187 protein-coding genes and 5 tRNA genes (1 of these 192 running past the window's edge) are annotated in these 192,771 nt (G+C 74.2%); 64 read left to right on the top strand and 128 right to left on the bottom strand.

Going from position 1 to position 192,771, the window contains the following annotated elements; genetic code table 11:
• Positions 1-366 precede the first annotated feature (366 nt).
• Genes tyrS through argC form a run of 9 tightly spaced genes read right to left on the bottom strand, consistent with a single transcriptional unit; the run spans position 367 to position 9,688 of the window.
• The gene (gene tyrS, locus O2V61_RS09170; protein ID WP_269182979.1) at positions 367-1,668 is read right to left on the bottom strand and encodes a tyrosine--tRNA ligase; all 1,302 of its coding nucleotides are present in this window, start codon (positions 1,666-1,668) and stop codon (positions 367-369) included.
• Entirely contained in the window at positions 1,665-2,333 is a 669-nt protein-coding gene (locus O2V61_RS09165) for a DNA-3-methyladenine glycosylase (RefSeq protein WP_269182978.1), read from the bottom strand. The genes tyrS and O2V61_RS09165 overlap by 4 nt, the downstream gene beginning before the upstream one ends.
• Before the next feature lie 5 nt (positions 2,334-2,338).
• Positions 2,339-3,781: an argininosuccinate lyase gene (gene argH, locus O2V61_RS09160; protein WP_269182977.1), complete on the bottom strand. Its 1,443-nt coding sequence runs from the start codon at positions 3,779-3,781 to the stop codon at positions 2,339-2,341.
• The gene (locus O2V61_RS09155; protein WP_269182976.1) at positions 3,778-4,323 is read right to left on the bottom strand and encodes an arginine repressor; all 546 of its coding nucleotides are present in this window, start codon (positions 4,321-4,323) and stop codon (positions 3,778-3,780) included. The genes argH and O2V61_RS09155 overlap by 4 nt, the downstream gene beginning before the upstream one ends.
• A complete protein-coding gene (gene argF / locus O2V61_RS09150) occupies positions 4,320-5,270 on the bottom strand; it encodes an ornithine carbamoyltransferase (RefSeq protein ID WP_269182975.1) in 951 nt (316 codons plus the stop codon). Before argF ends, O2V61_RS09155 begins: the two co-directional genes overlap by 4 nt.
• Positions 5,267-6,457: an acetylornithine transaminase gene (locus O2V61_RS09145; protein WP_269182974.1), complete on the bottom strand. Its 1,191-nt coding sequence runs from the start codon at positions 6,455-6,457 to the stop codon at positions 5,267-5,269. Before O2V61_RS09145 ends, argF begins: the two co-directional genes overlap by 4 nt.
• Entirely contained in the window at positions 6,454-7,503 is a 1,050-nt protein-coding gene (gene argB, locus O2V61_RS09140) for an acetylglutamate kinase (RefSeq protein WP_269182973.1), read from the bottom strand. Before argB ends, O2V61_RS09145 begins: the two co-directional genes overlap by 4 nt.
• The gene (gene argJ / locus O2V61_RS09135) at positions 7,500-8,651 is read right to left on the bottom strand and encodes a bifunctional glutamate N-acetyltransferase/amino-acid acetyltransferase ArgJ (protein ID WP_269182972.1); all 1,152 of its coding nucleotides are present in this window, start codon (positions 8,649-8,651) and stop codon (positions 7,500-7,502) included. Before argJ ends, argB begins: the two co-directional genes overlap by 4 nt.
• Positions 8,648-9,688: an N-acetyl-gamma-glutamyl-phosphate reductase gene (argC, locus tag O2V61_RS09130; protein ID WP_269182971.1), complete on the bottom strand. Its 1,041-nt coding sequence runs from the start codon at positions 9,686-9,688 to the stop codon at positions 8,648-8,650. The genes argJ and argC overlap by 4 nt, the downstream gene beginning before the upstream one ends.
• A gap of 127 nt (positions 9,689-9,815) precedes the next feature.
• Here argC and O2V61_RS09125 point away from each other — a divergent pair, with 127 nt between their 5' ends.
• The 4 genes from O2V61_RS09125 (at position 9,816) to O2V61_RS09110 (ending at position 12,150) form a co-directional block, all read left to right on the top strand.
• Positions 9,816-10,697: a diacylglycerol/lipid kinase family protein gene (locus O2V61_RS09125; RefSeq protein WP_269182970.1), complete on the top strand. Its 882-nt coding sequence runs from the start codon at positions 9,816-9,818 to the stop codon at positions 10,695-10,697.
• Positions 10,698-10,802: 105 nt separating this feature from the next.
• Positions 10,803-11,261, top strand: coding sequence for an NAD(+)--rifampin ADP-ribosyltransferase (gene arr / locus O2V61_RS09120; protein WP_269182969.1), 459 nt, complete (start codon positions 10,803-10,805; stop codon positions 11,259-11,261).
• 55 nt (positions 11,262-11,316) lie between these two features.
• Entirely contained in the window at positions 11,317-11,721 is a 405-nt protein-coding gene (locus O2V61_RS09115) for a glyoxalase superfamily protein (protein ID WP_269182968.1), read from the top strand.
• Between the two features lie 111 nt (positions 11,722-11,832).
• On the top strand, positions 11,833-12,150 hold the full coding sequence (locus tag O2V61_RS09110; protein ID WP_269182967.1) for an STAS domain-containing protein: 318 nt from the start codon (positions 11,833-11,835) through the stop codon (positions 12,148-12,150).
• A 27-nt stretch (positions 12,151-12,177) separates the two neighbouring features.
• Here the strand turns inward: O2V61_RS09110 and O2V61_RS09105 are convergent, their stop codons facing one another.
• From O2V61_RS09105 to pheS, 3 genes are read right to left on the bottom strand one after another with little or no spacing between them, the layout of a single operon-like run.
• Positions 12,178-12,999, bottom strand: a complete 822-nt coding sequence (locus O2V61_RS09105) for an SDR family NAD(P)-dependent oxidoreductase (protein ID WP_269182966.1) — start codon at positions 12,997-12,999, stop codon at positions 12,178-12,180.
• Positions 12,992-15,478 carry a phenylalanine--tRNA ligase subunit beta gene (gene pheT / locus O2V61_RS09100; RefSeq protein ID WP_269182965.1) on the bottom strand — a complete coding sequence of 829 codons (2,487 nt, stop codon included), beginning with the start codon at positions 15,476-15,478 and terminating at the stop codon, positions 12,992-12,994. Before pheT ends, O2V61_RS09105 begins: the two co-directional genes overlap by 8 nt.
• Entirely contained in the window at positions 15,475-16,542 is a 1,068-nt protein-coding gene (pheS, locus tag O2V61_RS09095) for a phenylalanine--tRNA ligase subunit alpha (protein ID WP_269182964.1), read from the bottom strand. Before pheS ends, pheT begins: the two co-directional genes overlap by 4 nt.
• 155 nt (positions 16,543-16,697) lie before the next feature.
• Between pheS and O2V61_RS09090 the strand changes: the two genes are divergently transcribed.
• The gene (locus tag O2V61_RS09090; protein WP_269182963.1) at positions 16,698-18,950 is read left to right on the top strand and encodes a diguanylate cyclase domain-containing protein; all 2,253 of its coding nucleotides are present in this window, start codon (positions 16,698-16,700) and stop codon (positions 18,948-18,950) included.
• Position 18,951: 1 nt separating this feature from the next.
• On the opposite strand, the gene O2V61_RS09085 is transcribed toward O2V61_RS09090, so the two are convergent.
• From O2V61_RS09085 to O2V61_RS09065, 5 genes are all read right to left on the bottom strand, one after another.
• Positions 18,952-19,755, bottom strand: coding sequence for a TrmH family RNA methyltransferase (locus tag O2V61_RS09085; protein ID WP_269182962.1), 804 nt, complete (start codon positions 19,753-19,755; stop codon positions 18,952-18,954).
• A 94-nt stretch (positions 19,756-19,849) separates the two neighbouring features.
• Positions 19,850-20,239 carry a 50S ribosomal protein L20 gene (gene rplT, locus O2V61_RS09080; protein WP_166756901.1) on the bottom strand — a complete coding sequence of 130 codons (390 nt, stop codon included), beginning with the start codon at positions 20,237-20,239 and terminating at the stop codon, positions 19,850-19,852.
• Positions 20,240-20,276: 37 nt separating this feature from the next.
• Positions 20,277-20,471 (bottom strand): 50S ribosomal protein L35, encoded by a 195-nt coding sequence (rpmI, locus tag O2V61_RS09075; protein WP_269156764.1) that lies wholly within the window; start codon positions 20,469-20,471, stop codon positions 20,277-20,279.
• A gap of 90 nt (positions 20,472-20,561) precedes the next feature.
• The gene (gene infC, locus O2V61_RS09070) at positions 20,562-21,209 is read right to left on the bottom strand and encodes a translation initiation factor IF-3 (protein ID WP_269156765.1); all 648 of its coding nucleotides are present in this window, start codon (positions 21,207-21,209) and stop codon (positions 20,562-20,564) included.
• 265 nt (positions 21,210-21,474) lie between these two features.
• The gene (locus O2V61_RS09065; RefSeq protein ID WP_269182961.1) at positions 21,475-21,984 is read right to left on the bottom strand and encodes a PH domain-containing protein; all 510 of its coding nucleotides are present in this window, start codon (positions 21,982-21,984) and stop codon (positions 21,475-21,477) included.
• A 138-nt stretch (positions 21,985-22,122) separates the two neighbouring features.
• Here O2V61_RS09065 and O2V61_RS09060 point away from each other — a divergent pair, with 138 nt between their 5' ends.
• The 3 genes from O2V61_RS09060 (at position 22,123) to O2V61_RS09050 (ending at position 24,861) form a co-directional block, all read left to right on the top strand.
• Complete coding sequence (locus O2V61_RS09060; protein WP_269182960.1) at positions 22,123-23,274, top strand: uroporphyrinogen-III synthase; 1,152 nt, start codon at positions 22,123-22,125, stop codon at positions 23,272-23,274.
• Positions 23,275-23,456: 182 nt separating this feature from the next.
• Positions 23,457-23,906, top strand: a complete 450-nt coding sequence (gene cynS / locus O2V61_RS09055) for a cyanase (protein WP_269182959.1) — start codon at positions 23,457-23,459, stop codon at positions 23,904-23,906.
• A gap of 79 nt (positions 23,907-23,985) precedes the next feature.
• On the top strand, positions 23,986-24,861 hold the full coding sequence (locus O2V61_RS09050; RefSeq protein WP_269182958.1) for a formate/nitrite transporter family protein: 876 nt from the start codon (positions 23,986-23,988) through the stop codon (positions 24,859-24,861).
• Positions 24,862-24,946: 85 nt separating this feature from the next.
• On the opposite strand, the gene O2V61_RS09045 is transcribed toward O2V61_RS09050, so the two are convergent.
• Positions 24,947-25,090: a hypothetical protein gene (locus tag O2V61_RS09045; RefSeq protein WP_269182957.1), complete on the bottom strand. Its 144-nt coding sequence runs from the start codon at positions 25,088-25,090 to the stop codon at positions 24,947-24,949.
• A 308-nt stretch (positions 25,091-25,398) separates the two neighbouring features.
• Between O2V61_RS09045 and O2V61_RS09040 the strand changes: the two genes are divergently transcribed.
• On the top strand, positions 25,399-26,817 hold the full coding sequence (locus O2V61_RS09040) for an MFS transporter (protein ID WP_269182956.1): 1,419 nt from the start codon (positions 25,399-25,401) through the stop codon (positions 26,815-26,817).
• A 121-nt stretch (positions 26,818-26,938) separates the two neighbouring features.
• Positions 26,939-27,733 (top strand): hypothetical protein, encoded by a 795-nt coding sequence (locus O2V61_RS09035; RefSeq protein WP_269182955.1) that lies wholly within the window; start codon positions 26,939-26,941, stop codon positions 27,731-27,733.
• A gap of 120 nt (positions 27,734-27,853) precedes the next feature.
• On the opposite strand, the gene O2V61_RS09030 is transcribed toward O2V61_RS09035, so the two are convergent.
• The gene (locus O2V61_RS09030; protein WP_269182954.1) at positions 27,854-28,642 is read right to left on the bottom strand and encodes an AraC family transcriptional regulator; all 789 of its coding nucleotides are present in this window, start codon (positions 28,640-28,642) and stop codon (positions 27,854-27,856) included.
• Between the two features lie 49 nt (positions 28,643-28,691).
• On the opposite strand from O2V61_RS09030, the gene O2V61_RS09025 reads away from it, so the two are divergent.
• Positions 28,692-29,123: a DUF2000 domain-containing protein gene (locus O2V61_RS09025; protein WP_269182953.1), complete on the top strand. Its 432-nt coding sequence runs from the start codon at positions 28,692-28,694 to the stop codon at positions 29,121-29,123.
• Positions 29,124-29,157: 34 nt separating this feature from the next.
• On the opposite strand, the gene O2V61_RS09020 is transcribed toward O2V61_RS09025, so the two are convergent.
• Genes O2V61_RS09020 through O2V61_RS09010 form a run of 3 tightly spaced genes read right to left on the bottom strand, consistent with a single transcriptional unit; the run spans position 29,158 to position 34,702 of the window.
• Positions 29,158-29,580: a Rieske (2Fe-2S) protein gene (locus O2V61_RS09020; protein ID WP_269182952.1), complete on the bottom strand. Its 423-nt coding sequence runs from the start codon at positions 29,578-29,580 to the stop codon at positions 29,158-29,160.
• A complete protein-coding gene (gene nirB, locus O2V61_RS09015; protein ID WP_269182951.1) occupies positions 29,577-32,117 on the bottom strand; it encodes a nitrite reductase large subunit NirB in 2,541 nt (846 codons plus the stop codon). Before nirB ends, O2V61_RS09020 begins: the two co-directional genes overlap by 4 nt.
• The gene (locus tag O2V61_RS09010) at positions 32,117-34,702 is read right to left on the bottom strand and encodes a molybdopterin oxidoreductase family protein (RefSeq protein ID WP_269182950.1); all 2,586 of its coding nucleotides are present in this window, start codon (positions 34,700-34,702) and stop codon (positions 32,117-32,119) included. Before O2V61_RS09010 ends, nirB begins: the two co-directional genes overlap by 1 nt.
• Positions 34,703-34,987: 285 nt before the next feature.
• Here O2V61_RS09010 and O2V61_RS09005 point away from each other — a divergent pair, with 285 nt between their 5' ends.
• From O2V61_RS09005 to O2V61_RS08995, 3 genes are all read left to right on the top strand, one after another.
• Complete coding sequence (locus O2V61_RS09005; protein WP_269182949.1) at positions 34,988-35,422, top strand: hypothetical protein; 435 nt, start codon at positions 34,988-34,990, stop codon at positions 35,420-35,422.
• 66 nt (positions 35,423-35,488) lie between these two features.
• Positions 35,489-35,638: a hypothetical protein gene (locus O2V61_RS09000; protein WP_269165494.1), complete on the top strand. Its 150-nt coding sequence runs from the start codon at positions 35,489-35,491 to the stop codon at positions 35,636-35,638.
• A 42-nt stretch (positions 35,639-35,680) separates the two neighbouring features.
• Positions 35,681-36,142, top strand: coding sequence for a hypothetical protein (locus tag O2V61_RS08995; RefSeq protein ID WP_269182948.1), 462 nt, complete (start codon positions 35,681-35,683; stop codon positions 36,140-36,142).
• Here O2V61_RS08995 and O2V61_RS08990 read toward each other — a convergent pair.
• Positions 36,136-36,513, bottom strand: coding sequence for a VOC family protein (locus O2V61_RS08990; RefSeq protein WP_269182947.1), 378 nt, complete (start codon positions 36,511-36,513; stop codon positions 36,136-36,138). The two genes, O2V61_RS08995 and O2V61_RS08990, sit on opposite strands and share 7 nt — an antisense overlap.
• A gap of 38 nt (positions 36,514-36,551) precedes the next feature.
• Entirely contained in the window at positions 36,552-36,989 is a 438-nt protein-coding gene (arfB, locus tag O2V61_RS08985; protein ID WP_269182946.1) for an alternative ribosome rescue aminoacyl-tRNA hydrolase ArfB, read from the bottom strand.
• A gap of 68 nt (positions 36,990-37,057) precedes the next feature.
• Between arfB and O2V61_RS08980 the strand changes: the two genes are divergently transcribed.
• On the top strand, positions 37,058-37,552 hold the full coding sequence (locus O2V61_RS08980; RefSeq protein ID WP_269182945.1) for a SixA phosphatase family protein: 495 nt from the start codon (positions 37,058-37,060) through the stop codon (positions 37,550-37,552).
• A 143-nt stretch (positions 37,553-37,695) separates the two neighbouring features.
• The gene (locus O2V61_RS08975; RefSeq protein ID WP_269182944.1) at positions 37,696-38,466 is read left to right on the top strand and encodes a hypothetical protein; all 771 of its coding nucleotides are present in this window, start codon (positions 37,696-37,698) and stop codon (positions 38,464-38,466) included.
• 28 nt (positions 38,467-38,494) lie between these two features.
• On the opposite strand, the gene O2V61_RS08970 is transcribed toward O2V61_RS08975, so the two are convergent.
• Positions 38,495-39,352, bottom strand: a complete 858-nt coding sequence (locus O2V61_RS08970) for an SDR family NAD(P)-dependent oxidoreductase (RefSeq protein WP_269182943.1) — start codon at positions 39,350-39,352, stop codon at positions 38,495-38,497.
• Between the two features lie 199 nt (positions 39,353-39,551).
• Here O2V61_RS08970 and O2V61_RS08965 point away from each other — a divergent pair, with 199 nt between their 5' ends.
• Both O2V61_RS08965 and mmuM read left to right on the top strand, forming a co-directional pair.
• Positions 39,552-40,466 carry a helix-turn-helix domain-containing protein gene (locus O2V61_RS08965; RefSeq protein ID WP_269182942.1) on the top strand — a complete coding sequence of 305 codons (915 nt, stop codon included), beginning with the start codon at positions 39,552-39,554 and terminating at the stop codon, positions 40,464-40,466.
• A complete protein-coding gene (gene mmuM / locus O2V61_RS08960; protein ID WP_269182941.1) occupies positions 40,463-41,374 on the top strand; it encodes a homocysteine S-methyltransferase in 912 nt (303 codons plus the stop codon). Before O2V61_RS08965 ends, mmuM begins: the two co-directional genes overlap by 4 nt.
• An 89-nt stretch (positions 41,375-41,463) precedes the next feature.
• Here mmuM and O2V61_RS08955 read toward each other — a convergent pair whose 3' ends face one another.
• Positions 41,464-42,321, bottom strand: coding sequence for an SDR family oxidoreductase (locus O2V61_RS08955; RefSeq protein WP_269182940.1), 858 nt, complete (start codon positions 42,319-42,321; stop codon positions 41,464-41,466).
• Between the two features lie 450 nt (positions 42,322-42,771).
• Here O2V61_RS08955 and O2V61_RS08950 point away from each other — a divergent pair, with 450 nt between their 5' ends.
• Positions 42,772-45,393, top strand: coding sequence for a DEAD/DEAH box helicase (locus O2V61_RS08950; protein WP_269182939.1), 2,622 nt, complete (start codon positions 42,772-42,774; stop codon positions 45,391-45,393).
• 18 nt (positions 45,394-45,411) lie between these two features.
• On the opposite strand, the gene O2V61_RS08945 is transcribed toward O2V61_RS08950, so the two are convergent.
• Positions 45,412-45,975, bottom strand: a complete 564-nt coding sequence (locus O2V61_RS08945) for a hypothetical protein (RefSeq protein ID WP_269182938.1) — start codon at positions 45,973-45,975, stop codon at positions 45,412-45,414.
• A 164-nt stretch (positions 45,976-46,139) separates the two neighbouring features.
• On the opposite strand from O2V61_RS08945, the gene O2V61_RS08940 reads away from it, so the two are divergent.
• From O2V61_RS08940 to O2V61_RS08915, 6 genes are all read left to right on the top strand, one after another.
• On the top strand, positions 46,140-47,660 hold the full coding sequence (locus O2V61_RS08940; RefSeq protein WP_269182937.1) for a GGDEF domain-containing protein: 1,521 nt from the start codon (positions 46,140-46,142) through the stop codon (positions 47,658-47,660).
• A gap of 55 nt (positions 47,661-47,715) precedes the next feature.
• Complete coding sequence (locus O2V61_RS08935) at positions 47,716-48,504, top strand: sulfite exporter TauE/SafE family protein (protein WP_269182936.1); 789 nt, start codon at positions 47,716-47,718, stop codon at positions 48,502-48,504.
• Complete coding sequence (locus tag O2V61_RS08930) at positions 48,501-49,265, top strand: sulfite exporter TauE/SafE family protein (protein ID WP_269182935.1); 765 nt, start codon at positions 48,501-48,503, stop codon at positions 49,263-49,265. The genes O2V61_RS08935 and O2V61_RS08930 overlap by 4 nt, the downstream gene beginning before the upstream one ends.
• Positions 49,266-49,343: 78 nt before the next feature.
• A complete protein-coding gene (locus O2V61_RS08925) occupies positions 49,344-50,090 on the top strand; it encodes a hypothetical protein (protein ID WP_269182934.1) in 747 nt (248 codons plus the stop codon).
• A 113-nt stretch (positions 50,091-50,203) separates the two neighbouring features.
• On the top strand, positions 50,204-50,569 hold the full coding sequence (locus O2V61_RS08920; RefSeq protein ID WP_269182933.1) for an ArsR/SmtB family transcription factor: 366 nt from the start codon (positions 50,204-50,206) through the stop codon (positions 50,567-50,569).
• Positions 50,566-51,048 carry an SRPBCC family protein gene (locus tag O2V61_RS08915; RefSeq protein ID WP_269182932.1) on the top strand — a complete coding sequence of 161 codons (483 nt, stop codon included), beginning with the start codon at positions 50,566-50,568 and terminating at the stop codon, positions 51,046-51,048. The genes O2V61_RS08920 and O2V61_RS08915 overlap by 4 nt, the downstream gene beginning before the upstream one ends.
• An 84-nt stretch (positions 51,049-51,132) precedes the next feature.
• Here O2V61_RS08915 and O2V61_RS08910 read toward each other — a convergent pair whose 3' ends face one another.
• The 6 genes from O2V61_RS08910 to O2V61_RS08885 all read right to left on the bottom strand — a co-directional run bounded on the left by O2V61_RS08910 (position 51,133) and on the right by O2V61_RS08885 (position 59,912).
• On the bottom strand, positions 51,133-51,801 hold the full coding sequence (locus O2V61_RS08910; RefSeq protein ID WP_269182931.1) for a hypothetical protein: 669 nt from the start codon (positions 51,799-51,801) through the stop codon (positions 51,133-51,135).
• A 155-nt stretch (positions 51,802-51,956) separates the two neighbouring features.
• Positions 51,957-53,636, bottom strand: coding sequence for an alpha-amylase family protein (locus O2V61_RS08905; protein WP_269182930.1), 1,680 nt, complete (start codon positions 53,634-53,636; stop codon positions 51,957-51,959).
• A 12-nt stretch (positions 53,637-53,648) separates the two neighbouring features.
• Complete coding sequence (locus tag O2V61_RS08900) at positions 53,649-54,698, bottom strand: TIGR03885 family FMN-dependent LLM class oxidoreductase (RefSeq protein WP_269182929.1); 1,050 nt, start codon at positions 54,696-54,698, stop codon at positions 53,649-53,651.
• Positions 54,699-54,754: 56 nt separating this feature from the next.
• Entirely contained in the window at positions 54,755-55,960 is a 1,206-nt protein-coding gene (locus tag O2V61_RS08895; RefSeq protein WP_269182928.1) for a cation:proton antiporter domain-containing protein, read from the bottom strand.
• Between the two features lie 133 nt (positions 55,961-56,093).
• Positions 56,094-57,776 (bottom strand): SLC13 family permease, encoded by a 1,683-nt coding sequence (locus O2V61_RS08890; RefSeq protein ID WP_269182927.1) that lies wholly within the window; start codon positions 57,774-57,776, stop codon positions 56,094-56,096.
• 45 nt (positions 57,777-57,821) lie between these two features.
• Positions 57,822-59,912, bottom strand: coding sequence for an elongation factor G-like protein EF-G2 (locus O2V61_RS08885; protein ID WP_269182926.1), 2,091 nt, complete (start codon positions 59,910-59,912; stop codon positions 57,822-57,824).
• A 107-nt stretch (positions 59,913-60,019) separates the two neighbouring features.
• Here O2V61_RS08885 and hrpB point away from each other — a divergent pair, with 107 nt between their 5' ends.
• The 7 genes from hrpB (at position 60,020) to O2V61_RS08850 (ending at position 68,048) form a co-directional block, all read left to right on the top strand.
• Positions 60,020-62,503 (top strand): ATP-dependent helicase HrpB, encoded by a 2,484-nt coding sequence (gene hrpB, locus O2V61_RS08880; protein ID WP_269182925.1) that lies wholly within the window; start codon positions 60,020-60,022, stop codon positions 62,501-62,503.
• 39 nt (positions 62,504-62,542) lie between these two features.
• Positions 62,543-63,112 carry a sugar O-acetyltransferase gene (locus O2V61_RS08875; protein ID WP_269182924.1) on the top strand — a complete coding sequence of 190 codons (570 nt, stop codon included), beginning with the start codon at positions 62,543-62,545 and terminating at the stop codon, positions 63,110-63,112.
• Positions 63,109-63,705: a TetR/AcrR family transcriptional regulator gene (locus O2V61_RS08870; RefSeq protein ID WP_269182923.1), complete on the top strand. Its 597-nt coding sequence runs from the start codon at positions 63,109-63,111 to the stop codon at positions 63,703-63,705. Before O2V61_RS08875 ends, O2V61_RS08870 begins: the two co-directional genes overlap by 4 nt.
• A complete protein-coding gene (locus tag O2V61_RS08865) occupies positions 63,702-64,931 on the top strand; it encodes an MFS transporter (RefSeq protein ID WP_269182922.1) in 1,230 nt (409 codons plus the stop codon). The genes O2V61_RS08870 and O2V61_RS08865 overlap by 4 nt, the downstream gene beginning before the upstream one ends.
• A 57-nt stretch (positions 64,932-64,988) precedes the next feature.
• Positions 64,989-66,965: a 4-alpha-glucanotransferase gene (malQ, locus tag O2V61_RS08860; protein WP_269182921.1), complete on the top strand. Its 1,977-nt coding sequence runs from the start codon at positions 64,989-64,991 to the stop codon at positions 66,963-66,965.
• 252 nt (positions 66,966-67,217) lie between these two features.
• Complete coding sequence (locus O2V61_RS08855) at positions 67,218-67,553, top strand: hypothetical protein (RefSeq protein WP_269182920.1); 336 nt, start codon at positions 67,218-67,220, stop codon at positions 67,551-67,553.
• 18 nt (positions 67,554-67,571) lie between these two features.
• The gene (locus O2V61_RS08850; RefSeq protein WP_269182919.1) at positions 67,572-68,048 is read left to right on the top strand and encodes a hypothetical protein; all 477 of its coding nucleotides are present in this window, start codon (positions 67,572-67,574) and stop codon (positions 68,046-68,048) included.
• A gap of 117 nt (positions 68,049-68,165) precedes the next feature.
• Here the strand turns inward: O2V61_RS08850 and O2V61_RS08845 are convergent, their stop codons facing one another.
• Positions 68,166-69,104 (bottom strand): GlxA family transcriptional regulator, encoded by a 939-nt coding sequence (locus tag O2V61_RS08845; RefSeq protein ID WP_269182918.1) that lies wholly within the window; start codon positions 69,102-69,104, stop codon positions 68,166-68,168.
• 118 nt (positions 69,105-69,222) lie between these two features.
• On the opposite strand from O2V61_RS08845, the gene O2V61_RS08840 reads away from it, so the two are divergent.
• The 3 genes from O2V61_RS08840 to O2V61_RS08830 all read left to right on the top strand — a co-directional run bounded on the left by O2V61_RS08840 (position 69,223) and on the right by O2V61_RS08830 (position 70,500).
• On the top strand, positions 69,223-69,876 hold the full coding sequence (locus tag O2V61_RS08840) for a DJ-1/PfpI family protein (RefSeq protein ID WP_269182917.1): 654 nt from the start codon (positions 69,223-69,225) through the stop codon (positions 69,874-69,876).
• A 4-nt stretch (positions 69,877-69,880) separates the two neighbouring features.
• Positions 69,881-70,198 (top strand): hypothetical protein, encoded by a 318-nt coding sequence (locus O2V61_RS08835; protein WP_269182916.1) that lies wholly within the window; start codon positions 69,881-69,883, stop codon positions 70,196-70,198.
• A gap of 98 nt (positions 70,199-70,296) precedes the next feature.
• Complete coding sequence (locus O2V61_RS08830; RefSeq protein ID WP_269182915.1) at positions 70,297-70,500, top strand: hypothetical protein; 204 nt, start codon at positions 70,297-70,299, stop codon at positions 70,498-70,500.
• Positions 70,501-70,642: 142 nt separating this feature from the next.
• Here O2V61_RS08830 and O2V61_RS08825 read toward each other — a convergent pair whose 3' ends face one another.
• Positions 70,643-71,854, bottom strand: coding sequence for an MFS transporter (locus tag O2V61_RS08825; RefSeq protein WP_269182914.1), 1,212 nt, complete (start codon positions 71,852-71,854; stop codon positions 70,643-70,645).
• A 45-nt stretch (positions 71,855-71,899) separates the two neighbouring features.
• Entirely contained in the window at positions 71,900-73,417 is a 1,518-nt protein-coding gene (locus tag O2V61_RS08820) for a Mur ligase family protein (protein WP_269182913.1), read from the bottom strand.
• 103 nt (positions 73,418-73,520) lie between these two features.
• Here O2V61_RS08820 and O2V61_RS08815 point away from each other — a divergent pair, with 103 nt between their 5' ends.
• Complete coding sequence (locus O2V61_RS08815; RefSeq protein ID WP_269182912.1) at positions 73,521-73,946, top strand: hypothetical protein; 426 nt, start codon at positions 73,521-73,523, stop codon at positions 73,944-73,946.
• A 9-nt stretch (positions 73,947-73,955) separates the two neighbouring features.
• Here O2V61_RS08815 and O2V61_RS08810 read toward each other — a convergent pair whose 3' ends face one another.
• The gene (locus O2V61_RS08810) at positions 73,956-74,288 is read right to left on the bottom strand and encodes a YnfA family protein (RefSeq protein ID WP_269182911.1); all 333 of its coding nucleotides are present in this window, start codon (positions 74,286-74,288) and stop codon (positions 73,956-73,958) included.
• Between the two features lie 49 nt (positions 74,289-74,337).
• Here O2V61_RS08810 and O2V61_RS08805 point away from each other — a divergent pair, with 49 nt between their 5' ends.
• Complete coding sequence (locus O2V61_RS08805; protein WP_269182910.1) at positions 74,338-75,132, top strand: DUF998 domain-containing protein; 795 nt, start codon at positions 74,338-74,340, stop codon at positions 75,130-75,132.
• An 18-nt stretch (positions 75,133-75,150) separates the two neighbouring features.
• Here the strand turns inward: O2V61_RS08805 and O2V61_RS08800 are convergent, their stop codons facing one another.
• Positions 75,151-75,510, bottom strand: coding sequence for an ArsR/SmtB family transcription factor (locus tag O2V61_RS08800; RefSeq protein WP_269182909.1), 360 nt, complete (start codon positions 75,508-75,510; stop codon positions 75,151-75,153).
• Positions 75,511-75,610: 100 nt separating this feature from the next.
• Here O2V61_RS08800 and O2V61_RS08795 point away from each other — a divergent pair, with 100 nt between their 5' ends.
• Entirely contained in the window at positions 75,611-77,023 is a 1,413-nt protein-coding gene (locus O2V61_RS08795; RefSeq protein WP_269182908.1) for an FAD-dependent oxidoreductase, read from the top strand.
• A 21-nt stretch (positions 77,024-77,044) separates the two neighbouring features.
• Here the strand turns inward: O2V61_RS08795 and O2V61_RS08790 are convergent, their stop codons facing one another.
• A complete protein-coding gene (locus O2V61_RS08790; RefSeq protein WP_269182907.1) occupies positions 77,045-78,295 on the bottom strand; it encodes an APC family permease in 1,251 nt (416 codons plus the stop codon).
• Positions 78,296-78,366: 71 nt separating this feature from the next.
• On the opposite strand from O2V61_RS08790, the gene O2V61_RS08785 reads away from it, so the two are divergent.
• Positions 78,367-78,822, top strand: coding sequence for a hypothetical protein (locus tag O2V61_RS08785; RefSeq protein WP_269182906.1), 456 nt, complete (start codon positions 78,367-78,369; stop codon positions 78,820-78,822).
• 38 nt (positions 78,823-78,860) lie between these two features.
• Here the strand turns inward: O2V61_RS08785 and O2V61_RS08780 are convergent, their stop codons facing one another.
• From O2V61_RS08780 to arsB, 5 genes are read right to left on the bottom strand one after another with little or no spacing between them, the layout of a single operon-like run.
• The gene (locus O2V61_RS08780; protein WP_269182905.1) at positions 78,861-79,286 is read right to left on the bottom strand and encodes an arsenate-mycothiol transferase ArsC; all 426 of its coding nucleotides are present in this window, start codon (positions 79,284-79,286) and stop codon (positions 78,861-78,863) included.
• Positions 79,283-79,726 (bottom strand): arsenate reductase ArsC, encoded by a 444-nt coding sequence (locus O2V61_RS08775; RefSeq protein WP_442929170.1) that lies wholly within the window; start codon positions 79,724-79,726, stop codon positions 79,283-79,285. Before O2V61_RS08775 ends, O2V61_RS08780 begins: the two co-directional genes overlap by 4 nt.
• The gene (locus O2V61_RS08770; RefSeq protein ID WP_269182904.1) at positions 79,723-81,132 is read right to left on the bottom strand and encodes an FAD-dependent oxidoreductase; all 1,410 of its coding nucleotides are present in this window, start codon (positions 81,130-81,132) and stop codon (positions 79,723-79,725) included. Before O2V61_RS08770 ends, O2V61_RS08775 begins: the two co-directional genes overlap by 4 nt.
• Positions 81,129-81,770, bottom strand: a complete 642-nt coding sequence (locus O2V61_RS08765; protein WP_269182903.1) for an arsenate-mycothiol transferase ArsC — start codon at positions 81,768-81,770, stop codon at positions 81,129-81,131. The genes O2V61_RS08770 and O2V61_RS08765 overlap by 4 nt, the downstream gene beginning before the upstream one ends.
• Entirely contained in the window at positions 81,767-82,897 is a 1,131-nt protein-coding gene (gene arsB, locus O2V61_RS08760) for an ACR3 family arsenite efflux transporter (protein ID WP_269182902.1), read from the bottom strand. Before arsB ends, O2V61_RS08765 begins: the two co-directional genes overlap by 4 nt.
• A gap of 117 nt (positions 82,898-83,014) precedes the next feature.
• Between arsB and O2V61_RS08755 the strand changes: the two genes are divergently transcribed.
• Positions 83,015-83,401, top strand: a complete 387-nt coding sequence (locus O2V61_RS08755; RefSeq protein WP_269182901.1) for an ArsR/SmtB family transcription factor — start codon at positions 83,015-83,017, stop codon at positions 83,399-83,401.
• Here O2V61_RS08755 and O2V61_RS08750 read toward each other — a convergent pair.
• The gene (locus O2V61_RS08750; RefSeq protein WP_269182900.1) at positions 83,398-84,315 is read right to left on the bottom strand and encodes a DMT family transporter; all 918 of its coding nucleotides are present in this window, start codon (positions 84,313-84,315) and stop codon (positions 83,398-83,400) included. The genes O2V61_RS08755 and O2V61_RS08750 overlap by 4 nt on opposite strands.
• A 101-nt stretch (positions 84,316-84,416) precedes the next feature.
• Entirely contained in the window at positions 84,417-85,136 is a 720-nt protein-coding gene (locus tag O2V61_RS08745; RefSeq protein ID WP_269182899.1) for a hypothetical protein, read from the bottom strand.
• 6 nt (positions 85,137-85,142) lie between these two features.
• Between O2V61_RS08745 and O2V61_RS08740 the strand changes: the two genes are divergently transcribed.
• Entirely contained in the window at positions 85,143-85,541 is a 399-nt protein-coding gene (locus O2V61_RS08740; protein ID WP_269182898.1) for an SRPBCC family protein, read from the top strand.
• An 18-nt stretch (positions 85,542-85,559) separates the two neighbouring features.
• On the opposite strand, the gene O2V61_RS08735 is transcribed toward O2V61_RS08740, so the two are convergent.
• The 4 genes from O2V61_RS08735 to O2V61_RS08720 all read right to left on the bottom strand — a co-directional run bounded on the left by O2V61_RS08735 (position 85,560) and on the right by O2V61_RS08720 (position 90,437).
• Positions 85,560-86,318 carry an SDR family NAD(P)-dependent oxidoreductase gene (locus O2V61_RS08735; RefSeq protein ID WP_269182897.1) on the bottom strand — a complete coding sequence of 253 codons (759 nt, stop codon included), beginning with the start codon at positions 86,316-86,318 and terminating at the stop codon, positions 85,560-85,562.
• Between the two features lie 84 nt (positions 86,319-86,402).
• Positions 86,403-87,002, bottom strand: coding sequence for an NUDIX domain-containing protein (locus tag O2V61_RS08730; protein WP_269182896.1), 600 nt, complete (start codon positions 87,000-87,002; stop codon positions 86,403-86,405).
• A 12-nt stretch (positions 87,003-87,014) separates the two neighbouring features.
• Positions 87,015-88,457: a uracil-xanthine permease family protein gene (locus O2V61_RS08725; RefSeq protein ID WP_269182895.1), complete on the bottom strand. Its 1,443-nt coding sequence runs from the start codon at positions 88,455-88,457 to the stop codon at positions 87,015-87,017.
• A gap of 153 nt (positions 88,458-88,610) precedes the next feature.
• Positions 88,611-90,437 carry a PucR family transcriptional regulator gene (locus O2V61_RS08720; protein WP_269182894.1) on the bottom strand — a complete coding sequence of 609 codons (1,827 nt, stop codon included), beginning with the start codon at positions 90,435-90,437 and terminating at the stop codon, positions 88,611-88,613.
• A gap of 400 nt (positions 90,438-90,837) precedes the next feature.
• Between O2V61_RS08720 and O2V61_RS08715 the strand changes: the two genes are divergently transcribed.
• Positions 90,838-91,833, top strand: a complete 996-nt coding sequence (locus tag O2V61_RS08715) for a DUF2877 domain-containing protein (protein ID WP_269182893.1) — start codon at positions 90,838-90,840, stop codon at positions 91,831-91,833.
• An 18-nt stretch (positions 91,834-91,851) separates the two neighbouring features.
• On the opposite strand, the gene O2V61_RS08710 is transcribed toward O2V61_RS08715, so the two are convergent.
• The 8 genes from O2V61_RS08710 to rpe all read right to left on the bottom strand — a co-directional run bounded on the left by O2V61_RS08710 (position 91,852) and on the right by rpe (position 97,780).
• Positions 91,852-92,316 carry an SSI family serine proteinase inhibitor gene (locus O2V61_RS08710; RefSeq protein ID WP_269182892.1) on the bottom strand — a complete coding sequence of 155 codons (465 nt, stop codon included), beginning with the start codon at positions 92,314-92,316 and terminating at the stop codon, positions 91,852-91,854.
• Positions 92,317-92,335: 19 nt separating this feature from the next.
• Positions 92,336-93,202 (bottom strand): ATP phosphoribosyltransferase, encoded by an 867-nt coding sequence (hisG, locus tag O2V61_RS08705; RefSeq protein WP_269182891.1) that lies wholly within the window; start codon positions 93,200-93,202, stop codon positions 92,336-92,338.
• A gap of 94 nt (positions 93,203-93,296) precedes the next feature.
• Positions 93,297-93,560: a phosphoribosyl-ATP diphosphatase gene (locus O2V61_RS08700; protein WP_269182890.1), complete on the bottom strand. Its 264-nt coding sequence runs from the start codon at positions 93,558-93,560 to the stop codon at positions 93,297-93,299.
• Positions 93,557-94,066 (bottom strand): 6,7-dimethyl-8-ribityllumazine synthase, encoded by a 510-nt coding sequence (gene ribH / locus O2V61_RS08695; protein ID WP_269182889.1) that lies wholly within the window; start codon positions 94,064-94,066, stop codon positions 93,557-93,559. Before ribH ends, O2V61_RS08700 begins: the two co-directional genes overlap by 4 nt.
• 85 nt (positions 94,067-94,151) lie before the next feature.
• The gene (locus tag O2V61_RS08690; RefSeq protein WP_269182888.1) at positions 94,152-95,447 is read right to left on the bottom strand and encodes a bifunctional 3,4-dihydroxy-2-butanone-4-phosphate synthase/GTP cyclohydrolase II; all 1,296 of its coding nucleotides are present in this window, start codon (positions 95,445-95,447) and stop codon (positions 94,152-94,154) included.
• Positions 95,444-96,061: a riboflavin synthase gene (locus O2V61_RS08685; protein WP_269182887.1), complete on the bottom strand. Its 618-nt coding sequence runs from the start codon at positions 96,059-96,061 to the stop codon at positions 95,444-95,446. The genes O2V61_RS08690 and O2V61_RS08685 overlap by 4 nt, the downstream gene beginning before the upstream one ends.
• Position 96,062: 1 nt before the next feature.
• Positions 96,063-97,094: a bifunctional diaminohydroxyphosphoribosylaminopyrimidine deaminase/5-amino-6-(5-phosphoribosylamino)uracil reductase RibD gene (gene ribD / locus O2V61_RS08680; protein ID WP_269182886.1), complete on the bottom strand. Its 1,032-nt coding sequence runs from the start codon at positions 97,092-97,094 to the stop codon at positions 96,063-96,065.
• A gap of 20 nt (positions 97,095-97,114) precedes the next feature.
• A complete protein-coding gene (gene rpe, locus O2V61_RS08675; RefSeq protein WP_269182885.1) occupies positions 97,115-97,780 on the bottom strand; it encodes a ribulose-phosphate 3-epimerase in 666 nt (221 codons plus the stop codon).
• Positions 97,781-97,928: 148 nt separating this feature from the next.
• Here rpe and O2V61_RS08670 point away from each other — a divergent pair, with 148 nt between their 5' ends.
• On the top strand, positions 97,929-99,407 hold the full coding sequence (locus tag O2V61_RS08670; protein WP_269182884.1) for an aldehyde dehydrogenase family protein: 1,479 nt from the start codon (positions 97,929-97,931) through the stop codon (positions 99,405-99,407).
• A 41-nt stretch (positions 99,408-99,448) separates the two neighbouring features.
• On the opposite strand, the gene O2V61_RS08665 is transcribed toward O2V61_RS08670, so the two are convergent.
• From O2V61_RS08665 to def, 3 genes are read right to left on the bottom strand one after another with little or no spacing between them, the layout of a single operon-like run.
• The gene (locus tag O2V61_RS08665; RefSeq protein WP_269182883.1) at positions 99,449-100,864 is read right to left on the bottom strand and encodes an RsmB/NOP family class I SAM-dependent RNA methyltransferase; all 1,416 of its coding nucleotides are present in this window, start codon (positions 100,862-100,864) and stop codon (positions 99,449-99,451) included.
• Complete coding sequence (gene fmt / locus O2V61_RS08660) at positions 100,861-101,874, bottom strand: methionyl-tRNA formyltransferase (protein ID WP_269182882.1); 1,014 nt, start codon at positions 101,872-101,874, stop codon at positions 100,861-100,863. The genes O2V61_RS08665 and fmt overlap by 4 nt, the downstream gene beginning before the upstream one ends.
• Positions 101,799-102,356, bottom strand: coding sequence for a peptide deformylase (gene def, locus O2V61_RS08655; protein WP_269182881.1), 558 nt, complete (start codon positions 102,354-102,356; stop codon positions 101,799-101,801). Before def ends, fmt begins: the two co-directional genes overlap by 76 nt.
• A gap of 62 nt (positions 102,357-102,418) precedes the next feature.
• Between def and O2V61_RS08650 the strand changes: the two genes are divergently transcribed.
• On the top strand, positions 102,419-102,913 hold the full coding sequence (locus O2V61_RS08650; protein ID WP_269182880.1) for a hypothetical protein: 495 nt from the start codon (positions 102,419-102,421) through the stop codon (positions 102,911-102,913).
• A 130-nt stretch (positions 102,914-103,043) separates the two neighbouring features.
• Here the strand turns inward: O2V61_RS08650 and O2V61_RS08645 are convergent, their stop codons facing one another.
• The 14 genes from O2V61_RS08645 to pyrR all read right to left on the bottom strand — a co-directional run bounded on the left by O2V61_RS08645 (position 103,044) and on the right by pyrR (position 119,115).
• Entirely contained in the window at positions 103,044-104,996 is a 1,953-nt protein-coding gene (locus O2V61_RS08645) for a primosomal protein N' (protein ID WP_269182879.1), read from the bottom strand.
• A 106-nt stretch (positions 104,997-105,102) separates the two neighbouring features.
• Entirely contained in the window at positions 105,103-106,323 is a 1,221-nt protein-coding gene (gene metK, locus O2V61_RS08640) for a methionine adenosyltransferase (protein ID WP_269182878.1), read from the bottom strand.
• A gap of 126 nt (positions 106,324-106,449) precedes the next feature.
• Entirely contained in the window at positions 106,450-107,688 is a 1,239-nt protein-coding gene (gene coaBC / locus O2V61_RS08635; protein WP_269182877.1) for a bifunctional phosphopantothenoylcysteine decarboxylase/phosphopantothenate--cysteine ligase CoaBC, read from the bottom strand.
• A 72-nt stretch (positions 107,689-107,760) separates the two neighbouring features.
• Positions 107,761-108,024 (bottom strand): DNA-directed RNA polymerase subunit omega, encoded by a 264-nt coding sequence (rpoZ, locus tag O2V61_RS08630; protein ID WP_036335031.1) that lies wholly within the window; start codon positions 108,022-108,024, stop codon positions 107,761-107,763.
• Positions 108,025-108,107: 83 nt separating this feature from the next.
• Entirely contained in the window at positions 108,108-108,683 is a 576-nt protein-coding gene (gene gmk / locus O2V61_RS08625; RefSeq protein WP_269156851.1) for a guanylate kinase, read from the bottom strand.
• A gap of 50 nt (positions 108,684-108,733) precedes the next feature.
• Positions 108,734-109,063 carry an integration host factor, actinobacterial type gene (gene mihF, locus O2V61_RS08620; protein WP_269182876.1) on the bottom strand — a complete coding sequence of 110 codons (330 nt, stop codon included), beginning with the start codon at positions 109,061-109,063 and terminating at the stop codon, positions 108,734-108,736.
• Positions 109,064-109,270: 207 nt separating this feature from the next.
• Positions 109,271-109,591 (bottom strand): hypothetical protein, encoded by a 321-nt coding sequence (locus O2V61_RS08615; protein WP_269182875.1) that lies wholly within the window; start codon positions 109,589-109,591, stop codon positions 109,271-109,273.
• On the bottom strand, positions 109,588-110,466 hold the full coding sequence (pyrF, locus tag O2V61_RS08610; RefSeq protein WP_269182874.1) for an orotidine-5'-phosphate decarboxylase: 879 nt from the start codon (positions 110,464-110,466) through the stop codon (positions 109,588-109,590). Before pyrF ends, O2V61_RS08615 begins: the two co-directional genes overlap by 4 nt.
• Positions 110,463-111,821, bottom strand: coding sequence for a dihydroorotate oxidase (locus O2V61_RS08605; RefSeq protein WP_269182873.1), 1,359 nt, complete (start codon positions 111,819-111,821; stop codon positions 110,463-110,465). The genes pyrF and O2V61_RS08605 overlap by 4 nt, the downstream gene beginning before the upstream one ends.
• On the bottom strand, positions 111,818-115,132 hold the full coding sequence (gene carB / locus O2V61_RS08600) for a carbamoyl-phosphate synthase large subunit (protein ID WP_269182872.1): 3,315 nt from the start codon (positions 115,130-115,132) through the stop codon (positions 111,818-111,820). The genes O2V61_RS08605 and carB overlap by 4 nt, the downstream gene beginning before the upstream one ends.
• Positions 115,132-116,295 carry a glutamine-hydrolyzing carbamoyl-phosphate synthase small subunit gene (gene carA / locus O2V61_RS08595; RefSeq protein WP_269182871.1) on the bottom strand — a complete coding sequence of 388 codons (1,164 nt, stop codon included), beginning with the start codon at positions 116,293-116,295 and terminating at the stop codon, positions 115,132-115,134. Before carA ends, carB begins: the two co-directional genes overlap by 1 nt.
• Positions 116,292-117,578, bottom strand: coding sequence for a dihydroorotase (locus O2V61_RS08590; protein WP_269182870.1), 1,287 nt, complete (start codon positions 117,576-117,578; stop codon positions 116,292-116,294). Before O2V61_RS08590 ends, carA begins: the two co-directional genes overlap by 4 nt.
• A complete protein-coding gene (locus O2V61_RS08585; RefSeq protein WP_269182869.1) occupies positions 117,575-118,495 on the bottom strand; it encodes an aspartate carbamoyltransferase catalytic subunit in 921 nt (306 codons plus the stop codon). Before O2V61_RS08585 ends, O2V61_RS08590 begins: the two co-directional genes overlap by 4 nt.
• Entirely contained in the window at positions 118,492-119,115 is a 624-nt protein-coding gene (gene pyrR, locus O2V61_RS08580) for a bifunctional pyr operon transcriptional regulator/uracil phosphoribosyltransferase PyrR (protein WP_269182868.1), read from the bottom strand. Before pyrR ends, O2V61_RS08585 begins: the two co-directional genes overlap by 4 nt.
• Positions 119,116-119,382: 267 nt before the next feature.
• Between pyrR and bldD the strand changes: the two genes are divergently transcribed.
• Positions 119,383-119,925: a transcriptional regulator BldD gene (gene bldD, locus O2V61_RS08575; protein WP_269171790.1), complete on the top strand. Its 543-nt coding sequence runs from the start codon at positions 119,383-119,385 to the stop codon at positions 119,923-119,925.
• Positions 119,926-120,039: 114 nt separating this feature from the next.
• Here the strand turns inward: bldD and nusB are convergent, their stop codons facing one another.
• From nusB to O2V61_RS08500, 15 genes are all read right to left on the bottom strand, one after another.
• Positions 120,040-120,444: a transcription antitermination factor NusB gene (nusB, locus tag O2V61_RS08570; RefSeq protein WP_269182867.1), complete on the bottom strand. Its 405-nt coding sequence runs from the start codon at positions 120,442-120,444 to the stop codon at positions 120,040-120,042.
• Positions 120,445-120,448: 4 nt separating this feature from the next.
• Positions 120,449-121,009, bottom strand: coding sequence for an elongation factor P (efp, locus tag O2V61_RS08565; RefSeq protein WP_269156862.1), 561 nt, complete (start codon positions 121,007-121,009; stop codon positions 120,449-120,451).
• A complete protein-coding gene (locus O2V61_RS08560) occupies positions 121,010-122,122 on the bottom strand; it encodes an aminopeptidase P family protein (RefSeq protein WP_269182866.1) in 1,113 nt (370 codons plus the stop codon).
• Positions 122,119-122,553, bottom strand: a complete 435-nt coding sequence (aroQ, locus tag O2V61_RS08555) for a type II 3-dehydroquinate dehydratase (RefSeq protein WP_269182865.1) — start codon at positions 122,551-122,553, stop codon at positions 122,119-122,121. The genes O2V61_RS08560 and aroQ overlap by 4 nt, the downstream gene beginning before the upstream one ends.
• Positions 122,550-123,614, bottom strand: coding sequence for a 3-dehydroquinate synthase (aroB, locus tag O2V61_RS08550; RefSeq protein WP_269182864.1), 1,065 nt, complete (start codon positions 123,612-123,614; stop codon positions 122,550-122,552). Before aroB ends, aroQ begins: the two co-directional genes overlap by 4 nt.
• Positions 123,611-124,141 carry a shikimate kinase gene (locus O2V61_RS08545; RefSeq protein WP_269182863.1) on the bottom strand — a complete coding sequence of 177 codons (531 nt, stop codon included), beginning with the start codon at positions 124,139-124,141 and terminating at the stop codon, positions 123,611-123,613. Before O2V61_RS08545 ends, aroB begins: the two co-directional genes overlap by 4 nt.
• Positions 124,138-125,316 (bottom strand): chorismate synthase, encoded by a 1,179-nt coding sequence (aroC, locus tag O2V61_RS08540; protein ID WP_269182862.1) that lies wholly within the window; start codon positions 125,314-125,316, stop codon positions 124,138-124,140. Before aroC ends, O2V61_RS08545 begins: the two co-directional genes overlap by 4 nt.
• A gap of 35 nt (positions 125,317-125,351) precedes the next feature.
• Entirely contained in the window at positions 125,352-126,008 is a 657-nt protein-coding gene (locus O2V61_RS08535; protein ID WP_269182861.1) for a prepilin peptidase, read from the bottom strand.
• Positions 126,009-126,018: 10 nt separating this feature from the next.
• Positions 126,019-126,810, bottom strand: a complete 792-nt coding sequence (locus tag O2V61_RS08530) for a shikimate dehydrogenase (protein ID WP_269182860.1) — start codon at positions 126,808-126,810, stop codon at positions 126,019-126,021.
• A 28-nt stretch (positions 126,811-126,838) separates the two neighbouring features.
• On the bottom strand, positions 126,839-128,896 hold the full coding sequence (mltG, locus tag O2V61_RS08525; protein WP_269182859.1) for an endolytic transglycosylase MltG: 2,058 nt from the start codon (positions 128,894-128,896) through the stop codon (positions 126,839-126,841).
• Positions 128,893-129,459, bottom strand: a complete 567-nt coding sequence (gene ruvX, locus O2V61_RS08520) for a Holliday junction resolvase RuvX (RefSeq protein WP_269182858.1) — start codon at positions 129,457-129,459, stop codon at positions 128,893-128,895. Before ruvX ends, mltG begins: the two co-directional genes overlap by 4 nt.
• Positions 129,456-132,125 carry an alanine--tRNA ligase gene (alaS, locus tag O2V61_RS08515; protein ID WP_269182857.1) on the bottom strand — a complete coding sequence of 890 codons (2,670 nt, stop codon included), beginning with the start codon at positions 132,123-132,125 and terminating at the stop codon, positions 129,456-129,458. Before alaS ends, ruvX begins: the two co-directional genes overlap by 4 nt.
• A 59-nt stretch (positions 132,126-132,184) precedes the next feature.
• Positions 132,185-132,481, bottom strand: a complete 297-nt coding sequence (locus tag O2V61_RS08510; protein WP_269182856.1) for a hypothetical protein — start codon at positions 132,479-132,481, stop codon at positions 132,185-132,187.
• Complete coding sequence (locus tag O2V61_RS08505; protein ID WP_036334197.1) at positions 132,481-132,906, bottom strand: DUF948 domain-containing protein; 426 nt, start codon at positions 132,904-132,906, stop codon at positions 132,481-132,483. The genes O2V61_RS08510 and O2V61_RS08505 overlap by 1 nt, the downstream gene beginning before the upstream one ends.
• Before the next feature lie 104 nt (positions 132,907-133,010).
• Positions 133,011-134,345, bottom strand: a complete 1,335-nt coding sequence (locus tag O2V61_RS08500; RefSeq protein WP_269182855.1) for a replication-associated recombination protein A — start codon at positions 134,343-134,345, stop codon at positions 133,011-133,013.
• 34 nt (positions 134,346-134,379) lie between these two features.
• Here O2V61_RS08500 and O2V61_RS08495 point away from each other — a divergent pair, with 34 nt between their 5' ends.
• Together O2V61_RS08495 and O2V61_RS08490 are read left to right on the top strand one after the other, a co-directional pair.
• The gene (locus O2V61_RS08495) at positions 134,380-135,237 is read left to right on the top strand and encodes an aldo/keto reductase (protein ID WP_269182854.1); all 858 of its coding nucleotides are present in this window, start codon (positions 134,380-134,382) and stop codon (positions 135,235-135,237) included.
• Between the two features lie 207 nt (positions 135,238-135,444).
• Positions 135,445-136,323: a DUF559 domain-containing protein gene (locus O2V61_RS08490; protein WP_269182853.1), complete on the top strand. Its 879-nt coding sequence runs from the start codon at positions 135,445-135,447 to the stop codon at positions 136,321-136,323.
• A gap of 84 nt (positions 136,324-136,407) precedes the next feature.
• On the opposite strand, the gene aspS is transcribed toward O2V61_RS08490, so the two are convergent.
• The 4 genes from aspS to O2V61_RS08470 form a co-directional block, all read right to left on the bottom strand.
• On the bottom strand, positions 136,408-138,189 hold the full coding sequence (gene aspS, locus O2V61_RS08485; protein WP_269182852.1) for an aspartate--tRNA ligase: 1,782 nt from the start codon (positions 138,187-138,189) through the stop codon (positions 136,408-136,410).
• A 48-nt stretch (positions 138,190-138,237) separates the two neighbouring features.
• Positions 138,238-139,263: an aldo/keto reductase gene (locus O2V61_RS08480; protein ID WP_269182851.1), complete on the bottom strand. Its 1,026-nt coding sequence runs from the start codon at positions 139,261-139,263 to the stop codon at positions 138,238-138,240.
• Complete coding sequence (gene hisS, locus O2V61_RS08475; RefSeq protein ID WP_269182850.1) at positions 139,260-140,525, bottom strand: histidine--tRNA ligase; 1,266 nt, start codon at positions 140,523-140,525, stop codon at positions 139,260-139,262. Before hisS ends, O2V61_RS08480 begins: the two co-directional genes overlap by 4 nt.
• A gap of 70 nt (positions 140,526-140,595) precedes the next feature.
• Positions 140,596-141,279: an MBL fold metallo-hydrolase gene (locus tag O2V61_RS08470; RefSeq protein ID WP_269182849.1), complete on the bottom strand. Its 684-nt coding sequence runs from the start codon at positions 141,277-141,279 to the stop codon at positions 140,596-140,598.
• A 161-nt stretch (positions 141,280-141,440) separates the two neighbouring features.
• Here O2V61_RS08470 and O2V61_RS08465 point away from each other — a divergent pair, with 161 nt between their 5' ends.
• Both O2V61_RS08465 and O2V61_RS08460 read left to right on the top strand, forming a co-directional pair.
• Entirely contained in the window at positions 141,441-142,244 is an 804-nt protein-coding gene (locus O2V61_RS08465; protein WP_269182848.1) for a peptidylprolyl isomerase, read from the top strand.
• A 41-nt stretch (positions 142,245-142,285) separates the two neighbouring features.
• Complete coding sequence (locus tag O2V61_RS08460; RefSeq protein WP_269182847.1) at positions 142,286-142,930, top strand: class I SAM-dependent methyltransferase; 645 nt, start codon at positions 142,286-142,288, stop codon at positions 142,928-142,930.
• 60 nt (positions 142,931-142,990) lie between these two features.
• On the opposite strand, the gene O2V61_RS08455 is transcribed toward O2V61_RS08460, so the two are convergent.
• From O2V61_RS08455 to O2V61_RS08340, 24 genes are all read right to left on the bottom strand, one after another.
• Positions 142,991-145,396, bottom strand: coding sequence for a RelA/SpoT family protein (locus O2V61_RS08455; protein WP_269182846.1), 2,406 nt, complete (start codon positions 145,394-145,396; stop codon positions 142,991-142,993).
• Between the two features lie 100 nt (positions 145,397-145,496).
• A complete protein-coding gene (locus O2V61_RS08450; RefSeq protein WP_331254210.1) occupies positions 145,497-146,084 on the bottom strand; it encodes an adenine phosphoribosyltransferase in 588 nt (195 codons plus the stop codon).
• A complete protein-coding gene (gene secF / locus O2V61_RS08445) occupies positions 146,081-147,619 on the bottom strand; it encodes a protein translocase subunit SecF (RefSeq protein ID WP_269182845.1) in 1,539 nt (512 codons plus the stop codon). Before secF ends, O2V61_RS08450 begins: the two co-directional genes overlap by 4 nt.
• Positions 147,616-149,247 carry a protein translocase subunit SecD gene (gene secD / locus O2V61_RS08440; RefSeq protein ID WP_269182844.1) on the bottom strand — a complete coding sequence of 544 codons (1,632 nt, stop codon included), beginning with the start codon at positions 149,245-149,247 and terminating at the stop codon, positions 147,616-147,618. The genes secF and secD overlap by 4 nt, the downstream gene beginning before the upstream one ends.
• Before the next feature lie 13 nt (positions 149,248-149,260).
• Complete coding sequence (gene yajC / locus O2V61_RS08435) at positions 149,261-149,596, bottom strand: preprotein translocase subunit YajC (protein ID WP_269182843.1); 336 nt, start codon at positions 149,594-149,596, stop codon at positions 149,261-149,263.
• A 158-nt stretch (positions 149,597-149,754) separates the two neighbouring features.
• On the bottom strand, positions 149,755-150,882 hold the full coding sequence (ruvB, locus tag O2V61_RS08430) for a Holliday junction branch migration DNA helicase RuvB (protein ID WP_331254209.1): 1,128 nt from the start codon (positions 150,880-150,882) through the stop codon (positions 149,755-149,757).
• Positions 150,879-151,514 carry a Holliday junction branch migration protein RuvA gene (gene ruvA / locus O2V61_RS08425; RefSeq protein WP_269182842.1) on the bottom strand — a complete coding sequence of 212 codons (636 nt, stop codon included), beginning with the start codon at positions 151,512-151,514 and terminating at the stop codon, positions 150,879-150,881. The genes ruvB and ruvA overlap by 4 nt, the downstream gene beginning before the upstream one ends.
• The gene (gene ruvC / locus O2V61_RS08420; RefSeq protein ID WP_269182841.1) at positions 151,511-152,092 is read right to left on the bottom strand and encodes a crossover junction endodeoxyribonuclease RuvC; all 582 of its coding nucleotides are present in this window, start codon (positions 152,090-152,092) and stop codon (positions 151,511-151,513) included. Before ruvC ends, ruvA begins: the two co-directional genes overlap by 4 nt.
• A 144-nt stretch (positions 152,093-152,236) precedes the next feature.
• Positions 152,237-152,989 carry a YebC/PmpR family DNA-binding transcriptional regulator gene (locus O2V61_RS08415; protein ID WP_269156890.1) on the bottom strand — a complete coding sequence of 251 codons (753 nt, stop codon included), beginning with the start codon at positions 152,987-152,989 and terminating at the stop codon, positions 152,237-152,239.
• Complete coding sequence (gene pdxT, locus O2V61_RS08410; protein WP_269182840.1) at positions 152,986-153,684, bottom strand: pyridoxal 5'-phosphate synthase glutaminase subunit PdxT; 699 nt, start codon at positions 153,682-153,684, stop codon at positions 152,986-152,988. Before pdxT ends, O2V61_RS08415 begins: the two co-directional genes overlap by 4 nt.
• A complete protein-coding gene (gene pdxS / locus O2V61_RS08405) occupies positions 153,681-154,586 on the bottom strand; it encodes a pyridoxal 5'-phosphate synthase lyase subunit PdxS (protein WP_442929169.1) in 906 nt (301 codons plus the stop codon). The genes pdxT and pdxS overlap by 4 nt, the downstream gene beginning before the upstream one ends.
• 64 nt (positions 154,587-154,650) lie before the next feature.
• Positions 154,651-155,187: a hypothetical protein gene (locus O2V61_RS08400; RefSeq protein ID WP_269182839.1), complete on the bottom strand. Its 537-nt coding sequence runs from the start codon at positions 155,185-155,187 to the stop codon at positions 154,651-154,653.
• A gap of 11 nt (positions 155,188-155,198) precedes the next feature.
• Positions 155,199-156,425 carry a glycosyltransferase family 4 protein gene (locus O2V61_RS08395; RefSeq protein WP_269182838.1) on the bottom strand — a complete coding sequence of 409 codons (1,227 nt, stop codon included), beginning with the start codon at positions 156,423-156,425 and terminating at the stop codon, positions 155,199-155,201.
• Positions 156,425-157,387, bottom strand: a complete 963-nt coding sequence (locus O2V61_RS08390) for a phosphatidylinositol mannoside acyltransferase (protein WP_269182837.1) — start codon at positions 157,385-157,387, stop codon at positions 156,425-156,427. Before O2V61_RS08390 ends, O2V61_RS08395 begins: the two co-directional genes overlap by 1 nt.
• Positions 157,384-158,037: a phosphatidylinositol phosphate synthase gene (pgsA, locus tag O2V61_RS08385; protein ID WP_269182836.1), complete on the bottom strand. Its 654-nt coding sequence runs from the start codon at positions 158,035-158,037 to the stop codon at positions 157,384-157,386. Before pgsA ends, O2V61_RS08390 begins: the two co-directional genes overlap by 4 nt.
• Positions 158,038-158,652: an HIT family protein gene (locus O2V61_RS08380; protein ID WP_269182835.1), complete on the bottom strand. Its 615-nt coding sequence runs from the start codon at positions 158,650-158,652 to the stop codon at positions 158,038-158,040.
• A complete protein-coding gene (thrS, locus tag O2V61_RS08375) occupies positions 158,649-160,694 on the bottom strand; it encodes a threonine--tRNA ligase (protein ID WP_269182834.1) in 2,046 nt (681 codons plus the stop codon). The genes O2V61_RS08380 and thrS overlap by 4 nt, the downstream gene beginning before the upstream one ends.
• A gap of 81 nt (positions 160,695-160,775) precedes the next feature.
• Positions 160,776-161,900: a CapA family protein gene (locus O2V61_RS08370; RefSeq protein ID WP_269182833.1), complete on the bottom strand. Its 1,125-nt coding sequence runs from the start codon at positions 161,898-161,900 to the stop codon at positions 160,776-160,778.
• 46 nt (positions 161,901-161,946) lie between these two features.
• A complete protein-coding gene (locus O2V61_RS08365; RefSeq protein ID WP_269182832.1) occupies positions 161,947-162,504 on the bottom strand; it encodes an MOSC N-terminal beta barrel domain-containing protein in 558 nt (185 codons plus the stop codon).
• Positions 162,505-162,514: 10 nt separating this feature from the next.
• Positions 162,515-162,808, bottom strand: coding sequence for a hypothetical protein (locus O2V61_RS08360; protein WP_269182831.1), 294 nt, complete (start codon positions 162,806-162,808; stop codon positions 162,515-162,517).
• Positions 162,809-163,017: 209 nt separating this feature from the next.
• Positions 163,018-163,089, bottom strand: a tRNA-Val gene (locus tag O2V61_RS08355).
• Positions 163,090-163,116: 27 nt separating this feature from the next.
• The gene (locus tag O2V61_RS08350; RefSeq protein WP_269182830.1) at positions 163,117-163,608 is read right to left on the bottom strand and encodes a TIGR02611 family protein; all 492 of its coding nucleotides are present in this window, start codon (positions 163,606-163,608) and stop codon (positions 163,117-163,119) included.
• Positions 163,609-163,622: 14 nt separating this feature from the next.
• Complete coding sequence (locus O2V61_RS08345; RefSeq protein WP_269182829.1) at positions 163,623-164,525, bottom strand: anti-sigma factor; 903 nt, start codon at positions 164,523-164,525, stop codon at positions 163,623-163,625.
• Entirely contained in the window at positions 164,522-165,148 is a 627-nt protein-coding gene (locus O2V61_RS08340; RefSeq protein ID WP_269182828.1) for a sigma-70 family RNA polymerase sigma factor, read from the bottom strand. The genes O2V61_RS08345 and O2V61_RS08340 overlap by 4 nt, the downstream gene beginning before the upstream one ends.
• A gap of 172 nt (positions 165,149-165,320) precedes the next feature.
• Here O2V61_RS08340 and O2V61_RS08335 point away from each other — a divergent pair, with 172 nt between their 5' ends.
• The 4 genes from O2V61_RS08335 to O2V61_RS08320 all read left to right on the top strand — a co-directional run bounded on the left by O2V61_RS08335 (position 165,321) and on the right by O2V61_RS08320 (position 166,268).
• On the top strand, positions 165,321-165,836 hold the full coding sequence (locus O2V61_RS08335) for an SsgA family sporulation/cell division regulator (protein ID WP_269182827.1): 516 nt from the start codon (positions 165,321-165,323) through the stop codon (positions 165,834-165,836).
• Positions 165,837-165,955: 119 nt separating this feature from the next.
• A tRNA-Gly gene (locus tag O2V61_RS08330) sits at positions 165,956-166,027 on the top strand.
• A 42-nt stretch (positions 166,028-166,069) separates the two neighbouring features.
• Positions 166,070-166,140, top strand: a tRNA-Cys gene (locus O2V61_RS08325).
• A 53-nt stretch (positions 166,141-166,193) separates the two neighbouring features.
• A tRNA-Val gene (locus O2V61_RS08320) sits at positions 166,194-166,268 on the top strand.
• Between the two features lie 93 nt (positions 166,269-166,361).
• Here the strand turns inward: O2V61_RS08320 and O2V61_RS08315 are convergent.
• Together O2V61_RS08315 and coaE are read right to left on the bottom strand one after the other, a co-directional pair.
• Positions 166,362-166,853: a VOC family protein gene (locus O2V61_RS08315; RefSeq protein ID WP_269182826.1), complete on the bottom strand. Its 492-nt coding sequence runs from the start codon at positions 166,851-166,853 to the stop codon at positions 166,362-166,364.
• A gap of 81 nt (positions 166,854-166,934) precedes the next feature.
• Complete coding sequence (gene coaE, locus O2V61_RS08310) at positions 166,935-167,531, bottom strand: dephospho-CoA kinase (RefSeq protein WP_269182825.1); 597 nt, start codon at positions 167,529-167,531, stop codon at positions 166,935-166,937.
• Between the two features lie 152 nt (positions 167,532-167,683).
• On the opposite strand from coaE, the gene O2V61_RS08305 reads away from it, so the two are divergent.
• On the top strand, positions 167,684-167,941 hold the full coding sequence (locus tag O2V61_RS08305; protein ID WP_269182824.1) for a hypothetical protein: 258 nt from the start codon (positions 167,684-167,686) through the stop codon (positions 167,939-167,941).
• 309 nt (positions 167,942-168,250) lie between these two features.
• Here O2V61_RS08305 and rpsA read toward each other — a convergent pair whose 3' ends face one another.
• On the bottom strand, positions 168,251-169,717 hold the full coding sequence (rpsA, locus tag O2V61_RS08300; protein WP_269182823.1) for a 30S ribosomal protein S1: 1,467 nt from the start codon (positions 169,715-169,717) through the stop codon (positions 168,251-168,253).
• Positions 169,718-169,947: 230 nt separating this feature from the next.
• Here rpsA and O2V61_RS08295 point away from each other — a divergent pair, with 230 nt between their 5' ends.
• Positions 169,948-170,808: a class I SAM-dependent methyltransferase gene (locus O2V61_RS08295; protein ID WP_269182822.1), complete on the top strand. Its 861-nt coding sequence runs from the start codon at positions 169,948-169,950 to the stop codon at positions 170,806-170,808.
• Positions 170,809-170,905: 97 nt separating this feature from the next.
• On the top strand, positions 170,906-171,472 hold the full coding sequence (locus tag O2V61_RS08290; protein ID WP_269182821.1) for a 2'-5' RNA ligase family protein: 567 nt from the start codon (positions 170,906-170,908) through the stop codon (positions 171,470-171,472).
• A gap of 59 nt (positions 171,473-171,531) precedes the next feature.
• Here the strand turns inward: O2V61_RS08290 and polA are convergent, their stop codons facing one another.
• The gene (polA, locus tag O2V61_RS08285; RefSeq protein ID WP_269182820.1) at positions 171,532-174,282 is read right to left on the bottom strand and encodes a DNA polymerase I; all 2,751 of its coding nucleotides are present in this window, start codon (positions 174,280-174,282) and stop codon (positions 171,532-171,534) included.
• Positions 174,283-174,365: 83 nt separating this feature from the next.
• Here polA and O2V61_RS08280 point away from each other — a divergent pair, with 83 nt between their 5' ends.
• From O2V61_RS08280 to O2V61_RS08255, 6 genes are all read left to right on the top strand, one after another.
• Positions 174,366-174,773 carry a PaaI family thioesterase gene (locus tag O2V61_RS08280; RefSeq protein WP_269182819.1) on the top strand — a complete coding sequence of 136 codons (408 nt, stop codon included), beginning with the start codon at positions 174,366-174,368 and terminating at the stop codon, positions 174,771-174,773.
• 307 nt (positions 174,774-175,080) lie between these two features.
• Entirely contained in the window at positions 175,081-176,334 is a 1,254-nt protein-coding gene (locus O2V61_RS08275) for a branched-chain amino acid ABC transporter permease (RefSeq protein WP_269182818.1), read from the top strand.
• A gap of 3 nt (positions 176,335-176,337) precedes the next feature.
• Complete coding sequence (locus O2V61_RS08270) at positions 176,338-177,336, top strand: branched-chain amino acid ABC transporter permease (protein ID WP_269182817.1); 999 nt, start codon at positions 176,338-176,340, stop codon at positions 177,334-177,336.
• Entirely contained in the window at positions 177,326-178,369 is a 1,044-nt protein-coding gene (locus tag O2V61_RS08265; RefSeq protein WP_269182816.1) for an ABC transporter ATP-binding protein, read from the top strand. The genes O2V61_RS08270 and O2V61_RS08265 overlap by 11 nt, the downstream gene beginning before the upstream one ends.
• Positions 178,366-179,253, top strand: a complete 888-nt coding sequence (locus O2V61_RS08260; RefSeq protein WP_269182815.1) for an ABC transporter ATP-binding protein — start codon at positions 178,366-178,368, stop codon at positions 179,251-179,253. Before O2V61_RS08265 ends, O2V61_RS08260 begins: the two co-directional genes overlap by 4 nt.
• Before the next feature lie 64 nt (positions 179,254-179,317).
• On the top strand, positions 179,318-179,734 hold the full coding sequence (locus tag O2V61_RS08255) for a DUF1772 domain-containing protein (protein WP_269182814.1): 417 nt from the start codon (positions 179,318-179,320) through the stop codon (positions 179,732-179,734).
• Positions 179,735-179,854: 120 nt separating this feature from the next.
• Here O2V61_RS08255 and O2V61_RS08250 read toward each other — a convergent pair whose 3' ends face one another.
• Together O2V61_RS08250 and O2V61_RS08245 are read right to left on the bottom strand one after the other, a co-directional pair.
• The gene (locus O2V61_RS08250) at positions 179,855-181,183 is read right to left on the bottom strand and encodes an ABC transporter substrate-binding protein (RefSeq protein ID WP_269182813.1); all 1,329 of its coding nucleotides are present in this window, start codon (positions 181,181-181,183) and stop codon (positions 179,855-179,857) included.
• Between the two features lie 222 nt (positions 181,184-181,405).
• Positions 181,406-182,026, bottom strand: coding sequence for an ANTAR domain-containing response regulator (locus O2V61_RS08245; protein ID WP_269182812.1), 621 nt, complete (start codon positions 182,024-182,026; stop codon positions 181,406-181,408).
• A 68-nt stretch (positions 182,027-182,094) separates the two neighbouring features.
• Between O2V61_RS08245 and O2V61_RS08240 the strand changes: the two genes are divergently transcribed.
• Together O2V61_RS08240 and O2V61_RS08235 are read left to right on the top strand one after the other, a co-directional pair.
• Positions 182,095-182,168 (top strand) — tRNA-Leu (locus tag O2V61_RS08240).
• Positions 182,169-182,277: 109 nt separating this feature from the next.
• Positions 182,278-184,107: a pyridoxal-dependent decarboxylase gene (locus O2V61_RS08235; RefSeq protein WP_269182811.1), complete on the top strand. Its 1,830-nt coding sequence runs from the start codon at positions 182,278-182,280 to the stop codon at positions 184,105-184,107.
• Positions 184,108-184,190: 83 nt separating this feature from the next.
• Here the strand turns inward: O2V61_RS08235 and O2V61_RS08230 are convergent, their stop codons facing one another.
• From O2V61_RS08230 to gltB, 4 genes are all read right to left on the bottom strand, one after another.
• The gene (locus O2V61_RS08230) at positions 184,191-185,078 is read right to left on the bottom strand and encodes an acyl-CoA thioesterase (protein WP_269182810.1); all 888 of its coding nucleotides are present in this window, start codon (positions 185,076-185,078) and stop codon (positions 184,191-184,193) included.
• On the bottom strand, positions 185,075-186,490 hold the full coding sequence (gene pyk, locus O2V61_RS08225) for a pyruvate kinase (RefSeq protein WP_269156923.1): 1,416 nt from the start codon (positions 186,488-186,490) through the stop codon (positions 185,075-185,077). Before pyk ends, O2V61_RS08230 begins: the two co-directional genes overlap by 4 nt.
• A 153-nt stretch (positions 186,491-186,643) precedes the next feature.
• Positions 186,644-188,128 (bottom strand): glutamate synthase subunit beta, encoded by a 1,485-nt coding sequence (locus O2V61_RS08220; protein ID WP_269182809.1) that lies wholly within the window; start codon positions 188,126-188,128, stop codon positions 186,644-186,646.
• On the bottom strand, positions 188,121-192,771 hold the 3' portion of the coding sequence (gene gltB, locus O2V61_RS08215) for a glutamate synthase large subunit (RefSeq protein ID WP_269182808.1). 26 nt of this gene lie beyond the right edge of the window; 4,651 of the gene's 4,677 nt are visible here — the last part of the coding sequence; the start codon falls outside the window, past its right edge; its stop codon occupies positions 188,121-188,123. The genes O2V61_RS08220 and gltB overlap by 8 nt, the downstream gene beginning before the upstream one ends.

Here is a 192,771-nt window from a genome sequence, read left to right as displayed (position 1 = left end):
CGTAGATGATTTGATCGCAGCTGAGACCGAGAGTTGGCACTCTCGTTCAATCAACCAAAGGAACCCAATCAGCATCCGAAGACACCGAAGGGGGATTTGTTACTTGGCACTGACTTTCGGCACGCTGTTGAGTTCTCAAGGAGCGGACGCGCGGCGAACCAGACCCTCTCAGGTCGTCGTCTCCGGCTTGTGTTGTCCTGCTCGGCGCCCGGTCCCGGCCTCGCGGTCGTTCCCGGCGCAAAGAGAAAGTTACGTGGCTCCGCTGGACGTGTCAAACCCGGACCGAGTGACGCCCGCCACCTGGCTGGAACGTCGCCGTCACCCGGCGTTCACACGGGGCGGGCGGCGGAGCCGGGACCGCCCGGCTCAGGTGGTCCGACCGGCGCCCGGGCAGTGCACGCCGGCCACCGAGCGCTTGCCCTTGCGGAGCGCGAGCCACCCGCCCGGGAGCCAGTCCCCCGGCGCCGGCACCGCGTCCGGGTCACCGACTCGGACGTTGTTGACGTAGGCCCCGCCCTCCTTGACCGTGCGCCGCGCGTCGGTCAGCGACGACGCCAGGCCCGCCCGCTGGAGCAGGACGGCCACCGACAGCGCCGGGTCGTCGACCTCCACGGCGCCGGCCTCGGTCAGCGCGGCGGCCAGGGTCTGCGGGTCCAACTCGGTGAGGTCGGCCCGGCCGAACAGCGCCCGGCCGGCGGCCTCGGCCTGCGCCAGCTCCGGAGCGCCGTGCACCAGCCGGGTCAGCTCTTCGGCCAGCGCGCGCTGGGGCGCCCGGGACGCCGGACGTTCCTCGGACTCCGCGATCAACGCCGCCACCTCCTCGGCCGGGCGCTCGGAGAACAGCGGCAGCCAGGCCCGCGCGTCGACGTCGTCGATGGTGAGCCAGTACTGGAAGAACGCGTACGGGCTGGTGTGCTCCGGGTCCAGCCAGATCGTGGCGCCCTCGGTCTTGCCGATCTTCTTGCCGTCCGCCGTGGTGATCAGCGGGGTGGCCAGGGCGTGGGCCGAGCCCCCCTCGGTCCGTCGTACCAGGTCGGCGCCGGCGGTGATGTTCCCCCACTGGTCGGACCCGCCGCTCTGCAGCGTGCAGCCGTGCCGGCGGAACAGCTCCCGGAAGTCGTTGGCCTGCAGGATCTGGTAGCTGAACTCGGTGTAGCTGATCCCGGCGTCGGAGTTCAGCCGGGCAGAGACCGCCTCTTTCGCCAGCATCCGGTTGACCCGGAAGTGCTTGCCGAGGTCACGGAGGAAGTCGATCGCCGACAGCGGCGACGTCCAGTCGAGGTTGTCCACGTAGATCGGCTGCCGCAGCCCGTGCTCGGCCGCCGGCAGGTCGAGGAACGGCGCCACCCGGCGGCGGATCCCGCTCACCCAGGTCGCCACCTGAGTGGGGTCGTTCAGCTGTCGCTCGGACGACGGGCGGGGGTCACCGATCAGCCCGGTCGCCCCGCCGACCAGCACGATCGGCTGGTGCCCGGCTCGCTGCAGGGCGCGCAGCACCATGAACTGGATCAGGTGGCCGACGTGCAGGCTCGCCGCCGTGGGGTCGAAACCGCAGTAGTAGGTGACCGGGCCCTCCGCGAGGTGGGCGCGCAGGGCGTCCTCGTCGGTGCTCTGGGCGATCAGCCCGCGGCGGTGCAGCTCGTCGATCACGGAATGCGCAGAGGTCACGGTCGTCCATCCTGCCTGGGGCCCCGGCGCCGCGGCTTCCCGCCTGCCCGGAAGACGCTCACCGAGGCGGCGTCGGTCGCCCAGAACCGCCAGGGCAGCTCGGTCGCCACGCTGATCCCCACCCGGGGTCCGGCCGAGATGCCGGCCGGTGCGGGGCCGGCGTGCAGGCGCACCGGCGAGGCCGGGTCCAGCAGGTCCGTCCCCCGGTCGTCGGGGCCGATCGCCAACGCCTGGGTGAGCCGGGCCGGACCGCGCGCCAGGTCCCGCGGCACCCGCGCGGCCGGGCGTCGGGACGCCGCCAGCGACTCCCCCACCAGCACCTCACCGGCGCGCATCAGGACCGCCGAGCCGCGCCCGGCCGGGCCGACGACGACGTTGGCGCACCAGTGCACCCCGTAGCTGAAGTACACGTACAGCCGGCCGGGCGGACCGAACATGATCTCGGCCCGCGGGGTCGGGCCCCGGTGAGCATGGGACGCCGGGTCCTCCCCCTGCCCCGAGTACGCCTCGACCTCGGTGAGCCGGAGCGCGACCTGGCCGTCGGGGCGGTCGGTCACCACGAAGCAGCCCAGCAGCGACCCGGCCACCTCGTCGACCGGCCCGAGCAGGGCGTCCTCGGTGAGGAGAGGCCCGGGCCGGTCGGACGACGGGACGTCGGCGGCCACGTCGGCTAGAGGGCCCCGGCCACCGGCGACCACGACGCCCACTCGGTGTGCTGCCGCGCCAGCTCGGTGAGCGTGCCGAGCTGCTCGGCCACCCGCTCCGGCGCCGTCCCGCCGCGGGCCCGCCGGGCCGCCAGCGCACCGGGCACGGTGAGCACCGACCGCACCTCCGGGGTGAGGCGTTCGTCGATGGCGGCGAGCTGGTCGTCGTCCAGCTCGTCGAGCTCGAGGCCTGCCTCCTCGCAGAAGGCGACCATCGCGCCGCTGATCTCGTGCGCGGACCGGAACGGGACGCCGTTGGACACCAGCCACTCGGCGACGTCGGTGGCCAGGGCGAAGCCCTGCGGGGCGGCGGCCTCGATCACCTCCGCGCGCAGCGTCAGGGTGGCGACCATCCCGGTGACCGCGGGCAGCAGCAGGAGCAGCTGCTCGACGGAGTCGAAGACCGGCTCCTTGTCCTCCTGCAGGTCGCGGTCGTAGGCCAGCGGGAGGCCCTTGAGCATGGTGAGCAGGCCGGTCAGGTTGCCGACGAAGCGGCCGGCCTTGCCCCGGGCCAGTTCGGCGATGTCCGGGTTCTTCTTCTGCGGCATGATCGAGGACCCGGTCGCCCAGGCGTCGTCGAGGCGCGCCCAGCCGAACTCGGTCGACGTCCAGAGCACGACCTCCTCCCCCAGCCGGGACAGGTGCACCCCCAGCAGGGCCGCGACGAAGCAGAACTCCGCGGCGAAGTCGCGGTCGCTGACCGCGTCGATGCTGTTGTCGGCGGCCCGGTCGAAGCCCAGCTCCGCGGCGACGGCGTCGGGGTCCAGCGCCAGGGAGGAGCCGGCCAGCGCGCCGGAGCCGAGCGGGCTGACCGCCGCCCGCCGGTCCCAGTCCAGCAGCCGGTCGACGTCGCGGGACAGCGAGTGCGCGTGGGCGAGGAGCTGGTGGGCGATGAGCACCGGCTGGGCGTGCTGCAGGTGGGTCATCCCCGGTGCGGCGACGTCGCGGTAGCGCAGGGCCAGCCCGACCAGCGCGTTCTCCAGCGCGGCGAGCTCGCCGACCAGCCGGCGCACGTTGTGCCGCAGGTACAGCCGCAGGTCGGTGGCGACCTGGTCGTTGCGGCTGCGACCGGCGCGCAGCTTGCCGCCGAGCGGCCCCAGCTTGTCCAGCAGGCCGCGCTCGAGCGCCTCGTGCACGTCCTCGTCGGCCTCGATGGGCGCGAACGTGCCGTCGGCGACCTCGGCGGACAGCTCGGTGAGCGCACCGATCATCCTGGCCAGCTCGTCGACCGTCAGCAGCCCGGCCCGCTCCAGCACGCGGGCGTGCGCCCGTGAGCTGGCCAGGTCGTAGGGCGCCAGCCGCCAGTCGACGTCGGTGGACTTCGACAGCGCCGCCATCGCCGGTGACGGGCCGCCGCCGAACCGGCCGCCCCACAGTCGGGTCTGGCTGCCGGCGTTGCCCTCGGTCACTCTTGGCTCTCTTCCACGTCGGCGTGCAGGTCGGTGTCGTCCCCGTGCGCCGGCCGGGCGCGCTCGGCGAGCGCGCGCAGCCGGGCGGCGAGCGCGGGGCCACCGTGGGGGTCCCGGGAGACGACCATCAGAGTGTCGTCCCCGGCGATCGTGCCCAGCACGTCGGGGAGCCCCACCTTGTCCAGCCCGGAGGCGAGGAACTGGGCGGCGCCCGGCGGTGTGCGGACGACGGCGAGGTTCGCGCTGCCCTCGGCGCTGGTGAGCAGGTCGGCCAGCAGCCTGGTCAGCCGGGCCGGTGCCGACTGCGCCGGACGCAGCGGGGCGTTCTCCGGCGGCAGCACGTAGGAGGCCGGCGCCCCGTCGGACCCGCGGAGCTTGACCGCGCCGAGCTCCTCGAGGTCGCGGGAGAGCGTCGCCTGGGTGACGTCGACCCCGGACTGGGCCAGGAGGCGAGCCAGCTGGGTCTGCGAGGTGACCGGGCCGGCGGTGATCAGCTCGGCGATCCGGGCGTGCCGGGCCGAGCGGGTCAGCGCCGTGGTCACTGCGACCGTTCCAGCAACCACAGCAGCAGCGCCTTCTGCGCGTGCAGCCGGTTCTCCGCCTCGTCCCACACGGCGCTCTGCGGCCCGTCGATGACCGCGGCGGCGATCTCCTTGCCGCGGTAGGCCGGCAGGCAGTGCAGGACGACGGCGTCGTCGCCGGCCCGGGCCAGCGCCTGCTCGTCGACGGCGTAGGGCACGAACGGGCCGGTCCGGGCGGCGTGCTCGGACTCCTGGCCCATCGACACCCAGGCGTCCGTGGCCAGCACGTCGGCGCCGTCGGCGGCGGCGGCCGGGTCGGCCGTCCACTGCACCGACCCGCCGGTCTCCGCCGCGATCTCCCCGGCGCGGGTCAGCACCGCCGGATCGGGCTGGAAGGCCTCCGGCGAGCCGATCCGCACGTGCATGCCGGCCAGGGCGCCGCCCAGCAGGTAGGAGTGCGCCATGTTGTTGGCGCCGTCGCCCAGGTAGCTGAGGGTCAGCCCGGCCAGCTGCGTGCGCCGTTCCAGCACCGTCTGCAGGTCGGCGAGGACCTGGCAGGGGTGGAACGTGTCGGTCAGCGCGTTGACCACCGGGACCCGGCTGACCGCTGCCATGGCGTCCATCCGCTGCTGGCCCGAGGTCCGCCAGACGATCGCGGCGACCTGCCGGTCGAGCACGCGGGTGGTGTCCTCCACCGACTCCCCGCGGCCGAGCTGGCTGGCCGCGCCGTCGATGACCAGCGGCTGCCCGCCGAGCTCGGTGACCCCGACGGCGAAGGAGAGCCGGGTGCGGGTGGAGGGCTTGTCGAACAGCACCGCGACGGTGCGCTGGGTGCCGTTGGCCGCGCGCAGCGGGGTGGGCGCGGCGGCGGTGTGCCGGCCGGCCTTGAGCTGGGCGGCCAGCGCGAGGACCTCCGCCTGCTCGGCTGGGGTGAGGTCGTCGTCCCGGGTGAGGTGCCGGACCGTCACCGGTCCGCGTCCCGGAGGGCGGCGTCCAGTGCGGCGGGGAGGGCGGCGACGAACGCGTCGAGCTGGGCGTCGGTGACGACCAGCGGCGGGGCCAGCCGGACGACGTCGGCGGCCACCCCGTTCACGAGGAACCCAGCCGCCCGCAGGTGGGTCTCGACCGCGGCGGCGACCGGCGCGGTGAGGACGACGCCGAGCAGGGCGCCCCGGCCACGGACGCCGCTGATGCCCTCGTGGCCCAGCGCGTCGACGCCCGCGGCGACCCGGTGCTCGATCTCCTTGGCCCGCTCCAGCAGCCCCTCGTCGCGGATCGTGTCCAGCACCGCCAGTGCGGCGGCCGCGACGATCGGGTTGCCGCCGAACGTGGAGCCGTGCGAACCGGCGGTCATCAGGTCCGCGGCCGCGCCGAAGGCCAGGGTGGCGCCCAGCGGCAGGCCGCCGCCGAGGGCCTTGGCCAGGGTGACGACGTCGGGCTGCAGGCCGTCGGCCTGGTGGGCGAACCACTGCCCGGTGCGCCCGCTGCCGGTCTGCACCTCGTCCACGGCGAACAGCGCGCCCGCGGAACGGGCGGTCTCCGCGGCGGCGGCGAGGTACCCGGGCGGGGCCGGCAGCACGCCGCCCTCCCCCAGCATCGGCTCCAGCAGGATCATCGCGGTCTGCTCGCCCACGGCGGCCGCCAGGGCGTCGGCGTCGCCGTAGGGGACGTGCTGCACGCCGCCGGGCAACGGGGCGAACGCTGCGGCCTTGCCCGGCTGCCCGGTGAGCGCGAGCGAGCCCATGGTGCGGCCGTGGAAGGAGCCGATCGCGGTGACCACCTCGGGCCGCCCGGTGAGCCGGCTGAGCTTGAACGCCGCCTCGTTGGCCTCGGCGCCGGAGTTGCAGAAGAAGACCCGGCCGGGCCGGCCGGCGAGCTCCAGCAAGCGCTCGGCCAGCAGCACACCGGGCTCGTGCATGGCCAGGTTGGACACGTGGCCGAGCAGCTGCGCCTGGGCGGTGATCGCGTGCACCACCGCCGGGTGGGCGTGGCCGAGGATCGTGGTGGCGATCCCGCCGAGCAGGTCGGTGTACTCCTTGCCGTCGACGTCCCAGACGGTCGCGCCCGCGCCGCGGGCCAGGGCCACCGGCGGCGTCTTGTAGTTGCCCATCATCACGGCCGACCAGCGGGTGGCCAGCTCCTCGGTGTGCGTCATGGTGCGGTCACTCCCTCCGGTGTCGGTGTCGGTGATGTGGTGTCGGTGCCGGCCGGGACGACCATCGTCCCGGTGCCCTCGGTGGTGAAGGTCTCCAGCAGCAGGGCGTGCGGCAGCCGCCCGTCGATGACGGTGGCCCGGCGCACCCCGCCCTCGACCGCCCGCAGGCAGGCGGCCATCTTCGGGATCATCCCGGCGTCCAGGGTCGGGAGGATCTCGGCCAGCTCGGTCGCGTCGATCTTCTGGACCAGGGAGTCGCGGTCGGGCCAGTTGGCGTAGAGACCCTCGACGTCGGTCAGCACGACCAGCTTGACCGCGCCCAGGGCGACGGCCAGCGCCGCGGCCGCGGTGTCGGCGTTGACGTTGTGCACCTGGCCGGAGGCGTCCGGGGCGACGGTGGCGACGACCGGGATGTGCCCGGCCTCCAGCAGCGCGGTCACCGGTGCGGGGTCGACCGCGACGACGTCGCCGACCAGGCCGACGTCCACCGGCTCGCCGTTGACCATGGCGTGCGTCCGCTCGGCGGTGAACAGCCCGCCGTCCTCACCGGACAAGCCCACGGCCAGCGGCCCGTAGGAGTTGATCAGGCCGACGACCTCGGGCCCCACCTGCCCGGTCAGCACCATCCGGACGACGTCGATCGTCTCCTCGGTGGTGACCCGCAGCCCGCCGCGGAACTCGCTGGCGATGCCCAGCCGGCTGAGCATGCCGTTGATCTGCGGGCCGCCGCCGTGCACGACGACCGGCAGGATGCCGCAGGTCCGCAGGAACACCATGTCCTCGGCGAAGGCGTGCCGGCACTGCTCGTCGACCATGGCGTGCCCGCCGTACTTGACCACCACGACCTGGCCGTGGAACTCCCGCAGCCAGGGCAGCGCCCCGGTGAGGACGGCGACCTTGCGCGCGTCGCCCTCGGGGTCGTGGGTCCGCATGACCCGGTGAGTGCCCACCGAGCGCCGGGCCGGCGGGGTGGCGAGGTCGGGGGCGACGTCGGGCGGCGTGGGGTCCTGCGCCGGGCTGTCGCTGCTGGTCGGGTCACTGGTCATGTCGAGTAGGCCGAGTTCTCGTGGACGTAGGCGAGGGACAGGTCGTTGGTCCAGATCGTGGCCTGCTCGGTGCCGGCCCGCAGGTCGACGTCGATCGTGATGGCCCGTCCGGACAGGTCGACGCCCTCGCGCGGGTCGCCGATCGCCCCGGCACGGCAGACCGTGACGCCGTTGATCGTCACGTCCACCTGGTCGGGCTCGAACTGAGCGTCGGTGGTGCCGATCGCGGCCAGCACCCGGCCCCAGTTGGGGTCGTTGCCGAACAGCGCGGTCTTGAGCAGGTTGTTGCGGGCGCAGGCCCGGCCGGCGGTCACCGCGTCGGCGACGCTGGCCGCGTTCCGCACGGTGATCGCGATGTCCTTGGTCGAGCCCTCGGCGTCGGCGAGCAGCTGCATCGCCAGGTCGGTGGCGGCGGCGGTCAGGGCGGCGGTGAACTCCTCCGCGCTCGGGGTCACCCCGCTCGCACCGTTGGCCAGCACGATCACCGTGTCGTTGGTGGACAGGCAGCCGTCGGAGTCGACCCGCTCGACGCTCACGCTGGTCGCGGCCTGCAGCGCCGGCTGGAGGACCTCGGCGGGCACCACGGCGTCGGTGGTGAGGACGACGAGCATCGTGGCCAGCGAGGGGGCGAGCATGCCCGCGCCCTTGGCCATCCCGCCGATGGTCCAGCCGTCCCCGGTCTGCACCGTCGTCTTCGGCACCGAGTCGGTGGTCATGATCGCCCGGGCGGCGTCCGGCCCGCCGTCGGCGGACAGCCCTGCGACCGCGGCACCGACCCCGGCGAGCAGGGCGTCCATCGGCAGCCGGACACCGATCAGGCCGGTGGAGGCCACCGCGACGTCGACGGCCCCGATGCCCAGCTGGGCCGCGACGTGCTCGGCCGTGGCGTGGGTGTCACCGAAGCCCTCGGGGCCGGTGCAGGCGTTGGCGCCGCCGGAGTTGAGCACGACCGCGCGCAGCCGGTGGTCGGCGAGCGCCTGCCGGCTCCACAGCACCGGGGCGGCCGGGAAGCGGTTGGTGGTGAAGACGGCGGCCGCGGCGTCGTCCGGCCCGTCGTTGACGACCAGCGCGACGTCCGGCGCACCGCTGGACTTCAGCCCGGCGGCGACGCCGGCCGCCCGGAACCCCTGCGGGGCGGTGACGGTCACGGTGCGACTCCGACGGTGGGGAGACCCGTGGTCTCCGGGAGGCCCAGGGCCAGGTTGGCGCACTGGAGGGCGGCGCCGGCGGTGCCCTTGGTGAGGTTGTCGACGGCGGCCACCACGACCAGCCGGCCGGCGTCCGGGTCGATCGCCACCTGCAGCTGCACCGTGTTCGCGCCGAGCACCGCGGCGGTGGTGGGCCACTGGCCCTCCGGCAGCAGGTGCACGAACGGCTCGTCGCCGTAGGCCTCCTGGTAGGCGGCCCGCGCCCGGGCGGCGTCCACGCCGTCGGCCAGCGGGGCCGAGCAGGTGGCCAGGATGCCCCGGCTCATCGGCACCAGCGTGGGGGTGAAGCTGATCCGCACCGGCCCACCGGCGGCCTGCGCCAGGTTCTGCACCATCTCCGGGGTGTGCCGGTGGACGCCACCGACGCCGTACGCGCTGGCCGAGCCCATCACCTCGCTGCCGAGCAGGTGCGGCTTGGCGCTCTTGCCGGCCCCGGAGGTGCCGCTCGCCGCCACCACCACCACGTCCGGCGTGACCAGCCCGGCGGCCAGCGCCGGGGCCATCGCCAGGGTGACCGAGGTCGGGTAGCAGCCCGGGACGGCGATCCGCCGGGCACCGGTCAGCTGCTCGCGCTGACCGGGGAGCTCGGGCAGGCCGTAGGGCCAGTGCCCGGCGTGCTCGCCGCCGTACCAGCGGGCCCAGGCCGCCGGGTCGTTGAGCCGGTGGTCGGCGCCGCAGTCGATGACCAGCGTGTCGGCGGGCAGCTGGGCCGCGATCGCCGCGGACTCCCCGTGCGGCAGGGCCAGCACGACGACGTCGTAGCCGGCCAGCGAGGCCGCGTCACTGCCCTGGACCTCCAGGTCGGCGTAGGGCAGCAGGTGCGGCTGCAGCTCGCCGAGGCGTCGGCCGGCGCTCGAGTTGGCATGCACCCCGGTGAGCTGGAGGTTCGGGTGCCCGGCCAGCAGCCGGCACACCTCACCCCCCGCGTACCCGGTGGCGCCGGTGACCCCGACCGTCCACGTCCGTTGGCTGTTCACGGTGCATGACCATACCCGACCGTGCATGACCGTGCAGTTCGTGGTGCGCCGCTGCGCGCGGAGCCGTGTTCTCGGGCAGGGTCCCAGCGGGCAGCCGTGCCCGACCACGCCGAGGAGGCCGTCACCTGTGAGCCCGTTCGACCGGATCGTCGTCATCTTCAACCCGAACAGCACCGGCGAGGCATCGGGGTCGGCCGAACAGCTGCAGGCCGAGCTGGCCCGGCGCCTCCCCGCCGTCCCCGTGTCGCTCTGCCCGACCCAGCGCGCCGGCCACGCCCGCGAGCTGGCTCGCGAGGTCGCGGCCACGGGGCGGCCGCTGCTGGTCTCGGTGAGTGGGGACGGCGGCTACAACGAGGTCGTCGACGGGGTCATGCAGGCGGGCAACCCCGATGCGGTCTGCGCGGTGCGGGCGGCCGGGAACGCCAACGACCACCGCCGGACGACGCGCGAGCACCACCTGGCCGACGCGATCCTGGCCGGCGACGTCCGGCGGATCGACCTGCTGCGGCTCACCCTCGGCAGCGGCGCCGACGCCCAGGTGCGGTACGCCCACTCCTACATCGGCGTCGGGGTCACCCCGGTGATCGCCGTCGACCTCGAGAAGGGCGGCAAGGGGTCGTGGCGGGAGGCGCTGTCGGTGATCCGCGGCTTCACCCGATTCCGGCCCTTCCCCATCCGGATGGAGGACGGGGAGGAGCGCACCGTGGACAGCCTGCTGTTCGCCAACATCGCCCAGATGGCCAAGGTGGCCCGACTCAGCGAGGGCGCCCGCCCCGACGACGGGCGCTTCGAGGTGATCGCCCAGCGGCGGACCGGCAAGCTGCAGGTGCTGGCCACCGCGCTGCGGGCCGCGACCCGGGGGCTGGGCCGGCAGCCGAGCGTGACCCACTACGCCTTCACCACCCTGGCCCCCATGCCCCTGCAGCTGGACGGTGAGCTGGTGGAGCTGGAGGCCGACACCGAGATCGCGGTCGACATCGCGCCACGGGCGCTGGCCACCGTGTTCTGACGCGCCGGCTGCCCACGGCGCGGAGGTGACGGCGCCCGCGGGCCGGCCGATCTCCGACAGGCTGGTGCGCGGCAGCCGACCGGGACGAACCCGAGGAGATCCGGCATGGACGAGAACAGCCTCCCCGTCCCCGCGACCTACGACAGCTGCGGGCACGTCGCGGGCCCCTTCTTCCACGGGACCCGGGCCACCCTGGCGCCCGGTGTCGAGCTGGTCCCCGGCCACGGTTCGAACTTCCAGGCGGGCCGGGTGTCCCACCACGTCTACTTCACCGCTCTCGTGGAGACCGCCGCCTGGGGCGCCGAGCTGGCGGTCGCGCTCGCCGGCAACGGGGAGCCGGGACGCATCTACGTCGTCGAGCCCCTGGGCCCGTTCGAGGACGACCCGAACGTGACCGACAAGCGGTTCCCGGGCAACCCCACCCGGTCCTACCGGACCCGCCACCCGCTGCGCGTCGTCAGCGAGCTGGACAGCTGGCAGGGGCACGACCCGGAGACGCTGCAGGGGATGCTGGACCACCTGGCGCGGTTGCGGGCGGAGGGCCGGGACCTCATCGAGGACTGATCGTCGTGGCGTCCGTCCACCGATGAGTCCGGCCGTCGGCACCGGTCTGACCGGCATGACGCAGACCCAGCACCAGACCACCACGTTGACCCAGCTCGCCGTCACGATGTTCTCCGTCCGCGACCAGGACGCCGCCCGCGCCTTCTACACCGAGGTGCTCGGCTTCGAGGTGCGCGGCGACGACCGCTTCGGCGAGGACGGCGCGGACCGCTGGCTGGAGGTCGCCCCGCCCGGGTCGTCGGCGCGGCTCGCGCTGAACCCGCCGATGGGCGGCTCCCCCGGCGGCGGCGCGATCGGGGTCGAGTCGACCGACGTGCTCGCCGAGCACCGGCGGCTCGCCGCCCGCGGCGACGTCGACCTCGACCCGGCACCGACCCGGGTGCCCGGTGCGCCGCTGCTCTTCGCGGTCCGCGACCCCGACGGCAACACGATCTGGGTCGTCGAGGAAGCGGCCGGCTGACGGTCGCCGCACAGCCGGTCCTCGGACTGCTGAGGGGTTTCTGTCAGCAGGGCAGTGCACAGTCCCCCCTGTCCCGGCGATCGACGCCGGGACAGGGGGAGGAACACCGCCATGCGCGACGTCCAGCAGCTGTCCGGCGGGATCGACCTGGTCGAGGAGGACGGCGTGACCGTGCTCCGGTTGTGCGGGGAGGTCGACAGCCTGGTGGTCGAGGCCTGGGACGCCGGCGGGCCGCGCACCCCCGGGGCGGGCGCCGTCGACCTCTCGGCGGCCACGTTCCTGGACGGCCGGGCGCTGCGGCTGATGGTGCGGGAGACCGAGCAGGCCCGCCGGGCCGGGGGGCTGCCCGAGCTCCGCCGCCCCTCCGCCATGGTCCGGCGGATGCTCGAGATGACCGGCACCGGCGTGCTGTTCACCGCCGTCTGCTGACCGCCCCGGTCACCGCGGTCCGCGGGGTCAGCCGATCGGGTCCTCGGCGCCGTAGGGGCGCAACCGGAGCTGGCGGGCTGCGTCCGCCGGCGTCGTCGCGCGCAGCACGTCGAGGTCGTCGGCACCGGCCCGGAAGAACCGCCCCGACCACTGGTCCAGCTCCCCGGCGGCGATCGCCAGGGCCAGTGCCACGACGTCCTCCGGGCGGGTCCACTCGGTGCGCCCGGCGTGCATCGGCATCGCCCGGGTCATCTCGGTGTCGATCACCCCGGGCGCGAGGTCGAAGGCGCGCACCCCGTGCTCGGCACCGGCCAGGTCGATCGCCTCGGTGATCCGCATCTGGGCCGTCTTGCCGGCCGAGTAGGCGCTGTAGACGTCGCTCCCCCGGGTGCCCAGGCCGCTGGCGAGCCCGATCACCCGGCCACCGCCGGCGGCCAGCATCCCGGGGACGACGGCGCGGGAGACCAGGAACGGGCCGCGCACCTGGCTCTCCACCACCTGCCACCACTGGTCGGGGTCGGCCTCCCACAGCGGCACCTCGGCGGCGTCGATGAGGCCGGCGTTGTTGACCAGCAGGGTGACCGGTCCCAGCTCCGCGACCACCTGGGTGACCGCGGCCTGGACGGCGTCGGGGTCGGTGACGTCGGCGGCCACGGCCAGCGTGCGGGCACCGGTGGCGTCGGCGACCTCGGCCATCGCCCCGTGCAGCCGGTCGGCCGAACGGGCCAGCCCGGCCACGGTCGCGCCGCGCTCGGCCAGCCCCTGCGACAGGTACCGGCCGATGCCGGCGGAGGCGCCGGTGACCAGCGCGACGGTGCCGGTGAGGTCGGGCCGACTCGCGTCAGCCACGGAGGACCGCCCCCGTGCGCTCCACGGCGACCGCGATCGCGGCGTCGCGGGCCGCGTTCGCCTCCTCGCCGGTCAGCGTCCGGTCCGGTGCCCGCAGCGTCAGCGCGTACGCCAGCGACCGCGAACCGGCCGGCACCGGGGCACCGGTGTAGACGTCGAAGAGCCGCAGCACCTCCAGCAGCTCACCCGCGCCCTCCCGCAGCGCCGCCTCGACGTCGGCAGCCGGGACGGCGTCGGCGACGACCAGCGCCAGGTCGACCAGCACCGGGGGGAAGGTCGAGACGTGCGGTCCGACGGCCACCGGCGCCGCGGGCAGGGCGTCGACGTCGAGCTCCATGGCACAGGTGCGCGCCGGGAGGTCCAGCGCCGCACACACCCGCGGGTGGAGCTCGCCGGCGTGGCCGACCACCCGGTCACCGACCAGCAGCTCGGCGCAGCGGCCCGGGTGCCAGGGCGCCAGCTCCCCGGCCCGCACGGTCAGCTCGACGCCGGCCGCGGCGGCCACGGCGCGCGCGGCCTGCACGGCGTCGGCCCAGCTGCCCGGCCGGCCCGGTCCCCACCAGCCGCGCGGTTCGACGTTCCCGGCCAGCACCACGCCCACGTGCCAGGGCTGCTCGGGCACCGCGCCGAGCAGGGCGGCCAGCACGTCGTCGTCCGGGCGCCGGTCGACCCCGGGCACCGGGGCCTGCGTGCTCGGGCCGCCGGGGAAGACCGCACCGTGCTCGAAGACGGCGACGTCCCGCTGTCCGCGGGCCAGGTTGCGCGCCAGCGTGCCGAGCAGGCCGGGGAGCAGCGTCGTCCGCATCGCCGGAGCCTCCTCCGACAGCGGGTTGCGCAGCGTGATCAGCTGCCGGCGGGCGTCGTCCGCGGGCACCCCGAGGGCATCGAGCTGCGCTTCCCCCACGAACGGGTAGGACGGCGCCTCGACGTACCCGGCGTCGGCCAGGGCGCGACCGATGCTGCGCCGGCGGCGCTGGCGCTCGGTGAGCCCGCGGCCGGGCGGTGCGGTCGGCAGCACGGAGGGGATCTCGTCGAAGCCCAGGTAGCGCACGACCTCCTCGACCAGGTCGGCCGGGTCGGTGAGGTCACCGCGCCAGGAGGGCGGGGTGACCTGCAGCTGCTGGCCGTCCCCCTCGACCGTCGCGCCGATGGCCTGCAGCACCTCCACCACCTGCGACGGCGGGTACGCCACGCCGGCGATCCGGCCGGGCCGGCCGGCGTCCAGCGCGATCGCCGGGCGCGGGCGGCGCGCGTCCAGGTCGACGGGCGCACCGACGACGTGGGCGCCGCCGTGCTCGGCCAGCAGCGCCGCGGCCCGGGCCAGGGCCACGACGGTGACGTCGGGGTCGGTGCCCCGCTCGAAGCGCTTGGCCGCCTCGCTGGGCAGCTTGTGCCGGCGCACCCCGCGACCGATGCCGGCCGGCTCCCAGTGCGCGGCCTCCAGCAGCACCGCGGTGGTGTTCGCGCCGATCTCGGTCGAGGCGCCGCCCATCACCCCGGCCAGCCCGATCGGCCCCGACTCGTCGGCGATCAGCAGGTCGTCGCTCGTGAGCGCCCGGTCGACGCCGTCCAGGGTGGTCAGCCGCTCACCGGTCGCCGCGAGCCGCACCGTGATCGGCCCGGTGACGGTGTCGCGGTCGAAGGCGTGCATCGGCTGGCCGAGCTCGAGCATCACGATGTTGGTGACGTCGACGGCCAGCGAGATGCTGCGGATGCCGCACTGGGCCAGTCGCCGGCGCAGCTCCCAAGGGCTCGGGGCAGCCGGGTCGAGCCCCTCCATCGCCAGCATCGAGAACCGGTCGCAGCGGGCCGGGTCGGCGACCTCGACGGCCCAGCCCGGCTCACCGGACCACGCCGGGGGTGTCAGGGCGGCCGGGTCGCGCCAGTCGACGCCCAGGGCACCGGCCAGGTCACGGGCGATGCCCCGCAGGCTCATCGCGTAGCCGCGGTCGGGGGTGACCTCCAGGTCGAAGACGACGTCGTCCAGCCCCAGCACGCCGGCGGCCGGCGTCCCGGGGGTGAAGCCGTCCTGCCCGAGCACCAGGATGCCGGCGTGGTCCTCCCCGATGCCCAGCTCCCGAACCGAGCAGATCATCCCGTCGGAGACGTGGTCGTAGGTGCTCCGGGCGGCGATGGCGAAGCCGCCGGGGAGCACGGCGCCGGGCAGCGCCACGACGACCAGGTCGCCGACGGCGAAGTTGCGGGCGCCGCAGACGATGCCTCGTACATCCCGCCCACCAGCCCCCGGGGACGCCTCCTCCCCCACCTCCACCTGGCAGTACCGGATCGGCTTCTTGAAGCCGGTGAGCTCCTCGATCTCCAGCACCCGGCCGACCACCAACGGGCCGGTGGTGACCGGCGCGCGGAGCACCTCCTCGACCTCGAAGCCGAGCCGGACGAACGCCTCGTCCAGCTCCTCGACCGTCGTCCCCGCAGGGATGTCGACGTGCTCGCTCAGCCAGCTGATCGGGACCTTCACTGCTCAACTCCGAACGCACTCGTGAAGCGGACGTCGCCCTCGACGATGTCGCGCATGTCGCCGACCCCGGAGCGGAACTGCAGCGCCCGCTCGATGCCCATCCCGAAGGCGAAGCCGGTGTGCTCCTCGGGGTCGATGCCGCAGGCGACCAGCACCCGGGGGTTGACCATCCCGCAGCCACCCCACTCCACCCAGCGCGGCCCGTCCCGGTGCTCGGGGAACCAGACGTCGAACTCCGCCGACGGCTCGGTGAAGGGGAAGAAGTGCGGCCGCCACCGGGTCAGCGCGTCGGCACCGAACAGCTGGCGGGCCAGGTGGTCCAGCGTGCCGCGCAGGTGGGCCATGGTCAGGCCGCGGTCGACGGCGAGGCCCTCGACCTGGTGGAAGACCGGGGTGTGCGTGGCGTCCAGCTCGTCGGTGCGGTAGACCCGGCCGGGCGCGACCACGTAGATCGGCGGACGGCGCTCGAGCATCGTGCGGGCCTGCACCGGGCTGGTGTGCGTGCGCAGCACCAACCCGGAGTCCTCCGGTGCGACGAAGAAGGTGTCGGCCAGCGACCGCGCCGGGTGGTCCGGGCCGGTGTTCAGCGCGTCGAAGTTCAGCCACTCGGCCTCGAGCTCGGGGCCCTCGGCGATCTCGTACCCCATCCCGACGAAGACGTCGGAGATGCGGTCGGTCAGCGTGGTGAGCGGGTGCCGGGCGCCGGGCAGGGCGCGGTCCCAGGGCAGCGTGACGTCGACGCGCTCCTGGCGCAGCACCCGCTCGTCACGTTCGGCCTCCAGCACCGCCAGCCGGGCGGCGTGCGCCTCGGTGACCGCGACGCGGGCGGCGTTGACCCGCTTGCCGGCGTCCGAGCGGGCGTGCGGGGGCAGGGCGCCGAGCTCGCGACGGGCCAGCAGGATCGGCGCGCGATCGCCCAGGTGGGCCGGTCGCACGGCCGCCAGGGCGTCGAGGTCACCGGCGGCGGCGAAGGCCTCGGTCGCCGCGTGCACCGCGGCGTCGAGGGCCTCCGCGGACAGCGCGGCGACCTGCTTGGGGTCATAGGGGTCGTTGGCGCCAGACACGGGAGGCCATTCTGCCCGGACGGAGCTGGTCGGCGCGCCCGGGTCGGGCGCCACGGGCACGGCGAGGACGTGGACGACGCCCACGACTCACCCCCTGGGGTGGTGTGCGGTCCGCCGCAGGCCAGTTCCGTCCCGCCGGCGCCGATCTCCCGCTCGTGACCTCGACCCACGCCCCTGTCGCGACGATCGACGCGGTGCTCGCCGCCGGCAGCGTGCACAGCGTGTACCAGCCCATCGTCGAGCTGGACTCCGGCCGCGTCGTCGCCTATGAGGCGCTCGCCCGCGGGCCGCAGGGTCCGCTGCACACCCCGGACGCCCTCTTCGCCGCCGCCCGGTCGGCCGGCCGGCTCGCCGAGCTGGACGCGCTGTGCCGGTCGGCCGCGCTGCGCGGCGCCGTCGCCGCCGAGCTCGGGCCGCCGCTGACCGTGTTCGTCAACGTCGAGCCGCAGGTGCTGGAGTCGGCGCCGCTGGAGGAGCTGCTGGCCATCGCCACCACGGCTCCGGCCGGGCTGCGGGTCGTCGTGGAGATCACCGAGCGGGCGCTGGCGACCCGCCCGGCGGACCTGCTGCGCGCCGTGGAGCGGGTCCGTGAGGTGGGCTGGGGCATCGCCCTGGACGACGTCGGGGCGGAGTCCATGTCGCTGGCGTTCATGCCCCTGCTGCGCCCGGACGTGGTGAAGCTCGACCTGCGCCTGGTCCAGCAGCGGCCCGGGCCGGCGGTCGCCGAGATCATGAACGCGGTCAACGGCTACGCCGAGCGCACCGGTGCGCTCATCCTCGCCGAGGGGATCGAGGACGAGGCCCACCTGGCCATGGCGCACGCCCTGGGCGCCAGCCTCGGCCAGGGCTGGTACTTCGGCCGGCCGGCGGCCACCGCGGACCCCGGCCGGGCCGTCGGGCAGCTCGGCCTGCCCTCGTGCGGGTCCTCCGCCGTCGACCCGGAGGAGAGCCCGTTCAGCTGCCTGCCCCCCGGGACCCAGCTGCGGACGGCGCCCAAGGCGCTGCTCATCGAGCTCAGCAAGCACCTGGAGCGCCAGGCGATGCGGCTCGGCGAGACCTGCGTGGTCGCCGCCACCTTCCAGGAGGCACGGCACTTCACCCCGGCCACGTCGCTGCGCTACCGGGACCTGGTCGCCCGTACCGGCTTCGTCGCCGCGCTGGGCGAGGACCTGCCCATCGAGCCGGTGCCCGGCGTGCGCGGGGCACACCTGGCCGCCGACGACCCGGTGCGCGGTGAGTGGGACGTCGTCGTGCTCAGCCCGCACTTCAGCGCCGCGCTGCTCGCCCGGGACCTCGGGGACGGCGGGCCGGACCGGCAGCGCCGGTACGAGTACGCCCTCACCTACGACCGCCTCACCGTCGAACGGGCCGCCGTGGCCCTGGTCGCCCGGGTCGCCGCCCAGCAGGCACCGGACGTGCCGGCCGCTGAGGGAGCCGAGACCCCGGCCGGCCCCGGCACCGTGGCGGTGCGGCCGGACGGCGGCACCGTGGAGGAGGTGCTGCTGCACCGCGCGCTGGCCGCGACCACGAGCGGGGTCGCCATCGCGGACATGACGGCACCGGACCAGCCGCTGATCTACGTCAACGCCGCCTTCGAGCAGCTCGCCGGCCTGTCGGCCGCCCAGGTGCTGGGGCGCAACTGCCGCTTCCTGCAGGGGTCGGACACCGACCCGGGCACGGTGGACCGGATGCGGCTGGCGATCCGGGAGGGCGCGGAGTTCCGGACCACCCTGCTCAACCACCGTGGGCCGCAGCGGGAACCGTGGTGGAACGAGATCCACCTGGCCCCGGTCCGCGACTCCGCCGGTGCGGTCGTCCAGTACATCGGTGTGCAGACCGACGTCACCGCACGGGTGACCGTGGAGCGTGAGCTCCTCCAGGAGCGTGACCGCACCCGCCGGAACCTGGCCCAGATCGAGGAGCTGGCCTACACCGACCCGCTCACCGCGCTGCCCAACCGGCGCCGCTTCGAGGAGCGGATGGAGTCGGCCCTGTGGCAGGCCCGGCTGGACGGCACCGCCGTCGCGCTGCTGTTCCTGGACCTCGACGGCTTCAAGGCGGTCAACGACGCCCTGGGCCACGGCGCCGGGGACGAGCTGCTGCAGGTGGTCGCCGACCGGCTGCGCCACCGGCTGCGCCGCGGTGACCTGCTCGCCCGGCTCGGCGGCGACGAGTTCCTCGTCGGCCTCAGCGGGCTGGACCCGGCGACGGCGGCCCAGGAGGCGGCCCGGGTGGCCGCGCAGCTGCAGGCCGCGGTGACCGCACCGGTGCAGCTGGGGAGCTCCACGGTGCAGGTGCAGGCCAGCGTCGGGATCAGCGTCCACCCGGACGACGGCGCCGAGTTCGGCCCGCTGCTGCACCGGGCCGACGCCCGGATGTACGCCGCCAAGCACCCGGCCGGCGTCTGACCTACTCGGCGAGCTGGGTGGCGTAGAGGCAGATCGAGGCGGCCACCGACAGGTTGAGGCTCTCCGCCCGGCCCCGCATCGGGATGCGCACCCGCGCGTCGGCGAGCGCGGCCAGCGCGGGGTCCAGTCCGCGGGCCTCGTTGCCGAACAGCCACAGCACCGGCCCGTGGAGCAGCCCCTCGTCCCCGGCGGCGTCCAGGGCCACCTCTCCCCCGCCGTCGGCGGCCAGCACGGTCGTGCCGGCGGCCTGCACCTGCGGCACCAGGTCGGCCAGCGGCGTGCTGCGCACGACGTCGACGTGGAACAGGCTGCCGGCGCTGCTGCGCACCACCTTGCCGCCGTAGGGGTCGGCGGAGCCGGTGCCGAACACCACCGTGCGGGCACCGCAGGCATCGGCGGTGCGCAGCACCGTCCCGGCGTTCCCGGGGTCGTTGAGCTCGGCCAGCGCGACCGCCAGCCGCGGCGGGTCGGTCACCAGCGTCGCGGCCGGCACGTCGCGCAGCGCGCAGACCGCGACCAGCCCCTGCGGCGTCACGGTCTCCGACAGCGAGGCGACCGCCCGGTCGGTGGCCACGTGCACCGGCACCCGGGCGGCAGCCAGCAGGTCGCGGTGGGTGTCCGCCGCAGCCTCGGTGACGAACAGCTCGCGGACGGCGCCCGGGTCGGCCTCGGCCTGCGCCAGCGCCTCGCTGACCGCCTGCCGCCCCTCGGCGAGGAAGGCCCCGGCGTCGTCCCGGCCGCTGCGCCGGGTGAGCTTGCGGGCGCCGACGACCCGCGCCGAGCGCTCGGTCAGCACGTCGGGCACGGGGAGCTCCTCTCGCAGGGTGGGCGCAGACGACGACGCCGTCCCCAGCGGGTCACGAGGACCCACCGGCGACGGCGTCGAAGGTGGTTCTGGTTCAGGCGGCCTGGGCGCCGGTCGCCTCGGGGTTCGCGGCGAGCGCGGCCCGGGCGGACTCCACCAGCGTGGCGAAGGTGGCGGGCTCGTTCACGGCGAGCTCGGCCAGGACACGACGGTCCAGCTCGATGCCGGCGAGCTTGAGGCCCTGCATGAACCGGTTGTAGGTCATGTCGTTCTGCCGGGCCGCGGCGTTGATCCGGGTGATCCACAGCTTGCGGAAGTCACCCTTGCGGACCTTGCGGTCGCGGTAGTTGTAGGTGGCCGAGTGGAGGATCTGCTCCTTGGCCTTGCGGTACAGCCGCGAGCGCTGGCCGCGGTAACCGCTGGCCGCCTCGAGGGTCGTACGACGCTTCTTCTGGGCGTTGACCGCCCGCTTCACGCGTGCCACGTGAGAGCTCCTGTCTGCTGGTTACGGGAAGGGACGGTCAGAGACCGAGGAGCTTCTTCATCCGGCTGGTGTCCGCCGGAGAGAGCTCTGCGGTGCCGCTGATACGGCGCTTCCGGCTCGAGGACTTGTGCTCGAACTTGTGCTGGTTGTTCGTGTGCTCAGCCACCAGCTTCCCGGTGCCCGTGACGCGGATGCGCTTGGCCGCGCCCTTGTGGGTCTTGTTCTTCGGCATGTCCTCGTCCTTGTTCGTGTCTGTCCGCGCCAGGAGCAGCGGGCTGCTCCTGGCGCGGGCCGTCTCGGTCGTGCGGGGCCCTCGCCCGGCTCAGGCCGGGGGGGCCTGCTCCCCGGATGCCGCCTGCTTCTCGGCCTTCGCGGAGCGCCGCGCGTCGTCGGTCGCCGCCTGGTTCCGGTGCGGCGCGATCACCATGACCATGTTCCGGCCGTCCTGCTTGGGGTTGGACTCCACCACCCCGAGGTCGGCCACGTCGCCGGCCAGCCGCTGCAGCAGCTTGTAGCCCATCTCCGGGCGGGACTGCTCGCGACCGCGGAACATCACGGTGATCTTGACCTTGTCGCCGCCCTTGAGGAAGCGCTCGACGTGGCCCTTCTTGGTCTCGTAGTCGTGCGGGTCGATCTTGAGGCGCAGCCGCATCTCCTTGATGACGGTGAGCGCCTGGTTCCGCCGGGCCTCTCGGGCCTTCTGCGCGGCTTCGTACTTGAACTTCCCGTAGTCCATGAGCTTGACGACGGGAGGCCGGGCCATGGGCGCGACCTCGACCAGGTCGAGCTCGGAGTCCTGGGCCAGGCGCAGCGCTTCGCCGATCGGCACGATGCCGACCTGCTCGCCCTCCGGTCCGACCAGGCGGACCTCGGGAACGCGGATGCGGTCGTTGATGCGGGGCTCGGTGATGGCCTCTCCTCTGCTGCTGCGGGGAGGAGTCGCACCCGTCCCGGGCCGCCGACGCAGCAAGGCCCCGTGAGCTGGTGCTCACGGGGCCCACTCGCCGGGTTGCCGCGGCGGGCACCCCGGGGCGGGGGTGCCGTCGCGGCCACGCGAGCCGGCCGGGGCCGACCTGCGCGATCCGGGGACCTGGACGCCGGTACGGCGCCAGGTGGGAGCGGGCTCCTCTTTGGTCAGTGACCGCCGGTCTCTGCAGACGACGGCCGCTGTGGTTCACGCGCCTCGATGTAGCGGGGGGAGGCGTGCTCACAGTACAGCGCGCGGACCCCCGGCGTCATTCCCGGGGGTACAGCAGGTCCTCGCGCGGCGCGGGGTTGCGCTCCCGGTGGTCGGCCAGCAGCGCCCGCAGCCCCCGCACGGCGACCAGCGCCCGCTGGCCGTCGGCGGCCTGGATCCCGCCCATCGCGACCTCGTCGTCGTTGGTCAGCAGCAGACTGGCCCACGGCGAGTGCTGGTCGAAGCGCACCGCGCGCACCGCCGACCAGGGCACCTCGTGGTTGATGACGACGTTGCGGATCCGCACCCCGGAGGCGTCGGCGTCCACCCGGGACCGTCCCAGCATCAGCACCCCCGCCCCCATGGCGAGACCGAGGCCCACCATCGCGACCTGGTCGGAGGTCTGGAAGGCCACCACCCCGGTGGTCGACTCCTTGAGCAGCAGCGCGACCACGCTCATCACGATCACCAGACCGGCCGCCATCACCGCGGTGATCACCCGCAGGCGGCGCGGGACGGCGGAGAGCGGGTGGGGCGCGGGGTCGGTGGGCGTCGGCTCGGCGGGCACGCCACCATCCTGCCCGCTCCCCGGGACGCCGCGCAGACGTGCAGGTCGGGACGGCGCCAGCTGAGCACCGCACCCCGGACGTCCGCTCCTGAGGCGGGACGTCACACGGATGGAACACCGAGGACGCACCATGGAGCAGTGACCGACAGCCAGCTCGACCACCCCGTGGCCAGCCCTGCCGGAGAGCCGCCGGTGCCCGACCTGCTGCCGCTGGCCGGTTACACGGTGGCGGTGACCGCGGCCCGCCGCAGCGAGGAGCTGGGTGCACTGCTGGACCGTCGGGGTGCGCGGGTCCTCTACGCCCCGGCGATCCGGATCGTGCCGCTGTCCGACGACGCCGACCTGGTCGCCGCCACCCGGGAGGTGCTCGCCGCACCGGTCGACCTGGTGGTGGCCACCACCGGGGTCGGGTTCCGCGGCTGGCTGGAGGCCGCCGAGGCGTGGGACCTGCCGCTGCGCGAGCACCTGGCCACCGCCCGGGTGCTGGCCCGGGGACCGAAGGCCCGCGGCGCGATCCGCGGGGCCGGCCTGGTCGACGCCTGGTCCCCGGAGTCGGAGAGCTCGGCGGAGGTGCTCTCGCACCTGTTGTCCGGGGCCGAGGGCCCGCTGCCCGGCCGCCGGATCGCCGTCCAGCTGCACGGTGACCCGCTGCCCGAGCTCGTCTCCGGGCTGGTGCGGGCCGGTGCCGAGGTGGTCAAGGTCCCGGTCTACCGCTGGGTGCTGCCCGAGGACACCGCCCCGCTGCGCCGCCTCGTCGCGGTGATCGCCGCGCGCGCCGTGGACGCGGTCACCTTCACCAGCGCCCCCGCTGCCGCCAGCCTGCTGCAGGTCGCCGAGGAGGAGGGCGTGTACCCCGGCGTCCTCGGTGCCCTGGCCGACGCCGTGCTCCCGGTCGCCGTGGGGCCGGTCACCGCCGGCCCGCTCCAGGCGGCCGGCATCCGGGCGGTCCAGCCCGAGCGGGCCCGGCTCGGTGCACTGGCCCGCGAGGTCGTCAGCGCGCTGCCGGCGCGGCACCCGGTGCTGCACTCCGGTGCGCACACGCTGCAGGTACGCGGGCACGCCGCCGTCCTCGACGGCCGGCTCGTGGAGCTCGCGCCCGGGCCGATGGCGGTGCTGCGCGCGCTGGCCCGCCGGCCCGGCGTCGTCGTCTCCCGCGCCGACCTGCTCGGCGAGCTCTCCGGCGGCGGTGACGCGCACGCGGTGGAGATGGCGGTGACCCGGCTGCGCGCCGCCCTGGGCGCCCCGGTCGTGCAGACCGTGGTCAAGCGCGGCTACCGCCTGGCGGTCTGAGCCACCCACCGTCCGGCGACGGCTGCGTGTCCTCGGCCGCACAGCGCGGGCACCGGGCCGGTGCGGCCGTTGTCCCATGGGGGTCACGCCACCGCGCCGCCGTCGAAACTCCTCGTGCCTAGCGTTCGCGGTGCCCGGGCTGGACCGCCGGGCGACCTGGCCGACCGCACCCGAGGAGCTCGATGACGCCCGTCCTCCCGAAGTCCGACGCCGCCGACCTGGTGGTCGCCGCCCGGATCAGGCACGGCCTGACCTGGGCCCAGCTCGCCGAGGAGATCGGCGCGCCGGTCGTCTGGACCACCGCCGCGCTGCTCGGACAGCACCCGATGACCGCAGAGCAGGCTGCGCAGGTCTGCCGGCTGCTGGAGCTCGACGAGACCGTCGAGGAGAGCCTGCGCCTGCAGCCCTCCCGTGGGTCCGACCCGGCCCGGATGACCGACCCCACGGTCTACCGCTTCCTGGAGGCGCTGTCGGTCTACGGACCGGCGCTGAAGGAGCTGATCCACGAGGAGTTCGGCGACGGGATCATGAGCGCGATCAACTTCCGCGTGGACGTCGCCCGCCGCCCCGACCCGGACGGCGACCGGGTCGTCGTCACCTTCGACGGGAAGTTCCTGGACTACCGCTGGTGACCCCGCGCCGGTTCCCCCCACGCGCCGCCGCGGTCGCTGCGCGCGCTCCCCTCCCACTCGCACAGCCGAGGAGCCACCCATGTCCTACGTGAGCCCGAAGGACTTCACCACCAAGATGATCGACGCGGGCGAGGCGAAGGTCTTCATGGCCACCCGCGACACGTTGATCCGGGCGTTCATGGCCGGGGCCATCCTGGCGCTGGCCGCGGCCTTCGCCGTCACGGTCACCGTGCAGACCGGCCAGCCCATCGTCGGGGCGCTGCTCTTCCCGGTCGGCTTCTGCCTGCTCTACCTGCTCGGCTTCGACCTGCTGACCGGGGTCTTCACGCTGGTGCCGCTGGCGCTGTTCGACAAGCGTCCGGGCGTGACCGTGCGCGGCATGCTGCGCAACTGGGGGCTGGTCTTCACCGGCAACTTCCTGGGCGCGTTCACCGTCGCGGTGATGATGGCGGTGATCTTCACCTACGGCTTCGCGATGCCCCCGAACGAGGTCGGTCAGGCCATCGGCACCATCGGTGAGGGCCGGACCGTCGGGTACGCCGAGTACGGCGCCGCCGGGATGCTGACGCTGTTCCTGCGCGGCGTGCTGTGCAACTGGATGGTCTCCACCGGCGTGGTTGCGGCGATGATGTCGACCTCGGTCTCCGGCAAGGTCATCGCGATGTGGATGCCGATCCTGCTGTTCTTCTACATGGGCTTCGAGCACTCGATCGTGAACATGTTCCTGTTCCCCTCCGGCCTGCTGCTCGGCGGCGACTTCTCCGTCGGTGACTACCTGATCTGGAACGAGATCCCGACCGTCATCGGCAACCTGGTCGGTGGGCTCGCCTTCGTCGGGCTCACGCTCTACGCCACCCATGCCAGGACCGGGGCCTCCCGCAAGCCGGCGCTCTCCGCCGACCTCCCCCGGGACGCAGCCGTGCCGGCCGACACCACGCCGGTCGGGGCCCGCTGACCCCGGCGCCGGCGGCGCACCTGCGGACGACGAACCGGTCCTCTCCCTCGGGAGGGGGCCGGTTCGTCGTGCTGGTGGTCCAGGCTCAGCGCCAGCGGTACAGGTCGCGCAGCAGGGCGATCTCTGCACCGTGGTGGGCGAGCTCGTCGGTGGCGTGCACCAGCAGGTCGGCCCAGTCGGCCGTCCAGGTGCCGTCGCCGCCGCGGCGCACCGACCAGGCGCCGTCCACCGGCTCGTCGAGGTACTCGTGTCCCCCAGGCCGGCCAGCCGCTGGTCCAGCCGTGCGCGTGCGTCGTCCCAGCCCCCGAGCAGCACCGGGAGCACGAGTCCGGTCATGCCCTGCGACCGTGGGACGACCCGCCCCCGTTCGGGGGCCCGCCCGGCCTCACATCCCGATCCGGTGGCCCGTGCGAGGCATGTACCGCGCCGGTCACGCCGTCGCGGTCGGGGGGAAACCCCCTGTTCCTAGCGTCGTCCACGGCGCCGCCCCGACCGGGGCGGGCGCCCGCCGGCCGGCCTCGAACCAGGGATGAGCTCATGACAGACACCCAGCTGCACCGCCCGGGCGCACCCGCCGCAGCACCCCCAGCTCCCCGGGACAGCCGGTGGATCGACGACTACACCCCCGAGGACCCGGCCTTCTGGGCCTCGCCGCAGGGGAAGCCGGTCGCCCGCCGCAACCTGGTGTGGTCGGTGCTCGCGGAGAACATCGGGTTCAGCGTCTGGCAGATGTTCAGCGTCGCCACCGCCGTCCTCGCCTCGATCGGCTACGGCTTCACCAGCGACCAGCTCTTCTGGCTGGTCGCCACGGCCGGCCTCGTGGGCGCGATCATGCGGGTGCCCTACACGTTCATGCCGGCGCTGCTCGGCGGGCGCAACTGGACGGTCGTCAGCGCGGCGCTGCTGCTGGTACCGGTCACGATGCTCGTCGTCGCCGCGACCACCGGCCAGCCCTACTGGTTCTGGGTGCTGACCGCGATCACCTGCGGCTTCGGCGGCGGCAACTTCGCCTCCTCGATGGCCAACATCTCCTTCTTCTACCCGGACAAGGAGAAGGGCTTCGCGCTCGGGCTGAACGCCGCCGGCGGCAACATCGGCGTCGCGATCATCCAGCTCGTCGGACCGCTCGCCGTCACCGCCGGCACCATCGCGGTGATCGGCGGGAGCACCGGGACGACGGCCGGCGGCGACGCCCGGTACGTGCAGAACGTGGCGCTGATCTGGGTGCCGTTCATCGTCCTGGCGGTCGTCGGCGCCTGGTTCGGGATGAACAACCTGTCCGGGGCGAAGGCCAACATCGCCGACCAGGCGGCGATCGCCCGGCGCAAGCAGACCTGGATCATGTCCTTCCTCTACATCGGCGCGTTCGGCTCCTTCATCGGGTTCTCCGGGGCGTTCCCGCTGGTGCTGGCCAACGAGTTCGCCGCCGACACCTACCGCTACGCCTTCCTCGGGCCGCTGGTCGGCTCGCTGTCCCGACCCTTCGGTGGGTGGCTCGCCGACCGGGTGGGCGGCGCGAAGGTCACGGTCGTCACCTTCATCGGCCAGGCCGTGGCGATCGGCGCCGCCATCGCCGCCCTGGGGGCCGGCAGCTTCGGTGGGTTCCTGGCCAGCTTCCTGGTGCTGTTCGCCGTCGTGGGCATGACCAACGGCTCGACGTACCGGATGATCCCGATCATCTACCGGGCCGAGGCTGCCGCAGCGCGGTCCGGCGACACCCCGGCCCAGGTGCTCTACCGGGCGCGCCGGGACACCGCCGCGGCCGTCGGCATCATCTCCGCGGTCGGTGCGCTGGGGGCGGTGTTCATCCCGCGGATCGTGTCGGAGTCCTACCTCGCCACCGGCAGCGTGGTGACCGCGCTGGGCGCGTTCTGCGGGTTCTACGTGGCCTGCGTGGCGGTGACCTGGTTCGTCTACCTGCGCCGCGGCACCCTGATGCAGCAGGCCGGCGTCTGACCAGCTGCACCCGGCCGCTCCGCCCCTGCTCCGGGGGTGGGGCGGCCTCCTGCTGCCCCGCCGTGGTGAGACGCGGTCGCCGCCAGGTGCAGCAGGGCCCGCGGCGGTCCATGATCACCGCGTGAGGGAACCCATCGGCGATGAGCGCGTGCCCGGCCGGGACCTGGTCGAGACCGGGGAACTGGTCGCCGGGTCGATGACCCGGGCCGTCGCCGGGCTGCTCTTCGAGCCCGACTCAAGCCCGCTGCGGCTGGACGAGCGGTTGGCCTCCTGCCTCCGGGACGCCGCCACCTCCGCCGCCGAGCTGCCGCTGACCTGGGAGCGCGCCCGGGCCGGCGCCGTCCTGGCCTTCGCCGCCGAGCTGTCGGTCACCCGCGCCCACCAGGGCCGCCCGGTGCGCAGCGACGGCTTCTTCAGCGTGAGCACCGCGGCCCGGTCGGCCGCCGAGCGGCTGGTCGAGGACGTCGTCCAGGCCGCCCGGCGGACCACCGAGGAGCGCCGGGTGCGGCACCTGGGCTACCTGGTCGCCGAGGTGGTCGTCTCCCCCGACATCGACGTGGCGCTGGCCGCCCGGGCGCTGCAGCTGGCCGAGTCGTGCAGCTGGCGGCAGCTGGTCTTCCTGGCCGCCGTCGGCCGGCGCGACCGGGCCCCGCTGCCACTGGGCGCACTGGAGGACGACCCGCGCGGCTGGCGGGCCTGGGGCGCCCGGGAGGACGTCACCGACCTGCAGCGCAGCGGGTTGCTCGACCCGGCACCGGTCGTCTCCCGTCCCGGCGCCGTCCGGCCCAGGCTGCGCCCGACCGACCTGCGGCTGACCCGCCGCGGGGTGCTGGTGCACCGGCTGCTGGCGCTGGACTTCGTCCGCGAGGACGACGTCGCCGCCGCCCTCGCCGACCTCGAGCTGCCACCCACCTGACCCCGCCTGCTCAGCAGTGATCAGGTGCCCTGATCACTGGCTCTCCCCCGGCACCAGCGTTGGTGCGGGAGGCCAGTCGTTGCTGCGGGGGGACGACGGACCGGTCGGGTCGCGACCGGGTCAGTGCGCGGACCGCGCGTAGGCCGCTGGGGTCGTCGCGATCATCCGGCGGAAGTGCCGGGTGAGGTGCGATTGGTCGGCGAACCCGGCCGCGCCGGCCACCTCGGCGGCGGGCATCCCGTCCAGCAGCAACCGCCGGGCCAGGTCGATCCGCCGGCCGGTCAGGTAGCGGTGCGGCGGCAGTCCGTGCCGCCTCGTGAACGCCCGGACGACGTGCGTGGCGGAGACGCCGAACAGCGCCGCGGCCTCCTGAAGCGCCAGGCCCTCGGTCACCCGGGCGTCCAGCAGCGCGCGCACCCGGTCGGCGAGGACGTCGTCCCGCACGTCCGGTGGAGCGACCACGGTGCGGTCGAGGTGCTGCCCCAGCCGCTCCTGCACGAACGCCCACCGGCTCTGCGCCTCCAGCGGGTCACCCCCGGGCCGCAGCGCGGCGTGCAGCGCGGAGAGCCGGGAGCGCAGCGCGTCGTCGTCGAACGCCGGCTGGTCGACCGCCACCCCGACCCGGTCGGCGCCGAGGGTGTCGGCGGCGAGGTACAACACCCGCTTGTGGAACCCGTCGGGCGACCAGGACCGGCCGTCGTGCGGCACGCCGGGCGGCAGCAGGGTGACCTCGGCCCGGGAGGCCCCGTGCGGGTGCCGGTCCAGGTCGTAGCGGACCACCCCGTCATCGACCAGCAGGAGCGTCCAGGCCTCGTGGGTGTGCGCGGGGTAGACGTGGTCGGTGAAGTGGGCGTGCAGGACCTCGGTCAGCCCGGGCACGTCCGGCCGCCAGGCGACCACTTCGCTCACGTCAGGAACGTACAAGACCTCGGGGACGGCGAGGCCGACGCTGAGCGGCATGGACACCCCCGACGAGGCACCCCGCTGGGCCACGAAGATCGCGGTCCTGCTGCGCGAGGACCTCCCGACCTGGCAGGCTCTGAACGTCACCGCCTTCCTGGTCAGCGGGATCACCGCGACCGGTCCGGAGCTGGTCGGTGAGCCCTACCAGGACGCCGACGGCACCGGCTACCTGCCGATGCTGCGCCAGCCGGTGCTCGTCCTCACCGGGCCGGCCGCGCTGCTGCGCACCGCCCGCGACCGGGCGCTGGAGCGGTCGCTCACCCCCGCCGTCTTCACCGCCGATCTGTTCTCGACGCCCGGTGACGTGCAGAACCGGGCCGCCGTCCGGGCGGTCGCCGGTGCCGACCTCGACCTGGTGGGCCTCGCGGTGCACGGCCCGAAGAACGCCGTCGACAAGGTCGTGAAGGGCGCCCGCATGCACCCGTGACGGACTCCCTCGCCCCGACCGCGAGGGGGCCGGACTACACGGTGACGACGAGCGCGCCGTCGCGCTCGGCGACAGGGAAGAGCCGCACCGGCGGTGCAGCCCCGGTGCAGGCGCCGTCGGACCAGCGGAACGCGTACAGGTGCAGCGGGCAGACCAGCACGGAGGCGTCGGTCTGCCCGTCGGCCAGCGGCCCGCCGGAGTGCGGGCAGGCCGCCTGGGTGGCGTGCAGCGACCCGTCGCGCAGCCGGAACACGGCGACCTGCACGTCGCCGGCGACGAACGCCCGCCCCTCCCCCGGCGGCACGTCGTCCACTCGGCCGACCTCGTGCGGCACACCCGCTCCGCCGGTCACCCCTCCCCCGGTGACAGCACCGTCGGCGACCTCGGTGGCCGGCGTGCCGGCCTTCGGCGGTCCGCTGGTGGGCGCCTCGGGGGCGTCGGAGTGGGTGACGCTCATCGGACCGGCACCATCGGCAGGTCCACCAGCGGCAGGGCGGTGCGGAACTGGCCCGGGGTGGCCGGCTGCGCCCCGTCCTGGCCCCATGGGTCGGTGTAGGCGTCGATCGAGCGTTGCAGGCCGGCGTCGAGGCCGGCGAGCACCTCTGCGCTGCCCTCCAGCAGCACCGCCCTGATCTGCTCCAACCCGACCCGGGGCACGAAGTCGTAGGTGCGCTCGAGCCAGTTGGCGTTCTCCCGGTAGTACTGGATGAACCGGCCGCTGAGCTCCATCACCGCGGCCGGGGAGTCGACGGTGGCCAGCAGGTCGCCCTTGCGCACGCTGGCCCCGGCCGCACCGCCGACGTACACCTCCCACCGTCCGTTGCCGACCGCGACGACGCCGACGTCCTTGACGTAGGCCTCGGCGCAGTTGCGCGGACAGCCGACCACGGCCATCTTGATCTTGGCCGGGCTCTCGATGCCCTGGAAGCGGGTCTCCAGGTCGATGCCCAGCTGCGTGGAGTCGCCGAGCCCGAACCGGCAGAAGTCGGTGCCCACGCAGGTCTTCACGGTGCGGAAGCTCTTGCCGTACGCGTAGCCCGAGGGCATGCCCAGGTCGGCCCACATGCCGGGGAGGTCCTCCTTGCGGACGCCGAGCAGGTCGATCCGCTGACCGCCGGTGACCTTGACCATCGGGACCTCGTACTTCTCGGCCACGTCGGCGATCTTCCGGAGCTGGGCCGGGGTGGTCACCCCGCCCTTCATCTGCGGGACGACGGAGAACGTGCCGTCGCGCTGGATGTTGCCGTGCACGCGGTCGTTGATGAACTTCGCGTCGTTCTCCTGCTCGTACTCCGCCCCCCAGACCAGCCGCAGGAGCGAGGTCAGGCCCATCTTCGACTTGGCGTCCTCCTCACCACCCGGCGCCAGGGCGGTGAAGACGGCGGAGACGCTGCGCAGCTGCTGGTCGCGGATGGCGGCGATCAGCTCGGGCTTGGCCAGCGGGATGCCGGGGACGTACCAGTTGGCCGAGGCGTCCTCGGTGACGTCGCCGTCGGCGGCCCACTCGACGACCTGCTTCACCAGCAGCTTGCACGAGCCGCAGCCCTTGCCGGCGCGGGTGGCGTCCATGCAGCCGCCCACGCTGGTGGTCCCTGCCTTCACCGTGTCGACCAGCGCCTGCTTGGTCACCCCGTTGCAGTTGCAGACCTGCGAGTCGCCGGGCAGCTCGGCGACGCCCACCTCGGCCGCGCCGTCGGAGAGGTCGACGAGCAGCTTGATCCGCTCGGCCGGCAGCGGGGTGCCGCGGTCGAAGGCCTGGGTGAGGAAGGCGACCTTGCGGGTGTCGCCGAGCAGCGTGGCACCGATGAGCTTGTCGTCCCGGACGACGACCGACAGGTGCACCCCGCGGCGGGGCTCGGAGATGACCAGGAACTCGTCGGTGTCCCGCTCGGGCCGGTTGACGCCCATCGTGGCGACGTCCACCCCGGCGACCTTGAGCTTCGTCGCCGTCCGGGAGCCGTGGTACTCGGCGTCCGGGTCGGTGCCGGTGAGCAGGTCGGCGAGCACCCGAGCCTGCTCCCACACCGGGGCGACCAGTCCGTAGAGCTCGCCGCGGTGCTGGGCGCACTCCCCGACGGCGTAGACGTCGGGGTCGTCGGTGCGCAGCTGGTCGTCGACGACGATGCCGCGCTCGACCTCCAGGCCGCTGAGCAGCGCGACCTCGGTGACCGGGCGGATGCCGGCGGCGATGACCAGCATGTCCGCGTCGACCGCCCGGCCGTCGGCCAGGACGACGCCGCGCACCCGGTCCGGGCCGATCGCCTCGGTGGTGCGGGTGGCCAGGTGGACGACGATGCCGAGGGCCTCGACGCTGTTCTTGAGGATCGCACCGCCGTCGGGGTCCAACTGCTGGTTCATCAGGTGGGTGCCGGCGTGCACGACCTCGACCTGCAGCCCGTGCCCCTGCAGGGCGCGGGCGGCCTCCAGACCGAGCAGCCCGCCGCCGACGACGATGGCCCGCTCGTGCTCGGCGGCGGCGGCCAGCATCGCCCGGGTGTCGTCGATGGTGCGGAAGCCGAAGACGCCGGGGAGCAGCTGCTCGTCGGCGGTGTACAGGCCGGTCATCGGCGGGATGAACGAGCGGCTGCCGGTGGCCAGCACCAGCTGGTCGTAGGCGGTCGTCGTCCCGTCGGCGGCGTAGACGATCTTGGCGTGGGTGTCGATCCGGTCGATCCGCACCCCGGCGCGCAGCGTCACGCCCTGGTCGGCGTACCAGTCGTGGCTGTTGAGGACGATGTCGTCCTCGTGCTCCTCCCCGGCCAGGACGTGGGAGAGCATGATCCGGTTGTAGTTGCCGTGCGGCTCCTCCCCGAACACGGTGATCGCGAACTGCTCGCCGCCGCCGCGTTCGAGCACCTCCTCGACCACCCGCGCGCCGGCCATGCCGTTGCCCACCACGACCAGCCGCTGCCGGGTGTCGACGCCGTCGGCGTCGTCCATGGCGAAGTGCAGGGTGCTCACGCCTGCCGGGCGCCCGCCCAGGACCGCCGTCATCAGACCTCCACCAGACCGAGGTCGAGGACCAGCTCACCGGCGACACCGACCGGGGCGGCGGCGTGCAGCTCGACGACGGTGCCGCCGTCGAGGTCCTCCACCACCCGCAGCGGCACGTGGCAGTCGCCCTTGGCACCGATCGGGAACCAGCGCATCGGCTGCCCGTCGCGCACCAGCAGCACGTAGACGAGCTCCTCGGTGGAGTTGCCGCCGCGGAAGTAGAGCGCCTGGGCGCTCTTGCCCTCCGGCACCTGGTAGCGCAGGGCGGGGTCCAGCGGGCCGGGTTTGCCCAGCCCCTCGCCGGTGATCGGGTAGACGCCGTGCAGGAAGCGCGGGGTGCTCTTCACGCTGGTGGTCCTCCTCCGGGATGGGGCGTGCGGGGTGTGGGCCGTCGGTGCGGCGTGCGGGCCGGGCTGCGGTTGGGTGGCCGGTGCCGGTGGCGGGAGGCGCTCCGCGGGTTCGCCGACGCGGGAGACGGCGACCGCACAGGCCTTGAAGGCCGGCATCCGGCTGGTGGGGTCCAGCGCCGGATCGGTGAGCGCGTTGGCGCTGGAGCCGCCGCCCCAGTGGAAGGGGGCGAAGACGACGTCCGGACGGATCGCGTCGGTGATCAGCGCGTGGAAGCGGGCCCGGCCGCGCCGGGTGGCGAGCTCGACGACGTCGTCCTGGGCGATGCCGAGGCTGCGGGCCAGGTCGGGGTGGATCTCCGCCCGCGGCGTGGGCGCGACCAGCTGCAGGCTGCGGGAGCGGCGGGTCTGGGTGCCGGACTGGTACTGGGCGAGCACCCGGCCGGTGGTGAGCACGTAGGGGTACTCGGCGTCGGGGCGCTCGTGGGCGTCGACCTGCTCCACCCGCCAGAACCGGGCCCGCCCGTCGGGGGTGGCGAACCGGTCGGCGAACAGCCGCGGGGTGCCGGGGTGGTCGGCGTGCGGGACGGGCCAGAAGAGGCCCTGCTCGTCGTCGATCCGGCGGTAGGTGATCCCGGAGTAGTCGGCCGGGCCGCCGGCGCTGGCCCGGCCGAGCTCGGTGAAGACGGTCTCGGCGTCCCCGCTGAACCCGGCGACGCCCAGCCGGCCGGCCAGCTCGGCGAGCAGCTGCAGGTCGTCCCGGACGCCGGTGGGCGGGTCCATCGCCTTGCGGCGGCGGATCACCCGGCCCTCCAGGTTCGTCATCGTCCCCTCCTCCTCCGCCCACATGGCGCTGGGCAGCACCACGTCGGCGAGCTCGGCGGTCTCGGAGAGGAAGAAGTCGCTGACGACGAGGAAGTCCAGGTCGCGCAGCCGGCTGATCACCCGGCGGGCGTCCGGGGCGGAGACGGCGACGTTGGAGGCCATCACCAGCAGGGTGCGGACCCCGCCCTCGGTGCCGAGGGCGTCGAGCAGCTCGAAGGCGCTGCGGCCGGGGCCGGGCAGGTCGTCGGGGTCGACGCCCCAGACGGCGGCGACGTGCTGGCGGGCCGCGGGGTCGGTGATCTTCCGGTAGCCGGGCAGCTGGTCGGCCTTCTGGCCGTGCTCCCGCCCGCCCTGCCCGTTGCCCTGCCCGGTGACGGTGCCCCAGCCGCTGCCCTCGCGGCCGGGCAGGCCGAGGGCCAGCGCCAGGTTGATCCAGGCCTGGGTGGTGTCGACGCCGCTGCGGTGCTGCTCGGCGCCCCGGGCGGTGAGGATGATCGACCGCCGTCCCCGGGCGAGGGCGAACACGGTGCGGCGCTGCTGCTCGACCGGCACCCCGGTGAGCCGCTCCACCCGGTCGGGCCAGTACCCGGCGGCCCCGGCCCGGACGTCGTCGAAGCCGGTGGTGCGCGCGGCGACGTAGGCCTCGTCGACCAGGCCCTCGGCCAGCGCGATGTGCAGCAGCCCGTTGGCCAGGGCGAGGTCGGTGGCCGGCAGCGGCTGCAGGTGGAGGGTGGCGTTGCGGGCGGTGTTGGTGCGCCGCGGGTCGACGACGATGTGCTCGGCGCCGCGCTCCCGGCCGGCGTCGAACCACTGCATCGCCGGGGGCATCGTGTCGGCCGGGTTGCTGCCGACCAGCACGACGACGTCGGCCTCGGCGATGTCGGCCAGCGGGAACGGCAGGCCTCGGTCCAGCCCGAACGCCCGGATCGCCGCCCCGGCCGCCGAGGACATGCAGAACCGGCCGTTGTAGTCGATCGCGCTGGTGCGCAGCGCCACCCGGGCGAACTTGCCGAACTGGTAGGCCTGCTCGTTGGTCAGCCCGCCGCCACCGAAGCAGCCGACCGCGTCCAGCCCGTGGTCGCGCTGCGTCGCCTGGATCGCCGTGACGACCCGGTCGAGGGCGACCTCCCAGCTGGTCTCGACCAGCGGGCTGGTCCGGTCGGTGGCGTCGGCGCGGACCAGCGGCCGGGTGAGCCGTTCGGGGTGGTCGAGCAGCTCGGGGGCCGACCAGCCCTTGGAGCACAGCCCGCCGCGGTTGGTCGGGAAGTCGGCGGGCACCAGGGTGGCCGGGCGGTCGCCGGCGGTCATCGTGACGCCGCACTGCAGCGAGCAGTACGGGCAGTGGGTCTCCGTGGTGCGCGTGCCCCCGCCTGGACCCCGGCCGGGGGTGGGCAACGAGACGGCGGCGGACACATCTGCGAGCGTGCGGGGGCCCGGTTTCCCGGTGAGGGCGCTCAGGTCAAGCTCGCGTTCCGTCGCCCTCACACCGGCGCACCCGGGACGGTGCACCGTTCCTCCGCGGCACACGCGCAGCCGTCGTCCGGCGAGTGACAGCTGAGCGGGCTTCCGCGCTCCGGGAAGCCCGCTGTGCCGTCACTCGGCGCGTCCCCCTGCTGTGACGGCTGGGGTCGCCTCCGTGACGGGGGACGTCCTACCGTCGAGCGACGCGGTCCCGATCGACAGGCGGGTGGAGAGACGATGCGACGGTGCCTGGTCCTGGCCAACCAGACCCTCGGTGGGCCCCGCCTGCTCGAGGCCATCCAGCAACGGATGGCCGTGCGGGAGCACGTCTTCTACGTCGTCGTCCCCGCCACGCCGGTCGCCCACCAGCAACGCGCGAGCACCGAGGACGACGCGCCGGCCGACCCCGCGCGCGCCCTGGCCACCCAGCGCCTGACCGACGCACTGGTGCAGATCCGCGGACTCGGGGCAGCCGCGGACGGCGAGGTGGGCGACGCCGATCCGCTGCAGGCCGTGCGCCTGGCGCTGCGCCGGTTCAGCGCCGACGAGATCGTGGTGTCGACCCTGAGCCGCAACGTCTCCCGCTGGCTTCGGGCCGACCTGCCGAGCCGGGTGTCGCGGTCCTTCGACCTGCCGGTCGAGCACGTGGTGGGCGAGCCGGGGCCGGACTGACGCCGCGCCGGGAGCCGGGCGCCGGGCGTCTGGTGCACGGCGTGCCCGCGGGGCAGGCTGGCTGCCGTGGACGAGCAGACGGAGCAGCGACTGGTGCAGGTGGCGACGGACGAGATGCGGGTGCCGTTCTGGGTGGTGCTCGCCGGCGTCGGCGTGGGGTCGTTCTGGACGCTGATGGGCGTGCTCGTCGGCACCCGGGTCGCCCGACGGCGCTGAGCTCTCCCCGTCCGTCCCGGCGATCCGTGCCAGTCTGAGCCGGTGTTCGAGGACGGCGGCGAGGCCCTGACCCTGCTGATCCCGGCGGTCGGTGCCGGGGTGGGTGGGCTGTTCGGCCGGCGGCTGCGCCACCAGCGGCTGCGGCGCCGGATGCGCGAGGGCCACACGGAGCTGTCCGCGCGCGCCACGGACGGCTGGGGCCCGTCGCTGTCCCGGAACTGGCGGAGCTACCTCGCGACGCCGCGGCGGGGCGAGCTGGTGCTGCGTCGCAGGTTCCGAGGTGACCGCTCGGCCCGTGCGGTCCCGGTGCTCGGCGTCGATCCCGGGTCCCGCCGTCCGAAGGCCCGCGAGGTGTGGCGCATGCAGGCGGTGAGGTCCCGGGTGCTGACCGTCCGGACCCCCGAGGGCCGCCTCGAGCTCGCCGTTCCCGACTACCAGGACGCCTGGCTGCGGGACCGGCTGGCCGGCCCCGCCGATCAGGCCGCCGCCCCGGGCGCTCAGTAGCTGGAGATCTCCACCAGGTTGGCGTCCGGGTCCCGCACGTACACGCTGCGCATCCCACCCAGCGCCCCCTGCTTGGTCACCGGGCCCACCTCGACGGGCACGCCGTGGGCGGCGAGCTCCTCGCACACCTGGTCCAGCGGGTCCTCGGTGACCAGGCAGAAGTCGGCCGTGCCGGTGCCGGCCTGCGCGGCCCGGGGCTCGAACTCGGCGCCGCGGACGTGCAGGTTGATCTTCTGCCGGCCGAACCGCAGCGCCGTCCGCCCCTCCCCGAACGTCTCCGCCGTCATGCCGAGCACCTGCGTGTAGAAGGCGAGGGTCCGGTCGAGGTCGGCCACGGTCAGCACCAGGTGGTCGATCCGGTCGATGCGCATGCGCCGGTCCTACACCTTCGACAGCGGGGCGGTGCTGCTCAGTCCCACCGGCCGCGCAGCCGCTTCGTCTCCCCGCGCTGCTTCTTCGCGGTGATCCGCCGCTCCTTGGAGCCGCGGGTCGGCTTGGTCTTCCGCCGGGCCGCGGGCGGGGGTGCGATCGCCCCGCGGAGCAGCGCGGCCAGCCTCGCCCGGGCGGCCTCGCGGTTGCGCAACTGCTGCCGGTGCTCGCTGGCGGCGATGGTCAGCACGCCGTCGACCATCCGGTCACCGAGCCGCTCGACCAGCCGCCGGCGCTGGGTCTCGGTGAGCCCGGGCAGCTGCAGCGGCGAGACGGCCAGCTCCACCCGGGAGTCGGCGGTGTTCACCCCCTGCCCACCGGGCCCCGACGACCGGGAGAACCGCCACGACAGCGCCCCGGCCGGGACGACCAGACGGTCGCTCACCGGCAGGTCGCCGAACGCGTCGTCTCCAGGCACGTCGCACAGTCTCCCGGACGGCGGCCGGCGCCACGACCGAGTTCCCGCTGCGGTGCCAGACTCGGGCGGTGCCGACCCGCCGCCTCGTGCTCGTCCGCCACGCCGAGGCGGGCTCCGCCGCCGTCGACGCCGACCGCCCCCTGACCGCCACCGGAGCCCAGCGGGCCACCGCGATCGGCGCCTGGCTCGCCGACCACGGCCTCGCACCGGCGCAGGCGCTGGTCTCCCCCGCCCGCCGGACGGTGCAGACCTGGGAGCGGGCCGGCGGGGTGACGCCCGTCCTGGACCCGCGGGTCCAGGACAACACCGTCGAGGCGCTGCTGGCGGTGGTGCGGGAGACCCCCGACGAGGTGGACCAGCTGGCCGTCGTCGGCCACAACCCCTCGATCAGCGTGCTCGTTGCACTCCTCGACGACGGCCAGGGGGACGACGCCGCCCGGCGCGGCTCGGCGAGTGGGTTCCCGGCCGGTGGGGTGGCCGTCCTCGACCTGAGCACGCCGTTCTCCGACGTGAGCCCCGGCGCCGCGCGGCTGTCCGCCTTCGCGGTCCCGGGCAGCGACTGAGCGTCACGCGGAGCCACCGGTCGGGTGAACGCGCCGGTCCGGGAGGCGCCACCGCCGGCACCGGGCGGCCCAGTTGTCGCCCGGTCGGCTGAAGCACATCGACTCACCTGGCCGAGTCGGTCACCGGGTGTGACGCTGGGCGGGTGACTCAGGACGCCTCGCCCCGGCTGCACCTGGTGACCGGCAACGCCGTCGAGCCCCTCGGGGTCACAGCCGCCAGCGGCCGGCCGGCGGCGACCGAGCCGGAGAACGCGGTGTTCGCCGACCTGCTCCGCCGCGCTGAGGCGCTCGACGCCCGGACCGCCGCGGAGACCACGGCGCGCCCGCTGCACCCGGCCTGGCTGGTCGCGGTCGGGGCGGCGCTGACCGTCCTCCTCGCCCTGCTGGGCCGGCAGCAGTGGGAGCTGCCCAGCCGGGCCGGTGGGTCGGTCACCGACGTCCCGCAGTCGCTGGTCACCTTCCTGCTGCTCGGCACCGCACTGTGCGTCTGGGCCGCCGGCCGGCTGACGCGGCCGGCGGAGACGCTGCGCTCGGCCAGCGCCGTCCAGACCTGGTGGGTACTGCTGGGCGGCGCCGCCGTCGTCTCGCTGGCCGCCACCGTGTCGCTCGCCTCCTTCGCCGGCGTCGAGGGACCGGGTGACGTCGTCGCGCGCTGTGCCGTCATCGCGGTGCCCGCCGTCCTCGCGGGGGTCGTCGCCCGGCACGACGGTCGTGCTGCCCGGGTGCGACTGGCCCTGGGCACCGGGCTGGTCACCGTGCCGCTGTGCGGCCTGGGCTGGGCCCTGCTGTCCTCCTCCGCCCGGTCGACGGCCGGTCTCGCCGACGTCCTGGCCGTGACCGGCATCGCCGCCGCCGCCCCGCTGGCCCTGGCCGTCGCCTTCGTGGCGGCCGACCGGCGGCAGCGATCCCGGTGACCCTCGGGCGCAGCGGGCCGGCGGTCGGTCACACCGGCGTGATGTCGGTCGTGTACGCCAGCTCCCGTGAGGCCTCGATGTCGGCGCTCAGCGCCTCGACCCTGCTGCGGGCGAGGGCGTAGGAGTCCGACCCGAGGAGCTGGTGCAGGGGCGCGTCGCCGGAGGTGACGACGGTGATCACCGCCCGAGCGGCCTTGGCCGGGTCCCCCAGCTGGGTGCCGGGCATCGCCAGGTGGGCCTCGGTCATCTCCCGGATCGCGCCGTACCCCTCCCTCGGGCTGGTGGGGAGGCCGAGCGAGGAGGGCCGCAGGAAGTCGGTCTGCAGGTAGCCCGGCTCCACGAGGTGCACCTGGACGCCGTCCTCGGCCACCTCCGCAGCGAGGGACTCGGTCAGGCCCTCGAGGGCGTACTTGCCGGCGCAGTAGAGGCCCCAGCCCGGGAAGGCCGTCAGACCGAGGATGGACGAGACGTTGACGACGTGGCCCCCGCGACGGGCGCGGAACAGCGGCAGCACGGCCCGCAGCACGTTCCAGACGCCGAAGACCTGCACGTCGAACATCTCCCGCGCCTCCGCATCGGTGACCTCCTCGACGGCGGCGAGGAAGCCGTAGCCGGCGTTGTTGACCACGACGTCGAGTGCATCGAAGCGCTCGGTCGTGCGGCGGACCGCGTCGGCGACCGCCCGCTCGTCGGTGAGGTCGAGCTCCACGGGGAGCAGGCGCGTGGTGTCCACGGCGCCGAGGGCGGCGGAGAGGCGCTCGATCGACCGGGTGGTCGCGGTGACGTTGTCGCCGCGCTGCAGCAGCTGGCGCACCAGCTCCAGGCCGAGGCCGCGCGAGGTGCCGGTGACGAACCAGGTGGCGGGGGCGGGGACGGACGAGGACACAGGGATCTCCTTCTCGGGTGCGGACGACAGCGCCCCGGTCACGACCGCTGCTCGATCCGGGACACCGACGAGCCTGCTGTCCGGGCGGCCGCCGCGGAGGCAGCCAGCAGGCCCAGCGCGGACCGGGAACGGCCTGCCGGGGAACGGCGTGCCCACCCAGGCGGGCGCCGGTCGGCCCCGCGGGCGGCACACTGGCGGCATGGCAGGACGCACCGAGCTGGGCGAGTTCCTCCGCAGCTGCCGCGCCAACGTGACGCCGGAGCGCGTCGGGCTGGACGACGCCGTCCCGTCCGGCCGGCGGGTCCGCGGGCTTCGTCGCGAAGAGGTTGCGCACCTGGCCGGGGTGAGCGTGGACTACTACACGCGGTTGGAGCAGGGGCGGCACGCCAGCCCGTCCCCAGCGGTCGTCGACGCGCTCGCCCGGGCGCTGCAGCTCGACGCCGCCGCGCACCTCCACCTGGCCGATCTCGCCCGGCCGGGGCGCGGCCGGCCCGAGCAGCAGCAGGCCCAGCGTGTGCGGCCCGCCGTGCACCAGATGCTCGATTCGCTCGTCGACCACCCGGCCTTCCTCATCGGCCGGCGGACCGACGTGCTCGCCGCCAACCCGCTGGCCCGGGCGTTGATCGCCGACTGGGACGCGCTCCCGGCCCGGCACCGCAACTACACCCGGTGGCTGCTGCTGGACCCCGCTGCCCGGGAGACCTACCAGGACTGGGCGGCCGTGGCCGCCGACGCCGTCGGCAGCCTGCGCCTGGACGCGGGCCGCCACCCCGACGACCCGCTGCTCGAGCGCCTCGTCGGCGAACTCTCGATCAAGAGCGCGGAGTTCCGCGGCTGGTGGCAGGACCGGCGAGTGCACGAGCGCACCCACGGCACCAAGCGGATGCGACACCCGGCGATCGGCTCGGTGGTCATCCACTACGAGGCCCTCGCCCTGCCCGGTGACCCCGACCAGACGATGTTCGTCTACAGCACCGAACCCGGCAGTGCCTCGCACGACGGCATGCGGCTGCTGGCCTCCTGGACGGCGCAGCAGCGGGCGCGGACCGGCCGGGTTCCACCGGGTGGCGACGACCGCGTCGTCCCACCCGGCGCGCGGGGGCCGGCGGCGTGACCACCCTCGCCGAGGCACTCCGCACCGGGACCGTCGTGGCCGACGGCGGCCTCTCCACCGAGCTCGAGTTCCGCGGGCACGACGTCACCTCCTCGCTCTGGTCGGCCCGGTTGCGGCGCGACGACCCGGAGGCCGTCGTCGCCGCGCACGCCGCCTTCGCGAGCGCGGGCGCCCAGGTCGCCACCACAGCCAGCTACCAGGCGTCCTTCCCCGGTTTCGCCGCCGCCGGCATCGACGAGGCGGAGGCCTGCACGCTGATGGCCCGCTCGGTGCAGCTGGCCCGCGACGGCCTGGCCCGGGCGGGCCGGGACGGCTGGGTGGCCGCCTCGGTCGGCCCGTACGGCGCATTCCTGGCCGACGGCTCGGAGTACACCGGTGACTACGTCCAACGCGTCTCCGTCGCCGAGCTGCGGGCGTTCCACCGGCCGCGGCTGGCCGTGTTGGCCGAGGCCGGCGCGGACGTGCTGGCCTGCGAGACGCTGCCCGCCGCCGCGGAGGTCGAGGCACTGCTGGCGGAGCTGGCCGAGCTGGGCGTGCCCGCCTGGCTGTCGCTGACCTCGACGACCGGCGCCGACGGCGTCGCGCGCACCCGCCGCGGCGAGGCGCTGGCCGAGGTCTGCGCGATGGCCCGGGACGTCGAGGAGGTCGTCGCCGTCGGGGTCAACTGCACCGACCCGGCCGGTGTCGCCGCCGCGGTGGAGGTGGCTGCGGCCGCCAGTGGGAAGCCGGTGGTGGCCTGCCCGAACAGCGGCGAGGTCTGGGACGCCGCCGCCCGCCGGTGGACCGGCGAGCCGGGGGTCGGCGACGTGTCGGGGTGGCTGGCCGCCGGCGCCCGGCTGGTCGGTGGCTGCTGCCGGGTGCGCCCGGACGACGTCCGCGCGATCGCCGACGCCGTCCCCCGCGAGTGAGCAGTTCCGGTCGCCGACACGCACGGACACGCCGGCGCCAGCGACCGGAACTGCTCACTCGGCCGGAGAGCCGGTGACCTCAGGCGGCGCTACAGGATCGGCCGGCCGCCGGTGACGGCGATCCGGGCACCGGAGACGTAGCTCGACTCGTCACTGGCCAGCAGCACGTACACCGGCGCCAGCTCGGCCGGCTGGGCAGCCCGGCCCAGCGGGGTGTTGCCACCGAAGGCGGCCACCTTCTCCGCGGGCATGGTGGAGGGGATCAGCGGCGTCCACACCGGCCCGGGCGCGACGCTGTTGGCGCGGATGCCCTTCTCCCCCAGCAGCTGGGCCATGCTGGCGGTGAAGTTGGCGATGCCGGCCTTGGTCATCGCGTACGGCGCCAGGGTGGGGCTCGGGTTGTCCGAGTTCACCGACGAGGAGTTGATGATCGAGGCGCCCGGCTGCATGTGCGGCACGGCATCGCGGATCAGGGTGAACATCGCGGTCAGGTTCAGCGCGAGGGTGTGGTCCCACTCCTCGTCGGTGATCTCGTCCAGCGACTCGTGGTTCATCTGGAAGGCCGCGTTGTTGACCAGCACGTCGATCCCGCCGAGCTCCTCGAGGGCCTTGGGGACGATCGTCCTGGCGTGCGACCGGTCGGCGAGGTCGCCGGGCACGAGCACGCACGTCCGGCCGGCGTCCTCGACGTGCTTCGCGGTCTCCCGCGCGTCCTCGTGCTCGTCGAGGTAGGCGATCAGGACGTCGGCGCCCTCGCGCGCGAAGGCGATCGCGATGGCACGGCCGATGCCGCTGTCGCCCCCGGTGATCACGGCGCGCTTGCCGATCAGCTTCCCGGAACCCCGGTAGCTCTCCTCGCCGTGGTCGGGCCTGGGGTCCATCTCACCGAGCGTGCCGGGCGGGGTCTGCTGCTGCTCCGGCTGGGACTCGGGGCGGGGTGACGACACGGTGGTTCCTCCTGCGAGGTCCGGGCGGCAGCCCTGCGCTCTGCTCACGCAGCCGGCGCCCGTGCGCCGGCCCGGTGCCGCTCGTGCTCGCGCCTACCCCCGCCGGTGACCGGCGAACCGGTCGGGTCCAGCGTCAGGCGGCCCGGCGGGACAGGCCGGCGGCAGGGCCCGGGAAGGCGACCACGGCGCTGCCCGGGCGGTCCCACCGCATCTCCAGATGACGACGGCCATCGCCGTCCACGACGGGCACCCAGCGACACTCCGGGCAACGACTCTCACGCATGTCTGGTCCACCTTCCGTTTACCTGCTGTTCACCCGGTGACCAGGATCGACCTGTGCCACCCCTCTCTGCAGTGGTCGTGACCGAACCGTGACCTTGACCGCCCGGAGGTGGTGACGGCGGCGTCGGTGCGGGAACGTCCGGGGCGTCGGGCACGCTGTTCCCCACGATGACGCTCTCTCCTGCCGGTACCGACTCGACCCCGGCCGACTCCCCCGCCGCCGCGCTGCCCTCGCCGGACGCACCGCCGCTGATCGCCGACCCCGGCGACCTCTCGTCGCTGTTCGCCCTGGGCGACGACCCGGACGCGGTGTTCACCCGCTTCGCCGAGTGGGCGCAGGCGTCGGGCACCACGCTGTACCCGGCCCAGGAGGAGGCGCTGATCGAGCTGGTCAGCGGCGCCAACGTCGTCCTGGCCACCCCGACCGGGTCGGGCAAGTCCCTGGTGGCCACCGGCGCCCAGTACGCCGCACTCGCCACCGACCGGGTGAGCTTCTACACCGCGCCGATCAAGGCGCTGGTCAGCGAGAAGTTCTTCGCCCTGTGCGGGGTCTTCGGCGCGGAGAACGTCGGCATGCTCACCGGCGACGCGAGCGTCAACGCCGACGCCCCGATCATCGCCTGCACCGCCGAGGTGCTGGCCAACATCGCGCTGCGCGAGGGGCCGGACGCCGACATCGGCCTGGTGGTGATGGACGAGTTCCACTTCTACGGCGACCCGGACCGCGGGTGGGCCTGGCAGGTGCCGCTGATCGAGCTGCCGAAGGCGCAGTTCCTGCTGATGAGCGCCACCCTCGGCGACGTCACCTCCCTCCAGGAGGACCTCACCCGGCGCACCGGCCGGCCCACCGCGCTGGTCGCCCACGCCGAGCGGCCGGTGCCGCTGCACCACTACTACGCGACGACGCCGATGCACGAGACGATCCAGGAGCTGCTGGACACCCGGCAGGCGCCGGTCTACGTCGTCCACTTCACCCAGGCCTCGGCGCTGGAGCGCGCCCAGGCGCTGATGAGCGTGAACGTCTCCACGAAGGAGGAGAAGCAGGCGATCGCCGACCTGATCGGCGGCTTCCGGTTCTCCTCGGCCTTCGGGACGACGCTGTCCCGGCTGGTGCGGCACGGCATCGGCGTGCACCACGCCGGCATGCTGCCCAAGTACCGGCGGCTGGTGGAGCAGCTGGCCCAGGCCGGGCTGCTCAAGGTCATCTGCGGCACCGACACCCTCGGGGTGGGCATCAACGTGCCGATCCGCACGGTGGTGTTCTCCGCGCTGAGCAAGTACGACGGCACCCGCACGCGACTGCTCAACGCCCGGGAGTTCCACCAGATCGCCGGGCGGGCGGGGCGGGCCGGTTACGACACCGCCGGCACCGTCGTCGTCCAGGCGCCCGAGCACGAGGTGGAGAACCTCAAGCAGTTCGCCAAGGTCGCCGACGACCCGAAGAAGCGCCGCAAGCTGGTGCGCCGCAAGGTCCCCGAGGGCATGGTCCCGTGGAGCGAGTCGACCCAGCAGCGACTGATCACCGCCGCTCCCGAGCCGCTGAGCAGCCACTTCCGGGTGTCCACCGGGATGGTGCTCAACGTGCTGGCCCGGCCGGGCGACCCGGTGGCGGCGATGCGCCGGCTGCTCACCGACAACCACGAGCCACGCCCACGGCAGCTGAAGCACATCCGCGAGGTGATCGGCATCGCCCGGTCGCTGATCACCGCCGGGGTGATCGAGCGGCTCGAGGTCCCCGAACCCGATGGCCGCCGCTACCGGCTGACCCTGGACCTGCCGCCGGACTTCCAGCTCAACCAGCCGCTGTCGACCTTCGCGCTGGCCGCCATCGGCCTGCTCTCCCCCGGTCCGGACGCCGAGGGCAACGACACCTACGCCCTGGACGTCGTCTCGGTGATCGAGGCGACGCTGGACGACCCTCGGCAGATCATCTCCGCGCAGCTGAACAAGGCCAAGGGCGAGGCCGTGGCCCAGATGAAGGCCGAGGGGATCGAGTACGAGGAGCGGATGGAGCTGCTCGAGGAGATCACCTGGCCCAAGCCGCTGGAGGAGCTGCTCGACCACGCGTTCGAGGTCTACTCCGCCGGCAACCCGTGGGCGCGCGACGCGCAGCTCTCCCCCAAGTCCGTCGTCCGGGACATGTGGGAGCAGGCGATGACGTTCCGGGAGCTGGTGAACCACTACGGGCTCACCCGCTCCGAGGGCGCAGTGCTGCGCTACCTCTCCGACGCCTTCAAGGCGCTGCGCTCCGGCGTGCCCGCCGACGCCCGCACCGAGGAGGTCACCGACATCGTCGAGTGGCTGGGTGAGCTGGTGCGCCAGGTCGACTCCTCGCTGCTGGACGAGTGGGAGCAGCTGACCAGCGCCGACCAGCCGCTGGACGCCCCGGTCGCCGTCCCGGCCCGGCCGCGGCCGCTGACCGGCAACGAGCGGGCGTTCACCGCGATGATCCGCAACGCGCTGTTCCGCCGGGTCGAGCTCATCGCCCGGCGGCGCTGGTACGACTTGGGCGAGCTGGACTCCGCGGCGGGCTGGGACGCCGACCGGTGGGGCGAGGTGGTGCAGGCGTACTTCGCCGAGCACGCCGACCTCAACACCGGCGGCGACGCCCGCGGCCCGGCGCTGCTGATCGTGGACAGGTCCGAGCCGCGGCTGTGGCAGGTGCGGCAGATCCTGGACGACCCGGCCGGGGACCACGACTGGGGCTTCGACGCCGAGATCGACCTGGACGCCTCCGACGAGGAGGGCGTGCTGGTGATGCGACTGCTCGACGCCGGCCGCAAGGACTGAGGAAGGACCCCGTCCTCCTCAGCCCTCGCGAGCTCGGGACGAGCCTCTGGACGGGGCCGGCCGGCGGAAGGTCGGGCCGGGGGGCGGCGGGACGGCGGCGGCCGGGTCGCGGCGCCGGCGGAGCTCCAGCGCCAGGCTCTCCTCGCCGCGGGCCATCGCCCACCGGTGGTTGGCCTCGAACGCCGGCCGCAGCAGCCAGCTGAGCCGGGCCAGCAGCGGCTTGGCCGCACGCACCTGCCAGTCGTAGGTGATCACCACCTCGGGACCCTCCTGCGCGAAGGCCCACCGGCCGCTGCCCACCAGGTCCCCCACCGCGGTGAGGGCGAACCCGTCGTCGGTCATCGTCTCGGTGATCCGCAACGTCCAGCGCAGCGTGTAGGGCGCCCAGCCCGTGGTGAACACCTCGACCGTGCGCCCCACGCCGTCCGGCCCGCCGTCGGCAACCGGGACGACGTCGAGGTAGACCGCCGGCCACCACCGGGGCAGCGCGGCGCTGTCGCTGAGCACTCCGCGGACCTCGGCGATCGTGCCGGGCACCCGCCAGACGGTGACGAAGCGGTACGCGGGCGGGTGGCGGGGCACGGTTCGCACTCTGCTCACCTGCGTGGGAGCTGTCCAGGCCCCGGGCAGGCAGGCAGCGCTCGGCGTGATCGACCCGGACGGGTGATCCAGGTCCTGCCCCCGGACGCCGAAGACCTGGGTGGACGCTCCGGCGAGCAGAGCCGGGCTCGAGGACGAGGACCGCCATGCCCCCACCCCCGGCGACACGCTGGTCGGTCTTCCGTCGTCCCGCCGATCTCGTCGAACGCACCCGCTGGCTCTTCTGCGCCGCCGCCCTGGTCTCCCTCGTGCTCACCTCGCTGGGAGCCGTCCCCGGGGCGGAGACCTGGCAGCTGGCCGCGATCACCGGGGCCGTGGCAGCCCTGGTCACGTCGTGGCTGCACCGCTACGCCACGGCTCGTGCACCGCTCGCCCTGGACCTCCTCGACGCGGTGGCCATCTGCGTGTTCGCCCTCGCCTCGCCGGTACCGGCGGCTGCCCTCGGCGTCACCTTCGCCGCGTTGTGGTTCCGCGCCGTCTACGGACGCACCTGGGAGACCGGGGCCTACACGGCCGCGCAGTGCGCCGGCCTGGTCGCCGCCCTCGCGCTGTGGGAGGTCGTCCCCGGGCACGCCACGGCGGCTCCGGCCGCCCCGCTGCTCGGTGCGCTGCCGATCGCCCCGCTGCTGGCCGTGGTCGCCCGACACCTGGCCCTGGTGCTGCAGGAGCACCAGCTGGCCCAGGCCTGGGACGCCACGCTCGCCCGGCTGGTGGGCCAGCTGCTCGGGGTCACCGACGTCGAGCAGATCCGCCAGCGCGGCTGGGAGGCCGTCGAGCACATCTGCCGGCTCACCCCCGGGCTGTCCGTGGTCCTCGTCGAGGACGACGGGGCGCTCCTCGTCGTGCAGCGGTCCGCCGGCTCGGTCCGGCAGCTGCCCCCCACCCTCAACCGCACCCCGGCCGCCGCCGGCCTGGCCGCGGCTGCCGTCGCGCACCAGCCCTGGCGCATCACCCCGCCGCGGCAGCTCGTGGCCTGCACCGGAGGGGCGGGCAGCTGGGCGGCGATCCCGATGCCGGACGAGCCTGGCCGGCACCTGCTCCTGGGCGGCCGGTACCTGCGCCCGGAGGGCATGGTCGCCATCCAGTCGCTGGTGAACCAGGTGTCCCTGGCCGTGCGGGCGACCAGCGCGCACCGCGAGCTGGAGGTGCAGGCGCGCACCGATGCCCTCACCGGCCTGGCCAACCGCAGCAGCTTCTCCGCCGCCCTGGCGGCAGCGACCGCCGGCCCCGCCGGCGACCCGTGGGTGCTGTTCGTCGACCTGGACGACTTCAAGCCGGTCAACGACCAGCTGGGGCACGCGGCGGGCGACGAACTGCTGCGCGCCGTGGGCGCACGGTTGGCCGGGGTGGTCCGCGCGCCGGGGCTGTGCGCCCGGCTGGGCGGCGACGAGTTCGCCGTCCTGGTGCACGCCGCCGACGCCGGCGAGGCCGAGGCCCTGGGCCGGCGACTGGTCGAGGTGGCCTCGGATCCGGTGCAGCTGGCCGCCGGGACGGCGCGGGTCGGGGCGAGCGTCGGGGCCGCGTGCGTGCTGCCCGGCGTCTCCTGGACCAGCACCCTGCAGCAGGCCGACCTGGCGATGTACGCGGCCAAGGCGGCGGGCAAGAACCGGGTGCAGGTCGCCGGCTCCGCACCGCCGGTGACCACGGGAGCGCTGACCCGCGCCTGACCGCCGTGCGCGGCCTCACACCAGACCACTGTGACACCCTCGCGCCGATGTGGGCATGACGGTGTGGGAGATGGTCCTGGTGGCCGCCGCCGGACTGGCCGCGGGCGGGATCAACGCCGTCGTCGGCTCCGGCACGCTGGTCACCTTTCCCGTGCTGCTGGCCGTCGGGCTGCCCCCGGTGACGGCGACCATCACCAACTCCCTGGGCCTGGTGCCCGGCAACCTGACCGGCGCGATCGGCTACCGGCGAGAGCTGCACGGCCAACGCCGGCTGCTGCTGCAGCTGCTGCCGGCCTCGGTGCTGGGTGCGCTCACCGGCGCCTTCCTGCTGCTGCACCTGCCCGCCTCGGCCTTCGAGGCGATCGTGCCGGCGCTGGTCGGGCTGGCCGTCGTGCTGGTCGCCGTCCAGCCCCTGCTGCAGCGTCGGCTGGCTGCCCGGCGCGCCCGGGCGGGCACGGTCGAGGATGAGCAGGGGATCGGCCGCGGCCGGCTGGCTGCGCTCTTCGCCGGCGCCTACACGACCGGCACCTACGGCGGCTACTTCGCCGCCAGCCAGGGAGTGCTGCAGATCGGCATCTTCGGCCTGCTGCTCCGCGAGCCGCTGCACCGGCTCAACGCGATCAAGAACGTGCTGACCCTCGCCGTCAACGCCGTGGCGGCGCTGGCCTACGTGATCGTGGCGACGGAGCGGATCGACTGGGGCGCGGCCGCGCTGGTGGCCGGCGGTGCACTGGTCGGCGGGTACGTCGGGTCGACGCTGGGCCGGCGGCTGCCCGCGGCGCTGCTGCGCAGCGCGATCGTGGTGCTCGGGGTGACCGCGATCTGGGTGCTGCTGCGCCGATGAGCGCCCTGGAGTTCGGGCTCCTCGTGCTGGCCGGCCTGGGGGCCGGGCTGATCGGCAGCATCGCCGGCCTGGCCTCCCTGATCAGCTACCCCGCGCTGCTGGCCACCGGCCTGTCACCGGTGTCGGCCAACGTGACCAACACCGTCGCCCTGGTGCTCAGCGGGGTCGGTGCGGTGAGCGCCTCGCGGCCGGAGCTCACCGGTCAGCGCGCCCGGTTGGTCCGGCTGGGGCCCGTCGGGCTGCTCGGCGGCGTCGTCGGGGCGGTGCTGCTGCTGTCCACCCCGAGCGGGGCGTTCGAGAAGCTGGTGCCCGTCCTCATCGCCGGAGCGGCCATCGCCATCCTGGTCCAGCGGCCACCCCGGGAGCTGGCCGCCGACGGGGCGGCGGGGCCGGCGGCTCGGGACCACTGGAGCCTGGTCGCGGGCACCTTCGCCGCCTCCGTCTACGCCGGGTACTTCGGGGCTGCTGCCGGGGTGCTCCTGCTGGCGGTGTACCTGCTGGTCACCGGCGAGGGCGTGCCGCGCAGCAACGCGCTGAAGAACGTCGTCCTGGGCCTGGCCAACGGGGTGGCCGCACTGGGCTACGCCGTCTTCGCCGACGTCGCGTGGCTCGCCGCGCTCCCCCTGGCCATCGGCTTCCTGCTCGGCGGCCGGCTCGGCCCACGGGTGGTGCGCCGGGTGCCGCAGACCCCGCTGCGCCGGCTCATCGCCGTGGCCGGCCTGGCCCTCGCCGTCCACCTCGGGCTGGACGCCTTCGGCTGAGCGCGCTCCGGTGGTGCACCGCCGTTCCGGCCGCCAGGCTGGCCGGGCGCGGCCCCGCGCCCTCGGACAGGAGCAACCATGGACGGCCCCACCCCTGCGTCACAGCGGTTCAGCGCTGCACTCGGTCAGCTGCCCCCACCCGAGCTGCGCGGGCCGGAGCTGCTCGGCGTCCGGCTGGCCCAGGCCTGTGTGGCCGCCCTGCCCGTCGACGGGGCGGGTCTGAGCATCCACGACGTGCACGGCCGGCGGACGCCGATCGGCGCCAGCGACCCGACGACCTCCCGGGCCGAACGCCTGCAGTTCACCCACGGCGAAGGTCCCTGCCTGCGCGCGCACGACGACGGCCACGCCATCGCCTTCGACACGGCGGACATCGCCCGGAACTGGCCGGACCTGCACGGCGCGCTGGTCGGCGAGACGCCGTTCCGCGGCGTCCTGTCCGTGCCGTTGCCGCCACCCCTGGGACCCCTGGTCGTCCTCGACCTCTGGGTGCGTGACCTGGCCTCGCTGTCGGCCACCGACCGGGGCGACGTCGCGCAGGTGACCGAGACCCTGACCCGGGCCATGGCCGCCACCGTGACCGGCGCCCCGCTGACGGAGGCCCGACGCAGTTGGTGGGACACGCCGGACGCGTCGAGCCGGGCGAGGGTCTGGCAGGCGACCGGCATGGTGAACGTCGCCCTGGGCCTGGACACCGCCGACGCACTGGCCGTCCTCCGGGCGCACGCCTTCGCCACCGACCGGGTCGTGGACGACGTCGCCGACGACCTCGTGACCGGCCGGCTGTCGCTGGCCGAGCTGCGGACCGCGGGCACCGGCACCTGAGCGCACCCGGCAGCACGACGCCCGCTCAGCTTTCTCAACCAGCTGGTTGACAAGGATCCCGACCAGGACCACCCTCGTTGTCAACCAGTCGGTTGACAACGAGAGGAGGTGCCGTGGCGGCAGATGCCCTGTCCCAGGTGTTCTCGGCACTGGCCGACCCCACCCGACGGGACATGGTGGCCCGGCTCGCCGTCGGCGACGCCACGGTCAACGAGCTCGCCGCCCCCTACGACGTGAGCCTGCAGGCGGTGTCCAAGCACCTGAAGGTGCTCGAGGACGCCGGCCTCGTCAGCCGCAGCCGGGAGGCCCAGCGCCGCCCGGTGCACCTGGAGGCGCAGGTCTTCGACCTGATGACGACGTGGATCGAGCGCTACCGGCGCCAGGCCGAGGAGCGCTACCGCCGGCTCGACGACGTCCTCGCCGCGCTGCCGGACGACGTCCCACCCATGCCACCCACACCGGAAGGCCCCCCGACATGACCACCACCGACGCGCCACAGACCCAGATCGTCGCCGACCCCGACGTCCCGCTGGTCCGGATCACCCTCGAGTTCGACGCACCCCGGGAGAAGGTCTTCCGGGCGCACACCGACCCCGACCTCGTCGTGCAGTGGCAGGGCCCCCGCGACATGCAGGCCCGGATCGAGCACCACGACTGCCGCACCGGCGGCTCCTACCGGTACGTGCACGTGCAGGACGGCGTCGAGTACGGCTTCCACGGCTGCTTCCACGAGGTCCGCCCGGCCGAGCTCATCGTGCAGACCTTCACCTTCGAGGGGATGCCCGACGGTGTGGCCCTGGAGAAGCTCGTGCTGGCGGAGCTGCCCGGCGGGCGCACCCGACTGGTCGCGACCTCACTGGTCGACTCCTTCGCCGACCGGGACGCCTTCCTGGCCAGCGGCATGGAGAGCGGGGTGCGGGAGGGCTACCGACGTCTCGACGCCCTGCTCGCCGGCTGACCCGGGCCGGTCGGGGGCCCGGCCCGGGCGCGGCCCGGTCAGCGGGGGCAGAGCTGACCGGCCGCACCCGGCTCGAGCCGAGGGTCAGACCCCGCCGTTGGTGACGTAGGCGCTGAGCAGGAGCACGAAGGCGCTCGCGGTGATCAGCAGCCGGGCCGGGGTGAGACCGTTGAGCAGGCCGGCGATCACCCCCGCGTTCGACGCCCGCACCTCGGCGGCCTGGGCACCGCGACGGAGGAGCCGGACCTCATCGGCCAGCAGGGTGCCGCCGGCGCCCAGCAGGGTCAGCCCGAGGACGACGAACACCAGGGACAGCCGCTGGTCGAACGTGTCCACCGCCGGCGCCAGGAAGAGCACGACCACCAGGCCCAGCAGCAGGCCGAGCCCCGCGCCGGCCACCGGTGCCCACGGGCCCATCCGCACCATCGGGCCCCCGCGCCGGGGCATCCGCGGCCGTGGCCGGAAGCCGACCGGCGCGGTCGGGTGTGGAGCGGCCGGCAGCTCCCCGGCCGCATCCTCCCGCGGGTCGGGCTCGCCGTCCGCGGCGGGCGCCGGGACCGATGCTCCCGCGGGCACCCCGTCCGGTCTCTCCTCCGCCGGAGCCGCCGGCGGGGCCGCATCCGGCACCGTCGGCGGTGCCTCCGGCTCGCCCTGCGTCCGCTGGTCGGGCACCACCGCCGCCGTCGACCCGGTCTCCGTCCGTCGTCCCCGGTCGACCGTCCCGGCCGCCCGCACGTCCTGCTCGTCGCTCATCTGTGTGATCACCTCGGGTGCGGACGGTAGGTGCGCCCCCCGACGAAGCTGCGCAGGTGCCGGGGTGTGGCGGGTGGGACACGCGGGACCACGGCGGGGAGTGACCCACCGTGATCCCGTGAGGCCACAGCGTCAGCTGCAGACCACAGCATCAGCTACAGGATCCGGCGGCTGTCCTCGGCGACCACCCGCAGCCAGCGGTAGCCGTAGCCCTCCAGCGCAAGCTCGACCGAGCCGTCGTCGGCCAGCTGGGCGCCGCCCGCGGTGAGCAGGTCCTCCAGCCGGTGACCGGCCCCGCAGCCGGGCACCGTGACCGGCACCGAGAGCGGCTCGGCACCGAGGTTGTGCACCGCGACCAGGGCTCCGTCGTCCCAGGTGCACAGGTGCGCCAGGACGGCGGCGTGCGGCTGCTCCAGCAGCTGGAACCCGCCCCAGCCGAGCTCCGGCGACTCCCGGTAGCGGCGGATGAGCAGCTTCATGAACGACAGCAGCGAGTCCGGGTCCCGGCGCTGGTCGGCGACGTTGACGAACTCGGGGGCGAAGCCACCGTCGACGACCGGCCGGGTCAGCTCCTTCGCCGGCGCGTCGGAGAACCCGCCGTTGGCGCCGCTGGTCCACTGCATCGGGGTGCGCACCGACAGCCGGCTGCCGGCCGAGAGGTCCTCCCCCATCCCGATCTCCTCGCCGTAGAAGAGCACCGGGGTGCCGGGGAGGGAGAACAGCAGGCTGTAGACCATCCGGACCCGCCGGGGGTCACCGGCCAGCATCGGCGGCAGCCGGCGGATCAGGCCCCGGTCGTAGACCTGCATCTCCTCCTCCGGGCCGAAGGCGGCGAACACCTCGGCGCGCTCGTCGTCACCGAGCTTGTCCAGGGTCAGCTCGTCGTGGTTGCGGACGAACGTGCCCCACTGGCTGTCCGGGGAGATCTCCGGGCGGGCGGCGAGGGAGGCGGCCAGCGCACCGGCGTCCCCACGGGCCAGCGACAGGTACATCTGCTGCATCGTGTTGAAGTCGAACTGCATGGTCAGCTCGTCGCCGTCCTGGCCGCCGAAGAACTCGGCCTGCTGCTCGAACGGCAGGTTCACCTCACCCAGCAGCACCCCCGAGCCGGTCCGCCGGCCGAGGAAGGCGCGCAGCGCGCGCAGGTACTCGTGCGGGTCGGGGAAGTGCGCGGCGGAGTCCTCGTCCACCCCGGCGGTCTCCAGCAGGAACGGGACGGCGTCGACCCGGAAGCCGGCCAGCCCCAGCTGGAGCCAGAAGCCCATGATCTTGGCGATCTCGTCCCGGACCCGGGGGTTGGTGACGTCGAGGTCGGGCTGCTCGGCGTAGAAGCGGTGCAGGTACCACGTGTCCGTCTCCGGGCTGTGCGTCCAGATGCCCTCCTCGGCGTCGGGGAAGACCACCTGGCCCGAGGTGTCCGGGGGCTCGTCCTCCCGCCACACGTAGAAGTCCCGGTACGGGGAGTCCGTGCTGGCCTTCGCCGACTGGAACCAGGGGTGCTGGTCGGAGGTGTGGTTGACCACCAGGTCCGCGATCACCCGCATGCCGCGGTCGTTCGCGGTCCGGATCATCTCGACCAGGTCGCCGAGGGTGCCCAGCCGGGGGTCGACGGCGTAGTAGTCGGTGATGTCGTAGCCGTCGTCCCGCCCGGCGGTCGGGTAGAAGGGCATCAGCCACAGGCAGGTGATGCCGAGGTCGGCCAGGTGGTCCAGCCGCTGGGCCAGCCCCTCGAGGTCGCCGACCCCGTCGCTGTTCCAGTCCATGAACGTCTCGACGTCCAGGCAGTAGACGACGGCGTTCTTCCACCACAGGTCCGAGGTGTCGGTGATCCGCATCGGTGACGCTCCTCAGTCCAGGATCGCGGGCTCGGGGGCCTGCGCCGGGCGGCGGGGCTCGACCGGGCCGGGTGGGTCGATCGCGACCGCGGGGGCCGGTGCGGTGACGTCCAGCTGGGGCAGGACGTGCTCCCCGAAGGCGTCCAGGAAGGGCAGCTGCTCCTTGGGCACGTGGTGCAGGTGGACCTGGTCGAACCCGAGGTCCACGTACTCCTGGATCCAGGCCGCGTGCTGGGCCAGGTCGCTGGAGATGCGGACCGACTCCCCCACGGCCTCCGGGCTGACGTGCGCGCTGGCCTGGTCGAAGGCCGTGGTGCTGTCCAGGTCCCAGCACAGCGGCGGCGGGAAGACGTTGCTGCGCCACTGGTCGTGGGCCAGCGCGACGGCGCGGTCGTGGTCGGGGTCCCAGGAGACGTGCACCTGGATGGCGAGCGTCCCCTGGCCGCCGGCGTCCCGGTAGGCGGCGATGACCTCGCGCAGCACGTCGTGCGGCTGGTTGATGGTGACCAGGCCGTCGGCCCACTCGGCGTGCCGGGCGGCGGTCTTCGCCGTCACGGCCGGGGCGATGAGCGCCGGCTGCTGCTCGGGCAGGGTCCAGATCCGGGCCCGGTCGACGGTGACCAGCCCGTCGTGGCTGACCTCCTCACCGGCCAGCAGCGCCCGGATGATGTCCACGCACTCGCGCAGCCGCGCGTCGCGCAGCTCCTTGCGCGGCCAGACGTGCCCGGTGATGTGCTCGTTCATCGCCTCACCGGAGCCCAGCGCGACCCAGAACCGGCCGGGGAACATCGAGCCCAGGGTCGCGATCGCCTGGGCGATGATCACCGGGTGGTAGCGCTGCCCGGGGGCGTTGACCGCCCCGAACGGCAGCCCGGTGGTCGCCATGGCCGCGCCCAGCCAGGACCAGGCGAACCCCGACTCGCCCTGCCGTGGGTTCCACGGCTCGAGGTGGTCGGAGCACATCGCCGCGGTGAAGCCCACCTGCTCGGCGTGCTGCACCGCGCGGAGCAGGTCGCTGGGGTGCACCTGCTCGTGGGAGTTGTGGAAGCCGATCACCGTCATGCCGCATGCCTACCGGCAGTGGTGATCATCCGCAGGGTGAGTGCAGGCGGCAACGATCAGGTGCCCGCCACCCGGCGGTAGATCCGGCGGCCGGGTGCCGAGGTGATCCCGTGTGCGACCGTGCTGGCCGCGACCACCAGGGTGCCCGCCGCCCACAGCCGGGGATCGGTCACGCCCTCCTCCTCGCTGAAGGTCAGGTAGAACAGCGCGCTCACCCCGATCGGCCCGAACCAGCCCAGGAACACCGCGTCCCGCAGCTGCAGCCCCAGCGGCCGCATCAGCGCGAGCAGCACGGGGGGACGCCGGAGCAGCAGCACGGCCACCGGGAAGACCAGCGCCGTCCAGCCGAGGTCCGCCCAGGCCGACCAGGGCAGCAGGATGCCCAGCAGCAGGAACAGCGGGAGCACCAGGTACCGGTTGACGCCTTCGTCGATGGTGTTCTGCGGGCCGACCTCGTCCTGCCCGACGGCGACGTTGTAGGCCAGCCCGGCGACGAAGACCGCGAGGATGCCGTCGGCGTTGGCGATCCGGGCGATGCCGAGGACCGCGATGGCCAGGACCAGCGTGAACACCAGCGAGGCGCCTTCGGAGACGTCGTTGCGGCTGATCGCGAAGCTGACCGCACGCCCGGCGATCCACCCGACCACGGTGCCGACGACCACGGCGACGACCACCTGGTAGACGCCGTCCAGGGCGGCGTGCCCCAGGGAGTCCCCCAGCACGAGGGCGATCCCCAGCAGCACGAGCGGCAGCGCCAGCCCGTCGTTGGTGCCCGACTCGGCCGACAGCAGCTGGCGGGTGCGGGCCGGCAGGTGCTCCTCGGCCGGCTCCCCGGTGACCACGCTGGAGGCCAGCACCGGATCGGTGGGCGTGATGCAGGCGCCGATGAGCGCCGCCAGCGCCAGCGGGACGCCGAGCACCAGCCAGGCCAGCCCGGCGGAGAGCACCGCCATCCCGGCCATCCCGGCCGTCACCAGCAGCGCGGCCGGGGTGACGATCGGGCGCAGCCGGCGCACCGGGTAGCGCAGGGCCACGCCGATCAGCGACACGGCGAGCAGCACGCGCGCGGTCTCCTCGACCAACGTCGACCGCGTCGCCTCGGCCACCTCGATCAGCCCCAGGACCTGCGGGCCGACGACCACCCCGAGCACCAGCGCCAGCAACGGCTCGCTGAACGGCAGCTCGCGCATCTTGCTGGACAGCGCGGCCAGGGCCACCGCGAGGCTGCCGACGAGCGCATAGCCCAGGTGCAGGTCCTCCACGACGTCCCCCTCCCCCCGGCTCGGGTGCGGCAGGACGACGCGCCGGTCACGTGCCCCGGCGCCCCGTGCCCACCGGCCGCCCGGCGGGAAACGCCGGGCCGGCCCCTGGTCCCGCGGCCGGCGGGTGAGGAGGTCAGAAGGTGATGCCCAGGGCGACCCCGCCGAGGAAGTAGACCGCGGCGGTGATCAGCACGATGCCGATCACGTTGAGGACGGCGCCGGCCCGGATCATCTGCCCGATCGTGACGTAGCCGGAGCCGAACACGATCGCGTTCGGCGGGGTGGCCACCGGCAGCATGAACGCGCAGGTGGCGGCCAGCGCCGCGGGCACCAGGAGCACCAGCGGGAAGAGGTCGAGCCCGAGGGCGACCCCGCCGAGGACCGGCAGGAAGGCCGCCGCCGTCGCCGTGTTGCTGGTGACCTCGGTGAGCAGCAGGACCACGGCAGCGGTCACGACCACGAGGACGATGGCCGGCAGCGTCCCGACGGCCCCCACCTGGTTGCCCACGTACTCGTCCAGCCCGCTCGCCTGCACCGCGGCGGCCAGGCTCAGGCCCCCGCCGAAGAGCAGCAGCACGCCCCAGGGGAGCTTCTGCGCCTGCTGCCAGTCCAGCGCGGAGACGCCCTCCCGGGCCTTGACCGGGATGAGGAACAGCGCGACGGCCGCGGCGATGGCGATGGTGGCGTCGTCGAGGTTGGCCACGAACGGCAGCACGTCGGTCAGCGCGCCCCAGCCGGTCAGCGGCTGGCGGAACACCCACAGCAGCGCGGTGGTCACGAACACCACCAGCACGGTCCACTCGCCCCGGGACATCGAGCCGAGCTTCTCGATCTCGGACTGGATCACCCGCTTCCCGCCGGGGATCTCGCGCAGCCCGGAACGGAACACCACCTTGGTGAGCACCAGCCAGGCCAGCACCAGGAAGACCGCGGCCAGCGGCAATCCCATCAGCATCCACTCGCCGAAGCCCAGCTCGATGTCGTAGTTCTGCTCCACGAAGGCGGCGAGGATGAGGTTGGGCGGCGTGCCGATCAGCGTGGCGAGCGAGCCGATGCTGGCCGCGTAGGCGATGCCCAGCATCATCGCGACGGCGAAGTTGCGGGTGTCGGAGTCCTGGATCAGCTCGGTGACCGCCGGGCCGCCGTCACCCGGGGTGTCGCCGCCGGTGCCGCCGTCGGTGTCGGTGGCCGCCGCGACGGCCTCGGCGTCGGCGCTGCCGGCGGCCACCCGGTCCAGCACGAGCATCAGCACGCTGAGCCCGATGGGCAGCATCAGCACCGTGGTCGCGGTGTTGCTCACCCACATGCTCAGGAAGGCGGTGGCGAGCATGAACCCGGCGATCAGCCGGGGTGGCTTGGTGCCCACCGCCCGCACGGTGAGCAGCGCGATCCGCCGGTGCAGCTCCCACTTCTGCATGGCCAGGGCGATCATGAACCCGCCCATGAACAGGAAGATGTTCGAGTTGGCGTAGGGCGCGGTCGCCTCCGCCACCGACAGCACGCCCAGCAGCGGGAAGGCGACGATCGGCACCAGCGCGGTCGCCGGCAGCGGGAGCGCCTCGGTCATCCACCAGACGGCGAGCAGCACGCCGATCGCCGCCGTCGTCCGGCCGGCGGTGCTCAGGGCGTCGTCCTGACGGAGCAGGAAGTAGACGACCAGCGCGGCGACCGGCCCCCCGATCCGGCCCGCCCACTGGCGGCCGGGCGGGACCGACGTGTCGGTGACGTTCGACTGCTCCCCACCCCGGCCGGTCGCCGGCTTGCTGCGGTCGGTCACCTCGGCGCCGGGCGCCTGCTGGTCTCCCCGTCGTGCCACGGTGGCTCCTCTCCTCGTCGCTCGACCGGTGCCGCCGGCCCGGGCTCAGGCCGGTTGCAGGTCGGCGACGACGGCGGCCGGGGCCGGCTCGTGGCCCAGCGGGCGGCGGGTGAACCGGCCGGTGCCGTGCGACACCGACCGCAGCGCGCGCGGGTAGGTGATCAGCTCCCGCTCCGGCACCTCGGCGTGCACCGTCGTCTCCTCCCGCGCGGGGTCGGCGGCGCTCCCGGTGACCCGGGCCCGCCGCCCGGCGAGGTCACCGAGGACCGGGCCGACGTGCTCGGCGGGCACCGTCACCTCCACGGCGCACCACGGCTCCAGCACCTGGGTGCCGGCCGCGGCGGCGAGCTCGCGCAGGGCGAGCGCGCCGGCGGCGGAGAACGCGGCGTCGGAGGAGTCGACGGAGTGCGCCTTGCCGTCGACGAGGACCACCTCCACGTCGACCAGCGGCCGGTTCGCGCTCACCCCGCGGGCGGCCTGGGCGCGCACGCCCTTCTCCACGCTGCCGTGGAACTGGGTGGGCACCGCCCCGCCGACCACCCGCTGGCTGAAGGTGACCCCGGACCCGGGCGGCCCCGGCCGGGCCTCGAGGACCACCACGGCGTACTGGCCGTGCCCGCCGGACTGCTTGACGTGCCGCCCGGTCACGGTGGCCGGGCCGGCGAGCGTCTCCACCAGCGGCACCCGGACCGGCGGGGTCTGCACCGCGACGCCGTACCGGCCGCGCAGCCGGTCCAGCAGCACCTCGGCGTGCGCGTCGCCCACGCACCACAGCAGCAGCTGCCCGGTGTCCGGACGCCGCTCCACCCGCACCGCCGGGTCCTCGGCGGCCAGCCGGGTCAGCGCGGCGGCCAGCCGGTCCTCGTCGCTGCGCGAGGCCGCCTCGACCGCCACCGGCAGCTGCGGGTCCGGCAGCGGCCAGGGCGGCACCACCAGCGGGTGCTCCGGGTCCGACAGGGTGTCGCCGGTCTCGGCGCTGGTCAGCCGGGCGACCGCGCAGAGGTCACCGGCCGGGCACTCGGCGACCGGCCGGAGCGTGCTGCCCAGCACGGCGGCGATGCCCCCGACCCGCTCGTCGGCGTCGTGGTCGGGGTGCTGCTCGCCCCAGCCGTGCCCCGATCCGGCGCCGCAGACGTGCACCGGGGCATCGGGTCGCAGGGTGCCGGAGAAGACCCGGACGAGGGAGATCCGGCCGAGGTAGGGGTCGGTCGTCGTCCGCACCACCTCGGCGACGAGCGGCCCGGCCGGGTCGCATCCCACGTGCCCGGCCGGCCGTCCGTCCGGCCGGACGACGGGTGGGCACGGGCGTTCGAGCGGCGAGGGGAAGGCGCTCACCAGCAGGTCCAGCAGCTCCCCCACCCCGAGCCCGGTGGGCGGGGCGGCGCACAGCACCGGGTGGAAGTCCCCGCGGGCGACCGCCGTCTCCAGGTCGGCGACCAGGTCGGCGACCTCGATCGGCTCGCCGGCGAGGTAGCGGTCCATCAGCGTCTCGTCCTCGCTCTCGGCGATCACCCCCTCGATCAGCTCGGCCCGCAGCCGGTCGCGCTCCGGGTTCCCGGGCAGCGGCTCCAGCAGCGAGGTGAGCGCGCCGTCGTCCCCGAGCACGTGCAGCGGGTGGACCCCGGCGCCGAGCAGCTCCCGGCAGCTCCGCACGACGGCCGGGACGTCGGCCCGCGGCCGGTCGACCTGGGTGACCACCACCGCCCGCGGCAGCCCGGCGGCGGCGCACTCGTCCCACACCTGCACGGTGCCGGCGTCCACCCCGGTCACCGCGGAGACGACGACCAGCGCGGCGTCGGCGGCCCGCAGCGCCGCCCGCAGCTCGCCGACGAAGTCCGGGGCGCCCGGGGTGTCCAGGAGGGTGACCCGGTGGCCGGCGTGCTCGACCGTCGCGGCGTGCAACGAGACCGAGTGCTGGAGCCGGACCTCCACCTCCTCGGTGTCCAGGCAGGTGGTGCCGTCCTCCACCCGGCCACCGCGGGGCAGCGCCCCGGCAGCCACCAGCAACGCCTCGGCCAGGGTGGTCTTGCCCGCGCCGGCGCGACCCACCAGCGCCACGTTGCGCACCCGCTCGGGCGGGCGGGGTGCCGGTGCACCCACGCCGGTTCGGTTGCCGCTGCCGCTGTGCGTCGCCACGCAGACCTCCGGACGTCGTCGTCCCAGGTGCCCACCCTGGCCCCGGATGCCGACCCGGACAAGTCCTGGGCGGGCTCGGGTCTGCACCGCAGGCGAGACTGGCCGGCGTGCTGCCGCCGCCAGGGACGCCCGGGACCGACCTGCCGGTCCGCTCGGTGCTGCCCGCACTCGACACGGCGCTGACCGCGGCCGGCGCTGCGGTGCTGGTCGCCCCGCCGGGCACGGGCAAGACCACGCTGGTCCCGCTCGCGCTGGCCGACCGACTGCCCGGCCGGGTCCTGGTGGCCGAGCCGCGGCGGGTGGCCGCCCGGGCCGCCGCCCGCCGGATGGCCGCGCTGCTGGGCGAGCCGGTGGGACGCTCCGTGGGCTACAGCGTGCGCGGCGACAGCCGGCGCAGCGACGCCACCCGCGTCGAGGTGGTCACCACCGGCCTGCTGGTCCGCCGGCTGCAGGCCGACCCCGAGCTGCCCGGGGTGTCGGCCGTGGTGCTCGACGAGTGCCACGAACGGCAGCTGGACACCGACCTCGCGCTGGCCTTCACCCTCGACGTCCGGGCGGCGCTGCGCCCGGAGCTGGAGCTGCTGGCCATGTCGGCGACCGCCGCGGCCGACCGGCTGGCTGCCCTGATGGGCGGTGCGCCGGTCGTCCAGGCGACCGGCTCGCTGCACGAGGTGGAGCCGATCTGGTGCCCGCCCAGCCCGCCGGTCGCCCCGCCGCACGGCACCGTCGTGGACCCGCGGCTGCTGGCCGCGGTCGCCGGCACCGTGCGTCGGGCGCTGGCCGAGACCACCGGCGACGTGCTGGTCTTCCTCCCCGGCGCGGCCGAGATCGGCCGGGTCGCCGGCCTGCTGACCGGCGTGGACGCCGACGTCCGGCCGCTGCACGGCCGGCTGCCACCCGACCAGCAGGACGCCGCCCTCACCCCGGGCCCGCGCCGCCGGGTGGTCCTGTCGACCGACGTCGCCGAGACCAGCCTGACCGTGCCCGGGGTGCGCACGGTGGTCGACGCCGGCCTGGCCCGGGTGCCGCGGTTCGACGTGGCCCGCGGGATGGGCGCACTGGTCACCGTCCGGGTCTCCCGCTCCTCGGCGGTGCAGCGCGCCGGGCGGGCCGGCCGGGAGGCGCCCGGGCGGGTGTACCGGCTGTGGTCGGCCGCCGAGCACGACCGGCTGCCCGCGGCTGCCGAGCCGGAGGTCGCCCTCGCCGACCTGACCGGGCTGGCGCTGGAGCTGGCGGTGTGGGGCGCCCCGGACGGCGCCGGGCTCGCGTTGCCGGACGCACCGCCGGAGGCCGCGTTCGCCGTGGCCCGAGCGACGCTGCGCCGGCTGGGCGCGGTGGACGACGGCGGCCGGGTCACCCCGCGCGGCCGGGCGCTGACCGCCGTCGGGGCGCACCCGCGGCTGGCCCGGGCACTGCTCGACGGCGCCGCGCAGGTGGGCCGGCGGCGTGCGGCCGAGGTCGTGGCGCTGCTGTCCGGTGACGTCGCACCCCGCTCCGACGACCTGGTCGCCGAGTGGCGGTCGCTGCGCGGCCAGTCCGGCGGCCCGGCGGCCCGCTGGCGGGACGAGGTGGCCCGGCTGACCCGGGCGGCCCCGTCGGCGCCGGACACCGGGCTGCCGGACGACGCCGCCGCGGGGCTCCTCGTCGGGCTGGCGCACCCGGAGTGGCTGGCCCGCCGCCGTCCGGAGGCCCAGCGCACCTACCTGCTGGCCGCGGGCACCGGCGCGGAACTGGCGCCCGGGACCGCGCTGTCCGGGGCGGACTGGCTGGCCGTGGCCGCGGCCGACCGCGCGCCCGGGCGCCGTGACGCGCGGGTGCGGGCCGCGGTCGCGATCGCGATCGACGAGGCGACCGCGCTGGCGGCGGGGGCGGCCGCGCACACCGACGGGCCGGAGATCAGCTGGCGGGACGGCGACGTCCGGGCCGCCCGGGTGGAGCGGCTGGGCGCGATCGTGCTCGCCGAGCGCCCGCTGCCCGACCCGGACCCGACCGCCGTCCGCGCGGCTCTGGCGGAGGGGCTGCGCCGGGACGGGCTCGCCCTGCTGAGCTGGACGCCGGCCGCCCGGGCGCTGCGCGAACGGCTGGCCGCCGCGCACGCCGGGCTGGGCGAGCCGTGGCCGGCGGTGGACGACGAGTCGCTGCTCGCCGCGCTGGCCGACGGCGCGGCACTGTCCGGCGCCCGCAGCCGCCGGGACCTCGCCCGGGTGGACCTCACCGCGGCGCTGCGCGGGCTGCTGCCCTGGCAGCTGGCCGGCCGGCTGGACGAGCTGGTGCCCGAACGGGTCGAGGTGCCCACCGGCTCCAACGTGCGGGTCGACTACGCCGACCCCGAGGTGCCGACCCTGTCGGTGCGGGTGCAGGAGGTGTTCGGCTGGGCGGCGGCCCCGGTGGTCGCCGGCCGGCCGCTGCGCCTGCAGCTGCTCTCCCCCGCCTCCCGGGTGGTCGCGACGACTGCGGACCTGGCCGGTTTCTGGGTCACCGGCTACCCGGCGGTGCGCAGCGAGCTGCGCGGCCGCTACCCCCGCCATCCCTGGCCGGAGGACCCGGCCACCGCCGTCCCGACCCGCCGGGCCAAGCCCCGCGGGACCTGACCGTGTACGGCTGTACACATGATGTGTACGGTCGTACGCATGAGCAGCGACGGGCGCTCGATGTACGAGCGGATGACGGCCGGCGACCCCTACGTCGCCGACGACCCCCAGATCGCCGCTGCGAGCACCCGCGCGCAGGGGCTGTCGCACCGCTACAACACCATGGACCCCACCGACGGCGCGGCCCGCCGCGCCGTGCTGGAGGAGCTGCTGGGCGCCTTCGGCGCGGGCAGCGAGATCCGCCCGCCGTTCCACTGCGACTACGGCCGGCACACCACGGTCGGGTCGCGCACCTTCGTGAACTTCGGGCTGGTCTGCCTGGACGTCGCCCGGGTCATCATCGGCGACGACGTGCAGCTGGGCCCGAACGTCCAGCTGCTCACCGCGACCCACCCGCTGGAGGCCGGCCCCCGGCGGGACAAGTGGGAGTCCGCCGAGCCGATCGTGATCGGGGACAACGTCTGGCTCGGCGGCGGCGTGATCGTCTGCCCCGGCGTCTCGATCGGCGCCAACACCGTGGTCGGTGCCGGGTCCGTGGTGACGCGTGACCTGCCCGCCGACGTCGTCGCGGTCGGCAGCCCGGCCCGGGTCGTCCGGCCGCTGCCGTGACCACTGACGCCCCCGAACCGCACGACCGGCCGGTGCGGCGGCACGACCCCGACCGACGGCAGCGGATCGTCGAGGCGACCGTCGACGTGATCGCCGAGCACGGCGTCGCCGGCACCACCCACCGGCTGATCGCCGCGGCCGCCGACGTCCCGCTGGGCTCGCTGACCTACCACTTCACCGGCCTGGACGACCTGCGTGCGCAGGCCTTCGCGCTGCACGCCGAGCGGATGGCGGTGAAGTACGAGGCGCACTTCGCCGAGGTCGGCAGCGTCGCGGACGTCGTCGACGCGGTGACCGACCTGATCCACGCCGATGCCGACGCCGACGACCGCGACTGGGCGGTCGCCTACGAGCTCTTCCTCGCCGCGCTGCGCGACCCCGGGCTGCGCACGGTCACCGAGTCGTGGATGCGCCGCAGCCGCAGCGTGCTGGAGCGGTTCGTCGACCCGACCACCTCCCGCGGGCTGGACGGGCTGATCGAGGGCCTGGTGATGCACAAGGTCCTCTCCACCCGGCCGGTCTCCCGCGCCGAGACCCACGAGATCATCGCCCGGGCCGTACGCCCCACGAACTCCCAGGAGCCTCCACGGTGACCAGCACCGACGTCCGCCGGTCACCCGACCCGGCCCAGGTGACCACGGCCATGCGGGCGGTCTACGTCGCCTTCATCGGCGCGGGGTTCGCCTTCGCCAGCTGGGCCAGCCGGATCCCCCAGGTCCGCGACCGGCTCGACCTCGACCCGGCCGCACTCGGCCTGGTGCTGCTGGCCATCGCGGCCGGCTCGGTGATCGCCCTGCCCCTCGCCGGCACCCTGATCGGGTGGATCGGCTCGCGCGCCACGGTGATCGTCATGGCGCTCGTGCTCGCCGCGGCGATGGGCGTCATCGCGGTCGGCTCGGTCACCTCGGTGGCGGTGCTGACGGCCGGGCTGTTCGTGATGGGCCTGTCCAACGGCGCATGGGACGTCGGGATGAACGTCCAGGGCGCCGTGGTCGAGCGGCACCTGGGCCGGGTGGTGATGTCCCGGTTCCACGCCGGCTTCAGCCTGGGCACGGTCATCGGCGCGCTCCTGGGGACGGCGATGGTCGCCCTCGACGTGCCGGTGCCGCTCCACCTGGCCGGGGTCGCGGTGCTGGTCGCGGCGGTCGTGCCGCTGACCACCCGGGGGTTCGTCCCCGACGTCGACACCGATCCCGACGGCGTCCCGACCGAGCGGGTGAGCGCGCTGTCCGCCTGGCGCGAGCCGCGCACCCTGGTGATCGGGGTGGTCGTGCTGGCCTTCTCCTTCGCCGAGGGCGCCGCCAACGACTGGCTCGCGGTGGCGCTGATCGACGACCACGGCACCTCGGAGACGGCCGGCACCCTGGGCTTCGCGCTGTTCCTCACCGCGATGACCCTGGCCCGCTGGTTCGGCGGCGCGCTGCTGGACCGGTACGGCCGGGTGCCGGTGATCCGGCTGCTGGCCGGGCTGGCCGTCGTCGGGCTGCTGCTGTTCGTGTTCGGCTCCCCGCCGGTCGCCTTCCTCGGCGCCCTGCTGTGGGGCGCCGGCGCCTCCCTGGGCTTCCCCACCGGGATGAGCGCCGCCGCCGACGACCCGGCGAAGGCCGCCTCCCGGGTCAGCGTCGTCGCCTCCATCGGCTACTGCGCCTTCCTCGCCGGGCCGCCGCTGATCGGGCTCCTCGGGCAGCAGGTCACCGTGCTGCGCGCGCTCACCGTCGTCGCCGTCCTGCTCGGCGTCGCCGTCCTGGTCGCCGGCTCGCTCCGCCCTCCTGCCGGGACCGTCCCGGCCCCGGACCGGACGCCGGAGCAGCGGGTGTGACCGCCTCCGCAGCGACCCCAGTGGGCAGAGCCCGCCGGGACCGGTGAGGATCGGGGGGTGACCAGCACCGCCCCACCGCCGAAGTCCGCGACCGCCCCGCCCACGGACGCGCCGACGACGGGCGCCCCGACCACGGACGCCCCGACCACGGACGCGTGGGGCATCGACGCCAGCTGGCTCGACGCCCTCGACGAGGAGCACACCGTCGCGCAGTCGACGATCGACCGGCTGCGGGAGGTGATCGGCACCCCGCCCGCGGACCTGCCGGACCGCGCCCCGATCGTCGCCCGGCCCGGGGACGCCCTGGAGGTCGACCTCGCCGACGTCGAGTGCGAGGACGGGCGGACCCGCCAGATCGACGGCGAGCTGCCCGAGGACTTCCCGCTCGGCTACCACCGACTGCGCACCCCCGACGGCCGGGAACGCCGGCTGATCGTCTCCCCCGGGCGCTGCTGGCTGCCCGAGGGCTGGCGGGCCTGGGGCTGGGCGGTGCAGCTCTACGCCACCCGCGGCCGGGAGAGCTGGGGCATCGGCGACCTCGGCGACCTGCGCACCGTGCGCGAGCTCGCCCAGGCGCAGGGCGCCGGCTTCGTGCTGGTCAACCCGCTGCACGCGGTCGCCCCGACGCCGGGCCAGGAGGACAGCCCCTACCTGCCGGCCACCCGCCGGTTCCGCAACCCGGTCTACCTGCGGGTCACCGAGGTGCCCGGTGCCGACGCCGTCGACGTGGAGGCCGACGCCGGCCGGGCGCTCAACGACGGCGAGCTCATCGACCGCGACGCCATCTGGGCGCTCAAGCGCCGGGTGCTCCAGCGGGTCTTCGACGCCGGTGTCGACGAGGGGCCCTTCCGCGACTGGTGGTGGCACGAGGGCCAGCCGTTGATGGACTGGGCCACCTGGTGCACGATCGCCGACGAGCACGGCCCGGACTGGCACACCTGGCCCGAGCCGCTCCGCGACCCCCGCGGCTCGGGCGTGGCCGACTTCGTCGCCGGCCACGACCGGGAGATCGCCTTCCACGCCTGGCTGCAGTGGCTGCTCGACGTCCAGCTGCGCGCGGCCACCGAGGGCACCACCGTGATCCAGGACCTGCCGATCGGGGTGGCCGGCGGCGGTGCGGACGCCTGGGCCTGGCAGGACGTGCTGGCCCAGGGGGTGAGCGTCGGGGCGCCGCCGGACGCCTTCAACAGCCAGGGCCAGGACTGGGGTTCACCCCCGCTGGTGCCCTGGCGGCTGCAGGCCGCCGACTACGAGCCGTTCATCCAGTCGATCCGGGCGACCATGGCCGGCGCCGGCGGCCTGCGGGTCGACCACGTGATGGGCCTGTTCCGGCTGTGGTGGGTGCCCTCCGACGGCGGCGCGGCCGAGGGCGCCTACGTCCGCTACCCGCACGAGGACCTGCTCGACATCGTCGCGCTGGAGAGCCACCGCGCGCAGGCGATCGTCGTCGGCGAGGACCTGGGCACCGTCGAGGACGGCGTCCGGGAGGCGATGGCCGAGCACGGCATCCTCTCCTACCGGCTGCTGTGGTTCGAGGACGACGAGCCCGCCCAGTGGCCGGCCGAGGCGATGGCCGCGATCACCACCCACGACCTGCCGACGGTGGCCGGGCTGTGGACCGGGTCCGACCTCGCCGAGCAGCGGGACCGCGGGCTGGGCACCGAGGAGGAGCTGCTGCGCGGCCGCGCCTCGCTGCTCGGGCACCTGGAGTTCATCGCCGAGGACGCCACCCCGGCCGAGGCGGTGGAGGCCGCCCACCGGCAACTGGCCACCGCGCCCTCGACCCTGCTGTCGGCGACGCTGGACGACGCGCTCGCCGAGGAGCGCCGGCCCAACATGCCCGGTGCGAACGCCCGGCCCAACTGGTGCCTGCCGCTGCCGGTGCCCACCGAGGAGCTGGCCGCGCACCCCGGCGTCCAGGCCGTCGCGGGCGTGCTGAACGCGGGGCTGCACCCGGTCACCACCAAGGGCAAGGTCAAGAGCGGGAAGCGCAGCAAGAGCACCGGCCGGAGCACCCGCACCAAGCACCGGTGAGCCGAGACCGGGCTGGTGGCTGCCTCGACGATCGCGAGACAGCCACCAGCCCGCGGTCGGGCGGAGCTGACCCGGCCCGGCGGCCGGCCGAGCGCCGCCGCCGCCCGGTCGTGGGGGTCCAGCAACCCAGCGGGGCCGTCACCGAGTGACAGCTGAGCGGGCATCCCGAGGGCGGGAAGCCCGTTCTGCTGACACTCGACACCCGGGTGGCCCTGGTCGAACGTGTGTTCGAATCCGTGCGACGATGTCCGGGTGGCCGGGGGGATGCAGCGCGGGCGGCACGGCGGGTCGCTGGCCGACCGCGCCGCCCGCTCCGGCGTATCCGCTCCCCCGCCGGAGCCGCCTGCCCCGCCGGAGCCGCCCGCCCGACCGGCCGCCGAGGTCCGGCGACCGGCGGGCAACGGGCACGGCCGGCACTGCTGGGTACAGGACCCGCCCGACGCACCCGGCACCTGGCCGGGGCTGCTGGTGGAGTGGCGGCAGCGGGAGGACGGCTGGCACGGCCGGGTCGCCTACACCGTCGTCGGCGCGCACGGCCCCGTGCTGGTCGAGGCGTGGCTGCCCGCTGAGCAGCTCAGCCAGGGCTGACCCCCTACCGTGCGCGGCATGACGGAAGAGCAGGACCAGCCGGTCGTCGTCCGCGCCCAGGGCCGGCCGGACGGCAGGGAGCTGCCGGTCATCGGGGCCCTGCCGTACCCCGGGGAGCACCACCCCGGCGTCGGCGTCCGGTGGGTCGAGGACGGCGCCCTCCTCGCGGTGACCACCTGGGGCAGCAGCAGTCATCCCACCGTGCCCCGGGCCGCGCGGGTGCAGGACGGCGAGCTGACGCTGACGATCGGCCGGCGGGAGACCGCCCCGCTCCCCCCGGGCTCCGTCGACGTGATGACCGCCGACCTCGCCTCGTACACGACGCTGATCGAGCCGCCCACCGGGCTGGACCTCCACTCGACCACGCGGGTGCACGTCGGCGACCAGGTCGTGGAGCTGCTCCCGGCCGGCACACCACCGCCTCCCCCGATCCCGCTCCTCTCAGGACCGTCGCCCCGACCACCGTCACCTCACTCGGGTCCGCCAGAGGCCTGACCGGCGCCCGCGTGCGGCCCGGCAGCTGGCGACGGGACGAGTCCGTGGCCGTGCACCCCGACCGGGGCGAGCAGCCGGCTCTGCGCCACCACATCCGGGCCACCGGTATGAGGCGAATCAGTGCCCGGCGGTGCCGAGCGCGGTCCGGTAGCGCGTGGGGCTGGTGCCGACGACGGCGGAGAACCGCGCCCGGAGGTTGGTGGCCGAGCCGAGGCCGCTGGCCGTGGCGATGCGCTCGACGGACCAATCGGTGGTCTCCAGCAGTCGTTGCGCCCGCCGGACCCGGGACCGGGTGAGCCAGGCGCTGGGAGTGGTGCCGACCTCGTCGGCGAAGCGGCGGTTCAGGGTCCGCACGCTGACGGCGCTCACCTGGGCGATGTCGGCGATGGTCACGGGCCCGGCTGCGTGCTCCTCGATCCACTGCAGCGTCGCCGCCAGCCCGCCGTTGCCCAGTCCGTCGTCCCGGATGTACTGCGCCTGGCCGGCGTCCCGGGTGAGCGGCACCACCGCGGTCCGGGCGGCCTCGGCGGCCACCGCTCCCCCGTGGTCCCGGGAGATCATGTGCAGGCACAGGTCCAGGCCGGCCGCCGCGCCGGCGGAGGTGAGGACCTGCCCGTTGTCCACGAACAGGGAACCGGCGTCGACGTCGACCGCCGGGTACCGGGCGGCGAGGACGCCGGCGGCCTGCCAGTGGGTCGTTGCCCGCAGCCCGTCGAGCAGTCCGGCGGCAGCGAGGTCGAGGGCGCCGACGCAGATGGACGCGATGCGCGCGCCCCGCCGGGCCGCCTCCTGGAGGGCGGCCAGCGCCCTGGGCTCCGGTGAGGCGCTGGGATCGCTCCGGCCCGGGACGACCACGGTGTCCGCAGCGATCAGCCGGTCGAGGCCGTGCGGTACCGACAACGACATCGGCCCGGCGGAGACGGTCCGCCGGGGACCGGCGACGACCACCTCGTAGGCGGGCGCGCCGTCGACGGCGGTACGGCCGAACACCTCGACCGGTGTGGCGAGGTCGAAGGCGATGACGCCGTCCAGGGCCAGGACCGCAACGGTGTGCACGCCGTGGACGGTAACGCTGGGCATGGCGAGATGGTTGCGGAGCATGGCTGATGAGCCACTCGTGCGACGGCCTCGACAGTTCCTACGCTCGCCGCACACCCCCGAGAGAGGAAGCCCTGTGCTGGCCCAGATCGTCTTGTTCGACGGGTTCGACCCGCTGGACGTCATCGCACCCTTCGAGGTGCTCAGCGCCGGCGCTGCCGCAGTCGGCGGCCGGCTCGAGGTCCGGCTGGTCGGCATCGACGCCCCGGGCCCGGTCACCAGCGGCACCGGTGGCCTGCAGCTCACCGCCACCCACGTGCTCGCCCCCACCGAACCGGGCTTCGTGATCGTGCCGGGCGCAGCCGGCCCGGTGTCCGCCGACCCCGACGTCGTGGACACCATCCCCGTCCTGCTGGCCCGCGTGGGTGAGACCGGCCTGCCCGGCAAGGTGCGGCAGGCGTTCAGCGCACCGGACACCGTGGTGGCCACGGTGTGCGGCGGGTCCCTCGCGCTGGCCATGGCCGGACTGCTCGAGGGGCGTCACGCCGTGACCCACCACCTGGGCAACGACGTCCTCGAGGCCACCGGCACCCACGTCGTCCACGCCCGGGTCGTCGACGACGGCGACCTGGTCAGCGCCGGCGGGGTCACCTCCGGCCTGGAGCTCGCGCTGCACCTGCTGGACCGGCAGTTCGGGCCGCAGGTCGCCCACGCGGTAGAGGAGCTCTTCGAGCACGAACGCCGCGGCACCGTCTGGCGCCCCATCGGCTCCCAGCCCCTCCCGGCCTGACCCCGTGAGCCAGCTCCCCGGCCGCTGGGCCCTGCGCATGCGGACCCCGATCGGCAGCATCGAGGCAGAGATGACGTTCACCGAGCACGACGACGGCCTCACCGGCCAGGCCGCCGGGAAGGGCGAGACGGTCCCACTGCACGACGTCCGGACGGCGCCCCACCAGGACGGGGAACGGGTGACGTGGACGCAGACCATCACCCGGCCGCTGCGGCTCACCCTGGCCTTCGACGTCGTCGTCGCCGGCGACGAGCTGCACGGCCACTCCCGCGCCGGCCGTCTCCCGCAGTCCACCGTGACCGGGCACCGCCTCCCGGGCTGACCGTGCCCGCGACCGGGCCGGTTTGCGCAGGCACCCTCTCGGGATACCGGGGAGGGGACGCCGCCCGGAGCCGCCGGGCCACGAGAGCGGAGGACGCGATGACCAGCCCGCACGACGAGCCGACGCTCGACGACGTGATCACCCCCGAGGAGCCGGCCCCCCGGGACCGCACCGAGCACGCCAAGGACCCGCACCTGTCCGACGAGGCCCTCGAGCACCGCACCGAGCTCGAGCGCCAGGCAGTGCAGTCCGACGACGCCGACCCGGCCGGCGCCTACGAGCACGACGCCACCGAGGCCTGAGTCACCAGGACCTGAGTCACCAGGACTCGAGCGAGCAGGGCCTGAGCAAGCAGGGCCTGAGCCGACCGAACTCCGACGAGGGCGGCGCACCGGAAACCACCCGGGGTGCCGCCCTCGTCGCGTGCGGGTCAAGGCGTCCGGGTCAGGGCTGCAGCGAGCGGGTGCGGCCGAGCGCTCCGGTGAGCACCAGGGCTGCGAGCGCACACCCGCCGGCGAGCAGCACGACCCCGGGCCAGCCGGCCTCCTGCCAGGCCCGGCCGGCAGCCGTGCCGCCCACCGAGGAGCCGACGTAGTACCAGAACGAGTACAGCGAGGCCGCCTGACCGACCGGCCGTCCGCCCAGCTGGGCCCGCGCCGCGACCCAGCCGCTGGCCACGCCGTGGGCGGCGAAGAACCCGACGGTCAGCACGCACAGCCCCAGGACGACGCACCACAGCGGCGTCGGCAGGGTCAGGGCGATCCCCGCCGCCATCAGCGCCACGGCGCCGGGCACCACCACGCGCCGCCCCAGCCGGTCGGCCAGCCAGCCGGCAGTCGGTGAGCTCGCCGAACCGAGCAGGTAGGCCAGGAACACCAGCCCGGCCACCGCGGGCGTCAGCGAGTAGGGCTCGGACTCCAGCCGGAACGTGCCGGCGTTGTAGACGGCGACGAACCCGCCCATCAGCAGCGCGGCCAGCCCGTACAGCGCCAGCAGCGCCGGATCGGTGAACGCTGAACCCAGCTGGCGCAGCAGCCGCCCCTGCCGGAGCAGCGGGGTGAACCGGCGGGCGGGGGGCAGCAGCAGCCGGACGGCGACCGCGCAGCCGACGGCCACCACGGCCGCACCGCCCAGCGCCGTCCGCCAGCCGCCCAGCTCGGTGAGGACACCGGTGAGCAACCGGCCGGACAGGCCGCCGATCGCGGTGCCGCTGACGTAGAGCCCGATCGCCCGCGAGCTCATCGCCGGGTGCAGCTCCTCCCGCAGGTAGGCCACCGCCACGGCGGGCAGCCCGGCCAGGGCGAAGCCCTGCAGACCGCGGAGCACCAGCAGCGCCTCCCACCCGGGGGCCAGCGTGATCAGCACGGCGAGCACCGCGGCGGCGGCGAGGCTGGCGTGCAGGATGCCGGTGCGGCCGCGGCGGTCCGAGAGCGGCCCGAGCACCAGCAGGCCCACGGCCAGCGCGGCGGTGCTGACCGAGATGACCAGGGTGGAGGCCGCCGGGGTCACCCCGAAGGAGCGGCTGAACTCCGGCAGCAGCGCCTGCGGGGCGTACAGGCTGACGAAGACGGCGATGCCGGCGAGGAAGACGGCGGTGGCGGCCCGGCGGAAGGCGGGCTCACCGGCCCGGTGGCCCGGCCACTCCCCCGTCGTCACGCCCGGGAGCCTGCCCGGGTGGAGCTCGGCACCCAGCGCGGGGGGTCAGCAGGCCTGGTCCTCCACCAGCTCGGCGGCCCGGGAGTCCAGCGCCTCCTGCGCCACCTCGGCGTCGTCGAAGGGCACGGGGGCGCCGCCGTCGGTGAGCGTGGTCTCGTGGCCGCGACCGACGAGGAGCACCACGTCCCGGCTGCCGGCGGCATCGACGGCGGCGGTGATCGCCTCCCGGCGGTCCAGCACGGTGTGCACGGTCGCGGTGCTGCCGATCAGACCGACCCGCAGCTCCTCGACGATCGCCTCCGGGCGCTCCCCGTGACTGCCCTCGTTGGTCAGCCACACCACGTCCGCGGCGCGGGCGGAGACGCCGAGCCCCTGGCGTTTGTACCGGTCGCGGCGGCCGCGGGCCCCGAGCACCAGGTGCACCTGACCGCCGGGTCCGGTGAGGTCACGGGCGGTCTGCACGGCGGCGGCCAGCGCTCGGGGGGTGTGGGCGTAGTCGACGACGACGAGGGGACCGCCCGGTCCGCGCAGCAGGGTGTTGCGCCCCGCCGGTGCCGCGGTGGCGGCCAGGCCGGCGGCGATCGTGTCCGCCGGCAGCCCGAGCGAGCGGCCGGTCGCCCAGGCCGCGGCGATGTTGCCGACGTGCACCCGGCCGACCAGCGGGGAGCAGACCCAGTGCCGCCCACCGCCGTCCTCGACGACCAGGCTGGTGCCGTCCGCGCCGGTGTGCCAGGCCAGCACCCGGACGTCGGCCGCCACCCCTGGCTGGGTGGCCACCCGGGTCACCGGCACCCGAGCCTGGTCGGCCAGCCGGCGTCCCCACGGGTCGTCGACCACGACGACGGCGCTGTCGGTGCGCTCGGGGGTGAACAGCAGCGCCTTGCTCGCCCAGTACTGCTCGATCGTGCCGTGGTGGTCGAGATGGTCCTCCTCGAAGCCGGTGAAGACCGCCACCTCGACGTGGACGGCGTCGACCCGGCCGACGTCCAGCGCGATGGAGGAGGCCTCGACCACGGCACTGGTCGCGCCCGCCTCGAGCATCCAGCGCAGCAGCCCGTGCAGTTCCGGTGCCTCGGGGGTGGTCAGCCGGGTGCCCCGGGTCTGCCCGTCGACCCGGGCGCCCAGCGTGGTGACCACCCCGGCGCACTCCCCCGCTGCCTCGAGCACCCCGCGCACCAGCGTGCTGGTCGTCGTCTTGCCGTTGCTGCCGGTCACGCCGACCAGCCGCAGCTGCTCTCCGGGGTCCCCGGCCAGCAACGCGCCCAGCGGGCCGAGCAGGGCCCGGACCGAGGGCACCAGCAGCTGGGGCGCCGCCACCGGCAGGGGCCGGTCGACGAGGAGCGCCGCGGCGCCACGGGCCAGGGCCGACGCGGCGAACCGGTGTCCGTCACTGTGCGCCCCGCGCACGCAGGCGAACAGGCAGCCGGGGGTCACCGCCCGGGAGTCGGTGACCAGTCCGTGCAACAGCAGGTGGTCCTCGCCTCCGGAGCGGACGACGGGGCCGGCGGCCACGGTGCGGGCACGGGACTCGACGGATGCCCAGGGCACCGCGGGGAGCGACACGCGGCCGACGGTAGGCGAGCGGCCGGCACTCGGCAGCACGAGATCCGGTGGCGCGCCACCGACCCCCTCGCCGACACGCGGGGCGACCTGGTTGGCTCCGGACGTGCCGCAGCTGACCGCCGAGGACGTCGCCTGCTGGGTGCTGAAGAGCAGCCGGCCGCCGGAGGCGCTGCTCCCCGACTGGCGGCCCGGCGCCGTCGCCGTGCTGGACCGGTGCGTCCGGCCCTCCTACCGGCTGACGCTGCTGACCCCGGGCCGGCCGTGCCTGCTGTGGGTGAGCGGCCGCGACCGGCCCGGGGTGCACGCCCTCGGTGAGCTGGCCGGGCCGGTGGACGCCGCGGCCCCGGGCGGGCCGGCGGTCGCCGTCCGGTGGACCCGGCTGGCCCACCCGGTGGACCGGGCGGACCTGCTGGCCGACCCGGAGACCCGCTCGGCGGAGGTGCTGCGGATGCCCGCGGGGAGCAACCCGTCGTGGCTGTCGCCCGCCCAGTACGCCGCCGTGCTCACCCACGCCGGGGTCACCGCCTGAACGAGCTGCTCAGGCGCCCCGGGGCGCGTACATGATCAGCGCGACGCCGAGCAGGCAGACCAGCGCACCGCCGACGTCCCAGCGGTCGGGCCGGAAGCCGTCGGCGGCCATCCCCCAGAGCAGTGACCCGGCGACGAAGACCCCGCCGTAGGCGGCGAGCACGCGGCCGAAGGCGGCCTCCGGCTGCAGCGTGGCGACCATGCCGTAGAGCGCCAGCGACACCATCCCGATGCCCACCCACAGCCAGCCGCGGTGCTCCCGCAGGCCCTGCCAGACCAGCCAGGCGCCGCCGATCTCCAGCAGGGCGGCGAGCACGAACAGGGCGATGGAGCGGATGGTCACACCGGCCAGTCTCCCGGTCGCACAGCCGGGGCTGGGACCATGGCTCACCGTGACGGACAGCCGGTACCGCTGGGGCGGGCTCGCGTGGGTGCTGACCCTGCAGTTCTTCGTCGTCGAGGCGATCGCGGCGCTGCAGTACGAGGGCTACTCGTACTCGGCGGACGTGATCAGCGACCTGGGGACGGCGGCCTCGCCCGCCCGGCTGCTGATGAACGCCTCCTTCGTCCTGCAGGGGGTGCTGATCATCGCCGGGGCACTGCTGCTGCGGCCGGGACTGGCCGGCACGGGTGGCCGACTGGCCCGCCCGGTGCTGGTCGTGGCCGGGCTCGGGGTGCTCCTGGTCGGGCTCTTCCCCTCCGACGGCAACACGACGGTCCACGCGATCGCGGCCGGCGCGCACTTCCTCGGCGGCGGGATCGGGCTGATCGCGCTGGCCTACGGGGTGCGGCCGCGCTCGGAGCCGCTGGGCACCACGCTGGCCCTGCTCGGGCTGGTCGGCGTCATCGCGACGATCTTCTTCGCCTCGGCCGTCTTCGTCGGCCTCGGCGAGGGCGGCATGGAGCGGGTGGCCGGCTACGTCGTGCCGCTGGGCCTCCCGCTGGCCGGTGCGTTGCTGTGGCGGCAGAAGGACGACTGGCTGGCGCTCACCAACCCCGACGGGACGCCGAGCCGCCGGCAGCTGCGCGAGGACGCCCGGCTGGAGCGGGCCCAGCGGGCCGCGGAGCGGGACGCCGCCCTGGAGGCCGCGGCCCGCCCGGCCCCGGGCGCGAGCACCGCAGGCACGGCGGCGGACGAGTTCGACGACTTCGACCCCGACGACCCCTGGGCTCCCCGCCGGCGCTGACGGACGGCCCGGGTCAGGTCAGGAGCAGCAGGCGTCGGCGCCCTCGGGGGTCAGCGCGGCCAGCGTGGCCAGCGCCTTCACCGGCCCGGCGAGGGCCTCGCAGCACAGCGCGTAGACGTTGCTGCGGCCCTTCGGCGTGATGCTGACCAGGCCCTGCTCGCGCAGCGGCGCCAGGTGGTGGCTGACCAGGGTCTGGCTCATGCCGGCGGCGTCGGTCAGCTCCCGGACCGTGCGCGGGCCCTCGGCCAGCAGCAGGAGCAGGTGCAGCCGGTTCGGGTCACCGAGCGCCTTGAGCTGCGGGGCGAGCAGGCGGGCACGGTCGGCGGGAGAGGTCAGCTCGTCGACGTCGAGCAGTCGCACGTCCAGGTCCTGGCGCATGCCGACCAGTCTGCCACACGACGGTTGTTGTCAACAGCATTCGCTGTTAACGTCACTCGACGTTGGACGGACCACCGACGAGCGAGGACGTGAGCACGGCATGAGCGCGAACCCGACGAACGACCTGCCGGTCGTGGTGATCGGCGCAGGCCCGGTGGGCCTGGCCGCCGCCGCACACCTGCTGGAGCAGGGCATGGAGCCGCTCGTGCTGGAGGCCGGCGACCAGCCCGCGGCCGCGGTGCGGGACTGGGGGCACGTGCGGCTGTTCTCCCCCTGGGAGTACGACGTCGACGACGCCGCCGTCCGGCTGCTGGAACAGACCGGCTGGGAGTCCCCCGACCGGACGGCGTTGCCCACCGGCACCGAGCTCGTCGAGCGGTACCTGGCGCCCCTGGCCGCGACGCCGCAGCTGGCCGGCCGGATCCGCACCGGCACCCGGGTGGTCGCGGTCAGCCGGGCCGGGGTGGACAAGACCCGCACCGTCGGTCGGGAGGGCCGGGCGTACGTGGTGCGCACCGTCGTCGACGGCCGGGTGCAGGACCTGACCGCCCGCGCGGTCGTCGACGCCTCGGGCACCTGGGGTCAGCGCAACCCGCTCGGCGCGGCCGGTCTCCCCGCGATCGGGGAAGAGCAGGCCGGCGACTGGCTGGTCGGGCCGCTGCCCGACGTGCTCGGCCGGGACCGCGCCCGGTTCGCCGGGAAGCACACCGTGGTGGTCGGCATGGGCCACTCGGCGGCGAACACGCTGCTGGCCCTGGTGGAGCTGCAGCAGAGCGAGCCGGGCACGCGGATCAGCTGGACCATCCGTGGCCGCTCCCCCGCCCGGCTCTACGGCGGTGGCGACTCCGACGGGCTGCCCGCGCGCGGGCTGCTCGGCTCGACGCTGAAGGCCGCCGTCCAGGCCGGGCACGTCGAGCTGCACCGCGAGGTCACCTGGACCGAGCTCGCACCGACCGGTGACGGCCGGCTGCGCCTGCTCGGCACCGGCCGGGACGGCGCCCCGCTGGAGCTGGCGGTCGACGCGGTGGCCGCCGCCACCGGCTTCCGCCCCGACCTGGACCTGCTGCGCGAGGTGCGGCTCGACCTCGACGCCGCCCTCGAGGCCCCGGCCCGGCTGGCGCCGCTGATCGACCCGAACTCCCACTCCTGCGGCACCGTGCCGCCGCACGGGCACCGCGACCTGGCCCACCCCGACGAGGGCTTCTACCTGGTGGGCATGAAGTCCTACGGGCGCGCCCCCACGTTCCTGCTGGCCACCGGCTACGAGCAGGTCCGCTCGATCGCCGCCGCGCTGGCCGGGGACACCGAGGCCGCGGACTCCGTGCAGCTGCACCTCCCCTCGACCGGGGTCTGCAGCACCGACCTGGGCGACCGGGAGGCCGCCGAGTCCGCCGGCGTCGGCTTCGCCACCGGGAGTGCCCACGGGTGGTCGGCCGAGGACCCCGAGCCGGTGAGCTGCTGCGGCGCGACCCCGGAACCGGTGAGCGCCGGGGCCTCCTCGTCGGCCTGTTGACCGCATCGCCCCGGGCAGGCGTCAGCGGGCCAGCCGCAGCCGGGTGGCCCGGTAGGCGATGCCCACGGCGAAGACCGCGGTGCCGGCGACCACGGCCTGCCACGGCAGGGTCGCCACCAGGACCAGGCAGCCCACCAGGCCGAGGACCTGCAGCGCCCGGGGGAACCGGCGGTGCTCGCCGTCCTGGGTGAACGCCGCGGCGTTGGCGACGGCGTAGTAGAGCAGTACACCGAAGGAGGAGAAGCCGATCGCGCCGCGCAGGTCGACGGTCAGCACGAGCAGACAGACGACGACGCCGACGGTGACCTCGGCCCGGTGCGGCACGGAGAAGCGCGGGTGCACCGCCGCCAGGTACCGCGGCAGGTCGCCCTGCCGGCCCATCGCCAGGCTGGTCCGCCCCACCCCGGCGATCAGGGCCAGCAGCGCGCCGAGCGCCGCTGCGGCCGCGCCGATCCGCACCACCGGCCCGGCCCAGTCCCAGCTGCCGGCGGCCACGGCGGCGGCCAGCGGTTCGGCGGTGGCCGCGACGCCGTCGGCGCCCAGCGTCGTCAGCAGCGACACCGCGACCACCAGGTACACCGCGACGGTGAGCCCCAGCGCCAGCTGGATCGCACGCGGGATGGTCCGCGCCGGGTCGCGGACCTCCTCGCCCATCGTCGCGATGCGCGCGTAGCCGGCGAAGGCGAAGAACAGCAGCCCGGCCGACTGCAGCACCCCGAGGACGCCGCCCTCGACCGCCCAGTCCCCCGGCGCCGTCCCGCCCGGCGGGCCGCCGACGAGCATCGCGGCGACCGCGACGGCCAGCGCGGTCAGCACGACGGTGACGATCACCCGGGTGAGCCCGGCGGTGCGGGTCACGCCGCGGTAGTTCGTCGCGGTGAGCGCCAGCACCGCGGCCACGGCGACCGGGCGCTGCCAGCCGGCCGGCGCGGCGTACGCGGCGAACGTGAGCGCCATCGCCGCGCAGCTGGCCGTCTTGCCGATCACGAACCCCCAGCCGGCGAGGAAGCCCCACCAGTCCCCGAGCTGCTCCCGCCCGTAGACGTAGGTGCCGCCGGAGGCGGGGTACTGCGCGGCGAGCTGGGCCGAGGCGGTGGCGTTGCACCAGGCGACCACGGCGGCGATCGCCAGCCCGATCAGCAACCCCGCGCCGGCGGCCTGCGCGGCCGGGGCGAAGGCGGCGAAGACGCCCGCGCCGATCATCGACCCCAGGCCGATGACGACCGCGTCGCCGGTGCCGAGCCGGCGGGACAGACCCGGTCCGACGCTCACCGCAGCACCCGGGCTGGCGCGCGACCATGACGGGAGTCACAGTGGGTGCCCGACCCGACGGGAGGACGAGGATGCGCCGCTGCCTGATCGTCGCCAACCAGACCCTCACCACAGACAGACTCAGCGCGGCCGTGGAGGAGCGGGTCGCCACCGAGACGCACGAGTTCCACGTCGTGGCACCGGCCACGCCGCTGGACGACCAGGTGGACGTCCCCAGCGCCTACCAGCACCTGGGCCCCGCCCCGGCCGACCGCGCCTACGCGCTCGCGGCGCAGCGCCTGGACCACGCCCTCGAGCAGCTCGGGTCGCTGGGGGCCACGGTCACCGGCGAGGTGGGCGACCCGGACGCCCTGGAGGCCGTCCGCATCGCGCTGCACCACTTCACCGCCGACGAGATCGTCGTCTCCACGCTGCCCCGCGGGCTCTCGCAGTGGCTGCACCGCGACCTCCCGTCCCGGCTGCGCAAGGCCACGGGCGTCACGGTCACCCACCTGGTCGCTGACCAGGAGGCCGACGCGAGGACCTGACCGGAGGCCAGGCCCCCGTCCCCGCAGGGCAGGCCGGCTCATCCCGGGCGCAGGCCGACGCCGAGCTCGGTGGCCAGGGCTCGCACCCGGGCGGCGATGTCGTCCCGCACCAGCCGCATCCGGGCCATCCCCTCGATGCCGCGCGCGGAGGGTTCGTCGACGTCCCAGGTCAGGAAGCGGGTGCCGGGCACCGGGACCACCCGGGCCTCGCGGCCGAGGGTCACCACGACGTCGGCGTCGCGCACCAGCTGATCGGTGAGCGGCTCGGGACGCTCCGCGGTGATGTCGATGCCGACCTCGGCCAGGGAGTCCGCAGACTCCCCGTTGACCGCCGCACCCGGCGCCGTCCCGGCGGAGCGCACCTCGACGGCGTCCCCGGCCAGGTCCCGCATCAGACCGGCGGCGAGCTGGGACTTGCCCGCGTTGTGCACGCAGACGAACAGCACCTGGGGTCGGCCGGTCACGGCGCGACCGGCACCTGGAGCTCGGTGATCAGCCCCCGGATGCGCGTCTCGATCTGGTCCCGGATCGGGCGCACGGACTCCACGCCCTTCCCGGCCGGGTCCTCCAGGGGCCAGTCGAGGTACCGCTTGCCGGGGAAGACCGGGCAGGCGTCCCCGCAGCCCATGGTGATGACGACGTCGGAGGCCTCGACCGCGTCGGTGGTCAGCACCTTGGGCCGCTGGTCGGAGATGTCGATGCCGACCTCGGCCATCGCGGCCACGGCCGAGGGGTTGACCTGGTCGCCGGGCACCGAACCGGCCGAGCGCACCTCGACGCCGTCGCCGGCGAGGTGACGGAGCCAGCCGGCGGCCATCTGGGAACGGCCGGCGTTGTGCACGCAGACGAACAGGACGCTGGGGCGGTCGTTCACGGGGTTCTCCTCGTTCAGGGGGCTGCTCACGCCAACGCCGCAGCTCGTGCGGCGGGCGCAGGGGGACGGTGTTCGGAGCTCCAGGCCTGGGCGGCCATCTGCACCGCGTCCCAGGGTGAGCCCAGGGGCGGGGTGTAGGCCAGGTCCAGGTCGGCCATGCCGTCGACGGCCATGCCGTGGAACAGGGCGGTGGCGTAGACGTCGACGCGCTTGGCCACCTCGCTGCCCAGCCGCCCGACCAGCTGGGCGCCGAGCAGCCGGCCGGTGTCGGCGTCGGCGGTGACCCGGATCGTGATCGGCTGGGCCCCCGGGTAGTAGGCCTTGTGGTCGTCCGGGCTCGACTGGGTCGTGACCGGGCGGAAGCCGGCGGCCAGCGCCTCGTGCTCGAGCAGACCGGTGCGGGCGGCGACCAGACCGAAGACCTTCACCACCTGGGTCCCGACACTGCCGGCGAACAGGGCCTGCCCGCCGACGGCGTTGGCCCCGGCGACCCGGCCCTGCTTGTGGGCCGTGGTGCCCAGCGGCAGGTAGGTGAGGCCCATCAACCGGTGGTGGGTGACCACGCAGTCCCCGGCCGCCCAGACGTGCGGCAGCCCGGTGGCCATCGTCTCGTCCACGACCACCGCGCCGCCGGCACCGGTCCTCGCCCCCGCATCGACCAGCAGCTGCACGTCGGGGCGGACCCCGGCGACGACCACCACGACGTCGAAGGAGCGGTGGAGCCCGGCACCGGAGACCGCGATCCGGCCTCCGTCGGTGCGGGCCAGCCCGGTGACGTCGGTGCCGGTGAGCACCTCGACCCCGTGGGCCGCCATCTCCGCCCGGACGAGTGCGCCCAGCTCGGCGTCCACGGTGCTCAGCACCTCGGCAGGGCGCTGGGCGACGGTCGTGGTGACGCCCCGGGCGACGAGCGCCTCGGACATCTCCACGCCGATGTAGCCGGCGCCGACGATGAGCGCCGAACGCACCGGGCGGCCGGTCAGGGTGGCCATCAGCGCGTGGGTGTCGTCGATGGTGTGCAGCAGGTGCACCCCGTCGGCTGCACCCAGCCCGTCCGGACCACCCATCCCCGCGATCGCCGGGACCGACGGCCGGGCGCCGGTGCCCACGACCAGCTCGTCGTAGGCCAGCGTGTCCGTCGCCCCGTCCGGGGTGGTCACCGTGATGCGCTGCCCGGTCACGTCGACGGCGGTGGCGCGGGTGCCGATGCGCACGGTCAGCCCGGCGGCCTCCAGGTCGGCGGAGGTGCGGTGCGCCAGCGACTGCCAGGGCTGCACGTCACCGGACACGTGGTAAGGGATCCCGCAGATGGAGAAGTTGGGGTAGGCGTCGGCCACCACGACGGTGACCTCTGCGGTCGGGTCGAGCTCCCGGGCGCGCAGGCCCGCGGAGATGCCGGCATCGCTGCCGCCGACGACGACCAGGCGGCGGCTCATGCGCCGAGCCCGCTGAGCAGCCCCCGCACCCGGCCCTCGATGTCGGCGGCGATCGCCTCGACCGCAGCCGGCGACTGCCCGGCGGGATCGGCCACGCTCCAGTCCAGGTACTGCTTGCCGGGGTAGACCGGGCAGGCGTCCCCGCACCCCATGGTGATCACCACGTCCGCGGCCCGGACGACGTCGTCGGTCAGCGGCTTGGGGAAGGCGTCGGTCACCGTGATGCCGCGAGCCTCCAGCACCTCCAGCACGACCGGGTCGACCTGGTCGGCGGGCATCGAGCCCGCCGACCGGACGTGCACGCGCCCCTCGGACAGGTGTTCCACCATCGCCGCGGCCATCTGCGACCGACCGGCGTTCTGCACGCAGACGAAGAGCACCTCGGGCGCCTCCTTCGCCAGCACCCCCTTGGCCTGGGCCAGGGCGGTGAGCCGCTCGGTGGCGAAGCGGCAGGTGAGGACCGGCAGGTGCGTCTTGACCCGGGCGGTGCGCCCCAGGGCGGCGTAGGACTCGAAGACCATCCGCTCGACGGTCTCCGCGCTCACCATGCCGGCGAACCGGGCCGACAGGTCCTCGACGTGCCGCCGGAGCACCACCTCGGGGTCCAGCAGTCCGACGAACCGGGGTGTCGACGTCATCGGGACGCTCCTTCGGTACGGGGTGCCGGGACGGTGGGGTCGCCGGGGAACCAGCGGCGGGCGGCCCAGAGGGAGACGTAGACGAGCCCGACCAGCACCGGGACCTCGATCAGCGGGCCGACGACGCCGGCCAGCGCCTGCCCGGAGGTGACCCCGAACGTGCCGATCGCGACCGCGATGGCGAGCTCGAAGTTGTTGCCGGCCGCGGTGAAGGCCAGGGTCGCGGTCTTGGCGTAGCCCAGCCCGAGGCGCATGCCGAGCAGGAAGGAGCCGCCGAACATCAGCGCGAAGTAGGCCAGCAGCGGCAGCGCGATCCGGGCGACGTCCCACGGGTTCGAGGTGATCGCATCGCCCTGCAGGGCGAAGAGCATGACGATGGTGAACAGCAGGCCGTAGAGGGCGACCGGGCCGATCTTCGGCAGGAACCGCCCCTCGTACCAGTCGCGGCCCTTGGCGCGCTCGCCGATCGTGCGGGTCAGGAAGCCGGCGACCAGCGGGATGCCGAGGAAGACCAGCACCGATCCCACGATCGCCCAGAAGCTGAACTCCGCCGACGTGGTCGACAGCCCCAGCCAGCCGGGCAGCACCTGGAGGTAGAACCAGCCGAGGACGGCGAAGGCGAGGATCTGGAAGACCGAGTTGATCGCCACGAGCACGGCGCCGGCCTCGCGGTCACCGCAGGACAGGTCGTTCCAGATCAGCACCATGGCGATGCAGCGGGCCAGGCCCACGATGATCAGCCCCGTGCGGTACTCGGGCAGGTCGGGCAGCAGCAGCCAGGCCAGCGCGAACATCAGCGCCGGCCCGACCAGCCAGTTCAGCGCCAGCGAGGCGCCCAGCAGCTTCCGGTCCCCGGTGACCCGGTCGAGCTCGGAGTACCGCACCTTGGCCAGCACCGGGTACATCATCAGCAGCAGCCCGATGGCGATCGGCAGGCTGACCTCGCCGACCCGGACGGCGTCCAGCGCGTCGTCCAGCCCGGGGACGAACCGGCCGAGCAGCAGGCCGAGGACCATGGCCGCGACGATCCACACCGGCAGGAAGCGGTCCAGGGTCGACAACCGGGCCAGCACCGGTGTCTCGAGGTCGGTGCCGGAGCGGGGGGTCTCCGCGGCGAGATCGCTCATGGGGTGGGCTGCTCCTCTGCCTCCCGGTGCGGGAGGACGTGCATCGACGTCGGTCTATCTGTCCCAGAGGATGCCGGGGGTATCGACACCCGTCAATGCCCGACCGATACTGGCCGGGTGAACATCAGCCGAACGGCGGGGCTGGACCTCGAGCTGGTCGACGTGGGTGCGCCCGGGTGCTCCCCCGCCGAGCTCGCCGGCGCGATGAGCGCCGAGCAGGCCGCCGACCTGGCCCGCACCCTCAAGGCGCTGGCGGACCCGGCGCGGCTCCGGGTGCTCGCCCTGGTGGCCGGCAACGAGGGCCGCGAGGTCTGTGTCTGCGACCTCACCGAGCCCCTGGGCCTGTCCCAGCCGACCGTGTCCCACCACCTCAAGGTGCTGGTGGACGCCGGCTTCCTCGCCCGGGAGAAGCGCGGGGTCTGGGCCTACTTCTCGCTGGTGCCCGGGGCGCTGGACGCGGTGGTGACCGCGCTGCCCGGCGTCCGGGAGCCCAGCCCCCGCTAGACCGTCGAGGTCCCCGCCTCCTGCGGCACCGGCACCGGCCGGCGCACCTGGGTGCGCCGGCGGGACAGGGCCACGCCCAGCAGGCAGACAACGCCACCGACGACGGCCAGCGCCGGCGGCACCTCGTCCAGCAGCGCCCAGCCCAGCAGCACGACGATCGGCGGCACCAGGTAGGTGGTCGCCCCCAGCCGGCCGGCGTCCATCCGGCGCAGCGCGTAGGCCCAGGTGCTGAAGGCCAGCGCGGTCGGCACCGCCCCGAGGTAGACGGTGCCGACGATCGAGGACGCGGGCGCGGTGCCCAGCTCGTCGACGAGCACCCCGGCCCAGGGCAGGCAGCAGACCGCCCCCATGGCACAGGCGGTGAAGGTCACCTGGAGGGCGGGCAGCCGGCGCAGCAACGGCTTCTGCGCCACCACGCCGGCGGCGTAGGTGACCGCCGCGACCACGCACAGGAAGACGCCCAGCAGGTCGGCCCCGGCGTCGCGGGTGGCGAAGCCGATCAGCAGCACCCCGCAGAAGGCCACGCCCAGGCCGATGACCAGCCAGCGCGGGAAGCCCTCGCCCAGCAGCAGGCCGGCGAGGACGGCGATCAGCACCGGGCCGATGTTGACCAGCATCGCCGTGGTCCCGGCGTCCAGGTGCTGCTCGGCGGCGTTGAGCGCCACGTTGTAGATGCCGAACCAGCCGATCCCGCAGACGGCGAGCAGCCGCCACTCCCCCGCCGTCGGGGCCACCCAGCCACGCCGGGCCAGCAGCGCGCCCAGGACGGCGGTGCCGACGGCCAGCCGGCCGAGCGCCAGCGCCCCGGGCGAGAGGTCCTCGCCCACCGCACGGATGCCGATGAACGCCGACGCCCAGGCGAGCACGGTGACGCTGACGGCGAGGAACACCAGCGGACTGCGGGGAACGGGCACGAAGGAGAAGCTAGGGCTCGCGACCGACGTCCTCCGGCGGTTTCCGGCCATGGCACCCCGGGTTGGCGGTCCCGCTCCGGACGATGGCCGGATCGACGCGGTCAGACCGGCGAGGCGGGGTCCGGGTGGTCAGCGAGGAACCGTCCTGCCCGTCTGGCCTCCCGGTGCGTGAGCGCCGCCCCGACCAGGAGCACCACCGTCACGACCGCCGTGAGGACCAGGGTCGACCGCGTCGGTGCGCCGATGGCTCGCCCCACCTGCTGCACGACGACGCCGACGAACAGCAGGAGCTGGTGGTGCTGCAGCACCAGCCGCCGCGCCAGGTCACGGGCCAGCGGCAGGCGTGCCGGGTCGGCCTCCGCACGGCCCCGCACCTGCGCGAGCAGTCCGCGTCGCTGCGCCCGGCTCAGCACCGCGGCCGGCCGCGACCACGCCGCTCGGAAGAGCCCGGACCGCCACGCGACGAGCCCGTACCCGAGCATCACGGTCAGGCCGGCCCCCTGCACGACGAGGCCGGCCGCCTCCCAGCCGCCGGACGGTCCAGGGTCGGGCACCAGCTCATCGGTGGACAGCACCGCCAGGAGCAGCCCGCCGGCCAGCGCGAGCACCGCCAGGGCCAGCACCCACGACCAGGTGAGCAGCCGGGTCGGGCGGAGCCACCGTGCGCCGCCGTCCGGCGTGAGCCCGAGCGCGGAGACAGCCTCGGCCCAGCGGCGGTCGTCGTCCGTCTCCGCTGGTCCGGTGCGCGCCGAGGTCGGATCCACGGCGACCACGATGCCGCAGGTGATCTTGGGCCGCCAGTCACCGGCGTGCGGCAGCATGCGGGCATGCCCACCGAGTCCCGTCACCTGAGCGTCTCCATCGACCGGCCGGCCGCTGAGGTCTACGCCTGGGTCCGCGACCCGGCCCACCTGCCAATGTGGGCCGCCGGCCTGGCCACCGGCATCAGGCGGGAGCGCGGCGAGTGGGTGGCGGACTCCCCGATGGGCCGGGTGCTGGTGCGGTTCGTGCCGGTCAACGAGTACGGGGTGCTCGACCACGACGTCGTCCTGCCCGACGGCACGTCCACCATCAACCCGGTGCGGGTGCTCGCCGACGGCGCCGGCAGCGAGGTGGTGTTCACCCTCCGCCGGGCGAGCGGCGCCACGGCCGAGGAGTTCGAGGCCGACACCGCGGCGGTGGCCGCCGACCTCGATACCCTGAAGCGGGTGCTCGAGGCCGGCTGATCCCCCGGGCGCCCGGGCTCAGCGCTCCTGGTCGGTCGGGCGCACCAGCACCTCGTTGACCGACACGTGGCTCGGCTGGCTGACCACGTAGAGCACCGCCCGGGCGATGTCCTCGGCCTGCAGCCGGGTCATCCCCGCGGCCATATCCTGCGAGGCCCGCTTGGCCTCGGGCTGGGTGATGTGGTCGGTCAGCTCGGTGGCCACCGCGCCCGGCTCGACCAGGCTGATCCGCACCCCGCGGCCGGTGACCTCCTGGCGCAGCGACTCGCTGAAGGCGTTCACCGCCCACTTGCTGGCGTTGTAGACCCCGGCGCCCTTGCGGGCGGTCCGGCCGGCGACGCTGGACATGTTCACCACGTCACCCGACCCCTGCTCGACCATGCCCTCGATCGCCGCGTGGGTCATGTACAGCACCCCCAGCACGTTGGTGTCGAGCATGCGCCGCCAGTCGTCGGGGTCCGCGCCGACGATCGTGCCCAGCAGCATCACCCCGGCGTTGTTGACCAGGACGTCGAGACCGCCCAGCTCCTCGCGGGTGCGGGCGACCGCCGCGGCGCAGGCCTGCTCGTCGGTGACGTCCAGGTCCAGCTGCAGCACCCGGGCGCCGTCGTCCCGCAGCTTCGTGGCCAGCGCATCGAGCCGGTCCTTGCGCCGGGCGCCGATGGCGACCGCCGCCCCGGCCTCGGCCAGGGCGACCGCGGTCGCCTCGCCGATCCCCGACGAGGCCCCGGTGACCAGGGCGACCTTCCCCTGCAGCGGCCGGCTGTTCTCGGTCATGCGTCCCTCTCTCCCGGGACCGAACGGTGCGGCCCCGGAGCCCCAGTGCCCCGGCCCCCGCCGCGCCACGCACGGAGTGCGAGCTCAGCGGGCGAACGGCCCGGACAGTGCGGCCCACTGGAGCAGCAGGATCGTCTTCGCGTCCACGATCGTCGCGCCGATCGCGGCCAGCGCCTCGTCGACGTCCAGTTCGAGCACCTCGATGTCCTCGCCCTCGTCGGCCAGCCCGCCCCCGCCGGCCGTCCGGGTGCCGGCGTCGTAGGGGCCGGCGTAGAAGTGCAGCCGCTCCGTGACCGAACCGGGGCTCATGAAGACGTCGAAGACGTGGGTGAGCTCGCCGACGCGGTGGCCGGTCTCCTCCTCGGCCTCCCGGCGCACCGCGGTCACCGGGTCGTCGTCGTCCAGCAGGCCGGCGGCGGTCTCGATGAGCAACCCGTCGGGGTGGCCGTTGACGTACGCCGGGAAGCGGAACTGACGGGTGAGCAGCACCGTGCGCCGCGCGACGTCGTAGAGCAGCACGGTCGCGCCGTTCCCGCGGTCGTGGGTCTCCCGCTGTTCGGTGCTCCAGTGCCCGTCGCGGTGGCGCATGTCGAACGTCGTCCGCCGCAGCACATACCAGTCGCTGGACAGCACCTCGACGTCCCGCACCCGGACGCCGTCGTTGCCGGAGAGGTGCCGGCCCACGTGGGTGCGAGGTCAGCGGGTCCGGTTGACCCGGTCGACGTCGGAGGGGTCGGGCCCACCCGGGTCCGTGTTGTGACTCCCGGCAGCCCCCAGCGCCGGGCCGGTGCCGGCGGCGAAGCCACCCTCCTGGTACAGCGACGCCTTCATCTCCGCCGGGGCCAGCATGCGGGCGACGTGCCAGCCGACGACGGCGACGATCGTGCCCAGCGCGATGCCACCGATGGAGTACTCGCTGCTGAACCGCAGCTGGACGTCGCCGATGCCGATGATGATCCCGGCCGCCAGGGGCACCAGGTTGATCGGGTTGGCGAAGTCGACCCGGTTCTCCTTCCAGATCTTGGCGCCGAGCAGGCCGATCATCCCGTAGAGGACGACGGTGATCCCGCCGAGCACCGCACCGGGGGTGGCGTTGACGATGGCGCCGAACTTGGGCACCAGCCCGAGCATGATCGCCACCAGCGCGGCGACGTAGTAGGCCGCGGTCGAGTAGACCCGGGTGGCGGCCATGACGCCGATGTTCTCCGCGTAGGTGGTGGTCGGGGAGCCACCGACCGAGGTGGCGACCACGGTGGCGGCACCGTCGGCGAAGACCGCCCGGCCGAGCACCGGGTCCAGGTCGCGCTTGGTCATCTCGCCGACCGCCTTGACGTGGCCGGCGTTCTCCGCGACCAGCGCGATCACCGCGGGGAGCACCAGCAGCGCGAAGTTGACCGAGAACGAGGGTGCGGTGAGCTCGGGGAGCCCGAACCACGCGGCGTCGCCGACGCCGCTGAGGTCGACGCGGTCGTGCGCGGTCCCCACACCGGCGGCGTCGTAGGTGACCGCCTGGGAGAAGGTGTCCAGCAGCAGGGAGAGCAGGTAGCCGAAGAGCAGGCCGAGCAGGATCGAGATCCGGGCCCAGAAGCCGCGCAGCGCCAGCGAGACCAAGATGACGAACGCCATGGTCGCCAGCGCGACCCACTGGTCCTGCGGCCAGTACAGGCCCGCGGCGACGGGCGCGAGGTTGAAGCCGATGAGCAGGACCACCGCGCCGGTCACCGCCGGGGGCAGCACCCGGTTCACCACGGTCACACCCGCGGCCTGGATCAGCAGCCCGACCAGCGCGAGCACGATGCCGGAGACGAGGATCGCGCCGACCACGTCGGAGCTGTCCCCGCCCTGGGCGCGGACCGCCGCGACGCCGCCGACGAACGCGGCGCTGGTGCCCAGGTAGGAGGGCACCTTCCCCTGCACGATGAGCAGGAAGATGATCGTGGCGATCCCGCTCATCATGATCGCCAGGTTGGCGTCCAGCCCCATGATGAGCGGGAAGACGAACGTGGCGCCGAACATGGCGACCACGTGTTGCGCGCCGATGCCGACGGTCAACGGCCAGGACAGCCGCTCGTCGGGCGCCACCGCCTCACCCAGCGGTGGGGTCTTCCCGTCCCCGTAGAGCTTCCAGCCGAACGCCATCGGTCCTCCTCGCAGCTCCGCCGAACAGGTAGCTCAGCGCTGAGGTATCGGACAGTGGCAGAAGTCCGTTGATCACACCAGGGGGTCCTGGACACGTTCCCATCACGGACCGGCAGGTGAACGGCGCCGCAACACCGCGGACACGCCGCCGGCTCACACCAGTGACTCGAGCCCGTCGTCCAGGACGGCGGCGACCACGCTCTCCACCGGCGGCCGGTGCGGCTGGTCCAGCCCGCGGATGCGGGCGGCGTGCAGTGCGAGCAGCAGGTTCAGCCGCAGCGTGGGGTCGGTGGTGAAGGGACCGAGCAGCCGCTCCAGCTTGCCGATCCGGTACCGCATCGTGTTGTAGTGGAAGTGCAGCCGGCGGGCGGACTCCGCGACGTTGAGGTTGGTCTCCAGCAGCACCCGCAGGGTCTCCCGCAGGTCCATCGCGTCCGCGTCGGAGGAGTCGGCGAGGGTGCCGAGCACCTCGTCGACGTAGGAGCGCAGTTCGTTGCTGTCCGGGATCAGCGACAGCAGCCGGAAGACGCCGAGCTGGTCGAAGTGGGTGACCGCGTGGCCGCCGTGGATCTCCTGCCCGACCACGAGGGCGCGCTGGGACTGCTGGTAGGCCTCGCCCAGCGCCGACAGCGACTCGGCCGGCCGGCCGATCCCGGTGCCCAGGAGCCGGCCCACCCGGCGCAACCGGGCGTTCACCCGGGCGGTCACCGAGGCGACCAGGCTCGAGAGCTCCTCGGGCGTGCGCCCGTCCAGCGGGAGCACGGTGACGATCTCGGTGGCGAGCCCGGCGACCGCGGCGCCGGCGACCTCGCTGTCGACCGCGGCCCGCCAGCCGTCGGCCAACCGGTCCAGCACGTCCAGCGCCCGGGTCGGGTCCGCACCGGCGTCGGCCACCGTCTCGGTGGCGGTCACCAGGACGACGACCGGCCCGTCGAGCCGCCAGCCGAACGAGCGCGCGTAGGCGAGCGCCCGCTCGGTGTGCGCGAAGGTGCCGCCGACCAGCCGGCGCACCATGTCGCCCTGGAACCGCAGCTCCACCGAGTGCACCGCCTGCGAGCGGATCTCCGACAGCGCGGCGATGACCGCGGCCTGCTCGAGGACCGCACCGGCACCCAGCAGCATCGGGCCGTGCCGGTTCACCGCGACCAGCCAGCCGTGCCGCTGGTCACCGGCCATGATCGGCGCCACCGCGTACTCCCCGATCCCGCCCGGCAGCTCGTGGTGCCCGGGCACCAGCAGGATGCCGTCGGCCGGCGAGAGATCGGCGTCGGCGAGCACGTCGGCGGGGGTGACCACGCTCTGGTCGGCGCGGTTGCCCGACAGCCGACGGGAGGGGGTGAGGTCGGCGAACGCGTCGTCGGCCGCGGCGTCGAGCAGCCACAGCCAGTCGCGGATCTCGGTGACCTCCTCCGGCGGGCCGGCATGGGTGGCGACCTCGCGGTCCGGGCCCAGGCCGAGCACGGCGGCTCCGGCGAGGAAGGTGGACACCTGGGTGGTGACCTCGGACAGCCCCCCGCCGGACAGCGCCACGTCGATGAACTGGTTGTGCATCCGGTTGGCGAGGCTCAGCGCCTGGGTCTGCTTGTCGATGATGGCGCCGAGCACCTCGGCGACCACCTCGTCCAGCCGGGCCCGCGCGGGCAGGGCGAGCACCGGGAAGCCGCGGCGGTCGGCCTCGGCGAGCAGCTCGGCGGGGACGTCGCCGGCCGGGTTGCCCGAACCGGCCTCCGAGCGGTAGGCGAGCGCACCGCTGCCGGCCTGGTGCAGCCGCTCGATCAGCGCACGGCTCTGCGCCGGGTCGCCGCTGGGGAGCCGGGCACCGAGGACGACGAGCAGGTCGGGGCCGGCACCCGCGACGGGGTCGGCAGGGTCCTCCACGGCGACGTGCCGGACGATCCGGCGGGTGCCGGTGGCCCCGCCGACCACGAGCGCGCCGGTCAGCCCTGGCAGCTGCAGGAGCTGGTCGACCGTCAGGCCCATGCTGTCCTGCAGGGCGGTCCGATCGGCCGGCGGGAGCTGGGAGAGGACCGGCTCGGCCGACGCAGGGATGGTACTGAAAGTAGCCACCCGGTCGCTGTGTGAAGCGTAAGTCACGGACGAATCACGTTCAGTCACTGTACGTTCCCCCAAAACACCGTGCACGAGCCTGCTGTGCGAGATTCTGTCAGACGTCTCTGGACGGCAGAAGGCACGCTTGGCGACAATCGCCATACAGGCACGGGGGACGCGCCACCAGGTTCGAGCCCCCGGTCCTGTGTCCCGGCTCGGATGGTAGGCGGCTCCGTCGATCGACGGGTGGCCCGGCGTCCCGGCGGGGAGAGCCAGACCGGGACGGGCCCCGCTGCAGGCGTCGCCCGTCGACCGCACGGGTGGAGGGCACATGCGCACCATCGACGAGAGCACCGGCGGCCACGGCCGGGACACGACCCCCGACGACATCAGCACCGGGCGCGCCGCCCGGGCCGGCGTCCCGACCATCCCCCTGCCACGTGAGTCCGCAGCAGCCGGCGCCCGGGCGTCCGGCGCCTCGGTGCCCGCCCAGGCCAGCACCGGCATCGCCGACCTGCTGCGGGGGCCGGTCCGGTCGGCGCGGGTCCTGCTGTCGGTCCCGGCAGCGGTGTACCTGACCGTGCAGACCCCGCAGGGTCCCGACGTGGTGGGCGTGCTGACCTCCGACGCCGCCCGGCTGCCGCTGGGCTGCGTGCTCTTCCGGCCCTCCAACGGCCGGCCGCTGGTCTCGGTGCCCAGCGGAGCCCCCGCCCGGCTGGGCGGCGGCCGGTTGACCGTCGGCGACCTGACCATCAGCGCTGCCGCGTGGTGGGACCCGCGGCCCAAGCTGCCCACCGCGCGCCCGGCGCTGCTCCCCGAGGGGGTCCGTCAGCTCCGCTCGGCCCTCTACGGCGAGGGCGTGCCGCACAGCGCGTTCGTCCTCCCCGGCCTGCCCAGCGGTCCCAGCGGTCCGCTGGCCGCGCTGCGCGGCGCCGTCCGCCGGGCCGACGTCGACGCCGCGCTGCGCACCGCGACCCGGCTGATCGGGCTGGGCCCCGGCCTCACCCCTGCCGGCGACGACGTGCTGGCCGGCGTCACCGCCGGCCTCGTGCTGCTGGGGCACCCTGCCGCCGAGCGCTTCGGCGCCGGCGTGACCGGGCTGGCCGCCGGGCGCACGACCGAGCTGTCCCGGGCGCTGTTGCGGCATGCCGCGGCCGGCCGGGTCAGCGGGGAGTTCGCGGCCGTGCTGCGGGGCCTGGTCGGCCACGGTGCGCTCGCACCGGCGATCACCACCCTGCTGGCCACCGGCTCGACCAGCGGGCGGGCGATGGCGCTGGGGCTGTGCACCGCGATCGACCTCGTCGACCGGACCAGCCGGCCCCGCTGACCGGTGGGGGCCGGCCGGTCAGCCGGCCGGCCCCGGGAGCAGCGGCCCGAGCCGGTCCCACTGCGCGATCCGACAGCCGTCGGTGCGGGAGAGCTGGAGGTCGACGGGTTCGCCCCGCCACACGCCGGTGACGTGCGCCGTCTGGGGCCCGCCGTACTGCTGGGTGCAGATCGCGTCGTCCGGCACCGGGGCGAACGGCTCCTCGAGCTCCCCCAGGTGCTCGCAGGCCGCCTCGGCGTCGGGGAGGTCGCCTTCGACAGTGCCTGCGCAGGTGAGGGTGTGACGCTCCACCGGCGCGCCCTCGCCCGGGTCGTACTCGACCACCAGGTCGCCGATGGCGTCCCCGGGAGTGGTGGTGGCCGGGTCCGACGAGGTCGCCGGTGTCGTCGAGGAGCCGACCGCCTGGCCGGCGTCGTCCGCGGTGCCGCACGCGGCGAGCAGCATCAGCGGGACGGCCAGGGACAGCAGGACGGCGCGGCGCATGCCCGCCAGTCTGCCCGGGTCAGATGCGGGACGCAGCGATGCTGGTGACCAGGATCGCCCGCGCGCCGAGCTCCCACAGCTCGTCCATCACCCGGTTGGTGTCCTCCTTGCGAACCATCGCCCGCACGGCCGACCAGCCCGGCGTCTGCAGCGGGCTCACCGTCGGCCCCTCCAACCCCGGGGTGCGGGCCGTGGCCTGAGCCAGCAGGTCGTTGGGGCAGTCGTAGTCGAGCATCACGTACCGCCGGGCGACCAGGACGCCCTGCAGCCGGCGACGCAGCTGCGCGACCGCCGGCACCTCGTCGGCCCCGGCCCGGCCGACGAGCACGGCCTCGCTGGCCAGCACCGGGTCGCCGATGATCCGCAGCCCGGCCGCACGCAGCGTCGTGCCGGTCTCCACCACGTCGCAGACGGCGTCGGCGACGCCGAGCCGGCAGGCGGTCTCCACGGCGCCGTCGAGCTTGACCACGGCGGCCTTCATGCCCGTCTCGTCCAGGAAGCGCTGCAGCAGCCCCGGGTAGGCGGTGGCGATCCGCTTGCCCTCCAGCTTCGCCACCTCGTCGACCGGGGACTCCGCCGGGCTGGCGAAGCGGAACGACGACCGGCCGAAGCCCAGGGGCATCACCTCGGCCGCCACCGCGTCGCCACCCTCGGGCGGGGTGGTCTCCAGCAGCATGTCGCGCCCGGTGATGCCGACGTCCAGCGTGCCGGCCGCGACGTAGATCGCGATGTCGCGAGGGCGCAGGTAGAAGAACTCGGTGTCGTTCTCCGGGTCGTACACCGCCAGCTCGCTGGAGGTGCGCCGCTGCCGGTACCCGCTCTCGGCCAGCATCGCGGCCGCGGGCTCGCTGAGGACACCCTTGTTGGGCACGGCAACGCGCAGCACAGAAACAGCTCCTTTGAACCCGGGGGTGGCACCGTCGGCCCCCTTCAGAGGCTCGCCCCGAGCTTGCGAGGGGTGAGGAGAAGGGGGTCCTTGCTCAGAGGTGAGCGTAGACGTCGTCCAGGCCGAGCCCGCGGGCCAGCATGAGCACCTGCACCCGGTACAGCAGCTGGCTGATCTCCTCCGCCGTCCGCTCTGCGCCTTCGTGCTCGGCGGCCATCCAGGACTCCGCCGCCTCTTCCACGACCTTCTTGCCGGCGGCGTGCACCCCGTCCTGCACGGCGGTGACGGTGCCCGAGGCCGGGTCACCGGCGGCGACCTTCTCGCTCAGCTCGGCGAACAGCTGGTCGAACGTCTTCACGCCGGGCCGACCCCGAAACCGGTGCTCTGCTTCGGGTTGCGCAGCTCGCGGAGCACCAGGGCGGTCTGCAGCGCGGCGGCGGTGGCCTCCCAGCCCTTGTCCTCGGCGGAGTCGTCCATGCCGGCGCGGTCGCGGGCCTGCTGCTCGCCCTCGGTGGTGAGGACGCCGTTGCCGACCGGCTTGCCGGCGTCCAGCGACACCCGGGTGAGGCCGGCGGTGAAGGAGTCGCAGACGTACTCGAAGTGCGGCGTGCCGCCGCGGACGACGACCCCGAGGGCCACGACCGCGTCGTGCGTGGCGGCGAGGGCCTGGGCGACCACGGGCAGCTCGATGGCCCCGGGCACCCGGACGACGGTGGGCTCCGGGATGCCGGCGGCCTTCGCGCAGGCGATCGACCGCTGCAGCAGCGACTCGGTGATGTCGCCGTGCCAGGTGGTCGCCACGATGCCCAGGGTCAGCCCCGCGGCGTCGACCGGCTGCTGCCCCGGCGCTCCGGACCCGCTCATGAAGTTCTCCTCGGTGCTGTTCGTCGTCAGGTGGGACGGTTCGGAAGGGACGGTGCAGTGTGCCGTGGGCCGGGGTGGAAGCCGGTCACATCGGCTGCTCGTCGGCGCGCCGTTCCGGCGCGGGCGGCTGGCCGCCGGTGTCGGGACCGTCGGGCTCGATGATCTCCAGCAGGTGCCCCATCCGGTCCCGCTTGGTGCGCAGGTACCCGACGTTGTCGGCGGTGACGTTGCTGGGCAGCGCGACCCGGCCGGTGATCTTCAGGCCGTACCCCTCCAGCCCCGCGCGCTTGGCCGGGTTGTTGGTCAGCAGCCGCATCGTGTGGATGCCCAGGTCGACCAGGATCTGCGCGCCGGTGCCGTAGTCACGTGCGTCGGCGGGGAGCCCGAGGTCGAGGTTGGCGTCGACCGTGTCCGCGCCGGCGTCCTGGAGCTGGTAGGCCTGCAGCTTGTGCAGCAGGCCGATGCCCCGGCCCTCGTGGCCGCGGATGTAGAGGACGACGCCGCGCCCCTCCTGGGCGACGGCGGCGAGGGCTGCGTCCAGCTGCGGGCCGCAGTCGCAGCGCAGCGAGCCGAAGACGTCGCCGGTGAGGCACTCGGAGTGCACGCGCACCAGCACGTCCTCACCGTCGTTCGCGGTGAGGTCGCCGTAGACGAAGGCCACGTGCTCGCGCTCGTCGTAGGAGCTGCGGTAGCCGACCGCGGTGAACTCCCCGGCGCGCAACGGCACCCGGGCCTCGGCGACCCGCTCGACCAGCTTGTCGAACCGCTTGCGGTAGGCGATCAGGTCGGCGATCGAGACCATGACCAGGTCGTGCTCGTCGGCGAAGACCCGCAGCTCCTCACCGCGCGCCATGCCGGTCGGGTCCTGCTCGCTGACCACCTCGCACAGCGTCCCCGAGGGACGCAGCCCGGCCAGGACGGCGAGGTCGACGGCGGCCTCGGTGTGGCCGGGCCGGCGCAGCACCCCGCCGTCCCTGGCGCGCAGCGGCACCACGTGCCCGGGGCGGGCCAGGTCGGCGGAGGTGGTCTCCGCGGCGGCCAGGGTGCGGATGGTGTGCGCCCGGTCGGCGGCCGAGATGCCGGTGGTCACGCCCTCCCGGGCGTCGACGGTGACGGTGTACGCGGTGCCGCGGCGGTCCTGGTTCACCCGGAACATCGGGGGCAGGTCGAGCCGGTCGGCGTCGGACTCGGTGACCGCGACGCAGATGTAGCCCGAGGTGTAGCGGACCATGAAGGCCACCACCTCCGGGGTGGCGAGCTCGGAGGCGAAGATGAGGTCGCCCTCGTTCTCCCGGTCCTCGTCGTCGATGACGACGACGGGCCGGCCGCTCTTGACCGCCGCGATCGCGCTCTCCACGGAGTCCAACCGGAATCCGCTCATCGGCGTGCTCCCAACAGTCGTTCGACGTACTTGGCGATGACGTCCACCTCCAGGTTGACCCGGTCACCGGGGGCGCGGTCGCCCAGGGTGGTCTCGCGCAGCGTGGTGGGGATGAGGCTGACCTCGAACCAGGGCTCGGGGTGGTCGGCGAGCGCGCTCACGGTGAGCGAGACGCCGTCGACGGTGATCGAGCCCTTCTCCACCACGTAGCGCGCGAGCTCGGTGGGGACGGCGATCCGCACGACCTCCCAGTCGTCGCCGGGGGTGCGGGAGACCACGGTGCCGACGCCGTCGACGTGGCCCTGGACGATGTGGCCGCCCAGCCGGGTCTGCGGGGTGACGGCGCGTTCGAGGTTGACCCGGTCACCGGAGCCGGTGGTGCCGAGGCTGCTGCGGCGCAGGGTCTCGGCCATCACGTCGGTGCTCCACACGCCGCTGCCGTCGGGGGCGGGTTCGACGCCGGTGACGGTCAGGCAGACGCCGTTGACCGCGATCGAGTCGCCCAGCGCGACGTCCTGCAGGGCCTTGCGTGCCCGGATGCGCAGCACGGCGCTGTCCGCGCCGTCCTCGCGCACGACCAGGGTGCCGAGCTCTTCCACGATGCCGGTGAACACCTCAGCTCCCTCCGCCGGTCGACAGTGCCCGCCCAGTGTGCCCGGTGGGCCGCAACCGGATCTGCACGTCCCCGCCCATGCGGGTGACGTCGGTGACCTGCAGGTGCAGCGCATCGGTGATCGTGCTGATTCCCAGGCCGCCCACCATGCCGGCGCCAGCGCCCAGCAGGGTCGGCGCGACGTGCACCACGGCCTCGTCGACCAGGCCGGCGGCGAGGAAGGCGGCGGCCAGCGTCGGGCCGCCCTCCAGCAGCACCCGGCGGACGCCGGAGCCGAACAGCTCGGCCAGCAGCGCAGCCGGCGTGGCCGCCCGGCTGACCAGCGTGGGTGCGGCGCCGTCGTGCACCCGGGCGGTGGCCGGCACCCGGCCGCGGCGGTCCAGCACCACGCGCAACGGCTGGCGGACGGCGGGGCGGCCCTCGGCGTCGCGGACGGTGAGCTGCGGGTCGTCGGCGAGCGCCGTCCCGGACCCGACGAGCACCGCGTCGCAGGTCGCCCGCAGCTCGTGCACGGCGGCCCGGGCCTGGGGCCCGGTGATCCAGCGGCTGGTGCCGTCGGCGGCCGCGACCCGCCCGTCGAGGGTCGTGGCGACCTTCCAGACCACCTGCGGCCGGTGCTCGCGCACGCCGGTGAGCCAGCCGGCCAGGGCTCCCTCGGCGGCCGCGGCCTGCTCCGCGCCCAGCTCGAGGTCGACCCCGGCCGCACGCAGCCGGTCCGCGCCCCCGGTGGCGAGCCGGGTCGGCTCGGGGACGGCGACGACGACCCGGGCGACCCCGGCGGCGATCAGCGCATCCGCGCAGGGCCCGGTGCGCCCGGTGTGCGCGCAGGGTTCCAGCGTGACCACGGCGGTGCCCCCGCGGGCCCGCTCACCGGCCTGGGCCAGGGCGTGCACCTCGGCGTGCGGGCCACCCGGCGGGGAGGTCGCCCCCTCTCCCACGACGGCGCCGGCGGCGTCCAGCACGACCGCACCGACCGGCGGGTTCGGGCTGGTGGTGCCCAGCACCCGCAGCCCCAGCTCCCGTGCCCGGGCCATCGCCGCCTGCTCGGCGGCGTTCACCGGGCGCGCGCGGCCTGGGCCCGCAGGGCGGCGATCGCCCGGGCGGGGTCCTCGGCGCCGTAGACGGCCGAGCCCGCGACGAAGACGTCGGCCCCGGCCTCGGCGGCCTGCTCGATGGTGTCGGCGTTGATCCCGCCGTCGACCTCCAGGAACAGCCGGAGGTGACCGGCCTCGACCAGCCGCCGGGCCTCGCGCACCTTGGGCAGCACCTCGGGCATGAACGACTGCCCGCCGAAGCCCGGCTCGACCGTCATCACCAGCAGGGTGTCGAACTCCGGCAGCACGTCGAGGTAGTCCTCCAGCGGCGTGCCCGGCTTCAGCGCCAGCCCCGCGAGCGCGCCGGCGGCCTTGAGGTCGCGGGCCACGGCGCGCGGGTCGGTGCAGGCCTCGGCGTGCACGGTGACGTTGCGCGCCCCGGCCTCGGCGTAGCCGGGGGCCCACCGCTCCGGGTCGTCGATCATCAGGTGGCAGTCCAGCGGCACCGGGCTGACCGCCTGGATCGCCTGCACCACCGGCAGCCCCAGGGTCAGGTTGGGCACGAAGTGGGCGTCCATGACGTCGACGTGCACCCAGTCGGCGTCGGCGATCCGCTGCACCTCGTCGGCGAGCCGGGCGAAGTCCGCGGACAGCAGGCTGGGCGCGATCATGGGTTCCCGGGACACCCGGTGATCGTAGGGGCCGCCCTCAGCGCCCTGGCCGGGCGACCGTGCCGCTGCCGGCCGGCGGGGTGACCGCGCCCGTCACCGTTCGGCACTCGGCGGACCGGGCTGCGGACGTGTCCGTGGCGCACGACCGGGTAGCGGCTCCCCCATGGCTTCGGAGACCTCAGCACCTGCCCGCTACGACGGCTTCGACCGGATGCCGATCGCCGGCACCTGGCGCGCCGGCCGGGCCGGGAAGACCGCGACCGACACCAACCCCTACACCGGCGAGACCCTGACCGAGATCCCCCTCGCCGACGCCGACGACCTCGACGAGGCCTACGCCCGGGCGAAGGAGGCCCAGCGGGACTGGGCCGCCCGGCTGCCCAGCGAGCGCGCCGCGGTGATGCGCCGGGCCGGCCAGATCATGGAGGCCCGCGAGGACGAGATCGTCGACTGGCACATCAAGGAGAGCGGCGCCACCGCCCCCACCGCGGCCTTCGAGTTCGCCATCACGCTGCGCGACTTCCACGAGACGGCGTCCTACCCCTACCGGGTCGAGGGGCGGATCCTGCCGGCCGACATCGAGGGCAAGGAGAGCCGCGTCTACCGGCGCCCGGTCGGGGTGGTCGCGGTGATCAGCCCGTGGAACGTGCCGATGCACCTGTCCAACCGCTCCGTCGCCCCGGCCCTGGCCGTCGGCAACGCCGTCGTCCTCAAGCCGGCCGGTGACACCCCGGTGACCGGCGGCCTGCTGCTGGCCAAGGTCTACGAGGAGGCCGGGCTGCCCGAGGGCCTGCTCTCGGTGCTGATCGGCTCGGGCAGCGACATCGGCGACGCGATCGTCTCCCACCCGACGCCGCGGGTCGTCTCCTTCACCGGCTCGACCCCGGTGGGCAAGGGGATCGCCGAGAAGGCCGGGCTGAAGAAGCTGTCGCTGGAGCTGGGCGGCAACGGCCCGCTGGTGGTGCTGGACGACGCCGACGTCGGCTACGCGGTGGACGCCGCCGTCTTCGGGAAGTTCTTCCACCAGGGCCAGGTCTGCATGATCACCAACCGGATCATCGTGGACGACGCCGTGCACGACGAGTTCGTCGAGCGCTACGTCGAGCGGGTGCGCGGGCTCAAGGCCGGCGACCCGACCGAGCCGGACACGGTGATCGGCCCGATCATCAACGCCAAGCAGCTGGAGGGCATCCAGGAGAAGGTCGCCCAGTCGATCTCCGACGGCGCCCAGCAGGTGCTCGGCGGCGACCCGACCGGCCCGATCGGCTCGGTGCTGCCCCCGCACGTGCTCCTCGGCGGCAACGACGTCGCGACCGCCCGCCAGGAGGTGTTCGGTCCGGTGGCCACGATCATCCGGGCCCGCGACGAGGACGACGCGCTGGCGATCGCCAACGACACCGAGTACGGCCTGTCCAGCGCCGTGTTCACCGAGAACACGCTGCGCGGGGTGGACTTCGCGCTGCGGGTGGACGCCGGGATGACCCACGTCAACGACTCCCCGCTCAACGACGAGAACAACACCGCGTTCGGCGGGGAGAAGGAGTCGGGCCTCGGTCGCTTCGGCGGCGACTGGGCGATCGAGGAGTTCACCACCGACCACTGGGTGAGCGTCCAGCACACCAAGCGGCAGTTCCCCTTCTGAGGCCCGAGCCGGTGGCGTTCCCGCGGGAACGCCACCGGCGCTCAGCGCGTGCGGCGGAGCAGGGCCATGAACATCGCGTCGGTGCCGTGCCGGTGCGGCCACAGCTGCGCGTGCTCGCCGCGCGCGATGCCGGGCACCTCGGGGAACAGCGCCGCCACGGGGAGCACCTCGACGTCGTCCCGCCGGGCGACCGCGTCGACGATGGCGACGGTCTCGGCGGTGTGCGGCGAGCAGGTCACGTAGGCGACCACTCCCCCGGGCCGGACGGAGGCCAGCGCGCTGTCCAGCAGCTGCCGCTGCAGCTCGGCCAGCGGCGGGACGTCGTCCGGCGTCCGGCGCCAGCGCACCTCCGGCCGGCGGCGCAGGGCGCCCAGGCCGGTGCACGGTGCGTCCAGCAGCACCCGGTCGAACGACCCGGCCGGCCAGTCCGGTGCCGTGCCGTCGGCGACCAGGACCTCGACGTCCTCGGCGCCGGCCAGCGCGCCGCGGACCAGCTCGGCGCGGTGCTCGCTGCGGTCGACAGCGGTCAGGTGCACCCCGGCCGGCCGGACGGCGGCCAGCAGCGCCGCCTTGCCGCCCGGGCCGGCGCACATGTCCAGCCACCGTGCGTCGGGGCCCTCCAGCGGTGCCCGGACCAGGGCGAGGGCAGCCAGCTGGCTCCCCTCGTCCTGCACCGCCGCGGCGCCGGAGCGGACCGCGGCGAGCTTGCCGGGGTCACCGCCGTGCAGCCGGACGGCGTGCGGGGACCACGGGCCGGGCTCGCCACCGGAGTCGGCGGCCAGCTCGTCGCGGTCGACGTGCCGGGCGACGAGGTGCACCTCGGGCGCGGCGTCGTCGGCCAGCAACGCGGCCTCCACCTCGACGTCGTCGGCGAGCGCGTCGCGCCAGGCGTCGACGATCCACCGCGGGTGGTCGGTGGTGAGGGTCAGCCGCTCGTCGTCGTCGGCCGGTGCGAGCGACGTGACCCAGGCGGCCCGGTCACCGCCGGCCGCGACCTTGCGCAGCACGGCGTTGACCAGCCCGGAGGCGCCGGTGCCGACGATCGCCCGGGTGAGCGCCACCGTGGTGTCCACCGCGGCGTGCGCCGGCACCCGCAGGTCGATCAACTGGTAGGCGCCGAGCCGGAGCAGGTCCAGCACCTTGGGGTCGAGCTCGGCCAGCGGCCGGGACACCAGCGTGGTCAGGACGGCGTCCAGGGTGCCGGTGGCGCGCAGCGTGCCGTAGGCCAGCTGGGTGGCGAAGGCGGCGTCCCGGGGCTCCAGCTGCCGCTCGCGCAGCAGCTGGGGCAGCAGCAGGTTGGCGTAGGCCGCCCGGCTGGAGACCCCGTCGAGGACGTCGTAGGCGGTCAGCCGGGCACCGTCCAGGACGGGCCGGTGCCGGCGGGACTGGGGGCGCTGGTTGCCGGTGCCGGGGTCGTTGCGCCGCTTGTGGCCGGCCCGGTCCGCGGGGCCGCTCACGCGGTCACCTGCGCACCGAGTCGCTCGCCCGGTTCCAGACGTGCGCCGCGCGCCCAGTCGGCCGCCGGGAGCATCTTCTTGCCGGCCGGCTGCACCGACGACAGCCGCACCGCACCGCGCCCGGTGCCCACCAGGACACCGGTCGACCCGATCGACAGCTCACCGGGTGCGAGCGCCAGCGACGAGGACAGCGGCTCGACCGAGGCCAGTCGCAGCCGGTTGCCGCGCCACGTCGTCCAGGCGCCCGGGGCCGGGGTCACGCCGCGCACCCGACGGTCGACGACGTGCGCGGGCAGAGCCCAGTCGACCCGGGCGTCCGCGGTCTCGATCCGCGGCGCCAGGCTGACCCCCTCGGCCGGCTGGGGCTCGGGCCGCAGCGAGCCGTCGGCGATGCCGTCCAGGGTCGCGACCAGCAGCCGGGCGCCGCTGACCGCCAGCCGGTCGAGCAGGTCGCCGGCGGTGTCGGTGGCCCCGATCGGCTCGGTGACGACACCGAAGACCGGGCCGGTGTCCAGGCCGGCCTCCAGCTGGAAGGTGGCCGCGCCGGTGACCTCGTCGCCGGCCATGATCGCGTGCTGCACCGGTGCGGCACCGCGCCAGGCGGGCAGCAGCGAGAAGTGCAGGTTCACCCAGCCGTGCCGCGGGACCTCCAGCGCCGCCGGCGGCACCAGGGCGCCGTAGGCCACGACCGGGGCGCAGTCGACGGCGAGGTCGGCCAGCTGGGCGAGGAACTCCGGCTCGCGGGGCGAGCGGGGCTGGAGCACGGGGATGCCCGCGGCGTCGGCACGCTCGGCGACCGGTGACCGGCTGGTGCGCCGGCCGCGGCCGGACGGCGCATCGGGCCGGGTGAGGACGGCGACGACCTCGTGGGCGGAGTCCAGCAGCGCGTCGAGGGCGACGACGGCCGGCGCCGGGGTACCGGCGAACAGGAGCCTCAGTGGGGGCTCACCTTCACCACGGGCGCCGGCACGGGTGCGCCGTCGGGCAGCCAGGACTGCGCCCCCTGCCACTCCGCGTCCTGCAGGACGGCGAGCGCGGCCGCGCGGGCCTCGGTGTCGAGCCGGTCGACGAACAGCACGCCGTCCAGGTGGTCGGTCTCGTGCTGGATGGCGCGGGCCAGCTTGTGCGACCCCTCCACCCGGACCGGGTCGCCGTGCATGTTCCAGCCGGTCGCGGCGACGTACAGGTGCCGGCGGCAGTCGAACCGGAAACCGGGGATCGACAGGCACCCCTCGGCGTCCTCGTCGGTCTCCTCGCCCACCGGCGTGACGTCGGGGTTGACCAGGTGGCCGACCTCGCCGTCGACGTACCAGGTGAAGACCCGCAGGCCGACGCCGATCTGCGGAGCGGCGATGCCGGCACCGCCGGCGGCGTGCATCGTGTCGGTCAGGTCGGCGACGAGTTGACGCAGTTCGGCGTCGAAGTCGACGACGGGGGCGGCCGGGGTGCGCAGCACCGGGTCGCCCATGATCCGGATGGGGGTCACGCTCACGCGGACGATCGTAGGTGCCGGGGACTGCGGCGCCTGCAGGGTGATCTGGCTACGGTGACGGAATGGCCTCACTCGCCGCCCACCGCGTGCACGCCGTGATCAGCACCCTCATCGACGGACTGACGGTCGGGGCAGCCGAGGCGGCCCTCGACCTGCCCCCTCGGTCCGCCGCCCGCCTGCGCGTCTACCTGGCGATGATGGCCGCCGTCGCCGCTGACACGGTGGCGCACGACCTGCCCGCCCTGCGGAGCGCCTTCCAGGGCATGCCGAGCGAGGGCACCTCCCCCGCCGACCGCGCGGTGAACCGGCACCAGGCCCTGGCGACGACGGCCTGGGGCGTGGCGGCGATGGCCGCGCACGGCCCGGTCGTCCGGGCGCTGCGCCGGCGCGGTCACCGGCGTCCGCACCTGCTGGTCGGCGTCGTGGCCGGGGTCGGCGCCGCCGCCACCACCCTGCCGGTGCGCTGGCGCCACGCCACCGAGCTGGCCATCGAGGACATGGCCACCGCGCAGCTGGACGCCGAGCTCGCGCAGCTGCTGGACCAGCCGATCGACTGACCACCCGGGTCGCCCGTGTGGCGGTCCCGCACCGGGGATCAGGCCGGGACGGAGAGCCCCTGCAGCCAGCTCTGCCAGACCGGCTGCTCGCACTGCCGCCACCCGCCACCGGCGTGACCGGCTCGGCTCCCTAGGCCAGGTCGAGCGGGTCCAGCTGCACGCGGACGTGCTCGGCGACCTTCTTGGCGCTCCGCACCCCCTGGACGTCGTGCAGCGCCCTCGCCAGCGCTGCCCCGTCGCTGCGCCGCACCCGGACCAGGTAGCGCTCCCGCTCGCCCTCCTGCCCGGGCCGAGGGGGCTCGGGCACCGGCCCGAGGACGTCGGCGCCCTCGGGCAGCCGCAGCGCCGCCAGGAAGTCCGCCAGCGCGGCCGGGGACGCCGCCAGGGAGGCCATCCGGGTGACCGGTGGGAACCCGAGCTCCCGGCGGTCGGCCAGCTCCCGGGTGGCCAGCCAGGCCGGGTCCCAGCGGACCAGCGCCTGCACGACCGGGTGCGCCGCGTCGGCGGCGACCACCACCTCGCCGCCGGCGCGCACCAGCGCGGCGGCGTTCATCCAGCGCCGCATCGTCTCCTCCCCCGCCCGCAGGTCCGCCCGGCCCAGCAGCGCCCAGGAGTCGAGCAGCAGCGCCGCGCCGTAGCCGCCCTCGGCCACCGGCTCGGCGCCGGGGGTGGCGACCACGATCGCCGGGTCACCGGAGACCGTGGCCAGCACACCGGAGGTGCGGCCAGAGACCCGCACGGCCGCGCCCGGGAACGCCCGGCCCAGTTCCTCGGCCGTGCGCGAGGCGCCGATGACGGCGGCCCGCAGCTTCGTGCCGTGGCAGTGCGGGCAGTCGAAGGTCGCCGCGGGCCGGGCACACCAGCGGCAGGCCGCGATCCGCACGCCACCGGGCCCGGGCGCCGGGGCGATCCCCAGCGGGCCGGCGCAGTGCGCGCAGCGGGCCGGCGCGCGGCACCGGTCGCAGACCAAGGAGGGCACGTAGCCCGAGCGGGGCACCTGGATCAGCACGGGCGCACCGTCGGCCAGCGCCCGCCGGGCCACGGTGAACCCGAGGGTGGGCAGCCGGGCCGACCGCGCGGCCGGGTCCCGGGCCAGCTCGAAGTCGCTGCCCAGCGCCTCCACCCGAGGTGCGGCGGCGCGCAGGGTGGCGCGGTCGGCGATCAGCTCGTGCGCCCACCCGGACTCCACCAGCAGCGCCGCCTCCGCCGTGCGCGCGGTCCCGGCGACCACGGCCGCGCAGGAGGCCAGGTGCGCCCGGTGCACCAGCACGTCCCGGGCGTGCGGGTAGGGCGCCCGCGGCTCGGCGTGCAGGTCGTCGCCGTCGTCCCAGACGACCACCAGGCCCAGCTCGCGCACCGGCGCGAAGACCGAACCGCGGGTGCCGAGCACCACCTGGGCCGTGCCGCGGGAGGCGGTGAGGAAGCGGCCGTAGCGGGTGTCCGGCGCGGAGTCCGCACGCAGCACGGCGACCGAGCCGGCCGGCAGCAGCCGGTCAGCCGCGGCGGCCAGCCGGTCCAGGTCCTTGCCGTCGGGCACGACGACGAGTGCCCCGCGACCGCCGGACAGCGCGGCCTGCGCCAGCTCGGCCAGCCGGGTCGGCCAGTCCTCCCCGGGCAGCGCGGTCCAGACCGCGCGGGCGGGACGCCCCTCGGCGACGGCGGCCAGCAGCTGGGGCCCGGTCGGATAGCGGGCGAAGCCCGCCGGATCGGGAGCCGCGGGCGGCGGCGGCGGGTCGAGCCGGGGTCGCTTCTCGGGAGCTCCGCGGCGCGGCGGCAGGGCCAGCCGCAGCACGTCGGTCAGCGACCCGGCGTACCGGTCGGCGACCGAGCGGGCCAGCTCGGCGACCTCCGGGGTGAGCACCGGCTCGGCGGAGACCACCTTGGCCAGCGGGGCCAGCTGCCCGGTGTGGTCGGTGTCGGCGGCCAGCTCCAGGACGACGCCGTCCACCAGCTTGCCGGCGAAGCGCACCCGGACCCGGCAGCCGGCCACCACCTGCTCGGCGAGCTCCTCGGGGACGGCGTAGTCGAAGGGCCGGTCCAGGTGGGCCAACGGCACGTCGACGACGACCCGGGCCACTCGCACCGGGCCAGTCTCCCCGCTCACTCCGACAGTCCCCGGCGACGTGCTCGCCCGGCCCTCCTGCAGTGCCCCGCTGCGCGCGGTCGCGCAGCGGGGCGCCCCGAGGTCCTCAGGCCACCGCCGACTTCAGCGCGTCGACCCGGTCCAGCCGCTCCCAGGGCAGCTCGATGTCGGTGCGGCCGAAGTGACCGTAGGCCGCCGTCGGGGCGTAGATCGGCCGCAGCAGGTCCAGGTCCCGCACGATCGCGCCGGGCCGCAGGTCGAACACCGCGGTGATCGCCTTCTCCAGCACGTCCTCGGGGATCGTGTTGGTGCCGAAGGTCTCCACGAAGAGCCCGACCGGGTGGGCGGCACCGATCGCGTAGGCGACCTGCACCTCGCACCGGCGGGCCAGCCCGGCGGCAACCACGTTCTTCGCCACCCAGCGCATCGCGTAGGCACCGGACCGGTCGACCTTCGAGGGGTCCTTGCCGGAGAACGCGCCGCCGCCGTGCCGGGCCATGCCGCCGTAGGTGTCGACGATGATCTTGCGACCGGTCAGCCCGGCATCGCCCATCGGGCCACCGATGACGAACTTGCCGGTCGGGTTCACCAGCAGCCGGTAGCCGGTGGTGGGCAGGCCCAGCTCGCGCAGCGCGGGCTCGACCACGAACTCCTGGACGTCCGGGGCGAGCAGCGTGTCGATGGAGATGTCCTCGGCGTGCTGGGAGGAGACCACCACGGTGTCCACGGCGACCGGGCGGTCGTCCTCGTAGACGACGGTGACCTGGGTCTTGCCGTCGGGGCGCAGGTAGGGCACCGAACCGTCCTTGCGGACGGCCGACAGCCGCCGGGACAGCCGGTGCGCGAGCGCGATCGGCAGCGGCATCAGCTCGGGGGTCTCGTCCGTGGCGTACCCGAACATCAGGCCCTGGTCGCCGGCGCCCTGCCGCGCGATCAGGTCGTCGGCCGCCGCGGCCCGGTGCTCGGCCGCGCTCAGCTCGGCCGTGCGGGCCTCGTAACCGATGTCCACGCCCTGGGCGATGTCCGGGGACTGCGCGCCGATGGAGACGCTGACGCCGCAGGAGGCGCCGTCGAAGCCCTTGCGGGAGGAGTCGTAGCCGATGCGGAGGATCGTCTTGCGCACGATGTCGGCGATGTCGACGTAGCCGGAGGTGGTGACCTCACCGGCGATGTGCACCTGGCCGGTGGTGATGAGGGTCTCGACGGCGACACGGCTGCGCGGGTCCTGGGCGAGCATCGCGTCCAGGATCGAGTCGCTGATCTGGTCCGCGATCTTGTCGGGGTGGCCCTCGGTCACCGACTCGGACGTGAAGAGACGGCGTGGCACTCGGTTCTCCCTGCGGTCGGCTGCCGAGCGCGTTGCTCGCGGTCGGCCGGGCTGCACCACGTGGTGGGCGGCCCGACGGCTGAGGCTACCGGCGGGAGCTCCCGCCCGTTCGGTGAGGCGGTGGTGTCACGCCTGCCGGGGCAGCCGGTCGGACACCACGTCCCAGATCGCGGCGGCGACCGCGTCCTTGCGACCGGGCGGCACGGCGGTCGCCGACCCGTCGGTGGCCAGCACCGTCACCTCGTTGTCGGCCCGGCCGAAGACCCGGCCGGCCGAGACGTCGTTGACCACCAGCAGGTCCGCGCCCTTGCGGGCCAGCTTGGCGCGGGCGTGGGCCAGCACGTCACCCTCGGCGTCACCGGTCTCCGCGGCGAAGCCGACGACGAGCTGCCCGGGCGGCCGGGAGCCCACCAGCTCGACCAGGACGTCGGGGTTGCGGACCAGCTCCACCGAGCTGGGCTCGGCGGCCCCGCCCTTCTTCAGCTTGCTGCCGGCGACCGTGGCGGGCCGGAAGTCGGCGACCGCGGCGGCCATGACGACGACGTCGGCCGGCCGAGCCGTCCCCTGCCCGGAGGACTCGTTGTGCATCGCGGTCCGCAGCTCCTCGGCGCTCTCCACCGGCACCACCCGCACCCCGAACGGGGCCGGCAGCTCGACGTTGGCGGCGACCAGCACCACCTCGGCGCCCCGGGCCGCGGCGACCCGGGCCAGCGCCCAGCCCTGCAGCCCGGACGAACGGTTGCCCAGGAACCGCACCGGGTCCAGCGGCTCCCGGGTGCCGCCGGCGCTGATCACCACCCGGCGGCCGGTGAGGTCGGGGGCCAGCGCCCCGGCACCGGCGGTGAGCACCAGCTCGGCCAGCGCCGCGACGTCGGCGGGCTCGGGCAGCCGCCCGGGGCCGGAGTCCGGGCCGGTGAGCCGCCCCACCGCGGGCGGCAGCACGACCGCGCCACGGCGGCGCAGCGTGGCGACGTTGTCCTGGGTGGCCGGGTGCTGCCACATCTCGGTGTGCATGGCCGGCACGAACACGACCGGGCAGTGCGCGGTGAGCAGCGTCGCGGTGAGCAGGTCGTCGGCCCGGCCGGCCGCCGCCCGGGCCAGCAGGTCCGCGGTGGCCGGGTTGACCAGGACCAGGTCGGCGCGCTGGCCGATCCGGACGTGGGCGACCTCGGGGACGTCGTCCCAGACCTCGGTGGACACCGGGTTCCCGCTCAGCGCCTCGAACGTCGCGGCGCCGACGAAGCGCAGCGCCGATGCCGTGGGCACCACCCGGACGTCGTGGCCGGACTCGGTGAGGGCGCGCAGCAGCAGCGCGGACTTGTAGGCCGCGACGCCGCCACCCACGCCCAGCACGATCTGGCTCATGCGGTCCATCCTCCACGCACGACGAAGCCCCCGGCACCAGCCGGGGGCTTCGTCATCAGTACGGGTGCTGGCCTAGTTCTCGCCGGCGGTGTGGGCGAGGAGGCCCTCGTTGATCTCGCGGAGCGCGATCGACAGCGGCTTCTCCTGGGGCGCGGTGTCGACCAGCGGGCCGACGTACTCCAGCAGGCCCTCGGAGAGCTGGCTGTAGTAGGCGTTGATCTGGCGCGCACGCTTGGCGGCGTAGATGACCAACCCGTACTTGCTGGTGGTCCGCTCGAGCAGCTCGTCGATCGGCGGGTTGGTGATGCCCTCAGGGGCAGGTGCGACTCCGGACACGGGCGGGCGTGCTCCTCAACTCGGTGTGCGGGCGGGCGGCGGATGGCTCCGCACGGTCGCCTCGGGTGCGCCCTCGACCGCGGTCAGGGACCAGCGGGGGGAGACGCAGTCAGCAAGCCTACCAACTCGTCGGCGGCCCTGGCCACGTCGTCGTTGACGACGACCACGTCGAACTCCCCGGAGGCGTCCAGCTCGGCCTGCGCGAGCGCCAGCCGGCGGGACTGCACCTCGGGGTGCTCGGTGCCCCGGCCGGCCAGCCGGCTGACCAGCTCCGCCCAGGACGGCGGGGCCAGGAAGACCAGCTGGGCCTCCGGCGCCCGCTCGCGCACCTGCCGGGCGCCCTGCAGCTCGATCTCCAGCAGCGCCGGGGCCCCGGAGGCCAGCTGCTCCTGCACCGGCGCCACCGGGGTGCCGTAGCGGTTGCCCGCGTACTCCGCCCACTCCAGCAGGCCGTCGTGCTCGATCAGCCAGTCGAAGTAGTCGTCGTCGACGAACCAGTAGTGCTCACCGTCGACCTCACCCGCGCGAGGGGCACGGGTGGTGACCGACACCGACACCCAGACCTCCGGGTGCCGGCGCCGGACCTCGGCGACGACCGTGCCCTTCCCCACCCCCGAGGGGCCGGAGAGGACCGTCAGGCGGGCAGGGGTGCGGGCCACGCTCGGCGTCCTCGGGCTGGGGGTGCGGGTCGGTCGGGACAGGGAGGGGCTCAGGGCTCGACGACCTCGCCGGCGAACTCGGCCTCCAGCGCCTTGCGCTGGTTGGCGCCGAGGCCACGGACGCGACGGGTCGGGGAGATCTCCAGCCGCTCCATGATCTTGGCCGCGCGCGCCTTGCCGACACCGGGGAGGGACTCCAGCACCGCGGAGACCCGCATCTTGCCGATGACCTCGTCGGTCTCGCCCTGCTTGAGGACGTCGCCGACCGTCGCGCCCCTGGTCTTCAGCCGCTCACGCAGCTCGGCGCGGGACTTGCGGGCCGCGGCGGCCTTCTCCAGGGCTGCGGCGCGCTGTTCTGGGGACAACTCGGGAAGGGGCACGGAGCAACCCAATCGTGATCGTGCCGGCGCTGCGACCGGCGGTGTCGTTCGGTGTGGAGTGTGCCTGGACGGCGGCCCTCGATGTGAGCCTGGGCGCCAACCTAGTCACCTCGAACCCGCTGGTCATCCTGGACCCCGTGTCATCTGCGCCGGGCCGGTGTGCTGCACGGACACGCGATCGGACCGGACGGTGCAGTAACCGTGCCGTCACCGCTGGTCAGCAGGCCGTCGGCCGGCCCGCCGCCGGCCCAGCGACCACCCGGCCAGGCCGGACAGCCCCAGCAGCCCGGCCACGACCAGCACGGCACCGACGACGTGGCCGGCGGTCCAGAGCACCGCCCAACGGTCGTCGTCGAAGGAGAGGGTCAAGCTGCTCTGGTACGCGGTCCCCGTCGGCAGGGTCGGGTAGGCGGCCCAGCCGCCGTCGGTCGGTGACCCCGACCGGTTGGCCCACCAGAACAGCGCGACACCGAGCGCGCACAGCACCGCCCCGAGGGCCAGCACCAGCCGGGGCGCCGCACGGCTCACGCGGTGAGCTCGGCCGTCCAGCGGTCGGCGGCGGCCCGCAGCGCGGCGGCGTCCGGCCCGGCCTGCAGCACGTCCCGGGAGACGGTGGGGACGACGGCGCGCCCGGTGCCGAACAGCCGGCGCAGGTCCGCGACCGACCCGCCCTGCGCGCCCAGGCCCGGGGCGAGCACCGGTCCCCCGAGCCCGTCGAGGTCGACGTCCAGGTCGGGCAGGGTGGCGCCCACGACCACGCCGAAGGAGCCCGTGGTCGGGCCCCACCGACCCGCCACGTCGCGCACTGCGGCGACGTCGGGCAGCGGGTCGCCCACCACCCACCCCGGGGTGTTCCAGCCACGGACGGTGTCCACCACCACCTGGGCGACGGTCCGCTCCCCCACCAGAGCGTGCTGCAGCGTGCCGGCGTCCGGGTTGGAGGTGCGGGCCAGCACGAACAGCCCGCCGCCGTACAGGCGGGCGGTGTCCACGGCCGGCTGCAGGGAACCCGGGCCCAGGAAGGGGCTGACCGTCAGGGCGTCCACGGCCAGCGGGTGCTCGGGGCGCAGGTAGTCGGCGTAGGCGTCCATCGTGGAGCCGATGTCGCCACGCTTGGCGTCCAGCAGGACCAGCGCACCGGCCGCCCGGGCGCGCACGACGGCCTCCTCCAGCACGGCCAGCCCGCGGGAGCCGTGCCGCTCGTAGAAGGCCAGCTGCGGCTTGAGCACCGCGACGTGCCCGGCGAGGGCGTCCACGACGGCGTCGGTGAACCGGGCCAGCCCCTCGGGGCTGTCGGGCAGCCCCCAGCGCTCCAGCAGCGGCACGTGCGGGTCGATGCCCACGCAGAGCGGACCGCGGGCGGCGACGGCGTCGGCCAGCCGCTCCCCGAAGGTGCCGCTCACGCCGCTGCCCCGGCGAGCTCGGTGACGCACGCCCGGGCGAGGAACGGGTCGGCGAAGGCACCGGTGGCGGTCTGCACGCCGGCCGCGCCGAGCTCCAGCAGCGCCGCGCAGCTCGCGGGGTCGGTCACCCCGCCCATCGCCAGCACGTCGAAGTCGAACCCGCCGGCCGTCCGCAGGTCCAGCAGCCGGGCGGTGAAGTCCAGGGCGAGGTCGCGCACCGCGGCGCCGGAGACCCCGGCCAGCGGCCGCCCCGGGAAGGTGGGCCGGCCGTCGGCGCGCTGCACCGCGCACTGCACCGTGTTGATGGCGGCCACCCCGTCCAGGTGCGGCGCGATCCGCGGCAGCAGGCCGGCCAGCGCCGGCCCGTCCAGCCAGGAGAGCTTGGCGACCAGCCCGGTGCTGCTGGACAGCGCGCGCCGGGTGGTCTCGACGATCGCGGTGGTCAGCTCGGCGTCCAGGCAGATCGGCGGCCGCACCCCGCCCTGGGCGGCGTCCAGCGCGTTGGGGCAGGACAGGTTGAGCTCCACCACCGGGGCGCCGGCGGACTCGGCCAGCCGCGCCGTGCGGGCGAAGTCCTCGGCGATCGCCTGCAGCTGCGGCGGGCCCTCGCCGACGTCCTCCCCCAGCACGCTGACCAGCAGCAGCTGGTCGTCGGCCAGGCAGCGGACGGCGGCGGCGACGTCCTCGGTCCAGACCGCCGGGTCCGGCGACGGCACCCCGAAGGAGTTCGCGCTGGTCACCGCCGGGTCCCCGGGCGGCACCCAGTCCGACGGCTCGGCGGTGACCACCGGCGGCGGGCCGTCGACCGCGAACGGCTCGCGCACCGCAGGAACGAACGCCCAGTTGGGGAACTGGTTGGCCGGGTGCGGGCGGCTGCGGACCGTCTTGTAGGTGAGCAGGTTGAAGCCGTTGCCGGCCAGGTACTGCACCCAGGCCGCGGTGCCGGTCATCGGACAGGCCGGGACGCCGATCGGGAAGCCGGTCCGCCGGCCGAGCACCGACCAGCTGCCGGCGGCCCGCGGGCGGACCGGCAACCGGGGCCCGGGCGGACCGACGCGCGCGGCGGCCACGTCGTCGGTGAGGGCGTAGGCCGGGAAGCGCACCCCCGAGCGGGCCAGCAGCCGGTGCTGTCCCGCGGTGGCCAGCAGCCGGACGAGGGCGGGCAGGTCGTCGGCGGCCAGCCCGTCCCGGTCCAGCGCGGTGGTGAGCCGGACGAGCCAGGCGGGCTCGGGAGCGGGGGCGCCGTCCAGTCGTGCGACGGCCGCGGCGTGCAGGGTCCGGAGCACGGGGCCGGTCAGCCCGGCCGCGCGCGCCTCCCGGCCCAGCTCGGCTGCGGCGCCCCCGCCCCCGGTCACGCCGGGGTCCCGGCCGCCGCCTGGGCGGCGGCCAGGGCCTGGTGCAGGTCCTGCAGGCTGCGCACCCCGATGTCACCGCGGCGCAGGGCCTCCACGCCCTGCACGGTGGCCGCCATGCCCTGCACGGTGGTGATGCACGGGATGCCGGCGCTGACCGCGGCGGCCCGGATCTCGTACCCGTCCAGCCGCGGCCCGCTGTTGCCCGGCGTGCCGAACGGGGTGTTGACCACCAGGTCGATCTCACCGGCCAGTATCCGCTCGACCACGTTGCCCGGCCCCTGGGAGAACTTCCCGACCACCTCGCAGGCGACCCCGTTGCGGCGGAGCACCTGCGCGGTGCCCACCGTGGCCAGCACCCGGAAGCCCAGGTCGGCCAGCCGCTTGACCGGGAAGACCGCCGAGCGCTTGTCCCGGTTGGCCAGCGACACGAACACCGTGCCGCCGGTCGGCAGGTCGCCGTAGGCGGCGGCCTGGGACTTGGCGAACGCGGTGCCGAACTCCGCGTCGATGCCCATCACCTCACCGGTCGACTTCATCTCCGGCCCGAGCACGGTGTCCACCCCGTGGCCCTCCATGGTCCGGAAGCGGTGGAACGGCAGCACCGCCTCCTTCACCGCGATCGGGCCGTCGACCGGCAGGTCGGTGCCGTCACCGGTGGCCGGCAGCACGCCCTCGGTGCGCAGCTGGGCGATCGTCTGGCCGACCGCGATCCGCGCCGCGGCCTTGGCCAGCTGCACCGCGGTCACCTTCGACACGAACGGCACCGTGCGGGAGGCGCGCGGGTTGGCCTCCAGCACGTAGAGGACGTCGTCCTTCAGCGCGTACTGCACGTTCATCAGTCCGCGCACCCCGATCCGGGCGGCGAGCGCCTCGGTGGCCCGCCGGATGGTCTGCAGGTCCTCACCGCCCAGGGTGATCGGCGGCAGCGCGCACGCCGAGTCACCGGAGTGGATCCCGGCCTCCTCGATGTGCTCCATGACCCCGCCCAGGTACAGGTCGGTGCCGTCGTAGAGCGCGTCGACGTCGATCTCCACGGCGTCCTCGAGGAACCGGTCGACCAGCACCGGGTGGTCGGCGCTCACGTCGGTGGCCTTGGTGATGTAGGCCTCGAGCATGGCGTCCTCGTAGACGATCTCCATCCCGCGCCCGCCGAGCACGTAGGAGGGCCGCACCAGCACCGGGTAGCCGATGGACGCCGCGATCGCCACGGCCTCGGCCGACGTCGTCGCCATGCCGTGCTTGGGCGCGAGCAGGCCGGTGTCGGACAGCACCCGGGAGAACTCGCCGCGGTCCTCGGCGGCGTCGATCGCCTCCGGGGAGGTGCCCAGCACCGGGACGCCGGCGTCCTTGAGCCGCTGCGCCAGGCCCAGCGGGGTCTGCCCGCCGAGGGTGCAGATGACCCCGGCGACCGGGCCGGCAGCGCGCTCGGCCTCCACGACCTCGAGCACGTCCTCGAAGGTGAGCGGCTCGAAGTACAGCCGGTCGGCGGTGTCGTAGTCGGTGGAGACGGTCTCCGGGTTGCAGTTGACCATCACCGCCTCGTAGCCGGCGTCCTGCAGGGCCATCACCGCGTGCACGCAGGAGTAGTCGAACTCCACCCCCTGCCCGATCCGGTTCGGCCCCGACCCGAGGATCAGCACCGCCGGGCGCTCCCGCGGCTCCACCTCGGTCTCGGAGTCGTAGGAGGAGTAGTGGTACGGCGTGCGGGCGGCGAACTCGGCGGCGCAGGTGTCCACGGTCTTGTAGACCGGCCGGATGCCCAGCCGCCAGCGCAGCGTGCGGACCCCGTCCTCCCCCGCCAGCTCCGGCCGCAGCACGGCCACCTGGCGGTCGGACAGGCCGTGCCGCTTGGCCTGGCGCAGCAGCTCCGGCGTCAGCGACGGCGCCTCCCGGACCTCCTCGCCGATCTCGTCGACCATGGCGATCTGGTCGACGAACCAGGTGTCGAAGCCGCTGGCCGCCGACACCTCCTCGACCGTGGCGCCCGCGGCCAGGGCCCGCTGGGCGGTGTACAGCCGGCCGTCGACGGGGGTGCGCAGCTGCTCCACCAGCGCCGCGGCGTCCGCGGGCTGGGCGGCGTCGGTCCAGAACCCGGCCGCCGCGGTCTCCGTCGACCGCATCGCCTTGCCCAGCGCCTCGGTGAAGTTGCGGCCCATCGCCATCACCTCGCCGACGCTCTTCATCGTCGTGGTCAGCCGCGGGTCGGCACCGGGGAACTTCTCGAAGGCGAAGCGCGGGATCTTCACCACCACGTAGTCCAGCGACGGCTCGAACGACGCCGGGGTGACCCCGGTGATGTCGTTGGTGATCTCGTCGAGCGTGTAGCCGATGGCCAGCTTGGCGGCGATCTTGGCGATCGGGAAGCCGGTGGCCTTCGACGCCAGGGCGCTGGACCGCGACACCCGCGGGTTCATCTCGATGACGACCAGCCGGCCGGTCTCCGGGTGGACGGCGAACTGGATGTTGCAGCCGCCGGTGTCCACGCCGACCTCGCGCAGCACGGCGATGCCCACGTCGCGCATCTGCTGGTACTCGCGGTCGGTGAGCGTCATCGCCGGGGCGACCGTCACCGAGTCACCGGTGTGCACGCCCATCGCGTCGATGTTCTCGATCGAGCAGATGACCACCACGTTGTCGCTGCGGTCGCGCATCAGCTCGAGCTCGAACTCCTTCCAGCCGAGCACCGACTCCTCGATCAGCACGGTGTGCACCGGGGAGTCGGCCAGCCCGTGGCCGGCCATCCGGCGCAGCATCGGCTCGTCGGTGGCGATGCCCGAGCCCAGCCCGCCCATGGTGAAGCTGGGCCGGATGACCACCGGGTAGCCGACCTCGGCGGCGGTGGCCAGCGCCTCCTCGACGGTCCCGCAGACCGTCGAGCGCGGGGCGTCGGCGCCGATGGAGCGCACGATGTCCTTGAACTTCTGCCGGTCCTCGCCGCGGTTGATCGCGTCGACGTCGGCGCCGATGAGCTGGACGCCGTACTTCTCCAGCACCCCGTTCTCGTACAGCCCGATGGCGAGGTTCAGCGCCGTCTGGCCGCCCAGGGTGGCCAGCAGCGCGTCGGGGCGCTCCTTGGCGATCACCCGCTCGACGAACTCCGGCGTCAGCGGCTCCACGTAGGTGGCGTCGGCGACCTCGGGGTCGGTCATGATCGTGGCCGGGTTGCTGTTGACCAGGCTGACCCGCAGCCCCTCGGCCTTGAGCACCCGGCAGGCCTGGGTGCCCGAGTAGTCGAACTCGCTGGCCTGGCCGATGACGATCGGCCCGGAGCCGATCACGAGCACGTGCTGCAGATCTGTCCGCTTGGGCATCAGGGCTTCTCCCCCGTGGTGTGGTCGACGATCGGCGGGGGCGTGACCGCGTTGCCGCGTTCCCGCTCGGCGGTCATCAGGTCGACGAACCGGCCGAACAGCGGGTTGGCGTCGTGCGGCCCGGCCGCGGCCTCGGGGTGGAACTGCACGCTGAAGGCCGGGGTCTCCAGCAGCCGCAGGCCCTCGACCACCTGGTCGTTGAGCCCGACGTGGCTGACCTCCACCGGCCCGAACGGCGTGTCGACCGGCCGGTCCAGCGGGGCGTCGACGGCGAAGCCGTGGTTGTGGCTGGTGACCCGGACCGTGCCGCTGACCCGGTCCAGCACCGGCTGGTTGAGCCCGCGGTGCCCGAAGCGCAGCTTGTAGGTGCCCAGGCCCAGGGCCCGGCCGAGGATCTGGTTGCCGAAGCAGATGCCGAAGAGCGGACGCCGGGCCTCCAGCACCCCGCGCACCGCGGCGACCGCGTAGTCGGCGGCCGCCGGGTCGCCGGGCCCGTTGGAGACGAAGACGCCGTCCACCCCGTGCTCGAGCAGCTGCTCGGCGGTCGCGGTGGCCGGCAGCACGTGCGTCTCGACGCCGAGCTCGGCCAGGTACCGCGGGGTGGCGGTCTTGATGCCCAGGTCGAGGGCGGCGATGGTGAACCGCTTCTCCCCCACCGCCGGGACGACGTAGGGCTCGTCGGCGCTGACGCTCGGCGCCAGGTCCGCCCCGGTCATGCTCGGGCTGGCGGTCACCCGGGCCAGCAGCTCGTCGGCCCCCAGCTCGGTGCTGATCCCCGCCCGCATCGCGCCGCGGTCCCGCAGGTGGCGGGTCAGCGCGCGGGTGTCGATGCCGCTGATCCCCACCACCCCCTGGGCGACCAGCTCGTCGTCCAGGCTGCCGGTGGCCCGCCAGTTGGCCGGGCGTCGGGCCGGGTCGCGGACCACGAAGCCGGCCACCCACATCCGGCGGCTCTCGTCGTCCTCGCCGTTGACGCCGGTGTTGCCCACGTGCGGCGCGGTCATCGTGATGATCTGGCCCGCGTAGCTGGGGTCGGTGAGCGTCTCCTGGTAGCCGGTCATCCCGGTGGAGAACACCGCCTCGCCGACGGTCGTGCCGGTCGCGCCGTAGGCGTCGCCGTGAAAGGTCCTGCCGTCCTCGAGGACGAGGATCGCGTCGCTCACTTCTGTGCCTTCCCGTCCATCACGGTCGCCACGCCCCGCAGGAACGTGGCGACCACCCGGCCGGGGAGCTCCCGGCCGGCATAGGGGCTGTTGCGGCTGCGGCTGGCCAGCGCGGCCGGGTCGACCGTGGCCCGGTGCGTGGGGTCCAGCAGCAGCAGGTTGGCCGGCTCGCCGACGGCGAGCGGTCGGCCGTGGGTCTCCAGCCGGCCGATGGCGGCGGGGCGGACCGACATGCGGTCGGCGACCCCGCGCCAGTCGAGCAGCCCGGGCTCGACCATGGTCTGCACGACGATCGAGAGCGCCTGCTCCAGGCCGAGCATCCCCGGGCGGGCCGAGGCCCACTCGCTCTCCTTGTCCTCCACCGCGTGCGGGGCGTGGTCGGTGGCGACGGCGTCGATCGTGCCGTCGGCCAGCCCGGCCCGCAGCGCCTGGACGTCGGCGTCCGTGCGCAGCGGCGGGTTCACCTTGAACACCGGGTCGTAGGTCTCCGCGCACTCGTCGGTGAGCAGCAGGTGGTGCGGGGTCACCTCGGCGGTGACCTGCACCCCACGGGACTTCGCCCAGCGCAGGATCTCCACCGACCCGGCGGTCGACACGTGGCAGACGTGCAGCCGGGCCCCGACGTGCCCGGCCAGCAGCACGTCGCGGGCGATCACCGCCTCCTCGGCCGCGGCCGGCCAGCCGGCCAGCCCCAGCCGGGCGGAGCGGTCGCCCTCGTTCATCTGCGCGCCCACGGTGAGCCGGGGCTCCTCCGCGTGCTGGGCGACGACGCCGTCGAGGGCCTTGACGTACTCCAGGGCGCGGCGCATCAGCGCGGGGTCGGCGACGCAGTGCCCGTCGTCGGAGAACACCCGCACCCGGGCGGCGGAGTCGGCCATCGCGCCGAGCTCGGCCAGCCGTTCCCCGCGCAGGCCGACGGTGACCGCCCCGACCGGGACGACGTCGACCAGACCGGCCTCCTGGCCCAGCCGCCAGACCTGCTCCACCACACCGGCGGTGTCCGCGACCGGGTCGGTGTTGGCCATCGCGTGCACCGCGGTGAACCCGCCCAGGGCCGCGGCCCGGCTGCCGGTCTCGACCGTCTCGGCGTCCTCCCGGCCCGGCTCCCGCAGGTGGGTGTGCAGGTCGACCAGCCCGGGCAGCGCGACCAACCCGGCCGCGTCGACCACCTGGGCGCCGTCGGCGGACAGGTCGGTGCCGATGGCGGTGATCACGCCGTCGACCAGCAGCAGGTCGACGGCGTCCTCGCCGTACGGGCGGGCGCCCGTGATCAGGGTGCTCATTCGGGTGCGCCTCCCAGCAGCAGGTACAGGACGGCCATGCGCACGCTCACGCCGTTGCCGACCTGGTCGACGATGGTGGAGCGGGCCGAGTCGGCCACCTCGGCGGCGATCTCCATGCCGCGGTTCATCGGGCCGGGGTGCATGACGATCGCGTCGTCGGGCAACGCGGCCATCCGTCGCCCGTCCAGGCCGTAGCGCCGGCTGTACTCGCGGGCGCTGGGGAAGAACGAGGCGTTCATCCGCTCGGCCTGCACCCGCAGCATCATCACCACGTCGGCCTTGGGCAGCACGGCGTCCAGGTCGTAGCCCACCGCGACCGGCCAGCTGCCCACACCCACCGGCAGCAGGGTCGGCGGGGCCACCAGGGTGACCTCGGCGCCCAGCGTGGACAGCAGCCAGACGTTGGAGCGCGCGACCCGGCTGTGCAGCACGTCGCCGACGATCACCACCCGCACGCCGTCGAGCCGGCCCAGCCGCTGCCGGATCGTGTAGGCGTCCAGCAGCGCCTGGGTGGGGTGCTCGTGGGTGCCGTCGCCGGCGTTCACCACGCTGCCCTTGACCCAGCGGGCCAGCCGGTGCGGAGCCCCCGACGCCTGGTGCCGGATGACGATCGCGTCGCTGCCCATCGCCTCCAGGGTCAGCGCGGTGTCCTTGAGGCTCTCGCCCTTGGAGACGCTGCTGCCCTTGGCGGAGAAGTTGATGACGTCGGCGGAGAGCCGCTTGGCGGCCAGCTCGAAGGAGATGCGGGTGCGGGTGGAGTCCTCGTAGAAGAGGTTGACCACCGTGCGCCCGCGCAGGGTGGGGAGCTTCTTGACCTCCCGGCCCGCCAGCGCGGACTCGATCTGGCCGGCGGTGTCCAGGACGAGGGTCGCGTCGGCCCGGTCGAGGTCCCCGGCCTCCAGCAGGTGCCGCTTCACGCGCCCTCCCCCTCGGTCAGCAGGACCTCGTCCAGCCCGTCGACCTCGGCCAGGTGCACCTTCACCGACTGGGAGCGGGAGGTCGGCACGTTCTTGCCCACGTAGTCGGCCCGGATCGGCAGCTCCCGGTGGCCGCGGTCGACCAGCACCGCCAGCTGCACGGCCCGCGGCCGGCCGAGGTCCCGCAGCGCGTCCAGGGCGGCGCGCACCGACCGGCCGGAGAACAGCACGTCGTCCACGAGCACCACCAGCCGGCCGTCGACCCCGGCACCCGGCAGCCGGGTGTCCTCCAGGGCCCGGACGCCGCGCAGCCGCAGGTCGTCGCGGTAGAGGGTGATGTCGACGGTGCCGACGTCGACCGCGGTGCCGCTGAAGGCCTCGATCCGGGCCGCCAGCCGGCGGGCCAGCGGGGCGCCGCGGGTGGGGATCCCGACGAGCACCAGGTCACCCAGGCCGCCGTCGGGGGTGCCGGCGGAGGAGGCGCTCGCCGCGCGCTCGATCAGCTGGTGGGCGATCCGGTCGACCACCCGGGCGACGTCGTCCGCGCTCAGCAACGGCGGGGGGCCACCGGCGGACGGCTCGGTGGGCGGTGGCACGGGCAGCTCTGATGACGTGGTCATCAAGCCTCCTTCCCCGCCTCACGGGACGGGTCGTTAAAGGAGAATCTGCGCCGCCGGCCGGACCGGCCGACGACGAGGTGGACCGCCGAAGACGGTACTGCACCGCCGGGAGTGGCCCGCATCGCACCGGGCAGTCGCACCCGGCAGACGGCCGCCGTGCGGGCTCCTGACCCGTTGGGGGCTCCCGGACTGTCGCCACACCGGCTGTGCCAGTACTCTGCGTGACCAGAACCGTTCCCTACCGACGACAGTCAGTGAGCAGAGGTCATGAGCACCGACTACTCCAGGGCGCTGGGCGCCCGCCTGCGGGCCATCCGCAACCAGCAAGGGCTGTCGTTGCAGGGCGTGGAGGACAAGTCCCACGGCCGCTGGAAGGCCGTCGTGGTCGGCTCCTACGAGCGCGGCGACCGTGCGGTCACCGTGCAGCGGCTGTCCGAGCTGGCCGTCTTCTACGGCGTGCCCGTCTCCGAGCTGCTGCCCGACCCGCGGCCGAGCTCCGCGGTCACCAAGAGCACGAAGATCGTGCTCAACCTGGAGTCGCTGGGCTCGCTGCCCGCCGACGAGGCCGGCCCGCTGGCCCGCTACGCCTCGACCATCCAGGCGCAGCGGCACGACTACAACGGCAAGGTGCTCTCGATCCGCGCCGAGGACCTGAAGTCGCTGGCGATCATCTACGACATGAGCCCCGACGAGCTGACCACCCGGCTCATCGAGTGGGGCGTGCTCTCCCCGGGCGTCGACGGTGTCGGCTACGCCACCGAGGAGGACGACGACGCGTCCTGGGGCGAACGCCGCCGCGCGCCGCGCTAGCAGGACCGGACGCGAATGGCCCACCCCGCGCTGCGGAGTGGGCCATCGGCGTTCGGCCCCGCTGCAGGGGCCCGCGCCGAACGTGCGAGGCGTGGGAGGCAGCGGGGTCCTTGCTCAGGTGGGGATCTCGGCGCGGACGATGCCGCCGAGGACGCCGTTGACGTAGGCCGGCGAGTCGTCGGTGGAGAGGGCCTTGGCCAGCTCCACCGCCTCGTCGATGACCACCGCGTCGGGGACGTCGTCGACCCACAGCAGCTCGAAGACGGCCATCCGCAGGATCGCCCGGTCGACGTCGGGGAGCCGGTCCAGCGACCAGCCGGAGGCGTGCTCCTCGATCAGCTCGTCGATCCGGGCCTGCTGCGCGACAGCACCCTCGACCAGCCGGACGGCGTGCTCGGGCACCGGCGGGTTGCCGTCGGCGATGCGGTCCCGCAGGACCGCGAGCGGGTCGCTGGAGCGCAGGTCGGCCTCGTAGAGGACGTCGACCGCGCGCTTGCGCGCCTTGGTGCGGGCTGCCACGAGGTCAGCTGACCCGGCCGAGGTAGCGGCCGTCGCGGGTGTCGATCTTCAGCTTCTCGCCGGTGGTGATGAACAGCGGCACCTGGACCTCCGCACCGGTCTCCAGCGTCGCCGGCTTCGTGCCGCCGGTGGAGCGGTCGCCCTGCAGGCCCGGGTCGGTGTGCTGCACGACCAGCTCCATGGTCACCGGCAGCTCGACGTACAGCGGGGTCTCGTTGTGCACCGCCACCGTGACCTCGGTGTTCTCCAGCAGGTAGTTCGCACCGTCCCCGAGGGTCGTGGCGGGGACGTAGATCTGCTCGAAGGTGTCGCCGTCCATGAAGACGTAGTCGGTGCCGTCGGCGTAGAGGAACGTCATCGACCGCTTGTCGACGTTGGCCGTCTCGATCTTCAGGCCGGCGTTGAACGTGCGGTCGACGACCTTGCCGGAGAGCACGTTCTTCAGGGTGGTGCGCACGAAGGCGCCACCCTTGCCCGGCTTCACGTGCTGGAAGTCGGTGACGGTCCACAGCTGGCCGTCCAGGTTGAGGACGGTGCCGTTCTTGAGGTCGTTGGTGGTAGCCATCTAGAGGACCAGCAGTTCCTTGCTCGTGAGGGTCAACAACTCGGGCTCGTCGTCCGTGACGATCAAGGTGTCCTCGATCCGGACACCGCCGTGGCCGGGCAGGTACACGCCTGGCTCCACGGTGACGGCCATGCCAGCGGCCAGGGTACCTGCGCCCAGTGCCGAGATGCCCGGAGCCTCGTGGATCTCCAGGCCGACACCGTGCCCCAGCCCGTGGGTGAAGTGCTCGCCGTGCCCGGCGGCGACGATGACGTCCCGGGCCGCGGCGTCCACCGCGGTCACCTGTGCGCCGACCGCCAGCGCCGCCCGACCGGCCGCTTGCGAGGCAGCGACCAGCTCGTACACCTCGCGCTGCCAGTCCGCCGCGTGCCCCAGCACCAGGGTGCGGGTCATGTCGGAGTGGTAGCCGTCGACGGTGGCCCCGAAGTCCAGCTTGAGGAAGTCACCTTCGGTCAGCTCGGTGGAGTCGGGCCGGTGGTGCGGGATGGCCGAGTTCGCCCCGGCCGCCACGATCGTCTCGAAGCTCGGCGCCTCGGCACCCAGCGCGAGCATCCGGGCGTCCAGTTCCCGGCCCACCTGCAGCTCGGTGCGCCCGGGGCGCAGGGCGCCCTCGGCGGCCAGCTCGGCCAGCGCCGCGTCGGCGACCGCGCAGGCCCGCCGCAGCGCCTCGATCTCGCCCTCGTCCTTGACCGCGCGCAGCACCTCCACCGCCCGGCGGATGCTCACCAGCTCCACGGCGGCGCCGTCCTCACCGAGCATCCGCTCCAGGCCGTGCAGCTCGTCGACGGTCACCACGTGGGACTCGAAGCCCAGCCGGGTCGCCCCGCCGGTGCGGGCGGCCCGGGCCAGGGCGGGCATCGTGGCCCGGTCGACCAGCAGCTCCACGTCGGGCACCTGGGTGCCGGCCTGCATGGTGTACCGGCCGTCGGTGCCGAAGAGGTCCCCGCTGCCCGCGGAGCCACCGTCGGTGCGCAGCAGCAGCGCGCCGTTGGAGCCGGTGAAGCCGGTCAGGTAGCGGACGTTGAGCAGGTCGGTGACCAGGACGGCGTCCAGCCCGGCGGCCGCTGCGGCGGCGCGCAGCCGGTCCCGGCGGCCGGCCTCGGGGCGGGTCACCGGGCTCCCCGGGCGGCCAGGTGGCGCAGCGCCAGCTCGTACCCCTGCACCCCGAGCCCGACGATCACCCCGTCGGCCACTGCCGAGACGTAGGAGTGGTGCCGGAACGGCTCGCGGGTGTGCACGTTGCTGATGTGCACCTCCACCACCGGGGCGGTGACCGCCGCGAGCGCGTCCCGGAGGACCACCGAGGTGTGCGACCACCCGCCGGGGTTGATCACCACCGGGTCGCCGGCGTCGGTCGCATCGTGCACCCAGCCGAGCAGCTCGCCCTCGGAGTCGGTCTGCCGGACGACGACGTCCAGCCCCAGCTCGGCGGCGGCGGACTCGATCAGCTGCACCAGCTCGGCGTGGGTGGTCGTGCCGTAGACCTCGGGCTCGCGGGTGCCGAGCCGGCCGAGGTTGGCGCCGTTGAGCACCTGGATCGTCATGCGCGGTCTCCGTTCACGGCGGCCCAGGCGGCGTCCAGCCAGGCCTGGTCGGGGTCGGTCAGGATGGTCGGCGCACCGAGCCCGTCGAGGACGACGAAGCGCAGTGAGGCGCCGCGGGCCTTCTTGTCCACCCGCATCACCGACTGCAGCTGGGCCCAGTCGCCCCGGTAGGTGGTGGGCAGGCCCATGGCATCGACCAGCTCGCGGTGCCGGTCGGCGTCGGCGCGGGACAGCCGCCCGGCCTGGCAGGCCAGCTCGGCGGCGAACACCAGCCCGACCGCCACCGCCTCCCCGTGCCGCCAGCCGAAGTCCTCGACCCGCTCGATCGCGTGCCCCAGGGTGTGCCCGTAGTTGAGGAACTCCCGGCGGCCGGTGTCGTAGAGGTCGTCGGCCACGGCGTCGGCCTTGACCTGCACGGCTCGCGCGATCAGCTCGGCGGTGTCCGCCCGACCGGTCGGGTCGGCCGCCAGCAGCTCCAGCACGCGCCCGTCGGCGATGAAGCCGCACTTGACGACCTCGGCGAGCCCGGAGCGGAACTCCGCCTCGGGCAGCCCGGCCAGCGCGTCGGTGTCGGCCAGCACCGCCGCCGGCGGGTGGAAGGCGCCGACCAGGTTCTTGCCGGCCGCGGTGTTGATGCCGGTCTTCCCCCCGACCGCGGCGTCGACCATGGCCAGCAGGCTGGTCGGCACCTGCACCACCCGGATCCCGCGGGTCCAGGTGGCGGCGAGGAACCCGGCCAGGTCGGTGACCGCTCCCCCACCGATGCCCACCACGGCGTCGGACCGGGTGAGCCCCAGCCGGCCGAACTCCTCCCAGGCACCGGCGGCGACCTCCGCCGTCTTGGCCGCCTCGCCGTCGGGGACGACGACCGCCTCGGCGGCGACCCCGGCCTGCTGCAGCGTCTCGACCGCGGCACCGGCCGCCCCGGCCAGCGCCCGGCTGTGCACCACGGCGGCGCGGGCGGTGCCGTCCAGCACCAGCCCCAGCTGGGCCTGCACCCCCGGGCCGATGAGCACGTCGTAGGGCCGGTCGCCGCCCACGGTGATCCGCTGGGCGGTCACCGGGTGCCCGCCCCGACCGCGGTGAGCACCTCGGCCACCACGTCCTCGACCGGACGGGCCGAGGTGACGACGGTCGCGGTGGCGACCTCGGCGTAGAGCGGGGCGCGGGTCTCGAGCATGGTCCGTAGCATGGCGCGTGGGTTCACCGCGAGCAGCGGCCGGTCCCGGGACAGCCCCACCCGCTTGGCCGCCGAGGTGACGTCGACGTCCAGCCAGACCACGGCGCCGCCGGCCCGCCCGTGGGCGACCAGCCGCTCCCGGGTGGCCGCGCTGGTGACCGCGCCGCCGCCGAGGGCCAGGACGCCGTCGTGCTCGGCCAGCGCGCGGGCGACGGCCTGCTCCTCCAGCGCCCGGAAGTGCGGTTCGCCCTGCTGCACGAAGAGGTCGGCCACCGTGCTCCCGGTGTGGGCCTCCACGTCGGCGTCGGTGTCCCGGAACGGCAGGTCGAGCGCCCGGGCGACCGCGGCGCCCACCGTCGTCTTGCCCGACGCGGGCGGCCCCACCACGACCAGGGCGGGGCCGGTCACCGGTAGGTCAGGGCGTCGAGGTAGCCCTGCACGTTCCGGCGGGTCTCTGGCACCGAGTCCCCGCCGAACTTCTCCAGCACCGCGTCGGCCAGCACCAGGGCGACCATCGCCTCCATGACCACGCTGCCGCGCGGCACGGCACAGGCGTCGCTGCGCTGGTTGATCGCGACCGCTGCCTCGCCGGTGGCGGTGTCGATCGTGGCCAGCGCACGCGGCACCGTGCTGATCGGTTTCATGGCGGCACGTACCCGCAGCACCTCGCCGTTGGTCATGCCGCCCTCGATGCCGCCGGCCCGGTCGGTGCGCCGGGAGAGCCGGTCGCCGTCCACGTCGATCTCGTCGTGGGCGACCGAGCCGCGCCGGCGGGCGGTCTCCAGCCCGTCACCGACCTCGACGGCCTTGACCGACTGCACGCCCATCAGCGCCCCGGCCAGCCGGGAGTCCAACCGGCGGTCCCAGTGCACGTGGCTGCCCAGGCCCGGCGGCAGGCCGTGGACGACCACCTCGATCACCCCGCCCAGGGTGTCGCCGGACTTGCGGGCGTCGTCGATCTCGGCGGTCATCCGCGCGCTCGTGGCCGGGTCGGCACAGCGCACCGGGTCCTCGTCCACGCGCGGGTTGTCCTCCGGGCCGGGCAGCACCCCGTCGGGGACGGTGACCGGCCCGATCCCCACCACGTGGCTGACCACCCGCACCCCGAGCACCTGGTGCAGGAACGCCTGCGCCACGGTGCCCAGCGCGACGCGGGCGGCGGTCTCCCGCGCGCTCGCCCGCTCCAGCACGGGGCGGACGTCGTCGAAGCCGTACTTCTGCATGCCGGCGAGGTCGGCGTGACCGGGGCGCGGGCGGGTGAGCGGGGCGTTGCGCGCCTGCCCCTCCAGCACCTCGGGGTCGACCGGGTCCGCGGCCATCACGCTCTGCCACTTCGGCCACTCGGTGTTGCCGACCTGGACGGCGATCGGCCCACCCTGGGTCACCCCGTGCCGGACGCCGCCGGTGAGGGTGACGACGTCCTCCTCGAACTTCATCCGCGCACTGCGGCCGTGGCCGAGGCGGCGGCGGGAGAGCTGGGCGTCGAGGTCGGTGGTCTGCACCCGCACCCCGGCGGGCAGCCCCTCCAGGATGGCGGTGAGCTGTTGACCGTGCGACTCACCTGCGGTCAACCAGCGCAACATGCCGGCGATTCTGCCAGTCGACGGCGCACCTCCCGTCAGGGCATGGGCATCGTGGCAGCCAGCCCCAGCGCGACGTAGGCGCCCACCAGCAACGGCGGGCCGAACGCCACGGCCATGCGCCAGCCGACCCGGCCCAGGGCGATGAGCAGCAGCGAGCCCACCGCGCCGAGGACGAACCCGGCCAGCACCCCCGCCACCAGCACGCTCCAGCCCACCCAGCCCAGGAGGAGGGCGAGCAGACCGAGCAGCTTGACGTCGCCGCCGCCGAGACCGCCGGGGTGGACGACCCGCGCGAGGGTGCCCAGGCCGGTGACCACCGCAGCGGCGACGACCCCCCGGGCCAGCGCGGGCCAGGTGCCCAGCACGGCGGCGTCCACGAGCAGGGCGAGGGCACAGGCCGCGGCCGCCGGGAAGGTGACCCGGTCGGGCAGCCGGTGCCGGGCCAGGTCGACCCCGGCCAGCACCACCGCGGCCGCCCCGAACCAGGCGAACGCGACGGTGGCCGGCCGCAGACCGGCCAGGGCAGGTGCGGCGGCGAGCGCCACCGCGGCGCCGACCGCCGTGACCACCACCCGCCCGGACGACGGACGCGCCGCCCGGTCACGCTCGGCCAGCCGCACCGTGACGGTCGCCAGCCACGGGCCGAGCAGCAGCCCCAGGACGGCGGCGGCCCCGGTGAGCACTCCGGTCACCGGGGTGTGGTCAGGCGTCCAGCGCGGCGCGCATGGCCTCGATCGGCGCCGGTCGGCCGGTCATCAGCTCGACCTGGGCGGTGGCCTGCCAGAACAGCACCTCCAAGCCGCTGATGGTCCGCCCGCCGGCCGCCTGCACGCGCTGGGCCAGCGGGGTGGGCCAGCCGGCGTAGAGCACGTCGAGCACCGTCTGTCCGCGCCGCCAGGCGAGGTCGGCGACGGCGGCCTGACCGTCGGCGGGGACCGTGCTGACCACCACCGGCGCGGTGACCGTCCCGGTGCGGTCCAGCCGCTGGACGTCGGCGCTCACCCCGAGGGCGGCCAGCACCCGGAGCAGGTCAGCGGCGCGGGCGGGCTCCCGGACCACGACGTCCACCTGCTGGGCACCGAGGGAGGCGAGCGCGGTGGCCGCGGCGGCCGCCGTCCCCCCGGCCCCGAGGACGGCCGCGTGCTCCACCTGCTCGACACCGCCCAGCTGGAGGGCCATCCCGACACCGGCGACGTCGGTGTTCTCCGCGCGCCAGCCGGCGTCGGTCCGCAGCAGCGTGTTCGCCGCACCCAGCAGCCGCGGCAGTGGGTCGACCTCGTCGGCCACCGCCACCGCCGCCTGCTTGCACGGCATGGTCACCGAGAAGCCACGCCACTCCGGGCCGAGCCCGGCCAGCAGCACCGGCAGGTCCTCGGCCCCGACGTCCAGGGCGTCGTAGCTCCAGTCGTCCAGGCCGAGTGCGGCGTAGGCGGCCCGGTGCAGCCGGGGCGACAGGGAGTGCCCGACCGGCCGGCCGAGGACGGCTGCCCTCATGCCGGCCGGACCGGGTCGCGACGGTGCGTCAATTGCCCGGGTTGTCCCGCAGCCACTGCTGGAACACCAGCACGTTCCGCTGGTGCTCCTCCGCCGTCTCCGCGAACGCCGACTCCCCGGTCTCCGGGTTGGTCAGCACGAAGAACCGCCAGGGGCCCTCGGTGGGGTTCAGCACCGCGCGCAGCGCCGTCTCACCGGGGTTGCCGATGGGGCCGGGTGGGAGGCCCGCGTTCGCGTAGGTGTTGTACGGCGAGGGGTTGGCCCGGTCCTCCGGGGTGGTGAGCAGCCCGGTCTCACCGCTGGCGTAGTTGACGGTGCTGTCCATCTGCAACCGCATGCCGTCCATCAACCGGTTCTCGATCACCCGGGCCACCTTGCCCATGTCCTCCGCGGTGCCGGCCTCGGCCTGGACGATGCTGGCCTCGGTGAGCGTCGCGAGCCGCTGCTCGACCGGGATCTGCAGGTCCGTGAGCACCTGGTCCGTGCGCGCCACCATCCGGCTGAGCACGTCCACGGCCGTCTGGCCGGGCTCGATGTCGTAGGTGGCCGGGAAGAGGAAGCCCTCCAGGGTGCCGTTGGCGTAGGCCGGCAGCCCCAGCTGCGCCGGGTCGGCGGCGGCGGCCTCCAGGTCGGCGAGCGGCAGCCCACCCTCGTCGGCCAGCCGCTGCAGCACCTGGGTGACCCGCAGGCCCTCGGGCAGGGTGACCCGGGTGACCTGCCGGGAGACCGGGTCCAGCAGCAGGTCCAGTGCGGCCTGGCCGGACATCTGCTCGCGCAGGCGGTAGACGCCGGGCTGGATGCCGGTCGCGGCCGGGTTGGCCTCCGCGGCCTCGGTGAACGGCGGCACCGAGGCGATGACCCCGGCCTCCACCAGCGTGGCGCCGATGGCCCGCAGGGAGTCACCCGACTCGACGCGGACGTCGACCTCGCCGGTGCCGGCGCCGGCGTAGTCCTCGGCCACCGGGTTCACCCGCTCCCAGAGGGCCTTGCCACCGAGGAAGATCCCCGCCATCAGTGCGGCGAGGACCACCAGGGAGAGCCCGACCACCACCGGACCGCGGCGTCGGCGCCCGCCCCGGCCTGCGCCGGTGGCTCCGCCGGCGCCGGCACCGTCGTGGCCGTCGGCGTGGTCGTCGTAGAAGTCGTCGTGGTGCTCGTCGTGGTCACCGCCGCCGATGACGTCGAGGCCGCCGGTCTCGGGGGACGCGTCGGCTGCCGGGGCGACGGTGCCGTCGTCGTGGGGGTCGAGATGGGCGGGATCGAGGTCGCCCTCGTCGCCGCCGTGCCGCTCGGAGGCCATCCGCCAACGCTCCTCGTCCGGGTCGAGCTCGTCGGCGGGCAGTGCGGCGTGCACCACCGTCGCCGGCTCCTCGACAGGCGTGTCCCGAGATGCGGTGCGCACCTCGGCGCCGACCGGTCCGGAGACGAGCCCGGCCAGTGCACCGGACGGCCCGTTCGCCGGGACCGACGACGATCCGGCCGACCCGCGGACGGGACGGCTGGATGCCGACAGCCAACCAGGGTCGGTCCCGGCGTCGGCGAACCGGTCCGCGCGGACGTGGTCGGCGGTGGTGGGCTCGGTGGGGGGCCGCGGCGTCGGGACTCGCCGGCCGACCGCCGGGCCGGCCCCGGGCGTGGTGCCCCCGAGGCTCGGGACGGCCGGCGGGGCGGCCGGCATCTCGGCGGTCTGCGGAACGGTCACCTCCCGGGCAGCTGCACCCGGGACGGCCCCACCCTGGCTGCGGCCGAGCCCCGGGGCCGCCGGGCTCGTGCTCCGCCGGCCGAGGTCGAAGGCGCTCACGTCGAGGCCGGCGGCGGCCAGGCCGACGTCGGCGATGCCGGAGGCGGCCAGGCCGGTGATCTCCACGTCCGCCACGTCGACACCACCGACGCCCGAACGGGCCCGGGCGTCGGTGTCGGCCACGTACCGGCGGCGGCGGCGCGGGCGCAGGGTCGCGTCGTCGTCGGGGAGCTGCAGGGTCGCAGCGCCCGCCCACGCGGCGAGCAGCTCGGCTGCCGGGCGTCCGGCGCCGGTGCCGGCCTGGGCGTGGCGACCGCGGGCATGCGGCTGGGTCGGCTCCGTCACGAGTGGCGCCCCCTGAGGTCGGGGCCAGTGTGTCGTCGCTCGTCGAGATGGCTCTGCAGGATGACCACGGCGGCCGCTTGGTCGATCACCGAGCGCTGGCGGCGGGCATCGATGCCACCGGCGCGCAGATGACTCGCTGCGGTCACCGTGGAGAGCCTCTCGTCGACGAGGTGCACCGGGACGTTCCCGATGCGACTGGCCAGGGCTTCAGCGTATGCACTGGCATCTCTTGCCGAGGCGCCCGACGCTCCGGACAGATGCTTTGGCAATCCCACAACCACCTCGACCACCTCGTGTGTCACAACCAGCTCAGCGAGATGGTCCAGGTCGCGTTGGTCCTTCGCACGCCGGACCGTCTCGAGCGGGCTGGCGAGCATGCCCGTGGCGTCGGACAGGGCCAGCCCGACCCGGACCGTCCCGACGTCCACACCCAGCCGCCGGCCGGGGACCCAGGCCCGCGGGGCGCCCTCCGGCGGGGTGGCCTCGGGCGCCGGCGGGCGGCCGGACCGCCTGGTCCGCCCGTCCACCGGCCCGCGACCGGGTCCGTCGGACGCTGCGCTCACGTCGTGGCCGCTCCGATCGTCTGCTCGCCGGCCGCAAGGGCCGCGGGGATGCCGGCGGGATCGGTCCCACCACCCTGCGCCACGTCGGCCTTGCCACCACCGCGACCACCCACGGCCGGCGCCGCCGCCCGCAGCAGGTCGTTCGCCGACAGGCCCTGCCGCTGGGCCGCCGGGTTCACGGTGGCCACCAGGGCCACCTTGCCGTCCGCGGCCGAGGCCAGCAACACGGCCGCCGGCCGCTCACCGAGCCGGCCGCGCACGTCCAGGGCGAGGCTGCGCAGGTCGCCACCGGACAGCCCGGCCGGTGCACCGGTCACGACGGCGACGCCGCCGACCTCGCGGGCGCCGGCCGCCAGGTCACCGGCGGCGGCCAGGGTCTGCCGGGAGCGCAGGTCGGCCAGCTCCTTGTCGGCCTCCCGCAGCCGTTCCAGCATGCTGCTCACCCGGTCGGCGACGCCGTCCTGCGGGGTCTTGAGCAGGTCGGCGAGCTGGCGGACGAGATCGCGTTCGCGGGCCAGGTACCGGAAGCCCTCCAGGCCCACGGCGGCCTCCACCCGGCGTGAGCCGGAGCCGACCGAGCTCTCGCCGGTCAGCGCCAGGGTGCCGATCTGGGCGCTGCCGTGCACATGGGTGCCACCGCAGAGCTCCCGCGACCACTCACCGCCGATCTCCACGACGCGGACCTGCTCGCCGTAGGTCTCCCCGAACAGCGCGAGCGCGCCGAACTCCCGCGCCTCCGGCAGCGTCATGTAGAGCGCGCGGACGCCGTGGTCGGCACGGACGGCGGCGTTGGCGACGTCCTCGACGTCGATCCGCTGCTGCGCGGACAGCGCGCCCTGCCAGGCGAAGTCCAGCCGCAGGTAGCCGGGCCGGTTGTAGGACCCGGACTGCAGTGCCTGCGGACCGAGCACCTGGCGCAGCGCCGCGTGCAGCACGTGCGTGCCCGAGTGCGCCTGGCAGGCCGACAGCCGCCACTCGCGGTCGACCCGGGCGGTGAGCTCGGTGCCGGCCCGCAGCTCACCCTCCAGCACCCGCACCTGGTGGGCGACCAGGCCCTTGACCGGGCGCTGGACGTCGATGACCTCGGCGCGGCCGCCGTCCCAGGTCAGCTCGCCGGCGTCGGCGACCTGGCCCCCGGACTCGGCGTAGAACGGCGTGCGGTCCAGCACGACCCGGGTCACCGAGCCCGGACCGACGACCGGTTCGCCGCCGGTGTCCTCTTCCTCGACCACGCCGAGGACCCGGGAGTCGGTGTGCAGCGTGTCGTAGGCCCGCCAGTCGGTGGGTCCGTGCTCGGCCAGCAGCCGCCGGTAGGCCAGCACGTCGACCGCGCCGGTGCGCTTGGCGCGCGCGTCGGCCCGGGCACGGTCCCGCTGTTCCTTCATCAGGGCCCGGAAGCCCTCCTCGTCCACGCTGACGCCCTGCTCGGCGGCCATCTCCAGGGTCACGTCGATCGGGAAGCCGTAGGTGTCGTGCAGCGAGAAGGCCTGCTCACCCGACAGGGCCGGGGTGCCGGCCTGCTTCGCCTGGCCGACGGCGGTGTCGAACAGCGCCGTCCCGGCGGTGAGGGTGCGCCGGAACGCCTCCTCCTCGGCGTAGGCGATCCCGGAGATGCGGGCGAAGTCGGTGGCCAGCTCGGGGTAGCTGGGGCTCATCGCATCCCGGGAGACGGGCAGCAGCTCCGGCAGCGACGCGTCCTCGACCCCGAGCAGCTTCATCGAGCGGACCGCGCGGCGCAGCAGCCGGCGCAGGATGTAGCCGCGCCCCTCGTTGCCCGGGGTCACGCCGTCGCCGATGAGCATCAGGCCGCTGCGCACGTGGTCGGCGACCACCCGCAGCCGGACGTCGGCCTCGTGGTCGGCGCCGTAGCGCACCCCGGCGAGCGCCGCGGCCCGGTGCAGCACGGGTGCGACCTGGTCGATCTCGTACATGTTGTCGACGCCCTGGAGCAGGAAGGCCACCCGCTCCAGGCCCATGCCGGTGTCGATGTTCTTCTTCGGCAGCTCGCCGAGGATCGGGAACTCCTTGCCCTCCCCCGGGCCCCGCTCGTACTGCATGAAGACGAGGTTCCAGATCTCCAGGAACCGGTCGCCGGTGGGGTCGACCGCCGGCCCGCCGTCCGGGCCGTACGCCGGCCCGCGGTCGTAGTGGATCTCCGAGCAGGGCCCGGCGGGGCCGGCCGCGCCGGTGGACCAGTAGTTGTCGTCCTTGCCGCGGCGCTGGATCCGTTCGGCCGGGACGTAGGCCCGCCAGGCGTCGAACGCCTCGTCGTCGTCGAGGTAGACCGTCGGCCAGATCCGCTCCGGGTCCAGCCCCAGACCACCGTCGGCGACCGCGCCGGTCACCAGCTCCCAGGCGAAGGCGATCGCCTCGGCCTTGAAGTAGTCACCGAAGGAGAAGTTGCCGTTCATCTGGAAGAACGTGCCGTGCCGGGTGGTCTTGCCCACCTCCTCGATGTCGAGGGTGCGCACGCACTTCTGCACGCTGGTCGCGCGCGGGTACGGCGCCGGCTCCCGACCGGTCAGGTACGGGATGAACGGCACCATCCCGGCGACGGTGAACAGCAGTGAGGGGTCCGGCGACACCAGCGAGGCGCTGGGGACGACGGTGTGCCCACGCTTCTCGAAGTGCTCCAGGAAGCGGCGGCGGATCTCGGCGGTCTGCATGCGGGTGGTCTCGGTCCTTCAGCGCGGGGTGGGCGCGCGCGGCGCCCGGAGGGGATGGCTCAGCTGTCCGCGGCGTGGGCGCCGCGGCGGGGCAGCGCGTCGGACAGGGAGGCCTGGCCGCTGTCGGGCAGCGGGGCGTCGAGGCCCGTGCCCGCGCGCAGCTCGTCCTCCCGGAGCGCGGCCGCGGCGCGGACGTCGGCACCGAAGTCGCCGATCGCGTCGGCCAGCTCGCGCAGCCCGTCGGCGAGGTTCCCGGCCAGGCTCTGCGGGGTCAGCTTCTCCGCCGTCTCGGTCAGCTTGCGCACGACGAGCACACCGATGGTGATGCCCATGGCCAGCCAGAACAGCCGGCGCATCAGGCGGCCCGCCGGGCTGCGCGCCGGTTGCGACGGTCCTCACGGGCGGTGCGCTGGGCGTCGGCGACGGCCTGGCCCTCCCGCTTCTTGCGGGCGGCACTGCGGACCCCGTAGCTGAACGCGGCGACCTTGATCAGCGGGCTGCCGAGGGTGGCGGCGAAGACGCTGGTCAGGGCGGCGACGTTGCTGGAGACGTTCGCGGCGTTGCCGGTGATGTCGTCGACCCGCTCGAGGTTGGCGTTGACGTGGGTGACCGTCGTCGACGCCTGGCTCAGGATCGGCTGGCTCTGCTCCCGGACCTGGCGGATGGTCAGCGTCGTCTCGTCCAGCGTCCGCCCGAGCTTGAGCAGCGGCACCGCCACCAGGATCACGAGCAGCACCAACGCGCCGGCGGCGATGAGCCCGGCGATCTCTCCTGCGGACACTCGGGGGTCCCCTTCGTCGTCTCGTGCACGTTCCCGGTGAGTGGCCACCGGTCGCGCAACACTAGCCGCCGGGGCCCCGGCCCGACCGCGAGCGCCGGGGAGCGTCAGCCGCGACGACGGACGATCGCCCGCAGCTTGGCCAGCCGTGCACCGATCTGCGCCTCCACCCCGCGCCCGGTCGGCCGGTAGTAGTCGCGCCCGACCAGCGCATCGGGCGGGTACTGCTGCGGGACCACGCCGTCGGGGTGGGCGTGCGGGTAGACGTAGGTCGCGCCGTGCCCGAGCTTCTTCGCGCCCGCGTAGTGGGCGTCGCGCAGCCCGGCCGGCACCGGCCCGGCCAGCCCGGCGCGCACGTCGGCCACCGACTCGCCCATGGCCGTGGTGAGCGCGTTGGACTTCGGCGCGGTGGCCAGGTGGACGACGGCGTGCGCCAGCGGGAAGTGCCCCTCCGGCATGCCGATGAACGCGACCGCGTCGGCGGCCGCCACCGCGGTGAGCAGCGCGGTCGGGTCGGCCATGCCGATGTCCTCGCTGGCCGAGATCACCAGCCGGCGGGCGATGAAGCGCGGGTCCTCCCCCGCCTCCACCATCCGCGCCAGGTAGTGCAGCGCCGCGTCGACGTCGCTGCCCCGGATGCTCTTGATCAGCGCGCTGGCGATGTCGTAGTGCTGGTCGCCGGAGCGGTCGTAGCGCACCGCCGCCTGGGCGACCGCCGTCTCCAGGGTGGCCAGGTCCAGCACGTCGGAGCCGGCCGCCCGGGCCGCCCCGGCCCCGCTCTCCAGCGCGGTCAGCGCCTTGCGGGCATCGCCACCGGCCACCCGCAGCAGGTGCTCTTCGGCCTCGGCCGTGAGCGTCACCGCGCCGTCCAGGCCGCGGTCGCTGGTCAGCGCCCGGCGCAGCACCGTGCGCACGTCCTCGTCGTCCAGTGACTGCAGCGCCAGCACCAGGCTGCGGGACAGCAGCGGGCTGACCACGGAGAAGAACGGGTTCTCGGTGGTCGCGGCGATCAGGCTGACGATCCGGTCCTCGACCGCGGACAGCAGCGAGTCCTGCTGGGTCTTGGAGAAGCGGTGCACCTCGTCGATGAAGAGCACGGTGCGCCGGCCGGCGTGGGTCAGCTCGCGCTTGGCGTCCGCGATGACCGCGCGGACCTCCTTGACGCCGGAGTCCAGCGCGGACAACTGCACGAAGGAACGCTGCGTGGCCAGCGAGATGACGTGCGCCAGCGTCGTCTTCCCGGTGCCGGGCGGGCCGTAGAGCACCAGCGACATCGGCTCGTCGGCCTCGACCAGCCGGCGCAGCGGGGCCCGCGGGCCGAGCAGGTGCTGCTGGCCGACCACCTCGTCCAGCGACCGCGGCCGCATCCGGACCGCCAGCGGAGCTCCCGGGTCGACCGGTGGCGGCCCCTCGGCCGGGTCGGGGTCGAACAGGGAGGTCACGGTTGCGACGCTACCCGCGGGGCACGACGGTCCCATGCAGAAGCGACACATCGGGAACCGGACCGTCAGCGCAGTGGGGCTGGGGGCGATGCCCCTGTCCACCAAGGACCCCCGCCCTTCGCCGGACGAGGCCGCGGCCGTGGTGCACGCCGCGCTGGACGCCGGCGTCACGCTGATCGACACCGCGGACGCCTACTCGCACACCGACGCGGACTTCGGCCACAACGAGGAGCTGGTCGCCCGCGCGCTGGCCTCCTACGGCTCCGTGGGCGACGTGCTGGTGGCGACCAAGGGCGGCCACACCCGCCGGGGCGCCGAGTGGGAGCTGGACGGGTCGCCCGCCTACCTGCGCCGGGCGTGCGAGGCCTCGCTGCGCCGGCTGGGCGTCGAGGCGATCGGGCTGTACCAGTTCCACCGGCCCGACCCGGCGACGCCGTGGGAGGAGTCGATGGGGGCGCTCCGCGAACTGGTGGACGACGGGATGGTGCAGCTGGCCGGGATCTCCAACGCCGACGTCGGTCAGATCGACGCGGCCCGGGAGATCGTGGGCGACGCGCTGGTCAGCGTGCAGAACCAGTTCTCCCCCGGCTGGCGCTCCTCGGCCGACGAGCTGGCGCACTGTGCCGAGCACGGGCTGGCCTTCCTGCCGTGGAGCCCGTTCGGCGGGGTGTCGGCGGCCAAGTCGCTGGGCTCGACGGCCGCGGAGTTCGCCGCCGTCGCCGACGAGCTGGGCGCCTCGGTGTACCAGGTGACGGTGGCCTGGCACCTGGCCCAGGCCGACGTCGTCCTGCCCATCCCCGGGGCCTCGAGGACGGAGTCGATCACCGACTCCGCCGCAGGGTCCGAGCTGCACCTCGCCCCCGAACACCTCGCCCGCCTCAACGCCGCCTGACCCTCGACCTCAGCCTGAGCCTGAGGTCGGCCCGCCCATCCCGCGCGAGTGGGCAGTTGTGGTCGTCGACACGGCAGGACAGGCCGTCCCTGACGACCACAACTGCTCACTCGAAGCGGAACCGGCGTCGTCCACAGGGGCCGGCGGTCTCCACAGATCGGGCGGGGTGGTGGTGCGTCCGACTGTCTCCGCATCAGCGTCGGCGGGGTGTCCACCGTTGAGCTCCCGCCGACGTACACCCGCCAGGACGCCCGGTCCGCCGGCCTGACCAGGGCTCAGCTCCGGGACGACGGCGTCCGGGTCAGCCGCGGGGCGTACGTCTCCCAGGCACAGCCGTTGACCGTGCACGCGATGTGCCGGTCACTCGTCGCCGTCCTGCCCGACGCGGCGGCGTTCAGCCACGCCACCGCTGCCGGGCTCCTCGGCGCACCCGTCCGCGAGACCCGCCCGCTGCACGTCGTGGTGCCGCCGGGCAGCCCGCGCCCCCGGCGCCGCGGGCTGCAGGTGCACGTCCGGGACCTGGCTGCCGACGACCGGGTCGCGCATCGCGGACTGTTGCTGACCAGCGGCGCCCAGACCTGGCTCGACCTCGCCGCCGACACGGCCCCGGACGAGCTCGTGGCCATCGGGGACGCCCTCTTCCGGGCCGGGCACCTCAGCGCCGCCGGACTGGAAGCGCGTCTCGCCCGGGCAGAACGGGTGCGCGGGGTCGTGCTCGCCCGCCGATGTGCTCCGCTGCTGACACCGCTGGCCGCCTCCCGCCCGGAGAGCCTGATCCGGTACTGGCTGCTGGACAGCGACCTGCCGGCGCCCGAGGTGCAGGTGCCGGTGTTCGACCGCCGGGGTGTCGCGATGGTGCACGGCGACCTCGGTTACAGCCGCTGGAAGATCGCGGTCGAGTACGAGGGGCGCCAGCACGCGGAGTGGCGACAGTTCGGCCGGGACGTGGACCGCTACTCGTTCATGGCCAGCCGTGGCTGGCTGGTGCTGCGGTTCGGCGCCGTCCACCTGGCGCGCCGGACGGCGGTGGTCGACCGGGTCGCCGACGCCCTGCTCAGCCGGGGTGCTCTGCTGCCCAGCTCGTGAGTGAGCAGTTGTGGTCGCCGACACGGCGGGACACGCCGCAACGGGCGACCACAACTGCTCACTCGGCCGGGGCCCGGAGGGGCGTCAGGCCTTCTTCGAGGGGTCGGTCGGGCCGGGGGCGCCGGGCTCGCCCGGCGCGGGCTCGGCGTCGGGGTCGACGTCGATCCCGGCTTCCTTGCGCTGGGCTGCGGTGATCGGGGTCGGTGCCGCGGTCAGCGGGTCGAAGCCGGCTCCGGTCTTCGGGAAGGCGATGACCTCCCGGATCGAGTCGACGCCGGCCAGCAGCGCCACCGTGCGGTCCCAGCCGATGGCCGCACCGGCGTGCGGAGGCGGGCCGTAGTCGAACGCCTCCAGGAACCAGCCGAACTGCGCCCGGGCCTCCTCCTGGGTCATGCCCAGGGTCTGGAACACCCGCTCCTGCAGTGCGGCGTCGGCGATCCGGACCGAACCGCTCATCAGCTCGTTGCCGTTGCAGACCAGGTCGTAGGCGTCCGACAGCGCTGCGCCCTTGTCCTCGGTGAAACGCTCCCGCCACTCCGGGGTCGGCGAGGTGAACGGGTGGTGCATGAAGGTCCAGTCGCCGTCCTCGGTCTCCTCGAACATCGGGAAGTCGACGACGAACAGGAACGACCAGGACCCGGGGGCGATGAGCTCCAGCCGCTTGGCGATCTCGTTGCGCGCGGCCCCGAGCAGCTCCTGGGCGCCACGGCGGGGGCCGGCGGCGAAGAAGACGCAGTCACCCGGCTTCGCACCGACGGCCTCGACCAGGCCGGCCCGCTCGGACTCGGAGATGTTCTTCGACACCGGGCCACCGAGCGTGCCGTCCTCGGCGATCGTCACGTACGCCAGGCCCTTGTGGCCGCGCGAGCGGGCCCAGTCCTGCCAGGCGTCGAAGGCCCGGCGCGGCTGCGAGCCGCCGCCGGGCATCACGATCGCGCCGACGTAGGGGGCCTGGAACACCCGGAACGGGGTCCCGGCGAAGTAGCCGGTCAGCTCGGTCAGCTCGATGCCGAAGCGCAGGTCGGGCTTGTCGGAGCCGAAGCGGTCCATCGCCTCGCGGTAGGTCATCCGCGGGATCTCCGGCACGGCGTAGGACGCCAGCTCCTGCCACAGCGCCCGGATGACGTCCTCGGCGATCGCGAGCACGTCGTCGCGGTCGACGAAGCTCATCTCGAAGTCCAGCTGGGTGAACTCGGGCTGCCGGTCGGCGCGGAAGTCCTCGTCCCGGAAGCACCGGGCGATCTGGTAGTACCGCTCCAGGCCGCCGATCATCAGCAGCTGCTTGAACAGCTGCGGCGACTGCGGCAGGGCATACCAGTGCCCCGGCTGCAGCCGCACCGGGACGACGAAGTCCCGGGCGCCCTCGGGGGTGGATCGGGTCAGCGACGGCGTCTCCACCTCGACGAACCCGTGGCCGGCCATCACCCCCCGGGCGATCCGGTTGACCTCGCTGCGCAGCCGCAGCACCGACGCCGGCCCCTGGCGGCGCAGGTCCAGGTAGCGGTGGGCGTACCGGACGTCGTCGCCGGCGGCCTGCGCCGTCTCGATCGGGAACGGCAGCGGCGCGGACGCCGAGAGGACCTGCAGCGTGCTGGCGACGACCTCGATCTCGCCCGTCGGCAGGTCGGGGTTCTCGTTGCCGGCCGGACGCCGCTGGACGTCGCCGGTCACGAGCACGCAGTACTCGTTGCGCAGCGCATGCGCCTCCTCCTCGCGGACGACCACCTGGGCGTAGCCCGAGGCGTCGCGCAGGTCGAGGAAGACGACCCCGCCGTGGTCGCGCCGGCGGGCGACCCAGCCGGCGAGGGTGACCGTGGAACCGGCGTCGGTCGCGCGGAGCGTGCCGGCGTCGTGGGTGCGGAGCAAGGTAGTGCCTCTCTCAGGAGTCTCAGGAGGTGCGGGAAGGAGTGGGGGTCACCAGCGGTCGTGCACGTGGGCGCGGATGCGCTCGTCGTACACCCGCTCGAGGTCGGCGAGCTGGCCGGCGCTGAGCGACGGCAGGGAGGCGGCGGCGACGTTGCCCAGTGCCTGCTGCACGTTGCGCGCGCCCGGGATGACGGCGGTGACGCCCGGCTGGTCGATGACCCAGCGCAACGCGAAGGCCGCGGTGGTGACGTCGGGGCCGGCGATCTCGGCGACCTCGCGCGCGGCGGCGACACCGACCTCGAAGGGCACCCCGGCGAAGGTCTCACCGACGTCGAAGGCCTCACCGTTGCGGTTGAAGTTCCGGTGGTCGTCGGCGGCGAAGGTGGTGTCGGTGGAGTACTTCCCCGACAGCAGCCCGCTGGCCAGCGGCACGCGGGCCAGGATGCCGACCTCGGCGCGCTGGGCGGCGGGCAGCAGCTGCTCCAGCGGCTTGCGGCGGAAGACGTTGAGGATGACCTGGATGGACTGGACGCCCGGGTGCTGCAGGGCGGTCAGGCCCTCGGCGACGGTCTCGACCGAGACGCCGTAGGCCGCGATCGCCTGCTCCTCGACCAGCGCGTCGAGGGTCTCGTAGACCCGCTCGTCGGAGTAGACCGCCGGCGGCGGGCAGTGCAGCTGGACCAGGTCGAGGGTGTCGACGCCGAGGTTGCGGCGGCTCCGGTCGATCCAGGCGCGCAGGTTCTCCGCGGTGTAGGTCTCCGCGGCGAACGGGTCGGCGCGGCGGCCGGCCTTGGTGGCCACGAAGGGACGCTCGCCCCGGGCGGCCAGCGCCTTGCGGATGCGCTCCTCGGAGCGGCCGTCGCCGTAGACGTCGGCGGTGTCCAGCAGCGTGACGCCGGCGTCGAGCGCGGCGTCGAGGACGGCGGCGGCGTCGTCCTCGGAGACGTTGCCCCAGTCACCGCCCAGCTGCCAGGTGCCCAGGCCGACGACGGAGACGTCGGCGCCGGTGCGGCCCAGGGGCCGGGTCTCGAGGGGCGTGTTGGCGGATTCGGCGATCCCATCGGTCACAGTCACGCACTCACCGTCGCACGCACCCGGTCGAACAGCTCGGCCAGGGGGACGGCGACCTGCTCGTGCGACCGCAGGTCGCGCAGCTGGGCCACCCCCTCGGCCAGGTCGCGGTCACCGAGCACCACCGCGTGCGAGGCACCGGACCGGTCGGCGGCCTTCATCGCGCCCTTGAGCCCACGGTCGCCGTAGACGGTGTCGGCGGAGACCCCGGCCTCCCGCAGCTGACCGACCAGCTTGACGGCGAGCCGCTTGGCCTCCGCGCCCAGCGGGACGACGAACGCCTGGACCCCGGAGGACGTCACGACGTCCAGCCCCTCGGCCTGCACCGCCAGCAGCGTGCGGTCGACGCCGACGGCGTAGCCGATGCCGGAGAGGTCGGGCCCGCCGAGGGCTGCGGACAGCCCGTCGTAGCGGCCGCCGCCGCCGATCGCCGACTGCGAGCCGAGCCCGGAGTGCACGAACTCGAACGTCGTCTTCGTGTAGTAGTCCAGCCCGCGCACCAGCCGGGGCGCCTCGGTCCAGCGGACCCCGAGGTCGGTCAGGTGCTCGCGGACGGCGTCGTAGTGGGCCTTGGTGGAGTCGGAGAGGTGGTCGACCATCAGCGGGGCGTCGTCCAGCTGGGCCTGCACCTCGGGCCGCTTGTCGTCGAGCACCCGCAGCGGGTTGATCTCCGCCCGGCGGCGGGTGTCGGGGTCCAGGTCCAGCTTCGCCAGGAAGTCGACCAGCAGCTCGCGGTACTGCGGGCGGCAGGTGGCGTCACCCAGCGAGGTGAGCAGCAGCTCGAAGTCGCGCAGGCCCAGGTCGCGGAACCCCTGCGCGGCCAGCGCCACCACCTCGGCGTCCAGCGCCGGGTCGTCGACCCCGATCGCCTCCACGCTGACCTGGGTGAAGTGCCGGTAGCGACCCGCCTGCGGGCGCTCGTAGCGGAACGCCGACCCGGCGGTCCACAGCTTCACCGGCAGCGCGCCGGCGTAGAGCCGGTGCTCCACGAAGGCGCGCATCACCCCGGCGGTGAACTCCGGGCGCAGGGTGATCGACCGGCCACCGCGGTCGGTGAACGTGTACATCTCCTTGGCGACGACGTCGGTGGACTCCCCCACCCCGCGGGAGAAGACGGCGGTGTCCTCGAACGTCGGCGTCTCGATGTAGCCGTAGCCCGCCCGGCGCAGCGGCGCGGTGAGGGTGTCGCGGACGGCGAGGAACTGCGCCGAGTCGGGGGGCAGCGTGTCGAACGTGCCCTTCGGAGCCCGCATGGGCTCGGTCACAGTCTCATCACTCGCTGCGCTCCTGGGTTCGTTCCGCTCCTCGCTCGCTGGCGCTCGCTGCGATGCTCGCTCACAGTCCTCGTCCCTTCGGCGCACTCGCGGCCTCCGCGAGGTACGGGTTGGTGGCGCGTTCGCGCCCGATCGTGGTGGCCGGCCCGTGCCCGGGGAGGACGACGGTCTCGTCGTCCAGCGGCAGGACGACGTCGCGCAGCGAGCCGAGCATGTCCTCCCAGGAGCCGCCGGGGAGGTCGACCCGGCCGACCGAGCCGGCGAAGAGCACGTCACCGGCGAGCAGACCGGGCGCCTCCCCCAGGTCCAGGGAGAAGACCACCGAGCCCCGGGTGTGCCCCGGCGCGTGCCGCACGGTCAGGTCGACGCCGGCCAGCGAGATCGTCGTCCCGTCGGCCAACGGCAGGACGTCGGCCGGGTCCGGGAGCTGCACGCCGGTGATCAGCGGGGCGAGCTGCGGACCGTGCCAGCGCGCCGGGTCCGACAGCATGCCGCTGTCCTCGGGGTGCAGGTAGGCGGGGATGTCGTAGCCGGAGCAGACCGGCAGCACGGAGAAGGTGTGGTCCAGGTGGCCGTGGGTCAGCACGACGGCGACCGGCTTGAGCCCGTCGTCGGCGAGCATCCGGGCCAGCGGCTCCACCGCGTCCATCCCCGGGTCGACGACGACGCACTCCTGCCCAGGCCCGGGAGCGACGGCGTAGCAGTTGGTGCCGAACGCGCCGGCGGGGAAGGAGCGGATGAGCACCCGTGCAGGTTACGCGGGCGAGATCCGCCCAACTGGCGCTGCCAGGGTCCGGACAGGCAGCCCACCTACACTCCGCACTCGACACACACCGCGGTGTGGGCACGCGGCCCGGGGCCGCGACCACCGGCGGCAGAGCGCAGAGCCCGAGGAGCCCGAGAAGAGTGCCGACCAACAAGCAGCGTCGTCAGGCCGCGCAGCGACGGCTGCAGCGGCAGCTCGAGCGCCGCGAGGAGCTCGCCCAGAAGCGCCGACGCAACACGCTGATCGGGGTGGCCGTCCTGGCCCTCCTCGCCGTGGCCGGGGCGGTCTTCATCGTCATCGGCCTCGGCGACGACGAGCCCGCGGACACCACGGCCACCCCCGAGGCCACCACCGCGGCCCCGGTCGTCGACGGCAGCGACGGGACGTGCGAGTTCGTCCCGGACACCTCCGGCAGCGAGACCCTCACCGACGTCGGCATCCCACCGGCAGAGGTGCCGACGACCGGCACCACGAACCTGACGCTGGCCACCTCCGCCGGTGACATCGGGCTGACCCTGGACCAGGCGAACGCCCCCTGCGCCTCGGCGAGCATGGTCTACCTGGCGGAGCAGGAGTTCTTCGCGGACACGCCCTGCCACCGGCTGACCAGCGGCGGCCTGAGCGTGCTGCAGTGCGGTGACCCCAGCGGCACCGGCACCGGCGGCCCCACCTACGACTTCCCCACCCAGGTGACCGGCTCGGAGACCTACCCGCGCGGCACCCTGGCGATGGCCAACGCCGGGCAGGGCACCGACGCCAGCCAGTTCTTCCTGGTCTACGCCGACAGCCAGCTGCAGCCGGACTACACCGTCGTCGGCACCATCGACGAGGCCGGGCTCGCGACGCTGGACGCCATCGCGGCCGCCGGCATCGAGGGCGGCGCCACCGACGGTCCGCCGGCCCAGCCGGTGACGATCGAGTCGACCACCGTCGCCGCACCCTGACCGTTCGCGGGGCGGCGCCGCCACCCGCACACTGAGGCGCGATGGACGCCGACCGGTACGCAGGCTTCCCGCCGGGCTTCTTCGACCGCAGCGACGACGGGCCGGACGCCGGGTTCTACGACCGGCCCCGGCTCGTCACGCACATCGACGAGGGTGCGATCGCCGCCGTCGGTGAGCTGTACGCCGAGCTGGCCATCGACGGCGCCGCACCCCGACCGACGCGGGTGCTGGACCTGATGTCCTCGTGGGTGTCGCACTTCCGCACGCCCCCCGCCGAGCTCGTGGTGCTCGGCATGAACGACGAGGAGCTGGCCGCCAACCCGGCGGCCACCCAGCGGCTGGTGCACGACCTGAACGCCGACCCGCGCATCCCCTTGCCCGACGGGGACGTCGACGCGGCCGTCTGCTGCGTGTCGATCGACTACCTCACCCGGCCCGTCGAGGTGCTCACCGACGTCGGCCGGGTGCTGCGCCCCGGCGGCCGCCTGGCGGTCACGTTCTCCAACCGCTGCTTCCCCACCAAGGCCGTCCGCGGCTGGCTGGCCACCGACGATCGGCAGCACGGGGCCGTGGTCGCGGAGCTGGTGCGGCGCAGCGGCTGGTTCACCGAGCCGACGGTCACGCTGCGCACCCCGCCGGGCACCGGCGACCCGCTGTACGCCGTCGTCGCCACCCGGCTCCCCTGAGGACGACTCCGGCCCCGCTGCAGGGCCCGCGCCGAACGCGGGGAGCTGCGGGGTCCTCCCTCAGGCGGTGACGCGCTCCACGTCGAAGACGCCGTCGACGTTGCGGACGGTCTGCAGCACCGCGCCCAGGTGCGCCGGGTCGGCCAGCTCGAAGGTGAACCGGCTGATCGCCACCCGGTCGCGGCTGGTCTGCACCGAGGCGGACAAGATGTTGACCCGTTCGTCGGCCAGCGCCCGGGTGACGTCGGAGAGCAGCCGGTGCCGGTCCAGCGCCTCCACCTGGATCGCGACGAGGAACACGGCGCCGGGCTGGGAGGCCCAGTCGACCTCGACCAGCCGCTCCGGCTTGGCCTGCAGGTCCGCGGCGTTGGTGCAGTCGGTGCGGTGGACGCTCACGCCGCCACCGCGGGTCACGAAGCCGAGGATCTCGTCGCCGGGCACCGGCGTGCAGCACTTGGCCAGCTTGGCCCACACGTCGGTCATGCCGTGCACGACGACGCCCGGGTCACCGCTGGCGGTGCGGGCGACGGTGCGCTTCGTCGGGATCGCCGTCTCGGCGATGTCCTCGGCCGCGCCCTCCGACCCGCCCAGGGCGGTGATCAGCTTCTCGACCAGCGAGTGCGCCGAGACCTGGTTCTCCCCCACCGCCGCGTACAGCGCGCTGACGTCGGGGTAGTGCAGGTCGGCCGCGAGGGTGGCCAGCGACTCCCCGCCGAGCAGGCGCTGCAGCGGCAGGCCGGCCTTGCGCATCGCCTTGGTCAGTGCGTCCTTGCCCGCCTCGACGGCGTCCTCGCGACGCTCCTTGGTGAACCACTGGCGGATCTTGGTGCGGGCCCGGGAGCTGCCGACGAAGGTCAGCCAGTCCTTCGAGGGGGCGGCGCTCGGCGACCGGGAGGTGAAGACCTCCACGACGTCGCCGTTGGACAGTCGGCTGTCCAGGGACACCAGGTTGCCGTTGACCCGGGCACCGATGCACCGGTGCCCGACCTCGGTGTGCACCGCGTAGGCGAAGTCGACCGGGGTCGACTCCCCCGGCAGGCTGATCACGTCGCCCTTGGGCGTGAAGACGAAGACCTCCTGCGGACCGAGGTCGTAGCGCAGCGTCTCCAGGAACTCGCCGGGCTCCTGCGCCTCGCGCTGCCAGTCCAGCAGCTGGCGCAGCCACAGCATGTCGTCGCCCGGGGCGCCCGGGGCCGGGGTGAGGTCGGCCTTGCCGCCGGCCGCCCGGGCCTTCTCCTTGTACTTCCAGTGCGCCGCGATCCCGTACTCGGCGGTGCGGTGCATGTCGTGCGTGCGGATCTGCAGCTCCACCGGCTTGCCCTGCGGGCCGATCACCGTGGTGTGCAGCGACTGGTACATGTTGAACTTCGGCATCGCCACGAAGTCCTTGAACCGGCCGGGTACCGGCTGCCAGTGCGCGTGCATGATGCCGAGTGCGGCGTACACGTCGCGGACGGAGTCGACCAGGATCCGGATGCCGACCAGGTCCCAGATGTCGGTGAAGTCCCGGCCGCGGACGATCATCTTCTGGTAGATCGAGTAGTAGTGCTTCGGTCGGCCGGTGACGGCGGCCTCGATCTTGGCCGCCTTGAGCTGCTCGGTCACCGCCGAGGTGACCTCGGCCAGGTAGGTGTCCCGGGACGGCGCCCGCTCGGCCACCAGCCGCACGATCTCGTCGTACCGCTTGGGGTAGAGGGTGGCGAAGGCCAGGTCCTCGAGCTCCCACTTGATCGTGTTCATGCCCAGCCGGTGGGCCAGCGGGGCGAGGATCTCCAGCGTCTCGCGCGCCTTCTTCTCCTGCTTCTCCGGCGGGAGGAAGCGCAGCGTGCGCATGTTGTGCAGCCGGTCGGCCAGCTTGATCACCAGCACCCGCGGGTCACGGGACATCGCGACGATCATCTTGCGGATCGTCTCCGCCTGCGCACCGTCACCGAACTTGACCTTGTCGATCTTGGTGACGCCGTCGACGAGATGGGCGACCTGCGGTCCGAAGTCGGCGGTGATCGACTCCAGCGTGGTTCCGGTGTCCTCGACCGTGTCGTGCAGCAGGGCGGCGACCAGCGTCGTGGTGTCCATGCCGAGGCCGGCGAGCACGGTGGCGACGGCGAGCGGATGCGTGATGTAGGGATCACCGCTCTTGCGCTTCTGCTCGGCGTGCGCCTCCTCGGCGACGTCGTAGGCGCGCTGCAGCAGGGCGAGGTCGGCCTTCGGGTGGCTCTGCCGGTGCAGCACAGAGAGCGGCTCCAGCACCGGACGGATGCCGGTGGAGCGCTGCCCGGCGACGATCCGCCGGGCCAGCCGGTCGCGGACCCGGCGGCGGGGCGCGGTCTCGGCTTCCCCGCCCGGCTCGGGGGCCACGTCGTCGGGGCGACGGACGGCGGGCCGCTCGGGCAGCGGCACGCGGGGCGGCGCCTCCTCGACGGCGGGCGCGCCGGACGTCTGCGGTGCGACGACGTCAGAGGCCACGGGTGCTCCTGCACTGTTGAGGAGGTAGACCCTGCCCATGCTAGCCGCGCCCCACCGGGTCGCGCCCCCTGCGCTCACCCGGGATGGGGTGAGGTCGGGCTCAGACCCGCCAGAGCGCGTGGACCGGGTGCGGGGCGAGGCGCTCCCGCCCGCCGAGGGCCATGAGCTCCACGACGACGGCGACCGCGGTGACCACGCCGCCGAGCTGTTCGACCAGCGCGATGGCCGCCTCCAGCGTGCCGCCGGTGGCCAGGACGTCGTCGACGAGCAGCACGCGCTGGCCCGGGGTGATCGAGTCGGCGTGCAGCTCGAGGGTCGCCGTCCCGTACTCCAGCACGTACTCGGCCGTGACGACCTCGCGAGGCAGCTTGCCGGCCTTGCGCACCGGGAGCACACCGGTCCCGGCGTCCAGCGCGACGGCGGCCGCGAGCAGGAACCCGCGGGCCTCCACGCCGGCGACCACGTCGAAGCCCGGCCCACCGTCGGCCCGGCCCAGCGCAGCCGCCCGCGGATCGACGTCGGCGGGCTCGGTGAGCGCGTCGACGACCCGCCGGAACGCGCCTGCATCGGCGAACACCGGCGTCAGGTCGCGGAAGAGCACCCCGGGCTCGGGGAAGTCGGGCACGTCCACCGAGAAGCTGGCGATCAACTCCTCGATCGGCAGCTCCCCGTCCCGGACGGCGCTCACCGTCGCTTCCGGCCTGCCGGACGCTGCCCCGGCCGGCTCGGCCGCTGACCGGGCCGCGGGGTGGTCGTCCCGCCCCGGGCACTCGGGCGCACCGAGGCCGGCGACTCGATCTGCACGTCGGCCATCGGCTGACTCGGCAGGGCGTCCTCCCGCTCGGCGACCGCCACCGCGCTGCGCCGGGTCGCCCCGCTCCCCCGCCGGGCCGTCGCCACGGGGGCGTCGACCCGCACACCGCCCTGGCGGGCCTCGGCCGACCGGCGGGCCAGCACCCGCCGGCGCAGCGCCTGCTGCTCTGGCCGGCGTTCCTCCAGCTCGGAGAGCACCGGCGTGGCCAGGAAGATGGAGCTGTACGTGCCGGCGGCCAGACCGACGAAGAGGACCAGGGCGAGGTCCTTCAGCGTGCCGGCTCCCAGCAGCCCGGCGCCGACGAACAGCAGCCCGGCGACCGGCAGCAGCGCGATGACCGAGGTGTTGACCGAGCGCATCAGCGTCTGGTTCACCGCGAGGTTCGCGGCCTCGCCGTAGGTGGACCGGGCGTTCTTGTCGAGGTCCTTGGTGTTCTCGTCGACCTTGTCGAACACCACGACGGTGTCGTAGAGCGAGAAGCCCAGGATCGTCAGCAGCCCGATGACCGTCGAGGGCGAGACCTCGAAGCCGATCAGTGCGTAGATCCCTGCGGTGACGACGATGTCGTGCAGCAGGGCGACGATCGCGGCGATCGCCATCGTCGGTCGGAACCGGATGGCCAGGAAGGCCACCACCGCGACCAGGAAGACGGCCAGCGCGATCAGCGCCTGGTTGGTGACGTTGCCGCCCCAGTCCGCGCTCACCGACTGCGGGCTGACCTGGGAGGGGTCCACGCCGGCAGCGTCGGCGACCGCGGCGACCACGGCCGTCTCGGTCTCGTTGTCCAGCGCACTGGTGCGCAGCAGGACGGAGTCGCCACCGACCACCTGGGCGCTGGAGACCTGGGCTCCGGCCTCTTCGGCCGCATCGCGGACCTCGCCGAGCTCGGCACTGGTGGCCGGCACCCGCACGCTGTTCCCGCCGGCGAACTCGATGCCGAAGTTGAACCCGCGGAACACCATGGCCGCGACGCACAGCAGCATCACGACGGCGGTGACCCGGAACCAGAAGCGCCGACGGCCGACCACGTCGAGGCCGACCTCGCCGTTGTAGAGCCGGTGCGCCAGGGACGCCCGAGGGCGTGTCCGGGCGGCACCCGGGACCGTCCCCTCGGCGGGGAGCCCGGCGTCGGCGAGCGCCTGGTCGCCAGTGCTGTCACCGGCCGCCTCGTCGCGGACGTCGGAGTCGTCGACGTCCTCGCCGTCGACCTCCTCGCCGTCCGACTCCTCGGTGTCGAGCTGATCGGCAGGCACGGACTCGTCGGCCGACCGCGCCAGCGGCTCGGCGGAGGTCCGCGTGGCAGTGCCATCCGGGCGCACGGCCGGGCCCTGCTCCGCCGGGGCGTCCTCTCCCCAGCCGTGGCCCTGGGGGCCGGCGCCGTCAGCGCCGGTGCGGTCGCGGGGGGTCATCGATTGCTCCCGTTCATGCTGCTGCTGCCGGTGGCTGCGCCGACCAGCTCGCGGTCGCTCCGTGTCGGCTGGACCGGTCGCCGGCTGTGGTCCACCCGGCCCAGCCCGGAGAAGCGGTTGGTCCCGAGTCCCTTGAACCGGCTGAGCACCACCATCAGCGGGTGGGTGAAGAGGAAGACGACGATCAGGTCGAGCACCGTGGACAGGCCCAGGGTGAACGCGAAGCCCTTCACGTCACCGATGGCCAGCCAGTAGAGGATGGCCGCGGCGAGGAAGCTGACCGCGTCGGCGGACAGGATCGTCCGGCGGGCCCGCACCCAGGCGCGCGGCGTGGCGCTGCGCAGGCTGCGCCCCTCGCGCACCTCGTCCTTGAGCCGTTCGAAGTAGACGACGAACGAGTCGGCCGTGATGCCGATGGACACGATGAACCCGGCGATCCCGGCGAGGCTCAGCGCGAAGCCGATCTCCCGGCTGAGCAGGACCAGGCAGGCGTAGACGACCACCGCCGAGAGGATCAGGCTGGCGATCATCACCAGGCCGAGCAGCCGGTAGTACAGCAGCGCGTAGACGAACACCAGCGCGACGCCGATCCCGCCGGCGATGAGCCCGGCGCGCAGCTGCTCCTCGCCCAGCTCGGTGGTGACGGTCTGCGCCGTCGCCTGGCTGAACGTCAGGGGCAGGGCGCCGTACTTGAGCTGGTTGGCCAGCTCGGTGGCGGCGGCCTGGTCGAAGCTGCCGGTGATCTGGGTGGTGCCACCCACGATGGCCGAGTTGATCGTCGGCGCGGAGACGACCCGCCCGTCGAGGGTGATCGCCACGTTGTTGCCGACGTTGGCCGTCGTGTAGTCCGCCCAGGCGGCCGAGCCCGAGGACGTGAAGTCGAGGTTGACGACCCACTCACCGGTGCCGACCTCGGTGCCGGCCGTGGCGTCGGCGACGTCGGTGCCCTCGATGACCGCCGGCCCGAGCAGGAACTTCGCGGTGCCGTCGTCGGAACACGCAGCGATGTAGGACTCGGGCTGGTCGACCTCGGTGGTGGTCGTGTCGCAGGTGAGCGTCGCGTACTCGGCGAGCGCCTCCTCCTGGGTGACGACCGGCGCATCCGGGTCGGCAACAGCAGGCTCGGTGGCCGCCGGGTCCGTCGCCGCGGGGTCCGTCGCCTCGGGGTCGGTCGCTGCCGGGTCCGTGGCCGCGGGATCGGTCGCCTCGGGGTCGGTCGCGGCCGGGTCCGTGGCGGCAGGGTCTGTGGCGGCCGGCTCCGGACCGACGAGCACGGGACGGAACCGCAGCTGCGCGGTCGCCCCCAGCTCGCGGGCCTGGTCGCCGTCCTCGCCCGGCACCGAGATGACGATGTTGCTGTTGCCCTCGGTGACGACCTCGGCCTCCGCGACGCCCAGGCCGTTGACCCGCTGCTCGATGATCTCGCGGGCGAGGTCGAGGTCCTCGGGGTCGGGCGCCTGACCGTCGGGCGTGCGGGCCTCGAGGGTCACCGTCGTCCCGCCCTGCAGGTCGAGACCGAGCTGCGGGGTGCGCTGGTCGCCGGTGAGGAAGACCAGGGAGTACAGCCCGGCGACGATCAGGAGGAACGCCGCGAAGTACCGGCGGGCAGAGAGCTGACGGGCGGCCATGCGTCGACCCGGCTCAGCGGGTGCGGTCGGTGGAGTCGCCGTCGCCGTCGATGGTGCCGGTGGCCCCCTCGGGCGGGACGGCGCCGGACGCCGACTGGCGGATCTCCATGACCGCCGGGCGGGCGACGGTGATGACGACCCCCGGGGCGACCTCCAGGCCGACGATGCCCTCGCCGAGCGAGGCGACCGTGCCGTGGATCCCGCTGGTCAGCATGACCGGGGTGCCCACGGTCAGCGAGGACTGCAGCGCTTCGGCCTTCGCCTGCATCTTCTTGCGCTGCCGGGCGGGCAGCACGATCAGCAGGCCGAAGGCCAGGACGAGCAGGATCAACGGGAAGAACTGTTCCACGACGGGTGAGCCTCTCTACCGCAGCGAGTCGCGCGGTGGGTGCGGCCCGGGATCGGGCCGCTCGGGTACATCGGCGCCGGCGCACGCCCGCCTGCGCAGGGTGGCTCCGGGGCGAGGCGCCCCGACTGCAGCCGGGTTGCGCGCCAGCGCCGATGAGTCTATGCGTCGAAGAGGGTCTGTGACGACGGCGCGTCCGACGGCGGGTCGGCGGTGAGCCCGCTGAGCGGCAGTCCACCCCGCGGCACGGCGTGCCCCAGATGACGGAAGGCCGCCTCGGTCGCCACCCGTCCTCGCGAGGTGCGGGCCAGCAGCCCGGCCCGCACGAGGAACGGCTCGCAGACCTCCTCGACGGTGTGCGGCTCCTCCCCCACGGCCACGGCGAGGGTCGCCACCCCCACCGGCCCACCGCCGAAGCGGACGACGAGGGCCTCCAGGACCGACCGGTCGAGCCGGTCCAGCCCGAGGTCGTCCACGTCGTACAAGGCCAGTGCCGCCTGGGCGACGTCCCGGGTGATCCGGCCGTCGGCCCGCACCTCGGCGTAGTCGCGGACCCGCCGCAGCAGTCGGTTGGCGATCCGCGGGGTCCCGCGGGAGCGCCCGGCGATCTCCGCCGAGCCGTCGTCGGTGAGCTGGACCCCCAGCAGGTCGGCGCTGCGCGCCAGCACCCGCTCCAGGTCGGCGACCTCGTAGAACTCCATCTGCCCGACGAAGCCGAACCGGTCGCGCAGCGGCCCGGTCAGCAGCCCGGCGCGGGTGGTGGCGCCGACCAGGGTGAACGGGTGGATCTCCAGGGGGATCGCCGTGGCGCCCGGTCCCTTGCCGACGACGACGTCGACCCGGAAGTCCTCCATCGCCATGTAGAGCAGTTCCTCGGCCGGCCGGGCGATGCGGTGGATCTCGTCGATGAACAGCACGTCACCGGGGCCGAGGTTGGACAGCATCGCGGCGAGGTCGCCGGAGCGCTCGATCGCCGGCCCGCTGGTGATCTTCACCGCGGTGCCGAGCTCGGTGCCGATGATCAGCGCGAGGCTGGTCTTGCCCAGCCCGGGCGGGCCGGAGAGCAGCACGTGGTCCGGCGGCCGGCCGCGGCGCTTGGCGCCCTCCAGCACGAGGTCCAGCTGGCGGGCGACCTTGGGCTGGCCGATGAAGTCGGTCAGCGAGTTCGGGCGCAGCGCCGACTCGACGACCCGCTCCTCGTCACCGGCCCGCGGGTCGACCGCGTCGTCGGGGAACCGGCCCGGCCCGGCATCGGCGGCGGACAGCCCGCGGTCGAACGGGGTGCTCACGACCGCCCCAGGATCTGCAGCGCCTGCCGCAGGAGGACCGCGACCTGGACGCCGCCGGCCAGCTGCTGCTCCTCGGCCACCGGCTCGAGGGCGGAGACCGCGGTGTCCGCCTCCCGGCTCGACCAGCCCAGCCCGACCAGGGCCGCGGTGAGCTGGTCCCGCCAGGGGGCCACCGGGGTGACCGCGCCGAGGCCGGCCGCCGGTGGGCCGTCCAGCGAGGTGTCCGACGCCGTCGTGCCCAGCCGGTCGCGGAGCTCCAGCACCAGCCGCTCGGCGCCCTTCTTGCCGATCCCGGGCACCTGCATCAGCGCCTTGAGGTCGCCCATCGACACCGCCCTGCGCACCTCGCGGGGCGGGTGGATCGCCAGCACCGCCTGGGCGAGCCGGGGGCCCACGCCGTTGGCGGTCTGCAGCAGCTCGAACAGCTGACGCTCGTCGTCGTCGGCGAAGCCGTAGAGGGTGAGGGAGTCCTCGCGGACCACCAGGCTGGTCGACAGCCGGGCCTGCTCCCCCACCGCCAGCCGGGCGATCGTCCCGGGGGTGCACTGCACGGACAGCCCCACGCCACCGACCTCGAGGACCGCGCCGTCGGGTGAGACCGCGGCCACCCGGCCGTTCACCGACGCGATCATCGGGGCGACACCCCCGTCCAGCGGGGCAGCGTCGCCGGCCGGACGGGGGCGCCGATGCCGCCGGCCAGGGCCGCGACCCGCAGTCGCTGCTGCGCCGGCCCTCGCCACACGTGACAGACGGCCAGCGCCAGGGCGTCGGCGGCGTCCGCGGGCTTGGGCGCGGTGGCGAGCCCGAGGACCCGGGTGACCATCATCGTGACCTGGTCCTTGTCTGCGCGGCCGTTGCCGGAGATCGCGGCCTTGACCTCGCTCGGCGTGTGCCAGGCGACCGGCACGTCGGCCTGCGCGGCGGCCAGGGCGGCGACGCCGGCGGCCTGCGCCGTGCCGGTCGCCGTGCCCTTGTTGTTCTGGGTGAACACCCGCTCGATGGCGACCGCGGTGGGCCGGTGCTCGCGCAGCAGTGCGGTCACGGCGGTGTGCACCTCCAGCAGACGCAGTTCCAGGTCGAGGTCGGGCGAGGTGCGGACGACGCCGACCCCCAGCGCCGTCGGTCGAGCACCGGGGCGCCCCTCGACCACGCCCCACCCACACCGGGTGAGCCCCGGGTCGATGCCGAGCACCCGCATGAGGACCTCCACCAGCCGACGCGAACACGTGTTCGAACCACGCTAACCGCCGAGGTCCAGCTGTCCCCACACCGACACGCGCGTGACCCGCTGGAACGGCCCCTCGCAGGGGCCCGCCGTGAGCGTGCGAACGGTGGGGGGCGAGGGGGTCCTTCCTCAGGCGTCGATCGACTCCATGACCTCGTCGGAGACGTCGTAGTTCGCGTAGACGTTCTGCACGTCGTCGAGGTCCTCGAGGGCGTCGATGAGCCGGAACACCTTGCCCGCGCCGTCGGCGTCCAGCTCGACCTGCACGCTGGGCAGGAAGCCCATGTCGGCGGAGTCGTAGTCGATGCCGGCGTCCTGCAGGGCGGTGCGCACGGCGACCAGGTCGGTGGGCTCGCAGACCACCTCGAAGGTGTCGCCCAGGTCGCGGACCTCCTCCGCGCCGGCGTCCAGCACGGCCATCAGCACGTCGTCCTCGGTGGTGCCGGTCGCGGGGACCACGACGACGCCCTTGCGGGAGAACAGGTAGGAGACCGAGCCGGGGTCGGCCATGTTCCCCCCGTTGCGGGTCATCGCGGTGCGCACCTCCATCGCCGACCGGTTCTTGTTGTCGGTGAGGCACTCGATCAGCACGGCGACGCCGCCGGCGGCGTAGCCCTCGTAGGTGATGCCCTGGTAGTCGACCCCACCGGCCTCGAGGCCGCCGCCGCGCTTGACCGCGCGGTCGATGTTGTCGTTGGGCACCGAGCTCTTCTTCGCCTTCTGGACGGCGTCGTAGAGCGTCGGGTTGCCCGACAGGTCAGCACCGCCGGTGCGCGCGGCGACCTCGATGTTCTTGATCAGCTTGGCGAAGAGCTTGCCCCGCTTGGCATCGATGCCGGCCTTCTTGTGCTTGGTCGTCGCCCACTTGGAATGCCCGCTCACGACGTTCTCCCCTCACTGCCCGCGTCCGCTCCGGCGCCGGCACTGCTCGCATGGTCTCGTGCCCTCATCGCCCTTGCCCCCGGCACCAGCTCCACGACCTCCCGCACCAGCTCCACGAACAGCGCGTGCACCCGGGTGTCCCCGGTCAGCTCGGGGTGGAAGCTGGTGGCCACCAGCCGGCCCTGACGGACGGCGACGATCTTACCGTCGGCCGGTCCGCCCTCCACCCGGCCGAGCACCTCGACGGCCGGCCCGGCCTCCTCGACCCACGGGGCGCGGATGAAGACCGCGTGCAGCGGCGGCCCGGGGACCCCGGCCAGCTGCACCTCGGTCTCGAAGGAGTCGACCTGCCGGCCGAACGCGTTGCGGCGCACCGTCACGTCCAGGCCACCGATGGTCTCCTGGTCGGCCGGGGCGTCGAGCACCGTGTCGGCCAGCAGGATCATCCCGGCGCACGACCCGTAGGCGGGGAGCCCGGCGCGGACGGCGTCCCGCAGCGGCTGCAGCATGCCGAACCGCGCGGCGAGCTTGGCCATCGTGGTGGACTCCCCGCCGGGCAGGACCAGCCCGTCGACCTCGGCCAGCTCACCGGGCCGGCGCACCGGCCGCGCCTCGGCGCCGGTCGCCCGCAGCGCGGCGAGGTGCTCGCGGACGTCGCCCTGCAGCGCGAGCACCCCGATCGTCGGCGGGGTCACCAGCCGCGCTTGGCGTACTGCTCGCTCTCCGGCAGCGTGCTGACGTTGATGCCGACCATGGCCTCACCGAGCCCGCGGGAGACCTTGGCGATCACGCTGGGGTCGTCGAAGAAGGTGGTGGCCTGCACGATCGCGGCGGCGCGCTGCGCCGGGTCACCGGACTTGAAGATCCCCGACCCGACGAAGACGCCCTGGGCGCCCAGCTGCATCATCATCGCCGCGTCCGCGGGGGTGGCGATGCCACCGGCGGTGAACAGGACGACGGGCAGCGCGCCGGTGCGGGCGACCTCGGCCACCAGGTCGTAGGGCGCGCGCAGCTCCTTGGCGGCGACGAACAGCTCGGTCTCGTCCAGGGTGCCCAGCCGCTTGATGCCGGCCCGGATGGCCCGCATGTGCCGGGTGGCCTCGACCACGTTGCCGGTGCCGGCCTCGCCCTTGGAGCGGATCATCGCCGCGCCCTCGGAGATCCGGCGCAGCGCCTCCCCGAGGTCGGTGGCGCCGCAGACGAAGGGCACGGTGAACGCGCTCTTGACGATGTGGTGCGCCTCGTCGGCCGGGGTGAGCACCTCGGACTCGTCGACGTAGTCGACGCCGAGCGCCTGCAGCACCTGGGCCTCGACGAAGTGACCGATCCGGGCCTTGGCCATCACCGGGATGGAGACCGCGCCGATGATGCCCTCGATCATGTCGGGGTCGCTCATCCGGGCGATGCCGCCCTCGACGCGGATGTCGGCGGGCACCCGCTCCAGGGCCATCACCGCGACGGCGCCGGCGTCCTCGGCGATCTTGGCCTGCTCGGGGGTGACGACGTCCATGATGACGCCGCCCTTCAGCTGCTCGGCCATCCCGCGCTTGACGCGGTCGGTGCCGGTGCCGGTGGGCTCGCTGTGGTTCAGGGACACGCTGCTGCCTCGCAGGTCGTCGGGCCGGGGACCGGCGGGAGGGGACGGCCCAGCGTACGGCGGATCAGCCGGTGGGCCGCGCGGTGCCGGAGCCCGGGCCGGTGAGCACCGCGTCGAGGCCGTCGTCGATGTCGAAGTACCGGGGCAGCGGACGGCCGGCGTGCAGCCGCAGCACCCGGGCCAGCCGGCCCCGGCGCAGCGTCCGGGTGTCCCGGACGGCGTCGTTGTAGAACCGCCGGGCCAGGCCCACCCGCATGCCGGCGTCCTCGAGCTCCGGGGGGAGCACCCCGGCGGGGACCCTGCGGAGCAGTCGGCCCAGCGCGTTCTCGGCGGCCTCCCGGTCCCCGGCCGACGGCGCCCGGGCCCCGGCCGCAGCCGAGGCCAGCGCGTCGGCGCGCTCGGGACCGAGGTCACCGGCGTGCTCCCGGGCCAGCGCCGCCGCCAGCTCGGCCCGGCGCCGCAGCGCGGCGTCGAGGACCTCCCGTGCGCGGCGGACCCGCCCGGCCAGCCGGCGCAGCCGGGTGAGCGTCCAGGCGGTCCAGAGGAGCACCAGGGCCACCAGGAGCCCGGCGGCGAGCAGCAGCCAGGTCGCGGTGGTCATGGGGCACCAGGCTAGCGGCGCACCCGCCTGCGGAAGGGCCCCGACGGCCCGGGCCCACCGGTCGCGTCGGGGAGATCACCCAGCAGGGCGGCGTCGGCGGCGGTGGAGGCGGTCACCGCGGTGCCGCCCGGCGGGGCGACCGTCTCGTAGACGGCGAGGATCCGCTGGGCGACCACGGCCCAGTCGTAGTCGGCGACGGCCCGCCGGCCGGCCGCCTGCAGCTCCGCCCGCCGGACGGGGTCGGCGAGCAGGCCGCCGAGCGCCGTGGCCAGCGCGGCGGCGTCCCCACGCCGGACCAGCACCCCGGCGGCGCCGTCCGCCAGGACCCGGCTGAAGGCGTCCAGGTCGCTGGCGACCACCGGCGCACCGGCGCCCATCGCCTCCAGCAGGATCACCCCGAAGGACTCCCCCAGCAGGTTCGGGGCGCAGTAGACGTCGACCGAGCGGAGGAAGGCCGCCTTCGCCGGCTCGTCCAGCTCCCCGAGGACCGTGACGTGCGGGCGCAGGTCGTCGGCCACCAGCTCGTCCAGCTCGTCGGGGTCGCCGCGGCCGGCGATGAGCAGCCGGGCCCGCGGGTGCTCGGCGACCACGGTCCGCATCGCCTCCAGGAGCACCGGCAGGCCCTTGCGCGGCTCGTCGTAGCGGCCGAGGAAGCCGATCGTCGGGGCGTCGGTGCCCCGCTGGTACCCAGCCAGCGTCGGCCCCTCGGCGAACGCCGCGACGTGCACCCCGTTGGGGATGACCACCGCGTCGCCACCCAGGTGCTCGACCTGGACGCGGCGGGCGAAGTCGGAGACGGCGATCCGGCCGGCCACCTTCTCCAGCCACGGGCGCGCCCACGGCCCGAGCGCTGCGAGCACCTTGGAGCGGGTGGTCGCCGCGTGGAACGTCGCCACGATCGGGCCCTCGGCGATGATGCAGACCAGCAGGGACAACGACACCGACGCCGGCTCGTGCACGTGGACGACGTCGAAGTGCCCGTCCCGCAGCCAGCGGCGGGCGCGGGCGGCGGAGACCAGGCCGAAGGAGACGCTGGCCATCGAGCCGTTGTAGGGAACCGGCACCGCGCGACCGGCCCAGGTCACGTGCTCGGCGGGCAGCGACTCCTCGTGCAGCGCCGGGGTCAGGATCTCCACGTGGTGCCCTAGCCCGCGCAGCGTCTCGGCGAGGTCGCGCACGTGGTACTGCACACCACCGGGGACGTCCCACTGGTACGGGCAGACCAGCCCGATCCGCATCACCCCACCTCCGCCGCCGGCGTGGTCACGGCCGGGGACGCCGGGGCACGGCCCATGGGGCCCACCTCGGGCCAGACCCGGCCGAGCACGTGCCAGTCCTCGGGACGCTCGGCGATCGTCGTGGCGAAGGCGTCGGCGACCTGCTGCGTGGCGCTGGTCACCCGGTCCCGCAGCCGGCCCGGCCCGTCGAGCGGCACCGGGGGGTGGACGACGAACTGCCACCCCGCACCGTCGAACTGGCAGACGGCGGGCAGCAGGGTGGCCCCGGTCTGAGCCGCGACCAGGGCCGGGCCGCCGGGCATCGTCGTCCGGCGGCCGAAGAAGGTGACCGGCACACCGCTGCCGGACAGGTCCCGGTCCATCAGCAGGCAAGCGGTCCCGCCGTCGGCCAGCCACTCGCGCAGCACCGCCGAGCTGGGCCGCTCCCCGCCGGTGAGCGGCACGACCCGCATGCCCAGCCGTTCCCGGAAGGCGACGAACCGGCGGTACAGCGACTCCGGCCGCAGCCGCTCGGCGACCGTCAGGAACGGGCCCCCGAGCCAGGCGATCAGCCACACCCCGGCGGCGTCCCAGTTCCCGCTGTGCGGCAGGGCCAGGACGATGCCGCGGCCCTGCGCACGCGCGGCCTCCAGGTGCTCCCGGCCGCGCAGCTCCGAGCCGGCGAGGATCCGCTCGCTGGACAGCGTCGGCAGCCGGAAGGCCTCCTGCCAGTAGCGGGCGTAGGACTGCATCGCCCGCCGGGTGAGGTCGTCCAGTGCCCTGTCGTCCAGGCCACCGCCGGTGACGACGTCCAGGTTGGCCCGCAGCTGCCGGGCACCCCGCCCGCCGCGGCGCACGGCGAGTGCGCCGCCCGCTGCGGCGCCGGCCCGGGCAGCCGGCTCGGGCAGCAGCCGGACGGCCCGCCAGCCGGCCGCGTACCCGGCGTCGGTGAGCCGGGCGAGCAGGTCGGCGCGGCGGCTCACGGGGCGGGGCGCTCGGACGGCTGGTCGGGGGACGACGTCGGCAGTCGACGTCCGCGGGCCTCCCGGCGGACCGCGGCGAACCGCTGCGCGACCGTCACCGCGCTGCCGACGAGCAGCACCCACAGCGCGACGTGGACCGCGTACGGGATGCCCAGGCCGGTGAACCCGGTGCCGACGAGCACCAGGATCAGCCGTTCGGTGCGCTCGACGACCCCCACGTCGGCGGACAGCCCGACCCCCTCGGCGCGGGCCTTGATGTAGGAGGTGAGCACCCCGAGCACCAGGCACAGCAGCGCGAGCAGCACCAGCAGCCGGTTGTCCCCGGCGCCGGAGAACCACCAGACCAGCCCACCGAAGATGGCGGCGTCGGCGGCCCGGTCACCGGCGGAGTCCAGCACCGCACCGAAGACCGAACCGCCCCCGCGGGCCCGGGCGAGGGCGCCGTCCAGCATGTCCAGCAGCACGAAGACGGTCACGGCCAGGGCGCCCCAGAACAGCAGGCCGTTGCCGATCAGGAAGACCGCGGAGAGGACCGCGCCGAGGGTGCCGGTGAGGGTCACCGCGTCGGCGGTGACCCCGGCCCGGACCAGGCCGCGCACCACGGGCGCCCAGAAACGGCCGACGGCCGGCCGGAGGTTGACGCCGAGCACTCAGGCCACCGTGGGGTGCGGGGCGGACCCGGTCCCCTGGCCGGCAGCCGGCCAGGCGCCGGACAGCAGGGCCCTGGTCTCGGCGAGCACCTGCGGCAGCACGCGGGTCAGCCCGACCACCGGCATGAAGTTGGTGTCCCCACCCCAGCGCGGCACGGCGTGCTGGTGCAGGTGGTCGGCGATGCCGGCGCCGGCGACCGAGCCCTGGTTCATCCCGATGTTGAACCCGTGCGCACCGCTGACCGACCGGACCACGCGCATCGCCGTCTGGGTGAAGGCGCCGAGCTCGGCGACCTCGGCGATGGTGAGGTCGGTGTAGTCGGGCACGTGCCGGTACGGCACGACCATCAGGTGACCGGCGTTGTACGGGTAGAGGTTGAGGACGGCGAACACCGTCTCGCCCCGGGCCACGATCAGCCCGTCCTCGTCCGACATCGCCGGGATCAGGCAGAACGGGCAGTCGTGGTCGCCGGTCGGCTTGTTCTCCCCGCGGATGTAGGCCATCCGGTAGGGCGTCCACAGGTGCTCGAACCCCGAGGTCGGCCCGTCGTCGTCGTTGCGCAGCGGCACCCGGTAGGCGGCCGGCCCCTCGCCCATGTCCGTGCCCCCGGTCATCCGGCCACCATCGGGGTCTCCGCGGTCGGGTCGCTGTTGTGCCGGCCCTCGACCCAGGCGGCCACCTGGGCCACCGCCTCGGCCACCGGGACGCCGTTGCGCTGCGAGCCGTCGCGGTAGCGGAAGGAGACCGCCCCCGCCTCGGCGTCGGTGGCACCGGCGATCAGCACGAACGGCACCTTCTGCTTGCTGGCGGTGCGGATCTTCTTCTGCATCCGGTCGTCGGAGTCGTCGATCTCCACCCGGATGCCACGCCGGCGCAGCTGCAGGGCGACGTCGGTCAGGTAGGGCACCTGCTCGTCGGTGATCGGGATGCCGACCACCTGGACCGGGGCGAGCCAGGCCGGGAAGGCGCCGGCGTAGTGCTCGGTCAGCACGCCGAAGAACCGCTCGATCGAGCCGAACTTCGCCGAGTGGATCATCACCGGCTGCTGCCGGGTGCCGTCGGCGGCGCTGAACTCCAGGCCGAAGCGGGCCGGCTGGTTGAAGTCGTACTGGATGGTCGACATCTGCCAGGTGCGCCCGATCGCGTCGCGGGCCTGGACGGAGATCTTCGGGCCGTAGTAGGCCGCGCCACCGGGGTCGGGGACGAGCTCCAGACCGGTCTCCCTGGCCGCCTCCTCCAGCACCGCGGTGGCGGTGGCCCACTCCTCGTCGGAGCCGATGAACTTCGGGCCGTCGTCCCGGGTGGAGAGCTCGAGGTGGTAGTCGTCCAGGCCGAAGTCGCGCAGCAGCCCGAGGACGAAGGCCAGCAGGTGCCGGACCTCCCCGGGTGCCTGCTCCGGGGTGACGTAGCTGTGCGAGTCGTCCTGGGTCAGCCCGCGGACCCGGGTCAGGCCGTGCACGACGCCGGACTTCTCGTACCGGTACACCGAGCCGAACTCGAAGAACCGCAGCGGCAGCTCGCGGTAGGACCGCCCGCGCGACCGGAAGATCAGGTTGTGCATCGGGCAGTTCATGGCCTTGAGGAAGTACTCGCTGTTCTCCAGCTCCATGGCCGGGAACATCGTCTCCTCGTAGTACGGCAGGTGCCCGGAGGTCTCGAAGAGCCCGCGCTTGCTGATGTGCGGGGTGCCGACGTAGTCGAACCCCTCCTCCAGGTGCCGGCGCCGGACGTAGTCCTCCATCTCCCGCTTCACGACCCCGCCCTTGGGGTGGAAGACGGCGAGGCCCGAGCCGATCTCGTCGGGGAAGCTGAACAGGTCGAGCTCGACACCGAGCTTGCGGTGGTCGCGGCGCTCGGCCTCGGCGATCTGCTCCAGGTACGCCTTGTGCGCGTCCTTGCTCTCCCACGCGGTGCCGTAGACCCGCTGCAGCTGCGGGTTCTTCTCGCTCCCCCGCCAGTAGGCGGCGGCGCTGCGGGTGAGGGAGAACGCCGGGATGGTGCTGGTGCGCGGCAGGTGCGGACCACGGCACAGGTCGGTCCACAGCCGGTCGCCGGTGCGCGGGTCGAGGTTGTCGTACATGGTCAGCTGCGCACCGCCCACCTCGACGTCGGCGCCCTCCGCGGCCTCCTCGCCGGCCCCGTCCTGGTCGGCACCGCCCTTGAGGCCGATCAGCTCCAGCTTGTACGGCTCGTGCGCCAGCTCGGCCCGGGCCTCGTCGTCGCCGATCTCGCGGCGGCTGAAGTTCTGCCCCTGCTTCACGATCGCCTGCATGCGCTTCTCCAGCGCCTGCAGGTCTTCCGGGGTGAACGGCCGCTCGGGGTCGAAGTCGTAGTAGAAGCCGTTCTCCACCGGCGGGCCGATGCCCAGCCGGGTGCCCGGGAACAGGTCCTGCGCGGCCTGGGCCAGCACGTGGGCGGTGGAGTGCCGGATCACCGCGCGACCGTCGGGGCTGGCGGCGGGCACCGGCTCGACCTCGGCGTCGGCGGCCGGGGCCCAGCCGAGGTCCTTGAGGTCGCCGGAGGCCACGTCCCGGACGACGACCGCGCCGTCCGGGCCCTTCAGCGGCACCCCGGCGTCCTTGAGCGCCTGCAGGGCCGTCGTCCCGGCCGGCACCAGGATCGCGGTGACGGCGGTGGGCGAAGGCGGGGTGGACACGAGAGCTCCCGGGGGTCGGACACGGTGCCGGCCGGTCGGCCGGGCGCAGTCGAGACTAGTGCGCCGGGACGACGGTCCCGGTCAGCCGGGGACGATCGCCAGCCCCGCGGCCACGGCGCCGCGGTCGTCGAGCACCGCACCGATCCGCGCTGCGCTCTCCGGGTCGGCGGGCACCAGCCGGACCTCCTCCGCGCCCACGTCGATCCGCACCGGCACCGCCTCGGCCTGCGACACGGTGAACCGGCCGTCCTGGCCCCGGGTGAAGGTGAACCGGGCGATCACCGAGTCCTCGGTGGCGTACCCGCGGGTGGCGTGCTCGGCGAGGTGGTTCCCCAGCCCGTAGGCCACCCACTCCCCGCCGATCTGCTCGAACGGCTGGACGACGTGCGCGTGGTGCCCGAGCACCAGGTCGACGTCCGGTGAGGCGAGCAGCGTGCGCACCGCCTCCTCCTGCGCCGCCGTCGGCGCGTGGTCGTACTCGGCACAGCAGTGCACGCTGGCCACCACCACCTCTGCGCCGGCTGCCCGGGCCGCGGCAGCATCGGCCAGCACCCCGCTGACGTCGGGCGCAGCGAAGGTGTCCACCGCCCAGGGCGCGTCGGCCGGCAGCGGGACCCCGTTGAGCGAGAACGTCGTGGCCACGTGCCCGACCCGCACTCCCCCGACGTCCACCACCGTCGGCGGCTCGTCCGCGGTGCGGTGGGTGCCGGTGTGCGCGATCCCCGCGGCGTCGAGGGCGTCCAGGGTGCGCACCAACCCGTCGAAGCCGTCGTCCAGGGAGTGGTTGGAGGCGGTCGAGCACAGGTCGTAGCCGGCGCCGGCGAGAGCGTCGACGATCTCCGGCTGGGCGGCGAAGGACGGGTAGCCCGAGTACGGCCCGCCGACCGGTGCGACCGGCGTCTCCAGGTGGCAGATCGCCAGGTCGGCGGCCTGCAGCACCGGGGCCACCCCGGCGAAGACGGCGGAGAAGTCCCAGCTGCCGTCGGGCTGTTGGGCGCCGGCGGTCAGCGCGCGCCCCTGGTGCACCAGCACGTCCCCGGTGGCGACCAGGGTGAACGAGTCGGGCGCCGGTGGGGGCGTGGACGACGACGCGGCCGACGGGGCCGCCGACGAGGGGGCCGGCGTCTGCGCGACCGGGGACTCCGCCTCGGCGCCACAGCCGGCCAGCAGCGCCACGCACACGGCCACCGCAGCTCTCCGGGTCACGGTCCGGAGGTTAGCGACCGCGGTGGCCGGGACGGGTGGGCACTCGTCAGTCGAAGAGTTGGACCTCGTCCCCCTCGGCGACCAGGCCCGGGGTGCGGACCTCGGCGTACACGCCGAGGCAGTGCCTGGGGGTGCGGACCACGTCGAGCTCCGCGGTGCCGATCCGCAGCCGCCGGCCGACCCAGGACCGCTCGTCCTGCCCGTCGGGCAGGTGCAGCAGCAGGTTCGCGCGCGGGTCGTCGGCGGAGCAGCCCTCGGGCACGTCGCCCTCCGCGGCCCGCTCGACGGCCCCGCGGGACACCAGGTGGACGGCGGCGGCGTCGACCTGTGGGCCCCCCGCAGCGGCAGCCAGCCGGACCGGTCGCCCCAGCACCTCGGTGAGGGTGAGGGTGTCGGCCTCCGTGTCGCCGGTGGGCACGACCTCGCGCAGCCGGGGGGTGGTCTTCACGGTGACCCGCTCGCCGGTGTCGACCTCGACCACCGACCACGCCCGGTCCCCGTGCAGGCCGGCGTCCTCGACCTCCACGGCCGGGACCACCCGCCCGGCCAGGGACTTCACCGGGTACACCGAGATCTGGCCGACCGTGCCCACCGCATCGCTCACGTCACCGACGCTACGCGGGGCGCGACCGGGCGGCCTGCTCGGCGGGCGGGCTCCCCCGACGCCGCAGCCGCCGCAGCTGTGCCTCCACGTGCGGCCGGGCCCGGCGCTGCCCACCGCGCTCGGCGATGGCGTCGTCCAGCGCGGTGAGCACCCGGGTCAGCCGGAGCTCGTCGGGCTGCCAGCCCCGCCGCTCGCACTCCTCCAGCCACGGGACCGGTGCGGTGTGCCCGCGCTCGGAGTTGCAGCGGCTGCAGGCGGCCACCTCGTTCTCCAGCCAGGACGGCCCGCCCTTGACCCGGGGCACCACGTGCTCGGTGGTCGGGGACCACCTGCCCGCCGAACGTCCGGCCGCACCACACACAGGTGGGCCCGTCGCGCTCCACGGCGACCCGCAGTCGGGCGGCCCGGTCCAGTGCCATCACGTCCATGGTGCGCCCGTCCGGGAACGGGTGCGCCGGGACGACGAAGGGCCAGGCTCCCCCGTCTCCGGGTTCACCTGGCCCTTGCATCCGGTGGGCGATACTGGGATCGAACCAGTGACCTCTTCGGTGTGAACGAAGCGCTCTACCGCTGAGCCAATCGCCCGGGTGCGTCGAACATCTTGCCAGATGCTCAACGCCAGAGTGGCACCCACCCCGGCACCCAGCCCGGGACGCCTGTCATGTGCAGCGTCACGAGCAGCACGGCCACCACGAACGCCGCGGTCAGGGCGGCGATGGCCAGGCGGACGACCAGCAGTTGGCGGTTCAGCCAGGCCGACCACCGGGCGACGTGCAGCCGGGTGAACTCCAGCACCCGTTCCGCCCAGGTGAACTCCGTGGCGAGCAGGAACAACCCCGCGATCACGGTGAGCCAGCCGGGTCCCGGCAGCGGGATGGTGACGATGCCGAAGGTCACGACCAGGCCGCCCACCAGCCCGACCGCGCCCCGGTACGGCGTGTCCATGCTGCGGCGGGCGGCGATCCACCGGCGCCAGCTCGCCTCGGCGATCCGCTCCCGCAGGCTGTGCACCTCGTCGGCGTCGTAGCGGGCGCGCCGCTGCTCGGCGGTCTCGGGCAGGTCCGGGTCCGGCGGGCCCGGCACCTGCTCACCCGGCGCTGCCATCGTGTCCTGTCCGCTCAGCTGGTCACCTGCCCGGTCGCGACGATGTCCGTCGGTTCCGACGGAGCCTGTCGACCGGGCTCGATGCTGACGCCGTAGGCGGGGTACTCGTCCAGCCCGGTCGCCGCTGAGCCTACGGTTCGCAGGTCCATCTCTGAAGTGACCACGTCGAACGTGCCGATGGCCACCGGGGGACCATCGGGCAACCCCCAGACGACGTAGGTGGTCTCGCTGGGGTCGTTGACCGGCAGTCCGTCGGCCAGGACCTGCACCTGACCGTCCCGGGCGACGACGGTGGCCAGGTCCGGCCCGTCCTCGTCCCCGGCGAGCGGGGCGATGGTGGCCTGCCCCGGCTCCAGGAGCGCGTCCAGCACCTGCGCCTGCTCGGCCGCTGCGGCCACCGCCTCGTCGCGGGCGCTGGTGAGCGCGACGTTCCAGGCGCCCAGGGCCAGCACCGCGGCCACCCCGGCGGCCACCAGTGCGGTCGGCAGCACCCGCTTCCAGGCCGGGCGCGGGTCGGCGAACCGGGTGGGCAGGGGGAGCTGCAGCTCCCGCGCGGAGGTGCTGCCCGTCCCGGCGCGGACGGGGGTCGACCGGGCAGCGGGACGGGCCGGCGCAGCCGGGGACTGCTCACGCCGGCGCTCGGGGCCGGTGTTCTGCGGCAGCTGCTCGGTCTCCTCGACCGCTGCGCGCAGCCGGTCACGCAGCGCGTCCGACGGCTCCGCCTGCGGCAGGTCGCTGGACATCGCCGTCATCACCTCGGCGGTCTCGGCGACCGTGTCCGCACAGCGGTCGCAGTCGGCGAGGTGGGCGGCGAAGAGGTCCTCGTCCTCGGGCTCGAGGGCGTGCAGCGCCCAGCCGACGGCGAGCTCCTCCCAGCGGCGGTGCTCGTCGTCCCGGCCGCTCGTCGGCGCGGTCATCGGGGGCCCCCGTCGGCCGGCGAGACCCCGGGCAGCCCGGTGCCGAGCGTCTCCTTGAGCCGGCGCATGCCGGCCAGCATCCGGGTCTTGACCGTCCCCAGCGGGGTGCCGGTCAGGGCGGCCACCTCGCGCTGGGTGTACCCGCCGTAGTAGGCCAAGGTCAGCGCCTCCCGCTGCGGATCGGGCAGGGAGTGCAGCGCCGTCCGCACGCGGCCGGCCTCCATCCGCTCCCAGGCCTCGTCCTCGACGTCATGGGTCTCGGTCGGTGCCGCGAGCGCCATGTCCTCCTCCGCCCGTGCCGTGCGGCGGCGGTGCGACTCCTCACGGCGGACGGCGTCCACGGCCTTGTGGTGGACCATCGTCAGCACCCAGGAGGCGACGCTGCCCCGGCTGCCGTCGAAGGCACCCGGGTTGCGCCAGATGCCCAGGAAGACGTCCTGGAGCACGTCCTCCGCCAGCACCTCGTCGGCCAGCACCCGGCGGGCCAGGGCGAAGGCCGGGCGCCGGAAGCGCAGGTAGAGGTCGTCGACCGCCGTGCGGTCACCGGCCGCCATCCGGCGGACCAGTTCGAGGTCGGCTGCGCCGTCCTCGGGACTGCGCACTGGTCGGCTCACGAGGCCCATGGTCACACGCGGCGTTCGGCACGTCGGTGCTGATCGGTTCACCACCTCGTACCGGGCTCGGCGACGGCGTCACGCCGTGTCGGGTGTCCACTCCTGGGGCGCATGTGACCGGTGTGACGCGACACGCCGAGACCATGCGTGACCAAGGGCAGTTCTGGGTCGTTAAGAGGGCATGCCTCGCCACTCGATGTCCGGCTGCACCGCTCGGACGACGTTCCACCTCATCGGCCCCCAGTCCTGGACGGCCGTCCCGGCCGCCCTGGTCTACGACTCCACCGACCCGTTCGCGGTGCGCGTCCGTTTCGGCGACGACAGCGCGGCGGAGGTCGACGTCCCCGCCGAGGAGGCGGCGACGCAGGCGACGGACCTCGACGACACGGACCCGGACGACGAGGGCAGTGTCGAGTGGCTGCTCAGCCGCGACCTCCTGCGGGCCGGCCTGATCGGACCGGTCGGCGAGGGGGACGTCCGGCTGTGGCCGGCACGCAACGGGCTCGACGTCCTCTTCCTGCAGCTGCGCGCCCCCTCGGGCGAGGCCCTGTTCGAGGTGTCCGGCGCAGCGGTCGGCCAGTTCCTGCGCGAGACCGACGCCCTCGTGCCGGTCGGCGCGGAGAGCGAGCTGCTCCAGGTCGACGACGAGCTCACCGCGCTGCTCCGCGGCGGCACCGACAACCCCACGTCACACTGACCGCCACGCACCCCTGACCTGCGGGGATCCCCGTCTCGACACCCTCCGGACCCCCCCGGTTTGGAGGCCCGAACCGGGTCGGTTAGAGTTCTCCACGTAACGCGGACTTGCTCCGCAACGCGGACGTGGCTCAGTGGTAGAGCATCACCTTGCCAAGGTGAGGGTCGCGGGTTCGAATCCCGTCGTCCGCTCGGAACCCCGCGCGTTGGTCTCTGGACCGGCGCCCGGTGTGCGGTGGAGTGGCCGAGAGGCGAGGCAACGGCCTGCAAAGCCGTCTACACGGGTTCAAATCCCGTCTCCACCTCGTCTCCTCCACGGAGCACGGGTGTGGAGGCAGGCCGGTCGGCAGACCGGTACGGGCGATTGGCGCAGCGGTAGCGCGCTTCCCTGACACGGAAGAGGTCACTGGTTCGATCCCAGTATCGCCCACCAGTCACAGCAGGCCCCAGGTCCACGGACCTGGGGCCTGCTGTCGTATGTGCGGCAGCTCCGCGGGCGATCCGGGACGACTGTGACGACCACCACTCAACTGACCGGCACACCGTCAGCAGCCGCGCGGAGCGCCGCCACGTCCAGCTTCCGCATGCCGAGCATCGCCTGCACGGCACGCTGCGCCCGCGCCGGGTCCGGGTCGGCGAAGATCTCGGCCATGCCGGCCGGGACCACCTGCCAGGACAGTCCGTACCGGTCCTTCAGCCACCCGCACTGGCTCTCCTCTCCCCCGTCGCCGACGAGCCGGTCCCAGTACCGGTCGACCTCGGCCTGGTCGGCGCAGTCGATCTGGAAGGAGACGGCCTCGGTGAAGGGGAACTGGGGGCCACCGTTGATCCCGACGAACCGCTGGCCGGCGAGCTCGAACTCCACGGTCATCACCGACCCGGTCCGGCCGGGTGCCCCCTCCGGGTACCGGGTGACGTCGATCACCCGCCCCGCGCCGAAGACGTCGATGTAGTACTGCGCCGCCTCCTCGGCCTGGGTGTCGAACCACAGGTTCGGGACGATCTTCTGCTGGGCCATCTCCACTCCGCTCCTCGACCGGCACCCCGCACCGGGGCCTGCAGGGAGGACTGGACCGGCCGGCGGAACTCATCGCCGCGGTCAGCGCGTCGCCGGCTCCACCCGCTCGGTCCAGAACCGCTGCACCTGCTCCGCGAGCGCCTCTGGCGCACCGTCGTTGCGCAGGACGACGTCGGCGACCGCACGGCGCTGGTCGTCGGTGGCCTGGCTGGCGATCCGCGCCCGCGCGTCGGCGGCGGAGAGCCCCCGGTCCACCAGCCGGGCCACCCGCGTCTCCGGATCGGTCTCCACGACGAGCACGAGGTCGAAGGAGCCCGCCTGGCCGGTCTCGACCAGCAGGGGGACGTCCTGCACCACGACCGACCCCGGCGGCGCGGCAGCGGCCAGCTCAGCGGCACGGGCGCGGACCCTGGGGTGGACGATCGCGTCCAGCCGGGCCCGGGCGGCGGGGTCGGCGAAGACGACCGCGGCGAGCGCGGCCCGGTCCAGCGCACCGTCCTCGGCGAGCACGTCGGGCCCGAACTCCTCGACGATCGCGGCCAGCCCCGGCGTGCCGGGAGCCACGACCTCCCGGGCGAGTCGGTCGGCGTCCACGACGACCGCACCGCGTTCGGCCAGCAGCGCCGCCACGGTGCTCTTCCCCGAGCCGATGCCCCCGGTCAACCCGATCTTCAGCACGGGCCGACCTTAGGAGGGCGCACCCCACCCGCAGGTCTCGGGGAGGTCACGGCGACGCCACCCTCGGCGCGTCGCACCAGTCACACCAGTCACAGGACCTACCTTTCGTCCCGGTGGACTTCCCCCGCCACAGGAGAGAGGCAGAACCGACCATGTCCCGTTCCACGCTCGATGGCGCACTGTCGGCCGCTGGCACTCCCCGCCGTGGTCGGCACCGGCTCGACAACCCCGCCGGGGTGCGCTGCTCGGACCTGCCGGGCGTGCGTGAGCGCCTGCCGCAGAGCCGCCGGGGAGCCGCGTTCTTCCGCGCCCTCATGCCCAGCGTCCGCTCCGGCCGGCACACCTGGGACTTCCTGGCCAACGCCGGCGGCCGTCCGCGGACCGCGTTCGCCATCATCCTCAGCCTCTGACGCAGGGCGCCGGGCTGCATCGGCGGCGAGCGCGCGGCGGGCCCCTGCAGGCGCGCGCGATCCACGGCTGAGCGGCTCCGGCAGCCCGCCCGCCGACGGCGCGCGTACGAGCCAGGGCCGCGCCACCGTCCGACGGCTCAGAGCTGAGCCACGTACTGCGACGACCCCGTCGACCTCCACGGTCGACGGGGTCGTCGCAGTACGGGTGACCGACCGGCAGGTCGGCCCACCTCCTGTACAGACGACCGTGCGCCGCCCACCCGGAGGTGGACGGCGCACGGTCAGGTGCTGCTCAGCAGAACTGCTGGGTCACTCGCCGCCGGCGAGCTTGGCCCGCAGGGCCGCCAGTGCCTCGTCGGAGGCGAGGGTGCCACCGGTCGAGGGGGCGTCCGGGGTGTCGACCGGCTCGCTGGAGTAGCTGCCGCCTGCCGCAGCCTCGGCGTCGGCCTCCTTGGCAGCCGCGATCTGCTTGCGGTGCGCCTCGAACCGGGTCTGCGCCTCGGCGTACTGCCGCTCCCACGTCTCGCGGGCCTCGTCGTAGCCCTCGAGCCACTCGCCGGTGGAGGCGTCGAAGCCCTCGGGGTAGACGTAGTTGCCCTGCTCGTCGTACTGCGCGGCCATGCCGTAGGCGGCCGGGTCGAACTGCTCCTCGTCGCCGACGACGCCCTCGTTGGCCTGCTTGAGGGACAGCGAGATGCGGCGGCGGTCCAGGTCGATGTCGATGACCTTGACCAGGATCTCGTCGCCGACCTGCACGACCTGCTCCGGGATCTCCACGTGGCGCTCGGCCAGCTCGGAGATGTGCACCAGACCCTCGATGCCCTCGTCGACGCGCACGAACGCACCGAAGGGGACCAGCTTGGTGACCTTGCCGGGGACGACCTGCCCGATCTGGTGCGTGCGGGCGAACTGACGCCACGGGTCCTCCTGCGTCGCCTTCAGCGACAGGGAGACCCGCTCACGGTCCAGGTCGACGTCGAGGACCTCGACGGTGACCTCCTGGCCCACCTCGACGACCTCGGACGGGTGGTCGATGTGCTTCCAGGACAGCTCGGAGACGTGCACCAGGCCGTCGACGCCACCCAGGTCCACGAAGGCACCGAAGTTGACGATCGAGGAGACGACGCCCGTGCGGACCTGGCCCTTGGCGAGCTTGTTGAGGAACTCGCTGCGGACCTCGGACTGGGTCTGCTCCAGCCACTGACGACGGGAGAGGACGACGTTGTTGCGGTTCTTGTCGAGCTCGATGATCTTCGCCTCGAGCTCGCGGCCCACGTAGGGCTGCAGGTCGCGGACGCGACGCATCTCGACCAGCGAGGCGGGGAGGAACCCGCGCAGGCCGATGTCGAGGATGAGACCGCCCTTGACGACCTCGATGACGGTGCCGGTGACGACCTCGTCGGCTTCCTTCTTGGCCTCGATCGTGCCCCAGGCGCGCTCGTACTGAGCCCGCTTCTTGGACAGGATGAGCCGGCCTTCCTTGTCCTCCTTCTGGAGGACGAGGGCTTCCACCTCGTCGCCGACCTTGACGACCTCGGTCGGGTCGACGTCGTGCTTGATGGACAGCTCACGCGAGGGGATGACGCCCTCGGTCTTGTAGCCGATGTCCAGCAGCACCTCGTCCCGGTCGACCTTGACGATGATGCCTTCGACGATGTCGCCGTCGTTGAAGTACTTGATCGTCTGGTCGATCGCGGCGAGGAAGTCCTCGGCGGTGCCGATGTCGTTCACCGCGATCTGGGGGGTGCTGTCGGGACGGACCTGAGTGGAGGTCATGTGGTCGAGTGCTCCGGACGGGGGATGCGTAGGGACAGGATCACCCGCGGCCGAGGACGACCGCGGGGAGGTTCACGGGAGACGGCGATGCCGACCCCCGTACAGGGGGGTCGACGCCACAGACCTCTGGCGTGCTCTCCATCGTACGGACCCGGCGAGGGCCGGTCCACCAGGGGTGTGGTCCGGTCGGGACGGTCACCCACCCGGCGGCGTGTCACCATCGGCGCGTCATGGACAGCACCCCCGCGCGCCCCTCCGCCGCCCCGCTCCCGCTCGCCGAGGACGGCTACCCGGCGGCCGGTGGGGTGACCCGCCGCGCGGCCGGCCCGGCCGAGTCCGCCCGGGCCAACCGGGGCTGGTGGGACGCCGCCGCACCGGCCTATCTGGCCGAGCACGGCAGCGACCTCGGCGACGCGGACTTCCTGTGGTGCCCCGAGGGGCTGCGGGAGGCCGACGCACACCTGCTGGGTGAGGTCGCCGGGCGGCGGGTGCTGGAGATCGGCTGCGGGTCGGCTCCGTGCGCCCGCTGGCTGCGCACGGCCGGCGCGTCCCCCGTGGCGTTCGACGTCTCCGGGGGCATGCTCGCGCGCGCCGCGGAGCTGAACCGGTCCACCGGCATCGACGTCCCGCTGCTGCAGGCCGACGCGGGGGCACTGCCCCTGGCGGACGCCAGCGTGGACCTGGCCTGCTCGGCCTTCGGCGGCCTCCCCTTCGTCGCCGACGCGCAGGCAGTGCTCACCGAGGTCGCCCGCGTGCTGCGCCCGGGCGGGCGGCTGGTCGCCTCGGTGAACCACCCGATGCGGTGGCCGATGCCCGACTCCCCCGACCCGGCGGACCTGCGCGTCGTCTCCTCCTACTTCGACCGCTCGCCCTACGTGGAGACCGACGAGGCCGGGACCACGGTCTACGTCGAGCACCACCGCACGATCGGCGACTGGGTGCGGGCCGTCGTCGGCGCCGGGTTCGTGCTGCGCGACCTCCTCGAACCGGAGTGGACGCCCGGGCGGACCGAGACCTGGGGGCAGTGGTCCCCGGAGCGCGGTGCGCTGATGCCCGGGACGCTCGTCCTGGTCTGCGACCTGCCCGGCTGAGCCGCCGTCGACCTGCCGATCGGGGCACGGACCTGCCACGCTGTCCAGCGACGCCGGGCCCGCCCGGTGACACCGGACCGAGCGAGGGAGCCGCGCGGTGGAGCAGAGTGCACAGGCCGTCCTGGGCGATGCGACCGAGACCGCCCTGGTGGTGCTGGTCCCGGAGGCGGACCCGCTGGTCGACGCGCACCGCCAGCAGTTCGACGTCTCCGCGTCGTGGGGGGTCCCGGCACACCTGTCGGTCATCTACCCCTTCGTCACCCCACGCCAGGTGGACGACGCCGTGCTGACCGGTCTGGCCGACCTCCTCGCCGCCGAGTCCCCGTTCGACTGCACGTTCACCAAGACGGCGTGGTTCGGCGACGAGATGCTCTACCTCGTCCCCGAACCGGACGAGCCGTTCCGCCGGCTGACCCGCATCGTCGCCGAGGCGTTCCCCGACCACCCGCCCTACCGGGGCGCGCACGGCGATCCGGTGCCGCACCTGAGCATCGGCCAGCGCCGGCGGGGCGACCTGGCCGGACTCGAGCAGGCCCAGGAGGTGCTGTGCGCGGCGATGCCGCTGCACACCCGCATCGACACCGCCGCGCTCTACGCCGGCACCCGGGAGGCCGGCTCCTGGCAGCAGGTCCGCACCTTCCCCCTGGGCCGCCCCACCCGCTGAGGAAGGACCTCGTCCCCCTCCCCCCTCGCATGCTCGGGGCGAGCCTCCGGACGAGGCCGTCAGTGGGCGGCGTCGTCCCAGCTGGTGCCGAAGCCGACCGAGACCTCCAGCGGCACCGACAGCCGGGCCGCGCCGGCCATCTCCCGCCGCACCAGCGCCTCCAGGGTCTCCCGCTCCCCCGGCGCCACCTCGAGCACCAGCTCGTCATGGACCTGCAGCAGCATCCGTGAGCTCAGCCCCTCGGCTGCGATGGCCCGCTCCACGTTCAGCATCGCCACCTTGATCACGTCGGCGGCCGACCCCTGGATCGGGGCGTTGAGCGCCATCCGCTCGGCCATCTCCCGGCGCTGCCGGTTGTCGCTGGTCAGGTCGGGCAGGTAGCGGCGGCGGCCCAGCGTCGTCTCGGTGTAGCCGGTCTGCCGGGCGTCGTCCACGACCCCGTCCAGGTAGTCCCGGATGCCACCGAACCGCTCGAAGTACGCGTGCATCTGGCCGCGCGCCTCCTCCGGGGTGATCCGCAGCTGCTGGGACAGCCCGTAGGCGCTCAACCCGTAGGCCAGGCCGTAGCTCATCGCCTTGATCCGCCGGCGCATCTCCGGGTCGACCTGCTCGATCGGGATGTCGAACGCCCGCGACGCGACGAAGGAGTGCAGGTCCTCCCCCGAGGTGAACGCCTCGATGAGGCCGGCGTCCTCGGACAGGTGGGCCATGATCCGCATCTCGATCTGGCTGTAGTCGGCGGTCATCAGCGACTCGTAGCCGGCGCCGACGACGAAGGCCTGCCGGATCCGGCGGCCCTCGGCGCTGCGGATCGGGATGTTCTGCAGGTTCGGGTCGGTCGAGGAGAGCCGGCCGGTCGCCGCGATCGTCTGCTGGTAGGTCGTGTGCACCCGCCCCATCTCGTCGACCATCGGGATCAGCCCGTCGATGACGGTGCGCAGCCGGGTGACGTCCCGGTGCCGCAGCAGGTGCTCCAGGAACGGGTGCCCGGTGGAGGCCAACAGCGAGGTCAGGGCCTCGGCGTCGGTGGTGTAGCCGGTCTTGTTCTTCTTCGTCTTGGGCAGGCCGAGCTCGTCGAAGAGGACCGCCTGCAGCTGCTTGGGCGAGCCGAGGTTGATCTCCTTGCCGATGACCGCGTAGGCCTCGTCCGCCGCCTCGGTCACCGCGGCGGCGAACTCGCGCTGCAGTTCGCGCAGGGAGTCCAGGTCCGCGGCGATGCCCCGGTGCTCCATGGCCGCGAGCACCCGGGTCAGCGGCAGCTCGATGTCCCCGAGCAGCTGGTCGCCGCCCTTCTGCCCGAGCACCTGCTCCAGCGCGTCGGACAGGTCGTTGACCGCCACCGCCTTGAGGACGTCGGCGTGCGCGGCGGCCGCGGCGACGTCCTCCTCCGAGGGCCCGAGCCCGTCGAGGGTCAACTGGCCCTCCGGCTCCGCGGCGTCCTTGAGCTCGCGACGCAGGTAGCGAACCGCCAGGTCGCCGAGGTCGAACGACCGCTGCCCGGGGTTGACCAGGTAGGCCGCGAGGGCGGTGTCGCTGACCATGCCCTGCAGGTCCCAGCCGCGGCTCCAGATCGCCAGCAGCGGGCCCTTGACCTCGTGCACGACCTTGGGGGTCGCCGGGTCGGCCAGCCAGCCGGCCAGTGCCTGCTCGTCGGCGGTGTCGAGGTCGGGACCCAGGTCGACGAAGGTGGCGTGGTCGTCGGCGGCGGCCAGCGCGATCCCGGTGAGCTCGCCGACACCGCGGCCCCAGGTGCCCCGGAAGACGACCCCGGTGTGCCCGGTGCGTGCGTGCGCGGCGAGCCACCCGGCCAGGTCACCCGGGGCCAGCCGGTCGGCAGTCACCTCGAACCCACCGTCGACCTCGGGCTCCGGGGTGGCGAGCGTGGCGAAGAGCCGGTCCCGCAGCACCCGGAACTGCAGGTTGTCGAAGAGGGTGTGCACCTCGTTGCGGTCCCAGGGCTGGACGGCCAGGTCCTGCGGCCCGACCTCCAGCGGGACGGCGCGGTCCAGCTCGGTGAGCCGGCGGTTCTGCAGCACCGAGGAGAGGTGCTCCCGCAGCTTCTCCCCGACCTTGCCCTTCACCGTGTCGACCTGGTCGACCAGCGCGTCCAGCGACCCGTACTCGCGCACCCACTTGGCGGCGGTCTTCTCCCCCACGCTCGGGATGTTGGGGAGGTTGTCGCTGGGGTCGCCACGAAGTGCGGCGAAGTCGGGGTACTGGGTGGGGGTGAGGCCGTACTTGGCCTCCACCTCCTCCGGGGTGAACCGGGTGAGGTCGGAGACGCCCTTGCGCGGGTACAGCACCGTGACGTGGGAGTTGACCAGCTGCAGCGCGTCCCGGTCGCCGGTGCAGATCAGCACGTCCATGCCCTGCTCGACCGCCTGCACGGTGAGGGTGGCGATGACGTCGTCGGCCTCGTAGTTCTCCGCGGTGATCACCGGGACGTGCAGCGCGCCCAGGACCTCCTGCACCAGGCTCACCTGGCCGCGGAAGTCGGTCGGGCTCTCGGCGCGGTTGGCCTTGTAGTCGGCGTAGATCTCGCTGCGGAAGGTCTTCCGGCTGACGTCGAAGGCGACGGCGAGGTGGCTGGGCTGCTCGTCGCGCAGCACGTTGATCAGCATCGACGTGAAGCCGTAGACGGCGTTCGTCGGCTGCCCGGTGGTGGTCGAGAAGTTCTCCACCGGCAGGGCGAAGAAGGCCCGGTACGCCAGCGAGTGGCCGTCGAGCAGCAGCAGCCGCGGACGGACCCCGGAGGCCGGGTCTGAGGCGGACGCTGGGTTGCTGGCTGAGGTGCTCACCGGTGCGGACATCGACCGCGAGCTTAAGGGCGCCCACCGACGTCCCGGGCGGGCGGACGAGTCGACCGGGCGCTGCCGGTGACTACGGTGCGCAGATGAGCACCGAGCGTCCGGACTGGCTCCCGTCCGACACCCAGGGCCCGCTGGACGACAAGCTCGGGATCCAGGTCACCGACTTCTCCCCCGACCGGCTGGTCGCCACCATGCCGGTGGCCGGCAACGAACAGCCCTTCGGCCTGCTGCACGGCGGCGCCACCTGCGCGCTGGCCGAGAGCATCGGGTCCTGGGCGGCGATGCTGCACGCCGGGCCCGGCGGGACGGTGGTCGGCATCGAGCTGAACGCCAGTTACCTGCGGGCGGCCACCTCCGGCCTGGTCACCGCGGTCTGCACGCCCGTCCGGCGGGGCCGCACCCTGGCGACCTTCCTGATCGCGGTGAGCGACGAGGCCGGCCGGCCGACCGCCAGCGCACGGCTCACCTGCCTGATCCGCCCCGCGCGCTGAACCCGGCGCGGGACTGCACCGCCCCGCCGCACGGGGCGCCGGGCCGTGCACCCGGGCGACACGTCGGCCCCCGGACTACCGGCGAGTAGCACATCGGCGTGTCGCAGAAGGGTCACAGTGTGTCCCAGCAGGTCGATCCCCGTAACAGCGGTGGGTTACTGTCCCGGCTCACATCCAACGGCTGGGAGGTCGAGTGACGCACGCGCCCCACCGTGCCGCGAGGTGCGGGGAACGCAGCTCCACCCGGGAGGATCCTCCCGGACACCGGCGCACCCCACGCCGGTGGCGCAGCGCCCACCGTCCACTGGTGCTGGTCCTGCTCCTCGCCGCCCTCGGGATGGCCTTCGCCACCCTGGTGCCCGGCGTCGCCGCCGCAGCGGAGGCAGGCGAGCAGGTGCGCGGCACCTTGCAGACCAGCCTGAGCGGCCCGATCGAAGGGGTCACCGTCGAGGTGGCCACCCCCGACGGCGAGACCGTGGACACCGTCCAGACCGGGGAGGACGGCCGCTGGGAGGTCGACCTGCCGGGTCCCGGCCAGTACGTCGTGAGCGTCGACCCCGACGACCTGCCCGAGGGGGTCGAGGTCAACGGCGAGCCCAGCCGCACGGTGACCGTCGACAGCGGACGGGCGCAGCCGGTGAACATCGGCTTGAACGACGGCAGCCGCAACGACGGGGGCGGCACCATCCGGGCCGTCCAGCTGTTCGTCGACGGCCTGCGGTTCGGGCTGCTGATCGCCATGGCCGCGGTCGGCCTGTCCCTGATCTACGGCACCACCGGGCTGACCAACTTCGCCCACGGCGAGCTGGTCACCATCGGCGCGATCGCCGCCTGGTACATCAACGTCCAGGGCGGGGTGCCGCTCATCCCGGCGGCCCTGTTGGCGATGGTGGTCGGCGGGGTCGTCGGTGCCCTCAACGAGCTGGTCATCTGGCGGCCGCTCCGGCGACGCGGCACCGGGCTCATCGCGGCGCTGGTGGTCTCGATCGGCCTCTCCCTGGCGCTGCGCTACGGCTACCAGATCTTCTACGGCGGGTTCTCCAACCCCTACGCCGACTACCAGGGCCAGCGGGCCAGGGACTACGGCGTGTTCACCCTGCAGGACCGGGACATCGCCTCGATCGTCATCGCGGTCGTCGTGCTGGTGCTGGTCGCGCTGATGCTGCAGCGCACCAAGATCGGCAAGGCGATGCGGGCGGTCTCGGACAACCGGGACCTGGCCGCGTCCTCCGGGATCGACGTCAACCGCGTGGTCCTCTTCGTGTGGGTGCTCGGCGGCGCGCTCGCCGCACTCGGCGGCGTGCTCCTCGGCCTCTCCGACCAGGTCCAGTGGGACATGGGCTTCCGGCTGCTGCTGCTGATGTTCGCCGGGGTCACCCTCGGTGGGCTCGGGACCGCCTACGGCGCCCTGCTCGGCAGCCTCATCGTCGGCGTCTTCGTGCAGATGTCCACCCTCGTCATCCCGAATGACATGAAGTACGTCGGAGGGCTGCTCCTCTTGATCGTCATCCTCGTCGTCCGTCCCCAGGGCATCCTGGGCAGCCGAGCCAGGATCGGCTGACCGATGGCCGACCTCCTCAACGCGTTCGCGATCGCGGGCAAGGCGTTCTTCGGGTTCCAGGCGATCTTCTTCGCCCTGCTCGCCATCGGCATCAACGTGCACTTCGGGTACACGGGCCTGCTCAACTTCGGCCAGATCGCCTTCGCCATGCTCGGCGGGTTCGGCATCGCCATCTCGGTGAGCCAGTGGGGGCTGCCGTTCTGGGTCGGCGTCATCGTCGGGGTGCTCGCCGCCGTCGTGCTCGCCCTGCTGCTGGGCCTGCCCACGCTGCGCCTGCGTGCCGACTACCTCGCGATCGTCACGATCGCCACGGCCGAGGGGCTGAGACTGGTCTTCCGATCGGTCTCCGCCACCCCGGTCACCGGCGGCACCCGGGGCCTCTCGGCGTTCAACCGGGACTTCATCGCACTGGCCCCCTGGGACACCGGGCGCCGGTACGACCTGCTGGGCACCACCTGGAGCGGCACCGAGCTCTGGGTCTGCACGATCGGGTGGATCCTGGTGGCGCTGTGCTCGCTGCTGGTCTGGGCGCTCATGCGCTCTCCGTGGGGCCGCGTGGTGAAGGCCATCCGGGAGGACGAGGACGCCGTCCGCTCGCTGGGCAAGAACGTCTACGCCTACAAGATGCAGGCCCTGGTCCTCGGCGGGATCTTCGGCGCCTTCGGCGGCATGGTGTACGCCGTCGGCACCGGTTCCGCGATCCCCGACCAGTACCAGAACGCCAACACCTTCCTGGCGTACGCGGCGCTGATCCTCGGTGGTGCGGCCCGGGTGCTGGGCCCCGTCATCGGGTCCATGCTGCTGCTGTTCATCCTGCAGTTCGCCGACACGGGGTTGCGCTCCCTGATCGCCAACGGGGTCATCCCCTCGGAGCTGCTCTCCTCGACCGACGTGGCGCAGCTGCGCTACGTGCTGGTCGGGATCGGGCTCATGCTGTTGTTGGTGTTCCGGCCCCAGGGCATCTTCGGTGACCGACGAGAGGTGATGCTCGATGCCCGCTGACCCCGCTCCCCACGGCGCGCACGCCGCACGGTCCGACGAGGCAACGGTCCCGGCCGGCGCTGCTGCCCCGGCCGGGGCCACGCGAGCGGCACCCCAGCGGGTGGCCCAGGCAGCCCTCCGGGACGTCCCCTGGGAGGTCGGCGTCGCCAAGCCCGACCCGGCGATCGTCGTCGACCACGTCACCCGCACGTTCGGTGGCCTGACCGCGGTGTCGGTCGACCACCTGGAGATCCAACGTGGCGGTATCACCGGGCTGATCGGCCCCAACGGTGCCGGCAAGACGACGCTGTTCAACCTGCTCACCGGGTTCGACCAGCCCAACACCGGCACCTGGTCGTTCAACGGCCGCGACCTGGGCAAGCTGAGCCCGCACCAGGTCGCCCGGCTCGGCGTCGTCCGCACCTTCCAGCTGACCAAGGCGCTGTCCCGGCTCACCGTCCTGCAGAACATGCTGCTCGGTGCCCAGGGACAGAGCGGGGAGAGCTTTCTCCGTGCCCTCGTGCCCGGCACCTGGAAGGCACAGGAGAAGGCCAACACCGAGCGGGCGATGGACCTCCTCCGACGGTTCAAGCTCGACGCCAAGAAGGACGACTTCGCCGGCAGCCTGTCCGGCGGCCAGCGCAAGCTGCTCGAGATGGCCCGCGCGCTCATGAGCGAGCCGCAGGTGGTCATGCTCGACGAGCCGATGGCCGGGGTGAACCCGGCGCTGACCCAGAGCCTGCTGGGCCACGTCAAGGACCTCCGCGAGGAGGGCATGACGGTCATCTTCGTCGAGCACGACATGGACGTCGTCCGGGACATCAGCGACTGGGTCGTCGTCATGGCCGCGGGCAAGGTCATCGCCGAGGGCGCGCCGGACTCCATCAGCCAGAACAAGGCCGTCGTCGACGCCTACCTCGGCGCGCACCACGACGCCCCGCTGTCCGAGGAGGAGGAGGACCGCTTCCTCGCCGAGGACCAGGCGGCCGAACGTGCCCGGCGCGAGGACGTCATCAGCTCCGACCGGGGCCGCAAGAGGAGGACACGACGATGAGCACCGCCGACGTACCAGGTCCGCCGGAGGACCGCCGGTTCTCGGTCCCGGAGTCCGAGCAGGACCGGCCGGTCGCCGAGGAGCCCGGGGCCGCCACCGCGACGACCATGTCGCCCGCGGAGAAGGCGGCCACCCGGGAAGAGCACCTGCGGCTCGCCGAGGGGGCGCTGGTCCGCGCCGACGACCTGGTCGCGGGCTACGTGCCCGGGGTCAACATCCTCAACGGCTGCGACTTCTACCTCGCCGACGGCGAGCTGGTGGGGATCATCGGCCCCAACGGCGCCGGCAAGTCCACGCTGCTCAAGGCGCTGTTCGGGCTGATCCCGGTCCGGTCCGGCGGGGTCACGCTGCGCGGGGAGGACATCACCTCGGCCCCGGCCCACCGGCTGGTCTCCCTGGGTGTCGGCTACGTCCCGCAGAACAACAACGTGTTCCCCTCGCTCACCATCGAGGAGAACATGCAGATGGGCGTCTACCTCCGTCCGAAGTCCTTCAAGGAGCGCTTCGACTACGTCGCCGAGCTGTTCCCCCTGCTCGGTGACCGGCGGAAGGGCAAGGCCGGCGCCCTCTCCGGCGGCGAACGGCAGATGGTCGCGATGGGCCGCGCGCTGATGATGGACCCCTCCGTGCTGCTGCTGGACGAGCCCTCCGCGGGTCTCTCCCCGGTGCTGCAGGACGAGGTGTTCATCCGCTGCCGGCGGATCAACGCCACCGGCGTCTCGATCATCATGGTCGAGCAGAACGCCCGGCGGTGCCTGCAGATCTGTCACCGTGGCTACGTGCTCGACCAGGGCCGCAACGCCTACACCGACACCGGCAAGTCGCTGATGAACGACCCGAAGGTGATCGAGCTCTACCTGGGGACCCTCGCCAAGGCCCAGTGACACCACGACGACGGCCGGTCTCCCCTGGGAGGCCGGCCGTCGTCGTCCCCGGCAGACTCACCGGGTGCTCCTCCTCGTCCACCTGATCGCGGTCAGCGCGTACGCCGGCTTCCAGTGGACCGTGCGGGTGCTCGTCTACCCCCAGTTCGACCAGGTGCCCCCGGGTGCGTTCCCCGCCTACGAGCGGGCGCACCAGCGCCGGGTGGCCCGGGTGGTGGGGCCGCTCTTCGCCGCGCAGGCGGTGACCAGCGGCTGGCTGCTCCTCGACCGGCCGGCCGGGACGCCATGGGGCCTGGTCGTCGCGGCCGCCACGGTCACTGCCCTCGTCCTCCTGGTGACCGCCCTCGGCGCCGTGCCGCTGCACCGCCGCCTGGACGCCGGCTGGGACGCCGCCGCCCACCGCCGGTTGCTCCGGGTGGACGCCGTACGGGTGGGCCTGGCGACCGCCGGCGTCGTCCTCGCCCTCCTCCTGGTCGACTGACGGTCCTCCGGCCGTGCCCGCACAGCACTGCGGCCCGGCACCTCGAGGGTGCCGGGCCGCAGCCTGGAACGGTGGTGCTGTGCTTCAACGCTGCGGGGTCGCAGCGCGCGGCGCCTCAGCTCAGCGCTGCGGCCCGATGCCCTGGGCGTTGAGACCCTGGATGATCCGCGAGGACTCCTCGAAGCCGATGACCACGACGGCGTCGGGGTTGAAGTCCACCATCCGCTGGACCTCGGAGTCGAAGTTCGCCGCCTGCGGGTCGTAGGTGAGGTACTCGATGCTGTCCTCGGACAGACCACCGGCGACCAGGTTGTCCCGGGTGTTCTCGGCCAGACCAGTGCCGTACGGGTCGTTGATCGCCAGGATGCCGACGGTGTTGTTGCCGTCCTCGGCGATCAGGTCGGCCAGCGCGCGGGCCTGCAGCGTGTCCGGGGGCGCGGTGCGGAAGTACAGCCCGGAGTCGTCGTAGTCGGTGAACTGGTCGGAGGTGTTCGCCGGCGAGATCTGCAGGACACCGGCACCGGTGATGGTGTCGATGACGGTGAGGCTCACACCGGACGACGCGGCACCGACGATGGCGTCGACGCCGGACTGCAGCAGCCGGTCGACCGTCTGGGTCGCGGTGTCGGTCGAGGCGTCACCGGAGTCACCCTCGACGAGCTGCACCGGGGCACCGAGCGCGCCACCGGCCTCGTTGACCTCGTTGACCGCGAGCTGAGCCGCGGCGACCTCGGGCGGGCCGAGGAAGGCCAGGTTCCCGGTCAGCGGCAGCAGGGTGCCGATCACCAGGGGGTCACCCGTGGCGCCCGCCGGCGCGTAGGCCGGGCCCTCGTCGGTGGCGGCGTTGGCCTCGTCGCCGGCGATGACGAACTCCGTCGCCGAGTCGTCGAGCGCGTTGTCCTCACCGAACTGCAGGATCCCGAAGCTGGCCTGGGCCGGCTCACCGGGCTCGGCGAAGCTCAGCGGGCCACTGACGCCGTCGTAGTCGACGTTGCCGCCGGCGTTGATGATCTCCAGGCAGGAGGTGTAGCTGTCGCAGGTCTCGCCACCGAAGGTGAGCCCGTTGATGTAGGGCGCGAACACCGTGGCGTCGCTGCTGCCGGCTGCCTGGGCCGCGAGCGCCGTCAGGATGACGGCGTCGTAGGTCTCCCCGGCGTAGTTGTAGTCCTGCAGGTCCGGGTCGACCGCGAGCAGCCGGTCGGTGAAGTCGCCGGCCAGCTCGGTCAGCGGCGTCGTGCCGCTCATCCCGACCAGCGCACCCTCGTCCGAGAAGTCCTCGCCGAGGGCGTTGCCCATGTTGCCGTCGGTGCCGTAGACGTTGACCTGCTTCTCGCCGCTCGCACCCTCAGCAGCGGTACCGCCGTCCTCGTCGCTGCCGCCACAGGCGGTCAGCGCGAGGAGGGCAGCGCCGGAGAGGGCGGTCGCGCGGGCGAACGTGCCTGTGCGCATCAAGGAACTCCCAGTGAGGTGTGTGCTCCACGCTCCTCGGCAGGCCCCATGGCCTGTCGGGGAGCCGATCAGTGCGGAGAACCTAACTGCCGGTCGGGCGGGCCGGACCACCCTCGACCGCACCGTGATGGGGTTGTGACCTGCACGTTGCGCAGTCGCCACACCGTCGACGGGTGCGACACACCGGCGCAACGCGCCGGGGACTCTGCCCCGGCGAGGCGCTCAGGAGTCGGCGGGAGCGGTCGGGCTGGCGTCTCCGGTCGGCTGCGCGTCGGTGGCCAGGATCGCCTGAGCCAGGGCCTTCATCGACGTGCGCTCGTTCATCGCCGTCCGCTGGATCCAGCGGAAGGCCTCGGCCTCGGTCATGCCGCGCTCGGACATGAGCCGGCCCTTGGCCTGCTCGACGACCTTGCGGGTCTCCAGCCGCTCCTTGAGGTCGCTCACCTCGGCGTCCAGGGCGTGCATCTCCTGGAACCGGCCCACCGCCACCTCGATCGCGGGCACCAGGTCGTTCTTGGAGAACGGCTTGACCAGGTAGGCCATCGCACCGGCGTCCCGGGCGCGCTCGACGAGCTCCCGCTGGCTGAAGGCCGTCAGCACGATCACCGGCGCGATGCGGGCGGCAGCGATCTGCTCGGCCGCGGCGATGCCGTCGAGGACGGGCATCTGGACGTCGAGGACGACGAGGTCCGGGCGCAGCAGCTGCGCCTGCTCCACGGCAGCCTGGCCGTCGCCGACTTCAGCGACGACGACGTAGCCCTCCTCCTCCAGCATCTCCTTGAGGTCCAGGCGGATGAGGGCCTCGTCCTCAGCGATGAGGACCCGGGTCGGTGCGTTGGTCACCGGGTGATCCTATCGGCCACAGGCGGGCTGACCGCGCCAGCTACCCTGCTGCTCACCCGGTTGAGCTGGCCCCCGTACCCCAATCGGCAGAGGGAGCGGATTCAAAACCCGCGCAGTGTGCGTTCGAGTCGCACCGGGGGCACCGAGACACCAGCACGAACTGTCGCACCGGCGGCACCTGAGGACGAGCAGGAACGTGAGCTGGACGACCCACCGCCGCGATGGGCGTCAGCGGCCAATACCGTGGCCCCGTGACCGGCCACATGACCCCTGAGGAGTTCCGCCAGCACGGCCACGAGGTCGTCGACTGGATCGCCGACTACTGGCAGGGCATCGCCGCCCACCCGGTCCGCTCGCGGGTCTCCCCCGGCGACGTCCGGGCCATGCTGCCGGCGACGGCCCCCGAGCAGGGCGAGCCGGTCTCCGCCGTCCTGGCCGACCTGGAGCGGATCGTGCTGCCCGGGCTCACGCACTGGCAGCACCCCGGCTTCTTCGGCTACTTCCCGGCCAACACCTCCGGTCCGTCCGTCCTCGGCGACCTGCTGTCCGCCGGCCTCGGCGTCCAGGGCATGTCCTGGGTGACCAGCCCGGCCGCCACCGAGCTCGAGCAGCACGTGATGGACTGGTTCGCCGACCTGCTCGGCCTGCCGGGGTCCTTCCGGTCCACCGGCACCGGCGGCGGCGTGGTGCAGGACTCCAGCTCCGGGGCCAACCTGGTGGCCCTGCTGGCCGCCCTGCACCGGGTGAGCAAGGGCGCGACGCTGCGGCAGGGGGTCCGCCCGGAGGAGTTCACCGTCTACGTCTCCGCCGAGACGCACAGCTCGATGGAGAAGGCAGCCCGGATCGCCGGGCTGGGCACCGACTCGATCCGCGTGGTCGAGGTCGACTCCGAGCTGGCGATGAGCCCCCGGGCGCTCCAGCAGCGGCTGGAACGGGACGTGGCTCGCGGGTTCGTCCCGGTGCTCGTCTGCGCGACGGTCGGGACGACGTCGACCACCGCGATCGACCCGCTGGCCGAGATCGGCCCGATCTGCCAGCGCTTCGGGGTGTGGCTGCACGTCGACGCCGCCTACGCCGGGGTCGCCGCTGTCGCGCCGGAGCTCCGTCCGCTGCAGGCCGGCGTCGAGTGGGCCGACAGCTACACCACCGACGCACACAAGTGGCTGCTGACCGGCTTCGACGCGACGCTGTTCTGGGTCGCCGACCGGGCTGCGCTGACCGGGGCCCTGTCGATCCTCCCCGAGTACCTGCGCAACGCGGCCACCGACACCGGCGCGGTCGTCGACTACCGCGACTGGCAGATCGAGCTGGGTCGCCGCTTCCGGGCCCTCAAGCTGTGGTTCGTGGTCCGGTGGTACGGCGCCGAGGGGCTCCGGGAGCACGTCCGCGGCCACGTCGCGCTCACCCAGGAGCTGGCCGGCTGGGCCGAGGCCGACGAGCGGTTCGACGTCGTCGCCCCTCACCCGCTGTCGCTGGTCTGCCTGCAGCCGCGCTGGGCCCGCGGCGTCGACGCCGACGTCGCCACCATGACCCTGCTGGACCGGCTCAACGACGGTGGCGAGGTCTTCCTGACGCACACCACCGTGGCCGGCCGGGCGGTGCTGCGGGTGGCGATCGGCGCCCCGGCGACCACCCGCGCGCACGTGGAACAGCTGTGGACGTTGCTCCGCGAGGGCCACGACTGGCTGGCCAACGACTTCGCCGAGCAGCAGGCCGAGCAGCGGGCCCGCGAGCAGGCCGAACGCCAGGCCGCCGCCGAGCGGGCTGCTGCCGACGCGGCCGCCGCCGAGCAGGCTCACGCAGCTGCCGGAGCGGACCCGGTGGCCTCGGAGACCGAGCCGAGCACCGAACTGGCGGCAGAGGGGACGTCCGGCACCCCGGACACCGAGACCCCGACCACCGAGGCGCCCGACGTCGAGACCCCGACCGCGGAGCCCTCGGACGCCGAGACGCCGACCGCGGCGACCCCGGACGCCGGGACCCCCACCGTGGAGACCCCCGCCGCGGGCGACGAGACGGCCACCCAGGCGGAGGCACAGACCGACCTGCACGCCGCGGACCCGGAGAGCCCGCCCCGCTGACCCGGCGGCGGTGCGGACCCAGCGGGGTGGCCGGAGACCGGTCACCCCGCTGAGCGCACGACCGGGCGGCCGGAGCTGCGGCGTCAGCCCAGGGAGCGGATCAGGCCCTCCTGGGCCACGGTGGCCACGTGCGTGCCGTCGGCGGCCCAGATCTGGCCGAAGCACAGCGCCCGCCCGCTGGCGGCCGCGGGGCTGTCGGTCTCGTAGAGGAACCACTCGTCGGCGCGCACCGGGCGGTGGAACCAGACGGCGTGGTCGAGGCTGGCGCCCACGATCGACCCGCCCCAGCCGCCACCGTTGCGGGCCAGCCCGGCCGACAGCAGCGTCAGGTCGCTGACGAAGGTCAGCGCGGCAGCGTGCACGTGGTCGTCGTCCGGGAGCCGGCCGGCCACCCGGAACCACACCCGGAAGGCGGTGTCCGGGGGCAGCCGCGGCTGCGGGTCGAACGGGTCGGCGAGGTACCGCTGCTCCACCGCCCGCCCGATCGCCGCGGACGCGGCGCCCTGGTCGGGGTGCGCCGCGGTCACCTCGGCGAGCCCGGGCAGCCCCTCGGGCCCGGGCACGTCGGGCATCGGCAGGGAGTGCTCGACCACAGCGCGCTCCCCCGCGGTGAAGTCCGCGGTCAGCGCGAAGATCGCCACGTCCTCACCCTTGCGGGTCTGCCGGGCCACCACCCGACGGGTGCTGAACGAGCGACCCTCCCGGATGCGGTCGACCTCGTAGCGGATCTCCTCGTGCGGGTCACCGGGGCGCAGGAAGTACGAGTGCAGCGAGTGCACCACCCGCCCCGGCCCGACCGTCGCGTTCGCGGCGGTCAGGGCCTGGGCGGCGACCTGACCGCCGAAGATCCGCTGCAACGGCGTGCTGGGGGTCTGGCCGACGTAGACGTCCGGACCTCGCTCCTCCAGGTCCAGCACGCCCATCAGCTCCGCGGCCGGGGTCTCCCCCGGCTGCGCGACCCCGGCCGTCACGCCTCGGTCCCCACCTCGTGCACCCGCACCAGGTTCGTGGAGCCGGCGGTGTTCGGCGGGCTGCCGGCCACGATGACGACCTTGTCGCCCTCCTTGAGCCGGCCGATGGACAGCAGCGAGAAGTCGACCTGGCCGACCATGTCGTCGGTGTGGGTCACCTCGGGGACGAGGAAGGTCTCCACGCCCCAGGACAGCGCCAGCCGGCTGCGGACCGCCGGGTCGGTGGTGAAGGCGAGGATCGGCAGCCGGGTGTGCAGCGCGGCGAGCAGCTGGGCGGTCTTGCCGGTCAGCGTGAAGGCGGCCAGCGCGGCGACGTCGAGGGCCTCGCCGATGTCCTTGGCGGCCCGCACGATGGCACCGGAGCGCTGCCGCGGCGGCACCAGCAGCTCGGGCACCCGCACGGCGTCGGACTCGACGGCGTCGATGATCCGCTCCATCGTCTTGACCGCGACGACGGGGTACTTGCCCACCGAGGTCTCCCCCGACAGCATGACCGCGTCCGCGCCGTCCAGGACGGCGTTGGCGACGTCGGAGGCCTCGGCCCGGGTGGGCCGGGAGGCGCTGATCATGGACTCGAGCATCTGGGTGGCGACGATGACCGGCTTGTTCCGCTCCCGGGCCACCTGGACCGCACGCTTCTGCACCAGCGGGACCTGCTCCAGCGGCAGCTCCACGCCCAGGTCGCCGCGGGCCACCATGACGCCGTCGAACGCCTCGACGATCGCCTCGAGGTTCTCCACCGCCTCCGGCTTCTCCAGCTTGGCGATCACCGGCACCTCGACGTCCTCCTGGCGCATGATCTCGCGCACCAGCTCGACGTCCTTGGCGTGCCGCACGAACGACAGTGCGATGAAGTCGACGCCCAGGGAGAGCGCGAAGCGCAGATCCTCGGCGTCCTTCTCCGACAGCGCCGGGACGCTGACGGCGACGCCGGGCAGGGACAGGCCCTTGTTGTTGGAGACGGGGCCGCCCTCGAGCACCAGGCACCACACGTCGGGGCCGTCGACCTCTACCACGGTGAGGGCGAGCTTGCCGTCGTCGATCAGCAGGCGATCACCGACCCGCACGTCGTTGGCGAGGTCCTTGTAGGTGGTGGAGACCCGCTCGGCGGTGCCCGGGACGTCCTCGACGGTCACGCACACCCGGCTGCCGGCGGCCCAGACGACCGGGCCGTCGGCGAAGGTGCCGAGCCGGATCTTCGGGCCCTGCAGGTCGGCCAGGATGGCGACGGCGCGGCCCACCTTGTCGGAGGCCTCCCGCACGTGCCGGTAGGCCGTCTCGTGGTCCGCGTGCTTCCCGTGGCTGAAGTTGAGGCGGGCGACGTCCATCCCCGCCTCGACGAGGGCGGTGATCTGGTCCAGGGAACCGGTCGCCGGGCCAAGGGTGCAGACGATCTTCGCGCGACGAGACATGAGGCAAAACTAGTCGCCCCCCGGGCGGGCACGGCGGACCGGGTCCGTCGTGTCCCCCCGAGGGGCGGTAGTCGTTCCAGACGTCCTAGAACGGTCCCTCCGCCGGGGCCCGCGCCATGCGCAGCGCGTCGTGCGGGGCGGAGGGGCCGTTCCTCAGCGCAGTGGGACGGCGGACGGGGTGACCGGACGGGGCAGCATCGAGTTGCCGGTCAGCCAGGTGTCGACGGCGGCGGCCGCGGCGCGCCCCTCGGCGATCGCCCAGACGATCAGCGACTGCCCGCGGCCCATGTCCCCGGCCACGAACACCCCGGGGACGCTGGACATGTACTCGTCGTCCCGCGCCACCCGGCCCCGCTCGTCGACGCCGCAGCCCAGCTCCTCGACGAGCCCGGTGGTCTCCGGCCCGGTGTAGCCCAGCGCCAGGAGCACCAGGTCGGCCGGCAGCTCCTGGGTGCTCCCGGGCTTGGGCTGGCGCTTCCCGTCGACGACCTCGACCTCGACGACCTCGATCGCCCGGACCCGGCCCTGCTCGCCGCCGAGGAAGGCCTCGGTGTTGACGGCGAACAGCCGCTCGCCGCCCTCCTCGTGCGCCGGGGAGACCCGCAGGATCATCTCGTAGGTCGGCCAGGGGTTGTCCTCGGGCCGGGTGCCCGACGGCGCCGGCTTGTAGTCCAGCTGGGACACCGAGGCCGCGCCCTGGCGGTGCGCGGTGCCCAGGCAGTCGGCCCCGGTGTCGCCGCCACCGATGATGACCACGTGCTTGCCCTTGGCCGACAACGGCGGGTCGTCGAGCTCGCCGAGCGCCTCGCGGTTGCCGTGCGGCAGGTACTCCATGGCGAAGTGCACGCCGTCGAGCTCCCGGCCCGGCAGCGGCAGGTCCCGCGCCACCGGCGTCCCGATCGCCAGCACGACCGCGTCGTGCTCGGCCCGCAGCTGTTCGGTGCTCAGGCTGCCCGCGCTGCCGCCGACGGTGACGTCGGTGACGAAGCGGGTGCCCTCGGCGCGCATCTGGTCCAGCCGCCGGTCCAGGTGGCGCTTCTCCATCTTGAACTCGGGGATGCCGTAGCGGATCAGCCCACCGATCCGGTCGTCCCGCTCGTAGACGGTCACCTGGTGCCCGGCCCGGGTGAGCTGCTGGGCGGCGGCCAGGCCGGCCGGCCCGGACCCGATGACGGCGACCTTCTTGCCGGTCAGCTCCGCCGGCGGCTGTGGGGTGACCCAGCCGTTGACGAACGCCTGGTCGATGATCTCCCACTCGATCTGCTTGATCGTGACCGGTGCGTTCTCCAGGTTGAGCACGCAGGCCGACTCGCACGGCGCGGGGCACAGCTTCCCGGTGAACTCCGGGAAGTTGTTCGTCGCGTGCAGCCGCTCGATCGCCTCCTGCCAGTCGTCCCGGCGGGCGAGGTCGTTCCACTCCGGGATGAGGTTGCCCAGCGGGCAACCGTGGTGGCAGAACGGGATGCCGCAGTCCATGCAGCGCGCCGCCTGCTCCCGGACGGCCTGCACCGGGAAGACGGCGTCCTCACCCGTGTCGCGGGTCAGGTACACCTCCTTCCAGTCCAGCAGGCGCAGGTCGACCGGCCGCCGGGGCGGCAGCTCACGGTCGAACCTCAGGAACCCGGTGCTGTCAACCACGAGCTGCCTCCATCACGGCTCGGTCCACGTCGTACCCGGCGGCCTCGGCGGCCCGCCGGGCCTCCATGGCACGCCGGTAGTCACGCGGCATGATCACGCTGAAACGGCCCGCCCAGCGGCCCCAGTCGGCCAGCAGGCTGGTCGCGACCGCCGAGTCGGTCGCCGCGCAGTAGCGCTCGAGGACGTCGCGCAGCCAGGCCGAGCCCTGCCCGTCCAGCGCCTCGACGTCCACCATCTCGGTGTTGACCCGGTGCCGGGCGAGGTCGAGCACGTACCCGATCCCGCCGGACATGCCGGCGGCGATGTTGCGCCCGGTCGGTCCCAGGATCACCGCGGTGCCGCCGGTCATGTACTCCAGCGCATGGTCACCGACGCCCTCGACGACGGCCAGCGCCCCGGAGTTGCGGACGCAGAACCGCTCCCCCACCCGGCCGCGCAGGAACAGCTCACCCGCGGTCGCGCCGTAGCCGATCACGTTGCCGGCGATGACGTTGTCCTCCGCGGCGAAGCTCGCCTCCGGTGCGGGGCGGACGACGATCCGTCCACCCGACAGGCCCTTGCCGACGTAGTCGTTGGCGTCGCCGACCAGGGTCATCGTGATCCCGCGGGGCAGGAACGCCCCGAAGGACTGGCCCGCCGAACCGGTGAAGGTCAGGTCGATGGTGCCGTCGGGCAGGCCCTCGCCACCGAAGCGGCGGGTGACCATCGAGCCCAGCATCGTGCCGACGGTGCGGTTGACGTTGCGGACGGGGAGCTCGAGGTGGACCGGGCGGGCATCGAGCAGCGCACCCTCGCACAGCTGGATCAGCGTCTGGTCCAGCGCGACGTCCAGCCCGTGGTCCTGGTCGCGGACCTTGCGCCGCGGCGTGCCCTCGGGCAGCTCCGGCACGGCCAGGATCGGCCGCAGGTCGAGCCCGGAGGCCTTCCAGTGGTCGATCGCCGGTGCGACGTCGAGCAGCTCGGCGTGGCCGACCGCCTCGTCGATCGAGCGGAAGCCCAGCTCGGCGAGGTACCCGCGCACCTGCTCGGCCAGGAACTCGAAGTAGGTCACCACGAACTCGGGCTTGCCGGTGAACCGCTTGCGCAGCTCCGGGTTCTGGGTGGCGATGCCGACCGGGCAGGTGTCGAGGTGACAGACCCGCATCATCACGCAGCCCTCGACCACCAGCGGTGCGGTGGCGAAGCCGAACTCCTCGGCGCCCAGCAGCGCGGCGACGATGACGTCCCGGCCGGTCTTCATCTGGCCGTCGACCTGCACCACGATCCGGTCGCGCAGGCCGTTGGCCAGCAGCGTCTGCTGGGTCTCGGCCAGGCCGATCTCCCACGGGATGCCGGCGTGCTTGAGGGAGGTCAGCGGCGCCGCACCGGTGCCGCCGTCGAAGCCGGAGACCAGCACGACGTCGGCCTTGGCCTTGCTGACCCCCGCCGCGACGGTGCCGATCCCGGTCTCCGCGACCAGCTTGACGTGCACCCGCGCCTCGTTGTTCGCGTTCTTGAGGTCGTGGATCAGCTGCTTGAGGTCCTCGATCGAGTAGATGTCGTGGTGCGGCGGCGGGCTGATCAGGCCGACGCCGGGCGTGGAGTGCCGGGTGCGGGCGACCCACGGGTAGACCTTGCTCCCCGGCAGCTGACCGCCCTCGCCGGGCTTGGCGCCCTGGGCCATCTTGATCTGGATGTCGTCGGCGTTGACCAGGTACTCGCTGGTCACGCCGAACCGGCCGCTGGCGACCTGCTTGATCGAGCTGCGGCGCAGGTCCCCGTTGGGGTCGGCGGTGAACCGGTCGGGGTCCTCACCGCCCTCGCCGGTGTTGGACCTGCCGCCCAGCCGGTTCATGGCGATCGCCAGCGTCTCGTGCGCCTCGGCCGAGATGGAGCCGTAGCTCATCGCGCCGGTCTGGAACCGCTTGACGATCTCGCTGACGCTCTCGACCTCCTCCAGCGGGACGGCGGGCCGGGCACCGGTCTTGAGGGTGAACAGGCCGCGCAGCGTCGCCGCCTCGGCCGACAGCCCGTCGACGGTGTCGGTGTAGCGCTGGAAGACGTCGTACTGCCGGGACCGGGTGGCGTGCTGGAGCAGGAACACCGTCTCGGGGTTGAACAGGTGCACCTCGCCCTCGCGGCGCCACTGGTACTCCCCGCCGGTCTCCAGCCGCCGGTGCGCCGTCTCGGTCGGGTTGCTCGGGTAGGCGCGGCGGTGCCGCATCACCACCTCCTCGGCGAGCACGTCGAGCCCGACGCCGTCGAGGGTGGCCGCCGTCCCGGTGAAGTACTCGTCGACGACGGCCTTGGACAGCCCGACCGTCTCGAAGATCTGCGCCATCGTGTAGGAGCCGACGGTGCTGATGCCCATCTTGCTCATCACCTTGAGCACGCCCTTGCCCATGGCCTTGACCACGTTGCGGACGGCCTGGGCCGGCTGGACACCGGTGAGCGTGCCGGTGCGGATGAGGTCCTCGACGCTCTCGAACGCCAGGTAGGGGTTCACCGCGGCCGCGCCGTAGCCCAGCAGCAGGGCGACGTGGTGCACCTCGCGGCAGTCGCCGGACTCCACGACCAGGCCGACCTGCATCCGGGTGCGCTCGCGCACCAGGTGGTGGTGGACGGCGGCGGTCATCAGCAGCGACGGGATGGGGGCGCGCTTCTCGTCGCAGTCCCGGTCGGACAGCACGATGACCCGGGCGCCGGCCGCGATCGCCTTGCTGACCTTGGTGCGCAGGTCCTGGACCGCCTGGGCCAGGGCCGCACCGCCGCCGGCGACGTCGAAGTGGCCGGTGATCCTCACGGCGGCGAAACCGGGCAGGTCGCCGTCGTCGTCGATGTGCAGGATCTTGGCCAGCTCGTCGTTGTCGATGACCGGGTAGGGCAGGAACAGCTGCCGGCAGGAGGCCGGGGTGGCGTCGAGCAGGTTCTGCTCGGGGCCGAACGTGCGTCCGAGGCTGGTGACCAGCTCCTCGCGGATGGCGTCCAGCGGGGGGTTGGTGACCTGGGCGAACAGCTGGGTGAAGTAGTCGTACAGCTGCCGCGACCGGTCCGACAGCGCCGCGATCGGGGTGTCGGTGCCCATCGAGCCGATCGACTCGGCGCCGCTGGCGGCCATCGGCTGCACCAGGATGCGCAGCTCCTCCTCGGTGTAGCCGAAGAGCAGCTGGCGGCGGACGACGGACTCGTGGCTGGGCCGCGAGCGACGCCGCTCGGGCAGCTGGGGCAGGTGCACCTGACCGGCGTGCAGCCAGTCGTCGTAGGGCTCGGCGTCGGCCAGGGAGCCCTTGACCTCCTCGTCGGAGACGATCCGCCCGGCGGCGGTGTCCACGAGGAACATCCGGCCCGGCTGGAGCCGGCCCTTGGCGACCACGTCAGCGGCCGGGATGTCGAGCACGCCGGCCTCGCTGGCCAGCACGACCAGGTCGTCCTTGGTGCGCCACCAGCGGCCCGGGCGCAGGCCGTTGCGGTCCAGGACGGCGCCGATCAGGCTGCCGTCGGTGAACGCCACGCAGGCGGGCCCGTCCCAGGGCTCCATGATCGAGGAGTGGAACCGGTAGAAGGCGCGGCGGGCCGCGTCCATCTCGTCGTGGTTCTCCCACGCCTCCGGGATCATCATCAGGACCGCGTGCGGCAGCGAGCGGCCCGACAGGTGCAGCAGCTCGAGCACCTCGTCGAAGGTCGCCGAGTCGCTGAAGTCGCTGGCGGTGACCGGGAAGATCCGCTCCAGGCCGAGCTCGCTGGCCGGACCGGCCGGGCCGTCGAACAGCTCGGTCTCCAGCTTGGCCTCGCGAGCCCGCATCCGGTTCCGGTTGCCCTTGATGGTGTTGATCTCGCCGTTGTGGGCGATGAACCGGAACGGGTGGGCCAGCGGCCAGCTGGGGAAGGTGTTGGTGGAGAACCGGCTGTGCACCAGCGCGATCGCCGACTCGTACCGCTCGTCCTGCAGGTCCGGGAAGAACGCCGGCAGCTGGTCGGTGGTGAGCATGCCCTTGTAGGTGATCGTCCGGGAGGACAGCGAGGCGATGTAGCAGCTGGTGCCGGCGTCCCGGGCGGCGCGCTCGACCCGCTTGCGCAGCACGAAGGCGCGACGCTCCAGCCGGGTGACCCCGTGCGGGGCGGCGGTGCCGCCGAAGGCGCGGGAGTCGGCGCGAGCACCGATGGTCTCGGCGACGAAGAGCTGGGCGAAGTACGGCATGACCCGCCGGGCGGTGGGCCCGAGGTCGGCGCCGTCCGGGTCGACCGGCAGCTCGCGCCAGCCCAGGACGGTCAGCCCCTCCTCGGCGGCGAGCCCGGCGACGGCGTCGACGACCGAGGCCCGCTCGGTCTCGGCGGCCGGCAGGAAGGCGATGCCGACCGCGTACTCGCCCAGCGGCGGCAGGTCGAACTCGACGCTCTCCCGCAGCAGCCCGTCCGGTACCTGGGTCAGGATCCCCGCACCGTCACCGGAGTTGGGTTCGGACCCCGCGGCGCCACGGTGGTCGAGGTTGTGCAGGGCGGTGAGCCCGGCGGCGACGATCGTCCGGGAGCGGCGGCCCCGGGCGTCGGCGACGAACGCGACGCCACACGCGTCGTGTTCGTTGGCCGGGTCGTAGAGCCCGGAGGCGGCCGGGAGCGCGGAGAACGGCACGGCCGGCGCAGATGCGGCCGGGGACGGCGATCCC

Source organism: Modestobacter sp. VKM Ac-2985 (assembly GCF_026967925.1).
Lineage (GTDB): Bacteria > Actinomycetota > Actinomycetes > Mycobacteriales > Geodermatophilaceae > Modestobacter.
The sequence above is the reverse complement of the archived record's forward strand: the minus strand, read 5'-3'. Positions and strand labels throughout refer to the sequence as shown.

Bases quoted from the DNA above. Each gene is read 5' to 3' on its own strand.
- O2V61_RS08715 (WP_269182893.1), top strand. From the start codon at position 90,838: ATGCGCACCATCGACGAGAGCACCGGCGGCCACGGCCGGGACACGACC.
- polA (WP_269182820.1), bottom strand. From the start codon at position 174,282: ATGTCCGCACCGGTGAGCACCTCAGCCAGCAACCCAGCGTCCGCCTCA.
- O2V61_RS08905 (WP_269182930.1), bottom strand. From the start codon at position 53,636: ATGCGGATCACCGACACCTCGGACCTGTGGTGGAAGAACGCCGTCGTC.
- O2V61_RS08305 (WP_269182824.1), top strand. From the start codon at position 167,684: ATGTCCCGTTCCACGCTCGATGGCGCACTGTCGGCCGCTGGCACTCCC.
- arsB (WP_269182902.1), bottom strand. From the start codon at position 82,897: ATGAGCGATCTCGCCGCGGAGACCCCCCGCTCCGGCACCGACCTCGAG.
- O2V61_RS08710 (WP_269182892.1), bottom strand. From the start codon at position 92,316: ATGCGCCGCGCCGTCCTGCTGTCCCTGGCCGTCCCGCTGATGCTGCTC.
- O2V61_RS08260 (WP_269182815.1), top strand. From the start codon at position 178,366: ATGAGCACCGCCGACGTACCAGGTCCGCCGGAGGACCGCCGGTTCTCG.
- O2V61_RS08265 (WP_269182816.1), top strand. From the start codon at position 177,326: ATGCCCGCTGACCCCGCTCCCCACGGCGCGCACGCCGCACGGTCCGAC.
- arr (WP_269182969.1), top strand. From the start codon at position 10,803: ATGGACGAGAACAGCCTCCCCGTCCCCGCGACCTACGACAGCTGCGGG.
- O2V61_RS08270 (WP_269182817.1), top strand. From the start codon at position 176,338: ATGGCCGACCTCCTCAACGCGTTCGCGATCGCGGGCAAGGCGTTCTTC.
- O2V61_RS08735 (WP_269182897.1), bottom strand. From the start codon at position 86,318: ATGACCGAGAACAGCCGGCCGCTGCAGGGGAAGGTCGCCCTGGTCACC.
- argB (WP_269182973.1), bottom strand. From the start codon at position 7,503: ATGACCAGTGACCCGACCAGCAGCGACAGCCCGGCGCAGGACCCCACG.
- pyrR (WP_269182868.1), bottom strand. From the start codon at position 119,115: ATGACCACGTCATCAGAGCTGCCCGTGCCACCGCCCACCGAGCCGTCC.
- rpsA (WP_269182823.1), bottom strand. From the start codon at position 169,717: ATGACCTCCACTCAGGTCCGTCCCGACAGCACCCCCCAGATCGCGGTG.
- O2V61_RS08335 (WP_269182827.1), top strand. From the start codon at position 165,321: ATGCCTCGCCACTCGATGTCCGGCTGCACCGCTCGGACGACGTTCCAC.
- pyk (WP_269156923.1), bottom strand. From the start codon at position 186,490: ATGTCTCGTCGCGCGAAGATCGTCTGCACCCTTGGCCCGGCGACCGGT.
- O2V61_RS08940 (WP_269182937.1), top strand. From the start codon at position 46,140: ATGCCCCCACCCCCGGCGACACGCTGGTCGGTCTTCCGTCGTCCCGCC.
- O2V61_RS08460 (WP_269182847.1), top strand. From the start codon at position 142,286: ATGGACGCCGACCGGTACGCAGGCTTCCCGCCGGGCTTCTTCGACCGC.
- ribD (WP_269182886.1), bottom strand. From the start codon at position 97,094: ATGGCCCGGGCACGGGAGCTGGGGCTGCGGGTGCTGGGCACCACCAGC.
- O2V61_RS08345 (WP_269182829.1), bottom strand. From the start codon at position 164,525: ATGACCGCGCCGACGAGCGGCCGGGACGACGAGCACCGCCGCTGGGAG.
- O2V61_RS08830 (WP_269182915.1), top strand. From the start codon at position 70,297: ATGACCAGCCCGCACGACGAGCCGACGCTCGACGACGTGATCACCCCC.
- O2V61_RS08765 (WP_269182903.1), bottom strand. From the start codon at position 81,770: ATGACGTCGACACCCCGGTTCGTCGGACTGCTGGACCCCGAGGTGGTG.
- O2V61_RS08315 (WP_269182826.1), bottom strand. From the start codon at position 166,853: ATGGCCCAGCAGAAGATCGTCCCGAACCTGTGGTTCGACACCCAGGCC.
- O2V61_RS08690 (WP_269182888.1), bottom strand. From the start codon at position 95,447: ATGAGCGGATTCCGGTTGGACTCCGTGGAGAGCGCGATCGCGGCGGTC.
- O2V61_RS08280 (WP_269182819.1), top strand. From the start codon at position 174,366: ATGAGCACCGAGCGTCCGGACTGGCTCCCGTCCGACACCCAGGGCCCG.
- O2V61_RS08745 (WP_269182899.1), bottom strand. From the start codon at position 85,136: ATGCTGCCGCACGCCGGTGACTGGCGGCCCAAGATCACCTGCGGCATC.
- O2V61_RS09110 (WP_269182967.1), top strand. From the start codon at position 11,833: ATGCGCGACGTCCAGCAGCTGTCCGGCGGGATCGACCTGGTCGAGGAG.
- ribH (WP_269182889.1), bottom strand. From the start codon at position 94,066: ATGAGCGGGTCCGGAGCGCCGGGGCAGCAGCCGGTCGACGCCGCGGGG.
- O2V61_RS08725 (WP_269182895.1), bottom strand. From the start codon at position 88,457: ATGGCGTTCGGCTGGAAGCTCTACGGGGACGGGAAGACCCCACCGCTG.
- O2V61_RS08590 (WP_269182870.1), bottom strand. From the start codon at position 117,578: ATGAGCACCCTGATCACGGGCGCCCGCCCGTACGGCGAGGACGCCGTC.
- O2V61_RS09050 (WP_269182958.1), top strand. From the start codon at position 23,986: ATGTCCTACGTGAGCCCGAAGGACTTCACCACCAAGATGATCGACGCG.
- cynS (WP_269182959.1), top strand. From the start codon at position 23,457: ATGACGCCCGTCCTCCCGAAGTCCGACGCCGCCGACCTGGTGGTCGCC.
- O2V61_RS09115 (WP_269182968.1), top strand. From the start codon at position 11,317: ATGACGCAGACCCAGCACCAGACCACCACGTTGACCCAGCTCGCCGTC.
- O2V61_RS09005 (WP_269182949.1), top strand. From the start codon at position 34,988: ATGCGACGGTGCCTGGTCCTGGCCAACCAGACCCTCGGTGGGCCCCGC.
- coaBC (WP_269182877.1), bottom strand. From the start codon at position 107,688: ATGAGCCAGATCGTGCTGGGCGTGGGTGGCGGCGTCGCGGCCTACAAG.
- secD (WP_269182844.1), bottom strand. From the start codon at position 149,247: ATGGCCGCCCGTCAGCTCTCTGCCCGCCGGTACTTCGCGGCGTTCCTC.
- efp (WP_269156862.1), bottom strand. From the start codon at position 121,009: ATGGCTACCACCAACGACCTCAAGAACGGCACCGTCCTCAACCTGGAC.
- O2V61_RS08510 (WP_269182856.1), bottom strand. From the start codon at position 132,481: ATGCGCCGGCTGTTCTGGCTGGCCATGGGCATCACCATCGGTGTGCTC.
- nirB (WP_269182951.1), bottom strand. From the start codon at position 32,117: ATGACGGCGGTCCTGGGCGGGCGCCCGGCAGGCGTGAGCACCCTGCAC.
- O2V61_RS08900 (WP_269182929.1), bottom strand. From the start codon at position 54,698: ATGACGGTGATCGGCTTCCACAACTCCCACGAGCAGGTGCACCCCAGC.
- O2V61_RS09020 (WP_269182952.1), bottom strand. From the start codon at position 29,580: ATGAGCGTCACCCACTCCGACGCCCCCGAGGCGCCCACCAGCGGACCG.
- ruvA (WP_269182842.1), bottom strand. From the start codon at position 151,514: ATGATCGCGTCGGTGAACGGCCGGGTGGCCGCGGTCTCACCCGACGGC.
- O2V61_RS08250 (WP_269182813.1), bottom strand. From the start codon at position 181,183: ATGCGCACAGGCACGTTCGCCCGCGCGACCGCCCTCTCCGGCGCTGCC.
- O2V61_RS08400 (WP_269182839.1), bottom strand. From the start codon at position 155,187: ATGACCACCGCGACCTGGCTGCTGCTCGCCGCCGGGCTCCTGGTGGCC.
- O2V61_RS08850 (WP_269182919.1), top strand. From the start codon at position 67,572: ATGACGGAAGAGCAGGACCAGCCGGTCGTCGTCCGCGCCCAGGGCCGG.
- O2V61_RS08990 (WP_269182947.1), bottom strand. From the start codon at position 36,513: ATGCGCATCGACCGGATCGACCACCTGGTGCTGACCGTGGCCGACCTC.
- O2V61_RS08785 (WP_269182906.1), top strand. From the start codon at position 78,367: ATGCGCCGCTGCCTGATCGTCGCCAACCAGACCCTCACCACAGACAGA.
- O2V61_RS08530 (WP_269182860.1), bottom strand. From the start codon at position 126,810: ATGAGGGCAGCCGTCCTCGGCCGGCCGGTCGGGCACTCCCTGTCGCCC.
- aroQ (WP_269182865.1), bottom strand. From the start codon at position 122,553: ATGACGATCCAGGTGCTCAACGGCGCCAACCTCGGCCGGCTCGGCACC.
- O2V61_RS08930 (WP_269182935.1), top strand. From the start codon at position 48,501: ATGAGCGCCCTGGAGTTCGGGCTCCTCGTGCTGGCCGGCCTGGGGGCC.
- carB (WP_269182872.1), bottom strand. From the start codon at position 115,132: ATGCCCAAGCGGACAGATCTGCAGCACGTGCTCGTGATCGGCTCCGGG.
- O2V61_RS09025 (WP_269182953.1), top strand. From the start codon at position 28,692: ATGGACACCCCCGACGAGGCACCCCGCTGGGCCACGAAGATCGCGGTC.
- O2V61_RS09040 (WP_269182956.1), top strand. From the start codon at position 25,399: ATGACAGACACCCAGCTGCACCGCCCGGGCGCACCCGCCGCAGCACCC.
- O2V61_RS09145 (WP_269182974.1), bottom strand. From the start codon at position 6,457: ATGACGCACACCGAGGAGCTGGCCACCCGCTGGTCGGCCGTGATGATG.
- O2V61_RS08720 (WP_269182894.1), bottom strand. From the start codon at position 90,437: ATGGGCCTGACGGTCGACCAGCTCCTGCAGCTGCCAGGGCTGACCGGC.
- O2V61_RS08340 (WP_269182828.1), bottom strand. From the start codon at position 165,148: ATGGGCCTCGTGAGCCGACCAGTGCGCAGTCCCGAGGACGGCGCAGCC.
- O2V61_RS08395 (WP_269182838.1), bottom strand. From the start codon at position 156,425: ATGCGGATCGGGCTGGTCTGCCCGTACCAGTGGGACGTCCCCGGTGGT.
- O2V61_RS08935 (WP_269182936.1), top strand. From the start codon at position 47,716: ATGACGGTGTGGGAGATGGTCCTGGTGGCCGCCGCCGGACTGGCCGCG.
- bldD (WP_269171790.1), top strand. From the start codon at position 119,383: ATGAGCACCGACTACTCCAGGGCGCTGGGCGCCCGCCTGCGGGCCATC.
- O2V61_RS08915 (WP_269182932.1), top strand. From the start codon at position 50,566: ATGACCACCACCGACGCGCCACAGACCCAGATCGTCGCCGACCCCGAC.
- aroC (WP_269182862.1), bottom strand. From the start codon at position 125,316: ATGTTGCGCTGGTTGACCGCAGGTGAGTCGCACGGTCAACAGCTCACC.
- O2V61_RS08875 (WP_269182924.1), top strand. From the start codon at position 62,543: ATGAGCAGCGACGGGCGCTCGATGTACGAGCGGATGACGGCCGGCGAC.
- O2V61_RS08295 (WP_269182822.1), top strand. From the start codon at position 169,948: ATGGACAGCACCCCCGCGCGCCCCTCCGCCGCCCCGCTCCCGCTCGCC.
- O2V61_RS08350 (WP_269182830.1), bottom strand. From the start codon at position 163,608: ATGGCAGCGCCGGGTGAGCAGGTGCCGGGCCCGCCGGACCCGGACCTG.
- alaS (WP_269182857.1), bottom strand. From the start codon at position 132,125: ATGCAGACCGCCGAGATCCGCCGCCGCTTCCTGGAGCACTTCGAGAAG.
- O2V61_RS08380 (WP_269182835.1), bottom strand. From the start codon at position 158,652: ATGACCGGGGGCACGGACATGGGCGAGGGGCCGGCCGCCTACCGGGTG.
- O2V61_RS08795 (WP_269182908.1), top strand. From the start codon at position 75,611: ATGAGCGCGAACCCGACGAACGACCTGCCGGTCGTGGTGATCGGCGCA.
- O2V61_RS08800 (WP_269182909.1), bottom strand. From the start codon at position 75,510: ATGCGCCAGGACCTGGACGTGCGACTGCTCGACGTCGACGAGCTGACC.
- O2V61_RS08740 (WP_269182898.1), top strand. From the start codon at position 85,143: ATGCCCACCGAGTCCCGTCACCTGAGCGTCTCCATCGACCGGCCGGCC.
- O2V61_RS08965 (WP_269182942.1), top strand. From the start codon at position 39,552: ATGGCAGGACGCACCGAGCTGGGCGAGTTCCTCCGCAGCTGCCGCGCC.
- secF (WP_269182845.1), bottom strand. From the start codon at position 147,619: ATGACCCCCCGCGACCGCACCGGCGCTGACGGCGCCGGCCCCCAGGGC.
- O2V61_RS08910 (WP_269182931.1), bottom strand. From the start codon at position 51,801: ATGAGCGACGAGCAGGACGTGCGGGCGGCCGGGACGGTCGACCGGGGA.
- O2V61_RS08670 (WP_269182884.1), top strand. From the start codon at position 97,929: ATGGCTTCGGAGACCTCAGCACCTGCCCGCTACGACGGCTTCGACCGG.
- O2V61_RS08770 (WP_269182904.1), bottom strand. From the start codon at position 81,132: ATGAGCCGCCGCCTGGTCGTCGTCGGCGGCAGCGATGCCGGCATCTCC.
- O2V61_RS08950 (WP_269182939.1), top strand. From the start codon at position 42,772: ATGACGCTCTCTCCTGCCGGTACCGACTCGACCCCGGCCGACTCCCCC.
- rpmI (WP_269156764.1), bottom strand. From the start codon at position 20,471: ATGCCGAAGAACAAGACCCACAAGGGCGCGGCCAAGCGCATCCGCGTC.
- O2V61_RS08650 (WP_269182880.1), top strand. From the start codon at position 102,419: ATGGCCTCACTCGCCGCCCACCGCGTGCACGCCGTGATCAGCACCCTC.
- O2V61_RS08495 (WP_269182854.1), top strand. From the start codon at position 134,380: ATGCAGAAGCGACACATCGGGAACCGGACCGTCAGCGCAGTGGGGCTG.
- O2V61_RS08925 (WP_269182934.1), top strand. From the start codon at position 49,344: ATGGACGGCCCCACCCCTGCGTCACAGCGGTTCAGCGCTGCACTCGGT.